This is a genomic window from Haladaptatus sp. HS23, from assembly GCF_056892285.1.
This window is the reverse complement of record NZ_JBXGLH010000001.1, coordinates 877,919-1,100,344: the sequence shown is the minus strand read 5'-3', so window position 1 is coordinate 1,100,344 and position 222,426 is coordinate 877,919. Positions and strand designations below refer to the sequence as shown.

229 protein-coding genes, 3 tRNA genes and 1 pseudogene (2 of these 233 only partly in view) are annotated in these 222,426 nt (G+C 61.5%); 113 read left to right on the top strand and 120 right to left on the bottom strand.

Annotated features, from left to right (window positions below):
* The 6 genes from AC1XDK_RS05980 to AC1XDK_RS05955 form a co-directional block, all read left to right on the top strand.
* Positions 1–159: the final stretch of an ABC transporter permease gene (locus AC1XDK_RS05980; protein ID WP_483348874.1), read on the top strand. It extends 798 nt beyond the left edge of the window; 159 of the gene's 957 nt are visible here — the last part of the coding sequence; its start codon lies beyond the left edge, outside the window; the stop codon is at positions 157–159.
* An 85-nt stretch (positions 160–244) separates the two neighbouring features.
* Complete coding sequence (locus tag AC1XDK_RS05975; protein ID WP_483348873.1) at positions 245–862, top strand: CAP domain-containing protein; 618 nt, start codon at positions 245–247, stop codon at positions 860–862.
* A gap of 72 nt (positions 863–934) precedes the next feature.
* Positions 935–1,495, top strand: coding sequence for a DUF7344 domain-containing protein (locus AC1XDK_RS05970; protein ID WP_483348872.1), 561 nt, complete (start codon positions 935–937; stop codon positions 1,493–1,495).
* A 274-nt stretch (positions 1,496–1,769) separates the two neighbouring features.
* A complete protein-coding gene (thsB, locus tag AC1XDK_RS05965; protein ID WP_483348871.1) occupies positions 1,770–3,419 on the top strand; it encodes a thermosome subunit beta in 1,650 nt (549 codons plus the stop codon).
* Positions 3,420–3,602: 183 nt separating this feature from the next.
* Positions 3,603–4,238, top strand: a complete 636-nt coding sequence (locus AC1XDK_RS05960) for a hypothetical protein (protein ID WP_483348870.1) — start codon at positions 3,603–3,605, stop codon at positions 4,236–4,238.
* Positions 4,239–4,547: 309 nt separating this feature from the next.
* Positions 4,548–5,534 carry an ornithine cyclodeaminase family protein gene (locus AC1XDK_RS05955; RefSeq protein WP_483348869.1) on the top strand — a complete coding sequence of 329 codons (987 nt, stop codon included), beginning with the start codon at positions 4,548–4,550 and terminating at the stop codon, positions 5,532–5,534.
* Positions 5,535–5,584: 50 nt separating this feature from the next.
* Here the strand turns inward: AC1XDK_RS05955 and AC1XDK_RS05950 are convergent, their stop codons facing one another.
* From AC1XDK_RS05950 to leuS (AC1XDK_RS05940), 3 genes are all read right to left on the bottom strand, one after another.
* Complete coding sequence (locus AC1XDK_RS05950) at positions 5,585–5,812, bottom strand: DUF7535 family protein (RefSeq protein ID WP_483348868.1); 228 nt, start codon at positions 5,810–5,812, stop codon at positions 5,585–5,587.
* A gap of 105 nt (positions 5,813–5,917) precedes the next feature.
* Complete coding sequence (locus tag AC1XDK_RS05945; protein ID WP_483348867.1) at positions 5,918–6,193, bottom strand: hypothetical protein; 276 nt, start codon at positions 6,191–6,193, stop codon at positions 5,918–5,920.
* A 77-nt stretch (positions 6,194–6,270) separates the two neighbouring features.
* Entirely contained in the window at positions 6,271–9,387 is a 3,117-nt protein-coding gene (gene leuS / locus AC1XDK_RS05940) for a leucine--tRNA ligase (protein ID WP_483348866.1), read from the bottom strand.
* A gap of 141 nt (positions 9,388–9,528) precedes the next feature.
* Here leuS (AC1XDK_RS05940) and leuS (AC1XDK_RS05935) point away from each other — a divergent pair, with 141 nt between their 5' ends.
* From leuS (AC1XDK_RS05935) to AC1XDK_RS05925, 3 genes are read left to right on the top strand one after another with little or no spacing between them, the layout of a single operon-like run.
* On the top strand, positions 9,529–12,159 hold the full coding sequence (gene leuS / locus AC1XDK_RS05935; protein WP_483348865.1) for a leucine--tRNA ligase: 2,631 nt from the start codon (positions 9,529–9,531) through the stop codon (positions 12,157–12,159).
* Positions 12,160–12,213: 54 nt separating this feature from the next.
* Entirely contained in the window at positions 12,214–12,432 is a 219-nt protein-coding gene (locus tag AC1XDK_RS05930) for a hypothetical protein (protein ID WP_483348863.1), read from the top strand.
* Positions 12,433–12,461: 29 nt separating this feature from the next.
* Complete coding sequence (locus AC1XDK_RS05925) at positions 12,462–12,707, top strand: hypothetical protein (RefSeq protein ID WP_483348862.1); 246 nt, start codon at positions 12,462–12,464, stop codon at positions 12,705–12,707.
* A 103-nt stretch (positions 12,708–12,810) separates the two neighbouring features.
* Here the strand turns inward: AC1XDK_RS05925 and AC1XDK_RS05920 are convergent, their stop codons facing one another.
* The 4 genes from AC1XDK_RS05920 to AC1XDK_RS05905 all read right to left on the bottom strand — a co-directional run bounded on the left by AC1XDK_RS05920 (position 12,811) and on the right by AC1XDK_RS05905 (position 14,980).
* Positions 12,811–13,260, bottom strand: a complete 450-nt coding sequence (locus tag AC1XDK_RS05920; protein ID WP_483348861.1) for a peroxiredoxin — start codon at positions 13,258–13,260, stop codon at positions 12,811–12,813.
* 46 nt (positions 13,261–13,306) lie between these two features.
* Positions 13,307–13,744 (bottom strand): Hsp20/alpha crystallin family protein, encoded by a 438-nt coding sequence (locus AC1XDK_RS05915; protein WP_483348860.1) that lies wholly within the window; start codon positions 13,742–13,744, stop codon positions 13,307–13,309.
* Positions 13,745–13,813: 69 nt separating this feature from the next.
* Complete coding sequence (pheA, locus tag AC1XDK_RS05910; RefSeq protein WP_483348859.1) at positions 13,814–14,620, bottom strand: prephenate dehydratase; 807 nt, start codon at positions 14,618–14,620, stop codon at positions 13,814–13,816.
* 48 nt (positions 14,621–14,668) lie between these two features.
* Complete coding sequence (locus AC1XDK_RS05905; protein ID WP_483348858.1) at positions 14,669–14,980, bottom strand: hypothetical protein; 312 nt, start codon at positions 14,978–14,980, stop codon at positions 14,669–14,671.
* A 156-nt stretch (positions 14,981–15,136) separates the two neighbouring features.
* On the opposite strand from AC1XDK_RS05905, the gene AC1XDK_RS05900 reads away from it, so the two are divergent.
* On the top strand, positions 15,137–15,460 hold the full coding sequence (locus tag AC1XDK_RS05900) for a DUF7130 family rubredoxin-like protein (RefSeq protein ID WP_483348857.1): 324 nt from the start codon (positions 15,137–15,139) through the stop codon (positions 15,458–15,460).
* A 50-nt stretch (positions 15,461–15,510) separates the two neighbouring features.
* Entirely contained in the window at positions 15,511–16,407 is an 897-nt protein-coding gene (locus AC1XDK_RS05895) for a ketopantoate reductase family protein (RefSeq protein WP_483348856.1), read from the top strand.
* A gap of 13 nt (positions 16,408–16,420) precedes the next feature.
* Here AC1XDK_RS05895 and AC1XDK_RS05890 read toward each other — a convergent pair whose 3' ends face one another.
* From AC1XDK_RS05890 to AC1XDK_RS05875, 4 genes are all read right to left on the bottom strand, one after another.
* On the bottom strand, positions 16,421–17,470 hold the full coding sequence (locus AC1XDK_RS05890) for a lysylphosphatidylglycerol synthase transmembrane domain-containing protein (RefSeq protein WP_483348854.1): 1,050 nt from the start codon (positions 17,468–17,470) through the stop codon (positions 16,421–16,423).
* A 1-nt stretch (position 17,471) separates the two neighbouring features.
* Positions 17,472–18,974, bottom strand: a complete 1,503-nt coding sequence (locus tag AC1XDK_RS05885; RefSeq protein ID WP_483348853.1) for a sulfatase — start codon at positions 18,972–18,974, stop codon at positions 17,472–17,474.
* Positions 18,975–19,055: 81 nt separating this feature from the next.
* Positions 19,056–19,415: a NifU family protein gene (locus AC1XDK_RS05880; protein WP_483348852.1), complete on the bottom strand. Its 360-nt coding sequence runs from the start codon at positions 19,413–19,415 to the stop codon at positions 19,056–19,058.
* 127 nt (positions 19,416–19,542) lie between these two features.
* Positions 19,543–19,926, bottom strand: coding sequence for a DUF5783 family protein (locus tag AC1XDK_RS05875; RefSeq protein ID WP_483348850.1), 384 nt, complete (start codon positions 19,924–19,926; stop codon positions 19,543–19,545).
* Positions 19,927–20,058: 132 nt separating this feature from the next.
* Between AC1XDK_RS05875 and AC1XDK_RS05870 the strand changes: the two genes are divergently transcribed.
* Positions 20,059–20,847 carry an N-acyl homoserine lactonase family protein gene (locus AC1XDK_RS05870; protein WP_483348849.1) on the top strand — a complete coding sequence of 263 codons (789 nt, stop codon included), beginning with the start codon at positions 20,059–20,061 and terminating at the stop codon, positions 20,845–20,847.
* Positions 20,848–20,870: 23 nt separating this feature from the next.
* On the opposite strand, the gene recJ is transcribed toward AC1XDK_RS05870, so the two are convergent.
* Genes recJ through hemC form a run of 3 tightly spaced genes read right to left on the bottom strand, consistent with a single transcriptional unit; the run spans position 20,871 to position 24,148 of the window.
* Entirely contained in the window at positions 20,871–22,283 is a 1,413-nt protein-coding gene (gene recJ / locus AC1XDK_RS05865; RefSeq protein ID WP_483348848.1) for a RecJ family nuclease, read from the bottom strand.
* Positions 22,284–22,310: 27 nt separating this feature from the next.
* Entirely contained in the window at positions 22,311–23,051 is a 741-nt protein-coding gene (locus AC1XDK_RS05860) for a uroporphyrinogen-III synthase (protein ID WP_483348847.1), read from the bottom strand.
* The gene (gene hemC / locus AC1XDK_RS05855) at positions 23,048–24,148 is read right to left on the bottom strand and encodes a hydroxymethylbilane synthase (protein WP_483348846.1); all 1,101 of its coding nucleotides are present in this window, start codon (positions 24,146–24,148) and stop codon (positions 23,048–23,050) included. The genes AC1XDK_RS05860 and hemC overlap by 4 nt, the downstream gene beginning before the upstream one ends.
* A gap of 151 nt (positions 24,149–24,299) precedes the next feature.
* Between hemC and AC1XDK_RS05850 the strand changes: the two genes are divergently transcribed.
* Positions 24,300–24,617, top strand: a complete 318-nt coding sequence (locus AC1XDK_RS05850) for a HalOD1 output domain-containing protein (protein ID WP_483348845.1) — start codon at positions 24,300–24,302, stop codon at positions 24,615–24,617.
* Between the two features lie 137 nt (positions 24,618–24,754).
* Here the strand turns inward: AC1XDK_RS05850 and AC1XDK_RS05845 are convergent, their stop codons facing one another.
* Entirely contained in the window at positions 24,755–25,585 is an 831-nt protein-coding gene (locus AC1XDK_RS05845) for a TrmB family transcriptional regulator (protein ID WP_483348844.1), read from the bottom strand.
* A gap of 487 nt (positions 25,586–26,072) precedes the next feature.
* Positions 26,073–26,360: a DUF7344 domain-containing protein gene (locus tag AC1XDK_RS05840; protein ID WP_483348920.1), complete on the bottom strand. Its 288-nt coding sequence runs from the start codon at positions 26,358–26,360 to the stop codon at positions 26,073–26,075.
* A 237-nt stretch (positions 26,361–26,597) separates the two neighbouring features.
* Between AC1XDK_RS05840 and AC1XDK_RS05835 the strand changes: the two genes are divergently transcribed.
* Entirely contained in the window at positions 26,598–27,068 is a 471-nt protein-coding gene (locus AC1XDK_RS05835; protein WP_483348842.1) for an Lrp/AsnC family transcriptional regulator, read from the top strand.
* Between the two features lie 25 nt (positions 27,069–27,093).
* On the opposite strand, the gene AC1XDK_RS05830 is transcribed toward AC1XDK_RS05835, so the two are convergent.
* From AC1XDK_RS05830 to AC1XDK_RS05810, 5 genes are all read right to left on the bottom strand, one after another.
* Complete coding sequence (locus AC1XDK_RS05830; RefSeq protein ID WP_483348841.1) at positions 27,094–27,552, bottom strand: hypothetical protein; 459 nt, start codon at positions 27,550–27,552, stop codon at positions 27,094–27,096.
* Positions 27,553–27,640: 88 nt separating this feature from the next.
* Positions 27,641–28,981: a glutamate-1-semialdehyde 2,1-aminomutase gene (hemL, locus tag AC1XDK_RS05825; RefSeq protein WP_483348840.1), complete on the bottom strand. Its 1,341-nt coding sequence runs from the start codon at positions 28,979–28,981 to the stop codon at positions 27,641–27,643.
* Positions 28,982–29,095: 114 nt separating this feature from the next.
* Entirely contained in the window at positions 29,096–30,556 is a 1,461-nt protein-coding gene (locus AC1XDK_RS05820) for a PAS domain S-box protein (RefSeq protein WP_483348839.1), read from the bottom strand.
* Between the two features lie 166 nt (positions 30,557–30,722).
* Positions 30,723–31,907 (bottom strand): aspartate kinase, encoded by a 1,185-nt coding sequence (locus tag AC1XDK_RS05815; protein WP_483348919.1) that lies wholly within the window; start codon positions 31,905–31,907, stop codon positions 30,723–30,725.
* Positions 31,908–32,038: 131 nt separating this feature from the next.
* On the bottom strand, positions 32,039–33,700 hold the full coding sequence (locus AC1XDK_RS05810; protein WP_483348838.1) for an outer membrane protein assembly factor BamB family protein: 1,662 nt from the start codon (positions 33,698–33,700) through the stop codon (positions 32,039–32,041).
* Positions 33,701–33,925: 225 nt separating this feature from the next.
* Here AC1XDK_RS05810 and AC1XDK_RS05805 point away from each other — a divergent pair, with 225 nt between their 5' ends.
* On the top strand, positions 33,926–36,253 hold the full coding sequence (locus AC1XDK_RS05805; RefSeq protein WP_483348837.1) for a hypothetical protein: 2,328 nt from the start codon (positions 33,926–33,928) through the stop codon (positions 36,251–36,253).
* 78 nt (positions 36,254–36,331) lie between these two features.
* Here AC1XDK_RS05805 and AC1XDK_RS05800 read toward each other — a convergent pair whose 3' ends face one another.
* Complete coding sequence (locus AC1XDK_RS05800) at positions 36,332–37,351, bottom strand: ATPase domain-containing protein (protein ID WP_483348836.1); 1,020 nt, start codon at positions 37,349–37,351, stop codon at positions 36,332–36,334.
* Positions 37,352–37,571: 220 nt separating this feature from the next.
* Here AC1XDK_RS05800 and AC1XDK_RS05795 point away from each other — a divergent pair, with 220 nt between their 5' ends.
* From AC1XDK_RS05795 to AC1XDK_RS05785, 3 genes are all read left to right on the top strand, one after another.
* The gene (locus AC1XDK_RS05795; RefSeq protein WP_483348835.1) at positions 37,572–38,369 is read left to right on the top strand and encodes a CHRD domain-containing protein; all 798 of its coding nucleotides are present in this window, start codon (positions 37,572–37,574) and stop codon (positions 38,367–38,369) included.
* A 198-nt stretch (positions 38,370–38,567) separates the two neighbouring features.
* The gene (locus AC1XDK_RS05790; protein WP_483348834.1) at positions 38,568–38,969 is read left to right on the top strand and encodes a hypothetical protein; all 402 of its coding nucleotides are present in this window, start codon (positions 38,568–38,570) and stop codon (positions 38,967–38,969) included.
* Between the two features lie 86 nt (positions 38,970–39,055).
* Positions 39,056–39,128 (top strand) — tRNA-His (locus AC1XDK_RS05785).
* 72 nt (positions 39,129–39,200) lie between these two features.
* Here the strand turns inward: AC1XDK_RS05785 and AC1XDK_RS05780 are convergent.
* From AC1XDK_RS05780 to AC1XDK_RS05770, 3 genes are all read right to left on the bottom strand, one after another.
* The gene (locus AC1XDK_RS05780) at positions 39,201–39,440 is read right to left on the bottom strand and encodes an amphi-Trp domain-containing protein (protein ID WP_483348833.1); all 240 of its coding nucleotides are present in this window, start codon (positions 39,438–39,440) and stop codon (positions 39,201–39,203) included.
* A 118-nt stretch (positions 39,441–39,558) separates the two neighbouring features.
* A complete protein-coding gene (locus AC1XDK_RS05775; protein ID WP_483348832.1) occupies positions 39,559–41,061 on the bottom strand; it encodes a glycosyltransferase in 1,503 nt (500 codons plus the stop codon).
* A 96-nt stretch (positions 41,062–41,157) separates the two neighbouring features.
* Positions 41,158–42,024, bottom strand: a complete 867-nt coding sequence (locus AC1XDK_RS05770; RefSeq protein WP_483348831.1) for a DUF7351 domain-containing protein — start codon at positions 42,022–42,024, stop codon at positions 41,158–41,160.
* Between the two features lie 108 nt (positions 42,025–42,132).
* Between AC1XDK_RS05770 and AC1XDK_RS05765 the strand changes: the two genes are divergently transcribed.
* Complete coding sequence (locus AC1XDK_RS05765; protein ID WP_483348829.1) at positions 42,133–43,356, top strand: MFS transporter; 1,224 nt, start codon at positions 42,133–42,135, stop codon at positions 43,354–43,356.
* A gap of 47 nt (positions 43,357–43,403) precedes the next feature.
* A complete protein-coding gene (gene glmM / locus AC1XDK_RS05760) occupies positions 43,404–44,768 on the top strand; it encodes a phosphoglucosamine mutase (RefSeq protein WP_483348828.1) in 1,365 nt (454 codons plus the stop codon).
* Between the two features lie 53 nt (positions 44,769–44,821).
* On the opposite strand, the gene AC1XDK_RS05755 is transcribed toward glmM, so the two are convergent.
* The 3 genes from AC1XDK_RS05755 to AC1XDK_RS05745 all read right to left on the bottom strand — a co-directional run bounded on the left by AC1XDK_RS05755 (position 44,822) and on the right by AC1XDK_RS05745 (position 46,709).
* Positions 44,822–45,937: a DUF7118 family protein gene (locus AC1XDK_RS05755; RefSeq protein WP_483348827.1), complete on the bottom strand. Its 1,116-nt coding sequence runs from the start codon at positions 45,935–45,937 to the stop codon at positions 44,822–44,824.
* Positions 45,930–46,352, bottom strand: a complete 423-nt coding sequence (gene hisI / locus AC1XDK_RS05750) for a phosphoribosyl-AMP cyclohydrolase (protein ID WP_483348826.1) — start codon at positions 46,350–46,352, stop codon at positions 45,930–45,932. Before hisI ends, AC1XDK_RS05755 begins: the two co-directional genes overlap by 8 nt.
* A gap of 75 nt (positions 46,353–46,427) precedes the next feature.
* On the bottom strand, positions 46,428–46,709 hold the full coding sequence (locus tag AC1XDK_RS05745) for a GYD domain-containing protein (RefSeq protein ID WP_483348825.1): 282 nt from the start codon (positions 46,707–46,709) through the stop codon (positions 46,428–46,430).
* A 354-nt stretch (positions 46,710–47,063) separates the two neighbouring features.
* Here AC1XDK_RS05745 and AC1XDK_RS05740 point away from each other — a divergent pair, with 354 nt between their 5' ends.
* A complete protein-coding gene (locus AC1XDK_RS05740; protein WP_483348823.1) occupies positions 47,064–48,665 on the top strand; it encodes a hypothetical protein in 1,602 nt (533 codons plus the stop codon).
* Here AC1XDK_RS05740 and AC1XDK_RS05735 read toward each other — a convergent pair whose 3' ends face one another.
* Positions 48,666–49,532, bottom strand: a complete 867-nt coding sequence (locus AC1XDK_RS05735; protein WP_483348822.1) for a polysaccharide deacetylase family protein — start codon at positions 49,530–49,532, stop codon at positions 48,666–48,668. It lies immediately after the preceding gene.
* A gap of 166 nt (positions 49,533–49,698) precedes the next feature.
* Between AC1XDK_RS05735 and AC1XDK_RS05730 the strand changes: the two genes are divergently transcribed.
* From AC1XDK_RS05730 to AC1XDK_RS05710, 5 genes are all read left to right on the top strand, one after another.
* Complete coding sequence (locus AC1XDK_RS05730; protein ID WP_483348821.1) at positions 49,699–49,908, top strand: hypothetical protein; 210 nt, start codon at positions 49,699–49,701, stop codon at positions 49,906–49,908.
* Positions 49,905–51,842: a threonine--tRNA ligase gene (thrS, locus tag AC1XDK_RS05725; RefSeq protein ID WP_483348820.1), complete on the top strand. Its 1,938-nt coding sequence runs from the start codon at positions 49,905–49,907 to the stop codon at positions 51,840–51,842. Before AC1XDK_RS05730 ends, thrS begins: the two co-directional genes overlap by 4 nt.
* A 92-nt stretch (positions 51,843–51,934) precedes the next feature.
* A complete protein-coding gene (locus AC1XDK_RS05720) occupies positions 51,935–52,648 on the top strand; it encodes a phosphoribosyltransferase family protein (RefSeq protein ID WP_483348819.1) in 714 nt (237 codons plus the stop codon).
* Positions 52,649–52,800: 152 nt separating this feature from the next.
* On the top strand, positions 52,801–54,222 hold the full coding sequence (locus AC1XDK_RS05715; protein ID WP_483348817.1) for an NCS2 family permease: 1,422 nt from the start codon (positions 52,801–52,803) through the stop codon (positions 54,220–54,222).
* An 85-nt stretch (positions 54,223–54,307) separates the two neighbouring features.
* Positions 54,308–54,556, top strand: coding sequence for a glutaredoxin family protein (locus AC1XDK_RS05710; protein WP_483348816.1), 249 nt, complete (start codon positions 54,308–54,310; stop codon positions 54,554–54,556).
* A gap of 152 nt (positions 54,557–54,708) precedes the next feature.
* Here AC1XDK_RS05710 and AC1XDK_RS05705 read toward each other — a convergent pair whose 3' ends face one another.
* Positions 54,709–55,653 (bottom strand): transcriptional regulator, encoded by a 945-nt coding sequence (locus AC1XDK_RS05705; RefSeq protein WP_483348815.1) that lies wholly within the window; start codon positions 55,651–55,653, stop codon positions 54,709–54,711.
* Between the two features lie 145 nt (positions 55,654–55,798).
* On the opposite strand from AC1XDK_RS05705, the gene AC1XDK_RS05700 reads away from it, so the two are divergent.
* Positions 55,799–57,067: a TiaS agmantine-binding domain-containing protein gene (locus AC1XDK_RS05700; RefSeq protein ID WP_483348813.1), complete on the top strand. Its 1,269-nt coding sequence runs from the start codon at positions 55,799–55,801 to the stop codon at positions 57,065–57,067.
* An 11-nt stretch (positions 57,068–57,078) separates the two neighbouring features.
* On the opposite strand, the gene AC1XDK_RS05695 is transcribed toward AC1XDK_RS05700, so the two are convergent.
* Genes AC1XDK_RS05695 through AC1XDK_RS05685 form a run of 3 tightly spaced genes read right to left on the bottom strand, consistent with a single transcriptional unit; the run spans position 57,079 to position 59,729 of the window.
* The gene (locus AC1XDK_RS05695) at positions 57,079–57,606 is read right to left on the bottom strand and encodes an NUDIX domain-containing protein (protein WP_483348812.1); all 528 of its coding nucleotides are present in this window, start codon (positions 57,604–57,606) and stop codon (positions 57,079–57,081) included.
* Between the two features lie 53 nt (positions 57,607–57,659).
* The gene (locus AC1XDK_RS05690; RefSeq protein ID WP_483348811.1) at positions 57,660–58,769 is read right to left on the bottom strand and encodes a pyridoxal-phosphate dependent enzyme; all 1,110 of its coding nucleotides are present in this window, start codon (positions 58,767–58,769) and stop codon (positions 57,660–57,662) included.
* Between the two features lie 3 nt (positions 58,770–58,772).
* Positions 58,773–59,729, bottom strand: a complete 957-nt coding sequence (locus tag AC1XDK_RS05685; protein WP_483348810.1) for a succinylglutamate desuccinylase/aspartoacylase family protein — start codon at positions 59,727–59,729, stop codon at positions 58,773–58,775.
* Between the two features lie 138 nt (positions 59,730–59,867).
* On the opposite strand from AC1XDK_RS05685, the gene AC1XDK_RS05680 reads away from it, so the two are divergent.
* Together AC1XDK_RS05680 and AC1XDK_RS05675 are read left to right on the top strand one after the other, a co-directional pair.
* Positions 59,868–60,257, top strand: coding sequence for a RidA family protein (locus AC1XDK_RS05680; RefSeq protein ID WP_483348809.1), 390 nt, complete (start codon positions 59,868–59,870; stop codon positions 60,255–60,257).
* Positions 60,254–60,571, top strand: a complete 318-nt coding sequence (locus AC1XDK_RS05675) for a DUF7536 family protein (protein ID WP_483348807.1) — start codon at positions 60,254–60,256, stop codon at positions 60,569–60,571. The genes AC1XDK_RS05680 and AC1XDK_RS05675 overlap by 4 nt, the downstream gene beginning before the upstream one ends.
* 22 nt (positions 60,572–60,593) lie before the next feature.
* Here the strand turns inward: AC1XDK_RS05675 and AC1XDK_RS05670 are convergent, their stop codons facing one another.
* On the bottom strand, positions 60,594–61,799 hold the full coding sequence (locus AC1XDK_RS05670) for a potassium channel family protein (RefSeq protein WP_483348805.1): 1,206 nt from the start codon (positions 61,797–61,799) through the stop codon (positions 60,594–60,596).
* A 100-nt stretch (positions 61,800–61,899) separates the two neighbouring features.
* Between AC1XDK_RS05670 and citZ the strand changes: the two genes are divergently transcribed.
* Positions 61,900–63,036: a citrate synthase gene (gene citZ, locus AC1XDK_RS05665; protein ID WP_483348804.1), complete on the top strand. Its 1,137-nt coding sequence runs from the start codon at positions 61,900–61,902 to the stop codon at positions 63,034–63,036.
* Between the two features lie 60 nt (positions 63,037–63,096).
* Here the strand turns inward: citZ and AC1XDK_RS05660 are convergent, their stop codons facing one another.
* Both AC1XDK_RS05660 and AC1XDK_RS05655 read right to left on the bottom strand, forming a co-directional pair.
* The gene (locus AC1XDK_RS05660) at positions 63,097–63,768 is read right to left on the bottom strand and encodes an alpha/beta hydrolase (RefSeq protein WP_483348803.1); all 672 of its coding nucleotides are present in this window, start codon (positions 63,766–63,768) and stop codon (positions 63,097–63,099) included.
* Positions 63,769–63,859: 91 nt separating this feature from the next.
* A complete protein-coding gene (locus tag AC1XDK_RS05655) occupies positions 63,860–65,188 on the bottom strand; it encodes an MATE family efflux transporter (RefSeq protein ID WP_483348918.1) in 1,329 nt (442 codons plus the stop codon).
* 174 nt (positions 65,189–65,362) lie between these two features.
* Here AC1XDK_RS05655 and AC1XDK_RS05650 point away from each other — a divergent pair, with 174 nt between their 5' ends.
* Positions 65,363–65,758: a gamma-glutamylcyclotransferase family protein gene (locus AC1XDK_RS05650; protein ID WP_483348802.1), complete on the top strand. Its 396-nt coding sequence runs from the start codon at positions 65,363–65,365 to the stop codon at positions 65,756–65,758.
* A 228-nt stretch (positions 65,759–65,986) separates the two neighbouring features.
* Here the strand turns inward: AC1XDK_RS05650 and AC1XDK_RS05645 are convergent, their stop codons facing one another.
* Both AC1XDK_RS05645 and AC1XDK_RS05640 read right to left on the bottom strand, forming a co-directional pair.
* Entirely contained in the window at positions 65,987–67,393 is a 1,407-nt protein-coding gene (locus tag AC1XDK_RS05645; RefSeq protein ID WP_483348801.1) for an MATE family efflux transporter, read from the bottom strand.
* A 91-nt stretch (positions 67,394–67,484) separates the two neighbouring features.
* Positions 67,485–67,811 carry a DUF378 domain-containing protein gene (locus tag AC1XDK_RS05640; protein WP_483348800.1) on the bottom strand — a complete coding sequence of 109 codons (327 nt, stop codon included), beginning with the start codon at positions 67,809–67,811 and terminating at the stop codon, positions 67,485–67,487.
* Positions 67,812–67,989: 178 nt separating this feature from the next.
* Here AC1XDK_RS05640 and lipA point away from each other — a divergent pair, with 178 nt between their 5' ends.
* The 4 genes from lipA to AC1XDK_RS05620 all read left to right on the top strand — a co-directional run bounded on the left by lipA (position 67,990) and on the right by AC1XDK_RS05620 (position 72,918).
* Positions 67,990–68,928, top strand: a complete 939-nt coding sequence (gene lipA / locus AC1XDK_RS05635) for a lipoyl synthase (RefSeq protein WP_483348799.1) — start codon at positions 67,990–67,992, stop codon at positions 68,926–68,928.
* Positions 68,929–69,290: 362 nt separating this feature from the next.
* On the top strand, positions 69,291–70,400 hold the full coding sequence (gene pdhA / locus AC1XDK_RS05630; protein ID WP_483348798.1) for a pyruvate dehydrogenase (acetyl-transferring) E1 component subunit alpha: 1,110 nt from the start codon (positions 69,291–69,293) through the stop codon (positions 70,398–70,400).
* A 3-nt stretch (positions 70,401–70,403) separates the two neighbouring features.
* Complete coding sequence (locus tag AC1XDK_RS05625; protein WP_007982179.1) at positions 70,404–71,399, top strand: alpha-ketoacid dehydrogenase subunit beta; 996 nt, start codon at positions 70,404–70,406, stop codon at positions 71,397–71,399.
* 1 nt (position 71,400) lies between these two features.
* Positions 71,401–72,918, top strand: a complete 1,518-nt coding sequence (locus AC1XDK_RS05620) for a 2-oxo acid dehydrogenase subunit E2 (protein ID WP_483348797.1) — start codon at positions 71,401–71,403, stop codon at positions 72,916–72,918.
* 55 nt (positions 72,919–72,973) lie between these two features.
* On the opposite strand, the gene AC1XDK_RS05615 is transcribed toward AC1XDK_RS05620, so the two are convergent.
* Together AC1XDK_RS05615 and AC1XDK_RS05610 are read right to left on the bottom strand one after the other, a co-directional pair.
* Positions 72,974–73,204 (bottom strand): hypothetical protein, encoded by a 231-nt coding sequence (locus AC1XDK_RS05615; RefSeq protein WP_483348796.1) that lies wholly within the window; start codon positions 73,202–73,204, stop codon positions 72,974–72,976.
* 93 nt (positions 73,205–73,297) lie between these two features.
* Positions 73,298–73,660, bottom strand: coding sequence for a hypothetical protein (locus AC1XDK_RS05610; RefSeq protein ID WP_483348795.1), 363 nt, complete (start codon positions 73,658–73,660; stop codon positions 73,298–73,300).
* A gap of 141 nt (positions 73,661–73,801) precedes the next feature.
* Here AC1XDK_RS05610 and lpdA point away from each other — a divergent pair, with 141 nt between their 5' ends.
* Positions 73,802–75,226 carry a dihydrolipoyl dehydrogenase gene (gene lpdA, locus AC1XDK_RS05605; protein ID WP_483348793.1) on the top strand — a complete coding sequence of 475 codons (1,425 nt, stop codon included), beginning with the start codon at positions 73,802–73,804 and terminating at the stop codon, positions 75,224–75,226.
* Between the two features lie 159 nt (positions 75,227–75,385).
* Here the strand turns inward: lpdA and AC1XDK_RS05600 are convergent, their stop codons facing one another.
* Positions 75,386–76,897 carry a DNA-directed DNA polymerase II small subunit gene (locus AC1XDK_RS05600; protein WP_483348792.1) on the bottom strand — a complete coding sequence of 504 codons (1,512 nt, stop codon included), beginning with the start codon at positions 76,895–76,897 and terminating at the stop codon, positions 75,386–75,388.
* Positions 76,898–76,980: 83 nt separating this feature from the next.
* Here AC1XDK_RS05600 and AC1XDK_RS05595 point away from each other — a divergent pair, with 83 nt between their 5' ends.
* Positions 76,981–77,772, top strand: a complete 792-nt coding sequence (locus tag AC1XDK_RS05595; RefSeq protein WP_483348791.1) for a S24/S26 family peptidase — start codon at positions 76,981–76,983, stop codon at positions 77,770–77,772.
* Positions 77,773–77,814: 42 nt separating this feature from the next.
* Complete coding sequence (locus AC1XDK_RS05590; RefSeq protein WP_483348790.1) at positions 77,815–78,030, top strand: DUF7569 family protein; 216 nt, start codon at positions 77,815–77,817, stop codon at positions 78,028–78,030.
* Between the two features lie 332 nt (positions 78,031–78,362).
* On the opposite strand, the gene AC1XDK_RS05585 is transcribed toward AC1XDK_RS05590, so the two are convergent.
* Both AC1XDK_RS05585 and AC1XDK_RS05580 read right to left on the bottom strand, forming a co-directional pair.
* A complete protein-coding gene (locus AC1XDK_RS05585) occupies positions 78,363–80,405 on the bottom strand; it encodes a S9 family peptidase (protein ID WP_483348789.1) in 2,043 nt (680 codons plus the stop codon).
* Between the two features lie 309 nt (positions 80,406–80,714).
* Positions 80,715–81,434, bottom strand: coding sequence for a DedA family protein (locus AC1XDK_RS05580; protein WP_483348787.1), 720 nt, complete (start codon positions 81,432–81,434; stop codon positions 80,715–80,717).
* Between the two features lie 89 nt (positions 81,435–81,523).
* On the opposite strand from AC1XDK_RS05580, the gene hemB reads away from it, so the two are divergent.
* On the top strand, positions 81,524–82,507 hold the full coding sequence (hemB, locus tag AC1XDK_RS05575) for a porphobilinogen synthase (protein ID WP_483348786.1): 984 nt from the start codon (positions 81,524–81,526) through the stop codon (positions 82,505–82,507).
* 406 nt (positions 82,508–82,913) lie between these two features.
* On the opposite strand, the gene AC1XDK_RS05570 is transcribed toward hemB, so the two are convergent.
* The 4 genes from AC1XDK_RS05570 to AC1XDK_RS05555 all read right to left on the bottom strand — a co-directional run bounded on the left by AC1XDK_RS05570 (position 82,914) and on the right by AC1XDK_RS05555 (position 86,118).
* The gene (locus tag AC1XDK_RS05570) at positions 82,914–83,780 is read right to left on the bottom strand and encodes a DUF7089 family protein (protein ID WP_483348785.1); all 867 of its coding nucleotides are present in this window, start codon (positions 83,778–83,780) and stop codon (positions 82,914–82,916) included.
* A gap of 555 nt (positions 83,781–84,335) precedes the next feature.
* Positions 84,336–85,085, bottom strand: a complete 750-nt coding sequence (locus AC1XDK_RS05565; RefSeq protein WP_483348783.1) for an OapC/ArvC family zinc-ribbon domain-containing protein — start codon at positions 85,083–85,085, stop codon at positions 84,336–84,338.
* A complete protein-coding gene (locus AC1XDK_RS05560) occupies positions 85,085–85,471 on the bottom strand; it encodes a DUF2073 domain-containing protein (RefSeq protein ID WP_483348782.1) in 387 nt (128 codons plus the stop codon). The genes AC1XDK_RS05565 and AC1XDK_RS05560 overlap by 1 nt, the downstream gene beginning before the upstream one ends.
* A 5-nt stretch (positions 85,472–85,476) precedes the next feature.
* Entirely contained in the window at positions 85,477–86,118 is a 642-nt protein-coding gene (locus AC1XDK_RS05555) for an Era-like GTP-binding protein (protein ID WP_231186207.1), read from the bottom strand.
* Between the two features lie 1,977 nt (positions 86,119–88,095).
* Between AC1XDK_RS05555 and AC1XDK_RS05550 the strand changes: the two genes are divergently transcribed.
* Positions 88,096–89,592 carry a Cdc6/Cdc18 family protein gene (locus AC1XDK_RS05550; RefSeq protein ID WP_483348781.1) on the top strand — a complete coding sequence of 499 codons (1,497 nt, stop codon included), beginning with the start codon at positions 88,096–88,098 and terminating at the stop codon, positions 89,590–89,592.
* Between the two features lie 130 nt (positions 89,593–89,722).
* On the opposite strand, the gene AC1XDK_RS05545 is transcribed toward AC1XDK_RS05550, so the two are convergent.
* Both AC1XDK_RS05545 and AC1XDK_RS05540 read right to left on the bottom strand, forming a co-directional pair.
* Entirely contained in the window at positions 89,723–89,965 is a 243-nt protein-coding gene (locus AC1XDK_RS05545; RefSeq protein ID WP_483348780.1) for a ferredoxin, read from the bottom strand.
* A gap of 70 nt (positions 89,966–90,035) precedes the next feature.
* On the bottom strand, positions 90,036–90,788 hold the full coding sequence (locus AC1XDK_RS05540) for a phosphorylase family protein (RefSeq protein ID WP_483348779.1): 753 nt from the start codon (positions 90,786–90,788) through the stop codon (positions 90,036–90,038).
* A 123-nt stretch (positions 90,789–90,911) separates the two neighbouring features.
* Here AC1XDK_RS05540 and AC1XDK_RS05535 point away from each other — a divergent pair, with 123 nt between their 5' ends.
* The 4 genes from AC1XDK_RS05535 (at position 90,912) to AC1XDK_RS05520 (ending at position 96,937) form a co-directional block, all read left to right on the top strand.
* Complete coding sequence (locus tag AC1XDK_RS05535) at positions 90,912–93,170, top strand: ATP-dependent DNA helicase (RefSeq protein ID WP_483348778.1); 2,259 nt, start codon at positions 90,912–90,914, stop codon at positions 93,168–93,170.
* On the top strand, positions 93,167–93,655 hold the full coding sequence (gene cgi121 / locus AC1XDK_RS05530; RefSeq protein ID WP_483348777.1) for a KEOPS complex subunit Cgi121: 489 nt from the start codon (positions 93,167–93,169) through the stop codon (positions 93,653–93,655). Before AC1XDK_RS05535 ends, cgi121 begins: the two co-directional genes overlap by 4 nt.
* Before the next feature lie 90 nt (positions 93,656–93,745).
* Positions 93,746–94,126 carry a DUF5789 family protein gene (locus tag AC1XDK_RS05525; protein WP_483348776.1) on the top strand — a complete coding sequence of 127 codons (381 nt, stop codon included), beginning with the start codon at positions 93,746–93,748 and terminating at the stop codon, positions 94,124–94,126.
* A gap of 1,143 nt (positions 94,127–95,269) precedes the next feature.
* Entirely contained in the window at positions 95,270–96,937 is a 1,668-nt protein-coding gene (locus tag AC1XDK_RS05520) for a homing endonuclease associated repeat-containing protein (protein ID WP_483348775.1), read from the top strand.
* A gap of 109 nt (positions 96,938–97,046) precedes the next feature.
* On the opposite strand, the gene AC1XDK_RS05515 is transcribed toward AC1XDK_RS05520, so the two are convergent.
* Both AC1XDK_RS05515 and AC1XDK_RS05510 read right to left on the bottom strand, forming a co-directional pair.
* The gene (locus AC1XDK_RS05515; protein WP_483348774.1) at positions 97,047–97,277 is read right to left on the bottom strand and encodes a hypothetical protein; all 231 of its coding nucleotides are present in this window, start codon (positions 97,275–97,277) and stop codon (positions 97,047–97,049) included.
* A 358-nt stretch (positions 97,278–97,635) separates the two neighbouring features.
* Positions 97,636–97,708 (bottom strand) — tRNA-Gln (locus tag AC1XDK_RS05510).
* 132 nt (positions 97,709–97,840) lie between these two features.
* Here AC1XDK_RS05510 and AC1XDK_RS05505 point away from each other — a divergent pair.
* Positions 97,841–98,419 carry an IMP cyclohydrolase gene (locus AC1XDK_RS05505; protein WP_483348773.1) on the top strand — a complete coding sequence of 193 codons (579 nt, stop codon included), beginning with the start codon at positions 97,841–97,843 and terminating at the stop codon, positions 98,417–98,419.
* Between the two features lie 25 nt (positions 98,420–98,444).
* Positions 98,445–99,104: a metallophosphoesterase family protein gene (locus AC1XDK_RS05500; RefSeq protein ID WP_483348772.1), complete on the top strand. Its 660-nt coding sequence runs from the start codon at positions 98,445–98,447 to the stop codon at positions 99,102–99,104.
* Between the two features lie 105 nt (positions 99,105–99,209).
* On the opposite strand, the gene mdh is transcribed toward AC1XDK_RS05500, so the two are convergent.
* A complete protein-coding gene (mdh, locus tag AC1XDK_RS05495) occupies positions 99,210–100,127 on the bottom strand; it encodes a malate dehydrogenase (protein ID WP_483348771.1) in 918 nt (305 codons plus the stop codon).
* Between the two features lie 129 nt (positions 100,128–100,256).
* On the bottom strand, positions 100,257–100,937 hold the full coding sequence (locus AC1XDK_RS05490; RefSeq protein ID WP_483348770.1) for a class I SAM-dependent methyltransferase: 681 nt from the start codon (positions 100,935–100,937) through the stop codon (positions 100,257–100,259).
* 78 nt (positions 100,938–101,015) lie between these two features.
* Between AC1XDK_RS05490 and AC1XDK_RS05485 the strand changes: the two genes are divergently transcribed.
* The 3 genes from AC1XDK_RS05485 (at position 101,016) to AC1XDK_RS05475 (ending at position 103,138) form a co-directional block, all read left to right on the top strand.
* Entirely contained in the window at positions 101,016–101,456 is a 441-nt protein-coding gene (locus AC1XDK_RS05485; RefSeq protein ID WP_483348769.1) for a DUF2391 family protein, read from the top strand.
* Positions 101,457–101,504: 48 nt separating this feature from the next.
* A complete protein-coding gene (locus tag AC1XDK_RS05480) occupies positions 101,505–102,095 on the top strand; it encodes a DUF7090 family protein (RefSeq protein ID WP_483348768.1) in 591 nt (196 codons plus the stop codon).
* Positions 102,096–102,283: 188 nt separating this feature from the next.
* A complete protein-coding gene (locus AC1XDK_RS05475) occupies positions 102,284–103,138 on the top strand; it encodes a universal stress protein (protein ID WP_483348767.1) in 855 nt (284 codons plus the stop codon).
* 13 nt (positions 103,139–103,151) lie between these two features.
* Here AC1XDK_RS05475 and AC1XDK_RS05470 read toward each other — a convergent pair whose 3' ends face one another.
* Complete coding sequence (locus AC1XDK_RS05470) at positions 103,152–104,135, bottom strand: A24 family peptidase C-terminal domain-containing protein (protein WP_483348766.1); 984 nt, start codon at positions 104,133–104,135, stop codon at positions 103,152–103,154.
* Positions 104,136–104,239: 104 nt separating this feature from the next.
* Between AC1XDK_RS05470 and AC1XDK_RS05465 the strand changes: the two genes are divergently transcribed.
* A complete protein-coding gene (locus AC1XDK_RS05465) occupies positions 104,240–104,830 on the top strand; it encodes a DUF3238 domain-containing protein (RefSeq protein ID WP_483348765.1) in 591 nt (196 codons plus the stop codon).
* An 82-nt stretch (positions 104,831–104,912) separates the two neighbouring features.
* Here the strand turns inward: AC1XDK_RS05465 and fer are convergent, their stop codons facing one another.
* Positions 104,913–105,302 (bottom strand): ferredoxin Fer, encoded by a 390-nt coding sequence (gene fer / locus AC1XDK_RS05460; RefSeq protein ID WP_483348764.1) that lies wholly within the window; start codon positions 105,300–105,302, stop codon positions 104,913–104,915.
* Between the two features lie 100 nt (positions 105,303–105,402).
* The gene (locus tag AC1XDK_RS05455; RefSeq protein WP_483348763.1) at positions 105,403–106,590 is read right to left on the bottom strand and encodes an inorganic phosphate transporter; all 1,188 of its coding nucleotides are present in this window, start codon (positions 106,588–106,590) and stop codon (positions 105,403–105,405) included.
* Positions 106,591–106,665: 75 nt separating this feature from the next.
* On the opposite strand from AC1XDK_RS05455, the gene hisA reads away from it, so the two are divergent.
* Positions 106,666–107,388 (top strand): 1-(5-phosphoribosyl)-5-[(5-phosphoribosylamino)methylideneamino]imidazole-4-carboxamide isomerase, encoded by a 723-nt coding sequence (gene hisA, locus AC1XDK_RS05450; protein WP_483348762.1) that lies wholly within the window; start codon positions 106,666–106,668, stop codon positions 107,386–107,388.
* Here hisA and AC1XDK_RS05445 read toward each other — a convergent pair.
* On the bottom strand, positions 107,385–107,561 hold the full coding sequence (locus AC1XDK_RS05445) for a hypothetical protein (RefSeq protein WP_483348761.1): 177 nt from the start codon (positions 107,559–107,561) through the stop codon (positions 107,385–107,387). The genes hisA and AC1XDK_RS05445 overlap by 4 nt on opposite strands.
* 117 nt (positions 107,562–107,678) lie before the next feature.
* Here AC1XDK_RS05445 and hisB point away from each other — a divergent pair, with 117 nt between their 5' ends.
* Positions 107,679–108,266, top strand: coding sequence for an imidazoleglycerol-phosphate dehydratase HisB (gene hisB / locus AC1XDK_RS05440; protein WP_483348759.1), 588 nt, complete (start codon positions 107,679–107,681; stop codon positions 108,264–108,266).
* 8 nt (positions 108,267–108,274) lie between these two features.
* Here the strand turns inward: hisB and AC1XDK_RS05435 are convergent, their stop codons facing one another.
* Positions 108,275–108,847 carry a putative glycolipid-binding domain-containing protein gene (locus AC1XDK_RS05435; RefSeq protein WP_483348758.1) on the bottom strand — a complete coding sequence of 191 codons (573 nt, stop codon included), beginning with the start codon at positions 108,845–108,847 and terminating at the stop codon, positions 108,275–108,277.
* 91 nt (positions 108,848–108,938) lie between these two features.
* Here AC1XDK_RS05435 and trpY point away from each other — a divergent pair, with 91 nt between their 5' ends.
* Together trpY and AC1XDK_RS05425 are read left to right on the top strand one after the other, a co-directional pair.
* On the top strand, positions 108,939–109,442 hold the full coding sequence (trpY, locus tag AC1XDK_RS05430; protein WP_483348756.1) for a TrpY family transcription regulator: 504 nt from the start codon (positions 108,939–108,941) through the stop codon (positions 109,440–109,442).
* A gap of 66 nt (positions 109,443–109,508) precedes the next feature.
* Positions 109,509–110,153 carry an IMPACT family protein gene (locus tag AC1XDK_RS05425; protein WP_483348755.1) on the top strand — a complete coding sequence of 215 codons (645 nt, stop codon included), beginning with the start codon at positions 109,509–109,511 and terminating at the stop codon, positions 110,151–110,153.
* An 18-nt stretch (positions 110,154–110,171) separates the two neighbouring features.
* Here the strand turns inward: AC1XDK_RS05425 and AC1XDK_RS05420 are convergent, their stop codons facing one another.
* The 4 genes from AC1XDK_RS05420 to AC1XDK_RS05405 form a co-directional block, all read right to left on the bottom strand.
* The gene (locus AC1XDK_RS05420; protein WP_483348754.1) at positions 110,172–111,359 is read right to left on the bottom strand and encodes an inorganic phosphate transporter; all 1,188 of its coding nucleotides are present in this window, start codon (positions 111,357–111,359) and stop codon (positions 110,172–110,174) included.
* Positions 111,360–111,418: 59 nt separating this feature from the next.
* A complete protein-coding gene (locus tag AC1XDK_RS05415; RefSeq protein ID WP_483348753.1) occupies positions 111,419–112,108 on the bottom strand; it encodes a DUF5828 family protein in 690 nt (229 codons plus the stop codon).
* 107 nt (positions 112,109–112,215) lie between these two features.
* Complete coding sequence (locus tag AC1XDK_RS05410) at positions 112,216–112,440, bottom strand: DUF8007 family protein (RefSeq protein WP_483348752.1); 225 nt, start codon at positions 112,438–112,440, stop codon at positions 112,216–112,218.
* 105 nt (positions 112,441–112,545) lie between these two features.
* Positions 112,546–113,268 carry a class I SAM-dependent methyltransferase gene (locus AC1XDK_RS05405; protein ID WP_483348751.1) on the bottom strand — a complete coding sequence of 241 codons (723 nt, stop codon included), beginning with the start codon at positions 113,266–113,268 and terminating at the stop codon, positions 112,546–112,548.
* Between the two features lie 102 nt (positions 113,269–113,370).
* Between AC1XDK_RS05405 and AC1XDK_RS05400 the strand changes: the two genes are divergently transcribed.
* Positions 113,371–113,976, top strand: coding sequence for a DUF8052 family protein (locus tag AC1XDK_RS05400; protein ID WP_483348750.1), 606 nt, complete (start codon positions 113,371–113,373; stop codon positions 113,974–113,976).
* On the opposite strand, the gene AC1XDK_RS05395 is transcribed toward AC1XDK_RS05400, so the two are convergent.
* The 3 genes from AC1XDK_RS05395 to AC1XDK_RS05385 form a co-directional block, all read right to left on the bottom strand.
* Positions 113,973–115,721, bottom strand: coding sequence for a carbon starvation CstA family protein (locus tag AC1XDK_RS05395; protein ID WP_483348749.1), 1,749 nt, complete (start codon positions 115,719–115,721; stop codon positions 113,973–113,975). The genes AC1XDK_RS05400 and AC1XDK_RS05395 overlap by 4 nt on opposite strands.
* A gap of 129 nt (positions 115,722–115,850) precedes the next feature.
* Complete coding sequence (locus tag AC1XDK_RS05390) at positions 115,851–116,819, bottom strand: ArsA family ATPase (protein WP_483348748.1); 969 nt, start codon at positions 116,817–116,819, stop codon at positions 115,851–115,853.
* Between the two features lies 1 nt (position 116,820).
* The gene (locus AC1XDK_RS05385) at positions 116,821–117,117 is read right to left on the bottom strand and encodes a DUF7990 family protein (RefSeq protein ID WP_231186163.1); all 297 of its coding nucleotides are present in this window, start codon (positions 117,115–117,117) and stop codon (positions 116,821–116,823) included.
* 98 nt (positions 117,118–117,215) lie between these two features.
* Between AC1XDK_RS05385 and AC1XDK_RS05380 the strand changes: the two genes are divergently transcribed.
* Together AC1XDK_RS05380 and upp are read left to right on the top strand one after the other, a co-directional pair.
* Positions 117,216–118,445: a GTP-binding protein gene (locus AC1XDK_RS05380; RefSeq protein WP_483348747.1), complete on the top strand. Its 1,230-nt coding sequence runs from the start codon at positions 117,216–117,218 to the stop codon at positions 118,443–118,445.
* Between the two features lie 92 nt (positions 118,446–118,537).
* Positions 118,538–119,215: a uracil phosphoribosyltransferase gene (upp, locus tag AC1XDK_RS05375; protein ID WP_483348746.1), complete on the top strand. Its 678-nt coding sequence runs from the start codon at positions 118,538–118,540 to the stop codon at positions 119,213–119,215.
* 9 nt (positions 119,216–119,224) lie between these two features.
* Here the strand turns inward: upp and AC1XDK_RS05370 are convergent, their stop codons facing one another.
* The 3 genes from AC1XDK_RS05370 to AC1XDK_RS05360 form a co-directional block, all read right to left on the bottom strand.
* Positions 119,225–119,374 (bottom strand): hypothetical protein, encoded by a 150-nt coding sequence (locus AC1XDK_RS05370; RefSeq protein ID WP_483348745.1) that lies wholly within the window; start codon positions 119,372–119,374, stop codon positions 119,225–119,227.
* Between the two features lie 83 nt (positions 119,375–119,457).
* Positions 119,458–119,991 carry an orotate phosphoribosyltransferase gene (pyrE, locus tag AC1XDK_RS05365; protein WP_483348743.1) on the bottom strand — a complete coding sequence of 178 codons (534 nt, stop codon included), beginning with the start codon at positions 119,989–119,991 and terminating at the stop codon, positions 119,458–119,460.
* A 63-nt stretch (positions 119,992–120,054) separates the two neighbouring features.
* A complete protein-coding gene (locus tag AC1XDK_RS05360; RefSeq protein WP_483348742.1) occupies positions 120,055–120,618 on the bottom strand; it encodes a CDP-2,3-bis-(O-geranylgeranyl)-sn-glycerol synthase in 564 nt (187 codons plus the stop codon).
* 116 nt (positions 120,619–120,734) lie between these two features.
* Here AC1XDK_RS05360 and AC1XDK_RS05355 point away from each other — a divergent pair, with 116 nt between their 5' ends.
* From AC1XDK_RS05355 to AC1XDK_RS05335, 5 genes are all read left to right on the top strand, one after another.
* Positions 120,735–121,565, top strand: coding sequence for a proline dehydrogenase family protein (locus AC1XDK_RS05355; protein ID WP_483348740.1), 831 nt, complete (start codon positions 120,735–120,737; stop codon positions 121,563–121,565).
* A 51-nt stretch (positions 121,566–121,616) separates the two neighbouring features.
* Positions 121,617–122,270: a DUF502 domain-containing protein gene (locus AC1XDK_RS05350; RefSeq protein ID WP_483348739.1), complete on the top strand. Its 654-nt coding sequence runs from the start codon at positions 121,617–121,619 to the stop codon at positions 122,268–122,270.
* A gap of 63 nt (positions 122,271–122,333) precedes the next feature.
* Positions 122,334–122,729, top strand: a complete 396-nt coding sequence (locus tag AC1XDK_RS05345) for a DUF6276 family protein (RefSeq protein WP_483348738.1) — start codon at positions 122,334–122,336, stop codon at positions 122,727–122,729.
* Between the two features lie 96 nt (positions 122,730–122,825).
* Positions 122,826–123,251: an HIT family protein gene (locus AC1XDK_RS05340; protein WP_483348737.1), complete on the top strand. Its 426-nt coding sequence runs from the start codon at positions 122,826–122,828 to the stop codon at positions 123,249–123,251.
* Positions 123,252–123,295: 44 nt separating this feature from the next.
* Positions 123,296–124,072, top strand: coding sequence for a ParA family protein (locus tag AC1XDK_RS05335; RefSeq protein WP_483348736.1), 777 nt, complete (start codon positions 123,296–123,298; stop codon positions 124,070–124,072).
* 26 nt (positions 124,073–124,098) lie between these two features.
* Here the strand turns inward: AC1XDK_RS05335 and AC1XDK_RS05330 are convergent, their stop codons facing one another.
* Positions 124,099–124,614, bottom strand: a complete 516-nt coding sequence (locus tag AC1XDK_RS05330) for a DUF7858 family protein (RefSeq protein WP_483348735.1) — start codon at positions 124,612–124,614, stop codon at positions 124,099–124,101.
* A 168-nt stretch (positions 124,615–124,782) separates the two neighbouring features.
* Between AC1XDK_RS05330 and AC1XDK_RS05325 the strand changes: the two genes are divergently transcribed.
* On the top strand, positions 124,783–125,661 hold the full coding sequence (locus AC1XDK_RS05325; protein WP_483348733.1) for a transcription initiation factor IIB: 879 nt from the start codon (positions 124,783–124,785) through the stop codon (positions 125,659–125,661).
* Here AC1XDK_RS05325 and AC1XDK_RS05320 read toward each other — a convergent pair.
* From AC1XDK_RS05320 to AC1XDK_RS05290, 7 genes and pseudogenes are all read right to left on the bottom strand, one after another.
* Positions 125,643–126,305 (bottom strand): annotated as a pseudogene (locus AC1XDK_RS05320) (P-loop NTPase). The gene AC1XDK_RS05325 and the pseudogene AC1XDK_RS05320 overlap by 19 nt on opposite strands.
* On the bottom strand, positions 126,302–126,979 hold the full coding sequence (locus AC1XDK_RS05315) for a DUF7857 domain-containing protein (protein ID WP_483348732.1): 678 nt from the start codon (positions 126,977–126,979) through the stop codon (positions 126,302–126,304). Before AC1XDK_RS05315 ends, AC1XDK_RS05320 begins: the two are co-directional and overlap by 4 nt.
* A gap of 26 nt (positions 126,980–127,005) precedes the next feature.
* The gene (locus AC1XDK_RS05310) at positions 127,006–127,848 is read right to left on the bottom strand and encodes a DUF7856 family protein (protein WP_483348731.1); all 843 of its coding nucleotides are present in this window, start codon (positions 127,846–127,848) and stop codon (positions 127,006–127,008) included.
* Positions 127,845–128,183, bottom strand: coding sequence for a DUF7855 family protein (locus AC1XDK_RS05305; protein ID WP_483348729.1), 339 nt, complete (start codon positions 128,181–128,183; stop codon positions 127,845–127,847). The genes AC1XDK_RS05310 and AC1XDK_RS05305 overlap by 4 nt, the downstream gene beginning before the upstream one ends.
* Positions 128,184–128,219: 36 nt before the next feature.
* A complete protein-coding gene (locus tag AC1XDK_RS05300) occupies positions 128,220–128,825 on the bottom strand; it encodes a DUF7504 family protein (RefSeq protein ID WP_483348728.1) in 606 nt (201 codons plus the stop codon).
* Positions 128,826–129,034: 209 nt separating this feature from the next.
* Positions 129,035–129,319: a DUF7854 family protein gene (locus AC1XDK_RS05295; RefSeq protein ID WP_483348726.1), complete on the bottom strand. Its 285-nt coding sequence runs from the start codon at positions 129,317–129,319 to the stop codon at positions 129,035–129,037.
* A gap of 9 nt (positions 129,320–129,328) precedes the next feature.
* A complete protein-coding gene (locus AC1XDK_RS05290; RefSeq protein ID WP_483348725.1) occupies positions 129,329–131,425 on the bottom strand; it encodes a minichromosome maintenance protein MCM in 2,097 nt (698 codons plus the stop codon).
* A 220-nt stretch (positions 131,426–131,645) separates the two neighbouring features.
* Between AC1XDK_RS05290 and AC1XDK_RS05285 the strand changes: the two genes are divergently transcribed.
* Positions 131,646–131,858 (top strand): hypothetical protein, encoded by a 213-nt coding sequence (locus AC1XDK_RS05285; RefSeq protein WP_483348724.1) that lies wholly within the window; start codon positions 131,646–131,648, stop codon positions 131,856–131,858.
* 136 nt (positions 131,859–131,994) lie between these two features.
* On the opposite strand, the gene AC1XDK_RS05280 is transcribed toward AC1XDK_RS05285, so the two are convergent.
* Together AC1XDK_RS05280 and AC1XDK_RS05275 are read right to left on the bottom strand one after the other, a co-directional pair.
* Positions 131,995–132,067, bottom strand: a tRNA-Pro gene (locus AC1XDK_RS05280).
* Positions 132,068–132,123: 56 nt separating this feature from the next.
* Positions 132,124–134,178: a DEAD/DEAH box helicase gene (locus tag AC1XDK_RS05275; protein WP_483348723.1), complete on the bottom strand. Its 2,055-nt coding sequence runs from the start codon at positions 134,176–134,178 to the stop codon at positions 132,124–132,126.
* 240 nt (positions 134,179–134,418) lie between these two features.
* On the opposite strand from AC1XDK_RS05275, the gene AC1XDK_RS05270 reads away from it, so the two are divergent.
* A complete protein-coding gene (locus AC1XDK_RS05270; RefSeq protein ID WP_483348722.1) occupies positions 134,419–134,595 on the top strand; it encodes a hypothetical protein in 177 nt (58 codons plus the stop codon).
* Here the strand turns inward: AC1XDK_RS05270 and AC1XDK_RS05265 are convergent.
* Positions 134,592–134,954, bottom strand: coding sequence for a cupin domain-containing protein (locus AC1XDK_RS05265; RefSeq protein WP_483348721.1), 363 nt, complete (start codon positions 134,952–134,954; stop codon positions 134,592–134,594). The two genes, AC1XDK_RS05270 and AC1XDK_RS05265, sit on opposite strands and share 4 nt — an antisense overlap.
* Positions 134,955–134,978: 24 nt before the next feature.
* Positions 134,979–136,190 carry an RNA-guided endonuclease InsQ/TnpB family protein gene (locus AC1XDK_RS05260; RefSeq protein WP_483348720.1) on the bottom strand — a complete coding sequence of 404 codons (1,212 nt, stop codon included), beginning with the start codon at positions 136,188–136,190 and terminating at the stop codon, positions 134,979–134,981.
* Between the two features lie 90 nt (positions 136,191–136,280).
* Between AC1XDK_RS05260 and AC1XDK_RS05255 the strand changes: the two genes are divergently transcribed.
* The 3 genes from AC1XDK_RS05255 (at position 136,281) to AC1XDK_RS05245 (ending at position 139,046) form a co-directional block, all read left to right on the top strand.
* Positions 136,281–137,447 (top strand): CBS domain-containing protein, encoded by a 1,167-nt coding sequence (locus AC1XDK_RS05255; protein WP_483348718.1) that lies wholly within the window; start codon positions 136,281–136,283, stop codon positions 137,445–137,447.
* Between the two features lie 89 nt (positions 137,448–137,536).
* Positions 137,537–138,217 carry an SOS response-associated peptidase gene (locus tag AC1XDK_RS05250; protein WP_483348717.1) on the top strand — a complete coding sequence of 227 codons (681 nt, stop codon included), beginning with the start codon at positions 137,537–137,539 and terminating at the stop codon, positions 138,215–138,217.
* Between the two features lie 49 nt (positions 138,218–138,266).
* Positions 138,267–139,046 (top strand): HVO_0234 family beta-propeller protein, encoded by a 780-nt coding sequence (locus AC1XDK_RS05245; protein WP_483348716.1) that lies wholly within the window; start codon positions 138,267–138,269, stop codon positions 139,044–139,046.
* 23 nt (positions 139,047–139,069) lie between these two features.
* Here AC1XDK_RS05245 and AC1XDK_RS05240 read toward each other — a convergent pair whose 3' ends face one another.
* Positions 139,070–139,570: a hypothetical protein gene (locus tag AC1XDK_RS05240; RefSeq protein ID WP_483348715.1), complete on the bottom strand. Its 501-nt coding sequence runs from the start codon at positions 139,568–139,570 to the stop codon at positions 139,070–139,072.
* A gap of 242 nt (positions 139,571–139,812) precedes the next feature.
* On the opposite strand from AC1XDK_RS05240, the gene AC1XDK_RS05235 reads away from it, so the two are divergent.
* On the top strand, positions 139,813–140,661 hold the full coding sequence (locus AC1XDK_RS05235; RefSeq protein WP_483348714.1) for a ribose-phosphate diphosphokinase: 849 nt from the start codon (positions 139,813–139,815) through the stop codon (positions 140,659–140,661).
* An 89-nt stretch (positions 140,662–140,750) separates the two neighbouring features.
* Positions 140,751–141,512: an HpcH/HpaI aldolase family protein gene (locus AC1XDK_RS05230; protein ID WP_483348712.1), complete on the top strand. Its 762-nt coding sequence runs from the start codon at positions 140,751–140,753 to the stop codon at positions 141,510–141,512.
* A gap of 314 nt (positions 141,513–141,826) precedes the next feature.
* On the opposite strand, the gene ileS is transcribed toward AC1XDK_RS05230, so the two are convergent.
* On the bottom strand, positions 141,827–145,045 hold the full coding sequence (ileS, locus tag AC1XDK_RS05225; RefSeq protein WP_483348711.1) for an isoleucine--tRNA ligase: 3,219 nt from the start codon (positions 145,043–145,045) through the stop codon (positions 141,827–141,829).
* A gap of 160 nt (positions 145,046–145,205) precedes the next feature.
* Here ileS and AC1XDK_RS05220 point away from each other — a divergent pair, with 160 nt between their 5' ends.
* The 3 genes from AC1XDK_RS05220 (at position 145,206) to AC1XDK_RS05210 (ending at position 146,918) form a co-directional block, all read left to right on the top strand.
* Positions 145,206–145,613 (top strand): DUF7534 family protein, encoded by a 408-nt coding sequence (locus tag AC1XDK_RS05220; RefSeq protein WP_483348710.1) that lies wholly within the window; start codon positions 145,206–145,208, stop codon positions 145,611–145,613.
* Entirely contained in the window at positions 145,610–145,987 is a 378-nt protein-coding gene (locus AC1XDK_RS05215; RefSeq protein WP_483348709.1) for a hypothetical protein, read from the top strand. Before AC1XDK_RS05220 ends, AC1XDK_RS05215 begins: the two co-directional genes overlap by 4 nt.
* A 142-nt stretch (positions 145,988–146,129) precedes the next feature.
* The gene (locus AC1XDK_RS05210) at positions 146,130–146,918 is read left to right on the top strand and encodes a hypothetical protein (RefSeq protein WP_483348708.1); all 789 of its coding nucleotides are present in this window, start codon (positions 146,130–146,132) and stop codon (positions 146,916–146,918) included.
* A gap of 32 nt (positions 146,919–146,950) precedes the next feature.
* Here AC1XDK_RS05210 and prf1 read toward each other — a convergent pair whose 3' ends face one another.
* The 3 genes from prf1 to AC1XDK_RS05195 form a co-directional block, all read right to left on the bottom strand.
* Entirely contained in the window at positions 146,951–148,192 is a 1,242-nt protein-coding gene (gene prf1 / locus AC1XDK_RS05205) for a peptide chain release factor aRF-1 (RefSeq protein WP_483348707.1), read from the bottom strand.
* Between the two features lie 83 nt (positions 148,193–148,275).
* Complete coding sequence (locus AC1XDK_RS05200; RefSeq protein ID WP_483348706.1) at positions 148,276–148,848, bottom strand: cysteine hydrolase family protein; 573 nt, start codon at positions 148,846–148,848, stop codon at positions 148,276–148,278.
* Entirely contained in the window at positions 148,845–149,639 is a 795-nt protein-coding gene (locus AC1XDK_RS05195) for a YqcI/YcgG family protein (RefSeq protein ID WP_483348704.1), read from the bottom strand. The genes AC1XDK_RS05200 and AC1XDK_RS05195 overlap by 4 nt, the downstream gene beginning before the upstream one ends.
* 242 nt (positions 149,640–149,881) lie before the next feature.
* Between AC1XDK_RS05195 and AC1XDK_RS05190 the strand changes: the two genes are divergently transcribed.
* Both AC1XDK_RS05190 and AC1XDK_RS05185 read left to right on the top strand, forming a co-directional pair.
* A complete protein-coding gene (locus AC1XDK_RS05190) occupies positions 149,882–151,510 on the top strand; it encodes a MinD/ParA family ATP-binding protein (RefSeq protein ID WP_483348703.1) in 1,629 nt (542 codons plus the stop codon).
* A gap of 95 nt (positions 151,511–151,605) precedes the next feature.
* On the top strand, positions 151,606–151,788 hold the full coding sequence (locus tag AC1XDK_RS05185) for a hypothetical protein (RefSeq protein WP_483348921.1): 183 nt from the start codon (positions 151,606–151,608) through the stop codon (positions 151,786–151,788).
* 86 nt (positions 151,789–151,874) lie between these two features.
* Here AC1XDK_RS05185 and argS read toward each other — a convergent pair whose 3' ends face one another.
* The 3 genes from argS to AC1XDK_RS05170 form a co-directional block, all read right to left on the bottom strand.
* A complete protein-coding gene (gene argS / locus AC1XDK_RS05180) occupies positions 151,875–153,626 on the bottom strand; it encodes an arginine--tRNA ligase (protein WP_483348702.1) in 1,752 nt (583 codons plus the stop codon).
* Between the two features lie 65 nt (positions 153,627–153,691).
* Entirely contained in the window at positions 153,692–155,530 is a 1,839-nt protein-coding gene (locus AC1XDK_RS05175; protein ID WP_483348701.1) for a twin-arginine translocase subunit TatC, read from the bottom strand.
* A gap of 39 nt (positions 155,531–155,569) precedes the next feature.
* Positions 155,570–155,773, bottom strand: a complete 204-nt coding sequence (locus AC1XDK_RS05170; RefSeq protein WP_483348700.1) for a hypothetical protein — start codon at positions 155,771–155,773, stop codon at positions 155,570–155,572.
* 110 nt (positions 155,774–155,883) lie between these two features.
* Between AC1XDK_RS05170 and AC1XDK_RS05165 the strand changes: the two genes are divergently transcribed.
* Positions 155,884–156,687 (top strand): hypothetical protein, encoded by an 804-nt coding sequence (locus AC1XDK_RS05165; RefSeq protein WP_483348699.1) that lies wholly within the window; start codon positions 155,884–155,886, stop codon positions 156,685–156,687.
* A gap of 61 nt (positions 156,688–156,748) precedes the next feature.
* The gene (gene twy1, locus AC1XDK_RS05160) at positions 156,749–157,789 is read left to right on the top strand and encodes a 4-demethylwyosine synthase TYW1 (protein WP_483348698.1); all 1,041 of its coding nucleotides are present in this window, start codon (positions 156,749–156,751) and stop codon (positions 157,787–157,789) included.
* Between the two features lie 27 nt (positions 157,790–157,816).
* Here the strand turns inward: twy1 and AC1XDK_RS05155 are convergent, their stop codons facing one another.
* Both AC1XDK_RS05155 and AC1XDK_RS05150 read right to left on the bottom strand, forming a co-directional pair.
* Entirely contained in the window at positions 157,817–158,179 is a 363-nt protein-coding gene (locus AC1XDK_RS05155; RefSeq protein WP_483348697.1) for a cupin domain-containing protein, read from the bottom strand.
* 247 nt (positions 158,180–158,426) lie between these two features.
* The gene (locus AC1XDK_RS05150) at positions 158,427–159,923 is read right to left on the bottom strand and encodes an MFS transporter (RefSeq protein ID WP_483348696.1); all 1,497 of its coding nucleotides are present in this window, start codon (positions 159,921–159,923) and stop codon (positions 158,427–158,429) included.
* 296 nt (positions 159,924–160,219) lie between these two features.
* On the opposite strand from AC1XDK_RS05150, the gene AC1XDK_RS05145 reads away from it, so the two are divergent.
* From AC1XDK_RS05145 to AC1XDK_RS05130, 4 genes are all read left to right on the top strand, one after another.
* The gene (locus AC1XDK_RS05145; protein WP_483348695.1) at positions 160,220–160,924 is read left to right on the top strand and encodes a DUF120 domain-containing protein; all 705 of its coding nucleotides are present in this window, start codon (positions 160,220–160,222) and stop codon (positions 160,922–160,924) included.
* Positions 160,921–161,580 (top strand): 3,4-dihydroxy-2-butanone-4-phosphate synthase, encoded by a 660-nt coding sequence (ribB, locus tag AC1XDK_RS05140; protein ID WP_483348694.1) that lies wholly within the window; start codon positions 160,921–160,923, stop codon positions 161,578–161,580. The genes AC1XDK_RS05145 and ribB overlap by 4 nt, the downstream gene beginning before the upstream one ends.
* Positions 161,581–161,719: 139 nt before the next feature.
* Positions 161,720–162,127, top strand: coding sequence for a DUF5518 domain-containing protein (locus AC1XDK_RS05135; protein ID WP_483348693.1), 408 nt, complete (start codon positions 161,720–161,722; stop codon positions 162,125–162,127).
* 186 nt (positions 162,128–162,313) lie between these two features.
* Positions 162,314–163,249 (top strand): branched-chain amino acid transaminase, encoded by a 936-nt coding sequence (locus AC1XDK_RS05130; RefSeq protein WP_483348692.1) that lies wholly within the window; start codon positions 162,314–162,316, stop codon positions 163,247–163,249.
* A 306-nt stretch (positions 163,250–163,555) separates the two neighbouring features.
* Here the strand turns inward: AC1XDK_RS05130 and AC1XDK_RS05125 are convergent, their stop codons facing one another.
* From AC1XDK_RS05125 to ahaH, 9 genes are all read right to left on the bottom strand, one after another.
* Entirely contained in the window at positions 163,556–164,248 is a 693-nt protein-coding gene (locus AC1XDK_RS05125; protein ID WP_483348691.1) for a V-type ATP synthase subunit D, read from the bottom strand.
* A 147-nt stretch (positions 164,249–164,395) separates the two neighbouring features.
* Positions 164,396–165,802 (bottom strand): ATP synthase subunit B, encoded by a 1,407-nt coding sequence (locus AC1XDK_RS05120; RefSeq protein ID WP_483348690.1) that lies wholly within the window; start codon positions 165,800–165,802, stop codon positions 164,396–164,398.
* Positions 165,802–167,562 (bottom strand): ATP synthase subunit A, encoded by a 1,761-nt coding sequence (locus AC1XDK_RS05115; RefSeq protein ID WP_483348689.1) that lies wholly within the window; start codon positions 167,560–167,562, stop codon positions 165,802–165,804. Before AC1XDK_RS05115 ends, AC1XDK_RS05120 begins: the two co-directional genes overlap by 1 nt.
* Positions 167,559–167,900 carry a V-type ATP synthase subunit F gene (locus AC1XDK_RS05110; RefSeq protein ID WP_483348688.1) on the bottom strand — a complete coding sequence of 114 codons (342 nt, stop codon included), beginning with the start codon at positions 167,898–167,900 and terminating at the stop codon, positions 167,559–167,561. The genes AC1XDK_RS05115 and AC1XDK_RS05110 overlap by 4 nt, the downstream gene beginning before the upstream one ends.
* Entirely contained in the window at positions 167,897–168,952 is a 1,056-nt protein-coding gene (locus tag AC1XDK_RS05105; protein ID WP_483348687.1) for a V-type ATP synthase subunit C, read from the bottom strand. The genes AC1XDK_RS05110 and AC1XDK_RS05105 overlap by 4 nt, the downstream gene beginning before the upstream one ends.
* Positions 168,949–169,530, bottom strand: coding sequence for a V-type ATP synthase subunit E (locus AC1XDK_RS05100; protein WP_483348686.1), 582 nt, complete (start codon positions 169,528–169,530; stop codon positions 168,949–168,951). The genes AC1XDK_RS05105 and AC1XDK_RS05100 overlap by 4 nt, the downstream gene beginning before the upstream one ends.
* 23 nt (positions 169,531–169,553) lie before the next feature.
* Positions 169,554–169,832: a F0F1 ATP synthase subunit C gene (locus AC1XDK_RS05095; RefSeq protein WP_483348685.1), complete on the bottom strand. Its 279-nt coding sequence runs from the start codon at positions 169,830–169,832 to the stop codon at positions 169,554–169,556.
* Between the two features lie 200 nt (positions 169,833–170,032).
* The gene (locus AC1XDK_RS05090) at positions 170,033–172,213 is read right to left on the bottom strand and encodes a V-type ATP synthase subunit I (RefSeq protein WP_483348684.1); all 2,181 of its coding nucleotides are present in this window, start codon (positions 172,211–172,213) and stop codon (positions 170,033–170,035) included.
* A complete protein-coding gene (gene ahaH / locus AC1XDK_RS05085) occupies positions 172,200–172,532 on the bottom strand; it encodes an ATP synthase archaeal subunit H (RefSeq protein ID WP_483348683.1) in 333 nt (110 codons plus the stop codon). The genes AC1XDK_RS05090 and ahaH overlap by 14 nt, the downstream gene beginning before the upstream one ends.
* A 118-nt stretch (positions 172,533–172,650) precedes the next feature.
* Between ahaH and AC1XDK_RS05080 the strand changes: the two genes are divergently transcribed.
* Positions 172,651–173,277 (top strand): methyltransferase domain-containing protein, encoded by a 627-nt coding sequence (locus AC1XDK_RS05080; protein WP_483348682.1) that lies wholly within the window; start codon positions 172,651–172,653, stop codon positions 173,275–173,277.
* Positions 173,278–173,312: 35 nt separating this feature from the next.
* Here the strand turns inward: AC1XDK_RS05080 and AC1XDK_RS05075 are convergent, their stop codons facing one another.
* Together AC1XDK_RS05075 and AC1XDK_RS05070 are read right to left on the bottom strand one after the other, a co-directional pair.
* On the bottom strand, positions 173,313–173,777 hold the full coding sequence (locus tag AC1XDK_RS05075; RefSeq protein ID WP_483348681.1) for a type IV pilin domain-containing protein: 465 nt from the start codon (positions 173,775–173,777) through the stop codon (positions 173,313–173,315).
* A gap of 27 nt (positions 173,778–173,804) precedes the next feature.
* A complete protein-coding gene (locus tag AC1XDK_RS05070; RefSeq protein ID WP_483348680.1) occupies positions 173,805–175,082 on the bottom strand; it encodes a DUF7094 domain-containing protein in 1,278 nt (425 codons plus the stop codon).
* Between the two features lie 152 nt (positions 175,083–175,234).
* Between AC1XDK_RS05070 and AC1XDK_RS05065 the strand changes: the two genes are divergently transcribed.
* The 6 genes from AC1XDK_RS05065 (at position 175,235) to AC1XDK_RS05040 (ending at position 180,348) form a co-directional block, all read left to right on the top strand.
* Entirely contained in the window at positions 175,235–176,341 is a 1,107-nt protein-coding gene (locus tag AC1XDK_RS05065; protein WP_483348679.1) for a helix-turn-helix transcriptional regulator, read from the top strand.
* A 100-nt stretch (positions 176,342–176,441) separates the two neighbouring features.
* Positions 176,442–177,233 carry an electron transfer flavoprotein subunit beta/FixA family protein gene (locus tag AC1XDK_RS05060; protein ID WP_483348678.1) on the top strand — a complete coding sequence of 264 codons (792 nt, stop codon included), beginning with the start codon at positions 176,442–176,444 and terminating at the stop codon, positions 177,231–177,233.
* Positions 177,230–178,183, top strand: coding sequence for an electron transfer flavoprotein subunit alpha/FixB family protein (locus AC1XDK_RS05055; RefSeq protein WP_483348677.1), 954 nt, complete (start codon positions 177,230–177,232; stop codon positions 178,181–178,183). The genes AC1XDK_RS05060 and AC1XDK_RS05055 overlap by 4 nt, the downstream gene beginning before the upstream one ends.
* Before the next feature lie 84 nt (positions 178,184–178,267).
* A complete protein-coding gene (locus AC1XDK_RS05050; protein ID WP_483348676.1) occupies positions 178,268–178,696 on the top strand; it encodes a class I SAM-dependent methyltransferase in 429 nt (142 codons plus the stop codon).
* A 42-nt stretch (positions 178,697–178,738) separates the two neighbouring features.
* Complete coding sequence (locus AC1XDK_RS05045; protein WP_483348675.1) at positions 178,739–179,581, top strand: polyprenyl synthetase family protein; 843 nt, start codon at positions 178,739–178,741, stop codon at positions 179,579–179,581.
* Between the two features lie 311 nt (positions 179,582–179,892).
* Positions 179,893–180,348 (top strand): DUF5814 domain-containing protein, encoded by a 456-nt coding sequence (locus AC1XDK_RS05040; protein ID WP_483348674.1) that lies wholly within the window; start codon positions 179,893–179,895, stop codon positions 180,346–180,348.
* Between the two features lie 6 nt (positions 180,349–180,354).
* Here the strand turns inward: AC1XDK_RS05040 and AC1XDK_RS05035 are convergent, their stop codons facing one another.
* Entirely contained in the window at positions 180,355–180,759 is a 405-nt protein-coding gene (locus AC1XDK_RS05035; RefSeq protein WP_483348673.1) for a DUF8146 domain-containing protein, read from the bottom strand.
* A gap of 95 nt (positions 180,760–180,854) precedes the next feature.
* Here AC1XDK_RS05035 and AC1XDK_RS05030 point away from each other — a divergent pair, with 95 nt between their 5' ends.
* A complete protein-coding gene (locus tag AC1XDK_RS05030) occupies positions 180,855–181,688 on the top strand; it encodes a mechanosensitive ion channel family protein (RefSeq protein ID WP_483348672.1) in 834 nt (277 codons plus the stop codon).
* 4 nt (positions 181,689–181,692) lie between these two features.
* Here AC1XDK_RS05030 and AC1XDK_RS05025 read toward each other — a convergent pair whose 3' ends face one another.
* Positions 181,693–182,337, bottom strand: coding sequence for a helix-turn-helix domain-containing protein (locus tag AC1XDK_RS05025; protein ID WP_483348671.1), 645 nt, complete (start codon positions 182,335–182,337; stop codon positions 181,693–181,695).
* A gap of 95 nt (positions 182,338–182,432) precedes the next feature.
* Between AC1XDK_RS05025 and hutU the strand changes: the two genes are divergently transcribed.
* The 4 genes from hutU to hutH are packed head-to-tail and all read left to right on the top strand — an operon-like array spanning position 182,433 to position 187,972.
* Positions 182,433–184,214, top strand: a complete 1,782-nt coding sequence (hutU, locus tag AC1XDK_RS05020) for a urocanate hydratase (protein WP_483348670.1) — start codon at positions 182,433–182,435, stop codon at positions 184,212–184,214.
* Positions 184,211–185,164, top strand: coding sequence for a formimidoylglutamase (hutG, locus tag AC1XDK_RS05015; RefSeq protein WP_483348669.1), 954 nt, complete (start codon positions 184,211–184,213; stop codon positions 185,162–185,164). Before hutU ends, hutG begins: the two co-directional genes overlap by 4 nt.
* Positions 185,161–186,408, top strand: coding sequence for an imidazolonepropionase (gene hutI / locus AC1XDK_RS05010; RefSeq protein WP_483348668.1), 1,248 nt, complete (start codon positions 185,161–185,163; stop codon positions 186,406–186,408). The genes hutG and hutI overlap by 4 nt, the downstream gene beginning before the upstream one ends.
* Positions 186,401–187,972 (top strand): histidine ammonia-lyase, encoded by a 1,572-nt coding sequence (gene hutH, locus AC1XDK_RS05005; RefSeq protein ID WP_483348667.1) that lies wholly within the window; start codon positions 186,401–186,403, stop codon positions 187,970–187,972. Before hutI ends, hutH begins: the two co-directional genes overlap by 8 nt.
* Here the strand turns inward: hutH and AC1XDK_RS05000 are convergent.
* The 3 genes from AC1XDK_RS05000 to AC1XDK_RS04990 all read right to left on the bottom strand — a co-directional run bounded on the left by AC1XDK_RS05000 (position 187,969) and on the right by AC1XDK_RS04990 (position 189,899).
* Positions 187,969–188,202 carry a hypothetical protein gene (locus tag AC1XDK_RS05000; RefSeq protein WP_483348666.1) on the bottom strand — a complete coding sequence of 78 codons (234 nt, stop codon included), beginning with the start codon at positions 188,200–188,202 and terminating at the stop codon, positions 187,969–187,971. The two genes, hutH and AC1XDK_RS05000, sit on opposite strands and share 4 nt — an antisense overlap.
* A gap of 121 nt (positions 188,203–188,323) precedes the next feature.
* On the bottom strand, positions 188,324–188,968 hold the full coding sequence (locus AC1XDK_RS04995) for an RPA family protein (protein WP_483348665.1): 645 nt from the start codon (positions 188,966–188,968) through the stop codon (positions 188,324–188,326).
* Between the two features lies 1 nt (position 188,969).
* A complete protein-coding gene (locus tag AC1XDK_RS04990) occupies positions 188,970–189,899 on the bottom strand; it encodes a replication factor A (RefSeq protein ID WP_483348664.1) in 930 nt (309 codons plus the stop codon).
* A gap of 225 nt (positions 189,900–190,124) precedes the next feature.
* Here AC1XDK_RS04990 and AC1XDK_RS04985 point away from each other — a divergent pair, with 225 nt between their 5' ends.
* The 4 genes from AC1XDK_RS04985 to AC1XDK_RS04970 all read left to right on the top strand — a co-directional run bounded on the left by AC1XDK_RS04985 (position 190,125) and on the right by AC1XDK_RS04970 (position 192,699).
* On the top strand, positions 190,125–190,436 hold the full coding sequence (locus tag AC1XDK_RS04985; RefSeq protein ID WP_483348662.1) for a DUF7091 family protein: 312 nt from the start codon (positions 190,125–190,127) through the stop codon (positions 190,434–190,436).
* Between the two features lie 327 nt (positions 190,437–190,763).
* Positions 190,764–191,297: an HdeD family acid-resistance protein gene (locus tag AC1XDK_RS04980; protein ID WP_483348661.1), complete on the top strand. Its 534-nt coding sequence runs from the start codon at positions 190,764–190,766 to the stop codon at positions 191,295–191,297.
* Between the two features lie 97 nt (positions 191,298–191,394).
* The gene (locus AC1XDK_RS04975) at positions 191,395–192,384 is read left to right on the top strand and encodes a mannose-1-phosphate guanylyltransferase (RefSeq protein WP_483348660.1); all 990 of its coding nucleotides are present in this window, start codon (positions 191,395–191,397) and stop codon (positions 192,382–192,384) included.
* Positions 192,385–192,429: 45 nt separating this feature from the next.
* A complete protein-coding gene (locus AC1XDK_RS04970) occupies positions 192,430–192,699 on the top strand; it encodes a hypothetical protein (protein ID WP_483348659.1) in 270 nt (89 codons plus the stop codon).
* Here the strand turns inward: AC1XDK_RS04970 and AC1XDK_RS04965 are convergent.
* The 4 genes from AC1XDK_RS04965 to AC1XDK_RS04950 are packed head-to-tail and all read right to left on the bottom strand — an operon-like array spanning position 192,696 to position 195,170.
* Positions 192,696–193,370 carry a Dph6-related ATP pyrophosphatase gene (locus AC1XDK_RS04965; RefSeq protein WP_483348658.1) on the bottom strand — a complete coding sequence of 225 codons (675 nt, stop codon included), beginning with the start codon at positions 193,368–193,370 and terminating at the stop codon, positions 192,696–192,698. The two genes, AC1XDK_RS04970 and AC1XDK_RS04965, sit on opposite strands and share 4 nt — an antisense overlap.
* Positions 193,370–194,155: an SDR family oxidoreductase gene (locus tag AC1XDK_RS04960; protein ID WP_483348657.1), complete on the bottom strand. Its 786-nt coding sequence runs from the start codon at positions 194,153–194,155 to the stop codon at positions 193,370–193,372. Before AC1XDK_RS04960 ends, AC1XDK_RS04965 begins: the two co-directional genes overlap by 1 nt.
* Before the next feature lie 22 nt (positions 194,156–194,177).
* A complete protein-coding gene (locus tag AC1XDK_RS04955; RefSeq protein WP_483348917.1) occupies positions 194,178–194,699 on the bottom strand; it encodes a Tfx family DNA-binding protein in 522 nt (173 codons plus the stop codon).
* 18 nt (positions 194,700–194,717) lie between these two features.
* A complete protein-coding gene (locus tag AC1XDK_RS04950) occupies positions 194,718–195,170 on the bottom strand; it encodes a TRAM domain-containing protein (RefSeq protein WP_483348656.1) in 453 nt (150 codons plus the stop codon).
* A gap of 329 nt (positions 195,171–195,499) precedes the next feature.
* Here AC1XDK_RS04950 and AC1XDK_RS04945 point away from each other — a divergent pair, with 329 nt between their 5' ends.
* Entirely contained in the window at positions 195,500–195,940 is a 441-nt protein-coding gene (locus AC1XDK_RS04945; protein WP_483348655.1) for a GNAT family N-acetyltransferase, read from the top strand.
* 229 nt (positions 195,941–196,169) lie between these two features.
* On the opposite strand, the gene AC1XDK_RS04940 is transcribed toward AC1XDK_RS04945, so the two are convergent.
* Entirely contained in the window at positions 196,170–197,165 is a 996-nt protein-coding gene (locus tag AC1XDK_RS04940) for a radical SAM protein (RefSeq protein WP_483348654.1), read from the bottom strand.
* Between the two features lie 52 nt (positions 197,166–197,217).
* Positions 197,218–198,072 carry an alpha/beta hydrolase family protein gene (locus AC1XDK_RS04935; RefSeq protein ID WP_483348653.1) on the bottom strand — a complete coding sequence of 285 codons (855 nt, stop codon included), beginning with the start codon at positions 198,070–198,072 and terminating at the stop codon, positions 197,218–197,220.
* 224 nt (positions 198,073–198,296) lie between these two features.
* Here AC1XDK_RS04935 and AC1XDK_RS04930 point away from each other — a divergent pair, with 224 nt between their 5' ends.
* The gene (locus tag AC1XDK_RS04930; RefSeq protein ID WP_483348652.1) at positions 198,297–199,397 is read left to right on the top strand and encodes a DUF373 family protein; all 1,101 of its coding nucleotides are present in this window, start codon (positions 198,297–198,299) and stop codon (positions 199,395–199,397) included.
* Between the two features lie 227 nt (positions 199,398–199,624).
* Here the strand turns inward: AC1XDK_RS04930 and AC1XDK_RS04925 are convergent, their stop codons facing one another.
* The 3 genes from AC1XDK_RS04925 to AC1XDK_RS04915 form a co-directional block, all read right to left on the bottom strand.
* On the bottom strand, positions 199,625–203,158 hold the full coding sequence (locus AC1XDK_RS04925; RefSeq protein ID WP_483348651.1) for a DNA polymerase II large subunit: 3,534 nt from the start codon (positions 203,156–203,158) through the stop codon (positions 199,625–199,627).
* Between the two features lies 1 nt (position 203,159).
* The gene (locus AC1XDK_RS04920; RefSeq protein ID WP_483348650.1) at positions 203,160–203,579 is read right to left on the bottom strand and encodes a PPC domain-containing DNA-binding protein; all 420 of its coding nucleotides are present in this window, start codon (positions 203,577–203,579) and stop codon (positions 203,160–203,162) included.
* 236 nt (positions 203,580–203,815) lie between these two features.
* Positions 203,816–203,989, bottom strand: coding sequence for a DUF7556 family protein (locus AC1XDK_RS04915; RefSeq protein ID WP_231185983.1), 174 nt, complete (start codon positions 203,987–203,989; stop codon positions 203,816–203,818).
* 319 nt (positions 203,990–204,308) lie between these two features.
* On the opposite strand from AC1XDK_RS04915, the gene AC1XDK_RS04910 reads away from it, so the two are divergent.
* The 12 genes from AC1XDK_RS04910 (at position 204,309) to AC1XDK_RS04855 (ending at position 218,512) form a co-directional block, all read left to right on the top strand.
* The gene (locus AC1XDK_RS04910; RefSeq protein ID WP_483348649.1) at positions 204,309–206,186 is read left to right on the top strand and encodes an ABC transporter substrate-binding protein; all 1,878 of its coding nucleotides are present in this window, start codon (positions 204,309–204,311) and stop codon (positions 206,184–206,186) included.
* A gap of 195 nt (positions 206,187–206,381) precedes the next feature.
* Positions 206,382–207,404, top strand: coding sequence for an ABC transporter permease (locus tag AC1XDK_RS04905; protein WP_483348648.1), 1,023 nt, complete (start codon positions 206,382–206,384; stop codon positions 207,402–207,404).
* Positions 207,391–208,866 carry an ABC transporter permease gene (locus AC1XDK_RS04900; RefSeq protein WP_483348646.1) on the top strand — a complete coding sequence of 492 codons (1,476 nt, stop codon included), beginning with the start codon at positions 207,391–207,393 and terminating at the stop codon, positions 208,864–208,866. Before AC1XDK_RS04905 ends, AC1XDK_RS04900 begins: the two co-directional genes overlap by 14 nt.
* Positions 208,866–209,942, top strand: coding sequence for an ABC transporter ATP-binding protein (locus AC1XDK_RS04895; protein ID WP_483348644.1), 1,077 nt, complete (start codon positions 208,866–208,868; stop codon positions 209,940–209,942). Before AC1XDK_RS04900 ends, AC1XDK_RS04895 begins: the two co-directional genes overlap by 1 nt.
* Complete coding sequence (locus AC1XDK_RS04890) at positions 209,939–211,270, top strand: ABC transporter ATP-binding protein (RefSeq protein WP_483348643.1); 1,332 nt, start codon at positions 209,939–209,941, stop codon at positions 211,268–211,270. The genes AC1XDK_RS04895 and AC1XDK_RS04890 overlap by 4 nt, the downstream gene beginning before the upstream one ends.
* Positions 211,270–211,719: a DUF7555 family protein gene (locus tag AC1XDK_RS04885; RefSeq protein ID WP_483348642.1), complete on the top strand. Its 450-nt coding sequence runs from the start codon at positions 211,270–211,272 to the stop codon at positions 211,717–211,719. The genes AC1XDK_RS04890 and AC1XDK_RS04885 overlap by 1 nt, the downstream gene beginning before the upstream one ends.
* A gap of 37 nt (positions 211,720–211,756) precedes the next feature.
* The gene (locus AC1XDK_RS04880; protein WP_483348641.1) at positions 211,757–212,320 is read left to right on the top strand and encodes a DUF7529 family protein; all 564 of its coding nucleotides are present in this window, start codon (positions 211,757–211,759) and stop codon (positions 212,318–212,320) included.
* A gap of 103 nt (positions 212,321–212,423) precedes the next feature.
* Complete coding sequence (locus AC1XDK_RS04875) at positions 212,424–213,272, top strand: CBS domain-containing protein (protein ID WP_483348640.1); 849 nt, start codon at positions 212,424–212,426, stop codon at positions 213,270–213,272.
* A complete protein-coding gene (gene glyS, locus AC1XDK_RS04870; protein WP_483348639.1) occupies positions 213,269–215,020 on the top strand; it encodes a glycine--tRNA ligase in 1,752 nt (583 codons plus the stop codon). The genes AC1XDK_RS04875 and glyS overlap by 4 nt, the downstream gene beginning before the upstream one ends.
* 2 nt (positions 215,021–215,022) lie before the next feature.
* The gene (locus AC1XDK_RS04865; protein ID WP_483348638.1) at positions 215,023–215,598 is read left to right on the top strand and encodes a dolichol kinase; all 576 of its coding nucleotides are present in this window, start codon (positions 215,023–215,025) and stop codon (positions 215,596–215,598) included.
* Positions 215,599–215,672: 74 nt separating this feature from the next.
* On the top strand, positions 215,673–218,087 hold the full coding sequence (locus tag AC1XDK_RS04860; RefSeq protein WP_483348637.1) for a DEAD/DEAH box helicase: 2,415 nt from the start codon (positions 215,673–215,675) through the stop codon (positions 218,085–218,087).
* A 176-nt stretch (positions 218,088–218,263) separates the two neighbouring features.
* Positions 218,264–218,512, top strand: coding sequence for a hypothetical protein (locus AC1XDK_RS04855; protein WP_483348636.1), 249 nt, complete (start codon positions 218,264–218,266; stop codon positions 218,510–218,512).
* Here the strand turns inward: AC1XDK_RS04855 and AC1XDK_RS04850 are convergent.
* Positions 218,499–218,891, bottom strand: a complete 393-nt coding sequence (locus AC1XDK_RS04850) for a universal stress protein (protein ID WP_483348635.1) — start codon at positions 218,889–218,891, stop codon at positions 218,499–218,501. The two genes, AC1XDK_RS04855 and AC1XDK_RS04850, sit on opposite strands and share 14 nt — an antisense overlap.
* A gap of 25 nt (positions 218,892–218,916) precedes the next feature.
* Positions 218,917–219,609, bottom strand: coding sequence for an Sjogren's syndrome/scleroderma autoantigen 1 family protein (locus AC1XDK_RS04845; protein ID WP_483348633.1), 693 nt, complete (start codon positions 219,607–219,609; stop codon positions 218,917–218,919).
* A gap of 78 nt (positions 219,610–219,687) precedes the next feature.
* Between AC1XDK_RS04845 and AC1XDK_RS04840 the strand changes: the two genes are divergently transcribed.
* Positions 219,688–220,347: a CRISPR-associated protein Cas4 gene (locus tag AC1XDK_RS04840; RefSeq protein WP_483348632.1), complete on the top strand. Its 660-nt coding sequence runs from the start codon at positions 219,688–219,690 to the stop codon at positions 220,345–220,347.
* Here AC1XDK_RS04840 and AC1XDK_RS04835 read toward each other — a convergent pair.
* From AC1XDK_RS04835 to AC1XDK_RS04825, 3 genes are read right to left on the bottom strand one after another with little or no spacing between them, the layout of a single operon-like run.
* Positions 220,330–220,947, bottom strand: coding sequence for an L-threonylcarbamoyladenylate synthase (locus AC1XDK_RS04835; RefSeq protein ID WP_483348631.1), 618 nt, complete (start codon positions 220,945–220,947; stop codon positions 220,330–220,332). The two genes, AC1XDK_RS04840 and AC1XDK_RS04835, sit on opposite strands and share 18 nt — an antisense overlap.
* Positions 220,948–220,997: 50 nt before the next feature.
* Positions 220,998–221,507, bottom strand: coding sequence for a peroxiredoxin family protein (locus AC1XDK_RS04830; protein ID WP_483348630.1), 510 nt, complete (start codon positions 221,505–221,507; stop codon positions 220,998–221,000).
* Complete coding sequence (locus AC1XDK_RS04825) at positions 221,507–221,776, bottom strand: glutaredoxin family protein (RefSeq protein ID WP_483348629.1); 270 nt, start codon at positions 221,774–221,776, stop codon at positions 221,507–221,509. The genes AC1XDK_RS04830 and AC1XDK_RS04825 overlap by 1 nt, the downstream gene beginning before the upstream one ends.
* Before the next feature lie 117 nt (positions 221,777–221,893).
* On the opposite strand from AC1XDK_RS04825, the gene AC1XDK_RS04820 reads away from it, so the two are divergent.
* Positions 221,894–222,426: the beginning of a hemolysin family protein gene (locus AC1XDK_RS04820; RefSeq protein WP_483348628.1), read on the top strand. Its footprint extends 859 nt past the window's final position; the window shows 533 of its 1,392 coding nt (coding positions 1–533); it begins with the start codon at positions 221,894–221,896; its stop codon lies beyond the right edge, outside the window.

Genomic DNA, 222,426 nt, shown 5'->3' with positions numbered 1-222,426 from the left:
ATCCCCGGATTCGGCTCGCTCGCGTTCGAAGCCATCAAAAGCCGCGATGCGGGGCTCATCCTCGCGACGACGATGATACCCATCCTCATTGGATTAGCGGGGAACTTCCTGCAGGACGTGGCGTACGTACTCGTGGACCCCCGCGTCAACTACGAGTAAATCGTGTCGAAACGGCGGTCGCCCGCACTCGAACCGACCCTACCTGCCCGGACATTCATCTTTGCGGGGGTCGAAGGGGGAACGAATGCGCTCGCTCCTCCCCGTCGCCCTCGTCCTCCTGACGGTGCTGTTTTTCGGGTCGTACTTGGCCGGCTATCACGTTCCCGGCGAGCGAACGCTCGATTCGGCACAGGGCGCACGAGTGGTCGACGTTCCACAGGACCGACCGGGACGACTCACCGACCCGCACGAGACGCGGTTCCGCCGGTGGGTCGAATTCTACATCCACGTCGCGGTGAACAGGGAACGGACACAGCGAGGATTGGCCCCGCTCGAATTCGATGCGGCACTGCGTGCCATCGCACGGGACCACAGCGTCGATATGGGGCGCAAGGATTACTTCGCACACGTTTCACCGTCCGGTATCGACCCCGGCGACCGCTATCGGCGGGCGAACTATCACTGCCTTCGAGGGGCCGGGGAGAACATCGCGTATACCTACTTCGACCGACGGGTACGGACCGACAGCGGGGACGTCGTTCGGTACCGAGCCGCGAAGGAGCTCGCTCGGGGGGTCGTCTCGCAGTGGATGCACTCGCCCGACCACCGGGAGAACATCCTCGCGAAACGATGGCAGCGCGAGGGACTTGGCATCTATTACACCGAGAACGGGCGAATATACGCGACGGAGGACTTCTGCTGAGGCCGGTCCAAAAAATTAAATAGTTCGAGAGTCGTCTCAAAGACGAACAGTCGCCGTGTGCGAAACGACATAATGACTGAACGAGCCGATAGAGTGAAGGAAGCCCAACTGTCGAGAGACGTCATATTCCAGATTCTAAGCAATCAGCGACGACGGTACGCGCTCCACTACTTGCGACGAAACGAGGGGCCGGCCGAGATAGGGGACCTCGCGACCCAAATCGCGGCGTGGGAAAACGACGTCATCGTCGACGACGTGACCTCACAACAGCGCAAACGGGTGTACAACACGCTCCAGCAAGCCCACCTCCCGAAACTCGACGAGACCGGATTCATCGACTACGAACCCGCACGTGGTGAGGTAACACTGACTGACAGGGCGGAACCGCTGAACACGTATCTCGAAATCATTCCGGACAACAACCTCCCGTGGTCGGAGTACTATTTCGTGTTAGGCTGTATCAGCCTCACGCTGCTGACGGGGGCGTGGTTCAACGCGGGACCGCTCGGTCTCGTTCCGGACATCGGGTGGGCGGTCGGACTCGCCGCGCTGGTGACCGTGTCCGGCGGCGCTCACATGTACTATTATCGGAACCTCCGGCTCGGACATACGGAAGTGCCCGAAGAGAAGTAAACGGGGAATTAGAGAGGGGAGAGTCGAAGCGAGACCGTAGCGGACGCGCCGAGCGAGATGGAGACGGGTCGGAACCACGGCGTATCGGAGTATATAAATAAAGGTTCGAAAAGCAGTTCGACCCGAGAGACCCGTGTTAACCAACGGCACGGATTTTGTCATTCCCGACCGCCCTACGGTGATTTCCCGATTTCTGAATCGGCCGAACCGGTTGCCGTGATTGGAGAGTAGATAAAGATTTATATAGAAGCACAATCATAGTCGCTCTTGTACTATGAGTCAGCGCATGCAAGGTCAGCCGATGATCGTAATGTCCGAGGATTCCCAGCGAGTCAAGGACAAGGACGCGCAGGAACACAACATCACCGCGGCGCGAGCGGTTGCGGACGCGGTACGCTCCACACTCGGCCCGAAAGGGATGGACAAGATGCTCGTCGATTCGATGGGCGACGTCACCATCACGAACGACGGCGTGACCATCCTCAAGGAGATGGACATCGACAACCCGACGGCCGAGATGATCATCGAAGTCGCCGAAACCCAAGAGGACGAAGCGGGTGACGGCACGACGACGGCCGTGGCGGTCACGGGCGAGCTTCTCAAGAACGCACAAGACCTTCTCGAACAGGACATCCACCCGACGGCGGTCATCAAAGGATTCCACCTCGCGAGCGAGAAAGCGCGCGAGGAAATCGACAACATCGCGGACGAAGTCGATACCGACGACGAGGACCTCCTTCGCAAAGTCGCCGAAACCAGCATGACCGGCAAAGGTGCCGAACTCAACAAGGAAGTCCTGAGCCAGATCATCGTCGACGCGGTTCAGGCCGTCACCGTCGAGGACACCGTCGACCTCGAATACGTCAACATTGAGACGCAGACCGGCCGCTCCGCCGGCGAGTCCGAACTGCTCGAAGGCGCGGTCATCGACAAGGACCCCGTCCACGACAACATGCCGACCTCCGTCGAGGACGCGAAGGTCCTCCTCCTCAACGAGGCCGTCGAAGTCGAGGAGACCGACGTCGACACCGAGATTTCCATCAACGACCCCGACCAACTCAAGAACTTCCTCGACCGCGAGGAAGCACAGCTGAAGGAGAAGGTCGAGCAGATCAAGGACACCGGCGCGAACGTCGTCTTCTGCCAGAAGGGCATCGACGACCTCGCACAGCACTACCTCGCCAAGGAAGGCATCCTCGCCGTCCGCCGCGCGAAGAAGAGCGACATCAAGTTCCTCCGCGAGGTCCTCAACACGACCATCGTCTCGGACCTCGACAGCGCGAGCGAGGACGACGTCGCCGAGGGTAGCGTCACCCGCGACGAGAGCGACGAACTGTTCTACGTCTCGGGCGGCGACGACGCACACGGCGTCACGCTCCTCCTCCGCGGTTCCACCGACCACGTGGTCGACGAACTCGAACGCGGTATCACGGACGCGCTCGACGTCGTGGCCCAGACCGTCAGTGACGGCCGAATCGTCTCCGGTGGCGGTGCCATCGAAGTCGAACTCGCCTCCCGACTCCGCGACTACTCCGACAGCGTCGAAGGCCGCGAACAGTTGGCCGTCGAGGCGTTCGCTGACTCCCTCGAACTCGTCCCGCGCGTTCTCGCCGAGAACGCCGGACTGGACTCCATCGACACGCTCGTCGACCTCCGCGCGGAACACGAGGACGGCGAGAAGCGCGCTGGCCTGAACGTCTTCAGCGGTGACGTCGAAGACACCTTCGAGGCCGGCATCGTCGAGCCCGCACACGCCAAGGAGCAGGCACTCTCCAGTGCCACCGAGGCCGCGAACCTCGTCCTCAAAATAGACGACATCATCTCCGCCGGCGACCTGTCCACCGACAAGGGTGGCGACGAAGGCGGCGCACCCGGCGGTATGGGTGGCATGGGCGGTATGGGCGGCATGGGCGGCGCAATGTAAATTCGGGAGCAACCTGACTCCCACGCCCACCTCGACGAATCGTTGTCTGGCTAATTCACGAAGTTTTTTCGAGGACTCGTACCTGATAGCTGTTCGTTTTCAGTACAATCAATGGTTCTATCAGGTCATTTCGAGAATCGTGCCAGAACCGCTATTTTCAGGCCGTGAGGATTCGAAAGTACCGTGTCTACCCCGAAAGACAACGCGGACGAGTGCGAGATACAATCACGCAAGTTCGGTCGCCGCCGTCTCCTCACGGCGGGTGCCGGGGCCGCCCTGACCGCAGTCACGGTCCCAGCCCTCAGTAGCACCGCAGTTGCCCACTTCCCGCGGAAACTCGACATCGACGTACGGCCGGGAAGCGACGCGAACGAAATCGACCTCGGTAGCCGAGGCGTCGTCCGCGTCGCCGTCCTCCAAACCGACGCGTTCGACCCGACCAGTGAGGCGGTCCGGTATCGGTTCGGCGCTCCGGATGCCGTCGCGGACGGCGGTGGAGCGTGCCCGATTCACGACGGGCACGTCGAAGACGTGGATGGGGACGGAAACGACGACGTGGTGCTCCACTTTTCCGTTGCGGACGCCGGATTCGACGGCGACGAGACGGACGCCGAACTCCGCTGGGAACGGGACGACGCCGGCGAACACGGGGTTTCCGGCCGGGATTCCGTACAAATCGTGGGTCGTGGCGACGAACACGGTGGAGAAGACGACTCGATGGACGGAAGCGGGAACGAAAGTGAGCACGATAGCGGAAGCGAACACGGCGAAGGGCAACACCAGCACGGAAGCATGGGGAAAGACAAAAATGGGTGCTGACGGGGGTCGTACCTAGAGGAACCCACATCTCGTCGTATCGGTTTTCGGCCGTCTTTCGTTGGCCTCGTCGGAAAAATCGCCGTTAATCGGATTTGAACCGATTTCTTGGACGCAAGTCGAGGAGTGTCTCCTTTACCGGATACGACTGCCAACGGTGGCACAAGAGTGGATACCAATCCAACTGTCGTAAAGAGCAACTTTCCGTATGCTTCGTGGTGATATATATCCAAAATCGCCGTACTCGACGGTGGAAGCGGACCGAAATCAGTAAGAGATGGAACTAAGTGGGAACCGCGTATCCCTCCGACTATGGAGACACTCCTGCTCAATCAGGATGCGGTCGACGAAAACACACAGATGCCCGAACTCATTCGGGCCATCGAGGACGCCTTCGCGGCGTACGCAACCGGGAGCGCACAGATGCCCGCGAAATCGTACATCGACCTGCCGCAGTACAACGGCGACTTCCGGTCGATGCCCGCCTACCTCGACGCCGAGGACTGGGACGCGGCCGGAATCAAGTGGGTCAACGTTCACCCCGACAACCCCGAGTCGTTCGATCTGCCGACGGTCATGGGGACGATGATTTACAGCGACCCCGAGACGGCGTTCCCGCTCGCCATCATGGACGGGACGGAACTCACGATGAAACGCACGGGCGCGGCCGCCGCCGTGGCGACGGACCACCTCGCCGTCGAGGACGCGACGAGCATGGGTCTGGTCGGCGCCGGCGTCCAGTCCTACACGCAACTCGAAGCCATCTCGAAGATTCGCCCCATCGAGGACGTCGTCATTAGCGACTTGGACGACGAAGCGGTCGCGGAGTTCGTCGACTACTTCAGCGACGAATTCGACGTCCGCTCGGGGTCCATCGCGGAAGCGGCCTCCTGTGACATCCTCTCGACCGTGACGCCCGTCGAGACGCCCATCGTCTCCGCCGATGCCGTCGGCGACCACACCCACATCAACGCGATGGGTGCCGACGCGGAGGGCAAACACGAACTCGCGGACGAACTCCTGTTGAACGCGAAACTCGTCATCGACGACCACGCCCAGACCACCCACTCGGGCGAAATCAACGTCCCGTACAACGAGGGTACGCTCACGGACGACGACATCCACGGCGACATCGGCGACATCGTCATCGGCGAACTGGACGGGCGCACCGAGGACGACGGCGTGACCGTCTTCGACAGCACCGGATTGGCGATTCAGGACGTCGCGGCCGCCCACGTCGTCTACGAGCACGCGAACGAGAACGACAACGGCTACCCGTTCAACCTCCTCGGCCAGTAAACCGCGACTCGAAACGGACGTTCGTTTTTACGTGACGACGCTCACCGAGATTACTCCTCTTCTCCAATCGGTGCGCGCTCGGCGAGTTCGTCGGTCAGTTTCGAGATGACCCAGATGATAATCAAGAACGGCAAGAGTGGAACCAACAGGACGAGCAGTCCCAGGAACATGGCAAAGCCGATGGTGTTCATCTCGCTATCCGAGTGGCCACGGGAAGGCGGCGTGACGGTTCGAAGAATCTTCGTGACGGGGTGGTCCCCCGAATTCCCCTGACTCATGTGGAAACGGGCAACGGGCTAAATCATAAGCGTTCGCACAGCACGACCGCTTTGCGAGTTCGGTTCGGATTGGTTACGACGGTTCCATTGGGTCCGGTACGCGACTCACCCGTCGGTGAGTTGGTTGGCCCGGACGATGATGTACAGCAGAACGATACCGGACCCGACGGCGAGGATGAGCTGTGTCAGGAACGTGAAGATGAGTTCGAAGAGGGAAGCCAACCCGAGGATTTCGAACAGGGTGGTTTGCAGGAGTATCGGGATGAACGCGACCACGCCGACGGCCGCGACGAGCTTCGCGAGCGGGAGCGCTTCGTACAGTATTTGTGTCGTATCGAGTTCCTCCTCGGGAGCGGTGAAAAACGGTCTATCGGATGGCATACCCTCACGGTGAAAATTACTACGCAATGAATCTTGTGTGGTCGTCCGAGTAGCGTGACGGAAACGAGCGAACGCCGTCAGCCTTCTAAATGAATGGCCGGGCGCATCGGGGTGGCGTGTCGCGCCTTGTCCTCCGGGTCGGGCACGTCCTCGCCCTCGCGGTACACCTCGACGTCGGCCTCGAACTCGCGTTCGAAGAAGTCGCGAGCGTCCTCGTACACCTCGACTTCGTTCAGTTCGGACAGCACCGAGACTTGGTCGTCGGGACGTTCGCGCACGTCTTCGACGAGTTTCTGGACGAGTCGGTTCACCTCGTCCCCCTTCTCGCGCAGTTCCTCGTCCTGCATGACCTCGCCCATCACCGCGCCGACGTTCGGGCCGGTATCGACGACTGCCGAGAGCACCTTCCGTTTCCAGTCGGCGGCGACGTACACCCGAATCGTCTCGGGGTCGGCCTCCGTTACGTTCACGATGTCACGGACGTCGTCGGTCAACCCTTCGACCAGCGATTCCTCGATTTCCGTGACGGTGCTCTCGAAGTCGGCGTTCACGTCCGGCCATTCGGCCTCGTCTATCGGCTTTCCGGTCAGGCGCTCGTTGAGTTCCGTCGCCATGAACGGGACGAACGGAGCCAGCAGGCGCAGGCGGGCGTTCAGCACGGTTCGGAGCGTCCAGCGCGCGCCCGGTCGGTCCGTGTCGGTGCGTTTGCGGTACCACTTCAGATGTTCCTCGAAGCCGTAGAAGGCGGCCTGACTGGCCGAGCGCGTCTCGAACCGGTCCATCGCGTCGGTGACCTCTCGAACCGTCGCCTGCAGTTTCGACAGCAACCAGCGGTCGATGCGTTGCAGGTCGCGCCCTCCCTCCGGCGCGTCTCGCGGTTCGTCACCGTCTTCTTGCGGGGGTTGCCCGCTCGAATGGTCCGCGGAACTGTGTTCCGCGCCACTCGACCGTTCCGAGGCGCGTGGCGCCTCGCCGTCGATGAGATCGTTCGCGCGGTTCCAGAACCGTCGCAGTTGGTTCCCCGTGCTCTCGACCTGTTCGCTCCGCCAGTCGTAATCCTGCCACGGTTCCGCGCTGTTCATCAGGAAGAAGCGCACGGTGTCCGCGCCGTACTTTTCGATGGCGTGCTCGGGCAGGACGACGTGGCCCTTCGAGGAGGACATCTTCTTGCCCTCCAGCAGTCCCATGCCCATCACGGTGATGCCCCGCGGCCAGTTCGCCGGGTCGAACAACTCGGCGTGGTGGAACAGGAAGAACGTCAGGTGGTTGCTGACCAAGTCGTTCCCGGAACAGCGATAATCGACCGGATACCAGTAGTCCCACTCCTCGCGCAGCGAGAGCGCGGTTTCGTTCGGTTCTTCGACTGTCTCGCTCGCTCGCGGTTCACCACCGCGAGCGTTTTCCGAGGCGCGTTGCGCCTCGCTTCCGTAAAACAACGTGTCGAAGAACGCCTTGTCCATCTCCTCCACTGGCACGTCCGAGATGCGGTGGGCGATGGTGTAGTAGGACATGTAGATGGTCGAGTCCGACAGCGGTTCGATGACGAAGTCGTCGTCCCACGGCAGGCGCGTGCCCAGACCGTAGTTGCGGATGCAGGGCCATTCGTTCAACCAGTCGATGGTGTGGTCGTACTGCTCGCGGGTGTTCTCCGGAATCGCGTCCAATTCGGCGACCGCTTCGTGGGCCTTCGCCTTCCACTCCTCGTCGTTGTAACACAGGAACCACGTGTCCTGTTCCGCGACTTCGACGGCCCCGCCGCAGCGACAGACGACTTCCTCGCTGAACTCGTGCATCGTGCCGAACGACCCCTGCCCCTGAAACTCGGCCTTCAGGTCGTCGCGCACGTCCTCCACGATTTCCCCGGCGTAGTCGCCGTACATCTCGCGCAGTTTCCCGCTGTGGAACTCGCGGTTGTACACCTCCTGCGTGGCATCCTCCAGCGCCGGGTCCGAGGAGTCCTCGATACCGTGTTCCGCCACGGCGTCCTTCGCCGGGAACTCGCCGTAGCCCTCCACGTCGATGATGGCCTTCGGTTCGATTGCGGAGACTTCGGCGGGGTCGATGCCGTACTCTTCCATCCGGGCATCGTCGGCGTCTCGCGGTTCATCACCGCTCGATTTATCCGCGGTCCGTCGCGCCGCGCTCTTTGCTTCTCGCAGAGCAACCCAGTCGTCGGGACTGTGGGCCGGGACGGACATGACGACGCCCGTGGCGTTGTCCGCGTCCACGAAGTTCGCGGGCAGGACCAGCACCTCGTCACCCGTGACGGGATTCGTGACGTGCTCGCCGACCAGTCGCTCGCCGGTGAAGCGGCCGTGGACCTCGACATCGTGTGCCTGCAGTTCCAGTTTCTCCGCCGCGGACTCCGAGACGAGCCACGTTTCGCCGTCGACGTCGGCCTCGACGTACTCCGCGTCGGGGTCGATGTAGGCGTTCGTGACGCCGTGGACCGTCTCGGGGCGCAACGTTGCCATCGGGACGGTGACTTCTGAATCGTCAGAGGCCCAATCGAACTTCACGAGCGTGTACTCCTGAAACTCGGCTTCCTCGCCTTCTAACAGGTCGTGGGTCGTGACCGGGTTCCCCTCGTTCGTACAGTATTTGACGGGGTGCAGGCCCTTCTCCAGCAGGCCGCGCTCCTTCAGCGTCTCGTACTGCCACGTGATGAACTTCGAATAGCGCTCGTCGTTCGTCGTGAACTCGCGCCGCCAGTCGATGGACAGGCCCAACGACTGCATGTTCTTCTTGTAACTGTCCTCGATGAAGTGCCGGGCGAACCCCATCGGCGTCTCCATCCCGGCCAAATCCTCGTCGGAGACGTTGTAGGTGTCCTGCAGCACCGACATCTGCTTCGGTTCGCGGTTTTTCAGGCGCTCCACCGCGCCGACGATGGGCGTCCCGGTGACGTGCCACGCGATGGGGAACAGCACGTTGTCCCCCTGCAGACGACGGTAGCGCGCCCACACGTCGGGGACGGTGTAGGTCCGAGCGTGTCCGATGTGCATGCCACCGCTCGGATACGGATACGGTACCGTGACGAAGGTGGCCTCTTCGCGCGGGCCGTGCCCGCTCGAACGGTTCGCGGGGCTTTGCTCCGCGCTATCTTCATCGGACGGGTCGACCTCGTACAGTCCCTCTTCGGCCCATCGAGACTGCCACTTCGACTCGATTCTCCGCGGGTCGTAGTCGCTCATGTCCTCCCGGAGGCGTGCGACGGTAAAAGAGGTGTTCACATGACAGGTTCGCAGAACCGCTGGGAAGGGACACGACGGCGCTGCCAGATGACAACGTATAGAAGTCGGACGGTACAAATGGTTAACAACCCGGATTCTCGCATGAACACACGACAGTTCGACCATACGGAAATCGAGCACCGCTGGCAGGAGGCGTGGAACGACGCCGACGTCTTCCACATCCCGGACGATGCGTCCGACCCGATGTACGTTCTCGGGATGTTTCCCTATCCCTCCGGTCAACTGCACATGGGTCACGTCCGAAATTACACGATAACGGACGCCTACGCCCGTTACAAGCGCATGGACGGCGAGAGCGTCCTTCACCCGATGGGCTGGGACTCGTTCGGCCTCCCCGCCGAGAACGCGGCCATCGAACGCGACACGAACCCGCGCGACTGGACGCTCTCGTGTATCGACACGATGCGCGAGCAGATGGAGGGGATGGGCTTCGGCTACGACTGGGAGCGCGAGGTGACGACGTGCAAACCCGATTACTATCGGTGGAACCAGTGGCTGTTCACCCAACTCCGCGAGGAAGGGCTCGTCGAGCGGGAGGCCGCCGAAGTCAACTGGTGTCCGTCGTGCGAGACGGTGCTCGCCGACGAGCAGGTCGAAGGGGACGCGGAACTCTGCTGGCGCTGTGACACCCCCGTCGAACAGCGCGAACTCGACCAGTGGTTCCTGAAGATAACCGAGTACGCGGACGAACTCCTCGACGACTTGGACGAACTCGACGGCTGGCCGTCCAACGTCCGGCAGATGCAGCGGAACTGGATCGGCCGCCAGCACGGTTCCACCGTCGAATTCGACATCGGAGAGTACGGCCCCGTCGAGGTGTTCACCACCCGTCTGGACACCATCTTCGGCGTCACGTTCTTCGCGCTCGCCCCCGGCCACCCCATCGCCGAGGAACTGGCCGCCGAGGACGACGACATCGCACACTTCGTGAACGAGGTCGCCGACCCCGAGGGCGACGAACCGCAAGGGGTTCCCACCGACCTGACCGCGACGAACCCCGCGACGGGCGAGGAAATCCCGGTGTTCGTCGCCGACTTCGTCCTCTCGGACGTGGGAACGGGCGCGCTGATGGGCGTTCCGGGCCACGACTCCCGCGACCACGCCTTCGCGAAATCGATGGACGTGGACATCGTTCCCGTCGTCGCGCCGAGCGAGGACGACGTGCCGGACGTGAGCGAAGCGGCCTACACCGAGGACGGCGTCCTCGTCAACAGCGACGGCTACGACGGCCTCGACAGCGACGACGCCCGCGAGCGGTTGGAGGACGACATCGAGAGCGCCGCCCACGACGTGCAGTTCCGTCTCCGCGACTGGGGAATCTCCCGACAGCGATACTGGGGGACGCCCATCCCCATCATCCACTGCGAGGACTGTGGCCCCGTCAGCATCCCCGACGAGGAACTGCCGGTCGAGTTACCCGAGTTCATCAACACCACCGGCAATCCGCTGGACGCCGCCGAGGAGTGGAAACGCGTCGAATGCCCCGACTGCGGTGCCGACGCGCGGCGCGAGACGGATACCATGGACACGTTCATGGACTCGTCGTGGTACTTCCTGCGGTACGTCTCGCCGCACCTCGACGACGCCCCGTTCGACACCGAACGGGCGAACGACTGGATGCCGGTGGACCGGTACGTCGGCGGTATCGAGCACGCCCTCTTGCACCTGCTGTACGCGCGGTTCGTGACGAAGGCCATCGCGGACATGGACCTGCTCGACCATCGCGAACCGTTCACCAACTTGGTCACACAGGGGATGGTGCTCCTCGACGGCGAGAAGATGTCGAAGAGTAAGGGCAACGTCGTCTCGCCACAGCGCATCACCGAGGAGTACGGAGCGGACACGGCGCGCCTGTTCACGATGCAGGCCGCACAACCTGAGAAGGACTTCGATTGGACCGAGGAGGGGGTCAAATCGAGCCACGAGTTCCTCCAGCGACTCGCCGGGGCGGCCGAATCGGTCGTCGAATCGTCGTTCGACGGTGACCACGACGAAATGGCGGAGTACGTCGAGCGCGAAATCGACGCCACCGCCGCCATCGCGAGCGAGGAGTTCGAGTCGCTGACGTTCAACGGTGCGCTCCGCGAGACGCGGGAGCTGACCTCGTTGCTCACACGCTACCTCGAGGAGACGGAACCGCACGGGCCGACGGTCGAGCGCGGCCTTCGAACCGTCGTCAAACTGTTGGCACCCGTCACCCCGCACATCTGCGAGGAACTGTGGAGCGACCTCGGCGGCGACGGCTTCGTCGTCGAGGCCGAATGGCCGGAACCGATGTCCGACCCCGCCGAACTCGAACTCGCCCGGCAGTTGGTCGAGAACACGCAGGAGGACGTCCGTCACATCGTTACCATCGCGGACATCGACGATCCGGAGCGCATCGACATCGTCGTCGCCGCGCCGTGGCAGTTCCGGGCGCTCGAATTGGCCCGCGAATCCGACGCCGACAACGTCATCGGTGAAATCATGCAGGAAGACGAGATACGGAAGCAGGGCGACGACGCCGCGAAGTACGGACAGGAGTTACAGCAGGACCGGCAGTCGCTTCCGGAAACGCTCTCGCCGGAACGGGAGCGAACGGCGCTTCGGCGGGCGAACTGGCTGTTCCAGCGCGAGTTCGACGCCGACGTTCGTCTGCTGGCGGCGGACGAAGCCGACGACGACGTGGCGTCGAAGGCCCGTCCGGGTCGGCCCGCGATACATATCGACTGAGAGAACAGTCTACCGACTGCAACGTTTTTAGGCACCCACTCCGTCGGCCAGCTCGTGGGCGAGTTCGCCGAAACCGTACGCGACTACATCCGCGACACGCTCGCCGAGCGACTGCCACGCTTCGACTGGGAAACCGAGCACCGAATCGAACGAACCCCCGTCGATGTCGTCGGACGCACGAACGACCACTTCGTCGCCGTCGAATTGGAGTGGCGCAGGGCCGACCCCGTGAACAACACGGCGAAACTGTTCTATTCGATTCGGGTGATTTAGAGGGATATGACGGAGTTTCGGTCGTACAGGTGTTCACGGGCTACTACGAGTTGGCTTCGGGCGGCGTTTCCTCGAAGCGAGAGATAGCGGAGTTCGTGGGGAACGTCACCGCCGACTCGTTCGAACACGTCTCGTTTTCCCCAGTGACGTTCGGACTCGAACCGCCGAAGCGGGGCGGTGAGTGGCCCGATGGATGGGAAACCGTCGCGGACGAAACGGTGCGGGAAATCGTCGGAGAAGTTCGCGGAGACACACTGCAAGCCACGGAGAAGTAACGCGGTCGGCAGTGGGTTTCCGTTCAGCGTCCGGCGATGATGGCGTCCGCTCGCAAGGGAATCGGCGAGCGACGAAAATAGACGAACGAAAATTCGGCGGTCGCTACAGCGCGGCGAGTTCGCCGTCCAGCATCTCCTGGAGGACTTCCCGAGCGTGACCGTCGGGGTTCACGCCGGGGTAGACGGCTTGCACCGTGCTGTCCGCGACAACGAACGTCGTTCGCGGTGTGAAACCGTCCTCGACTTCGATACCGAAGGCGTCCGCGATTTCCTCGTCGGGGTCGGCCAACAGGTCGAATTCGAGGTCGAACTTCTCGGCGAACGCCTGGTGGCTCTCGACATCGTCGGTGGAGACGCCGTACACCGTCACGCCCGCGTCGTGGTACGTCTCCAGTTCGGTGTTGAACTGCTTCGCCTCGACGGTGCATCCCGGCGTGTCGTCTCGCGGGTAAAAGTACACGACCGTCGATTCCTCGAAGGACGGGGACACCGTCTCGCCGTGTTGGTTCTGCGCGGTCACGTCGGGCGCGTCGTCGCCTGCATCGATCGTCATACACGCCGATTACCGGCGAAGAGACAAGCCGTTTGTGGTCCCGGAACTAGTTGACCTCGATGTCGTGTGCATCGTCGCCGTCGCTCGCTTTCGGGAGCGTCACGGTCAACACGCCGTTTCGGTATTCCGCCGAAACGCCCGACTCGTCGACTGCTTCCGGAAGGGTCAGCGTTCGGCTCATCGACTGCTGGCGACGTTCGCGGCGGAGATAATCTTCGTTACCCTCCTCGGTTTCGGCCCGGCTCTCGGCCGAGATTCGCAGGCGGTCCCCTCGAAGCGAGATGTCGATGTCGTCCTTCTCGAACCCCGGAAGGTCGGCAGTGACGACGATTTCGTCGTCGTGGTCTGCAACGTCGATCGACATACCGCCGGGCTGCCAACCCATTCCTCGTGAGCCGAACTGGTCGCCCATGTCCTCGAACTGGCGGCCCATTCGTTCGAACAGTTCCTCGATTTCGTCGAAAGGATTTCGTCGTCCGGCCATTGTATCGCCTCATCGGACGTTCGACGCGCTACCGCTTAAAAATTCACGCCGGGAGACGCCACCTCAGCCTCAGCCGTCGAGGACGTGCTGGGTGTCGTACGAGCCGAGCCGGTTCACCCAGCCGTTTTCGGCGAGCGCTTCGACTTCTTCGAGGGCTTCCTCGGCACGCTCCTCGTACAGTCCTGCCTCGAAATCGAGGTGGAACACGTAGTCGCCGAGCCGTTCGCCGCTCGGGCGCGACTCGACGCGGGTGAGGTTGATGGCGCGGTCCGCGAACGGTTCGAGGAGCGAGAGTAGGAGTCCGGGATAGTTCGCGCCGGGATAGACGACCAACGACGATTTGCCGCCCGCACTCGAACGTTCGGCGGCGGGCGCGAGGACGAAGAATCGGGTCGCGTTCGAGGTTCGCTCTTGGATGTCCTCGGCGAGGATTTCCAACCCCTCCGCGTTGTCGGGGTGTGCGATTGCCGCCACGGACGGATCGGTTCGGGCCTGTTCGACGCCGCGAGCGGTACTCGTCACCGCCTCGCGTTTCGCGTCGGGGTACTCGGCTTCGAGGTACGACCGGCACTGGGCGAGCGCCTGTGCGTGGCTGGCGACGGTATCGAACTCCGCGCGCTGTGCCATCAGGGCGTGTCGAATCGGCGTGACGAGTTCGCGGACCACCGCGACGTCGTTGTCGGCGAGCGCGTCCAACGTGGCCGTGACGCTCCCCTCGATGCTGTTTTCGATGGGGACGACGCCGCGATGGAAATCGCCGTCGGCGACGGCTTCGACGATGCCGGTGACGGACTCACGAAACTCGACTTCGTCCGCGACTGCGCTCGCGGCCCGGTGTGAGTACGTGCCGGCCGGTCCGAGGGTAACTGCTTGCATGCCGGGGGATTTCGGGTGGGAGGCAAAAAGCCCGTCGGGGACGGTAGATTATGCGTGTTCCGCGGCGGTCGTCCGGTCGACGAGTTTGTACACCCCGCACAGGTCGTCCTGTTCCGCTCGGTCGCGGTAGACGAACGCGAGTTCTTCGGCCTCGAACTCGTTCAACCACTCGCGCCAGCTAACGGTCGCCAACCCGTCTGTTTCGTCCATATCCGGGAACTTGATTCGAAGATAGCCGACGCTGTGGTCGCTCGCTTCGGCCGTTGCCGGAGTACCGTCGTGTTGCTCAACCCACTGCGTTATCGTCTGATGATTCGTCGTCACCTGCCCTCGTTTCGGATCGATTTCGTTCTGCGGCATGGATTATCTAGTGGTTGTCGTTTATTCAATCTAAATCTGCCTGAGTACCGTGGTTGCACATTCAGGGGCGATTTAATGCCGAGCGGAGAGGGGAGCACGCCAACAAAGCACGAGACGGCGGTCGGATTTAAGACAGTGAGTGGAGTACGTTCCGTCATGGTGAGTGATTCAGGAGAGAAGCCGGACGTGGACGTGGACATGGAAAAACTCGAACTCGGACTGGCCGTCTACGACGACGACGGGAACAAACTCGGGAACATCCGTGGCTTCGACGACGCCGGGTTCTACGTCACCATGCGCGAAGGATACGAGGCGTTGTCCGTCGAACACGCCCGAGCGGGCCACGAGCTCGGCGAAGCCGAACTGATGTGGCGCTGTTCGAACTGCGGCGAGATGGGCGAATTGGAGGACAACCTGCCGGACACCTGTCCCAACTGTGGTGTGCCGAAAGAGGACCTCTACTACTGGACGGAAGACTGAGACGGGAGACGGACGACTCACTTTTTCACCCCCGAACGCCTCGGTCGGGTATGAACATCGTCGTGTTCGGTGCGGGAAGCCTCGGAACGTTGGTCGGTGGCTTGCTCGCCCGTGAGCACACGGTCACGCTCGTCGCCCGCGACCCCCACGCCAGCGTTGTCCGCGACTCGGGGCTGTCGGTCGGCGGCGAGTTCGACTTTCACGTGCGGCCGGACGCGACTACCGACGGGACGGAACTCCGCGCGGACTGCGCCATCGTGACGGTGAAGGCGTTCCACACCGAGACCGCGGCACGGCAGTTGACGACCGGGGAGTTCGACAGCGTGCTGTCCCTCCAGAACGGGATGGGGAACGAGGAGCACCTCGCTTCCCATCTCGACTGCCCTATCCTCGCCGGAACCGCGACCTACGGCGCGATACTGACCGAACCCGGACGAGTGGAGTGTACGGGTGTCGGAGAGGTCGTTTTGGGCGCACGCGACGGAGGACGCTCCGGGCCGGCCGCTCGTATCGGCGAGGCGTTTTCCGCCGCCGGAATCGAGACGACGGTGGCCGACGACATGCCGCGGCGGTTGTGGGAAAAGCTCGCCGTCAATGCGGGTATCAATCCGACCACCGCGCTCGCGCGGGTGGCAAACGGCGCGCTTCGCTCCGGCGATGGCGAGAGCATCGGCGCGGCAGCGGCCCGAGAGACGGCCACCGTCGCTCGTTCGGAGGGTGTTTCCCTGAGCGATTCGGACGCAGTCGCGGCGATGCGGGACGTCGCCGACGCGACGGCGGCGAACACTTCCTCGATGCGCCAAGACGTCGAGGCGGGCCGTCGAACCGAAATCGACGCGATAAACGGCTACGTCGTCGCTCGTGGCGAGGAACACGGCATCGGGACACCTGTCAATCGGACGCTCGCGGGACTCGTCCGGACGTGGGAACGCGAAAACGAGGTGTGACGGGTGGCCGGTTTCACGACCGCATAATCACGAACAGCGACGCGATGCCGCCGATGAGGAGGACGAACCAGTAACTCGCCACGCGGTAGATAATGGCGACGGCCACGCCCGAACTCCACGGAATCGCCGGAACGAGCGCGACGATGAGGACGGTGAGCGCCGCTTCGACGCCCGCCAATCCGCCCGGTGTCGGCGTCAGTCCGGCTAACGTGCTCGCCGGAACGATGAAGAGGACGAGTACCAGCGGGAGCGGCAGTCCGAGCGCTCGCCCCGCGAAGTAGAGCGGCAGGGCGAAGAACACCCATCCGGTGTACGAAAAGACGAGCGCGAACAGCAGTTCACGGGGTTCACTGGCGATGCGCTCCAGCGAACGGTAAAACCGGTCGATGCGCTGTCGAATCCCCTCGACCGTGAGACGGGACGTTCGACTCGCGATGGGTTCCGCGAGCCGAATCACGAGCTCTTCGACGCGCTGTCGGTAGCGCCAACCGACGTAAGCGATCGCCGGAACCCCGAACGCCAACACGACGAGACCCTGTGCGAGCGTCTTCGCGTTGTCGGGGAGCGACGCGCGAATGAGCAAGTAGCTCAACCCGAGGGCCGCGAAGTTGAAAAACGGCAGGAGGTTGAGTAGGTCCGCCGTCACGACGCTCGCGAGGCTATCCTCGTAGTTCGCCTCCGTGTCCCGCGAGAGGATGTAGGCGATGAACGGTTCGCCGCCCGCCTGTCCCAACGGGGTGACGTAGTTGGCGAACGTCGCTGCGAGGTACGTGACGACGAGGCGTTTGAACTCCACCTCGATGTCGAGGACCGCGAGGACGATTTGCCACGCTTTGCCCCACGCGGCGAGACCGATGAACGTCGAAATGCAGGCGATCCACACCCACGTGTAGTCGGTCCCCGCTAACGTGTGGAGCACCCGCCGCCATCCGGAGGCGACGACGAGGAGGTAGATGAGTACCACCGCGACGACGAACCCGAGCAGTAGCTTCCCGGTCCCCAATCGTTCCGACAGTCCTGCAGACAGCGCCTCCCCGCCGTCCGATGCCGACTCGTCGGGCACGCTAGTCGATGTAACCGAGGTCTTGGAGTCGGTCCTTGGCGTCGTCGCTCATGTCGCCGAGGACGTCGTCGTCGGAGACCTCCTTCCACTCGCCGCCGACCGTCTCCTCGAACGCGGAGAGGGCGGCTTCGAGTTCGATCTCTTCCTCGCTTCCCTCGCCCTTGACATCGTTCAGTTCGTCAGGGTCGTCGTCCAGATGGTAGAACTCGTCCTCGATTCGCTCGTTCCGGATGTACTTGGCGTCCGGTCTGCGGGCCGCACGCATTCGCGAGTAGAAGCGCGAGTTCTCGTCCAGCGTGATGTTCGCACGCTTTGCCTTCTCTTCTAACTGTTTCAGTTCGACCACGGGTCGGTAGTACTCCACGAAGGCACACTCGCCGTCGCCGGGCACGTCGTCGGCGAACGAACGGTAGTCCGCGTTGAGGAGCGACCGCGCCTCTTCGAGCGGCCGGGTCGAATCGGACCCGGAGACGCCCGTGTGGTCGAGGACGGTGTGATAGAGGTCGATGAGTTCGACCTGTTCGTCGCTGACTCCCGACTCCATCTCGGGATGTTTGACCATCAGCGGGACGTTGATGAGCGGGTCGTAGATGCAGAACTCGTGGCCGTACAGGTCGTGTTCGCCGTGCAGTTCGCCGTGGTCGGCGCAGATGACGACCATCGTGTCGTCCCACTCGTCGTTCTCCTGCATCCACGTGAACAGTCGCTGGAGTTGGTCGTCGATGTGGCGGATTTCGGCGTCGTACAGGCCGCCAATCGCGCCCCACTCTTTGTCGCTGATGTCGCGTGCGCCGCAGTTGTACTCCTTCGAATTCTGACACACCTTTGTCGAATCGACGTTCGGGGCGAACTCCTTGCGGTACTCCTTCGGCGGGTGGTACGGCAGGTGGGCGTCCATCAGGTTGATGAACGAGAAGTACGGGCCGTCGGAGTCGTCGATGAATTCGATGGTCTGATCGATGACCTGCGGCGTCTTCGAGTCCGCACCCTCGCCGCTGGCGAGGTACTCGTGGGCGACGTTGCCGAGACTGACCAATTTGTCGGCGACCTTCCGAAGCGACTCGTTGTCGTTCATCGTCTTCCACGCCTTCGCCATCGGCCCCGAGAGGAAGTCCCCCGGCATCACTTCGAAGAAGTTGTCCTGGTCGTCGAATCCGTCCGTCAGGTGCGTGTACGGCGTAATCCACGCGTTAGAGGAGTAACACGAGGTGTCGTACCCGGCGGCCGAGAGGGTCTGTGCAAGCGTCGTCGCGCCTTCTAAATACGGGTTTTCCTGGCTCGCACCGTGTTCGCTGGGATACATTCCAGTGAACAGGGAGGCATGCACCGGTAGGGTCCAAGGAGCGGGAGAAACCGCTTGCTCGAAGACGGTCGCTTCCTCGGCGAACCGTTCGAGGCCCGGCGTCGTCGGGCGGTCGTATCCGTAGACGGAGAGGTGGTCCTTCCGAACCGTGTCCATCACAACGAATACGACGTTTTGCGCCGCGGCGTCGTCGTTCGTCATACTGTCGCCTGCTACACCGTCCGGTGGGATAAATATCGTGATTCAAGCCCTGGAATCGGCCGAAAGCTAAAAATACAACCGTTAGAAGGGAGCTTGGGGTCCTTCGTCGTCGTCGCCGTCGTCGCTCGACTCGCCGGGGAAGGACGGACTCATGCCGCCGCCCATTCCATCGTCGCCGCCCATGCCGGTTTCGGCGATGACCTTGTTGATTTCGGGAATCTCCTTGACCATTCGGCTCTTGATTGCCTGAATCGTCATCGGGGAGATGCCACAGCCACTGCATGCGCCGCCCAGCATGATGGTGACTTCGCCGGTTTCGCGGTCGATCTGCTGGATTGCAGCACTCCCGCCGTGCATCTGAATCTGCGGGAAGTTACGGCGCAGGAAGTTGCTGACCCGTTCTTCGAGGTCGTCTCCGTCTTCCTGAGTTTCTGTGCTCATGTGTCGGGATATGGTGCCAGCCTCCTTAGGCCTTTCCACTGTCTCACGGGCGGAATCCGGCACGAATCGCCGCTGACCGGCACTATTTCGGCAGTTTCCGAAGACGGCAACTGGACCGCCCGGCGCGTCAGTTCTCGCTCGAAGTGAAGCCGAACACGCGGGCCAGTTGGTACTCCAGTTGGTCAACGTAGACCGAAAGTACCTCCTCGAGTTTCTCGTCGTTCACGAGGACGCCTTGCACGCGGTCGGTGGGGTTCTCCGGGAGTTCGATACGGAACTCGCCATCTTGTTCTCGCGGGCTTTGCCCGCTCGAATCATCCGCGGAACTTCGTTCCGCGCTACCCCGATAGAACGGTTCGCTCTCGTTCAACACCTGCTGGTCGATGGCGTGAATCAGTTCGGAGTCGTACTCGTCGTTCATGCGGTTGAAGGCGTTCTTGTACGCCCGCTGGAGTTCGTTGAAGTAGTGGACGTACTTGTCCTCGAACTTTTCGGGGTCGAACTCGGTCATGTCGGAACCGTGGGGAGGGAGAAGTAAAAATGAGGCTATTCGACCCCATCGAATCCCCCGGAAAATCGGAAATCGTAGCGACGAGGGTATCAAAACGTGAGCGATTATGTACGAACGGACGAACGTTCACGTATGCCGGAAATCACCCTCATCGACCGCGGCCGCGTCCGTGCCGACACCGCCTACGTCATCGACGGATACTCGATGGCGAGCGCCGAGAACCCGAACCCCGACCACGAACGCATCGACTTCGTCGTCTGGAACGCCGTGGTCGAAACGGACGCCGGGACGTTCCTCTGGGATACCGGCTGTCCCACGAACGCCGCGGAGTACTGGCCCGACCCGCTCTACGGCGCGTTCGAAGCCTACGACGCCGAGGAACACGCCCTCGAAGATGACCTCTCGGATTCGGGATACAAACTCGACGACATCGACGCCGTCGTGATGAGTCACCTCCACCTCGACCACGCGGGTCAACTCGGGACGTTCGAGGGCCGCGACGTGCCCGTCTACGTCCACGAGGAGGAACTGAAGTTCGCCTACTACTCGGCCAAGACGGGCGACGGGTCCATCGCCTACCTCGCCCCCGATTTCGACCGGGATTTGAACTGGACCATCGTCCACCGCGATACGCACACGATAACCGACGGGTTCGAACTCCTCCACTTACCGGGCCACACACCCGGCGTCCTCGGCGCACGAATCGACACGGACGATGGCACGCTCCTCATCGCGGGCGACGAGGCCTATGTCGATGCGAACTACTCCGACGAGGTTCCGCTCGGTCCCGGCCTACTGTGGAGCGAACGCGCGTGGCGCGACAGCCTGTACACCCTGAAGGAACTCGAACGGGTCCACGACTGCGACGTACTCCACGGTCACGACCTCGAACGGTTCGAGGAGTTGGCGGCGAAATACTGAACACCGATACCGCGTTCGAAAACCTATCCGAGTTGCTCGCCGACCAGTTCGTCGGCGTGTTCGACGAACGCCTCCTCCTTCCCTTTCGGGACCGTCGCGCCCGCCGCGACGTTGTGCCCGCCGCCGTCGCCGCCGACGGCCTGTGAGGCGGTTTTCATCACGACCGAAAGGTCGAGTCCCTTGCGAGTGAGAGCGGGCGTTCCGCGTGCGGAGACCTTGACCTCGTCGTCGTTCTTCTCCGCGAAGGCTAAAATCGGGACGTTCCGGTCGATGCCGTTCGCGCCCACCGCCATGCCCGCCACGATGCCGACGATAGTTTCGCGCACCCGGTCTTCCGCGTGGAACCACTGGACGTTTTCCTCCTTCGTGACGCCTTCCGACTGGACCCAACTGATGGCCTCCGAGAGGTTTCGTCGGTGGTTCGTCAGGAGCGTGCGCGCCCGCTCCAAGGCGGCGTCCCGGTCGCCGAGACAGACCGCGAGGCCGACGTCCGCCCGGTCGTAGCGCGCCGTCGCGTTGAGCAGGGTCGAAAATTCGCTCACGTCACGGAGTTCGGTCCCTTCCGGTTCCGCGGCGAGCGTGTAGGTGGTGCCGACTAATCCCTCGATTTTGCTCGCCGAGACGCCCTTCCGCATCGCACGTTTGACGAGCGCGCTGGCGACGGTCTGGCGTTCGTCGGCCGTCAAGTCCACCCATCGACGCCAGTCGCCGTCCTCCTTTAGGTCGATACCGACGCCGTTGAGGAAGCGGAGGACGCCGTTCTGGTCGTTCGAGATTCCGGGAATGTACACGTCCGTCGCGTATTCGAGCAGTTTCGGGAGCGGACGCGTCTGCTTGCCGTACAGCGCGAGGTCGGTTCCGGTTTCGACCACGCCCGCGTCGATTCCCTCCGCCACGATGCCCGTATTCGCGCCGACGAGTTCGCCGTCCGAGACCTGCATGTCGCCCACCGCACCGACGACGGCGAGGGCAGCGAGGTCCCGATTGTCACCCTCTTCGGGTTCGAGCGCCCGGGCGAGGACGTAGCTTGCGCCTGCTCCGGAGAGTTCGGAGGAGCCGTCGAGGCCGAACAGGAGCGGATTGAGGTGGAAATCCGTGTCCGCGTCGGCCGGTTGGTGGTGGTCCGCGATGACCGGTTCGAAGTCGCCCGTCGCCTCGTGGTCGGCGATGATGTCGAGTTGGCCGCTCCCGAAGTCGGTGAAGAGAACGGTGTCGTACTCGGTCGCCGCAATCGCCGCGAGCGCCTCGGCGTCGAGCTGTTTGCAGAACACCGTCTCGAAGGGGAGACCGGCGCGTTCGAGGGCTGAAGACGCAATGGCCGCGCTCGTCAGGCCGTCGGCGTCGATGTGCGAGGCGAGGAGAACCTCGTTCGCGTCGCGTAATCGGTCCGCACAGGCCGTCGCACGCGCACTCAGTTCCGGAACCGGGGTACTCATGGATACATCCTTGTCACGGCTTCCGATTTAAACATCAGCCTCATCGTGGCCGTCGCGGAGGCGTTCGACCGCTTCGCGCGCCAGCAGGTCGAACGAAGCTGTGTCTGGGACGACATCCACCCGAATACCTCGCTCACGGGCGGTGTCGTGGGTCGGACCGCCGATAGTGCCGACGATTGCGTCTTCGAGACCTTCCAACGCCTCGGTTCGGATGCCGCGCTCCTCGGCGGCGGCGAGGAAATGTTCGACGGTCAGCGAGGAGGTGAACAGCGCGCCGTCGAGGTCGCCTTCGGCGGCGAGTTCCCCCGACCGACCCGAGTTCTCGGGGCGGACGAGTTCGTACAACACCGTCTCGTGAACGTCCGCGCCGGCGTCGGCGAGGCCGTCGGTCAACACGTCGCTTCCGTGGTCGCTCCGGGCGACTTCGACGGTTTTGCCGTCCACGCGGTCGGCGAGGGTCGCGACCAGTCCCCGCGAGGAAAACCGGTCGGGAACGACGTCCACCTCGTAGCCGTATTCGCGGAGCGTCGCGGCGGTGCGCTCGCCGATGGCGCAGACCGTCGCGTCGCCGGGATTCCACCCGGCCTCGTGTGCGAGTTCGACGCCGGTTTTGCTCGTCAGGACGACTAAGTCGGCGTGCCGCGGCGCGGTATCGCTCGGACGGACCGCGAGCATCGGGTCGGGGACGGGGGTCACGTCGAGCGATTCCAGCAGGTCGACGGCCTCGTCCAATCGTTCGTCGTCCGGGCGAAAGACCGCGACGTTCATTCGCTCCCCTCGCGCGCCACCGTGATGAGGTCACGGGCACCGCGGTCGGCGAGTTCCTCCGCCACCTTCTTCGCGCCGGTGACGTGCGTCTCGACCGGCACGTCGCGTTTTATCGAGATGACGTCCGACCCGTCCCCACTGAACACTTGCACCTCGACGTGGACGTTTTCGCCCTGAATGATGCTGTGGACGCCGATGGGGGCGATACAGCCGCCGTTCAGTTCGCGGAGAATCGTCCGTTCGACGGTGGTTTCGACCCGCGTTCGCGGGTGGTCGAGGACCGTGTGCAGGTCCTGTGCGAGGTCCGAATCCAGCGTCATGACAGCCAGTGCGCCCTGACCCGGCGCAGGGACGAACTGTTTCGGCGGCAGTCGGTCGTACTCGACGTGGTGGGCGAGGCCGCTTCGTTGGAGTCCCGCTTCCGCGAGAACGATGCCGTCGTACTCCGTCTCGATGTCGCGTTCGAGCGCCCGCCGTTCGACCTCCGAGAGGCCGTTGAACCACTCGTCGATGGTCTCGTCGTACGGGAACTCGTAGCTGTCCTTCTTGCCGAGGTGGCCTTTCCGCTCCTTTTCCTCCTCGGTTCGCTCCTCGTGTTCGGCCTGAAGGGTCGGCGCGAGGAGTTTCTCGATTCGCGTATCGACGTTTCCGCGGAGCGGTTCGACGGTCAGGTCGGGACGGAAGTTGAGTAGTTGGGCCTTCCGACGAAGGCTGGACGTACCGACGACGGCACCCTCGGGAAGCGCGTCGATTGGTTTCCCGTCCGGCGTCACGAGGACGTCGTTCGCGCTCGCACGCTCGGGGACGGCGGCCACGACCAGTTCGTCCGGCTGTTCGGTCGGCATGTCCTTCATCGAATGAATCGCGCCGTCGACCTCCTCGTCCAACATTTCTTGGTCCAGATTACGGACGAACGCGCCCGTCTTCCCCAGTTCCGTGATGAGTGCGTCGTCCAGTTGGTCGCCCGTCGTCTCCACTTCGACCAGTTCGACCGAGAACCGGCGGTCTTCCAATGCCGCCTTTACCTCCCCTGACTGTCGGATTGCGAGGTCGGAGCCTCGCGTAGCGAGACGAAGTTCCTTTCCGCGATTGCTCATAGCGGATACTGAGAACCCGACATTGAAACCACCTTCGCAACCTCCCTCCATGGGTGAAAACCCACTCGGAGTCCGATCGACTGCGGGATTTCACTCTAATTGCGACACAGAATCAGATTTATATCCAGTAACGCAGTAAAGATTGGCTGTAATGAGTGAAGATGACTCTTCGGTTCACGCTGATATTATCGAGGAAAACAACGATACAGTGCGTATGCAATTCGATTGGTCCTCAAAAAACCCGAGCACCGCTGTCGTCGAAACTGTCGCTGCGGCAGCGAACAGTGAACTGAACGAGATAGAACCACTCTACACATATATCGACCCGGAAGCGTTGGACGCGCTGGTCTCTCCGAGGTCGATGAATCGATGCCAGACGACGGACGCCGTTTCGTTCTCCTACGACGAGTACGACGTGACCGTTCTGCGCAGTGGTGAGGTCAGTGTACGGATGAACAGTTCGGAATGAACACGGACGAGGGCCGATAGGGTCGCTTCGAACCGGCATATCGTCGTTGAACTGAGGAGGCGTACGTGATTCGATGGGGAGAAAGATAATTCGACCATTCAACCGACATCACGGTGAACCCGTGACGACCGTCGCTATCACTCGGAGGCTTCAGGGTCGTCGACCGGTGCCAATCCGGTCGCCATCAGGCGGCGGGCGATAACGACGATACCGTTGTCGAACCCTCTCCCGAACACCGCTTTTTCCGTGTCTATCGCGCCGGTACTCGTTTCGTGTGCCGAACTGACGAGAATCGTGTTCTGGTCTATCAACAACAACCTGCTGATGACCGTATCGTCGGCCTCCTGAAGAGGTGAACTGTTCAGCCAGTCCAACCCGGAGACGAAGACGCGAACGTCCGGGATTTCGTCCTGAATTCGCTCACGGAGCGCTTCGTCCGAGGTTCCGACGAGAACGCGAATCCGGGTTTCATGTGCCGTTCGAAGGTCTTCGAGAAGTTCGTCCGTGACGACTTCTTCCCGGCCGATGATGAGGACGATTTCCTCTCCGGCGGCGGCGATGAGTTGTTGTGTCCGATTATGAATCGCCGTCTCTCCCGTGAGCGACCAGACTTCGTGCGTGATTTCCTCGTCGGTAGTCGACTGTGCCGGTTCGATATCCTCCAATGCCTCGACGAGCGTTTCCGTTCGTGATTCGTACTCTTGGCGGAGGGTTTCACCCGCTTCTGCAATCGAAACGGCGCGAAACTGTTGTGGATTCGAGTGCTGAATCTCGACGAGTCCCTTGGACTCCAACACGCGAATCGCGTCGTAGACGCGCGTTCGTGGTACCTCGGATGTCTCGCTTATCTCCTTGGCAGTCGCTTTCGGAAGCCTCGACAGCGCGACGAGACATTTCGCCTCGTACTCTTTCAGTCCGAGTTGCTGAAGCAATTCGACAGCCTGATCGTGATTAGATGCGTCCTTCATGGGTCCCAACCATGCTACCGGAGGTTCCGGTACCGTTTGCGGTGTTCTGTCGCCGCTCATAAGTCAGTTCCCGTCCGACCGATGAAATCCGTTCGCCGAGAGGGAGCGTCATATGTGTCCGAAGTATCTTACCGACTATCAGCCTTCTCATCAAATACCATTACTTTTGTTTATATCGGAAAATAAACGCGAATGAATCGGTATTCAGCAATTTAGGTATCGGAGTAAAGCAATAATACGGAGAGTAATTCTATTTCCCACAGCCGAGTGGAGATTTTTATTTATTCACGAACCATGGTAATAGAATTTGCAGGGGTTGACGACGAACGGATACTCCGGCAACGAACATGGGGAGATAGTTCACCCGGATAATCACAGTAAGGTTATACCGGGGTAGTCCAAAGGGATAGATGGTACGGGGTTCGACAGGGTCCCAACCTCGCGTCACTCCGTACCACTCTTGTAACGAAGGGAAAAGCGACAAAAATCAGTCCGACCGCTCACCATCGAGAAGGGTTTCTCCGTTTTCAACGAATAGCGCGATCAGCGGTCTGATTTCGTCGAATCGTGGCCCTTTTGTGACACGGTTCGATTCCTGATCCCAGTCGATATACCCGTGATCCACCAACTTGGGTAAATGCACGTGTCGCATCAGAATCGCCCGCTCTCTTTGGCTTTCCTCCACACTAGTCGCGTTTGTTCCGTCGTTTTGTGGATTTTTGTCCCTCAAAGCGATTAGGAGTCGTCGCCGATGAACGTTCGAGAGAACATCCATCTGTCTGTCTAGCATGGTATTCACTGACTAGGTTTAAGAGATTCCTTTTGTTAAATACCGGAGTATTTCACAGCACCTAGTAGGTTGAGGAAGTGAGTGACAACAGCCTCGGTAGTAACATCGCTCAAAATCGGCGAATTACCACACGGAAGCAAATTGACATCACACAGTGAAAACCATCAGGGAAAGGGCGTGATGGGGGGAACAATCAATCCGACGAATGCCCTATGGAGGGATATGAGCCGACCACTCGACAACGTCGACCGTGGCGTTCTCCATCACCTTCAACGGGACGCTCGGAACACGACCGCACAGGAAATCGCCGAAACCGTGGGCGTCTCGGCGAGTACCGTCCGAAATCGGATCGAACAATTAGAGGACGACGGCGTCATCGAGGGGTATTATCCCGAAATCGACTACGAGGCCGCAAACCTGCCGCTCCGCGTGTTGTTCGTCTGCACGGTTCCAGCGACGGAGCGAACGGCCTACGTCGAACGGATGTTGGACATTCAGGGGGTGGTCGACGTCCGTGAAATGCTCACCGGACGGCGAAACATCCACGTCGAAGTCGTCGGAACGAGTACACAAGATGTCACACGAATCACGGATACCCTCCACGAATCGGGGGTCACGGTCGAGAGTTCGGAGATAATGCGCCAGCGCCGTATGCAACCGTTCGATCACTTCCACTTCCAAAAGGAGGAGTGACCTGACTTTCGGAGACGCCCCACCGTTACGGAACGCCGAGGTTGTCGTGTCGTTCGCGGAGATAGTAGAGCGCGAAGGGAACGCTCAGGACGAGTCCCGTGATGACCGCAATCGAGAAGCTTTGCGTCAGAAGACCGCCGATGACGGCAGCCACGAGGCCGAGGAGGCCGACGAGCGCGTAGTTTCCGCTCGGTGGTTCCCACCCCGGTTCGGCGCGGTGAATGGCCTGCGTGTCCTGAAACACCGCGAACGGAAACACGACGGTGAGGACGGCGAACGGAATCCCCACCGCGACTAACGAGACGGACGCCGCGTGAACGACCGGCGAGTCCCCCGTCGCGGAGAGGACGCTCGGTTCCAGCAGGATGGCGAACGTGACCCACGCGACCGTCACGAGCCAGAAGACGAACACCACGGGTACCGCCGCTATCCAGTACCACCAGCGCGAGCGTACCCGGTCGCCGGAGAGTTGTGGACGTTGCATCTGTTCGTTCCTTGGAACCGGAGGATAAAACGAATATCGTCTCCCGGAGGTCGGTTTTCGGAAGATTCGATTCCGCGGGAACGCGCAGTTAGAGTACTTCCTTGTACGCTTCGAGCGTCTCCTCTACGTCCTCTTCGGTGTGGGCGTAGCTGATGAACTGCGATTCGAACTGGTTGGCCGTGAGGAAGACGCCCTCGTCGAGCATCGCGGGCCAGAACAGACGCTCCCAGCGCTCCGTCTCGGCGCGGTTCACGTCGCCCTTGTCCTTCGGACAGTACTCGAACCGGGGACAGTCGGGGTTCTGGCGGCACCCCGCTTCGCATTGGCCCTCCAAATCGCGCGGCCCGTCGCGGGTGAAGATGACCTTGAACATGCTGTCCATGCCAACGACGGTGTACTCCGGCGCGCGGTCTTCGAGGACGTCGGTCAGCCCCGACCGGAGTTGGTCGCCGAGCGCACTGACGTGGTCGTACACGGCGTTTTTCGCGGCGTAGCGAAGCAGTTCGAGGCCGGCGGTGAGAGAAAGCGGATGGCCGGAGTAGGTGCCCGCCTGAAACACGTTTCCGGTCGGCGTGAACTGCTCGATGATTTCGGCTCGGCCGCCGATGGCACCGACGGGGAACCCGCCGCCGATGACCTTGGCAAGCGTCGTGAGGTCCGGCGTGATGCCGAACTTGCCCTGTGCACATCCCAACCCGCCGATGCGGAACCCGGTCATCACCTCGTCGAAGACGAGAAGCGACCCGTGGTCCTCGGTCAGTTCGCGGAGCGTCTCGAGATAGCCATCGACGGGCGGAACGCTCGCGCAGTTGCCGAGAATCGGTTCGGTGAGGACGCAGGCGATTTCGTCGCCGTGCTTCTCGAACACCTCGCGGGCGGCCTCGGCATCGTTGAACGGGAGCGTGATGGTCTCCTCGGCGAACGACGCCGGAATCCCGTTGGAACTCGGTTCCGACGTCGCGCCCGTCTTCCCCTGTACGAGCGTCGATTCCTGCGCACCGTGATAACCGCCCTGCATGACGACGATTTTGTCGCGCCCGGTGTAGCCGCGGGCGAGACGCACTGCGGAGGTGGTCGCTTCCGTCCCGCTGTTGACGAACCGAATCATCTCGACGCTCGGGACGTGCCGGGTGACGAACTCCGCGAGTTCGACCTCGACTTCGGTCGGCGCGCCATACATCGGCCCGTCGGCGAGTTGCGACTGGAGCGCCGACTGGACGGGTTGTGGCAGGTCGTGTCCCAAGAGGAGCGGCCCGTAGCCCATCACGTAGTCGATGTATCTGTTCCCATCGGCGTCGATGACGTGTGCGCCGTCGCCGCGTTCGACGAAGAATGGGTACGGGCGGACGGCCCGAACGGGTGAGTTGACGCCGCCCGGTGTCACGGACAGGGCACGGTCGTACAGGTTTCGAGAGCGCTCGCGGTTCATGTTCGGCCGGTTCGGACTCCCGCGTAAAGTTTGTGTCGAGAGATGGGCGAGGGGAAACGTGGCCGGGGATGGAAAACGGTCGTGCGTGCGGAAACAGTCGCGGAAGACGAAGCCTCAGACGGGGTTTTTCGCCTCGGTGACGTCCGTAAACTCGAACTGTGCGCCGCCGTCGGTGCTATCGGTCAGCGAACAGTTCCAGCCGTACACGGTCGCCAGCTCGTGAACGAACGCGAGCCCCAACCCCATTCCGCCGTTCCCGGACGCGGTCGTGTAGCCCATCTCGAAGACGGTTTCGCGGTCGTCGGCCGGGACGCCCGGTCCGTTGTCGGCGATGTAGAATCCGGTCGGGAGTTCGCCGACGGTGATGGTGACGTCCGCCCCGCCGTGTTCGACGGCGTTCTCGAACAGGTTTCTGAACAGATGTTCGACGTACGTCTCGTCCGCGGAAATCGTCCCGTCCATCAGCACCTCCAATGTCGCGTCGGGGGAATCCACCTTGTTCCACGCGTTCCGTGCCACGTCTCCGAGACGCACCGGCGTACTCTCGGGCACCGTCTCGTACCCCTGTGTGACCACCAACAGCACGTCGATGATGTCGTCGATGCGGTCGAACGATTCGGTGATGTACTCGACCGCGACCGGGGCCGCGTCCGCCGGGAGTTCGTTGCAGTACATCTGGCCGATCATGAGCGGGTTCCGGAGTTCGTGGGCGACCATACTGGCGAAGCTATCGAGTCGCTGGTTCTGCCGTTCGAGCTGCCGTTCGCGCTCGTTTCGCTCGGTTATATCGCGGACGACGCCGACGATGTCTCGACCGTTAGCCGATTGTTTCGGAAGACTCGCCACCGTCGCTTCGACGTCTATCCTATCGCCGGACGACGTTTCCAAAATTGCGTCGTAGGTCTTCGGTTCGCCGTCGTCCGCGAGGAGTTCGTCTTGCAGTTCGTTCGAGAGGTCGTTCAGCCCCTTCACCACGACGAGCGACGTGTGCGACCCGAGGAGTTCCTCGCGGTCGTACCCGACGATTTCGGCGTATGCGTCGTTGGCGTGGATGAAGTAGTCGTCCTCGTCGATGACGAAGATACCGTCGTTGACGGTTTCGACGATGGTTTCGTACCGTTGGAGTTCCTTGCCGTATCGCTCCGTCTCCCGGCGTTGTTCGTCGGCGTTGAGCGCTCGCGTCCGCGCCTGTGCGCCGTTGTACCCCATCCCGAGACCGGAGAGACAAGAGAGCGACGTGAGGATGAGCATGCTGCCGACAGAAGCGGCGTTGGTGGTGACGAGATAGATGAAGAGGAAGATGCCGAGCATCATCGCGATACCGCCTAAACACCACTTGGCGATGAGGGAGAAGAGTTCCGTTCGAACCTCGCTCCGGGGCAGCCAATAGCCGACGTAGAGAGTGACGAGGCCGGGACCGGCGACGAGGGTGAAGACGGTCAGGTCGAGACCGAGCGTCCAGTCGGTGGCGACGTTCGTGAACGAGATTCCGAAACCGGCGACGACGTATATTCCGCCGAGAGCCATGATGATACGCCTTCCGACGGCTCCTGAAGGGTCCCGCAACTCGAACATGAGTTGATACGTGGTCAAGCCGGGTAATTATCGTTATGATGCCCGCTTTTACGCGGGGGTACGGAAATTTCCCGGACAGAACAGACCACCACCCGACAACGATAGGCGTGACCGAGAGATCGACAGCGGTCGCCGTGACCGAGGGGTCGACGACGGCCGTCGGTCGCTACTGCTGGAAGTGATTCTGGAGGATTTCGAGGGTCTGTTCCTTGTCGTCCCAGTCCACGAACAGGGCGACGCTGGTCGCGCTGGTGATGAGGTCGTGGATGTTGATATGCGATTCCGCGACGGGAGCGACGAGTTCGTGGATGATGCCGGGTTCGTTGGGGAGTTCGCCGCCCGTCACCCGAATCACGGCGATGGGGTCATCGACCGTGACGCTGGAGAGCGACTCCTCGTCGATGACTTCCTGATGGAGGATGTTTTCGGCGCGTTCCGCCTCCTCCCTATCCACGTAGAACGTGATACTGTCCATACCGCTCGCCACCGCGTCGATGTTGATGTTGCCGGCACCGAGTGCGGTGGAGAGGTCGGCGAGGATGCCGGGACGGTTTCGAATCGCGCGTCCCGCCAAGGTCATACAGGAGAGCGGCGACTCGCGCATGTCGATGAGGTTTTCGAACTGTCCGGTGACGTTCGTCCCGCCAGCGAGCAGGTCGCCGTGCTGGTAGTGAACCACGCGAACGTGCAGGTCGTCGTCCTTGTACGAGAGCGCCGACGGTGCGACGACTTCCGCGCCACGGAACGAGAGGTTTCGCAGTTCGTCCACCGTGATTTCGCCGACGTTTCGAGCGCCTTCCACGACGCTCGGGTCGCCGGTCATGACGCCCTCGACGTCGGTGACGATGACGACTTCGTCGGCGTCCATGTAGGTGCCGAGCATCACGGCCGTCGTGTCGCTGCCGCCGCGTCCGAGCGTCGTCACGTCTCCCTCCTCGTTCTCGGCGAGGAACCCGGTGATAACCGGCACGGTACCGTCCAGTTCCGATGCGAGTTCGGTGGCGCGTTCCTTCGTCGCCTCGACGTTGACTTCCCCGCGTTTGTCGGTGATGACGGGCCACTGTTCGCCCCCGGGTTCGAGGAACACCGCGTCCACGCCGCGCGCGGACAGGGCGGCCTTGAGCATACGGACGCTCGTGCGCTCGCCCATGCTGACGATTTCGGCGCGGTCAGGTTCGTCCGCGTCGAAGTGAATATCGTCGAGGAGTTCGTCGGTAGTGTTGCCCATTGCACTGGCAACGACGGCGATTTCGTGTCCTGCGTCGACTGCGGCGGCGACGGAATCTGCGGCACGGTTGATGCGGTCACCGCTTCCGAGGCTGGTGCCTCCGAACTTGGCGACTACGCGCACCGAACCACCGTCCGTGGTCGGTAATTCATGGGGGGCCATTGCAACGGCGGCCAGATAACTGCTTGCATGTCAAGGATATCTGCCAGTTACTCGTCTGACAGTATTCGAAAAAGAGCGTCCCCGAGGTCGGGTCAGTTCGGAGACAGACGGACGCTCGCCGTCTCGGTGTCACCGCTTTCGTCCGTGACTTCGAGTTCGACGGTCAGCGACCCGCGCGTCGGGACGGTGACCGAAACGAGCGACCCGGACTCCTCGTACTCGCCGTCGCCGTCGACGTCCCACGCAAACTCCAGTTCTCGCCCGGTCGAACAGGAAGCGGCGAGTCGGACGATGTCCCCGGCGTCGAGGGAATCCAAATCGAGGTCCGAGACGGCCTCGATACACACGTCGAGTGGCGGGACCCCCTCTCCGTCGTCCGGTTCGTCCGGCGGGAGGGCCTCGTCGCCGTCCGGTTGCTGGTCGCACGACCCGAGCACGAAGAAGTTCGAGTAGGAGGTGTACTCGTAATCCAGCGTCGCGCCGGCCGGGTAGGTCGCGGTGTACAGTTTTCCGTCGCTGACCACGGGGACGCCGGCCGCCGGGGCGTCTTCGGGCGACGTTTGAAGACCTTCGCTGTCGAGGAGATACGACCACTGGTGCTCGCCGGTCGTGTTATCGATGGCGTGAACCAATCCCCGACCGGCCGACGGGTCCGACTCCGGAACGTACTGTCCACCGACGTAAATCATCCGTTCGTCGACCACGGGGCTACCGAAGAACTGTCCAGGGAAGGTGGTTCCCCACGCCGTCTCCCCGGTTTCAGCGTCGAGCGCCTGCACCGTGGATGCCCCGTTCAAATCCACGAGCAGCAGGTGGTCGTCGGTGACGGCGGTTCGCCCGTCCCATCGGTTGCTCGCGTCGGACTCGTAGTCCCACTCTAAGTCGCCAGTATCCGGGGACCGAGCCTCTATCGTGACCCGCATGTCGTCGCCCTCGATGAAGTCCGTCTGGGTGAAAAACACCATCCCGCCGTTGGTCGCGGGATTGCCGAGGGTCGTGTCGTCGGGCGAGACTTCCCACCGTTTCGAACCGTCGTCCGCGTTCAGCGCGATTCCGCTGCTCGTAAAGATGGACCCATCGGCGTAGCTCAGCGTCGTTCCGACCTCGTCTTCGAGTCCCGTAGCGTCCACGGTTTGCCATAGGGTATCGCCGCTCTCGGCGTCGAGCGCGTAGACGTCGTCATCGTTCGCGGTGAACACCCGGTCGCCTATCAGAATCGGACGGGACCACCGACTGTGGTCGCGCCGCGCCCATATCGTCTCGCCGGAATCCGCATCGAGGGCGTAGAAACCGTCGTCGGGGTCTTCGGTTTCGGCGGTCTGCGTCGGGAAGTAGAGGGTATCGCCGTCCGTCGTCGGGGTTTTCGGACTCGAAAAGTCGGTACGTTTCCACCGTCTGTCGCCGGTTTCGATGTCGTACGCGCCGAGATAGCCGTCGCGTTCGCCGGGGGTGTTGTTCGTCGTGACGGTGAGGTACAACACGTTGTCGGCGACGAGGGGCTCGGCGTGATACATAGTTCCATCCAAGTCCATCCTCCAGTCGAGGGTTGGGAACGGCGTCGGACCGCTATCCTCGGCCGTCCCCGTTCGTCCCGGACCGGACCGTGGACCGCTCCACTCATCGGGGTCCCCGACCTCGGGGTCGGCGGCTACGGAACCGGAGCTTCCGTAGCTTGCGATGCCCATCGTGATGCCGACGGTTTTCAGAAACGTCCGACGGTCAGTGCCGTTTGGGTCGGTTGATTCTCCAAACATCTGTTACGGAACAAAAAACAAGGTTGTTTCCTATTGTTATGACGTGCCTGGATTCAATATTCTATCTTCAGGCAGTCCATAACAATATTCGATTAGACATTTGTACGAACCATGCGACATGGGGAAATCAGAATCGAGAGCGGACGAGCGGACGACACAGCGGAGACTAAGTGGACTACCACTCAGCCGGCGTCCACCGAACAGGAGTCATCGGGAGAAAACTGAATGCCGACCTACAACATCGTCAACGAGGGTGCCGACAAGAACGGAAACACGGCCATCGATTCCGTTCTCGACTCGCTTGTGGGGAGCGACACGACCATCGTCTTCCCGTCGGGAACGTACAAGCTCAACGACCTCACCGTTCCGTCGGGAACGAACAACCTCGAACTCATCGCTCCCAACGGGGCACGTCTCGTCCCCGGACAGTCCGGAGACAGCGTCCAGTGGATTGGCGTCGCCTCTCGGGGATTCGTGCTCGACGGGTTCGAACTCGACATGCGGAACGTCGCGGTACCGCCGTACGTAAAGATGGACGACAGGTCGGGAGATTGGGAGCTCAGGCGGCTCATCACCCGCGGAAAGGTTCGTGCGGCCACCGACACGAACGTCGGGTCGAACGATTCGGGCGATGCACGCACGTACTTCCGATTGTCGGCGGCGGCCGGGACGCGAGGACTCATACAGGACTGTTACTTCCACGAAGGGGCGTGTGACCCGGGCGAAGCCAGCAACCGGCGGGCGGTGCTGGTCGAATCGGGAAGCGGGGAGCTACTGTTCAACCGCTGTTGGTTCGAACACTGGGCGGAGAACACGATATACGGCAAAAAGCCGTTGGGACGGATGAAAATCTACAACTGCTTTTTGCGTAACACGCAAAACGGCATGCGTCTCGGCGGAAACTCCGAGGTGAACAACACCGTCTCGATAAAGAACGCCGAGCATCCGCGCCAAGCGTGGTCGAACGGGTCGTTGCAACGCGGCGTGAACAGCGAAGCGAACGTGCCGGCGAATCGGGACGCCGGAGTAGATAGCTACGACGGAACGCTCACCGTCGCCAACAGCGACTTCTATCACCGCTATCAGTCGTCGAGTTGCGGTGGGGCGATTACGGCACCGATACCGGCCGAGCGAATGATTCTTTCGAACGTCCGTATCAGCTACAACTCGACCAAGAATCACGACGCCATCTACACCTACGCGGGAGAGATGAACGATGGGACCCCGGTGAACCTCAAATCCCTCCGTCTCCGAAACGTCGACGTTCGCAACGACCACAGTTCGGAGTACGGTATTTTCATCGGCTTAGAGCCGGATTCGTGGGAGACGGTGTCCGGCACCATCGGCGGCACCGGACCGGCGACGAACTCCTCGTACGTACGCGACAGGATGACCATCGGCAGGAATCCGACCCCACCGGTTACGAACCCGGCGCTTCCGAGTCCACCACCGGTCGGGAAGGTACCGATGCAGTCGGCGCAGGTCGTTCGCATCGATAACACGGGCAACGGTTCGTCGTCGACCTTCGACATCAGAGGCGGCGAGTTCGTCCTCCCCGGAGGGGACGACGGCGCGACGGTGAACATGGGATGGGCGAGTCCGTTGTCGGCACGGCGCGTCCCGAACTCGACGCGAGCCAACGGAACGATACCGGCCGGGGAGGAGTACGTGTTCTACGTGACGGGCGGAATCGAATCCACGAGCGGAAGCGGTCCGGCGACGTGGACGGTAGACGGACAGCCGTACGTACCCGGAGTGTCACTCGTGACGAAGACGCTCTCCACCAATCAACCGGACAGGGATACGTGGACGGAAGCCCAGACGGGGGTTTCACAGTCCTTGGTCGTCGTCACGAAACCGCTCTCGTACAACGGCGGCGAACCGTGTCACACCCGACTTCAGAACGTGGGGAGTGGCAGTTTCGAGTACAAACTTGAAGAGTGGCTGTACTTGGGCGGTTCGCACGCGACGGAGACGGTCCATATGCTCGCGATGCGACCGACCCAACAGGAGATAGAACTGGACAACGGGAGTTCCTACCCGGTGAAGGCGGGAACCGTGTCCACCGACGATAGCTTCAGTACCGTTTCGTTCGGGGGGTTCTTCAACACGAGACCCGTCGTGTTCACGAAGTCACAGACGTTCAACGGGAGTGACCCTATCGTCACGCGGGTACGGAACGTCTCGTCCGGTTCGTTCGATGTCCGGGTACAGGAGGAAACCGGGCTCGATTCTCACACGACGGAGACGGTCGGCTATATCGCGCTCGCGGAACAGACTGGGCAGATAGGCGGCCACGCGTTCGAAGTGAACCGAGCGGCCGCGGAGGTGTCGGACAAGTGGTACCGTATCGAGTTCAATCAGGAGTACGACGACCCGCAGTTCATCGCGGACATGCAAACGTACGACGGGCCGGATTTGGCGAACCTCCGATACCGGAACCTGACGGGGACCGGCGTCGATGTCAAGGTCGAGGAGGAGCAGAGCGGAGACGAGGAAACGGCACACACCACCGAAGTGGTCGGATACACCGTGTTCGAAGGGTCCCAGTAAGACTTCATGTCCCCGATTCCCAAAAGCGGTCACGCACGCCGACGAGAGGGCCGCGAAACGACCGCGAAATAGTTGCGATTACTTATCCCCGTCCGACTCGGGGTCGGGGGAGTCACCGACGTACTCTCCCGCTTTTTCGAGTTCCTCTATCGGGTCGAACGTGACCAGTCCGTCCCCGCCGGTGTACTCGTAGGCGACCCACTCGGGTATCGTGAGGACGCCGTTCATCTTCCGGATTCGAACGCGTTTGATGAGTACGTCCTCGACCAGCGACCCGTCCAATTGGAGGTCGATGAGACCGTCGATGACGTAACCCATGTCGTGTGGAAAGGTGTTCTCCTCCCCGGAGAGAGTGGCTCCGGCGAAGACGGGGACGAAGCGACCTTTGCAAACGTCCGCTCGAACGTCCTTGACGAAATCGTACGCCTGAACGGGTTGGACGAGCGTTCCGAACTCGATCAGCGAGTCGATAACGACGATACCCGTATCGCTCATCGAAAGGGATTCGAGACAGTTGTCCAGTTTGTTCTGGAGTTCGCTCGTGTCGCCGGGGTCACGGACCGTCGTCGTCGCGGACGCGGTGACGCGGTGGAGGTACTGGTTCCACTCGTCCATTCGGGTGAACATCCGGTCCCGGTCGTTGACGCGGTAGGTGAAACAGTCGAGGACGTGTAACAGACCGGCTTCGAGGTACGGCAGGACGTTCCATTCGAGCGAGAGGAACTGCTCGATAACGGAGATAGGGGGTTCCGTGAGGCTGACGACGACGGCCGGTTCGCCGCGCCGGAGCGTCCGCCAGACGAGTTCCGTCTCGATGGCGTTGTCACGGGTTCCGCCCTCGCCGGACAGCAGGACGAACGAATTGCGTGGCAACCCTTCCGGTAGGTGGTCGTCGAGCGCCGAGACGCCCGTGCTTATCTGCCGAAACCCGTGATATGTCGTGAACACGCGGTCGCTCGTTTGCATCTCGTCACGGCACGTTTTCGAACAGAACTCGTAGGTCGTATCGCCGTAGGCGAGTTGCACGGCCTCCTCGGGACACGGCAGACGACAGAAATCGCACAGTCTCCGGTCGTCGGACCCGGATACGTCGCTCATGGTCGTTCGTTAGCATCCGAGCGAGATGAAGCTACTCCCGGCGGAACGAAGGTCGAAGTCGGAAACAGGGTCATCCGGAGAAGGACCCGATTTCTCTCGGACCCAGTAACCGAATAGTACGGAAATCAGGGCGCGTATTACTGTGTTCGAGTGCGATATTATAACGTTCAGGATGTATATAACAAATATACAACAGGGATAACGCATAGACGGATCACAAATGGTTGATCAACGAAAACGACGTACGATGCAGTTGCTCGGCACTGGTCTCACCGCACTGTCCGGAATCAGTTCCGGGAGTGCGATGATGAACGGTAACGATGTGCCGATGGGGGGTAAAGGTTCGAAAGGGGGCAAAGGAAAGAACTATCCGCAGATAGCGCTCGAAGGGAAACTCTACAGTACCAGCACGCTCAGCGGGCGAAAGGAAGTGCCGCCGAACAAGAGCCACGGCGAAGGTGTCGCGGCGTTCCGGTCGACGACGGACAAGAAGCGACTCGACTTCGCACTGCTGGCGATAAACGCGACGTCCCAGATTACGGCCGCACACCTGCACTTGGGCGAGAAAGGTGAAAACGGGCCTGTCGTGGCGTCGCTGATCGGCGAAGACGTCGATGCAGAGCAGCGCTCCGTCATGAACCACGTTTCATCGGTAGGGTCGATTCAAGCGTCCGACCTCGTCGGGCCGCTCGAAGGCGAGTCGATAGCGGACCTGCTCCACGAAATCCGTGCCGGGAACGTCTACGTGAACGTTCACAGCGAGGAGTATCCTGACGGCGAACTCCGAAGTCAGGTCTACAAGGCCTCGAAGCTGAACGTCTGTTTCAAAGGCGACGTGACCGCTGTGTCGCGGGACTCGGTCATCGGCGTCTGGTACGATATCGAATTAGACGTCGACCTGAAGAAGAAGCGCGGACATCACGGCGGTGACGGGCACCACGGTGGACACGACGATGACGACGACCGTTGCAAACCGAAGCACGGCAAAGACGGCAGGCACGGTAAAGACGACGAGTAGAGAGTCCGCCTGCACGAGCGAATCGCGATTTTTTCGAGGAGGTCGATTTCCGCACTGACGGGTAGCGTCGGAACCGAAGTAACCGGTCACGACGATGCGTCGGCAACGGTACCGTTCGACCAGCGACCGGTGTCGTTCGGACTGGCGATGTGGGTGTTCGGCTGAAGGGTTTAATGCTCGGGACGGAAACTATCCATCATGAACGTCCGAGATGCGGTGGAAGCGGACGGGGGACGTCTCGCGGCGCTCGCCGACGTACCGACCGAGGTGATGGCCGACGTGGTTCACGACCGGACGGTCCGCGTGGCGGATACGGAGGGAGACATCGACGGCTTCGTCGGCTTCGAAGCCGACGAGGAGACGGTACACGTGACCCACCTCTTCGGCACGGAAACGGCCCGTGAACAACTCCTCGAGGAACCGATTCGCTTCGCCGAAAAGGAGACGATGCCGGTCGAGATACTGCTTCCGGAATCGGAATCCGACACCGTTTCCGTCGCCGAACGCGCCGGATTCGAGGAGTCCGAACCCGGCCCGTGGTTCGACGGCCACCGAACCCGTCGGCTTCGACTGGAAAACCCGACGACCGAAACGGAGTGAGGAGGAGTCACACGGGAGAAACCACCATACGCGACGTTCCTTTCCGAAACGTATTTTAATCTCTCCCGATTACCAAGAGATGCGTGTCCGGGTTGGGGTAGTGGACTATCCTCCAGCCTTGTGGAGGCTGGGACGCGGGTTCGATTCTCGCACCTGGACCTTTTTACGAACGAAACACCGTGAGCGGTTGGTTCTGCACTCGAAACCGGTCGCAAAATCGGAAAATCGGGATTATTTCGGTTTCCAATCGAATTTGATGGAAACCGTCTCGCGGTCCCCACGGAGTACGGAAGACGACTCGCGGATACCGATTTCGTAGCCGATTTGTTTCCGCGGAGAGAGCGTGACCGTCTTGTTTCCGACGTCGACGTCGGCATCGCCCTCGCCGCGAAGTTGTTCCGCGATACCTTCGAGGAGGTCCGCCGCTTCGTCTCGCGACACCTTCGCTTCGTGAAGCGTCTTTTCGGACATGGATGAAGGGGTACTTCGAGGTACGGAATAGTCGTTGTGGGCAATGAGTTCGGTCGAATCGACCCCGTAACAGCAGTTCGATATGGGTGACCCAACAGTCACCTGTGGTATTCATCCCCTAAGCGACGACATCACCGAGCGTGTCCAGCCACCGCGTCACCTGCTCGAAGACCAGATAGTTGTCCGTGACGTGGCGCTGGGCGTTGTACGACCAGTCGTCCCATCGCCCCGGCGACCCGAGTACGTCGTCTAACGTGTGTGCGACTGACGCCGGGTCGCCGGAATCCGGAACCAACCGTCCGTTCTTGCCGTCGGTGATCTGTGCGCCGATGCCGCCAGTGTCGGAACCCATCAGAACGGCCCGCTTCCACATCGCTTCCGTCACCGTGAGGCCGAAGCCCTCCTGAAGCGAGTTCTGGGCGACGACCGAGGAACACCGCTGGAGGGCGTTGATGACGAGGGCGCTGTCGTGCTGGTCCGGCGGCATGACGACGACGGCGATGTCGGACCTGACCTCGGGGTCGAGTGCGAGCCATTCCTCCTCCAAGTTTTCGAGCGCCTCCCGACCTTCCGGGTCGTCCGCCACCGAGGAGGGGTCGGGACCGACGAGGAGGAGTCGGGCATCGTCGATTCGCTGGCGGTGGGCGTCGGAGCGACCCGCTTCGACCGGGTCGTCGCCGCCGTTCGTGACGGCGCTCGCATCGACCGCCGACCGGGCGTCGCGTTTCAGTTCCGCGAACCCGCGCAACAGCGGGACGAACCCCTTGAGACTGTCCCAGCGTGAAATCTGGCAAATGGTGGGTCGAAAGAGCAACCCGATATCCCCCGGGTCCGTCGCGCTGGCGAACGTGCCGTCGGCCTGTAACCGTCGCGCCGGTTGGTCGAACCGCTCGACGGGGTGGTCGGTGTCGATGAGGTCCGCCCGTGCCAGAATCGTCGCGGCCTCCTGTGGCTTGAGACGGCGGTTCTTCGCGCTGAACGGGTCGATTGCTGGCGGGATGATGTCGGCCTCGGTTTCCAGAAACGCGGGAACGTACGCGGGGAGCGTGAACACCGTCCGGTCGTAGTCGGTTATCCACGGACGGAGGAACTCCCACGCGGTTCGGGACTTTTCAGAGCGCTCCTCGGAACCGATGTGGCACCGCCAGACGGCGGGAACGTCGAGTCCGTCGGCGACCATCGCACCCGCCGCGAGCGGTTGCGGGTCGTGGACGACGAGGACGTCTTCGGGGTCGATTCGCTCTTCGAGTTCGTCAGCGACCGACCGACTCGTCGCCTCGTAAATCGATCGCTCGTGGTCCACGAGTTCAGGGTCGCCCGCACCGTGCAGGAGGTTGTGGATTTCCTTCGTGAACTCGAAGAACACCGGTTCGTCCACGTCGATGACCGCCCACTCCGTCTCGACACCGAGCGCGCGGAGGAGACCGACGAGTTTCGGCATCATCTCGGCAACACCACCACCGCTTGCGGTCGAATTCACCATCCAGACGGTGCGCCCGTCGAGCGCCGCCACGTCGTCCGTGACCGCGTTCTGCATCGCGCGGACCGAATCGCGGAGAACCGTGTCGGTGGCGTACTCCTCGATGGTGTGTTCGACCTCGATGTCGATGAGTTGAATCATTGGTATTTTGCGCCACTGTGTGGGATGACAGCATACCGTAAACAGGTTTTGTCCGCAAACTAGCAAACGCCGTCCGGCGGTAGTTTCACGAGTGTCTCAGTCTTCCACGACTATCGAAACGACGGTACCCTCGTCGTCGAACGTCAATCGAAGTTCGTCGCCGAGAGGGATTTCCAGGCGAAGGCGAGGCGGGTTCTCATCGAGAACGGTCAAGTAGTCGCGGTGAAGCGCCCAGTCGAGGTTCCAGAGGTAGCGGTCTTCGAGCGAGACGCCGCGTTCCGCGTGAAACCCGACGACTCGCGGATGGTCGCGGACGAGACATCCGACCGGGAGATTCGCCATCGCCCAGCACTCCGCACAGGAAACGCGGAGCCTGTACGGGACGTTTCCAGTGCCGAGTTCGGGTCGATAGTCGGTGAGACTGCCGGTCATCCGAGAACCGCATTCCGGGCAGGTGCCGGCGGCCGCGAGAGCGTTCCACCGACGGGTCCACGCCTCGAAGGCGTCGAGGAGGTCATCGCGGCGGGTCGTCGGCGCTGGCGGGAAGGGGTTGTGCAGGAGTTCCTCGCCACAGGACCCACAGGCGATGTGAACGCGTTCTTCCTCGTAACGGGCGAAAAGCGCCGTGTCGCCACATTCGTAGCACGCTCCGGGTGCATCGAGGGTCGTCCCGTCGGCCTGGTCGGTGAACACGCCCGCGGTCAGCGCGCTCGCCACCTTGCGTCCCGCGTAGGTGAGCGCGTAGCCCTCCGATGATTTTCTGACGAACTGCCCGACGAGACGCTGAAGGTGGTAGTTGAAGTTGCCGCTGTCACGGAGTCCGACCCGCTGTTTGAGGTCGGCGTAGGAAAGCGAGGAGTGGCCGTCGCGGAACGCCCCTTGGAGTTCGTAGAGAATCGAGACGCGGCGCTCGTTGCCGATCGCGGCGAGCGCGTCGGCCGGGTCGGGTCGCTCGTCCTCCATGCCGGGGCGTTCGGTAACGGTCGGTAAAACCCCCGCGAAAGATGTCAGATTTCCATGTGCAATCGAGTGCGCAGAAGGAACTCGGTGCTGTCGCACGGTCGATTAGGTATGTGGCAGTCGAACCGGAACATCGGTCTCTACTACGCCTACAAGTCCACGAAGGCGGTGGAGTTCTACCGGCCGATAATGTATCTCTACTTCCTCTCGCTCGGCTTGGATTACACCGGAATCGCCGTCCTCGAAGGGATTTACAACGTCACGACCCTCGTCTCGGAGATTCCGACGGGGTATATCGGCGACCGGGTCGGCCGCCGGAACAGCCTGCTCATCGGGACGGCCATCATCACGCTGACGCTCGTCGGCATCGGCTTCGCGGAGGATTTCGCGCAACTCGCGGTGCTGTACGCCTGCTGGTCGTTCGGCTACACGTTCCGTTCGGGGAGCAGCGACGCGTGGCTCTACGACACCCTCACCGACGATTTGTCGGAGGATAGGTTCGCCTCCGTCCGCGGACGCGGACAGGCCGTCGCCCTGCTCGTCGGCGTCGTCGGGTCCGTCATCGGCGGCTATCTCGGGGACATCGACCTCGCCTATCCGTTTTTAGTCGCTGCAGGGATAACGGGGGTCGGTGTTCCGGTTCTCCTCGGGATGGACGAACCGGCGAGTTACGAGGAGAGCGAGTCCGACGAACTCGGCGTACGAGAAGCGGTCGGCGTGATTCGGGGGACGCTTTCACACCCGCGACTCAGGGCGTTCGTCGTCTACTACTTCGTCCTGTTCTCGGCGGTGTCCTACCTCGTGTTCATGTACGTCCAACCGGTGTTGGAGACGGTCCTTCCGGGAGTCGGGGTTCCGAAAGGGAGCGTCGAACCGCTTCTCGGTTGGTTTTACGCTGCCATCAGCCTCCTCTCGGCGGGGCTGAGCTACTACACCGGCGCGATTCGGGAGCGAATCGGTCTCAAGACGTGGTTCCTCGTGATTCCGTTCGTCGTCGGACTCGGTCTCGTCACGCTTCGTTTCGTCCCGGCGCTGGCGATTCCGGCGTTCCTGTTCGCGCGTGGTATCGCGGAGACGTCCCGCTCGCTCGCATCACAGTACGTCAACGACCGCATCGACACGCTCGGCCGGGCCACGGTTCTGTCCGCGCTCGCGATGGTCGGTTCCCTGACGGTCATCCCTTTCCAACTCGGGAGCGGCCTGCTTTCGGACGCCACCTCGCCGCTCACCGCGTTAGCGGTTGCGGGCGGGGTTCTCGTCGTCGGTTCGCTCGCCGTTCACGGATGGGAAGCGCCGATAAAATCCGCCACCGGAGGGCGCGCTGAGGCGGAGTAGCACCCGTATTCGGAATCTCTTTGAAGACAGAAACCCCACGCCCCCACATGAAGGTGTTCGGGTCGAGCGGAACGAGAGGGGTCGCCAACGACGAACTGACCCCGGAGTTCGTGCTCAAAATCGCGAAAGCGGCGGGGACGGTCTGGCGAACCGACCGGGTCGCACTGGCACGGGATACACGAGCCACGGGGGATATGCTCGCGGATGCGGCCGCCAGCGGGTTGGCCAGCGTCGGCGCGAACGTGGACCGTCTCGGCGTCGTTCCGACCCCCGGTGCACAGGCGTACGCCGAAACCGAGGGCGTTCCGGCGCTGATGATAACCGCCTCGCACAACCCGCCGGAGTACAACGGCGTGAAACTCATCGGCGACGACGGCATCGAACTGGCCGTCGGCAGCCTCGAACGGGTCGAGGAGAAGTTCCTCACCGAGAAGTTCGAGGAGGTCCGCTGGAGCGAGACGGGCCACAGCCACGTCATCGAGGACTCCCGCGAGCGGTACGTCTCCCAACTGCTCGATTCCATCGACGCGGACCGAATCGCCGACGCGAACCTCACCGTCGCGCTCGACCCCGGACACGGTGCCGGGTCGCTCACCTCACCCGAATTCTTCCGCAAACTCGGCTGTACCGTCGTCACAGCGAACAGCCAACCCGACGGCCACTTCCCCGGTCGTGACCCCGAACCCGTCCCCGGAAACCTCCGTGACCTCGGCCGATTGGTCGAAGCCAGCGGCGCTGACGTGGGTATCGCCCACGACGGCGACGCCGACCGCGCCATCTTCTACGACGAAACCGGCGAGTACATCGAGGGGGACGCCACGCTCGCCGCGCTCGCGGCCGCACAGCTCGAACCCGGCGACGCCGTCGTCTCCGCCGTCAACGTCTCTCAGCGCCTCGTCGATGTCGCACACGAGACGGGCGCACAGCTCGAACTGACGCCCATCGGCAGCACCAACATCATCACCCGAATCAGGGAATTAGAGGACCAAGACGTGTCCGTCCCCGTCGCAGGGGAGGGCAACGGCGGCGTCTTCTTCCCGAACTACCGATTGAGCCGTGACGGCGCGTACACCGCCGCAAAGTTCCTCGAACTGCTGGTCGACGAGCGCGCCAGCGCCATCGTCGAACCGTACAACGGCTATCAGAACGTTCGGACGAACATCTCTTACACGACGGACGCGGAACAGGACGCGCTCCTCGCCGCCGCCGAGGGAGCGGCGGCGGCGTCGAACGCCGAACTCAACACCCGCGACGGCTACCGGTTGGACTACGGCGACGCGTGGGTTCTCGCCCGTCCGAGCGGGACGGAACCGATGGTTCGAATCTACTCCGAGGCGCGAGAACGACACCGCGCCGAGGAACTCGCGGAGGAGATGGAAGACGCGCTTCGCGCGGCCAAAGCGAACGTCTGAGCGGTTCTCGATTCGTCCGAGCGATTTCCGATTTTCGACCCGAGCTGTTTCGTTCACCTACGCCGCGGATACGTATCGAGCGCGTCCGTCAGCGTGTCCTTTCTGTCCCGCACCCGTTCGAGTTCGTCGGTTACGTCGCCGCGAGCGAGTCGCTCGCGTTCGTCGTCGGTGAGTTCGGAACGCGCCTCGGCGGCGGTTCGGAGGCGTTCGAACTCGTCGTCGCGGGTGCGTTGTTCCACCTCGCGGAGTTGTGCGATGGTCTCCGGGGGAGCGAACCGGTCGGCGACCCGTATCGCCTCCTCACACCACCAGCGGAGTTCGTTCGCGGCGGCGGGCGGCCAGTCGATGGTGAGCGGTTCGGGTCCGAGACGGTCGAGGTACGTCTCGTTCGTGGCGACGGCACGCTTCAGTGCCCCCGGGTCGGTGACGTAGTGGTCGAGCTTCGACCGGGAGTAGTGGGCGTATTCGAGCAGTTCGGGAAGGGTGAGCTCCCCGGCGTCGCTGTCGAGGAGGTACGCACGGAGTTCGTCGGGCGGTGGCTGAAACTCGATGAGGGGATAGTGTTCGGTCGCGGCGAGGAATCCCATCAGTTCGCGGGCGTTCGCGTCGTGGGTGAACGACTCGAAGGCGTCCGTTATGGCGTCGTTGGCGGCGTCGATGGGTTCCCGAAGCAGTTCCGTCGGGGCGTCCAAGTCCGCGTCGCCGAGTTCCCGCAGTCGTTCGAGATGGCCGATTCGCTCCTCCAGTTCCGTCACCCGTCGTGAGACGGTGTGCCGAGCGTCACGGTAGCGCTTTCGAGCCTCGTTGCGTTCCTCGGAGAGGGAAAGGATTTCCTCGGCGGGGGAAAGGGCGCTTCGACCCTTCTCGAAATCGCGCTCGCTCAATCGACGTTTGTCGATGGCGGCTTCCGCGCGTTCGAACGCCTCGCGTTCGGGCAGGTCGTCGGGCAGGTTCTCCACGAGGTCGGCGAACTGCCCTTGGAACTGGACGAACGCCTCGAAGTCGCCGGTCCCCGTCGCGCGATGTTCGTAGCGGTCGAACAGACGGGTCGCGCGGTCGTAGGCATCGGAGACGGCGCGGATGGACTCCTCGCCGTACTCGGCGACCGCGGCGTTCGCCTCTCGACACTCCTCGTCGGCGTCGCGGAGTTCGGAAAGCGGATCACTCATAGGTCTCGTCGGGGTCGAACACCGGTTCGCCGACGATTTCCGTCTCGGCGGTGACGGCGGTTTCGGTCGACTCTTCGTCACGCTGTACCGATTCGACGGTTCGGTAGAAACACGACTCGTAGCCCACGTGGCAGGCACCGCCTTCCTGTTCGACGCGGTAGAGGAGGGTGTCCGCGTCGCAATCGACGCGGACCTCCTCGATTCGCTGGACGTTCCCGCTGGTTCCGCCCTTCTTCCAGAGTTCGTCCCGGCTCCGGGAGTAGTAGTGTGCGAACCCGGTTTCGATGGTCTTTTCGACCGCTTCCGGCGAGACGTAGGCCAGCATGAGTACGTCCCCAGTGTCGGCGTCCTGTGCGATCGCGGGGAGCAGTTCGGCGTCGTCGAACGCGAAGGTGACTTCGGACGACTCGTTCATGGTTGAACGAACGAATCGGTGAAGAATAGGCTTTTCCGCTCGGGAATAAAATATGTCGAGTTTGTCATTTTCGCCTCAGTCTTCGACCAGTTCCGCGAAGTCGTCCATCGGGATTATCTCCATCGTCTGGATGTCCATCCCGTGGCTTTCGACCGCGAGGCCCGCTTTGAACGCGGTGTCGCGGTCCGGAGCCTCGAAGATGAGGAGGAAGTCGTACTCTCCGAGCACGGCAAAGCTTCCGTCGAGTTCGACGCCGAACTCCTCGAATTCCAGACGGATGTCGCCCCACGTCGAGACGAGTTCTTGGGCGTTTTGGACGCTCGTTCGGATGTCGACGAGTGCAACGTACTTCGCCATGGATGAATGGTCGGTTTCCGTCGGAAAAACGGTTATAGCCAACCTCTCAAAACACCCCTATTACATGCGGCGACGGAGGGAGGGGGTATTGAGGTTCGGACTTACCACGCTGTTCCCGTTCTCATCGGGAGTTCATCGCTGCCTAACCAAGAATAACGCAGTATACCGGGTCGGATGGCGAAGATAGCGAACGGTATTACCGAGTACCAACGGGTGATGTTTCCGCTCTGCGTGAGAAATCGAATAAACGGTAGACTGGATTGAAGACGGTATGTGCCGACGTTCGACGCCAGCGACGCTGGCGAAATAAGACAATCTCGTGGGTCGGTTCGTCAATCGTCGTAGAGGAAAACAATGACACAAGAGAAACAATCGAGGAAATCCCGAGGAACCCGTCGTGGCTTCCTAAAGCGTGGAACGATACTCTCCGGGTTGCTCATCACCGGGAGTTCACAGACGGCACTCGCACAACCGACGACGACACTCGAACCGATCACGTCGGGTGCGCAGGGAACGACTCAAAGCACGACCGGAACACAGCAAGGTGGCGGGACGCCCGATGGAGCACAGCAGGCGGCTCTGAAAGGAGCGAAGCAGGGTGTTGCCAGCGCGGAAAGCCAGGGTGCGAACGTGACCGGGGCACAGCGACAGGCCGCGATTCAAGGAGCTACTCAAGGGGCAACGCAGGTCAATCAGAACGTTAACGTCAACGTCATCCAGAACGCCGCGGCAGGCGCGGCGGAAGGTTCGATACTCGGCGCGGTTAACCAGAACGTCAACGTCAACGTCATCCAGAACGCTGCGGCAGGCGCGGCACAAGGTGCTATCAACCAGAATGCGAACGTCAACGTCGTTCAAAACGCCGCGGCCGGCGCGGCGAAAGGGTGTGTGAAAGGGGCGTCCGCCAACCAGAATGCGAACGTCAACGTGATACAGAACGCCGCTCTCGGCGCGGCAAAAGGGTGTGTGAAAGCCGGAACGGTCAATCAGAACGCCAACGTTAACGTCATTCAAAACGCTGCGGCAGGCGCGGCACAGGGTGGCGTACAGGGGGCAGTGAACCAAAACGTCAACGTTAACGTCATTCAAAGCGCGGTCGTCGGTGCAGCACAGGGGGCCGTACAGGGGGCAGTGAACCAGAACGTCAACATCAACGTCGTTCTCAACGCCGCGGCCGGAGCGGCACAGGGCGGCGTTCAGGCCGGAGCGGTCAACCAGAACGTCAACATCAACGTTATCCTCAATGCCGCACTCGGTGCAGCGCAAGGAGCCATCAACCAGAACGTCAACATCAACGTCGTTCTCAACGCCGCGGCCGGCGCGGTGCAAGGCGCCATACAGGGGGCAGTGAACCAGAACGTCAACATCAACGTCGTTCTCAACGCCGCGGCCGGCGCGGCGAAAGGCGCGCTCAATCAGAACGTCAACATCAACGTCATTCTCAACGCCGCGGCCGGCGCGGCGCAGGGATGTGTTCAATCGGGTGCAGTCAATCAGAACGTCAACATCAACGTCATCCTTAACGCCGCGTTCGGTGCCGCACAGGGGGCCACCACTGCGGCCCAGCAGAATCCGGGCGTCTCCGCAAAAGGTGTGAAAGCCGCAGCCTTGGGTGGCGCGACTGGCGCCGTCAAATTGGGAGCGACCAACCAGAACGTCAACGTCAACGTCATCCTGAACGCAGCGGCAAACGGCGCGCAACAAGGGGTCCAAGCGGCAGCAAACGGTGCATCTCCACAGGAGGTACAGCAGACGGCAGCAAACCAAGCAGAAGAAGGTCAGGGACAAGGAACCCAACAGCCCGGAACGTCCGGCGGCGAAACCGCAGGCGGCGGAACCTCGGGTGGTGAAACGTCCGGTGGCGGGACCTCGGGTGGCGGAACATCGGGTGGTGAAACGTCCGGTGGCGGGACCTCGGGTGGTGGAACGTCAGGCGGTGGAAACTCGAGCCAATAGCTACGGTTCCATCACTTCGAAAACATCGCGGTCACCGTCCTTGATTTCGTTCGCGACCGTACTCACGTCGGCGAACTCGACGCCCGATTTCGCCTGCATGTGGCCTATCAACTCCTCCAATCGAGTCGTCCGAGGCGGTTGCCCGACCACCTGCGGGTGCATCGCCAGCGTGAAAATCCCGTTATCCACGTTCTCGCACATCCAGTCGAACTGCGCCCGCCAGAGGTCGAACACCGAGCGCTCGTCGGCGAAGCCCCACAGAATCGACTGCTCCCAGACGAACATCAGCGCCGGGAAGTCCGCCCGTTTCCACGAAATCGGAATCTCCACGATGTCGCTTTTCTCCCCGATTTCGTACGGTTTGTCCTGCGGTGCACTCCAGTTTTTCCGAAGGTGGTACGGCCGGAAGTCGTTACCCATCTGGCTCGAATCCCACTCGAACCCTAATTCGTCCAGAATGTCGAGCGTGTTCGCCGAAAACTCCCACGCGGGTGACCGGAAACCGACCGGCGGACTGCCCGTGATGTCCTCGATGTTCGTCATCGCACGTCGGTACTCGTCCTTTTCTTGCTCTTTGCTGTCGAACGTACTCGGGTTGACGTGCCGCCAACCGTGACACTGAACGTCGTAACCGCGGTCGTGAACCTCTCCGACGCGGTCGGGAAAGCTCTCTATCGTGTGTCCGGGGACGAACCACGTCGCCGGGATTCCATGCTTGTCGTGCAGGTCGAGGAGGCGCGGGGCACCGACCCACGCGCCGTACACACCGCGGGACAGTTGGGTAGGCGCGTCTCCGGCCCCGAAGGTGTGAATCCATACCGATACCGCGTCGAAGTCGTAGGTCAGACAGACGGTCGCGTTGGTCATCGGAGAACGCGACGACGGGTATCGGCTTACCTGTAGCTCATTGGTACAGTCCTGTGTGTTGTTGGATTACGGGCACCGGACTGGAACCCATCACAGCCCGTGCCACACCCGCACAAGAGATATATACCGTTCCGCGAGTATCTTCGGATGAGCAACACGATGCTAGGTGACTGCTTTACACGCCGGGTTCTCGCCCGCTAACCTAGTCACCACCATCGTCGTTTTCCCGCCCGTTTCCGACCCGGAGAGCCACGCGTATCCGAGCGTGGACGGTCACGCCCACGTTCGCGTGGAGAGCCGTCCATATCCGCGGAACCGGCCGGTCGAAGCGGGACGGCGCTCCATCGAAATCGAAAATCACCAGTCACAACCATGAACCAACAATCACACGACGCAGTAGTCGTATCGCTTCCCGACGGCTCGAAACGGGAGTTCGACGGACCGATTTCGGTCTCGAACGTCGCTTACGACATCGGGCCGGGACTCGGGGAGGACTGTCTCGCCGGAATCGTGGACGGCGAACTCGTCGCCGCGGAGTATCGAATCGAGTCGAACGCGGACCTTCGAATCGTCACGCCGGATGACAACGATTACGTCCGCGTTCTCAGGCACTCCGCGGCACACGTCCTCGCGCAGGCCGTACTGCGACTGTTCCCGGACGCGGAACTCGCCATCGGGCCGCCGACGGACGAGGGGTTTTACTACGACTTCGGCGGCCTCGACGTCGAGGAGGCGGACCTCGCGGACGTCGAAGACGAAATGCGGGACATCGTCGCGGAGGACTACGACATCGTCCGAGAGGAGGTCTCTCCCGAAGAGGCACGCGAGCGACTCGCCGACCAGCCCTACAAACTCGAACTCCTCGACGACATCCCCGACGACGAACCGGTCACGTTCTACCGCCAAGGGGAGTTCGGAGACCTCTGTGCCGGACCGCACGTCGATTCCACGGGGAGAGTCGGTGCGCTCTCGCTCCTCGAAATCGCGGGTGCCTACTGGCGCGGCGAGGAGGACGAGGCGATGCTCACGCGGATTTACGGCACGGCGTTCGAGCGCGACTCCGAACTGGAGGAATACCTCGAACGGCGGAAGGAAGCCCAAAAGCGCGACCATCGGAAAATCGGGCGTGAGATGGACCTGTTCTCGGTGCCCGACCACTCGCCGGGGTGTGTCAACTTCCACCCGAACGGGATGGCGATTCGGCGCGAACTGGAGGAGTACGTCCGCGAGAAGAACGACGAATTAGGCTACGAAGAGGTGAAGACGCCCGAACTCAACCACACGGGGCTCTGGAAGAAGTCGGGCCACTACGACCACTTCAAGGAGCAAGGCGAGATGTTCGCGTGGGAGCAAAACGGTCACGAATACGGTCTGAAGCCGATGAACTGTGCGAATCACGCGAGCATCTACGGCGATCAGCGTCGGTCCTATCGTGACTTGCCACTCCGTTTCTCGGAGTTCGGGATGTGCTATCGAAACGAACAGTCCGGCGAACTCTCGGGGATGTTGCGGGTGCGCGGGTTCGCGCAGGACGACGGCCACGCCTTCGTCCGCCGCGACGGAATCCGTGAGGAGATCGCTCGCACGCTGTCGGTCATCGACGGCATGTACGAGGCCTTCGGTTTGGACGCCCACCTCGTACTGGAGACGAAACCCGACGACGCCGTCGGCGACGACGAACGCTGGGAGGAGGCACACGAGGCGCTTCGGAACGCGCTGGACGACGAAGGGTTGGACTACGACGTGGCCGAGGGCGAAGGCGCGTTCTACGGGCCGAAAATCGCCATCAACGTCGAGGACGCCATCGGTCGAGAGTGGACGATCGGAACGGTCCAATTGGACTTCGTCCAACCCGAACTCCTCGGAATCAGTTACGTCGGCGAGGACAACGAGGAACACCGCCCGGTGATGATTCATCGCGCCCTCCTCGGGTCGCTGGAGCGATTCATGGGCGTGTTCATCGAACACGTCGCCGGGAAGTTCCCGCTCTGGTTGGCACCTGAACAGGTGCGGGTCCTCCCCATCACGGACGATGAATCGGACTACGCGGCGGTAATCGCGGACGAACTCGGGGACTTTCGCGTCGAGGTGGACGACAGGGACTGGACGCTTGGGAAGAAAATTCGCGCGGGCCACGACGACCGCGTCCCGTACATGGTCATCGTCGGCAGCGACGAGACGGAGTCAGGGACGGTTTCGGTGCGCGACCGGGCGGAACGACAGCAGGGCGGCTTCGAACTCGCCGAGTTTCGACGTCATGTAGCGGACGAACGGGACGAAAAGCGACTTCGGCCGGACCTCCTCGACTGACCCGCCCACGAGTCGTACCCACATAGGTGTGCCTAAACACGGTGAATCCATCATCGAAGTGTTCAAGGTTGCACGATGATGAGTAGAGGGGTATGAACCGAGCAGAGAAGGCCAATCTCCAACTACAGGCCGTCTCCGTCCTTCGAATGCTCAAGGAGACTCGAACGTACGACGAACTCGCCGAGGTGACCGAACTCCCCGCGGGCGACCTGAACCGCTACGTGAACGGACACGTCCTCCCGAGTCCCGACCGTGCAGAAACGGTCGTGGAAGGGGTCGGTCGCGAACAACTCGCCGAAGAGTTGCAGGCCCGAACCCGCCTCGACCCGGAAGGGTACGTGGACAACTCCGGCGTCGTCTTCGACCAGTCGTTCCTCGACCTCGTGGCCCCCGTCGCCGTCGAAACGTTCGACTTCGACCTGCCCGACGTGGTGCTGACCGCGGCGACGGACGGCATCACCCTCGCCGCCGCGATGGCGAGTTACTTCGGCGCGCGCTGTGCCTACGCGAAGAAGTCGAAAGAGACCGCAGTCGAGGAGTTCATCGAGGCCCGCCAGCGACTCGCCTCGGGCATCGAACTCACCTACTACCTTCCCGCGTCGGCCATCGCGCCCGGCGAAACCGTCCTCGTCGTGGACGACCTCATCCGCTCGGGCGAGACGCAGGAACTCCTCCTCGACATCGCCGAGGACGCGGACGCGAACATCGGCGGCGTCTTCGCGCTCATCGCGGCCGGAAACGAGGGAATCGAACGAGCGCAGGGACGAACCGACGCACCCGTCGGCTCGTTGGCATCGTTCGAATAGCCGCCCGTTAACACACGGAAGTAGTCATCGTCGTGTGAATTTTGGACCGATACGGTCGAACTATTCGACGACATATACATGTTTACGTATAGATGGCTAGATTCGATGAGAACTGTTAAGTAGGTATTCGCGTTTATGCTCATTCGTGAATCATGGGGCTCAAAGACATCACCAGTAATCAAGGGACCTCCGGTTCGACGGGGTCGTTGGCCGACTACTTCGGTTTCGAGGAACACGACACCGACCTCGGAACGGAAGTCATCGCGGGGATAACGACGTTCCTGACGATGAGTTACATCGTCGTCGTGAACCCGTCGATTCTCGCGCAAGCGATCAAACTGTCGGGGTATTCAGCAAGTCAAACGCAGTCCATGCTCGCCGTCGTCACCATCATCGCTGCCGCGGTGGCGACGCTCGTGATGGGGTTGTACGCGAATCGACCGTTCGCGCAGGCCCCCGGCCTTGGCCTGAACGCCTTCTTTGCGTTTACCGTCGTCGGCGTCCTCGGGGTACCGTGGCAAACCGCACTCGCGGCGGTTGTGGTCGAAGGTCTCATTTTCATCGCACTCACCGCAATCGGCGCTCGTGAGTACATCATTCGATTGTTCCCGGAACCCGTGAAGTTCGCAGTTGGCACCGGTATCGGCCTGTTCCTCGCAATCATCGGCCTGGAAGCGATGGGTGTGATCACGGGCGATGGTGGTACCATCATTGCGCTCGCACAGGTCGGCCAAAATCCAGTCGCAATCGTCTCGATTGTAGGTCTGTTCCTCACTTTCGCGCTCTACGCCCGTGGTTTTCCAGGGTCCATCATCCTCGGAGTCATCGCAACGACCGCGATGGGGTACGGGGCGGAGTGGTTGGGCCTAGTGAGCAGCGGAACACTCACGCCCGATTCGGCCTCCGTCACGTACAACATCATGCCGGTCGCCGGCGCGTTCGTTTCCGGTCTGAAGGAAGTCGAGGCGTTCACGTTCGCGCTCATCGTGTTCACCTTCTTCTTCGTGGACTTCTTCGACACCGCCGGAACGCTCGTCGGCGTCGGGCAAATCGGCGGCTTCCTCGACGAAGACGGTGACCTCCCCGATATCGACAAACCGCTGATGGCCGACGCCATCGGCACCACCGTCGGCGGCATGCTCGGTACCTCGACGGTGACGACGTACATCGAATCCGCCTCCGGCGTCGAAGAGGGCGGTCGAACGGGCATGACGGCGGTCGTCGTCGGTGTCCTGTTCCTCCTGTCCCTCGCTTTCGTCCCCATCGCTGCCGCGATTCCACAGTACGCCTCCCACATCGCGTTAGTGGTCATCGGCGTCGTGATGCTCCAGAACGTGGTCGATATCGACTGGAGCGACGTGACGAACACGGTTCCCGCCGGGATGACCATCCTCGTCATGCCGTTCACTTACTCCATCGCCTACGGCATCGCCGCGGGCATCGTCTCCTACCCCATCGTCAAACTCGCCGCTGGTGAACTCGAAGACACCCGCCCCGGACACTGGGCGCTCGCCGTCGCGTTCGTGATTTACTTCTTCGTTCGGACGAGCGGTATCCTGCAAGGGAACGTCTGAGCCTCCCCGTCGCTTCGCGTTTCGAAACCCGGCGGATTTCCTCGCGAACAGCACACTCTTATTTCTCTCGTCCCTATGCGTGGGTATGTCGAACCTCGAACTGTACGAACTCAAGGGCTGCCCGTTCTGCGCGAAAGTCAAATCCAAGCTCGACGAACTCGGATTGGAGTACGAATCGCATTACGTCCCGCGAAGCCATGGGGAGCGAACGGAAGTGAAAGAGATCAGCGGCCAGACTGGGGTGCCGGTGCTTGTCGATGCAGAACACGGCATCGAGGGAATGCCGGAAAGCGACGACATCAACGAGTACTTGGAGAAGACGTACGGAGCGTAGACGACCGGACGACGCAGTCAGCGAACGTTCCGAGTTTTGTTTCGTGCCGGATAACGGTCGTACCTCGTTCGAGAGGGCAGTTTTTCGGGTGTATCGGAATGAGAGGGCCGTCGCTGTCGGGAGAGCGAACGTGAAAATCGCGGTTGACGACGTTACGCTTCCGCGCGTTCTCGAATCAGTTTGCGGAGTTCGTCCGCGTCGTCGATTCCCTCTATCTCCTCGCGTTCGACCAGCGCGGTTCCATCGACCGTCTCACGCCGCGCTTCGTCCACGAAGTAGACGGAGCGGGTGTGAGCGACGCGGCTGATGGAACTCATGATTCGAGCGCGCTTCTCGGCGGTTCGGGTGAACGCCGAGTGACTCGTCAGCATCCGGTCGTCGCTGTCGTCCTCGCTGACCGTTCTGAACGGTGCGCGTTGCGTGGGATGGACCGTGAGGCCGACCCGAGTGAGCGTGGAGAACATGTCCTTGTCGTCCGGTTCGGCGGTCGGTTCCTCCCTGTCCTCCTCCGTCACCTCGTCGGCACCGTCGAACACCTCGACCGGACTCGTCAGTTCGCGGTCGAAGAGCGCTTCCAGTTCGACGGCCACCTCGACGCTGGCGTTCATGCCGCCTTCGTACTTCGAGACGGTGCGTCGGGAGACGCCGAGTTCGGACGCCAACTGTCCGAGGCTCCACCCTCGGTCTTGGCGCTCGTCGCGGAGGATGTCGCCGTCGATGTTGACGTACAGGCCGCCGGGTGCCGCGTACACGAGCGGCGGGACGCCCTCGACGAACAGGTCCACCGCCGTATCGGGGCTGAACACCGGAACGCCGTGGCGGAAGTACACCACGCCGGGTTCGAGGTCCTGATTCCTCGTCCTGAGACCGAGCACCAACGGCGTCGCGTCGAGATACGTACCGAGCCGTCGCATTTCGATACCCGTCTGGGCGTCGAACGCGTCGATGTTGCCGAGGATCTTCAACAGCAACAGATCTGGTCCTCGTCGCGCTGCCACGTCGAAGCTCTTTGGTCGGATGGCACACCGGTCGCTGACCACGAACCCTGCGTCCTCTAGCATCGCAGTCACGTTTCCGACCAGTGCAGACCGGGACATGGTGACGGGTAAGTGATTCCAGTATAAAGGCGTTTTGGCGATGAACATCGCCGCCCTCTTGCGATTGGAAAAATCACCGGCGATAGATTCATATACGCTGGATTTCTTCGAAAGCGGTTAGTTCGCCACGCCGTAACCACCGGACGTGACCGTCATCGGTCTCGACGACACCGACTCCCGAACCCGGGGAATGTGTACGACGTACCTCGCGGCGCGACTCGCAGCGCGGATTCGAGACGCCGGGGGAAGCGTGGAGCGACTGCTCCTCGTCCGACTCAACCCCGCCGTGAAGCACAAGACCCGCGGCAACGCCGCGCTGGCGATTCACACGGATTTCGCCCCGGAGCGGGCGTTCGAGGTCGGACGCGAGGAGTTGTCCGCTGCCGCCGAGACCGACGACCCGAGGACGAACCCCGGCCTCGTCGTCGCGCCGCACGGCCCCGACGGGATTCCCGAGGAAGTGGCCGACTTCGCGGGACGCGCCGTTCGGGAACTCTTCTCCCGCGAGGAGGCCGAAACGCGAATCGAGGCCGCGGGCTATCGCCACGCCGGATGGAAGAACGGACGGGGGAAAATCGGCGCGCTGGCGGCAATCGGCGCACACGCCGCCTTTTCGGACTGGACCTACGAACACATCTCCTACCGCGAACCTGAGCGGTGGGGGACGCCCCGCGACGTGGATTTCGACTCGGCCTTCGCGGCCGCAAACGAGGGCTATCCCGACGTGTGGGACACGGTCGACCGCGGAACCGGCGAGGCGGTCTGCGTTCCACACACGCCGTGTCCCATCCTCTACGGGATTCGCGGCGACGACCCGGACGCCGTTCGACGCGTCGCCACGGAAATCGACGGCGAATCCGTCGCCCGGACCGCTCTCTTCGTGACGAATCAAGGAACGGACGCCCACCTTCGAGACGCCCACCTTCACGCGGTCGAAAACGATAGCGCGTACCGAGTGACCGGAACCGTCTCGTCTGACCCCGAAACCCGACGGGGCGGGCACGTCTTTTTCACCATGACGGACGACGGGACCGAACTCCCGTGTGCGGCCTTCGAACCGACGAAGCGCTTCCGCGACCACGTTCGGAACCTCCGTCCCGGCGACCGAATTACGGCCTGCGGTGAGGTGACGAAGGGAACCCTGAAACTGGAGAAGTTCGCGGTGCGGTCGCTCGACGCGACGGAACTCGCGACGCCGAACTGCCCCGACTGCGGTCGCTCGATGAAGAGCGCGGGGGCCGGACAGGGCTACCGCTGTCGGCGCTGCAAGACGCGAGCGGACGGGAAGGTCGAGCGAAGGATCGACCGCGAACTCGAACGGGGATGGTACGAGGTGCCGCCGGAGGCCCGCCGCCACATCGCGAAACCGCTCGTCAGGGGCGGGTTCGACGCGCCGACGCATCCCGAGCGGTAAGTCGCGGCGAATCAGGCAACGAAAAACTCGGACGCGGTCTCGAAGCGTTCCAGTTGTGCGTTCCGAAACCGTCGTTCCGAGCGGTCGAACTCCGTCGGCGAGAGGAATGCCGCGTCGTTGGCGTCCGAACCCGGAACGACGGACCCCGTGGTCCGCTCGCGGGAAACGACGTAGCCGATGGAGACGACGTACTTCTCGCGGAACGGGTCGAACGAGCGCGCATCGAGGAGTGAGAGGTCGTCCGGGTCGACGGACAATCCCGTCTCCTCTCGGAGTTCACGGGCCGCGCCGACCGCGGGCGACTCGCCAAGTTCGAGGTGACCGCCCGGAATCGTCCACTCGCCCCGACCCGGTTCGGCGGAGCGTTGGACGACGAGAACACGGGCATCGTCCACGACGGCGACGCCCGCGCACGGAACCGGGTTGTGCCAAACGACCTGCTCGCAGTCCGGGCAGAAGTCGCGTTCCGTGTACTCCACCTCCGTCGTCGTCAGTTCGGTTCCGCAGTACGGGCAGTTGCTCGGCGGACGGTTGACCATTCGAATCGAGGGTAGAGGAGGAACGGTAAAACGAGGTCGGTACGCGGCAAGTGCTACGATTTCAAACCGCTACCGGTGAGGGGAACGACCACGTCCGTGTCGCCGGCCAAAACCCCACGGTCGCGGTATTCCGTCAGGCCGGCCACGGCCACCGCGCTCGTCGGTTCGACGTAGAAACCGGTTCGGTGCAGTTTATCGAGTGCCGTTTGCGTCGCACCTGCATCCAGCGCGATGGCGTCGCCGTCCGTGGCCTCGATGGCTTCCAAAATCCCGTCACGGCGGGCGGGATGCGTTATCTGAATCCCGTCGGCGACGTCGTTGCGCTCGTCGCGGCCGTCAGCGTCGCTCCCGTCATCGGTTTGGCGTTCGTCCGCGATGGGGGAGACGCCTTCGGCCTGCACCCCGAGGAGACGCGGCATCGAATCGGTCCATCCCGCGTCGAGGAGGGCGCGGAAGCCGCGGTACGCGCCGAGGAAGAGCGTTCCGTGGCCCAGCGGGGTCACGACGGCGTCCGGAAGGTTCCAATCGCGTTGGGCGGCGAGTTCCAGTGCAAATGTCATCGTCCCCGCGAAGAAGGCCGGGTTCCACGCGTGGCTGGCGTACCAGCCGTCACCGTTTTCGACCGCTTCGATACAGGCGTCGGTGACGTCCTGTCTGCTCCCCCCGATGCGAACGGGCGTCGCACCGGCACACTCGATGGCCTTCAGTTTCGACGCCTTCGCGTCCGCCGGGACGTAAATTCTGGCGTCGATACCCGCACGGGCGGCGTACTGGGCAATCGCCGCACCCGCGTTGCCCGAGGAGTCTTCGAGAACCGTATCGACGCCGAGTTCGGCGGCGCGGGAGAGGGTCGTGGTCGCACCGCGGTCCTTGAAACTACCCGATGGGAAGACACAATCGAGTTTGAACTGCGCGTCCCAACCGTTCGCATCGGCGAGCGGCGTGAACCCCTCGCCGAGGCTGGCAACGCGGCGAACGGGGAGGAACTCCTCGAAGGCCCACAGGCCGTCCCGCGTGTCGATGTCGGTGAAATCGGGCGCGGGGCCGTCGGGAAGCGGTTGCTCGGTGAAATCCAGCGGATGGCCGCAGTCACATCGCCACGGCTCGTCCGCTCCGGGGGCGTACTCGTTCCCGCAAGCGGGACAGGAGAGGGTGGAGAACATGCGTCAGTAGCGGTTGATGTCGATGCCGACCGAGCAGACGTACTCGCCCGTGGCGACCTGCGGCAAGCGGCGGGAGCGCCAGAAGATACCGGCCCGGTCGGCGGTGACCTCGGCCTTCAGTTTGCCGAACACGTCGGAGATGGTGAACAGCGTCTCACCCGGCGACACCTCGTCTCCGAGGTCCTTTTCGAACGTAACGATACCGCCGCTCGGCGCGCCGTACCGGTCGAACCCGGTCGATCGAATCTGCGTGTTTACCGTTACGTCCTCGTCGAGGAAACCGTAGTACCGGAGGACGTTGAACACGCCGTCCACGCCGTACTGGATGCTCTCTTCGTCCCAGCCGATACAGCCGCCCAGTTCCGGGTCGATGGTCGGAATCCCCTCGTCGGGTGCGGCGCGGGCGAGCTGTCCCTCGGGACCTTTCTGGTCGAGGACGTAGCCACAGTCGAACACCTTGGCGAGTTCGAGGCATTCGTCGTGCAGCCGGTGACGCGGCCCACAGCGAACGCGAGCCTCGTTTATCATCCGACTGGTCGAACCCTGATGCAGGTCGAGGATGAGGTCGGCCCGCGAGGCGGCCTCGAAGGTCGCCGCGGCGATTCGCTCGCTGGACGTTCCCGACTCGTTGCCGGGGTACGTCCGGTTCATCTTCGTGTCGTCGATGGGATTCCTGTGTTCCGCCACCTGAAAGCCGTGGTAGTTGACGAGACCGGTGACGAGAATCGTTCCCGATATCTCCTCGGGGTCGAGTTTCGGGACGACTCGGTTGACGACACCGAGTCCGTTGAGTTCGTCGCCGTCGCTGACGGCCTGAATATAGAGCGTCTTTCCGTCGTCCGCACCGTTAATAACGGCAACGGGGAGGCCGAACTGGCCCCCGTCACGGGTTTCACCGACCGGGAGGCGACCCGTGTCCATCTCCCCAGGGGCCGCGCTCGCCGTTCCGAGCGTTGTCATTATCGATACACCGTCGCCGAAAACCCTTAGCAGTTCGGTATTCCGCTTGCCGAGCGAAAAGTGACACGTCGGTTCCGACGGAAAATCCGCCGCAGGGACGAGCGGTCCGCTTTTCGATGGGTAGCTCCTGTACTCTCCATGAAGCGAAAAATGGTGACGAGCGGAACGGAATGGGAAGAACGCGTCGGCTACTCGCGTGCAGTCCGTATCGGAAACGACGTTCGCGTTTCGGGAACCACGGCCACCGACGAGGAGGGGAACGTCGTCGGCGAGGGAGACGCCTATCGGCAGGCGAAACGGGCGCTCGAAAACGTCGAATCGGCGCTCACGGAGGCGGGTGCGAGCCTCGATGACGTCGTTCGGACGCGCATGTTCGTGACCGATATCGGGAACTGGGGGCCAGTTGGCGAGGCACACGCGGAATTCTTCGGCGACGTTCGACCCGCCACGACTATGGTCGAAGTAAGCGGCCTCATCGACCCCGAAATGGTCGTCGAAATCGAAGCCGATGCCATCATCACGGCGTGACCGACGCACCTTTTATTCGGCCGTTCCAACCAGCGAGCGTGCAAGAAGAGATTCCCGAACGCCCGCCGGGGTCGAATCTCATCGAGGCGCTGAACGTCCGCCGGAACGCGGCGCTCGGCTTCACGATGAGCATCGTGTTCACCGCGCTCGTCTACGTCTATCGAGTCGTCCTCGTCGGTCACGTCAGGGGGCAGGTGGGAACGCCGGTCGCGTATCTCGCGCTCGGGTTCGTGTTGGCGTTTTCGCTCGGCGCGCTGTTGACGGCGGTGTTCACGCTCGTTTCGGCGCGGCGGCTCGCAAACGACCTCGACTGACCCGCGTCGCCTCCCCGGCCCGTCAGTCCATCCGCTCCTCGCCCGACAGTTCCTGAAGCCGTTCGGCACCCGCCCGCGTTCCCTTCGCCAACAGCACGTCACCGGCGTGGACTTCGGTCTCCGGGCCGGGAGAGATGACCCAGTCGTCCGGCGGCCGTCGGACCGCGATGATACGCATTCCCGTCTCCGTCTCGACCCGTTCCTTGCCGAGCGTCGTGTCGTCGAACCTGCTTCCGTTCGTGACCGTAATTCGGACGATGACCTCGTCGCTCTCCTGAACCGCGTACTCGACGACCGGATGGGTTCCGAGTCCGCGGAGGACGCCCTCGCTGATTTCCACCGCGGCGTCGCTGATGACCTCCGTGCTGTTGGCGAGGTGCATGAGACCACGGAGGGAGACGGGGTCGTCCACGTGCGCCGCCGCTTGCAGCGTCCACGCTTCGAACCGCGACTGAAGCGCGTCCACTTCCGCTTCGAGTTCGACCACCTCCTCGGCCACGTCCGTGCTGTCGAACAGGACGCTCCCGTAGGCCAAATCGACCGCGAGTTCGCTCATGTTCTTCATCAAGACGATGGAATCGACCGCGCGTTCGAGGTCGGTATCCCCCGCTTCCGGCGGGTCGGGTGGTTGGTACTCCCGGCCGGTCGCCTGCTCGTACACTTCGTCGACGCCGTCCTCCGACCCGCGGAGGAGGAGTCGGTCGTCGACTCGAAGGTCGGTCGCCCGGTCGGGATTCAGAATCCAGTCGCCGCCGCGATGGATGGCGATGACGCGTACCCCGGTCTCCGTTTCGAGGTTCAGCGCGCCGAGGGTCTGTCCGGCGAGCGGCGACGAGTCGGAAATCCTGGCGTGAACGAGCGTCTCTATCGCCTCGGGGAGCGTCGCGCGCATCGCCTGCGGCAGGCCGATGTCCTCCAAAATCACCTTGGCGATGTCGCCCGCCGCGTCGGCGATTTTCTCCGCCGCACCGACGACGCCGAGGACGGGGGCGAGTTCCTCCGCGTCTTCCGGACTCCGCGCCGCCATGAGCAGGCTCATTCGAGCCTGTAACTGGAGGACGTCCATTTTCCCTTCGAGCGCGAGCACCTCCTCTGCGATGTCGTCGCTGCCGTGGAGGACGGCCGAGAACGAGAGGTCGATGAGGAGTTCCGCCGTGTCCTTCATCTCCGCCAAGACCTCCTTCACGCTCCGAGGTTCGTACTCGACATCGCCGCTCGCGGGTTCCATACGCCGACCTTGGTCACTCTCCCGTAAAAACGTTCGCGGGTCGTTGGGAAACGACCACGAAAGATAATCCTTTTGCGGCTACCCCGTGAATCATCGGGATATGGCAGACGAGGTTAAAAAAGGCTTAGAGGGTGTTGTAGTCGCGGAGTCAGCACTGAGCCACATCGATGGCGACGAGGGGAAGCTCATCTATCGCGGGTATACGATAGAGGACCTCGCTCGCGGCGCGAGTTACGAGGAAGTGTTGTACCTCCTCTGGCACGGCGAACTGCCGAACCGTGACGAACTCGACTCCTTCAGCGAATCCATGTCGGAGGAGCGCAAAGTGGACGACGGGGTCATGGACACCGTGCGCGAACTCGCCGAATCCGATTCGGAGCCGATGGGAGCGCTCCGAACCGCCGTCTCCATGCTCGCGACGTACGACCCCGACGACGACAGCGACCCCGCAGACCGCGAGGCGAACCTCCGAAAAGGCCGCCGCATCACCGCGAAGATTCCGACCATTCTCGCCGCGTTCACGCGTATCCGGAACGGCGACGAACCCGTCGAACCCCGAACCGACCTCGGACACGCCGCCAACTTCCTCTACATGCTCAACGACGAGGAGCCGGACGACGTGCTCGCGGACGTGTTCGACCAAGCGCTCGTCCTCCACGCCGACCACGGCCTGAACGCCTCGACGTTCTCGGCGATGGTCACGTCGAGTACGCTCGCGGACCTTCACAGCGCCGTGACGAGCGCGATCGGAACGCTCTCCGGGTCCCTGCACGGCGGCGCGAACGCCAACGTCATGCGGATGCTGAAGGAAGTCGACGACAGCGACCAAGACCCCGTCGATTGGGTGGACACCGCGCTCGACGAGGGACGGCGCGTCGCTGGCTTCGGCCACCGCGTCTACAACGTGAGAGACCCGCGGGCGAAAATCCTCAGCGAACAGAGCGAGGAACTCGGCGAGGCCGCAGGCGACACGAAATGGTACGAGATGTCCGTCGCCATCGAGGAGTACATGAAAGAGGAGAAGGGCCTCGCGCCCAACGTGGACTTCTACTCGGCTTCGACCTACTACCAGATGGGAATCCCCATCGACATCTACACGCCCATCTTCGCGCTCTCGCGGGCCGGTGGCTGGATCGCACACGTACTCGAACAGTACGAGGACAACCGCCTCATCCGCCCGCGCGCCAAGTACGTCGGCGACGAGGACGTCGAATTCGTCCCCATCGACGAGCGATAATTCCGGTTCGAGTTCTATTTTACCCGCGGATTTCGACCGTCCCTTTGCGTTTTCGAAGGCTCACTCCGCGAGGAGTTGTGCAACCATTCGTTCGACGTGCGCGACTTCCTCCTGAACGACGCCGTGGCCCATTCCCTCGAAGATGCGTTCGGTAACGGACCCGTCCAACGCCGTGAGAACCTCCTCGGTCTCGTGAACGCGTTCGACCGGAATGTGCGGGTCGTTGTCGCCACAGCCGAGATAGACCGACGTTTCGTCGAGCGACCCGTCGTACTCGCGCGGTGTCCCCTCGGGACCGATGAGGCCGCCGCTGAACACCGCGACGCCGCCGTACTTCCGTGCGTTTCGGGCGACGAACTCGGTCGTCAGGCACGCTCCCTGTGAGAAGCCGAGCAGGAAGGTCCGGTCCGGAGGGATATCGGCCGCTTCGAGGTCGGAAACGAGCGTTCCGAGGAGCGAGAGCGCGGACGAGAGGTGCGGTTGGTTCGCGTCCAGCGGTGCGAGAAACGACTGTGGGTACCACGTGTTTCCGGCCGCCTGTGGCGCGAGGAAGGCGATTCCTTCGTGTCGGAACTCCTGGCCGAGTTCGAGGATGCTCCGCGCCGTCGCACCGCGTCCGTGAATCAGAATCATCGCCGCCCTCGCGTCGTCGAGTGGCACGCCGGACGTGACGACTGGCTGTCCCGCGTGTGGACCGTCGATGTCGTCCGTGTCGAAGTTCGAGTCGGTCATATACTGACTCATCGGTCCGACGTTCCCTACCGTTTTCCCTTACAGAGGGGATTCGGGTTCCCAACCTGTACGATGACTCACCCTCAACGGCCTACGTCCCTTCCTCCCGACTCTGGCCGCCAGCGGTTCCGCGCTCCTCCATCATCGCCGCCGCGCGGGTCGCCCACGTCCCGCGATAGAAGCCGGTTCCGACGACTCCCACTGCCCAAACGTAGTAGAGGAGGATTCCGGCATAGACGCCGACGACGCCGTATTCGAAGTGAACGCCGACGAGCCACGAAAAGCCGACCATGAACAGGAACATGCCCGACGTTCGAGCGATGAACGGCGTTTTCGTGTCGCTGCCCCCCTGTAATGCGCCGCCGAGGACGACGAAGGAGACGAGGAACGGCGCGGCGAGACCGTACACGCGGGCGAAGTCGGCGGCGTAGCGGAGCGTCGCCGGGTCCGACGTGAAGAGTCGAGCGAGCGGTTCCGCGGCGAGGAAGAGACCCAAACCGATGCCGCCGACGGTCAGGAGTCCGAGCGCGGCCGTCGCCCACCCTTCGAACCGTGCGCGGTCCGGGTCGCCGTCCCCCAGCGCCTGTCCGACGACGACGCTGGAGGCGACGCTGTATCCGCGTGAGAGCGGACCCGTTACCTGTTGGTACACCCGGCGGCCGATCTGAAACGCGGCGTTTACCTCGGTTCCGAAGGCGAGCAGAATCGCGTTGAAGGGGAACTCCGCCACGGTGGCCGCGAACCCCTCGCCGATTCGCGGGGCGCTGACGGCCAACAACTGCTTCGTGATGGTCCGATCGTGCGGCCACGTGAACGACGTTCGCGTCATTCCGAGCCGAATCGAAAGCAGGAGCGCACCCGCGCTGAACAGGTTTCCGACCGCGGTAGCGACGGCGACGCCGACGATTCGCCACTCCGGGAACGGGCCGAGGCCGAGGCCCAATCCGACCGTTCCCACGATGTTGAGCAGGTTGGAAACCACGTTGATATACATCGGCGTCCGCGTATCTCCCGTGCCCTGCAAGGAACGGGCGGCCACCAACGAGACGTGCCGTGCGGGGGCGGTGAGAAAGATGACGGTGAGATAGGACCCGCCCATCCATGCGACGTTTTCGGGCGCGCCGAGGAGCGCGATAGCGGGTTCAGCGACGAAAAGACCGAAGAGTACGAACGGGAGTCCAGCGATAGCCCCGATGATAATCGCCTGCGTGACCGCCTCGTCACGGTTCGCCGTCGCACCGCCGCCCGTGTCCTGGCTGGAGAGGGCTATCGCGCCGCCGCCGAGTCCCAATCCGATTCGAAGCGGCAACCGCGCGTAGAGATCCGCGAGACCGATGGCCGCGACGGCGGCGGGTGAGAACAAACCGGTGACGATGATGTCCGTCGTGCGCATCATCGTTCGGAGTACCTGTTCGGCCATCACAGGCCACGAAAGACCGAGTACCCGTCGCCAGACTCCGACGAGTCGCGAACGTCCTGTCACGCGGCGGAATCGTTCCCCCCGGGCTTTGGCTGTACCGGAACGGGCAACCGACGCGAACGGCCCGAACGTTCCCGGCAGGGCTAATTAGTCGTCGTGCGTGTGGCAGGTCACATGCTTGTGTTCGTCTACGGAACCCTGACCGACCCCGAGCGCGTCGCCTCCGTCGTCGAAACGTTCGAGTTCGCCGGTGACGCGACCCTCCTCGGATTACACCGCGTCGATGGTCGCTATCCGACGCTCGCACCGGGTGGTCAGACGGACGGGAGGTTGCTCGAAACGCCCGCGATGGACGCCCTCGATTCCTACGAAGGCGTCGGGCGGGGACTCTACGCTCGAGTTACGGTTCCTAGTGACAGGAGGTCGACGGATAGAGTCGCCATTTACGTCGGCGACCCGGACAAACTCGGCGTGTCGGAGGCGATTTCGTGGCCCGGAGATGGGTCACTCGAATCGAAAATTCATAGATACATCGACAGTAATAAAGTGCGTGTTCGAACGTCCGATTGATTTATGTATGACGCTCGTCTGACTCCGGCGTCTGCCTTCCGTCAGACACGAGCATCTCCCCGCCGCTTGCTGCCGATTTCACTTTCACTCCGCACCCCGCGCGTTTAAGACCACTCATGTTCTCTTTCGAAACGCGGTCACACGCTCCGCGCTCCCATTCTTTCCCCTTTTGACAAACGAGAGACATCCGAGAGAGGACGGGCGAACGGATTCCAAATCCGAGGGGAGTCAGTCGTCCACGGAACTGCTGATGCTCCTCGATGCGCGCAGGGTCATCCCATCATTCACTTGATAGTAGTAGTAGACGCTGAATCCGACGGCAGCGACGCAGTTGGAGATGGTAACAGCCCAAAAGACGGCGTGAACGTCGTATCCCAACCAGAACACGCCAATAGCGGCGATGGGAAGTCGAATCGCCCAGTACTTCACCATATCCGCGACCATGGTGGTTTTGGTCCGGCTCGCACCGTTGAATCCGGCACCGACGAGGTACATCACGCCGATTCCCCAGTAGCCGTAGGCAAGAATTCGGAGGTAATCGACGGTGAGGTCGTAGGTAGCCTGTGAAACGTCGGGCACGAACGCGTTCGTCAGGACACCGGGGATGAACCACTGAATGGCACCGATAACGGTCAAGCCGACTGCGGCGATAGCGACTCCAACCCACGTCGTCCTGCTCGCACGCATCGGGTTCTTGGCCCCGATATTTTGCCCAACGACGCTCTGTGCGGCGCGCTTGAGTCCCCCTGCGGGTATGAATGCGATACTGGCGACGCTCGCGCCGATGGTGTACGCGGAGACGGCCGCGGGTCCACCTGCGGCCGTGACGACTCCGATAATGAGGACGCGAACGGACTGTCCGGCAGCGTGCTGGCCGAACATGGGAAGACCGATATCCAATAGCTCCCGGTAGTCGTTCAACCGAATCGTCATCGACTCCGTGGTGAGGGTAAACCCGTCCCGACCGCGAAGCATCATGCCGAGGGCGAAGAGCGACGAACAACCGTAGCCGAGTATCGTGGCGAGGGCGGCACCGGCGATTCGGTATCCGTCGAAGCCCGGAACACCCAATCCGAAGATGAGAATCGGGTCGAGAACGATGTTGATGCCGACAGCCATGACGTTGATGTAGAGTGCGGCACGCGAGTCCCCCCACCCGACGAAGCCCATCTCGATGGCGTCTCCCATTCCGAGAATCGAAAACCCGAGGCAGTACGTGAGCAGGTACGTGGCGGCCGCCGACGCGACGGCGGGTTCGGCACCGAACTGTGCGATGATTTCCCGGCCAAAGACGAGGATGAGCCCGGTGATGACGATGCCGAAGACGAACGCGAGCGACATTCCGTGGAATACCGCCCGACGTGCGCGCGACAACTCATCAGCACCGACGCGCTGGGAAACGAGAACCTGCGTCCCGACGGTGGTAATCGTAAAAACCGAAAAGATAAGCGACGTTAGGGGAATGTTGAGACCGACTGCGGCGACCGCGGTTTCACCGAGTCGCCCGAGCCAAAAGATATCGACGATTTGTTGAGCGACTTGGACGAGATTTTGGAGGATGATGGGGGCAGCGAGGAGGGCAAGGGCACGAACGATGGACCCCTCGGTGATTTCATCCCGTGATACATCGAGCATGGTTTTTTCCGCTATATCGAGTATAAAATCGTGATGGTATTTATAGGTATGGCAGAAGGAATGAGGAAAACAGAATGTGGGTCGGGAACGGCTACTCGGTCTGTCTGGGTTCCGTTTGCTGGGCGGTCTGCTGCCGTGTCCGACGACTTGCACGACGGATTTTGTAGCTGGTGTAGATGAAGTAGAGACCAGCCAACCCGACGAGGACGTAGATGAGGTCCGTGACGACCTGTGCGACGTTCGGCAGGAACAGCAGTCCCAACACCTGTCGCACGACGTTGATTCGCCCGCCCGTCAGGTCGGTGACGCCGAGAATCCCCCAGTTGAGCGCGCCGATGATGATGAGGAGCATACTGAACCAGTCCAATCCGTTGGTTCGCATGCCATCGTTCGATTTCGTGCTGCGATTCGTGGACATAGCAGAAGAACTAGGGAAAGAACGGTTATTGTTATTTGCTAGTTGCACACGGACAGCCGAGAGTATTCCACCGTTTCCACCGAGAAACGGACCATATGGACGACCGTGAAGCGAAATCGGGGAGAGTTCTCACGAGGATACCCTATCCTTTTGTCGTGGCGGACCGAAGGCGTCGGTAATGAGTGGGCGGCGTAAACCCGACTGGTTGAAGATGCGACCACCGTCGGGACAGGAGTTCACGGGAATCAAACAGACGCTCCGAGAGCACGATTTGCATACGGTCTGCGAGGAGGCCAACTGTCCGAATCTCGGTGAATGTTGGAGCGGGAGAGGTTCCGATGGCGGCGGAACGGCCACGTTCATGCTGATGGGTCACAAGTGTACGCGCAGTTGTGGTTTTTGTGACGTGGATACCGGTGGCGGCGAACCGCTCGACCCCGACGAACCGGAGAACGTGGCGAGCGCCATCGCCGAAATCGGGTTGGATTACGTCGTCCTCACCTCGGTGGACCGGGACGACCTCGAAGGACAAGGTGCCGAACACTTCGCGCAGACGATTCGGGAGATCAAAAAGCGCCACCCCGGAATCCTCGTGGAAGTGCTGATTCCCGATTTCCAAGGCGACGAAGAACTCGTTCGAAAGATAATCGACGCGGACCCCGACGTCATCGCGCACAACGTCGAGACGGTCGAACGTCTACAAGGATACGTCCGCGACGCACGCGCTGGCTACGAACAGAGTCTCGGCGTCCTCGAACAGGTCAAGCGCGAATCCGAAATCTACACGAAGACGAGCCTGATGTTGGGCCTCGGCGAATACGATCACGAAGTGTATCAAACGCTGTCGGACCTTCGGGAGACGGACGTCGATATCGTCACGCTCGGTCAGTATCTCCAACCGTCGCGGACGCATCTCGACGTCGAGGAGTACGTACATCCGGCGAAATACAGGACGTGGCAGGAAGTCGCCGAGGAGGAACTCCAGTTCCTCTACTGTGCGAGCGGACCGATGGTCCGCTCGTCGTACAAAGCGGGCGAACTGTTCGTGGATGCCATCCTCCGGGACGGGAAGACGGTAGAGCAAGCGAGACGCGAGGCGCGACGCGCCTCGGTATGAGCGAACGGTGCAACCGTGAACCGCGAGGCTCTTCGAGCCTCGGTATAACGAGCGGGGAGAAACGACCCGCGAGAAACGGGGGCGTGAAGAAGGGTCGCTTAAACGAAGAACGTGACGGTCGGAAACAGGGACAAAACGGATCGGATAAAAGTTAAATAAATAAGCGGTAAATTCTGTCAGTAACCGAAACGTCCATAATCCAAGTTCTATTCGGCACTAAACTGTAAATTGGGAAATTTTACTACCGATTGAAGAACGAATCGGGGAAAATAGTGTGAGAGTCAATTCCTATGGGAAGTTAATTACGAAAACCCTATAATGCGCGCGAGAGTTTTCTCACGTATGTCAGGATGGGTTCGATCGTGAGCATCGTACACCGAGACCCCCAGGACCGAGTACAGATACTGGACGAAGACGGGACGGTGCTGGACGGGATGGAAGTGCCGGACCTCTCCGACGAGGAGTTGGTGGACATGTACCGCTATATGCGTCTCGCCCGCCACTTCGACGAACGAGCGGTGAGTCTCAACCGACAAGGTCGGATGGGAACCTACCCACCGCTTTCGGGGCAGGAAGGGGCGCAAATCGGGAGCGTCTACGCGCTCTCGGGCGACGACTGGATGTTTCCGAGTTACCGCGAACACGGTGCGGCGCTCGTTCGCGGCCTCTCGCTCAAACAGACCATGCTCTACTGGATGGGCCACGAGACCGGGAACGACATCCCGGACGGGTCGAACATCTTCACGGTCGCGGTGCCAATCGCGACACAGATTCCGCACGCGACTGGGGCGGCGTGGGCGTCGAAGCTCAAAGGCGAGAGCAAAGCGTTCCTCTGTTACTTCGGTGACGGCGCGACGAGTGAAGGGGATTTCCACGAAGGCCTGAATTTCGCGGGCGTGTTCGACACGCCGTCGGTGTTCTTCTGTAACAACAACCAGTGGGCGATTTCGGTGCCCCGCGAACGCCAGACCGCAAGTGCCACCATCGCGCAAAAGGCACAGGCCTACGGCTTCGAAGGCGTGCAGGTCGATGGGATGGACCCCCTCGCCGTGTACAAGGTGACGAAGGAAGCCGTCAATAAGGCGAAGGACCCCGAAGACGACGAGCAGCGTCCGACCCTCATCGAAGCGGTCCAGTACCGCTTCGGCGCGCACACCACCGCCGACGACCCGACGGTCTACCGGGACGACGACAAGGTCGCGGAGTGGAAAAGAAAGGACCCCATCCCGCGCATGGAGAAGTTCCTCCTGAAGACGGGTCGGTTGGACGAAGAAGACGTCGAGGAAATCGGCGAAGAAGTCAAGCAGGCCGTCGCGGACGCCATCGACGAGGCCGAGGCAGTCGAGCGCCCGGACGCCGTGGAAATCTTCAACAACGTGTACGCGGAGATGCCGCCACGACTCCGCGAGCAGATGGAATCGTTCGAACACCTCCGCGAACAGTACGGCGACGAAACCACCCTGGAGGACTAAGATATGAGTCAGGCAACTACCGAATCCGAGAATCTCACGCTCGTACAGGCAGTCCGCGACGGACTGTACACTGAAATGAAACAGGACGAGGACGTCGTCGTGATGGGCGAGGACGTCGGCAAAAACGGTGGCGTGTTCCGCGCCACGGAAGGACTCTACGAGGAGTTCGGCGACGACCGCGTCATCGACACCCCGCTCGCGGAATCGGGCATCATCGGAACGGCCATCGGGATGGCCGCATACGGGCTGAAACCCGTCCCCGAGATGCAGTTCTCCGGCTTCATGTACCCGGCGTTCGACCAGATCGTGTCGCACGCCGCACGTCTCCGAACCCGCTCGCGCGGACGTTTCACCTGTCCGATGGTCGTCCGTGCGCCGTACGGTGGCGGCATCCGAGCACCGGAACACCACTCCGAGTCGATGGAAGCCTTCTACAGCCACCAACCCGGTCTGAAGGTCGTCATGCCGAGCACGCCCTACGATACGAAGGGTCTGCTCACCTCGGCTATCCGCGACCCGGATCCGGTCATCTTCCTCGAACCGAAACTCATCTACCGCGCGTTCCGCGACGAAGTTCCGACCGAGTCCTACGAAGTTCCGCTCGGTGAGGCCGCGGTACGCCGCGAAGGGACGGACATCTCGGTGTTCACGTGGGGTGCGATGACCCGCCCGACGATGGAGGCCGCCGAGGAGTTGGCGGACGAAATCGACGTGGAAGTCGTCGACCTCCGCACCGTCTCTCCGCTCGATACGGACACCATCATCGAGTCGTTCAAGAAGACCGGCCGCGCGGCGGTCGTCCACGAGGCACCCAAGACGGGCGGCCTCGCCGGGGAAATCGCGGCGACGATTCAGGAGGAAGCGCTCCTCTATCAGGAGGCGCCAGTCGAGCGCATCACCGGGTTCGACACGCCGTTCCCGCTGTACAGCCTCGAAGACTACTACCTGCCCGAACCCACCCGCATCAAAGAGGGCATCCGCGACGCGGTGAACTTCTGACATGGTACGCGAATTCAAACTGCCCGACGTCGGCGAAGGCGTCGCCGAGGGCGAACTCGTCAGTTGGCAGGTCGAAGAGGGAGATACCGTCACCGAGGACCAAGCGGTCGCCGAAGTCGAGACGGACAAGGCGATCGTCGAGATTCCCTCGCCGGTCAACGGAAGCGTCCGCGAACTGTGCGCCGAGGAGGGCGAGGTCGTTCCGGTCGGCAACGTCCTCCTCACGTTCAACGTGGAGGGAGAAGAAGAGGAACCGGCGGAGTCGACGACCGAGAGCGCCGAGTCCGAGGAAGGGACCGACTCGCAAGAGCAGGTCGCCGAAGCGGACGCGCCCGAAGACACAGAAGAGACCGAAACGCCCGAGGGCCGCGTCTTCGCGGCACCGAGCGCTCGCCGACTCGCGCGTGAGCTCGGCGTAGATATCGCGTCGGTCGATGGAACCGGTCCGAGCGGTCGTGTGAGCGAACACGACGTTCGCACGGCGGCCGAGAGCACGACGGATTCCGAACCCGAGGAAGGGGCCGAAACCGAACCCGTCGAAACGAAACCGGCGGCCGAAACCGAAACGGCCGGCGGCAGCGCCACTGCCACCGCGGCGGCCCCGACACAGGTGGAAGCGGCCAACCGCGAACGAACGCTGGCTGCGCCAGCGACACGCCGCCTCGCCGAAGAACAGGGCATCGACATCAACGCCGTGCCGTCCACCGAAGAGCGCGACGGACAGGCGTTCGTCACCCCCGAAGCGGTTCGGGAGTACGCCGAGGCACAGCAGCACGCACAGGCCGCCGACGCCGCCGCGATTGCGAGCGGCGAAACCGGCCCGCGTGAGGAGCGGATTCCGTACCGCGGTATTCGACGGAGCATCGGCAAGCAGATGCAGAAGTCGAAGTTCACCGCGCCCCACGTCACCCACCACGACTCCATCGACGTGACGGAATTGGTCGAGACGCGCGCCGAACTCAAGGAAATCGCGGAAGAGCGCGGCATCAAACTGACCTACATGCCGTTCGTCCTGAAGGCCATCGTGGCCGCGCTGAAGGACTACCCGTACCTCAACAGCGCGCTGGACGAGGAGAACGAGGAAATCGTCGTCAAGAACTACTACAACATCGGTATCGCGGTGGCAACCGACGACGGCCTGATGGTTCCCGTCCTGAAGAACGTGGACCAGAAGGACATGCTTCAGCTCTCCTCGGAGATGAACGAGTTGGTCGAGAAGGCCCGCGACCGCACCATCACCCGCGACGAGATGCAGGGCGGCACGTTCACAATCACGAACTTCGGTGCCATCGGCGGCGAGTACGCGACGCCCATCATCAACCACCCCGAGGTCGGTATCCTCGGTCTTGGTGAACTGAAAAAGCGTCCCGTCGTAGTCGGTGATGACGTCGAAGCGCGCTACACGCTTCCGATTTCGATGTCCATCGACCACCGCATCATCGACGGCGCGGTCGTCGCGTCGTTCGCCAACCAACTGCTCGAATACCTGCACAACCCGCGACTGCTCCTGCTGGAGTAATCTGACGCGTCGCTGGTCGAATTTTTTCGTCAAAAAATCGTGTACGGTTAGGAGTCTATCCCCACAACCAGTCGGTGAACCACGTCGCGGCACCGATGAGAACCAGCACGAACCCGATGATGTTCACACCGGGAACGAACAACAACACCGCGCCGAACGCTATCAGGAGGATAGACAGTTCTTCCTCCGAGTACTTCTGAACGAAGTTCTTGAACGTCGAACTGCTGTTGCTGTCGTCGTCGATTCTATCGCTGCGAGTCGTTCTGTGGTCAGTTTCCCCCACCATACGCTCCATGATAGACGCGTGAAGCGAGAAAATCTGCCGCCTGCCAACGCATGTGCGTTTAGTGGGCGGTCGTGGCCGAATCATCGGAGAACGCTACGCCGACGGTTTGCTCTCGACGCCGAACGCGACTCCGGCGACGAATCCGAGCCACGCGAGTCCGAAACCGAGGACCATCGTGGCGAAGTTCGGCGTCGGTTCGGAGCCGTTCAACAGCATCAAACAACCGAACGTCGAAGCACCGGTAAACGCGCCGTTGACCCAGTTCGGACTATCGGTGTTGGTCCCTCGAAGAACCGACCAGTACGGGAGAGCGATCGCCGTTTCGACGGTGTACACTACAGCGATTCCGGCGAGCAAAATCGCTGATTCGGCCGATTGTGGTTGGAAAAACGCGACGCCGCCGGTCACGACCGCAGCGACGAGGAGAGCGATGGCGTAACGGAAAAGCCGATTCATAACGGGGTGTTTTTGTAACCAAGATATAAGGTTTCCCCGGAGTGCTGGACTCCGTTCGAAATAGTGGTGATTGCTGACAGCCGTCTCTCCTCGGAACGTAATCCACCTGATTTTTTACCCGGTAGCTACTCTAGTCATTCAATGGTCGTCGGAGATATCTCGACTGGAACTGAGGTGCTGGTTATCGGCGCGGGACCGGGCGGTTACGTCGCCGCCATCCGCGCGGGGCAACTCGGGCTCGACGTAACGCTCGTGGAGAAAGACGCCTACGGCGGCACCTGCCTGAACTATGGCTGCATCCCGTCGAAGGCGATGATCACGGCGTCCGATTTGGCCTACGACGCCAATCACGCCGAGGACATGGGAATCTACACGAAACTCGACGTGAACTACGGCGAGATGGTCGAGTGGAAGGACGGCGTGGTGTCCCAACTCACCGGCGGCGTCGAAAAGCTCTGTAAGGCGAACGGCGTCTCCCTGATGGAAGGCCGCGCGGAGTTCGCGGACGACAAATCGGTTCGCGTCGTCCACGAGGGAGAGGGGCAGGGCTCCGAGACGGTGGAGTTCGAACACGCCATCGTTTCGACCGGAAGCCGACCCATCGAGATTCCCGGCTTCGAGTTCGACGGCGAACACGTCCTCGACTCCCGGCAGGCGCTCGCGATGGACGACGTACCCGAAAGCATCGTCATCGTCGGCGCGGGCTACATCGGGATGGAGTTGGCGGGCGTCTTCGCCAAACTCGGCTCCGACGTGACCGTCGTCGAGATGCTCGATTCGGCGCTCCCGACGTACGAGGACGACCTCACGCGACCGGTCAAGAAGAAGGCAGACGAACTCGGAATCGACTTCCACTTCGGAGAAGCCGCAAAGGAGTGGGAGGAGTCCGGCGACGGCATCACCGTCGTGACCGAAAACGAGGACGGCGACGTCTCGGAGTTCGGTGCCGAGAAAGTCCTCGTGGCGGTCGGTCGGCAACCCGTCACGGACACGCTCAACCTCGAAAGCGCAGGCATCGAGACGGACGAGATGGGCTTCATCGAGACGGACGACCGCGCACGGACCGAGAAGGACCACATCTACGCCATCGGCGACGTGGCCGGCGAACCGATGCTGGCTCACGCGGCGAGCAAGGAAGGACAGGTCGCCGCGGAAGTCATCGCCGGAGAACCCGCCGCGCTCGACTATCAGGCCATGCCGGCCGCCGTCTTCACCGACCCCGAAATCGGAACGGTCGGCCTGACGGAGGCGGAAGCCGAAGAACAGGGCTTCGAACCCGTCGTCGGCAAGTTCCCGTTCCAAGCGAGCGGCCGTGCGCTCACGACGGGCCACGCCGAGGGCTTCGTCCACATCGTCGCCGACGAACCGAGTGGATTCGTTCTCGGCGCACAAATCGTCGGACCCGAAGCCTCGGAACTCATCGCCGAACTCGGACTTGCCATCGAGATGGGCGCGACGCTCGAAGACGTTGCCGCGACGGTTCACACCCACCCGACGCTCTCGGAAGCCGTGATGGAGTGTGCCGAGAACGCGCTCGGGCACGCGATTCACACGCTGAACCGGTAAAGCGATGTCCTATTTTTCGGTCGATATCGGGGCGGATTTTCTCCGGATAGACGACATTATTTCAAAGTCGTTTACCTCGATCCGGAGGAACGCAACCCCTCGATTTCGGGTGGAAAGCAGGCGGAAAATCAGGCAGAAACCGAACGGAAAACGGGCGAATCAGGCGAACTTCCGGACCGTCACGTCGAGCGTGTCCAAATCGACGATGGGGGCGAATCCCGAGTCGGGGTCGATGTTCACGCTCTTCTGGAAATCGGTCTGGGCCTGCCAACATCCCGAATTCATCGCGAGGACGTTGTGGTACTTGCCGAAGCCGAGTTTGTGAACGTGACCGGTGTGGAAGATATCGGGCACCTCGTCGATGACGAGGTAATCCTTATCCTCCGGTGCAACGCGGGTGTGACCCCCGTACTGCGGCGCGACGTGGCGCTTTTTCAGGAGTTGATACATCGCCTTGTGCGGTTCCTCGTAACTCGCCTTCTCGGCGGGGAGTTCGGCGATGACCTCGTCCAAGGAGACGCCGTGATACATCAGCACCGAGACGCCCTCTATCGTCACCGTGGAGGGGTTGCTCGTGATTTTCGCGTCGTGGACGTCCATGATGGAGCGGAGTTCGTCGTCGAAGCCCGGTTGCGGTTCCGCGAGCCGAACCGCGTCGTGATTGCCGGGGATCATGACGATTTCCAAGTCGCCCGGCACCTCCTTCAGGTACTCCGAGAACTCCTCGTACTGCTCGAAGATGTCGATGATGTCGAGTTCCTCGTCCTGATTCGGATAGATGCCGACGCCTTCGACCATGTCGCCGCAGATGAGGAGATATTCGACGTGTTGGGCCTCTTCGGTGTGGAGCCAGTTGGCGAACCGATGCCACGCGTCGGCCATGAACTCCTGACTGCCGACGTGGACGTCGCTGATGAGCGCGGCTTGGACGTGGCGGTCAGCGGTCGATGGGCGGTAGGTTCGCGGCACGTCGGGGAAGTGGAGCGAGTCCACGAACAGGATCCCCGCGTCGTCCGATAAGGTTCCCTCGACGGCGATGGTTTCGTCCAACAGGAGTTCGTCCACGACGCTCGCGAACTCCCGGTCTTTCATGATGAGACAGGGGAACGTCCCGTTCGTGTCTTCGAGTTCGACGAGCCAATGACCGCTCGCCGTGGAACGGATGTCGCTTATCATGCCCACGATGGCGGCGTCGCTTCCACCGGGCATGCTGGCGACGGTGTTCGTCGGGCGAGCGTTCACCCGCCCACGGAGCTTTCCGGAGAGGCGCTGGAACCGGTCGCGAAACACAGTAACGAAGTCGTCGTATTCGCCGGTCCCGGTGCTCGCCCCGGTCATGTCGTTGAGGATATCCACCGTCTGTTCGGTGAGGTCCCGTGACACGGACCCCTTCGTTTCAACTGGAGACGGATCGGCGCTTGCTGTCGATTCCACAGCAGAAACTCCACTTGAAGCGGAGGGGTGACGTGACCCCGCGTCCGACCCATTGAGAACCGTTCGCACGTGGTCCACGGAGAGTTTCAGGGCGTCCTCGGGGGCGGATTCGACTGCACGTTCGAGCGCGGCTCCGGGGTCGGGGGCGGACGCGAGGAGCGTCACGGCCTCCCGGTCGGCGTTGTACCCGCGGCTCGTGAGTTCTCTGACGATTCGAGCCGGGGTTTCCAATGGCACATTTCGGCAGAGGTGGGGATGGGCAAAAAGGCTAGCGAACCAACCCAGAAGGTTGACAACGTGGGGAACAGTAGGAAACCGTAATGAGTCCCCCAGACGGGTCGTCGTCGGACGGTATACGGGACACGGGACCGGATGGCTCCGGTCCGGTTGCGTGGATTCGTTGGTTCCGACATACCGACAACGGGACGGTCGTATTCGTCCGCGAAATGTTGGAGAGTGCCGCCGTCGTCGTCGCAATCGGTCTCATCCTCTTCGCCATCAGCGGCGTGTGGCCGCCGATGGTGGCCGTCGAAAGCGGAAGCATGGAACCGCACATGTATCGAGGCGACCTCGTCTTCATCATGGACCAACACCGCTTCCCGTCGGATGCCGCCCACGGGAACACCGGTGTCGTCACGTATCAGGAAGGAAAGGACACGGGATACAAGAAGTTCAACGACTACGGGGACGTGGTAATCTATATGCGCTACGGACGGAGCGATGAGACGCCCGTCATCCACCGTGCACGGTTCTGGGTAGACGAAGGCGAGAACTGGTACGACAAGGCCAACCCGAACTACATCCTCGGTGCGGACAACTGCCGGGAATTGCCCAACTGCCCCGCACCACACGCGGGGTTCATCACGAAGGGTGACGACAACGGTGCCTACGACCAAGTGGTCCGTATCAGCGACCCGGTGAAACCCGGGTGGATTCGCGGCACCGCCGAGTTGAGGATACCGTGGTTGGGTCACGTCCGCCTGTTCTTCTCCAAGGCGGCAGCGGCGAACCCGCCAGTCACACAACAGGACGGGACCAGTCATTCGGCGGTACCACCGGCAGGAGAAATCCAACCGACTGCTAATTCCTCGCGCTCCGCGGCAGCCGCCTGATTTCCGCGACGTTTTATGTGTTTTGCGTCACATTGAGCCTTCATGAGTGAGGAGAGCGACCCCGACCCTTGCGACGACTGTCGAGAGCCGCTGCAAGACGCGCTGGCACGGACGGTTCGGCTGACCGTGGACCGGTCACAGATCGACAGGCAGCGACTCTGCCCCGAATGTTTCGCCGACTGGATAGACCGCTACGAAACCGAGATGAAACCGGCGGACGATTCGACGGACGAGGAGTCGGAAATCATCGTCGACTGAACCCCCTTCTTTCGAGTAGAAAACGGGATACGGAATCGGGTACGTATTCGTCGAGCCGACTACCGAAACGGACCACCGAAACGATATAGAGCCGTCAGTATCCCCATCGAGACAGCAGTTCGAAAACGTCCGAGCGACGGGGGAAGAAAATGAGTTCGATGTGTCACAATCCGGCTCGTCAACCCCTTCGTTTCCAGTGAAAAATCGACAGGCAGCACCGGAATTGTCGAACTATTGCCCCCGGACGAAACGTACCTCCCCACGACAATAGTTGTCGTTGTTCGTCCGGGGTGGCTACGTCGTCTCCGTCGTATCCATCAAAACGGTTCGGGCTACTCGTCGTTCCCTTCGCCCTCGTCTTTCTCGTCCTCGCTCTCGGCAGCGGACAGTCCATCGTCGCCGCGTTCCAACGCCTTCGGCGCGTCGTCGTAATCCGAATAGCCGTCGAACCAGCGGACGATTCGCTCCAGTCGGTCCACGACGTGCCCCGGTTCGCCGCTCCGGGAGAGCTCGTGGCCTTCGCGGGGATAGCGCACCAAGCGCGTCTCCACGTCGTTTTTCTTGAGAAGGAGATACAGCATCTCGGCGTTGTTCACCGGGACGCGGAAATCGTTGTCGCTGTGGATGAGCAGCGTCGGCGTCGTCACGTTCTCGACGTACGCGGTGGGCGAGCGTTCCCAGAGGAACTCCGGTTCCTCCCACGGCGTCGTATCGAAGTCCCACTCGATGAGTTTGAAGGCGTCCGTCGAGCCGTAAAAGCTGCCCAGTTCGTACACGCCGCGCTGGCTGACCGCGCCCTTGAACCGGTTCGTGTGGCCGACTATCCACGCGGTCATGTACCCGCCGAAGCTTCCGCCGGTGACGAACATGTTCCCTTCGTCGACGTAGTCACGCTCCGCGACGAGGTCCACACCGGCCATCACGTCGGTCATGGTCGTATCGCCCCAATCGCGTTCGATGGCGGCCATGTGTTCCTCGCCGTAGCCGGTCGAACCGCGCGGGTTCGACCAGAAGACGACGTAGCCTTCCGCGGCGAGCGTCTGGAACTCGTGCCACATCGTGCCGCTCGTGGACCACATCGCGTGTGGGCCGCCGTGGATTTCGACGACGAGCGGGTACTGTTCGTCCTCGTCGAAGTCCGGCGGCGTGAGGAGCCATCCCTGAATTTCGACGCCCTCGTCGGACTCGAAGCGGAGTTCCTCGGGTTGACCGACCGCGCGGTCGTTCAGGTACTCCGCGTTGGCGCGGGTGAGTTGGTGCGTTTCGGCTCCGCCGGGCGTCGAAACGAACAGGTCGCCCGGGTGGTCCCACTCGGACTTCGAGTAGGCGACGGCGTCGGAGCCAACCGAAACGTCGGTGATGTGTCCGTCGCCGACGACTCGCTGTGGTTCCTCGCTCCCGTCGGCCGACACGCGCCAGATGACTTGGTCGCCCTCGTCGGGAGTCCCGAAGTACACCCGCTCCTCGTCCGGGTCCCACTGCGGTTCGATTGCGAGCGTTCTGTCGAGCGTTTCGGTGAGCGTCACCGTCTCGCCCGTGTTCCGGTCGAACACCTCGAGGTCGGTCTGTCGAAGCGTGGCGTTCTCCTCGGGCGAGTAGATGTAGGCGATCCGTCCGTCCGCCGTCGCCGCTATCGACGCGCCCCACGCGCTCGTCTGGAAGAGGGTTTCCTCCTCGTCGGCGTCGGTGTCGTATGCGACGACGTCCACGATGATGTTGTCGTCCGGGTCGCCCTCGCGTCTGGCACCGAAGTAAAGCGTCGTTTCGTCGCCCCAGTCGGGACCCGCGAAGTCGAAGTCGCCATCCGTCAGTCGTTCGACGGAATCGTCGTCCAAATCGGCGAGGTAGACGTGGCTCCGTTTCCCGTCGAAATAGCTCGTACCCGCCCGGTAGATCTTCCGGTCGATGACGCGGGGGTCCGGCGTTTCCGGTTCGTACTCCTCGCCGTCGAGCGAGATGTCGCGCGCTTCCTCCCTGTCTTCCTCGGTGCTCGACTGGACGAACGCGATTTTCGTCCCGTCGGGAGACCACGCCAACTGCGAGACGCCGCCCGCCACGTCCGTTACCTGTCGGGCCTCGCCGCCCGCAGTCGGCATGACCCACAGTTGCGGTCGGTCGTCATCCGCTCCGCGCGTGCTCACGAACGCGAGTCGGTCGCCGCTCGGACTCCATCGTGGACTACTGTCCACACCTTCGCTGATGGTGAACTGGCGCAGTTCGTCGCCACCCAGAGGAACGATGTACACCGTCGCTTCGTACTCCTCGACCCCGTCCGGAGCGGAGCGGACGAACGCCACTCGTTCGCCATCCGGCGAAACCTGTGGGTCGTTCACACTGACGAGGTCGTGATACTCGTTGGCACGTATCGTCTTCATATCCATTCACTCGGAGCGCGAGCCAAATATATTTTCGATTCGAAATACCAGTTCCGTTACGATAGCTCCGGATTCGTCGTTCAATGCCTTTCAACGAACTCCTTCGAGGAATGAAAGTGCGCCCACGCAGTGTTCGTAGCATGGCACGCGACAAACGGTACGCGGGCGCGAGTACAGATACGCTTTCGATACTGTTAGGTCTATCGCTATGGTAGAATGACGGTGGTTTCAATCGGGCCACCATTCACTCGGGTAGTTTCGGAGTGACCGACAATTGTCGGTTGTTCGAGTGAAAGGACGGCTGAACACTCACACGAACTTGGAAATCGCGTCCACGATGATGGCGAACGCCCTCGGACCGAAAATCGCGAGCAGCGTTTCGAACGAGAGCGACCCTAACGCGGAGAGGAGGATGAAGTTCCGGTCTTTCATCTCGCCGAACCCGGCGGGGACGGTCAGCATGCCGCGAGTGAACGGCAGCGTGTTGCTAAGCGGGATAGCGAGGGGACCCCAGCGTTCGAGCCAGTGGTCGAACCGGTCGAGCGAGGAGTCGTCGATTCGGAACCACGGCTTTTCGAGGAGGTACTCGCGGCCGCCGCGCTTCGCCAACAGGAACAAGGCGTACTGCCCGGCGGTCGAAGCGATGACGGCGACGGCGACGATGAGTGCTATCGTCCGATAATCGGTGGGCGATTTCGCCAGGACGGTGACACCGACCGGGACGACGGTTTCGCTCGGCGCGAAGTACAACATCATCGCCCCTTCCATAATGAAGATGAAAAACAGGGCGAACAGTCCGTACTGGTCGAGCCACCGTTTTGCGAGCGTTTCGTCACCGAACAGGAAGAGGAGGATACCGGCGACCGCCACGAGCGCGACGCCGCCCGCGAGGACGAAAACGCCGTAGTCAGCAACGAACGTTCTAATCGAGCGCGAATCCGGAGCAAATGACAGGATTGCGCCGAAAGCAAAGAGGGCGAGGAGGGCGAGAGGGGTCGTCTCGACCGCAACGAGCGAGGCGATATGCATCAGATACGAATATTGATGGGACGGGCTAAATGCGTTGTGACCCGTTCCGAGAGCGACGCGGTTTTGGGGATTCCGTCGGTAGCAATGGTATGAACTTCACCGACCGGCCGCGTCGGCTTCGTCGCGACGGAATCCGAGAGTTGGTCAGCGAGACGACCCTTCGGGCGAACGACCTCATCGCCCCGGTGTTCGTCGATGCGACGACGGACGAACGGATCGAAATCGAATCCATGCCCGGCCACGAGCGAGTACCGATAACGGAGAGCGTCGCTCGCGCGGAGGAGGTGCTGGAAACGGGCGTCGAAGCCGTGATGCTGTTCGGTATCCCGGAATCGAAAGACGAACGCGGCAGTCGTGCGTGGGCCGAAGACGGCGTCGTGCAGGAAGCCACGCGTCGAATCACGGCCGAGACGGACGCCACGGTCATCACCGACGTCTGTCTCTGTGAGTACACCGACCACGGCCACTGCGGAATCGTCGAGGACCACGCCGCGGACGACCCGCGACTCACGGTGAAAAACGACGAGACGCTCGACCTCTTGCAGAAGATTTCCGTCTCGCACGCGAAAGCGGGCGCGGAGATGGTCGCACCCAGCAGCATGACGGACGGGATGGTGGAAGCGATTCGCACCGGACTGGACGAGGCGGGCTTTTCCGACGTGCCGATCATGAGCTACGCCGCCAAGTACGAATCCGCGTTCTATGGCCCGTTCCGCGATGCGGCGGACGGCGCACCCGCGTTCGGCAACCGACGACACTACCAGATGGACCCGGCCAACGCGCGCGAGGCCATGCGCGAAGTCGAACTCGACGTCGAACAGGGAGCGGACGTACTGATGGTCAAACCCGCACTGCCGTACCTCGACATCGTCCGGGACATCCGAGAGGAGTACGACCATCCGGTCGCTGCCTACAACGTGTCCGGCGAGTACGCGATGTTGCACGCTGCGAGCGAGAAAGGATGGCTCGACCTACAGGAGACGGCACTCGAATCCCTGCTCTCGATCAAACGGGCGGGCGCGGACCTGATTCTGACCTACTTCGCCGAGGATATCGCCGACGAACTCGCGTAAACGAGACGACGGAGTCGGTGAAACTGCAAAGGAAGGTGTTTGCCCCGGATTTCGGCTGTTCTCACGCGCGCCGACTCTGCCGTGCGGCCGGAGTTACCTGCAATCGGGTAAAACGTTCGTCCAGAAACAGGCCGGGAAGGGATTCGTTTCTGCCCGTCTTACAACCTTAAACGGATAGTATCCGATAATAAACCGAGTGTTCGTACAGTTGTTAGTGCGATAAATGGAAGATATTGTCAGGCAACATTATATACGACGATACTGTTCTGGATTACCATGGCACAAGACACCGGCACGGAGGAGTACTCGGTATTCTTAGACAGTTACCCCGACGACTTCGTGATCGTCCCATCGAAGTCGGGCGAGAAGTAGGGAAGAAGGGACAACGAGCGGGAACGAAAAACCGTTATTCGGAATCCGACTCCGACTCCGAATTCGAATTCGAATTCGAATCCGAATCCGAGGCGTCCGACGCCGAATCGGAGTCCGAACCCACATCGAGCGCCCCGAGCGTCTTTTCGGCCCATTTGATGGCATATCCGACGCCGTGGTCGCGGTAGGCCTGCGTATCGAGCGCGGCGAACGGTGCTGGCGGTTCGATACCGTGTTTGACGGCGCTACAGGCGAACTCGGCGGCATCGGGGAAGTCCGTTCGTCCGGTGACGACTTCCCGCGTGATGCCGTCCAACCGCGGTTCGATTCGCTGTCCTGCGTCCTGCCACGCGTCGAACAGTCGCGGGTGTGACTCTTGCCATTCGATGAACTCATCGCGCGTGTGTAGCCCGTTGTACGCATCGCAGAGGGCGACTGCGAGTTGATACGTACCCGCGGGACCGAGCGGAACGGCGTCGGAAAACTCCCGATACCGTCCCTCGAAGAATTCGAGGAAGTGTTCGGGAAGGTCGAGTCCGATTTCGACGAGCGCTTCCGCTATCAGGAAGTCGATGAACTCCTCGGGCGACCCCTGAACGCGCGCTTTCACGAAGAGAACGGGCGGGACGGTTTGATGGGTCCACGCCACGCTTCCGTCGCCGGGCATTCCGACGACGAGGTCGGACCCGGCGAATCGTCGGAGGAGTTCCGGGGCGTCGTCGGGTAGCCACTCATCGGGTGCCGAAAACGGACGGAGTTCGTCCGTCAGGAGTGCGAGGTCGTCGCGCGCCGGAATCGGAAGCGTCTCGAAGTCGCGTTCGCAATCCAAGACGAGCGCGTTCGGAACGTGGTCGTCTCGAACCGCCGCTACGTCTTCCGGAACGGTTCGTTCGCGGAACATCAGGCGACGAGCCAGACGTTGAGGACGACTGCAAGTGCGGCCAACATCGTCAGTACGACGGTACCGATGACGATTTTCGTCGGAGTACTCATACCCGTTCGTTCCCACTCGATTGCTTAAAATCTGCCTACTCGGGTCGAAACCCCTTCGTTTCCACTCCAGATGGTCGTTTGATAGTTGACTCGACGGCACCATGTCCACCGCGAGTCCACTTCGTTCGATTACCTCTCGACTTCGACGGTATCGAACGTCGAAGTGACGAGACGGGCGAACCCCGATTCGAGTAAGAGCAACAGGTTGTAACAGAGTGTCCCCCAGAACCCGATAAGCAAGGATCCCCAATTCGACGGGAATCCTGGTTGAGCGCCGCCAAGATTCCGTAGCCAAGAAGGAGGTTTCCGAAGATGGCGACGACGTGGACCATGGACGCGACGATGAGTTGCTCGGTCGGATTCATACAGTCGTTTCCGCCATACCCGAGCAAAGCCTCAACTCCTGCTGGTGCGCGGGATTGATACGACGCAGTGACTCGTCGACGACTCGAATAAAAACGAATCAGCTATCCACTGCGCCGGTCCACGAGTCGGGGACCTGAATGACGTATCGGCCGTTCTCCCGCATGGCGATGATGTACTCGTCGCGCTCGTAGAGTTCCATCAGATTGAGTTCGTACTGACCCGGTTCGACTACCTTGATGCTCTCGAACTGGCTGTTTAGCTCCTCGCGCAGTTCGTCGAGGCTCGGTTGGTCGTCTTCGGGTGGTTTGATGACCGTTCCAGTACCCTCGTTGTCCGGCCGTTCCGGGAGTTCGTCTTCCGGGACGATTTCGGAGCGGGCACTCGCTTGCGCGCTGTCTTCGTTCGAATTGGCGGCGGGTTCGTCCTTCGAAGTGGCCGCTGGTTCCTCCGCCGATGGTTGGGGTACCTCGTCCTGTGTTGCCGCTTTCGGTTCTTGTGTCGTTTGTTCTCCGTCCGCGGTCTGCTGTACTCGGGGTTGTGCGGATTCCGTACGCTCCCGTGCGGGTTCACCGCGGTCCGGTTCCGTTGTATCCGAACTGCCGCGCGACCCCACCCATCCTTTGACGGTGTTCGCGGCACGACCAACCGTTCCCGACCCGGTCGGACTGTCGGCAGACGGTGACGCGTTCGCACTCGCTCCTGCCGATTCGGAGGCCTTCGTTTCGTCTGGAGATGACCCGGAGGGGCGGAACTGGAACTTGTTACCGCCACAGTCGGGACACCCCGAAAGCATCTCCTTCGACCCGTCGGCGAACGTTCGTCCACAGTTCGTACACTTGTGGGGCATTATTTGTGGGAGATGAGTGCGCTGATGAGGTTTTCGTCCTTGTGAAGCGTCTCGATTTGGTTCGCCGGACCGATGACCGTGAGCTTCGAACCGGACGACTCACGGCCAATCAATCGACCGAGGAAGCCGCTGTCGGACGTCTTCGAGCGCGGGTAGGTCTCGATTTCGATACCACTGAACTCGTCGGGGCTGATTTCGGTCATCGTCACCTCGATGAGTTTGCTCTCCTCGTCGGGGGACAATCCCTCTTCGAGGATGACGATGTTGCCGTCACGGACGCCATCGAGTATCATCCGAATCTTCTCCATGCTGGTCTTCCCAGCCATCCGTTCACCACCGATGAGGTCGACTTGAACGCCGTCGTCTGAATTTTTCACTTCCGGCATCGTGATCACCCGAAGTACTCCGCTATCTTCGTGTACACTTCGTCCATGTTATCACCCTCCAATGCGGAGAGTGGAATCGTCTCGTGTTGCGGATACGCGTTGCGAATCCGCTGGACGCTCGAATCGTCGAGATCGGTTTTGTTAGCGAGAATAAGTACCGGCAGATCCTGACTCTCGATGATGCCTATAAGCATCGTGTTCACTTGCGTGAACGGGTCGGTCGAGCTGTCGAGAACATAGATGACACCATCGACGTCTTCCCGAAGCCAATGCATCGCTTCCGCGACACCTTCGGTGGCCTCGCGGGAACGACGTACCGCGTCCTCTTTGTCCATATCGTGGTCGAGGAACTCCTCGTAATCGACTTTCGTCGTGACACCGGGCGTATCCACGATATCGATAGTGACTTTTCGTCCGTCACGTTCGATTTCGACGTTTTCCTTCCGACGCGCGCGGCGTGTTTCGTGTGGAACGTGGCTCTCGGGACCGACCGCGTCGCCCGTCCAATCACGAGCGATGCGATTGGCAAGCGTCGTCTTCCCAGCATTTGGGGGCCCATAGATACCGATCCGTTTCGGCTCTTCTGACGTGAAGAGCTTGTCGGTCACACGTGCAATACTTTGCCTGAGACCAGTAAACAATCCCATCCTTTTTCCTCCCAGACCCCAGTGTCGGATAATCACTCTAGACAACGGGTTGTCGAGATTGAGCCGGACGTGCGGGGCTGTTGCGCGTACAAATTTACGCCACTCACTTAAACCTATGTCAGACAACTCGTGACACAATTCCCGGACGGAAGTAGAAAAGAAATAGCACGCGGGGGAGACGAAGAAAAAGAAGAACACGGAAAACGAAGAAGAGAACACGGAGACCAAATCGTACGCGAGCGAGACGGCTCGACCGAAGCATTTCGATATTCGAAACGTCCGCATCTTTTCGCTTTTACATCTGTAATCGAATTGGTTAAATTTCTAGTACTGGATTCGAGTTGGTTCGTTTCCGATACCGTACTGAAATCTCGTATCGGAATTTCATATTGGAACCCCGTACCGGACTCACACACTGGAACTTAGCGAGTCAAATCGGGAGTAGGGCAGTTACTGGATGGGACGGTGATTGATTGGAGGTGTGGTTGATTGGAAGGGTGATTAACCGGAGGAGTGATTGACCGGAGAGGTGACTGACCGGGATGGTTGATGACTAAACGGAACGGTTGCTGCGCTAACTGCGAGGTTCTCGAAGTCGTCATTGACTTCGAACCAACGGTAACGGTCGGAGGAGGTGGAAGACGTTTCCACTGGAAACGGAGGGGTTGACCGAATCAACCGGACGAAAACGGTCGAAACGATTCGTCTTGTCTGGAGGGAGAGTGGATGGTCGTATCGTCGTGTACCCGGAGTATGATTGATGATAGCACGAGTCGTGATGTACCGTCGTCGAATGCGTGTTTCGTGTCGTCTGTGCAACTCGTTCGGGACACCCCCACCCCTTCGTTTCAGGTGGAACGACGAACGAGTGGGGGGCGGGGTGTCAGGTTCGGGTAACTTACAGAACATACTCCCCTCTAGAAAAGTTATATCTCTAGTTTGCGGATATTGTTAGTTAGACTGTGTAATAAAGATTCCCGTTCTAGATTCGACCCTCCCCCCACCCCCTCCTTCTCCGCGTTCCACCCGAAACGAAGGGGTGGGGGGGGGTCTAAAGTTACGTGTTATCATTGGTCACGGTATCCATGTTTGTCCACTTTCCGACCGACGTCCAATCGTCGACGCTACTTCGTGAACACCACCTCCAATTTCCAATTTTTGATATCTCTGTCTGTGCTCCACGCGTTCCACCCGAAATGAAGGGGTAGAGGGCGGACAGACCCTGCCGCCGCTGATTCGCCGTGCGTCACTACAACCCCTTTTCCACCGTTCTATACGCTCATTATCTCGCCATGCTACTCTACTTCGTCACTTATTCCTGCTTTTCCACTCTGGCCCACTTCTCCACCTTTTTACACACTAGCCTACTTCTCCCCCCTTTCACATTCTTCCACTCTGCCGCCTTTTCACATTCTTCCACTCTGCTTCCCCCTCACACTACTTCGGCTCCACCCGAAACGACCCGCTTGTGGGAGTTGAGCAGGTCAAACGAACTAAACTCGAGGACGAACTGAACCGGATATTTGGAGGTAGGTACGTATGGACGCGATACATGTTCATCTTCGTGCCGACGAACCCATTGAGGGTCCTCCGCTTTTCTCCCACCGTACGGACCATCGAGTTCGAAGTCGAAAGAAAATGCTCCGACATTCGACCTCACATCGATCGCCTCCAAATCCTTTCGAAAAATACCATCCGTTTCTCACACAGCCGGCTCGCTTTTCGCTTTTCCCCGCCTTTCGTTCGACCCGAAACGATGCTGATTCAGCGTGAAACCTCCAAAAACACCTTTTTCGTTCATCACTCCACCGATGAGAAAGATTTTAGTACTGTGCTGTACCTCTTTTTCATCTGCATCAACTGGACGCGCTGTCGCTTCTCTGGGACGGAAATCGTGACGCTATTCCCGGTTTCCTCCCTTCTCTCTCCGCACAGTGCGTCAACTCCAGTCGAAACGAAGGGGTACAAAGACGACGTATGTCAGACGAGAACACAGACCCGGCGGACGAACGAGGCGGCCACGCGAACCGTGGTTTCGAGGGCATCGACTTGGACGATGTCGTGTTGGACGACTCGGACGACGAGGGCAATCACGGTTTGTTCGACGACCTGCTCAGCGGCGAGCCGATCTTCGAGAACAAGGAGGTGCTCCGGCCCTCGTACACGCCACACGAACTCCCACACCGCAAAGAGCAGATCAACCGCATGGCGACCATTCTCGTCGCCGCACTGCGTGGCGAAACGCCGTCGAACATCCTCATCTACGGAAAGACGGGAACCGGTAAGACGGCGAGTGCTAAGTTCGTGAGTCAGGAACTCGAACGAACCTCGCTGAAGTACGAAGTCCCGTGTGAGGTCGAATACATAAACTGCGAGATAACGGATACACAGTATCGCGTACTCGCACAACTCGCCAACAAGTTCATCGAGAACAATTTGGCCGACATCGAAAGCCAAATCGAAGAACTGAACGACATTCGCGACGGCGTCGCCGCCGAATCCGAGCAATTAGCGAACACCGACTTTTCGTCCGTCCAGGAAATCGACGACCGTATCGAGGAACTCGAAGCGGATTCGGAGGAGATAGAACCGGTACCGATGACCGGGTGGCCGACGGACCGCGTGTACAACACCTTCTTCGAGGCCGTCGATTATCAGGAACGCGTCGTCGTCATCATGCTGGACGAAATCGATAAACTGGTCGAGAAATCCGGTGACGACACGCTCTATAACCTCTCGCGGATGAACTCCGAACTCGACAACTCGCGGGTATCCATCATGGGTATCAGCAACGACCTGAAGTTCACCGACTTCCTCGACCCCCGCGTCAAATCCAGTCTGGGGGAAGAGGAAATCGTCTTCCCGCCCTACGACGCGAACCAACTCCGGGACATCCTCCAGCACCGCGCGGAGGTGGCGTTCAAGGAGGACGCCCTCTCTGACGACGTAATTCCGCTCTGTGCCGCCTTCGCCGCACAGGAACACGGTGACGCGCGACGGGCGCTCGACCTACTCCGGACGGCAGGCGAACTCGCCGAACGCGACCAAGCCGAACGTGTGGAGGAGGGGCACGTCCGAAAGGCACAGGACAAGATCGAACTCGACCGCGTGGTCGAAGTGGTTCGAACGCTCCCGACCCAATCGAAACTCGTCCTCTTTTCGACCATCTCGTTGGAGAAGAACGGCGTCCACAACATCAACACCGGAGAGGTGTACAACGTCTACAAACACCTGTGTGAGGAGATAGACGCCGACATCCTCACCCAGCGCCGCGTCACCGACCTCATAAGCGAACTCGACATGCTCGGCATCGTCAACGCCGTCGTCGTCTCGAAGGGGCGCTACGGGCGCACCAAGGAGATCAGCCTCTCCGTTCCCATCGAGGAAACCGAGGCTGTCCTCCAGTCCGATTCACGACTCGGCGACATCGACGACATTCAGCCGTTCATGCAGCAGGCTCGGTTCGACAGCTGAAATGCCACTCCCTCCGACGGCTAAATTTCCACTGCAGAAATATTTCTCCCCTCTCTTTCGGTTTCCACCCGAAACAATGGCCTTCGTCAGTGTTGTTCTCTTGTAACCAGTGAGTCTCACCACTCCTGTTTCAGACGATTTGTTCGCCGTCGTCGTCGTACACCTTGATGGCGTCCACGGGACAGACGCGGGCGGCCATCTCGGCGTCGAATTCGGCTCCGTCGGGCACTTCTCGGACGAAGATTCCCTCTTCGACTTCCTCGCTCTCCAGTAGGTCGGCCTTGCCTTCCTCGCGGTTCTCGACGAACTCCTCCCACTCCGCGGTACACTGATACATCCCGGTACAGGTGTTCCGGTCGTATTCTATCTTCATAGCTACCACTCTGGCGTGGGTCCTCAAATGGATGACGGAGCAAAACAACAGATGAACCCGACGGCGAACGTCACGAAACGTACGCTCGAAGCGCCTCGGTCGTTGGGTCCAGCAACGACGAAAGCAGACAGGGTTCGTCCGTATTCGGCTCCCACTCGTCCGCCGTGAGATAGTCCCCGATCTGATGGACGATACCGGCATCGACGCCGCGGTACTCGGCGACCGCGAGCAGGGCCGCCTCCGCCATCCCGAGCGAGAGAACACCCTCGTTCGCGTAGTGTTCGATTTCGGGTACCGTCTCGCGGTACATCGCTCCCATCGTCCACGTCGGTCCGCGGTGAGTGTTGATTCCGGCGTCCGTGAGTGTCGAATCCAGACGGTCCATCACCGCTGGTGTCGTTGTCACCGTCTCCTCCGCTGGCAGATAATGCTGTGAAATCCCGTCGTCGCGGACCGCTCGCGTCGGAAGAATGGCATCCGAGGACGGGACGTCTTTCTGCAATCCCGCACACCCACAGAGAAGACACACTACCTCCGCACCCGCCGCAATCGCGTTTTCCGTGACTATGGCGGTGACAGTCGGACCGATGCCGAAATCACCGATAAAGCCGACCTCCTCGGAAAGCAGTTGTACCTCTTGACTCCGAACGTAGTTCACGCGCTTCGTCGTCCGCTCGTCTACCGCGTCGAACAACTCGTCTTCGAAGCCGAGGATGACCGCCTCTGGCATGTCGGGGAGACTTCCGCCGTGAGCGTCCACGGCCTCCTCCGGCGAGAACAACGCCGGGGCGTCGTACTTGTCACCGTAGTTTGGAATTGGCATACTCACATGTCGAAACACCTTGAAAAATATCTTTCTTCGGAGTCCACCCGACAGTTTAAACGGGAAGACGCGCCAAACGATGGTAATGACCGGACTCGCACCGCGCACGCAAGGTGAGCGTGCGTGAACGTCACCGACTTGACGGGGTTGCCGGACGGCGTTCCCGAACACTTCCACGCGCAGGGTATCGAGGAACTCTACCCGCCGCAGGCGGAAGCGGTCGAAGCAGGTATCACCGACGGCGAGAGCATCGTCGCCAGCATCCCGACCGCCAGCGGGAAGACGTTCATCGCGGAACTGGCCATGCTGTCGAGCGTCGCCCGTGGTGGCAAAGCCCTCTACATCGTCCCCCTTCGAGCGCTCGCCAGCGAGAAAAAGGAGGAGTTCGAGGAGTTCGAACAGTACGGCGTCTCCATCGGCGTCTCCACGGGGAACTACGAGAGCGACGGCGATTGGCTCGCCTCGAAGGACATCATCGTCGCCACGAGCGAGAAGGTCGACTCGCTCGTCAGAAACGGCGCGAAGTGGGTCGACGACCTCTCCTGTGTCGTCGCCGACGAAGTGCACCTCGTCAACGACTCCCATCGCGGTCCCACCCTGGAAGTCACGCTCGCCAAACTCCGCCGGGTCAACCCGAACCTCCAGACCGTCGCGCTGTCGGCGACCGTCGGTAACGCGGAGGAGATGGCCGACTGGCTCGATGCTACTCTCGTGGATTCGACGTGGCGGCCCATCGACCTCAGGAAGGGTGTCCTCTACGGGCAGGCACTGCACTTCGACGACGGCACACAACAGGAACTCGCACGCGGAAACGAGAAGGAAACTGCTGCGCTCGTCCGCGATACACTCGAAGACGGCGGGTCGTCGCTCGTGTTCGTCAACTCCCGCCGAAACGCAGAGGCGGCGGCGAAGCGACTCGCGGACGTGACGAAAGCACATCTGACCGACGAGGAGCGCCGGGATTTGCTCGACATCGCCGACCGAATCCGCGAGGTGAGCGACACCGAAACGAGCGACGACCTCGCGAACGCCGTCGAAAAGGGGGCCGCGTTTCACCACGCGGGCCTCGCCAGCGACCACCGCTCGCTGGTGGAGAATGCCTTCCGCGACAAGCGCATCAAAGTCATCAGCGCGACGCCGACGCTCGCCGCGGGCGTGAACACGCCGAGCAGACGAGTCATCGTCCGGGACTGGCGGCGCTACGATGGGGACATCGGCGGCATGCAACCGCTTGACGTACTCGAAGTCCATCAGATGTTCGGCCGTGCGGGTCGGCCGGGACTCGACCCGCACGGGGAGGCGGTCCTCATCGCCAAGAGCCACGACGAACTACAGGAACTGTTCGACCAGTACGTCTGGGCCGACCCGGAGCCCGTCCACTCGAAACTCGCGGTGGAACCCGCGCTTCGGACGCACATCCTCGCCACCGTCGCGTCCGGCTTTGCCGGGACGGAGGAGGAACTCCTCGATTTCCTCGAACGCACGCTGTACGCGACCCAGACCGACGAAACGGGACGACTCGAATCCGTCACCCAGCGCGTCCTCGACTACCTCGAACGGAACGGCTTCCTCGAACGGGACGACAGGTTGCGCGCTACCGGCCTCGGCCACCGCGTCTCGCAACTCTACCTCGACCCGATGAGCGCCGCCGAAATCATCGACGGACTGCGCGATGCGGACGGGAAACCGACCGCACTCGGACTGTATCACCTCGTCTCACGCACGCCGGACATGTATCAACTCTATCTTCGCTCGGGTGACCGCGAACGATACACCGAAATCGCCTACGAGCGCGAGGAGGAGTTCCTGGGCCACATGCCCTCGGAGTTCGAAGACAACGCGTTCGAGGACTGGCTCTCCGCGTTGAAAACCGCCCGCTTGCTCGAAGACTGGGCGAGCGAACTCGACGAGGACCAAATCACGGAGCGCTATGCCATCGGCCCCGGCGACATCCGCGGGAAGGTCGAGACGGCAGAATGGTTGCTCAACGCGGCCGAACGCCTCGCCGCGGAACTCCAGCGCGACGAGGGTGAGCGGTTGCCGTCCACGACGACCACGGCCATCAGGGAGGCGCGCAAACGGGTCGAATACGGCGTCGAGGAGGAACTTCTCGACCTCGCCGGCGTTCGCAACGTCGGGCGAAAACGCGCCCGGCGGTTGTACGAGGCCGGCATCGAATCGCGAGCCGACCTCCGCGAGGCAGACAAATCGGTCGTTCTCGGTGCGCTCCGCGGTCGGAAGAAGACGGCCGAGAACATCCTCGAAAACGTCGGCCGACAGGACCCCTCCCTCGACGGTGTCGAGGCGGATGCCGAGACCGTGGCGACGAGTGCGCGGGCGGCGAACGACGGCGGACAACAGAGTCTCGGTGATTTCGAATGAAGCTGGTCGAAGGGAACGCCTCCGTCGCCGACGTGAACGAGTTCGTGGCACGTCTCGGCGACATCGGCGACGAGTTCGACTGTGCGATACAGGCGTTCGACGCCGACTACGTGGCCGGACGGGCGCATCTCGAATCGGCGGTGGAACACGCGAATCGTGCGTTCGAACGCGGCGAGAACGTCGCTCGCGACCCTGCCGTCGAAATCCTCCTCTACGCGGCAGGCCGTCGCCAGATCAATCAAGCGCTCGAAATGGGCGTCTCGGAGGGTGAACAGGATGTCATTGTCGTCGTGGCCGGCGAACGGGAGACGCCCGCCGCGGCGGGCGTCTCCGAGTTGCTGACGCCAAAGGACACGCTCGGAACAACCGACCGCGAATCGGTTTTCGAGTTCTTTTCGATCTCGGAACGGGAAGTAGCGGCGACGACGGCTAATCTCACCGATATCGTCCGTGAACGCGTCGCTCTGCTGGAAGTCGAAAAGTAACAAACCGGCCACGGGGCAGGATAACCGACGGTCGTCCCTTTCTTGGCCAGTATGAATTTCAAACGGTGTGATGTAGTTCGGCACGGAGCAATGTCCGACGAGAACCACGACGCCGAACGCGTACAGGATAGTGCCCGCGAGCGGCAGCACGAACGAGCGGAGCGAGTCGAAGACGTCCTCGGCGACGCGGGTCGGATGCTCGGCGAGCACAAGTATCCGACGACGAGCGAGGAGTTAGCGACCGAATACGGCGACCAACCGCTCGACTTGCCGAACGAGACGGAGACGCTCGGAAGCGTCTTCGACCGCATCGTGGACGAACGTTTCGAATCCCCGGAAGAAGCCCGTGAAGCCGTGTACAACGAAATTTCCGGTGAAGCTGGCGGCATGGCGGAGTACAACGACGAACGGGAGTTGCGCGAGTTGGACGAGGAGGAAACCGACTCCGAGTCGGAGACGAACTGGCAGTAATCGGTCCCTTCTCCAGTGGAAACCGAGGGGGTTATTTCCCAGTGTCGTGGCGGAATCACTACTTTATGCCCGCTTTTGAGCCGATGACTACTGTCCGATGAAAATGATATGAAACCAACCGCTTTCCGTGTTGGCGGCGTATCGAACGTGATGGGTGGGAAAAATGAAGAATCAGATACGGCAAGAAGGTGCCATAAATCGTCGAACGTTCTGCCGGTTGGCCGTTGTATCGACTATCACTACGCTACCAACTGGGGCGGATTGTCGCTTCACGGGGGCGTCGGAATCACGACTCGCTGGATACGGCTACGGGGAGTACGGGAGAGTTGAACTATGACCGACAACCACCGGTACGAGACACCGGACCCCGGTACGACCGACTGGCACGTCCCGCTCAACCGGAACTTCGAGCGGCTCGATTCCGACGTCGAGATACCCGCTGTCGAGCGGTTATCCCGTCGATTTGGACCGTTATTCCAACGGACACGAAGCGTCATCGTCCTGCCCGCCTGTTCGAAATCGAAGGGTTCGACTACCGAACCTTCCTTCCTCTCACCTTCCTCTCAACCCAGATTATCTTCTGCCAAGGCGGTCGGAAATGGGAACTTGTCGAGGCCGATTAGAACGTACCGTGCAGTGGTGAGAGTGAGAGGAAGGGAGTAGCGTCCGCCTATCTGATTTTGACGGCCACCGCTGTGGACGATATCGGAGATAAAAAATCCTGTACGGGCCGAACCCAGGTCGTTGTATCGGGATGGCAACTGGATTGGTCATTTCCTCATGAACGTCCGGGGGTCTACCGATTCGGTTCGCTAAATCTCCATTCAACAATGACAAAATTGTAATATCATGAACCGAACAGTATATCTTCATGTATGATTATTGACTATGAGTCCCTCAGAACGTTGAAACGGCAACGTTCCGGTTGAAAGTAGTGATATCGGGGTACTAGCCCGGGATGACAGATGCCAACTCCGCGCCGACATCTGCAGATGATATGTCAGTACGATCGCTCATAAGTATTTATCATTCTAATGGAAATGATGAAATAATATTAAAACATAAATCCTCGTACCGTATCGCTCTGTGGAAATATTGATTATACACGAACATTCATATATTATTACAAATGTATTGACATGTATGGTGGAATGGAATTCTGAAAGGAACGTCCGCCAATCTGTTTCTTCGTCCGTAAATAGGATTGAGGAGGATGAACTCATCGCGGAGCTTCGACGAGTCGCCGATCAGCTCGACGAAACCCCGAGTATACGAGCCATGGAAATACACGGAGTGTACTCACCCAGCACGTATCAGTCCCGATTTGGTACCTGGAACAATGCGATAGTTCACGCCGGTCTCACCCCTAACTCCGCCGATCAAACCGAGTATTCGAGCGCAGAGCTTCTCTCGGATCTTCAGACGCTTGCGAATTCGGTACGTCGGACGCCGACGAAAGCGGACATGCGGGAGCGCGGTACTCATTCTCCATCGACCTATCTCGAACGGTTCGGTTCGTGGGAGGCGGCGGTGAAAGAGGCCGAATTGACCCCGAGAACACGGGGTGTGAAAATTTCCGAAGACGAGTTGCTTCGTGCCCTCTCGGAACTATCGGAGTCACTCGGCCGAATCCCGACCTCTACCGAAATGGCCGAGCGAGGGCGTTTCTCCCCATCGACGTACCGACGCCGATTCGGTTCGTGGAACGAAGCGGTAGAGAGAGCAGAGCTTTCGGAGACGTTTGACAACTCTTCCTGCCGACGGTTTTCGAACCAGGAGATGTGCGATGAACTAGAACGGATGGCGGGTGTTCTCGGCCGTCCACCGACATCGACGGAAATGGATGAGTTCGGTGAGTATAGCGCTGCCACCTATCGGCGCCGATTCGGTTCTTGGGTAAACGCTCTTACGGATGCCGGATTGAACCCGGATCGTCTCAAACAGGGTAACAACGCCAAAATCGACGAACAAACGCTTCTGGACGAATTGTGTCGTCTCTCCGCGGAACTGGAGCGCTCACCTACGGCGGAGGAGATGTGGAAACGAGGGCCGCACAGTCCGAAAACGTATCTCGATAGATACGGCACTTGGAATGCTGCACTCGATGCGGCGGGATTGAAAACGCGGCATTCCCGACGGAACGGAATCGAAGATCGGGAGCTAATCATCGAATTACGACGGCTAGCGAAAGTTCTCGGTCACGTTCCCCAGCGAAAGGAAATGGAAGAGCAGGGCTCCTTCTCCGGGATGACGTATTACAACCATTTCGGCTCGTGGCAAAACGCCATCGAAGTCGCTGGATTTGATATCGATACCGAACGGGATGCGTCGACGATTCGTGCCCACTGTGCCGTCTGTTGTCGCGCTCTTTCCCGGCCGCTCACTCGAATCGAAGCGAAGGGAAAAATCACCTGCAGTAGCGATTGTCGTGATATCTCCGGTAAATCGACTATCAGATTCGACTCCGATATTCTCGGTCGAACGGAATCACGTGACGACACGTTCAGTCGATTGGCTGCAATGATCGATTCCGATACGATTTCCGTTCCGGACGTGTTACTGTATCTTCGGTATTCGATAGACCTCGTGTGCTCCGACTTCAACTCGGCGGTACAGGGGAACGACTACGTGACTGTAAGCGGGGAGCGGGTAGAGGTCAGGTCTCGGGACTCACCGACACGATTCTTGGTAACTATCGACTCCGTCGACGAACTCGTAGACCGAATCGAAGCGATGAAACGACGGCCGACTGCGAACTTCGACGCAGTGAATACGGGGGAAAGCGAACGGACGAACCCGACGAACGAATGATATGCGCGTTTGTTTGGCATTCGTGCGACTTCGTTCGGCCGTCCGTTACATTTTGCCCCGACCGTCCGTTGTAGAGTTCCTCCGGATAGAATCGTTGCGACCGGGTATCTCAGTCGCTGGTCGATTCGGCTGTCGGATTCACCCATTTTGCGGTTAGCATCGCCGCACGAATCCACGGTCTGTCGTTTTCTTCGACGAACTGTACTACTTCGAGCATCATCCGATGAGTGAGTAGTGGAGCGCCCATCGCGAGACCGATTCCTCCCAGCCATCCAAGGACGAGCGACGGTATATCGCTCTCTCTCGTCGTCATGAAGACGACGAGTAGTAGGGATGCCATCGTGGCTAATGCGCCACCGATGGTAAATGCAATCAAGACGAGGATGATATTTATTGCAGTTGCGTGAATATCTTCTTTTGATACTCTGAATGACAGTCTTCTAAGGCGACTACTATCCATACTTTACATATATATGGATTGACGTGTATATGTATGAAGGTGTACTGACAATTATTGCAACTTATTTCTATATCTGAGTAGCAAATGAAGATAATTGGGTCGAATACGGAAAATAATACAAACTATTCACCATCTTCATATCTATCCTCTCTACATAAATAAGCAAATCGCTGCCAGAAACATATGGGATACCAGTCCCGCTACTCGAACTATCAAGACGACGCGAGAAAATTTCCGATAGTCCCACACGGATTCGAACCGCGGTCGTTGCCCCCAGAAGGCAACAGGATTGGCCACTACCCCATGGGACTCGAACTGCAAGATATCGTATTAGCCCCTTACTTGTAAGCGTTGCGCGTTTGCTCCGCGTGTGATACCGACTATCATCACGTGTGCATGCACAAACCAGCACCTATTTCTGTTCTAATTACGCATGTTCGTGTATGTACATCGGACGTTTCATCGTCGTCGGTCCCGAAGTCGGTGCCTATCGCGTCTCCTCGCGGTCGTTCCCGAACCGAAAAGCAGTGGCTCACGGTGATACCGTGACCGTCGGTCCCACCGAGGACGCACCGGAGACCGACAACCCATATATCGCATACAACTGCGCCCGCGTCGTCGGCGAGACGGCGGTCATCGGCAACGGGTCACAGGTGGACCCCATCGCCGAGAAGATAGAACTCGACTACCCGGCACGCGACGCCCTCGCCGAAAGCCTTCTCGCGCTCGACTACGAGAAGGACGACTACGACACCCCGCGAATCGCCGGAACCGTCGGCGAGGAGTCTTACATCGGCATCGTCCGCCGGGACGCCCTGTTGGTGAAAGAAATCACGAAACCGACGCTCGTGGCGACCTACGAGAAGGATACGCCGGAAGCTTTCGACTTCGACGCCACGGACGCCGAAACTGCGGCGAGTGCGGCATACGAACTCGACTTCGAACACCCCGTCTGCGGGGTCGGCGTCGCACGAAACGACGAACACGGTGGCTTCTCCCTCGCGGTCGAGAACGGGAACTAAGGGTCCGCCGAACGTATCGACCGGCATGAAGGTCGGTATCATCTCGGACGTTCACTCGAACCGCGTCGCGTTGGATGCCGTTCTCGACGACATGCCGCCCGTCGAGGCGCTCCTCTGTGCCGGTGACGTGGTCGGCTACAACCCGTGGCCGGGCGAGTGTATCGACGCCCTCCGCGACCGCGTCTCTGCGAGCGTGATGGGTAACCACGACCGAGCGGTCGTCACCGGAACCGCGTTTCGTTTCAACGGCATGGCCAAAGCGGGCGTCGAATACGCCCGCGACGAACTGAACGACCTCCAGATGGACTGGCTTTCCCACCGCCCCGACTCGCGTCGCGCCTGTGACCGCCGAGTCAGAATCGTCCACGGCCATCCCGACGACCCCGACCACTACACGTACCCCGAGGAGTTCGACGCCGACCTACTCGACGACGAGGAGGTCCTCGTCATGGGCCACACGCACGTTCAACACCACGAAACGTACGACGACGGCATTGTGATGAACCCCGGTAGCGTCGGCCAACCGCGTGACGGCGACCCGCGTGCCGCCTACGCGATTCTGGACCTCGACGAGTTGCGCGTCGAGGAGCGCCGCGTTGAGTACGATATCGAGGCGGTACAGGAGGCGGTTCGGGAAGCCGGATTACCCGACAAGACCGGCATGCGGTTGGCGAAAGGGCGGTAAGGTGGACGGTCGTTCGGGGGCGGAAATCGCACGTCGACGATACCTGTGGCTCCGCGGACATCGACTCGAAAATAGGGGATAACTCGAAATCGCTCGGGAATCCGCTTACTCGATCTTCTCGTACTGCTCCGCGAGTTTGTCCGCCGCCCCGCCGAGCTGTTCGCGTTCGAACTCGGTGAGGTCCCATTCGACGACTTCCTCGACGCCGTTCGCGCCGAGTTTGACGGGAACGCCGAGTGCGACGCCTTCGTGGCCGTACTCGCCTTCGAGCTTGATGGAACCGGGGAGCACTTCGCCCGTGTCGCGGATGACAGCCTCGACCATGTGGCCGACGCCCGTCGCCGGACCCCACTGGGTCGCGCCCTTCTTCTCGATGACGTTCATCGCGCTCTCTTTGAGTTCGCCGAGGATTTCTTCTTTCTCGTCGTCCGAGAACTCGGGGTCCGCACCGTCGATGCGAACCTTGGAGAAGATGGGAACCTGTGCGTCGCCGTGTTCGCCCATGATGGTCGCTTCGACGTTCTGGACCGGCGCGTCGAAACGCTGGCTCAGGACGTAGCGGAATCGCGCACTATCGAGGCGGCCACCGAAGCCGATGACTTTCTCCCGCGCCCGGTCACCCGTCTCGTACAGGTGGCGGTTGAGGAGGTCCACGGGGTTCGACGTCGTGATGGTGACGAAGTCACCGTCGTTGTGTTCGGCGATGGAAGAGCCGATGTCCTCCATGATGGGCGCGTTATCGCCCGCGAGGTCGATACGCGTCTGTCCCGGTTGGCGCGGGATTCCGGCCGTGATGACGACGACGTCGGACCCGGCGGTGTCCTCGTAGGTCCCCTGTCGAACGACCGTGTTGGAGTCGTAGGCGGCCCCGTGGTTCACGTCCGCGGCCTGCCCGACGGTCTTGTCTTCCATGTCCGGTATGTCAACGAGAACGAGTTCGTCCGCGACATCACGCAGTGCGATGTTGTAGCCTGCGGCGGCCCCGACAGTGCCTGCCGCGCCGACTACGCTTACTTTCACCATGTCACCTAAACGACGCCCTGCTGTTTGGTTAAATCCTCCGGTAGCGTGTGCTATTGCCCCGGACGGTCTCTTCGACTGTACTCCCCAGAATCGACAGTTTGTCGGCTCGTTCCACCCGAAACGAAGGGGTTACGGCGCGACGCCGACGGTCAACAGCGTGCCGAACTCTCGGTATCGTTCGACCATCGCCTCGCGCGTCTCCCAGCTTTCGGTCGGAAACTCCCCTTCGTCGGGAATCTCGATTTCGCGGTCGGGAACGGTATCCTGTTCCGCGACGTACAACCCCGCCTCGCGGAACGCCGCACGATACTCTTCGCCGCTCCAGCGCGTCATCTCGACCGAAATCGAGTCCTGCCACGCGTGGGAGTGGACGTTCTCCTCGTAGTAGTTCACCGCACAGAAGAACGTGCCACCGGGGCGAAGTATCCGCCGAACCTCACGAAGCGTCTCGTGCGGCTCGTTCGCGTAGTAAAACGCCTCCATCGTGAAAATGTGGTCTACGCTGTCGTCGGCGAACGGCAGGTGGTCGAAGTCGCCGACGAGATACGAGACGTTCGAATCGTCGGTGTATCCCTGCGCGTTGCGTGCCATCTCGGGCGACCCGTCGAGTCCGTACACGCGCCCCGCGTTCTTCGTATCGCGCAGTGCCCGTCCGGCGTACCCGCTGCCACAGCCCAAATCGAGCACCGTGTCGCCCGCTTCGACCGGTATCCTGGCGAGGACGTGCTTCGCCGTGTGCCAGTGTCGTTCTTCCATTCCCTTGTCGCGGCCGTCCGCCGCCCAGTCGTCGAACTCCTCGCGAACGCTCATGCACGAGGAAACGACCGTCCCCGACAAAACGCGTTCGGAACGCACAGGGCTTTATTTTTCGACTCCTTTTCGGTGGACATGGTCGGTTCGAGAAAACGATTCGCCGTCGCCGATACTGCCCAACAGATCCTCGGCGGGTTCCTCCTCGCTGGCCCGTTCGTCGTCACGGAGGAGGTCTGGACGGTCGCGAGAACGATGTCCGTAGTTCACGTGCTCGCGACCGTCTGTCTCGTCTTCGGAATCGGATACGGCGCGCTCTACAAGGCGGACCACGACCGCAACCCCGAGCGCGAGGCGGACGTGGCCGGTGTCCCGACGCGCTTCATCTCGCTCATGCTTGTCTCGTTCGGGTCGGTCGCAATCCTTGCCGTGGTGTTCGCCGCGCCGGAGACGTTCCTCCACGACGGTCTGTTCGACGGTCACACATCGACGCAGGTGCTGTTCACGACGGCGAAGGCCGTCAGCGTCGGGTCCGTTTTCAGCGTCGTCGGTGCGGCCACCGCCGACTCGGTGTTCTGACCCGCGTTCCCGCATATTTTAAGTCGCTTCCGCTAGTTACCGGATGATATGGATTACCAACTCGATATAGAGAACACGCCGAACTCGATACCGGGCGGCACCGGCGTCCTCCTTTTACACCCGAGCACCGGGGAAACCGACCGAATCGACACCGACTTTTTGAAAACTGACGCCGACCGCTTCCTCGTCATTTCGACGCGAACCACGGCCCGCGAGGTAAAACAGAAACTCGACCACTACGACGTGGACGAGGACAAAGCGGACATTCTCGATACGCTGAGCATCGAACGTGGCTACTCCCGACGAAGCACGAACGACGTTCACTACGTCTCCGCTCCCGACGACCTCGAAGGGATTCTCTCGGTCACCGAAGATTTCCTGAGCACGACCGAGGGCAAACGCCGCATCAGTTTCGACTCCATCACCGAGATGGCCTACTACGCCGACGAACAACGGGTCTATCGGACGGTCGAGGAAGTACTCGGCCTTCTCGATGAACACGATGCGGTCGGATTGTTCCACCTTTCGAAGGGCGTCCACGACGAAGTGCAGATAGAACGCTTCCTCGGTCTGTTCGACGCCGTCGTCGATTTGGACCGCGACGGCAACGTCGATACCGATTTCTCGAAACTGGACTGACGAACGTGGTCGATTTCACCGACGTTCGCCGAAAGTGTGCCATCTCCACTCGAAACGGTACCCTTCTCGATAGCCACTGCGATACCGATGGTCGTTCCACTTGCCGATATCGATGGACGATTCGAGCGCGAGACGAAAACCTCACGGAGAGCTAACGCTTTTGCTGACGGCCCCCGTATCTCTCGAAAATGGGGGGAACGAGTGAGTATCGTATCGCCGTCGCGGTGGCCGACCCCGCGAACGCCGCGCAGTTGACCCGAACCGCGGTCGATGTCGCACGCGAACGGAACGGTGACGTCCTCGTCTTGCGGGTTCTCGTGACCGAGCGACAGTCGCCGTTCGCACTGTACACCGACGAAGTCATCATCCGTGAGTTCGGCGGGGAACATCAGGAAATCCTCGACCGGGTGGTCGAAACCGCACAGGGGGCGGTTCCCGTGAGCGGCCAGTTGCTCGTCTCTCACGACGTCGCCCGCGCCCTCACCGACGCCGTCGTGGAGTTCGACTGTGACGCGCTCGTCGTGGGTTGGCAAGCGCGCGAACGACCGAGCGAAATCGTCCTCGGGAGCAACATCGACCGCATCGTGGCCCGCGCGCCGTGCGACGTCCTCGTGGAGAAAATCGGCCCGGCCGACGCCGTGGACTCTATTCTGGTCCCGGTCGCCGAGGGACCGCACGCCGAACTCGCGGCGAACGTCGCCCGTTCCATTGCGTTGCAAAACGATGCGGACGTCCACCTCCTCCGTGTCGGTGAGGATAACCCTCCCTCCGACCGACTGCTCGCCAGCATCGCGGCCCGAGTCGCTCCCGTTCCCGTCGAACGGGAGATTCGAAGCGGCTCCGTCACCGATACCGTGGTCGAACAAGCGTCGGAACACGACATCACCGTCCTCGGTTCGACTCGACAGGGTATGTTGCGGCGGCAACTCGTCGGGTCGGTCCCTCAGGCGGTCGGACGGCGTGCTGACACGACGGTCATCATCACTCGCCGGGAGGTCGGTATCCGACCGCGACTCACGCGGTTGGTTCGGGAAACGCTGTGAACGCGGGCGAAAATCAGATGGTCGCTAATCCGAGTGCGGCGAGCGCTCCCGAGAGCAGGTCGCCGTAGCCGACCGCGATAATCATCCCGAGGAACATCGGGACGATGAACGGGATTCCGGGCGACACCCACACCTCGCTTTTCGTCGCCAGCACCTCCAATCCCTCGCGGAGTTGTGTCGGCGTCGTCCCGTAGGCACCGTGGTCGATACTGTCGAGGAACGTCGCGGCCCCCCACGGGTCCTCGTAACCCGCCGCCTCGGTGTCCGATTTCCGCTCGACGACTGTTCCACCGTCAGTGACCATTCCGTCCGTCGGCGGATTCGGCGTCGCGGGCAGGCTTGCCGGGTCACGCAAGTCGTTGGCCCGCTCCCGAATCTCGGCTAGCGTCGTGCCGCGCCATCTGAGATACATTCGAAGGGCGTCCAAATCCACGCCGTTACGTGTCACTCGGTCGGGCGTTTCGAGCAGTCGACCGTGTGCCGTCGGCACCTCGTCCCAGTCCACGACTCGCCCGACGAACATCACCGACGAAATCCGACCGGCGAGGAGATTTCGCACCAGCAGTGCTGCGGGGTAGAGCGCCCCGAGCAGCACGGTGTTGGTCAAGATGGTCAGCGAAAACACGCCTAAAACCGTTCCCTGTGCGGGAATCATCACGTCTCCGAGATGGTACGTCGGATATGCCGGAAACAGGAGGGCGATGACGAGGAACGCCTTCGCATCCGCGCCGCCGAACGCCCGGAACCACCAGAATGCGACCACCAGCGGCGCGACGAACCCGAGACTCACCGCGACGTGAAAGAGGAACAACTTGCGTTGGAGCGGCGGTGCCCCCATCGCGGTTATTCCGTCCCACACCAGCAACACGATGGCCAGTGCAGTCAGCGGATACCACGTCTCGTTGGGCACTCGCCGAGTCTTCACGTCACGCCACGCGGCCCATCCGAACACGGGCAGGGCGAGCAGTCGGAGGAGGTCGGGAATCGAAGTATGCACCAAACGGTAGCGCTCGGTGAGATGTTTTAGCTGTTGCGATATATGTGATGGAAATTGGACGTTTCCCATCAATTTTATTTTTTCCCGATGTGTTCGAATCGGCGATGAGCGAACACGAAGTCGCCCTCGTGAAGATACGTGCAGCCACGTTCATTCCGTCGGCATGGATTTCACGCCCGATCGACGGCGAGAAAACGCTCGAATTCGAGGGTGACGACCGAGGCTTTACGCCCCACGCCGTCAACACCGGTCGCTGTCGCGTCGAACAGGAAGCGGTCGTCGATTTTACCGACGAGGGCCTCCGCTCGTACGCCGACACCGGTACGTCGGTCGAACGAATCACGTACCCGGACGGAACGCAAGAACTCCGCAGCGGGAAAGCATCGACCGACGGAATCACCTGTTCCGAGCCGCTCTGGCACGACGAGTACGTCGAATTCGACATGCACGCGAGCGCGAGCAACCCGCTGTCGCCACACGCGGACCCGGTGGACTTCCACCTCGAAGTCGCCGTTTGGCGCGATGGAGCAGTGCGTGTCCACGGACGACACGACGGCTTTCCCTGCTTCGAGTTCTACACGCAGACGGACTTCGGGGAGTTCCGCCCGCTGTATCGCCACGATTTCCGCGAAACCGGGGACAAGGCGCTCGCCCTGGCGGGTCCGATGGAGTACGAGTTCGAGCGAAGCCTCTGAGTTTTCGGCCCATCCGCGACATTCCGGGAACGCGTCGCTCCTCGGCGTGTCAAAAAAACCCCAAAAAAGACCCCCGATTCGTTTATATGACGCGGTTCTGCAGGTAGTCGAGGTGCTTGGCGTTGTAGACGATTTTGACCTCGTCCGTCGCCGCGCTACCGATGCAGGTGAGTCGGACGTTCTTGTCGTCCACTTCCTCGTCGCTGAGGATCTGCTGCATGTCCATGTCGATTTCTCCTTCCTTGACGATGGCTGCGCAGTTCGCACAGGCACCGGCACGGCACGAGAAGGGCCAGTCGTAGCCCTGTGCCTCGGCGGCTTCGAGGATGTACTCGCCTTCGTTGACGTCGAGCGAGCCGTAGTCTTCGCTGTCGAAATCGGCGTCTCCGGCCTTCTCGAACAGGTCGTCGTCGTCGATATCCCAGCCCTGGTCATCCAGCGTTTCGTAGTTGAGGTATTCTACGGTAGGCATCAGTCGGGGGTTCGTCCGCAGGATGGTTAGTAGTTGTTGTTTCGTCCGTCCGTAGTGATAAATCAGGAATGATTCGACCGATTTCTCGAACTCCACACAATCAGGCTGGAGAAAGTGGGACGAACGCGAAGAGGAGATACGACGCGAGGGCGGAAATCGAGGGTGTCAGAATCCAGAGAACGATGACTCGACCGGTGGTCGACGGGTCGAACAGGTCCCGCGCTTTCAACGTCTTGGGTTCCTCCTCGCCGATTTTCGCCACTTCCTCTTGCTCCTCGGGAAGGACGTTGACCGCCATCTCCGAGCGTTTTTCTCCATCGTCACCGCGGACCGCGGCTGCTGCCGCATCGGAGATTCGAACCGTCCTCGTCGCCCGGCCCCACCCGAGTCCGACGATGCACATCGTCGCGCTCACCGCGAGACTGGCGGGGATACCGAGCAAAGAGAGGAACGTGATGAGGCTCGCACTGACGACTTCGACGATGAGTGCTGCCAGTAGCGGCAAGTCCGTCAGGTCGTTCCCGACGGTATCGAGCGTCCGACGAGCGATGGTGAACGCACCGACCGCGATTGCCCCTCCCGCCAGCAGAACGCCCTGGCTTCCGGTGATGTCACCGCTTCCGACGAGGGGTGCCACCGCGTTGGCGACGTTGCTCGCACCCGCGGAGAAGGCCATGTAACAGCCGATTCCGACGACGAGGAAGGTCACCGTGACTTCCTTCGTCGTCGCGTTCGCGGAGACGGTCGGATACGGTATCGAGCCGACGCGATTAAATTCGAACAGCGGTCCCTTCGACTGTTCGAGGTGGAACCACACGTCGAGATACGGGTAGAGGTAGCGTCCGACGACGGCGCAAATCCAGAACGCGGTGATCGGTGCGAGAAGCCACGCGGAGACGATTCGAAACATGACGCCCTCGTCGAGCGTTCCGGTCGCTGCGCCCAATCCTGCGATTGCGCCGACGGCGGTCATCGAGGTCGATGCGGGCACGCCGAAGAGGTTCGAGATGAGGAGTGCCAACCCGACGAAGAAGAGGACGCCGACGCTGGCTGCGAGCGTGAACTGCGAACTCGGGACGATTTCCCCGCCCATCGTTTTGATGACGTTTCGACCGACCGTCCAACCACCGAGGAGCGCAAAGGCCGTCATCAACCCGGCTGCACCGCCTTTCGAGACGGTTCTACTCCCCACCGCGGGGCCGAACGCGACACCGGTCGAAGAACCGCCGATATTGAAACCAACAAATGCTGCGACCGCCAGCCCGACGAGGAGCAAAATTTCGACCATACACGTACATTCGTCTGAACGTCTTAAACGGTACCGACTCGTTGGGTTTAGACACTCCCCCGCCTAAAGCAGAGTATGTTCCCGACGTTCGAAGTCGTCCCGGCGGTGGATATGCAAGACGGCGAGGTCGTCCAACTCGTTCAGGGCGAGAAAGGCACGGAAACGACCTACGGCGACCCGGTAGACGCCGCGGAAAAGTGGGTCGAAGGCGGCGCGAAAACGCTCCATCTCGTCGACTTGGACGGCGCGTTCGAGGGCGAGCGCAAGAACGCCACGGCCGCCGAAGCGATTTTGGACGCGGTCGACGTCGACGTCCAGCTCGGCGGCGGGATTCGCACTGCTGATGATGCAACCGACCTCCTCGCGCGCGGCGTGGACCGTGTCATCCTCGGTACTGCGGCGATAGAGAATCCGGAAATCGTCGCGGAAATCAGCGAGGAGTACCCCGGCTCGGTCATGGTGAGTCTCGACGCAAAAGACGGCGAAGTCCTCGTTTCGGGGTGGACGGAATCGACGGGACTCGACCCGGCTGAGGCGGCGACGCGATACGAGAAGCTCGGCGCTGGCGCTATCCTGTTCACCGATGTCGACGTAGAAGGGCGGATGGAAGGCGTTCAGACGGGTCCCGTTCGGCGTGTCGCCGAGGCCGTCGGAATTCCGGTCGTGGCGAGCGGCGGAGTCGCAAGCGTAGAGGACGTTCGAACGCTCCGTGACGCGGGTGCGAGCGCCGTAGTCGTCGGCAGCGCGCTGTATCAGGGAGCGTTCACTCTGGCCGAAGCGACGGACGCGCTCGACTAGCGGGTCTGTCCGGCTATGTGATCGAAGATGTCCGGCGAATCGCCGAGGCGTGGTTCCACCATGACGTAGGCTCCGAAGGCAGCCATCGGTGCACCGATGAACAAGCCTGGAACCGTCCCACAGAGGAGGGCCCCGATGGCGACCAGCAGGACGCTGAGCATATCTCGTTTCAACACATGTTCTCTTTAGGGCGGGGGATAAATATAATTGCGTCAGACATATGTCGAGAATCTCGAACAAAATCCCCGTCGAACGGAACCACCTTGTATCTCCGCCCGAACTACTGCGGTATGAGCGACCGAACCGCCGCCGTGACGCGCGAGACGGCGGAGACGACCATCGAGGTGACGCTCGACGTGGACGGCGACGGCGAGTCCACCGTCGAGACGGGTATCGGCTTCTTCGACCACATGCTAGATAGCTTCGCCCGTCACGGCCTGTTCGACCTGACGGTCCGCGCCGACGGCGACCTGCACATCGACGACCATCACACCGTCGAGGACGTCGCCATCACCCTCGGCGAGGCGTTCGACGAGGCCCTCGGCGACCGCCGGGCCATCCACCGATTCGCCGACCGAAAGGTCCCGTTGGACGAAGCCGTCGGCGACATCGTCGTTGACGTGAGCGGCCGTCCGCTCTTCCGGTTCGACGGCGAGTTCTCACAGGAGCGCGTCGGCGACATGACCAGCCACATGACGAAACACTTCCTCCGTTCGCTGGCGATGAACGCCGGATTGACGCTTCACGCGGGCGTCGTCGGCGAGAACGCTCACCACGAAATCGAGGCGCTGTTCAAAGCCACCGCGCGAGCGATGGACGACGCGACGCAAATCGATGAACGGCGGAGCGACGTGGCGAGTACGAAAGAGAGTTTATAGGCCTGTCGCTACGGATACGCCCGCCGAAACACGCCCGGATAGTCCACCACTACCCCGTCGGAATCGACAGGCAGGTTCGCGGTGAAGCCACTCGCCAAACTCTCGTACCGGAACGAACCGTCGTCGGAGTCCAACGGTTCGAGACACGTGTACCGTTGTTCGACCGTTTCTGCCGTCATCGCGGGGACGTCGAGGTACGCGACGGAAATCGTCGCCGATTCGCCGGACTGCAACCCGAGTCGGCGAATCGGAATCGTGTTCGTGAACGGCGTCGCCGAGATATCTACGTCACGGCATCCCGTGAGTTCCGGCGCTCGTTCTCCGTCTTTCGTCCAGTTACCGTCTCCGTCGTGTTCGAGTTCGAGTCCGTGGCCGACGCCCAACGGGTCGATTTCGACCCGTCGAACCGTCCCTACTCCGTCACACTCCACGCGATAGCGAATCCGGAACGGCGCTGCCGTCCCTTCGTTTTCCGCGATTCCGACCACCGTTCCGTCGGCGTCGAGTTCCTCCCCGGACTCGACCGTGAGGTGCTCGATCCCGACGGCATCCACCGGTTCCCAAACGACGTGTCGTTCCATGGCTTTGCGTCGCCGTGTGACGTGATGAACCCTCTCGTTCCGAGACGAACCCCAACAGGACTAAACCGTCGGGTGCGTCTATCCGACAAGGATGTTCGACAGAATCATGCAGAAGTTCGAGGGCAGTCCGAGCCAACAACAGGTCATCAGACTCCTCCTCGAACGCGGGTTCTCGGTCAGCAACGAGGGACGTGTTGTTTCGGGCGGTATCGAGATTCCCAACACGCAGATCGCCCGCGAAATCGGCGTGGACCGCCGCGTCGTCGACTCCACCACCGACGCGATTCTGAAGGACGAGGAGTTGCGCCGCATCTTCCAGAACATCTCCTCGATTCCGAGCCTGATGGACTTGGCTCCCGTCCTCGACCTGTCCGTCCTGACCGTCGAAGTGCGCGACGCCGACGTTCCGGGTATCGTGGCGACCGTCACGTCGCTGCTCGCCGACAACGACATCTCCATCCGCCAGACCATCAGCGAGGACCCCGAGTTCACCGACGACCCGCGCCTCTACCTCGTCACGGACGAGGACGTCCCGGGCGACGTGCTCAACGAACTGAAGAACTTGGACTTCGTCCACCGCATCCAACTCAGCTGAATCTTCCTCGTTCTCCCATCGCGGCGAATCCACGCCTTTTCAGTGCTGCCCATCGAATCCCGACCAATGGGTGGTACGACGTATCGAACCGTGGCCGGTCGTGGTGAGTCGGCGTTCGAAGTTCGCGGTTCGGAGTTCATCGGCTACGTCGCGCCCGCGGACGGCGTCGAAGCGGCCGAATCGTTCATCGAAGACATCGAAGCGCTCCACGCTGATGCGACCCACAACGTGCCCGCCTACCGCGTGCAAGGTGGTCGAACTGCCACCGAGGAGAGCGCCGGCGTCGCTGGCTTCGTCCGCGAGTGGTCGAGCGACGATGGCGAACCGACGAGCAGCGCAGGGAAACCCGCTCTGAACGTCCTCCAACAGCGCGACGTCGAGAACGTCGTCGCCGTCGTCACGCGCTACTACGGCGGAACGAACCTCGGCGTCGGCGGCCTCGTTCGGGCGTACTCCCGCGCCGTCACGGAAGCCGTGGACGAGGCGGGTGTCGTCGAGGAACGGCCACATCAGCGCATCGCTATCGCCGTCGAGTACGACGATTCGGGGACCGTTCGCGGAATTTTGGAGAGCGAAGGCGTTGAGTTCGACGCCCAGTACGAAGAGCGCGTCGACTTTTCGGTTCGTGTTCCGGTCAAGGAGAGCGACGCACTGTGTGACCGACTTCGAAGTGCGACGAGCGGTCGGGCCGACATCGAAACCGTGGCGTGATTTCGATTCCGGCGTGTCTCAGAAGACGGCTTCGACGGCGCTGAACGCGCCGTAGCCCACGCCGAGCGCGAGCGCTAACGAGAGTACCCACGCGAGGATGGTGTAGAACATCTTCTTCCCGCTGACGCCGCCGCCGCTCGCGGCGTAACCGCTGCCGATGATCGTACTCACGATGATTTCGTTGAACGAGACGGGAATGCCGAAGAAGACGGCGCTTTGCGCGATGGCGAACGCCGGGATGAGCGCGGCGATGGACCGGCGCGGTCCGAGCGCGGAGTAGTCCTGTGCGAGCGCTTTTATCATCCGAGGGGCGCCCGTCCACGACCCGGCGAGGAGGCCGAGTCCACCGCCGACGAGGACCGGCACCACGGGAATAGAGTACGGGTCCAACAGCGGGAGGAGCGGCCCGATTGCTAATCCGACTTGACTGCCGCCGGCGGAGAACGCCACGAGTCCGCCGAGCGCGAGCAGAAATCGACGCTGACCGCGATTCAGGTTCGCGTCGAGTTCGCGCCTGAGAGCGAAGCCGACCAGTCCGGCGAGGACGAGCGACGCGAGAACGACGCCGAGGCCGATGCCAGCGACGGCGGGAAGCGATAGGTGTCCGGCGATGCTCTGTGCAATGGATGCGCTTTCGCCGGGCGGTCCGAGAAACACGAAGCCGACGTTGGCGATGATGATGCCGACGAGCGCACCGAGGAGTGGAATCGACGTCCGTTCTGCGACGTCCTCTCGGCGGAGTACCCGTGCCGTCACGTATGCGATACCGCCGCCGACGAACGGCGTGAGTATCCAGAGGGAGACTATCTGCTGGTATTTCGGCCACGCGGGAGTCCCCCCGAGTGCCAACCCGACGCCAACGATTGCGCCCGTCACGGTGAACGCAGTGGCGATGGGATAGCCGGTGAACACGCCGATTGCGACCAGTATCGCGGCCGTGAGCAGTCCCGTCGTCGCGGCGAGTGGCGACAACTGGACGCCGTGAATCAACTCCCGACCCACCGCTTGGGAGACGTTCGCCCCTTGGAGTGCCGCCCCCAGAAATCCGAGAATACCCACGAGAAACCCCGCACGCATCACCGAAAGCGCGTTCGCACCGACTGCCGGGGCGAACGGCGTCGAGCCGCTCGACCCCGCGCCGATGGCCCACGCCATGAACAGACTTGCGACCCCGGCGATAACCACCGTCAGTAACCCTCCAGCCATATCTATCCGCTATACCGTCTCGCGCTAATAGTGTACCGACTCGAAATCCAAACAATCAATCACGTTCTGTCGGCCCGCGGCCCGCCGCTTTTCTTCGGCGGTTCGACGCCTTCCGCCGCTTCGACGGTCTCGGTTTCCTTCTCGGTTTCGACGTGCCATCGGTCGATTTCGTCCTCGTAGGACGTCAGCGACTCCGACACCGAGTCCTTCAGGACGTCGTCGTTGACGTTCACCTCGAAGATGAATCCTTCTTCGCCGTCCTCCATCCGACTCGTCTGCTGGATGTTCGCGCTGACGAGTTCGTTGTCGAAGTAGTACGGCGCGAGTTGCGTCATCACCTTCTGGTACACCGTGTCCTCGACCTTTCGGATTGCCTTTCGCCCCGCCGAATCGGCGGCTCGAGCGACGTAGTTCACCGAGTCCTGCCACCTATCCACGGCACCTTCGGTGTCGTCCTCTTCCAATTTCTCGTACGATTCGGTCAGTTTTTCTCCCGCTGTTCGGAGGTCGTCGTCCGGGGATTCGCCCGCCTGCTCGCCTTTCCCTTCGCTAACGTGGGCCTGTTCGGCCGTCTTCTCGGCCACGTCCTCGCCGAGTCGCTCGTGGGCCTTCGGCCGCCACTCGTCCCACTCGGTGAACGCGTCGCCCGACGCGTCCGCCTCGCGGAGGGCTTGCGTGATTCGCTCCCCGTGTTCGACGATATCCCCCCAGCTACCTCGGAGTTTGAAGCCAGAGATGCTCTCTTCCATTCGATTGCTCGCTTGTAAGTTCTACAGGGTTTTATCTTTTGTCGCTAACGGCGTGTTAGCGGCTCTCATGCACCATTTCTCGGGGTTCACTGTTTTCCAGTAGAGAATTATTCGCTTCGAACGTTTCCGTACGTTACCCGCTCCGCGAACGCGTTCAGGCGGTCTTTCGCGCGACCGAGGAGTGTGACGTGTCCGCTCACCGCTTTCATCTCCCTTTCATCTACTTCGATTCGGTCATCGCCGTAGATGTCGCGCCCCTCCCCGTCGTCGGTTGCGTCGACGACGGTCGAGAGACCGCATCGACCACACGCTTCCGTTCGTTTGCCACCCATGTTTCGGCCTACGGAACCCTTCGTGTTATGTGTTACCCTGATATTCCAGGCGTTCGTTCGTGGGCCTTCACCTCGCCACGGAAGTCGGGTCCCTTCTCCCGATTCCTACAGCTCTTTTTCGAGAACGGCTTTGTAGAATCCCTCTCTCGGTTGAACCTCCGCCACATGCCACGGCGTTCCGACGGTCACGTCGCGCAGTCGCTCGGGCGAAAAGAGGATGAAGTGGAGGGTTCGTCCGACTTCTCGGTCGCCGTCTCGCTCGTACTCGAAGTGGAACGTTCGATGAGCGACTCCCCGGCGCGGGTCGGACCTGTAGCCGAGCAGGTCGTCCGGGGAGAGGTCCGTCGGGTCGTAGTTGTCCACGACGGCGACGCCTTTCTCGTCCGTTATTCGAGCGAGCTCCGAGAGGAGTTGTCGCGCCCCAGAGAGGGAATGTGAGAGCCCGAGTTGAGTTCCGCTCACGAGAGCGGAGCGAAACCTGTCCGTTCCGAAGCTCATCTCGAACATATCCATGACTCGAACGTCCTCGACGCCGCGATCATGGGTGGCTTCGACTGCCGCCGGACTCACGTCGATTGCGACCACCTCGCCTCGCTCCTGAAGAAATTCGGCGTGTTGTCCCGACCCACAGCCGATGTCGACGACGGGATGTTCGAGCGATTCGAGGAGGGTGCGCCAATCGTCACGCCAGTCCTCCCGCGGAGTGAAGTAATGCCCTTCGATGTCCCCATCCCACGTTTCCGCCCCGTCGCGGTACAGACAGTCGCCGCGCAGTCCGCCTCGTCGGTAGTCGAGTATCGCTCGACCGAGCGGGTCCGCATCCATCATAGTCTGTCACACACCATCACTTGTAATAAAATCATAACGAGTGTCGGTACCAACTCACGTATCAACAACGGATATTTATCGTTCCCTCACAACCGAACCAGTATGGATAGCGGTATCGAGTCACACGACTCGGACGACCCGTCGGACGCCGTCCCGGACTGGGACGACGAGTATGTAGACAGAGTGAGCGACCGCCTGTTCGTCAACTACGACCTCGAAAAGGAGTACGCCACCAACGGAGAAGCGTTCACGCTCTACGGACGACTGCTGATAGAGACACAAAAGCAGTTCCTCCATCGGTCCATCAACTACGCCAACCACAGCGCCGAGGAACACCTGTTCGTCCGGCGGGTCGGCTCCGCTCGCGTGACCGACCTCGAATCGCTCGCCCAACTCGGCCACGACCTCGCCGGCGACTGGATAGAGGCCGACGAGGAACACTTCGGGACCACGTTCACCTTCGTCGTCATCGCTTCCGACGTTTCCCCTGACGCTGAGGCGTTCGTCTCCGAGTTCACCGACCGGACGCTTCTGAAATACGGTCTCAACGGGCAGTACGAGATCAACCTCGCCGTCGTCGCCCCCGAACGGGAGACGCTCGTCGCCAGCCCGAACGCCGACGTCGGAAAGGCGTTCGCTCTCTGGGAACCGTTGACGCCGGAAAAATCTGGACTTCTTCGGCGATTCGTGCGGCGACTCAAACCTTAGTCGTCCGACTCACCACCGTCCGTAACCGGTTGTCCGCTCGGTTCGTTCTGTGCCGACGTGATGTTTTCATAGCCGATGCGGACCAGCGAGAGCGCGAGTCCGACGAGCACCAAGGCGATTATCGTCTGTACCCCCGCGGACAGCGCGCTGCCGAGCGCCATATCTCCACCCTCGACGAACTTCTGCCAGACGTTCTGGTAGAGCGCGAGGTACAGTAGGCCGAGGATGGTGACGAACGTCATCAGCGCCATCGGGACGCCCGTGCTGATGAGCTGTTTGCTCTTGTTCCAGTTCGCCAGCCAGACCGTCGCGGTCAGCAGCGCCAACGCCGCGAGCAACTGGTTCGCGCCGCCGAACAGCGGCCAGAGGTCCGACCACGTGCCGGACGCGACGAGCGCGTACGCGATGACGCACTGCAGTCCGGCGTTGAAGTACCGGTTCGCGGCCACGCTTTCGACTTCCGTTTCCGGCGTTCCGACGATTTCTTCGAACATGTAGCGACCGAGGCGAAGCGCCGTGTCGGTCGAGGTGAGCAGGAAACTCACCATGACGAGCGCCATGAACGGCGCGCCGAAGTCGGCCGGAATTCCGAAGCTCGTGAGCATGATGCCGCCACCGGTCGCGAAGTTAGGGAGCGCCTGTCCGACACCGCCACCTTCGACGACCTTTCCGACGAGCGCGACCGTTGCGAGCGCGAGCGTCGCCAGCAACCCTTCACCGAGCATGCCACCGTAACCGATGACCCGCGCGTCAGATTCCTGATTGAGCTGTTTCGACGTCGTCCCCGAGGAGACGAGCGAGTGGAAACCGCTGATGGTCCCGCACGCGATGGTGATGAACAGCAGCGGGAACAGGGGTTGGTCGGTGATGCCCCAGAATCCGTTGTAGCCGGAGATGTTCACGGTGAGCGGTTGGTTCGGCGTGATAGCCGCGATATCGAGCCAACCACCGACGGTTCCGACGATGACCGCCAACAGCGCGCCGCCGACACCCGCGTACAGCAGGAACGACGACAGGTAGTCACGCGGTTGCAGGAGCGTCCACACCGGGAGGACGCTCGCGATGAACGCGTACCCCAAGATGATGGGAACCCACGTTTCCGCCGAGAGTTCGAGCGGATACGCCTGCCCGACGAAGACGCTGGCGAACACGGCGATGACGAAGACGACGGTTCCCGGCCCGAATGGCAGATTGAGTTGGTACAGGTACACCCCGAACACGACGGCCAGCGCGATGTACAGGATGCTCGCCGTCGCGGCGCTCGGATACGCCTCGAACACGACGCCGACGACGAACGCGAACACGGCGACGACGAGGATGATGGTCAGGAACGCGAACCACAGCAACATGTTCTTGCCCCGCTCGCCGACGTACTCCCCGATGATGTATCCGATGGACTTCCCCTCGTGACGTAGACTGCTCGACAACGCGATGAAGTCGTGCGTCGCGCCGAGGAGCGGGTTTCCGATTGCGATCCACAACAACGCGGGAATCCATCCCCAAATCACCCCTGCCGTTATCGGTCCAACGATTGGTGCACCTCCTGCAATACTGGAATAGTGGTGTCCAAGCAAAACGGGCTTCTTCGCAGGAACGTACTCCTGCCCGTCTTCGTACTTATGAGCGGGTGTCTCGTTGCTGTCGTCCAATTCTACGAACTGTGCGAGGTATCGTGAATAGGTCAAATAACCTATGCTGAAAAGTACCAGTACGCCAAGTACTAGCCATATGATTGCAGTCGCCATGGTATTATGCCTCATAGCAAATACATCGATGATGTACAATAAGTGTTCCTTTACTCTCGGCGGTATTGGACACTTGAAAACGCCGGTTTTGAGATAATAGCGGATTGCTTTTTATATCTTTTTTGTGAACTATTCTGCCACCGCAGATTCCACCTCGACGTCCAACTCGTCTGCGACCTCTCCCAACAGCTTTCCTTTCACCTCGGAAACTCGTGATTCGATGGCGGCGACCACGGGTTCGTCGAACGATTCGCGGATGTGGTCGATGCGGTCGCGCTCGGTTCGACAGCGGTCGCGGAGATAGGTCGCCCCGCGTCCGGTCTCCTCTTCGTCGGGTTCCGGCGTCACTTTGTTGATGACGAGTCCCGACACCGGCAACCCGGATTCCGTGAGTTCCTCCACCGCTCTGCCGGTTTCTCGAATCGACAACTCGTCGGGATTGAGAACGAGGAAGAACGCCGCGTCGTTTCGCAGCACTTCCCCCGCGAACTCGAACATCTCCTTTCGTTCCTGCAGTCGGGCGATGATTGGGTCTCCCTCGCTCACCCGACGCGGTTCCCGGTCGCCGATTGCGGCCTTCTCGAACAGGTCGATGCTCTTGCGGCGCTTGTGAAGCAAGCGGTCTATCCACCCTTCGAGGAACTCGGGAAGCGAGAGCAGACGGAGCGTTCCGCCGGTCGGCGAGGTGTCGAAGACCACGCGGTCGTACTCGTCCGAGTTCCGCATCACGTCGATGAATCGGTCGAACAGCGCCGACTCGTGGGCACCCGGCGTCTGGTGTGCCATCTCCACCTGCCGGTCGATGGCGTTCACCAATCCCGCGCTGACGTGGTCGCCTAACGAGCGCTTTATCTCCATCAGGTGGTTCTCGACCTCCGTTTCGGGGTCGATTTCCATCGCCCAGAGGTTCTCGATGCCGTCCACGGAACGCGGGTCGTCGTCGAACTGCTGGTCGAACACGTCCGACGTGCTGTGTGCCGGGTCGGTCGAAACGACGAGCGTTTTCAATCCGGCGCGTGCACATTTCAGGCTGTACGCGCTCGAAACCGTCGTCTTTCCCACGCCGCCCTTTCCGCCGAAGAACACGAACTTTCGCATGTTAGAAGTGATACTGTTGGCCTTTTCGTTCGACGAGCGATTCGCGGTCCCACATCCGACGCTCCCACGCTTCGAACTCGTCGGTCAGGTACGGGAGCAGTTCGGCGGTGTAGTACGAAACGGGACTCGGTACCCCGAACACGTCGGGGAAGCACGCGAGCATGAATTCGTCCTCCAAATCCTCGGCTTCCTTCTCTATCAGTTCGTACGCCGGATGCGAAATCATCCCGTGATAGAGGCCGCGAAGCCACTCCTCGACGGAGCGACGGAACGTCTCGATTCGGTCCGCGAGAGACATACTCACACAGTACGCCCCTCGCTATTTAAGCAGGCCGGTAAGTTCGAGAGTCGATTGCGGCCACTTAACATCCTGCGATGCGTGCGCCACGATAACGAATGAATCAGGGGTCCATTCCGGTCACGATTCTGAGCGGCAACCTCGGCGCGGGCAAGACGACGACGCTCAACCATCTCCTGCGTACGAGCGAGGACAGGGACATCGCGGTGCTCGTCAACGACATGGGCGAGATAAACATCGACGCCGAACTGCTACAAGGCGGGACGGAACTCGTCGCCGAAGAGGGCGTCGCGGAACTCTCGAACGGATGTATCTGCTGTGAACTACAGGACGACCTGCGAACGGAAGTCACCCGCCTCGCGCGCGAGTGGGAGTTCGATACGCTCGTCGTGGAGTCCTCGGGCATCAGCGAACCCGCGCCCATCGCTCGCCTGTTCACGACCGAATCCCGTGTCGCCGCACGGTACGACGTCGATACGACGGTCACCGTCGTCAGCGCGCGGCAGTTCGACGAATTCTTCGCGGACGGCGCGCCGATCGAGCGCACGGAAACCGAGGACGGCGACACGCGCCCCCTCTCGGACCTCGTCATCGAGCAAATCGAGTTCTGTGACGTGCTGTTGCTCAACAAATGTGACCTCGTGGACGCGGACCGACTGGACGAAATCGAGGCCACCCTGCGCGCACTGCAACCGCGCGCCGAACTGATTCGAACCGAACACGGGCGGGTCTCCCCCGACCGCATCCTCGACCGCGGACTGTTCGATCTCGGCGACGTCAGTGACTCCGCCGGATGGAAACGGGCGATGAACCACGAGGAAGAACACAACCACGACGAATCGCATCACCACGGCCACGACGAATCCGACCACCGTCACCCGCAGGAGGCCTACGGAATTTCTTCCGTCTCGTATCGCGCCACGCGACCCCTTCATCCCGAGCGACTCCACGACTTCTTCGAGTCGCTTCCGAACGGCATCGTCCGCGCCAAGGGGACGTTCTGGGTCGCCGGGCGGGACGACGTGAAACTGGAGTACGGACAGGCCGGAGCGGCCGCTCGCGTGGAAGTCGCGGGGCCGTGGATCGCCAGCCTCCCCGAAATCGACCAGGACCTCTATCGGAGCAACCGTTCCGAGTCCTACTGGGACGAGGAGTGGGGAGACCGCCGAACAAAACTCGTCTTTATCGGAACCCACGTGGACGCGGAGGCCATCACCGCCGCCCTCGACGACTGCGTGCTGACGGATGCGGAGATGGAAGAAGACTGGAGCACGTTCGAGAACCCGTTTCCCGAGGACGAATCGGGGCTGTTGACCGTCGGCGAGTAAATCGTCTTGCCTCTCATGCCGCGATTGTCACACGGTCCCGCGGGTTCGCTCGTATCGTTAGCTTATAGCCCTTTCCCGCGCACGAATCGCATATGACTATCGAAAAACGAGGTGACGCCCACCTCATCACGCACGCGATGGCGAAGGATACGCTCTCGAAGATTCGGGACGAGAACACGGAACAAGTCGGTTTCCGAAAGGGACTCGTGAAACTCGGTCGCATCTGTGGCTACGAAATCATCGACGGCGCGATGGACACCGAGTACGTCTCCATCGACACGCCGCTGACCGAGACGACGGGCGAGCGCGTCAAAGGATTGGACGATGTCGTTATCATCAACGTCCTCCGCGCCGCGACGCCGTTCGTGGAAGGCCTGCTGAAGGCGTTCCCCCGCGCCAAACAGGGCGTTATCAGCGCCGGCCGCGACGAGGAGGCCGGAATGAACGAGAACGGCGAGTTCCCCATCACCATCGACTACGTCAAACTCCCCGAAATCACGGAGGACGATACCGTCATCGTCGCTGACCCGATGCTCGCCACGGGCAGCACGATGTGCGCCGTGCTAGACGAAGTGCTCAGCGAGCAGTCGAACCCGGAGAACTTCTTCGTCCTCTCGGCCGTCAGCGCCCCCGACGGTCTGCTTCACGTTCACGAGCAGTTCCCCGAAGCCGACCTGCTGACGGTCAGCATCGACGACCACCTGAACGCCGACGGCTTTATCGTTCCCGGACTGGGCGACGCCGGCGACCGGGCGTTCCGAACGGCCTGACGACTTCCGTTAGATAAGGATTCGAAGCAGTCCGATGACGACACCGGCGCCGACGAGACCAGCGCCCCAGAGCATCGAACTTCCGGGTGCCGCACCGATGAGAAACGAGACGATTCCCGAGATGATGAGCGAGACGCTCGCGTGGCTTCGCACTGACATGGTATCTCATCGGCCATCGAACTAAAAAATCGGCTGGCACATCACGAAAGCAATTCAAGTGGGTCCCGAGCGAACCTTCCACGTCACTCGTCGCCGCCGTTCTCCGCGAGGAGGTCGGAGGCCGAAAGTAGTGCCTCCATTTCGACGTCGGCGTCGGCCAGATTCTCGCGCCCGCCTTCCTCTCGGTCTACGACGACGAGGATTTTGTTCACTTCCGCGCCCGCATCGCGAAGTGCTTCCACCGCGTCGACCGCGCTCTGACCCGTCGTCACGATGTCTTCGAGGACGAGTACTTCCTCACCGTCGTCGAGTCGCCCCTCGATGAGGTTCGCCGTGCCGTACTCCTTCTGTTTCTTCCGCGCGATGACGTAGGGAGTCTCCGTCTCGACGCTCGTCACCGCGACGAGCGGAACCGCACCGAGAGCCACGCCCGCCAACTTCGTCCCGTCGAGTCGCTCCGCGAACGCTTCGGCGATGAGCGACAGGCAGCGTGGGTCCGTTTCGAACAGGTACTTGTCGACGTAGTAGTCGCTCGTCCCGCCGTGGGAGAGTTCGAACTCGCCGTACTGGACGGCGTCCGCCGCGCGCAGGGCCTCGATGAGTTCCTGATTCGCCATGTGCGAGTCCGTGCGGCGAGGCGGGTTAAAGGTAGTTCTTTGGCGGCGTCACCGCAGTCGGCGTTACCACGGTTCGTTCTTGAGTCCGAGGGCGTACGCGATGACGTTCGTCACGATGTGCAAGAGCGGTGTCGCCACGAGAACCACGACGACGACCGGTGGTTCGAACGTATCTAACGTCCACGTCGGCGCGGCGAGCAGGGTGAGCAGGAGCGACGCCACGACGAAATCGAGTTGGTCGATGCCGGGGAACGCCGCGCCGCGCTCCCTGCCCGTCCGGCGCTTCAGGAAGGAGGCGGCCATATCGCCGAGCATCGCGCCCGCGGGGAGCGTGAGTATCACGACTGCCGGGAACGGGTCGGGAAGCGCGACGCCCAGAAACGCGGCCGCTGACGGACGAATCGCGTTCAGTATCAGCGCCAGTACTGCTCCCGCAAGAATGCCGGTGGCCGTCCCGCGCCACGTCTTTCCGTCGCCGAGGAGTCGCTTGCCGTTCCACGTCCGCCCGCCGTCTATCGGCGCACCGCCCCCCGCGAGCACCGCGAAATTGTTCGGGACGTACGCGGGCAACATCGTCCACACCGCGACGGCCACGGTTTCGAACACGTCCGCGCCGAGAAGATTCATATCGACACAGATACCCTCCTGGTCTTAAGACCCAGCGGTATGGCCCCGAATATATGCCGATGGCCCTCACGGATGTAATATACAATCATAAGACGAAGGGGGGTGAAAGTAAATGCATGATACCACCGATTGCCAGTCGGTTCGTCGCGGGCGAAACCCCGGCGGAGGCGCTCGAATACACGCGGGACCTGAACCAACGAAACGTCAACGTCATTCTCAACCTCCTCGGTGAACACTATCACGAACGGGGACCGGCGGACGAGGACGCCGACGTGTACCTGCGTTTGCTCGAAGACATCGAGCGCTCCGACCTCTCGGCGTGCGTCTCGGTCAAACCTTCGCAGGTCGGTTTGGACGTGGGAACGAACGTCTTCCGCGAGAACATGGAGCGAATCGCGGACGCGACCGACGACACCTTCGTCTGGATCGACATGGAGGACCACACGACGACCGACGCGACCCTCGACGTGTTCGAACGACTGGCCGTCGAACACGACGGCAACGTCGGCGTCTGTATCCAAGCGAACCTCAAGCGCACCGAGGACGACCTCGAACGACTCGCCGACCTCCCCGGTAAAGTTCGACTGGTAAAGGGTGCCTACGACGAACCCGCCGAACTCGCCTACAAGGAAAAAGAGCGCGTCAACGCGGCCTACCGCGACTATCTCGAATTCATGTTTCAGGAGTTCGACGGCGGTATCGCGGTGGGAAGCCACGACCCGGCGATGATAGAGTACGCACAGGAACTCCACGACGAGTACGGTACGGACTTCGAAATTCAGATGCTGATGGGCGTGCGCGAGGACGCGCAGGTCGAACTGGCGAAAGAGTACGAAGTCTGGCAGTACGTTCCCTACGGTGGCAAGTGGATGTCGTATTTCTACCGTCGCGTAATGGAGCGCAAGGAGAACCTTCTGTTCGCGGCCCGCGCGGTCCTCGGCAGATAATCGAAAACATTGCAACTAGTTTATATTCCTGCAACCAGACGCTACACCTAAATGTCTTCGTGGAAACGCGATGCCGGAAGCGGTCTCATCGTTTTAGCCCCCCTGTTGGTTACTGCGTACATCATCGCGTGGTTGTTCCTCAAGATAGCCGGTCTGCCCTTCTTGGAAAACCTCCCTGATTACATCCTCTTCGGCGGATTGATCAAAATTCCCGGCGACCTCATCCGCGTCGGCATCGTCCTCGCCGTCTTCACGGCGCTCGTCTTCAGCATCGGCTATCTCATGCGAACGACGCTCGGGAGCGTCGTCGAAAACGCAATCGACGGGACGATGAATCGACTGCCGGGCCTTCGAATCATTTACAATGCGTCCAAAATGGCCGCGGAAACCGCACTTTCCGACACCAATCAACTCCAGAAACCCGTCAAAATCGAGACGTGGAACGGCCTCAGAATGACCGCGTTCAAAACCGGGAAACAGGCGGACGACGGGCGCGAACTCCTCTTTTTGCCGACCGCACCCAACATTACTACCGGGTTCGTCATCGAAGTCGAATCAGACGACATAACCGAAACGGACGAGAGCGTCGAAGACGCCTTGACTCGTATCCTCAGCGCCGGATTCGGGGAGAGCAACCAGGAAGGGATTCCCATCAACGTCACCGACGAGGCGGACGACCCCACGGAGACGCCGCCACCGACCTGACGCCCGTCGTCACCGTGACGAGAATCTAACATCCTTTTGGGGTTCGCACCGTTCCCTTAGCGTATGGAATGTCCCGAATGTGGTGGCGACCGGCGATACTTTGCCGTTCCCCCAAAAATTCGCTCGGACCTGCCGAACGAACCTGCCTCCGTTCTCCTCTGTACGCGCTGTCTCGCCTTCGAATCGGTGACAGACCCGGACACCGAACTGTCGAACTTCGCCACGATAAGCGACGCACTCCCAGACCAAGGTGAATCCGCCGCCGCGATGGTACTCGCCACCGCGCTCCTCTCTTCGCTCGCGCTCTACCGCCAACACGTCGACGCGCTGTTCGACCACGTCGAAGCGGCCGGTGTCGACCCCCTCCTCGTCCTCGACCGATTGGCCGACGACCCCGATATTCACCCGGATTTCGACATCGAGTCGCGCCGACAACAACTCCTCCAACTTCGTGACTGACCGATCGACAGCCACGGGAATCCCGAACTACCGCGCGATTCGGGACCTGCCGCGGGACCCTCAACTTTCATCTGGGTGACCCACGATTACACGACCATGCCGAACGACTGCATCTTCTGTCAAATCGTCGCCGGAGACATTCCCAACAAAACCGTCTACGAGGACGAGAGCGTCCTCGCCTTCCTCGACGTGAACCCGCTCGCGCCGGGTCACACGTTAGTCATCTCGAAGGACCACTACGAGACGCTCGGCGACGTACCCGAGGATACGGCCAACGACTTGTTCTCTGTCCTGCACGACCTCACGCCCGTCGTCGAGGCCGCGGTGGACGCGGACGCCAGCAACGTCGCGTTCAACAACGGCGAGGCGGCGGGACAGGAAGTCCCGCACGTTCACGGACACATCATTCCTCGCTTCGACGGAGACGGCGGGAACCCGATTCACGCCATCGCCGGGGACCGCCCGGACCTCTCGGACGACGACCTCGACGCAATCGCGGACGGCATTCGAGAGGGACAGTAACTGCATATTTTTATACCAGAACGAATCTATTTTTATTCAGATACGTGAACCGAACTGCCGCATTCGTCGGTGCGACCGGCGGGGCCGGAACGACGCGCCTCTGTGTCGAAACCGCCGCCATGCTCTCTCACGTCGGACGCGACGTGGTGATTCTGGACGCTGCCTTCGCCACGCAGGGCCTGGCACGTCACGTTTCGGGCCGCATCGACACCGACATCACTGCACTGCTCACCGAGAAAGGCGACTTCGAAGACGCGCTCGTCGACCATCCGGTCGAAACCGCCGGACGACTCGCTCTCTGTCCTGCATATGCGCCCTTCGAACGGCTCGCACGTGCGAAGACCCCGGATGCCGCCGAAGCGCTCGAATCGTTCGTCGAACGCGCAGCGACCGAATTCGACCACGTCATCATCGACACGCCACCGGTCGCAGCGAATCAAGCCGTCGCAGCCGTCAACGCCGTCGAGTCGGTGGCGGTGGTGACACCCGCCTCCCAACACGGGGCCGATGCCCTGCAGGGAATGCGCGGCCGCCTCGCCGACCTCGGTACGGATGTGGACGTCGTCCTCGCCAACTGCGACGACGAAGGATACCCGTTAGGAGAGGCGATAGGGATTTCGACGAGCGACGCAACCGCCGTCGAGAGCGTGCCAGCAAGCGTCCCTGAACTCGACACGTCGTTTTCACCCACACTCGCCGCCGCCGTCGAAGCCACCTTCGACGTTTCGCTCGATATCGAGTTCCCCGAGGGGCGGTTCATAGACATCGACGCGAACGAGTATCTTCCCGAAAACTATCTGCCGGAGTCGCTTCGCAACTAGCTATTCCTGGTGTCTGTTGCAGTTCGCTACAGTAGGTCGCTGACACCGCTCATCGTCTCCGCCAGCGCATCCCGCTTTTCGACGGCGGCGTCCCCATCCAGAGCCAACGCACCTTCCAGCACTTCGGTCGCGCCGTCCAGCGGGTCGTGAGTTTCGATAAACGTCGCTAGCGCGAATTCGGTTTCGCTCGCGCCGGACAGTGCGAACGCTTCGGACCGCGAAACGTTCGCGGAAAGCCAGTCCTCGATGAGTTCGTGGCCGATGGCAGAAAGCGGGGAGATACCGGTTGCTCCGAGCAGATGGAGCGTCTTTGCGGCCGTCATCGGTGCAACGCCTGCACATCTGGCGATTTCACCGACCGCCACGCCGGACGCGTGCGATTCGACTATCGTCACCGCGGCGTCCGTCTCGCACGGCAATGCCTCGCTGAACGGTGCGAGCCGTTCACGGAGGTCCCGTCCGGTGTCGTCCACCGTCGCGACACCGTAGTCCCTCTGTTCGACCGTCACCTCCAACCCGGCGGCGATATCCGACAGCACCATGTGTGCGCCTTCTCTCTCCTTTGTCTTTAAATATGGTGACAAGTATCAAAATTGGTAATCGGCTCCTTGAACGTACCGGTAATCGGTACGTTCTCTCCAAGGAAATTCGGTTGATTTCCCGATTTCTGCGCTCGTTTAAATACCATCTCGGACGAAGTTTCAACTGTGATGAGTACGACACAACTCTCAACCGAAACGTGCCCCGAATGTCAGAGTCGCGTCCGTACGGACGGCGCGGAAGCGGTGTGTACCGAATGTGGCCTCGTCGTCGCCGAGGACAGTTTGGACCGTGGTCCGGAGTGGCGGTCGTTCCGCGACGACGAAACGGAACGCAAACGGACCGGCGCGCCGCTGACGCGCTCGCGCCACGATCGCGGACTGACGACCGAAATCGGGTACAAGAACAGCACCGTTCGACTCACCGGTCGGAAACGCCGCCGCGTGATGCGGATGCGCCGCCAGCACAACCGCGCCCGCATCTCGTCCAAGGCGGAACGGAATCGCGTGTACGGCTTCACCGAAATCCGCCGTCTCGTCGGTGCGCTCCAGTTGCCGGAGAGCGTCCGTGACCGCGCCTGTGTACTCTTCGAATCAGCACAGTCGGAGGATTTGCTTCGAGGGCGTTCGATAGAAGGGTTCGCCTCGGCGGCGGTGTACGCCACCTGTCGAACGTCCGCCGTCTCACGGACGCTCGATGAAATCGTCGAACGCGCCCGCGCCGAACGGGCCGAACTGACGGCCGCCTACGATGCGATGAACCGCGAACTCGGCCTTCCGGTCGGTCCCATCGACCCACGAGAGTACCTTCCACGATTCGCCAGCAGACTCGACCTCTCGATGGAGGCCGAACGGCGTGCCCAGTCGTTCGTCGCACGTGCGGAGGAACGAAACCTCATCAGCGGACGCAATCCGAGCGGAATCGCCGCCACCTGCCTGTATGCCGCCGCCCGCGATTGTAACGAGCGTATCACCCAACGCGCCGCCGCCGACGTTGCCGACGTGACTCCCGTGACGCTCCGCTCGACGTATCACGACCTACAGGAGTAAACCGCCCGCCCGAGTTCCGAAAACCGTTCTCCCGCCTCGCTCTCCGGTGCCGCAGTCGCTACTGGGCATCCGCTTCGCTGTGCCTCTGCAACCGTTCTCGATTCAGGGACCGTCGTCACCGGCGCACCGAGCGTTCTCTCGACGGTTTCGACCGGTGGGTCTTCCTGTACCCGGTTCAGTACGACTCAACACAATCCGGCGTCGAGTCGCCGTGCGAGCGCCTTCGTCCGAACCGCGTCGGCGAGTGCGAACGGTCGCGGAATCGTCACGAGAACGTAGCCGTCGGCCGCGACCAACGGGAGTCCTGCGTCCGCCGACATTCCCGCCGGGCAGTCGATGATGACGTGGTCGTACTCCGCCGCCACCCGCGCTATCACATCCACGAACTCGGTGACGTCACACGAACGCGCACCCGCCAACGTTCGACCACACGGCAGCATCAGAACGTCCTCGACGCTCGACACGGCTTCGAGCGGATCCGCACGCCCTGCCAACACGTCGTGCAAATCCGGCCCGTGCGCCGTCGGCAAGTCCGCCATGGCGAGGTCGGCGTCCACCACGACCCCGCCGAGTTCCGCCCCGAGATTGAACGCCACGGTCGATTTTCCGACGCCCCCTTTTCCCCCGGTAACCGCGATGTTCATTTCGCTCCTCCGACCGACTCCCGTTCCCGTACCGACTCCATCCGCTCTCCTAACACGCCTGCCCGCCTCACAACCGAATCAAGCGCGCGTTCGTCCGCTGCGATTTGCCGCCGCCGCTCCTGCTTTTCGGTCTGCTCGGCTATCGTTCGTTTCCCTCTCTCGCCGTCTCTCGCTTCGTATCGGTCGAGTCGTGTTTCGACGGCGGCTAACCACGACTCGACTGCATCGGGAAGGTTCGTCCGGGACGACATCGGTATCGCATCTGCGGGCGGCCGAGCATCCCCCAGCGTTCGAACGACATCCACCGCCGTCGGTTCGATGTCGAATTCGTTGGTCGAACGGTGGGACCTCCCGTTGGTCGTCGATGTTTCCATCTCCGGGGCCCGTTCCGTCCAGACGATTTCGGCGGGCGGCGAACGCGGGTTCTCGTCGGTCGCTACCGCGTAGCCGAGCGACCGCCGTTCGCCTGCGCCGACCACGCCTTCGAATCCCCCTTCGTCCCATCCGGCTTCCGGAACGCCGCCCCCACACGGTGGCCAGAGTTCGCCGTCGAGACGGTTTCCGACGCGGACCCTCACAGGAGTTGACATCGTGTTTTCGACCACTAACGCGACCAGCGCGACGGTTTCGACGCTACCCGATTGCTCCTCCGTCATCCAATGCAGTGTCACCATGCCCCGAGTTGGAACCGCTTTCCGTCTTAAACCTGTAGTACGGGCGCGTTAAGGCACTCGGCCGCTGCTCGCGTCGATTCGAATCGCTCACACGCGAGTACGACCGGCGCTCGAATCCGCGCGATGCGAGCGATTGCCAGCGCCGCAGTCGTCGGATTTCCCTCGAACATCCCCCGCTTCGTCGTTCGGTACCGCTCTCGTTCCCCTCCCGGTATCGCTTCCACTGCCGATACGAACTCCTCGTGAACTTGCCGAGCTAAATACTCCCGGGCAGTGCGTTCGAGGTTCGATTTCCGGTCCCGAAGACGCAACCGCCGCTCTCGAGTGTCCCTCTCCAACCGCTGGTGCTCTCGTGCGCCTTCGAGTGCCTGTTCCGCCGCGATTCGTTCCGTCTCCATTTCTGCTAACTTCCGCGTCGCTCTCCGCAACTTCGCCTCGGCCTCATCGGAGTTCTCCCCCGAACCCCGAATGGCCTGCACTCGGCCACGCAACGCGGCGACACGTTCCCGGTGTTCCGTTTCCGACCCACTTACCTCTGCGACCCGCCGACGCTCAGCGCGAAGCGAACTCCCTCCGATGTCGAGTGACCGCAACGACGCCTCGATTTCGGTTATCTCCTCGTCTTGCGGTGCGTGCATCCCGAGCGACCGAGCGGCGGCGGCCATTGCCGGACGGAATCGAATCGATATTTCCGATTCGATGTACCCCACGTACGCGTGTGCCGGACCCGGTTCGGGGCAGTCGATATCGAGTGCGCTCGATTCGGTATCCGAACGAACCGCCGCAACGACATTCGATGGGGTGATCGACTCCTCACGCAGGTCGATTGCGCGTCCTCGAACCGTTCGCTCTCCCGTTTCGACCCTCATAATTCCGCGTTGCGCATCGCGTCCGGTGCCGGGTGGTCCGTCCCGACGACGAACTTATCGTACGGAGTGCTCGGCTGTTCGCGGTTCTCGTATGCTTTCGCGGCCGCGCGAATTCCGTCCGGGACGTCACGGAACTCGTTCAACGGTTCCGTCCGTTCTAGTTGTACGTCTGCTCCGTGTTTCTCGTAGAGACGAAGCGCGAGAAACGCACCTAACTCGGTCGGCTTCAGTAAGGCGGCCCGACCGAACCGCCGTACGACGCACTCTTCGTGTGCCGAACAGATGTTCCGAAGCGTCTGTCGGGCACCGCTGGAGTAGGTGATTATCAGCAGCACGACAGTTGGTTCGTCGCTTATATGTCTTAAAATTAACTACCGCGTCCGGACGTTCCACTCGCCGTCATCCAACTCGGCGACGGCATCGAACAGCGTCTTGAGGGTATTGATGGTCTGTGAGTCGTGTGCATCGGGATCGAGATGGAAGTGAGCGGTCACGTCGGCGGTCGTAAAGCGACCGATGAGGACGTGAAGGAACTTGTAAACGGTCTGCACGTCCGAATACTGGAGGAGCGCCGTCAACGAGTGAAAACACGCGACGGTCTGGTTGCCGTTTCCGTGCCACTGCTGGAGTACTTCGCTGATTTTGATTCCGAGACCGGTCAAATCTCCGGGGTTCGAGAGCGTGTCGATGACGGCATCCGTCGGCGTCTCCTGCATCGGCGCGGACGTTGCTACCGACCGAAACGTCTCCCCGACACTGATAAATCGTAGGTTCGAGGGTCTCCTGCCTGCATGCGCGAGCCAATCTTGGATACATGCGTCCGGCGAACGGGTGAACGTCACCCACAGGACGTTTTCCTCGGATGGTGGCGACGTTGTCAACATATCTACGCACGCATCGTCGGTTTCCGAACTCATCGAAGGGGCGAGAACGAGAACACTAGACTCATCGCCAAGCGTCGCAGAAAGACCGCTCATATCTGATGCTCCTTGGCGTCGTACATGTTCTCTGTGTCGTCCATCCCGTTCCATCTCTCGTGTATCATCCTACCATCCGCATTATTATGGGTTCGATAAGTCCCGAATATACTGTCGATAGTCTCGCATTTGATACACCTGCACACGCAGCTGTTACAGTATACTGTATTCAGAGCACGTTTATCTAGTTTTCCATATCCCGGACACTGTCATTTACTGGCGTTCTCCACTTGAAATTCCACCGTATCATCGTCCAGTAATTTTACAACCCGTTGACGTGCCGCCGCCGCCGACTCCGCGACGACGACGATTCCTGCCGCTCGTTCGTCCCCCGTCGCTCTGTATGCTGTTACCTCCCCGTCTGCTTCGAAATCGGTCGCGTATGTCTGTAACACAGTCAACACTCGACGCTGTGTCTCACGTAACTCCTCTTCTCCCGACTCGAAATCGGAGAGTGCATCCTCGATGTTCCTGAGTGCTGAGATGCGGTCCATGTCGGGTCGTTAGGTCGTTCGGAGGTGGTTGGTCGAGGGTTCGTACACTTCGCCTTTCTGTTTTAGCTTGTCGATTTCGTGTTCGGCTTTCGAGGGGTCCGTCCCCGTCTCTTCCGCTCGTTCCAGGACGACATCGACCGGGGCACCCTCGTCGTACTCCCCTTCGATTTCCCCGATGAGTTGTTTGATTCCCTTGATACGCTCCCGCTGCGTTCTGGAGGTTCCCGTCTCCACTACGTCCGCGTCGAACTGCCCCGTTTCGGGGTCCACACCGATGTCCTGTAGGCACGACCGAACGATTTCGATGACACGGTCCGCGTCCCGTTGTTCGACGGTATCCGACAGACGAACGCGAGCGCTCGCTTCGGCGAGACGAACCAGCGCCTCCAGTTTCCGGGCCGTGACCGGAACCGGCGCATCCTCGTCTGCACCCTTGGCCCGCAAATCGACGTAGAAATCACGAATCGCCTCGCGGGCTTCCGGCGTCATCGTCGGATAGACGTTCGATTTCGCGTAGGCGATGTACTTCCGCAGGAGTTCGGCGTCGATGGCCGGCGCCACCTCTTCGGTCTGACTGTTTACCTGCTCTTCCGTGATGTTCGGCGCGTTGATTTCGGTCCGCTGAGTGTTCAACTCGCCCGCAAAGTTGGTTTGGAGGATGTGTTCTGCCAGTTGCGAGTCGTGGTCGGGGTCCGGCTTGTCCGTCACGGTGAAGATGAGGTCGAACCGGGAGATGAGCGCAGGTTCGAGATTGATCTGTTCGCCGATTGATTCGTACTGGTCAAACCGGCCGTACTTCGGGTTCGCCGCGCCGAGGAGCGAACAGCGGGATTTTAGCGTCGCGTTAATCCCCGCCTTGCTCACGCTGATCTTCTGCTGTTCAAGCCCCTCGTGCATGGCCGAACGGTCCTCCGGACTCATCTTGTCGAGTTCGTCCACCGCCGCTATGCCCTTGTCCGCGAGTACCAACGCACCCGCCTCCAGCGTCCACTGTTGTCCGTCACCGAAGTCGTCACGCACTGCCGCGGCCGTCAGACCCGCTGAGGACGACCCCTTCCCGGAGGTGTAGACGGAACGCGGCGCAATATGTTGGATATAAGACAACATTTGTGACTTACCAGTCCCCGGATCACCGATGAGAAGCATGTGCAGGTCTCCGCGAATCCGCGACCCGTCGGGGAGGTGTTTGGTCACGCCGGAGAACAACTGCAAGATCATCGCCAACTTCTCCTGCTCGTAGCCGTAGATGGCCGGTGCGATGGAATCGACCATCTGCTCGTAGATGTTCCCCTCGTTCGAGAGTTCGATGATTTCCTGTTTGTCCTCGTCCGTGATGTCCATGTCCTCGAACTCCTCGTCCTCGATTTCGACGGCCACTCCGTCCATGTACACGTCGAAGACGGCGGACTTCTCCTGCCCGCTTCCCTGCTGCTCGAGGTGGAGGATACCCGTCACGGTCACGTGGTCGCCGGGCGAGACGTGGCCGGTGATGTCGTCCTCGATGTGTATGTCGATGCTCTGTGGCGTCTCGCCGCCGCGAAGTCCCTCCGGACTCTCCTGTATGCGGAGTTTCTGCGAGTCGATGAACTCGGACTGGTCGAAGTTGATGCGGAAGGGTCCCTGTCGCTCACAGCCCTGACACTCGTGGGGTTCCTGAAAGTCCCCGCCCGCTTGTGGGATGTATGTCAGCGTTCCACAGCGCTGGCATTCGAACGCGGCCTCCTGAATCTTCGGCCGCACGCCTGTCGCCTTGCGGACGATTCCCTGTACGCTCACCATCGTGTTGACGTGCCGGGCACGAATCGCGCGGATATCCGTGTGTTCCGGCAGGTTCTGTAAGCGAACGTGTGCTTGCCCGAGGCTCACGTCCACGGGGAGGTCGTACAGGCGGAGCGCCTCTTCAGCGTACTCCTGTAGTTGCTGCGGTTGCGCGAGGTAGTCGTCCGCGATGTCCGCGTCGTACTGATACAGGTCGTTCCAGTTGATGTACAGCGACCGCTTTTCGTTCGGGTAGTTCTGGGCGAGTTCCCCGATTTCGTCTCGATAGTAGTTCCGGTAGAACTGTTCGAACCTGTCTATCAGTTCCGTGTTTTCCGCGCGAGCCATTCATAGGTCATTGGTTCCCGATTAGGTAAGAAGTTTCGCAAACTCCCGTGAGAAACCTGTCATTTGTGTAGGAGTCTTCCCCCGTAAACCGATTCGAGCGCGAGACGGACAACTGTCACCGATTTCACCTCTTGTCACTCCACTCCTTCGTCCCCTAAAATATACACCTTGCACCTGCAACCACATCCCGCACATCCCCGTAAACGCAACACCCACAAGCATGTTCGGACCACTCGGACCACTCACCGTCGGAAAAAAGGCCGCGAAGGTCGGCTACCGACGCTTCGGCAAACTCGGCGCAGTCGTGTTCGGTATCGGCGCAGTCGGCGGGTATCTCGTCGTCAAAAAGAAAGTGAAGTCGATGATGAAGGGCGATACCGACGATACCGGTTCGTCGGATGACGATGCCGCGGAAGGCGGCGAAGCGGCGTAGGTTCTCCCTTCCATCTTTTGCTCGCGTATGCTGTGCGGACCGTGTCTTCTCTGATTCAAATCCTCGGAGAACCATCTCGGACGACGGATGTCGTTCGCGTCGCTGACGCGCCGCTCACGGTCTGGTCGTCCAAGAATGGGATCGCCCGGATTTGAACCGGGGTTATCGGCACCCAAGGCCGAAAGGATACCAAGCTACCCCACGATCCCGTACCTTTCAGTAGCGTGTTCCCCCTGTAAAACGTTTCGTTTGGCCGCCGTCCGTGTCACTCGTCCTCGCCGAACAGTTCGAGGTCGGCGACGATTTCGAACGGTTCCTTGTCCTTTCGGATACCGTCCAGAATTTGGAACGCCTCGTCCGGCGCGAGGAAGTGACTCGTGACGACGCGCCCGAGGTGTGTCGGGGAGAACCCGTGGATGAAGTCGTATTCGAGCAGTTTACCGAGCGCGTGTTTCGTCGGCACGTCGCCTATCATCCGGTCGTTCAAGCGCTTCGCGGCTTTCCCGCCGACCGTGATGTTCGCCAGCGTCTCCTCGATGGCCGCGCTCTCGTCGTAGAGGGTGCGCACGTCTTCCATCTCGCCTTTGAGGAGTTTGAACGCCACCTCGTCCTCCGACATCTCCATGCTGTTGTGATAGCTTCCGTCGGGTTCCACGAGGACGTACACCTTCCCCCGGTCGTGGTAGTCCGGGCGACCCGCGCGGCCGAGCATCTGGTGGAACTCCTGTACCGTCAGCCACTCGATGCCCATCGCCAGCGAGTCGAAGATGACCTGTGAGGCCGGGAAGTCGACACCGGCGGCGAGCGCGGCCGTCGTGACGACCGCCGCGAGGTCCTGTTCGGCGAACATGCGCTCGACTTTCTTCCGCCGTCCGTAGTCCAGTCCGGCGTGGTACGGCGCGGAGTTATACTCTAATTTTCTGGAAATCTCGTGACAGCGTCGCCGCGAGTTGGTGAAGATGATGGTCTGACCGTGATAGCCCTTCGAGGACTCGCGGTCGAACTCGCGCTTCACCAGTTTGTTCTCCGTCACGGGCTTTTCGTGCCCCTCGGCGAAGGTGACGTGGCGCTCCAGCGCGACCGGTCGCTCCTCAAACTCCACGAGGTTCGCTTCCAGCGACTGCGCCAAATCCTTCGGGTTCCCGACCGTCGCGGAGAGATACACCCACTGTGCGCCGCCGTAGTCGTTCCGCTGCTTGGCACGCTCCTCGCAGTAGTATTTCAGCCGCGAGATGAGGCCGTCGAGGCGGTGGCCGCGCTCCTGTTCTTGCAAGGTGTGCACCTCGTCGATGACCACCGTTCCGATGTCACCCAAATCGCGCCCCGTCCGGAGCGCGTGGTCGATTCCCTCGTAGGTCCCGACGATGATGTCCGCGTTCGGGTCGAACCGGTTGCCGTCGTCGCGCACTCGACTCGCACCGACGCGAATGGTGACGTTTGCCAGGTCGCCGTACTCCTCCTCGAAATCCTCGTGCTTCTGGTTCGCCAGCGCCACGAGGGGGACGAGAAAGAGCATCTTTCCTTTCCCGTTCAGCATCCGGTCCAGTCCGGTCATCTCGCCGACGAGGGTCTTCCCGGTCGCCGTCGCGCTGACGACGAGTTGGTCGTCGCCGTCGAGGAGGCCGTTTTGCACCGCGAGGCTCTGGACGGGAAGCAGGGTATCGAACCGCGATTCTAGCAGATTCTGAATTCCGGGGTGCAGGCTCAGGGAATCCACTTGTTCCATCTCGACGTCCTCGACGTTCGCGCTGATTTCGTCGAACTTCGTCAGGTCCGGGTCGAGTCGTCCTTTGAGCAGGTTCGTGATTCGTTCCAAGTCCTGTACTTCCATCAGGAGGTCTTCGAGTCGGTCCTGCGCGGCGCTCGTCAGGTTGCCCCTGAACGAGAGTTCCCGCTCTAACTCCCGCGTTGCACAGTCGGGACAGATGTACTCGTCCCCCGTATCGATGGCCGTATCGCCGTTGATGGGCGAGTACCGGCTTTTGTTGGCGCACAACCGACACGTCCGAACGGTTTTCGCGTCGAGTTGGTAGCCGTCGAGCATCTCCTTCAGTTCTTCGCGCGCATCAGGCGAGGTCTGTTGCGAGATTCGAATCCGGCTTGCGTTCCGTGCGAGTTCGACGAACTCGTCGGGACTCCGCGGTTTCTCGCTCGACCCGTCCTTCAACAGAAACCGCCCGGGTCGCGGTCCGGCGTCCGTCTCCTTCAGTTCGAGGATGGAGCGGAACAGCCGCTCACCGCCACGCTGGGCCGCCACCTGATAGCCCCTGTCCGTTTCGTGGCAGAAGAGCGTCTCCACCTGCTGGGCCTGCTTCGACACGGGACGTGCTACACACCCGAGCTATTTCAGCGATTCGAACGAGACGACCACGAGTCGCCATCTCACGCCGTGTCAGTCCGCACCATCGTCCGAAGAAAGCAGCCGTTGAATAGTAGAAATCCCGGCCTAATAGCTCCGAGCGACCGTTATCCCGCCAATACCGCTTTTCAACCAGTTCATAACAAAGCCGGTTCGTCCGTTAGCGCTGGACAGCGCACGGTCGCGCATCATGGTGGCATAATGAAAGGCACGCAAGAAGAAGACCTTCCACGGCGCTTCGACGACGACGTCATCCTCGAAATCGAGGACGGTACCGACCGGGAACGACCGCTCGTTCGAATCTCTGATACCCGGGAGGAAGCGGCGTGGGTGTCCTCGTCCATCGACTCCGTCGTCTCGCTCTCCGAGTGCCGTTAGACGAGTTGAATCTCGTCGTCCCCGTTCGGCACCGCACAGATGAACGCACCCGATTCTTCGCCCTCGTTTCGATACCAGTGGACCGTCCCCGCCGGAATCAGTAGCGAATCGCCCGCGCTGACTTCGTACTCCTCGTCGCCGATGCCGACGACGTACTCGCCTTCGAGCACGAACTGCTCGTGTTCGACCTCGTTCGTGTGTTCCGGTACCGTCGCGCCCGGTTCGAGCGTGAATCGACGAATAGCGAAGTTCGGAGCGTCCTGTTCGTCACCGATGAGAACGCCCTTCGCCATGCCGTCCGCGGCCCCGACGGCCTCGTATTCGATGTCATCCGCGTCCCGTATGATTGGTTCGGACATGTCCGCCAATTCGAACGCGGCGGGCTAAGGTTTTTGCACTGCTTCGAGGTCCTCGTTCGGGACGAACTCCCCGTCGGGCGTCACCCGTCCGGACACGAGCGCGCAGTACTTCGCGCCGACGCCCCGTGAGGAGAGCGGTCCGCGCCGGATACACCGGAATCCGACGTTCTTCGCCGCGTTGTAGTCGTCGTTGGCTTCGTTGCCGCACTTCAGGCACTCGAACTGGTTGTTCTCCACGTTCCGGTTCTGCGGATGCGTGAAACCACAGGACGTACAGCGCTGACTCGTGTACTCCGGATTCACCTGTACCACCGTGATGTCCCGCTCCGCCGCGCGATAGGCGACGAATTCGAACAACCGTTCGAACGTCCGTCCGTGGAACGCGGTCGCCTGTTCGAGCATCTCCTGTACGCCTTCGAGTTCTCCGAACGCGATCACCGAACAGCCGTGTGTTTCGGCCTCCGAAATGATTTCGCCTGCGATTTCGTGCAAGGTGTTACGGGTGAAGTTCTCGATGCGTTCGTTGGCCCGCCTGAGCGTTCGCCGCGCGCTTCGCGTGTTCGTCTCACGGAGGTCCTCGCGCAAGTCGGTGAACTCGGCGTGTCGGTGCGTGAGTTCCGCGCCGGAGAAAAAGCGGGCCGTACTCGTGACGGCGAGGTTTTCGATGCCGAGCGAGACGCCGAGGACGGTGGCGTCTTCGGTCGGCAGGTCCACGTCCGGTCGCGGGCGTCGGAATCCGAGGTGAAGATGGAACTCCCCGTCCCGGTAGTGGAGCGTACTCTTTGCGGGTTCCCATCTGTCGTCGTCAAAATACTGCGACTGGTAGCCGTGGTCCGGGAACACGAGACGACAGCGGACGCGGTCACTGGTCGTCGTCAGACTGATGCTCCGGTCGTCGAACAGCGTCAACGTACGACTGTCGTAGACGACGGTCGGACTGGTAAATTCGGGCTTTGCTCCGTCGTCTTCCCGTTCGAGCGCGCCTTTTATCGCTTCCGCGGCGCGGTGGGTGGCGAGGACGGCGTGCTGGCTTCCGAGGCGAGTGCGCTCGCGCAACTTCTCGTACGCCAGTTGCTGTACTTCGTTCCGGGTGTGGCAAACACCCCACGCGGCGTTGACCGCGATTTGGCACCCGCGCTTCCACTCGCGAACCATGGACAGCAACCGCTCTCGGTCGCCCGCCTCCACCGAGAGGCGCGTCACTGCCGTCCGCCTGAAATAATCGGGACCGCTCACGTTCTTTTCTCCCCGGAGCGCCCCCTTGAATACTTCGGGACGCCTCTCGGCGTGAAGACGCTTAAGTTGTCTCCGGTGCAACATACGTCCATGCGAAGCTTCAAAATCGGGAGCGTGTTCGGCATCCCGATAAAACTCGACCTCACCTTCCTGCTCATTTTACCGGTGTTCGCGTGGCTCATCGGGACGCAGGTCGCGGACTGGGTCCGAATCATGAATCAAATCTGGGGGCTCGGGCTATCCGCCGGACCCCTCTCGTCCGGAGCCATGCCGTGGTACCTCGGTGCGGCCGCCGCCGTCGGTTTGTTCGTCGGCGTCATCCTCCACGAACTCGGCCACTCCGTCGTCTCCATCCACTTCGGCTTTCCCATCGACTCCATCACGCTGTGGATTTTCGGCGGCATCGCCCGCCTCACCGACCAACCCGAGGAGTGGTCCGAAGAGCTTCTCATCGCTATCGCCGGACCCGTCGTCAGCATCATCCTCGGCGTCCTGTCGTTCGTCGCGCTCTTCGCGGTGCCCACGGACTTTCAGGCCGTCCGGTTCGTTCTCGGTTATCTCGCGCTGATGAACCTCGTCCTCGCCGCGTTCAACCTGCTGCCCGGCTTCCCGATGGACGGTGGCCGCGTTCTCCGGGCGCTCCTCGCTCGAACCCGTCCGTTCGCACAGGCCACCCAAACCGCCGCCGAGGTCGGGAAGGTGTTCGCCATCATGTTAGGGCTGTTCGGTCTCCTCTCCGGCAACATCCTCCTCATCGGCATCGCCTTCTTCATCTACATCGGTGCGTCCAGCGAGGCCCAGCAGTCGGTCCTCGCAGCGACGTTTCGCAACGTCCACGTAAAGGACGTGATGACGGACGCCGAAAACTTACACACCGTTTCGTCGGACACGTCCATCGCCGACCTCCTCGAGATGATGTTCCAACAACGTCACACCGGCTATCCCGTGGTCGATGACGGCGAACTCGTCGGCATGATAACGCTCGACGACGCCCGAAGCGTCAGGCAGGTCGAACGCGACGCCTACACCGTCCGCGAGGTGATGTCCACCGACGTCAAGACGATACCCGCCGACGGCGACGCTATGGACGCGCTGGAGACGATTCAACAGCACAGCATCGGTCGGCTTCCGGTCATCGACGCCGACGGAAACGTCGCGGGAATCATCTCCCGCACCGACCTGATGACCGCGTTCAACATCATCAACAGCAGCGGGCGCACCGAGGAGGAACTCGCCCCGCACGAACAGCCGTCGTAAACTCGCTGAAACCCGTCGAAAGTCCCGGCTTCGAACCGCCGAACATCGTTGCCATCGTGCTTATTCTTCTCCGTGGCGGAGTATCGAGTATGTGTGGTCGCCTCTCGCTCTTCGCATCCCAAGACGAACTCACCGACCGGTTCGACGCCACTCCCACCCGTCCGCTCCGTCCGCGATACAACGTCGCGCCGGGGCAGGACCATCCGGTCGTCCGCAACGACGCGTCCGAGGAAATCCGCTTCCCGACGTGGGGTCTCGTTCCCCACTGGGCCGACGAGTTCGGCGGCGGGCACATCAACGCCCGCGCCGAGACGGTCGCGGACAAGCCGAGCTTTCGGGACGCCTACCGCGACCGTCGGTGTCTCGTCCTCGCCGACGGCTTTTACGACTGGAAGAAGACCCCGTCGGGAAAACAACCCTATCGGATGACCAGAGCGGACGGCGAACCGTTCGCGATGGCGGGACTGTGGGAGCCGTGGCAGAACGGAGAGCGGAAAACGTCGTTCACCGTCGTCACCACCGAACCGAACGACGTCGTCGGCGAAATCCACCACCGGATGCCCGTCATCCTCGACCCCGACGAGGAGGCGACGTGGCTCGAGGGCGACGAGGACGAACGCCGGTCCGTCCTCGACCCGTTCCCGGCGAGCGAGATGCGAGCCTATCCGGTTTCGACGAAGGTGAACAACCCCGATAACGATTCCGCCGACATCGTGGAGGAAGTCGTCGCCGAGGAGGACGCCCAGACGGGATTCGGCGACTTCACCTGAGTCCGACGGAATCCGAACGTTTTCCCCGGTTTGCGTTCATCACTCGCACATGACCACCATCGACGAGAAACGAGTCTACAGCGACCGGGAGGGAACGACGACGGTCCTCGTCGCCACGGAATTCGGCGTCGCTCGCGTCGAAGTCTCCGGGGATATCATCGGTGAGTTCTCGCTGGCACACCGCTGTGCCGCCCGCGATATCGCCGCGGCCGACGACGCCCTCGCAATTGCGACGGACGAGGACGTCCTGGACGCCGGGTTTTCGCCGCTCGGGTTCGGTCCCGCCGTCGCGGTCGGGTTCGACGGCGCGAAACTCCTCGCGGCGGGTGAGGACGGACGACTCGCACGCCGCGAGGGAGACGAGTGGCACGAATTGGCGACGTTCGACGCCGTGCGAGCCATCGACGGGGACTTGGTCGCAACCGACGACGGCGTGTGCCGGGTTTCGTCGGACGGCGTCCAACACGCCGGATTGGCCGACGTCCGAGACGTGTCCACAGCGGGTGTGCCGCTCGCGGCAACCGCCGACGGCCTCTACCGACTCGGAAACGGGTGGATGAAAACCGTCGACGGCGATTTTCGCGTCGTGAGTGCTACGGACGAACAAGCGTACGCCGCAACCGCTGATGGAGTGATGTCCTGCGAGGGTGACGAAGTGGACGAATGGGTGGACGTTTCCGTTCCGGTGAACGACCCCGTCGTCGATATCGCGTTCGGGGACGGCGTCTACGCTGCGACCGAATCCGGGACGTTTTTACTGACTACCGGCGACGGATGGCGGAGTCGCCACCTCGGTTTGACCGACGTCACGGGAATTGCCGTCCGCTAGTTCACATCCGTTTCGTCCATCGGTCAGTTACTTCCCGCGTCGAGTTCGTACAGCCCTCGATACCGTCGTCGAACGAGGCCGAGACGGGTGAGTTCACGGAGTCGACTTTTCGCGCACTCTTGGGTCACGTCGAGTTCCCGGGCGAGATACGCGGGTATCGCCCTCCCCTCGACGAGGAGGTTCAAAATCCCGCGCTCGGTGGGTCTGAACTGGTCGTCCTCGAACGGCACGTCGGCGAGAATCGTCTCCGTGTCTCTGTATCGCCCTTTCCGTTCACCACTCGCTTGCTCCTCCACCCGTAGTTCGTAGAGTCCCCGATACGGTTTCACGACGAGGCCGTCCGTCCGAAACCTGTCGAGAATGGTGCGGGACGTATCCGCCTCGATGGCAAGTTCGTCCCCGACGTACGCCGGCGTACATCGACCTTCGCCGAGGAGGTTCAAGACTCCCTTCTCGGCGGGTGTCAACTCGTTTTCGTCGACCGGAAGCGACCTCTCGACATTCAACCGGGTCACCGAAACCATTGTATGATAATACTCGTGTCCGAATATAAAATATTATTCTCCAGTATGGTATTTTCAATCACTATGTCTGCCTATTTATAGCAGGTCTCTACCACGTGCTCGACAGTCGACTCCATATTCGCCGCCGAAAGCTCGGGTTCGTTACCGAAACCGACCGGCCAACCTGGGGCAGGTACGTGCTGACGGGGCACACGTCGAGACGAGTGAAAACCGGTTTAACCCGGCATATCCAGTGTCCTCGTATGATACTCAGTGGGTCCGCCTCCCAGTCTCTGGCGGCCACTCTCGCCGACGAATCGGACCACCGCCTCGGGTTCGTGGAGTACGAATCGTTCCCGGACGGCGAACTGCTTGCGACCGCACCGGAGTTCGACGGGGGCCGTGCCGTCATCGTGGCTTCGACCGTTTCCGGCGACGCACATATCGAACTCCTTCAGCTACAGGACGCGGCCCGCGAGTGGGGCGCGGAGGAAGTCGTCACCGTCCTCCCCTACATGGGCTACGGCCGACAGGACAAGGCGTTCGACCACGGACACCCCATCTCCGCCCGAGCGGTCGCCCGCGCCATCAGCACCGGAACCGACCGCGTACTCACCGTCAATCCGCACGAGGAGGCTATCTGTGACTTCTTCGACGTTCCCGCCGAATCCATCGACGCCGCGGGCCACCTCGCGGAACCCCTCCCGGATGACCTGACCGACCCCGTCTTCCTCTCCCCGGACGACGGCGCGCTCGACATCGCGGAAACCGTGCGGGATACCTACGGCGACGGCGTCATCGACTACTTCGAGAAGAAACGCGTCTCCGGCACCGAGGTCGAAATCACGCCCAGCGACACGGACGTCACGGGCCGCGACGTGGTCGTCACCGACGACATCATCGCCACCGGTTCGACCATGAGCGAGGCCGTTTCCCTCCTCCAACGGCGTGACGTGGGCCGCGTTTACGTCACCTGCATCCACCCGATGCTCGCACAGAACGCTCGAACCAAACTCGCACAGGCGGGCGTCGAGGCGGTGTTCGGCACCGACACCATCGAACGAGCGGTGAGTCAGGTATCCGTCGCACCCTCGATTGCGGACGCGTTGTAAGGACGACCGTTTCTAATCGCGTTCTCGAACCACAACTCCATTCTCGAATCACGGCCTCGTTTTATTACGCGCCCGGCGAAGATACGCGTATGTCAATCGTGAACCGTTCGATGCGAAAACTCGACCGGGGAGACGCAGTCGTCGGTGCGTGGATTCTATCGGGAAGCACGCGAGCGGCGGAGGTACTCGCGCGAACGTCGGTCGATTGGGTCGCCATCGACACCGAACACGCACCCCACTCGCCCGAGCGCGTCGAAGCGCTCGTCCGGGCGGTCGAACCACACGCCACGCCGCTCGTACGGCTTCCGTCCGTCGAAACCGCCGTTTCGGGCGGCGCGAAACACGCCCTCGACTCCGGTGCCAAAGGCGTCATCGTCCCCGGCGTCGAGACCACCGAGGACGCGGATTCCGTCGTCCGAGCGACCCACTTTCCACCAGTCGGAGAGCGCGGCGTCGCTGGCACCACGCGGGCGAACACCTACGGCGAGAGCTTCGACGACTACGTGACGGCGGCGAACCACGAAACGCTCGTCACCGTTCAAATCGAGTCGCCGTCCGCCGTCGAACGGGTCGAAGAGATACTCGGGGTCGACGGCATCGACGTCGCGTTCATCGGCGAGAACGACTTGTCCGCGGCCTACGGCCATCCGGGCGAGAAGGACCATCCCGACGTGACGGCGGCAGTCGAGCGAGTGTTCGAGGCGGCGCGAGCCAACGACGTGTATCCGGGGATTGCGGGACGGACACCGGAAATCAAATCCGAGCGGACCGAACGCGGATTCCGGTTTTTCCTCCTCGGAGCCGATTTGAGCTTCATGCGCAACGGCGTCGAGGACTTCCTGACCGACTAAAAGAGGACCCCCGCGTTCTACACCAGCTTTTACTGCACTCGCTCACTGTCGTTCGCTCGCTGGTAAAAGCTGGACCAAAAGCACGTCGTCACCCCCGTCCGTCGTGCCTTCGGCACTCCGTTGGGGGGCCCCGCTCACTCGGTTCACGTCTTTCGCCGTCGTCTCGCGGCGTCGCCGTCTTCTCGCGGGGTTCGCCCGCTCGAACGGTCCGCGAAACGTCGTTTCGCGCTACTCGACTGTCCGCGGAACTCCGTTCCGCGCTATTCGCACGTTTCGAGGCGCTCCGCGCCTCGAAACGTTCACGGTTCGGTGGTCTACGCTTCCGCTTCCGCCAACGGTGAGATGGCGATTTCCATCTCCACGCCTTCGACGTCCCACGTCTTGCGGTAGCCGTCCTCGACCGTTCCGACGCTCTCCGCGCGGACCTCCTCCTTCACGAGGTCCATGTGGCGGTCGACCAATTCGGCGACGCGTTCGTCGCGCACGTCGAGTTCGAGGTGGATGTTCTCCTCGATGTCGAGGTCCTCCTCCTTTCGCATCTCCTGCACGCGGCGGATGACCTCGCGGGCGTAGCCCTCGCTCTCGATGTCCTCGGTGAGTGCGGTATCGACGTAGACGACGCCGAGTTCAGCCCCCTCCACGTCGAACGTCGCGCCGGACACGTCGTCGGGCGTCTTCGTGACGAACTCGACCATCTCGTCGTCCAGTTCCACGTCCTCGCCGAGCGCGTCCGAAACCGCCGCTTCGAGCGCGGACAGGTCCGGTTCCGTGACGCGCGCCTCGTTGAGCGCGTTCATCACTTCGCCCGCGTCCCCGCCGAATGCGGGACCGAGGACGCTCATGTCCGCTTCCGCGCTGTAGGCGAGTTCGCCCCAGCCTTCGTCGGGCGAGACCAGTTCGACCTCGTAGGCGTTCAGGCGGTCCGCCAGCAGGTCGCTGTGGTTCTCGACGGCGTGGACGACCGACTCGTCCCGCGCGTCCACGACGATTCGTGAAACGGGCCAGCGGAGTTTCCGCTCGGCCTGTTGGCGGGCGTTCGCGCCAGCCTCCTCGACGGCGCGGAGGACGGCCACGTCCTCCTCCAACTGCTCGTCCTGCCAGAACTCGTCGACCTCGGGCCAGTCGAGCATGTGGACGCTCTCCTCGCCGCTCTCTCCCGTGAGATTCTGGTAGATGTCCTCGCTCACGAACGGCGCGAACGGCGCGAGGAGTGCGACCAGTTCCTTCAGGACGTGGTGGAACGTCGCGTAGGCGGCCCGCTTGCTCTCGCTGTCGCCCTCGTCCCACATGCGCTCGCGGACGACCTGAATGTAGAACCGGGAGACGTCCTCGACGACGAAGTCGAGGAGCGTGCCGAGCGCCTTGTCCTGTCGGAAGTCGTCCCAGTCTTCGGTCATCTCCGTTGTCACTGTCTGTAGCCGCGATAGGAGCCACTCGTCCACGAGTTCGGTTTCGGCGTCCTTCACGTCGACCGTGTCCGGGTCGAAGTCGTCCAGTCGCATGTACGGCAGCGGGAACCGGAACACGTTCCAAAGGATGTTCAGGCTCCGTTGCATGTTTTGCATCTCGTCCCACGAGAAGCGCATGTCCTCGCCCTGCGGGTTCTGCGAGAGCAGGAACAGGCGCATCGGGTCCGCCCCGTGGCGCTCGATAGCTTCCTCGGGTGCGACGATGTTTCCGATGGACTTGGACATCTTGCGCCCATCTTCGGCGAGCGCCCATCCGTGCATCAGCACTTCGTCGTACGGCACCTCGTCCAGTGCGGCGGTGCCCATGCCGAGTTGCGACCAGAACCAACCGCGGGTCTGGTCGTGAGCCTCCATGATGAGGTCGGCGGGCCACAGTTCCTCGAAGTCCTCCTGGTTGCTCGGGTAGTCGAGAGTTCCCCACGAGGCGACGGAGGAATCGAGCCACACGTCGAACACGTCCGGGACGCGGGTGTAGGTCGTGCCGTCCTTCGTGACGGTCAGGTCGTCCACGGTCGGACGGTGCAGGTCCACGTCTCCGGGGTCCACGTCTTGGTCCACCGCCTCAGCGAGTTCCTCGCGCGAACCGACGACGACCACGTCGTCCATCTCACCCGACCAATCTTCGGGAGTCCAGATGGGTATCGGCACGCCCCAGTAGCGCTGGCGCGAGACGTTCCAGTCCGGCGAGTTCTCCACGAAGTTGTAGAACCGCTCGTCGCGGGCCTCCTGTGGGTGCCACTCGCTGTCCTCGATGTTGTCGAGGAGTTCCTCCTTGATGTCCGTCACCGTGATGAACCACTGGTCGGTGACTATCTGCAGGACGCCGGTGTCACACCGCCAACAGTGTCCGTAACTGTGGTGGACGGTGCCGGACGCGAGCAGGTGGCCGCCCGCCTCCAAGTCGGCCATGATATCTTCGTCGGCGTCCTTGACGAACTGCCCCTCGTACGTGCCCGCCTCCGGGCCATACGTGCCGTCGCCGCCGACGGGACAGAAGATGTCGAGGCCGAGTTCCTGCCCTCGATTGAAGTCCTCTTCACCGTGTCCGGGCGCGGAATGGACGAGTCCGGTACCGTCACCCTCGACGTCGACGTAGTCGGCCTCGTACACCTGCAGCGTTCCTTCTCCGCTCGGGTGGTTCGGTACCTCGTCGTCGAGCGGGTGTTCGTACTCCCACCCGAGCATCTCCTCGCCGGTCAGTTCCGCGACGACTTCGTAGTCGTCGTAACGACCTTCCTTCAGAACTTCCTCGACCTTCGGCTTGCCGACGTAGAGCGTCTCGCTCTCGCCGCTCTTGGTCGCCCGCACTTCGGCGTAGGTCCCGTCCGCATCGACTGCGACGAACGTGTTCGCCGGAACCGTCCACGGCGTCGTCGTCCACGCGACGAGATATCGGTCGCGCGAGGACTCGCTTCGCTCGTCCTCGTGCAGCGGAAATTTCACGTAGATAGACGGGTCGTCGACGTCCTCGTACTCGACTTCGTTGTTGGCGATGGCCGTCTCACACCGAGGGCACTGGCTGATGGAGCGCATGCCCTGTTCCACGAGTCCGCGTTCGTGGGCACGCTGGAATCCCCACCACGCCGCCTCCATGTACTCGGGGCTGAGGGTCTTGTACGGGTTGTCCCAGTCCATCCAGACGCCGAAGGACTTGAAGTCCTCGTCCATCGCGTCGAGTTGGTCGTTGGCGAACTCCTTGCACTCCTCGATGAAGTTCTCCATCCCGAACTCCTCGATGTCCTTCTTGTTCTCGAAGCCCAGTCGCTCCTCGACTTTCGTCTCGATGGGCAGGCCGTGCATGTCGTAGCCCGGCCGGTCGGTCACGTCGTAACCCTGCATTCGCTTGTAGCGGATGTAGGCGTCCTTCAGCGACTTGTTCCACGTCGTGCCCATGTGCGCCGCGCCGGAGGTGTACGGCGGACCATCCACGAAGAAGAACCGCTCTGCGCCCTCTCGCGCCTGCTTCGTCTTCTCGTAGGCGTTCACGTCGTCCCAGTAGTCGAACACCCGGTCTTCCACCGAGTGCGGTTCGTACTGGTCGTCTACTTCGGCGAACCTGCTCATGTGCGATGTGAGTCTCTCCGTCAATAAAGTGAGTTCGGTTGTGCAGTCGAATCAGTACGACCCGTCCGGTGGAGGTTCCAGAACAAGTACAATACAGTGGCGCGCTCGCCATCGTGAATTGCGACAGAAAATACTTGTACTCCACCCCGAATCTACCGGCATGTTACTCTTTCCGTTTGTTTCCCTCACTCTCATCCCTAACCTGCTCGTAGCCGTCGTGGGAATCGTGTCGTTCTCGTATTGGATACGACTGGACTCTACCGCCCGTGGTAGTTCCTCTCCCCTCCTTTGGGCAATTTTGGGACCGATATTTTGGCCTGCCGCCCTCTACTACCTCCTCGTCGTTCGCCCGTCGAACGAGCGACGATATCCGCCGACGCGGTGGCAGGGTCTCGCGGGAATGTTCGCCGTCACCAGTTTCGGTGCGAACGTTCTCGTGTCGATACTCGCACCGCCCGACCCGTTCACGCAAATCCTCTACACGCCCGTCTGCTTCGTGGTTCTGCTTCTGCTCACGTATCTCCTCGTCTACCGACGCCGATACGGACGGCTTCCGGAGGTGACATGAAGCGACAAATTCGCTGGCTGATTTCGACCCTCCTGCTCTCAATCGTGTTCACCGTCGCGTTCTACGGAATCGCTATTCCACCCGTCACGAAAAACGGCGTCCTCGCGCTCTGTGTCCTCGCCGCCGGAACCTCTGCGTACTTCGTCACGTACCGCTGGCGTCTCTCCCTCCGGCGGGTCGCCACGTTCGTCGTGATGGTTGCACTTCTCTCGTTCCCCGTGGGTCTCCTCCTGATTTTGGGTGGCGTCGAATTCGCGTTCGGCCCGTCGCTCGGGAGTATCGGATTCCACCTGCTCTGGGGTGTTCTCATCCTGCTCATCGCCTCTGCCGTCTCGTATCTCGAACTTCGGGCACGCCGTGCGACCGCGGAATGAGAATCAGCATCCGGTAATCGGACCTTACCCGTCCCAACCGTTCGCTACTAGCGACTGCGTTTATCCCTGTGCGTGTCGGAATCCGTACTCCCGAAACACCCCGTCCTTCCGAGACGGCTTGCCGTCCAACAGGTGATACACCATGTCAACCGACTTCGACGACCTTTCGAATCAGTTGGGACAGTCCATCGAGGAGTTCGACGACGAGAACTCCCGAACGAAACTCATGACGCGGATACAGCGGGCGCTGGCGCGATTCGAAGACGCCTTCGAATCGGCAGACACGTTCGAGGAAGTGTCGGAGGAAGCCGACTCCCTCTGGACCCTCCTCGACGAAGCGGCGGACGTGTTCGACGGCTTCGACGCCGACGCGTTCCTGAAGACCGTCGACGTCGGGCAGTTACCCAACGCGGTCGAACTCGAAAACGTCCCGGACGCAGTCGAGAGCGGGAACCCGCGGGACGCGCTCGACACGAAGGAACTCGTGAGGGCCATCAACTTCCGCGAGTTCTGGAGTTCCGAGGAGATGCAGGACCTATGGAAGGAGGGAACGGAATTGTCGGACGCGATTGGCTCCCTTTCAGGCGACGACTCGGACGACTCCGACGAGGGCGATTCGGGCCTGGGCGATATGACCGGCGACACGGCCGAAATGGCCTCGAAAGCGACGGAGGGAAAACTCCAGTCCGAACTGGGGGAGAACGCCGAGCAGTTCCGAGAGCAAATCGACGACGCCCGCGACCGATTGAAGGACCAAATCGCCCAAAGCGAGTTGGGGTCCGGTGGCGAGCGGGGAGACGACAGTACCGGCGGCGGGCCGGGAGGTCGCCCGGACATGAAGGTCACGTTCTCGTACTCCACGATGCCGGACGACCGGCCCGACATCGCGTTCAATCCCCACTATTCGACGATGCCGAAACGGGACAAATAGGTCGAAAAGACAGCAGAAACGGAATCGACGGTTTACACGCCGGTCGAGTAGCGGAGAATGCCAGCGACGCCGCCGAACGCGTTCATCAGTTGTTCACCTTTCTCGAAGTCGGTGCTGATGAACTTCGTCTCGGTCCCGCGCTGTTCGGCGATGTTCATGAGGAACTCGATGGCGTCCTCGCGCTCGGTCATCTCGGCCTCGGTTCCGTCCTCGCAGGTGTGGCTCGGGTCCCCCTTCCGTTGGTCGATGAACTCGTACTCCTCCTGGTCGCCGCACTCGAAGACGGCGACGTCCTTACGGAGGTCCTCGGAGAGGAGCAGGCGGTCCACTGACCCCATGATGAGGTTTCGGCGCGTGGGTTCGAACCCGTAGGTCGCGAGGTCGCCCTCGTGGAGTTCGCGGAAAAACTCGTCCATCTCCCGCTTGTCCTTCATCACTTCCGCGTCGGCGAGCGTCTCCTCGGCGGCGTTGACGAGGTCGTACAGGCCGGACTCGTCGGTGTAGGCGATGTCGAACTTGCCGAGTACCTTTCCGTCGAGTTCGTGGTGGAGGTAGCCGCCGTCGAGGAACTCGTCTTTCGTCGGCGACGGACCGCCGACGAGGACGCCGTCTATCTCGTGGCGTTTCGGGACGAACAGGTCGTCGGCCATTCCCGCGACCTCCTGATAGAAGTTGTCGATGGCTTCGAGGCGCAGTCGGTGGAAACGCTGGGCGGACTGGCCACCTTTGCGCTGTTTGCCGGGAACGAGCGACGAGGCGGATTTGACCGGCTCGATTCGCTTGCCCTTCAGCCACCCGACGGTCGCCTCGCGTCGGTCGAGGACGACGAGACCGTACAGTCCCTTGTCGCCGAGCATCTCCTCCAACGGTTCCGTCAAAAACTGGGAGTCACAGTGATAGCGGAACGACTCGACCGGGTCCGGCGGGCTTTCGAGCACCTTCGTGACCATGTCGGTCTGGCCGCCGCCGGCGTCGATGGCTCCGCTGAAGATGACGATTCCCCGGTCCGGCGGGAAGGTGTCGTAGTAGCGCAGTCTGTCCTTGATGGACGTGAGCGCGTCCTGCACGTTGGTTCGCGTCTGTTTTGACTTGATGTTGCTCGCTTCGCTATGCTCTTGAGTGACGTGTGCAACCACGTCGCTGATCTGCTTGTCCTCCGGGATGTAGATGGTGACGAGTTGGGTCCCCGAGCCTTCGTACTCCTTCAAGTCCTCGATGACCTTCTGGAACTCGTACTTTTTCCTGTCGGACTGTTCTCCGTCCTGCTGGCTCATTACTCCCTTCTAGCCGCTCCAACTGGTAAGTAACCTTTGACCTCGATTGCGGGGTGTTAGCGCGGTGTTCGGGTTGTAAAAACTCACTCCACCGCCGACAGCAGTTCGTCAGTTCCGACGACCGTCGCGAACTCGCCGTCGAGGTGTGCGAGCGCGACGCGGTGGTTGGTCTCGGCCGAGATTTCCGTCCCGTCGGGTGCCACCCGGTCGAACGTCGCCGTCGCGTCCGAGACGAGGAACGGCCGGAAGCCGAGGTTCTCCGCCATCCGCGTCGTGGTCGAAACGCAGTGGTCCGTGGTCAACCCGACGACGACGACGGTGTCGTACCCGCCGTCGCGGAGCCACGCTTCCAGTTCCGTCCCGATGAAGCCGCTGTTGACGCGCTTTTCGAAGACCGTCTCGTCGTCGGTCGGTTCCATCTCGGGAACGAACGCGAAGCCGTCCGAATCGCCGCGGAGCGGCGAGTTCTCCTCCGTCGAATCGTGCCGGACGTGAACGACGGGTCGCTCCGCCTCCCGCCACGCGTGAAGGAGTTCTCCCGCTCGTTCCTCGGCGTCGGGGTTGTTGCGCTCTCCCCACACCGGGTTGGAAAAGCCTCGCTGGAAGTCGATGGCGAGCAGTACGGCGTCGGTCGAAAGGTCGAGTTCGGGCGTCATGCGTCGATGAGAATCCCGCTCTTCGGGTGTTCGCGGGTGGTCCGAATCGGGCACTCGTCGGGCGCTTGCTCCCCGTCCTGTGAAAACAGGTACTGGGGCCACTCGTGGTCGCCTTCGACGCCCCAGTCGCCGAGTTGCGCGTGCGGGCACACGCCGTCGTAGCTCTCCATCCGCTCCTGAATGATTTTCCTCGCCCGCTTTCCGCGCTCCGTGTCCGCGGTCACGCCCTCGAAGATGGACCGAGGTTGGAACGTGATTTCGAGGCCGACGGGACAGTAGCGGCTTTTCCTGTCCTCGTAGAACGGCGCACGGCAGGTGGGAAACATCGGTTCGCCGTTGAAACAGAACTCCCACTCGTTGTCGTCCGGGTCGGTCGGAATTCCCTCGGGCCACGGTTCCGGGTCGTGGACGTGGAGGAACTGCAGGACGTGCCACATCGACTCGTGATACTCCGCTTCCGTGAACGTCTCTTCCGACGGTCGGAAGAACACGGTCAGCGGCGCGCGTTCGCTGTGGTCCTCGTACACCTCGTGATATTCGACGACGGTTTCGCCGAGCGAGAGGAGCGCGTCCTTGTCGGTCATCGACGGACAGAACGTGTATAGCGCGTCGCCCTCCCGTTCGGTTTCGATGCCGAAGTAACACGGGAACGGTGTCCCGTTTCGTTCCCCGAGCAGGCCGTCCCGAAAGCTCTCGTAGTGGTCGACGCCCCATTCCGGAACCCTCCCCGAGTCCACGCGACGTCGGATGGTGGCTTGGTCCATCAGCACGTCGATACCCGGTTCGTTCATACCGGCCCTTCGGAGCGAGTCGTAGTATGACTTTTGAACCGGCGACTGTCCGTCCGATTCGAGTGATGATTTGGTGATATGAATATCCGTCAGAACTGGTTCGAGTACGCTCCGTGAAAACTCCCGTTGGCGGTCCACTCCGCTTCGACGGGACGAACGTGCCCTGTCGGCTGTCTTATAATTTGTACCATCTAACGGACTAGGTTTATATACGTGCTGTTGTTCGGTTTGACACAACGACCATGACAGGGACAGTGTTCGCGGTTGCAAGCGGCAAGGGAGGTGTGGGGAAGACGACGACCGCAATCAACCTCGGGGCGATGCTCGCGGCGGCGGACCACGGGGTTATCGTCGTGGATACGGACCTCGGGATGGCGAACGTCGGCGGCTACCTCGACTTCGAGATGGACGGTGCGACGCTCCACGAAGTGCTCTCGGACGATGCGAGCGTCGACGAAGCGATTTACCACGCGCCGGGCGACATCGACGTGCTGCCGAGCAGCACCGATATCTACACGTTCGCACAATCACAGACGGCCCAACTGCAGCGCGTCGTCGCCGAACTCAGGGAGGAGTACGAGTACGTCCTGCTCGACACGGGTGCCGGCATCAGCTACGACACCATCCTCCCGCTCTCGCTCGCGGACGACGTTCTCCTCGTCACCACGCCAGACGTGGCTTCCGTACGGGACACCGCCAAAACCGCGGAACTCTCGTCCCGCGTCGAGGGAACCGTTCGTGGTGCCGTTCTCACCCAGCGCGGAAACGACATCCTCAACGCGGACAACGTGGAGGGAACGCTCGACACGGACGTCCTCACCGTCGTCCCGGACGACGAAACCGTCCCGCTGGGAATCGACGCCGGTCGGCCGTTAGCCGCCTTTTCGCCGAACAGTCCCGCGGCGACGGCCTACCGCGAACTCTCGAACATCCTCACCGGCGAGACCGACACCCCCGAACTCTCGGGCGAACCCAGCACGTCGGCGTCGAACGTCCCGTCGCTTGCCGACGCCGAATTCGAACTCGGAACCCCCGAGGAGGCCCTCGGTTCCGGTTCGTCCTCGGAGCCGGAACCCGCGGAGCACACGAACGTCGAACCCGACCCGACGACGTCCCATTCGGCGACGTCCGCCTCGGACGCGGAAACCGAACCCCTCCCGTTCGATTCCACACCCGACTCCGAGTCCGCGCCGGAAGTCGAACCGGAATCGGAACCAGAACCGAAGTCGGAAACGAAACCGGAGTCCGAAACCGAATCGCCCGAAACCCCGCCGTCCAGAACCGAGCCCGCCGAATCAGGTCCCGAATCGACATCTTCCCCCGAAGACGAAACTTCCGACTCGGCCTCCGACCCGGTTCACGAACTCATCGACCGGAGAGTCATCAAAACCGGCGACGATGCGGACGATTCCGAGCCGTCCGTGGAACCGGCACCGCTGGAAACGGAGGTGTCTTCCGAAGATGACACTGACTCCCCCGACGGCCCGCCGCTCGGACCAGATATCCCGACAGATGACGCAGACGTCCCCGAACCGACCGCGGACACGGCCACTCCTCCCGACGAATCCGTAACTGAACGAGACGATGCAGACGAGTTCGACACCGTCCTCTCCGACCACGCCGACCCGTCTGCGGAATCGACGTCCGGGGAAACCGCGGACTCCTTCGCTGACCTGCCGGACGAAATCGTCGAAGCCGAACCGGACGACGCGACCGACACCGATGGGGTGGAGGCCGTTCCGTTTCAGGACGGGCCTGTCCGCCCAGATATCGATTCCGACGGAAACGGCGGCGAAGATGACGACGGAGAACATGACGACGGCGAAGAAAAGAACGGACTCTTCGGTCGAATCGGCTCCCTGTTCCGGTAGTCGTTTTCCTCCCTCCAATCGTCGGTCCCTGCAATCCCGAGTCACTGCGTAACGTGGCGAATAATCAAGTAGCTCGCGGTGGTTTTTTGGAGGAAATGGCGAACGATGATTCGGTTCCGTTCTGGTGGATAGTGCTGTTCCTCCTCGTCGCGCTCGGACTGGCCTACGCCGGGATTCTGTACGTCGGCGGAAGCCTTTCGGGGACGACGGGATTCATTCACGTCGATTCGTGGTTGGCCACCCTTCCGGCGGTCCAACCCCGTCACCTGACTCCGTAACCGAGTACGATATCGTTCGCCGATGGTTCTGGCGTTTTAGGACTCCCTTCGCTCTCACTCGATACTCGTCTACGGCGTGATTTAGCCTACATCGACTCCGGCGCTTCGATGCCGATGACGCCTAAGGCGTTCGCGATGGTGTGCTTCGAGGCGGCGACCAACGCGAGACGGGCGTCGCGGACCTCCTCGTTCTCGGCGGTCAGGACGGGACACTCGCGGTAGAACGTGTTGAACGTCTCCGCGAACTCGCGGGTGTAGGTGGCGACTGCGTGCGGTTCGAGGTCCTCCGCGGCCTCCTCGATGACGTGCGGGAAGCGGGCGATGACTTCGATGAGGTCTCGTTCCGATTCGGAATCGAGGACGGACGGGTCGATTTCGGCCGGAATCTCGCCGCCCCCTTCCGCGATGATGCCACAGCACCGGGCGTGGACGTACTGGACGTACGGGGCGCTCTGGGCTTCGAAGTCCAAAGCACGCTCCCACTCGAACGTGATGGTCTTCGTGGGTTGTTTCGAGATGATGTCGTAGCGAACCGCTCCGATGCCGACCTGTCGGGCGATGCGGTCCACGTCCGCCTCGGTGAGGTCGTCGTCGCGGATGCGGTCGTCCATCCGACTCTCGACCTCCTCACGGGCGCGCTTTTCGGCCTCGTCTAACAGGTCGTCCATGTCGATACCCGTCCCTTCACGGGTACTCATACCGCCTTCCGGGAGGTTGACCCACGAGTAGTGGAACGCGGTCAGGTCCTCGGTGTCGTTGCCGAGGAGTTCGAGGGCCTGTGCGAGTTGGTCGGCCTGTAGCTTGTGGTCCTCGCCGATGACCGTCACGGCGCGGTCGTAGTTGTCGAGTTTCCACTCGTGGTGGGCCAAGTCGCGGGTCGTGTAGAGGCTCGTCCCGTCCGAGCGCAGGAAGACGAGGTTCTTCTCGAAGCCGAACTCCGAGAGGTCGAGTTGCCACGCGTCCTCCTCGTAGACGGCGTGTTCGTTCTCCTTCAGACGGGACACCACGTCGTCGGTGCTCCCGTCGAACATGAACCGCGTCTCCTTGACGAACTCGTCGAACTCGGCGGGGAGGCGGTCCAACGTGACGCGCATACCGGAGAGGACGGTGTCGACCACTTCGCTGACGCGCTCGTAGGTCGCCTCGTCGTTCTCCTCCAACCCCTGTAGAATCCCGGCGATTTTCGTCTCGGCTTCGTCGGCGTCCTCCGGGTCGGCCTCTTCGAGGTAGGCGTTCCCCTTGCGGTAGTAGCGCACGAGGTCGTAGTCGGCGCGTTCGCGCTCGGGTTCCGGGAGGTCCTCCTCGTCGAACGTCTCGTACGCCCACGTGAACACGGCGATTTGGCGACCCGCGTCGTTGACGTAGTAGTGGCGCTCGACGTCGTTGCCCGCGAAATCCAGAATACGCGCGATGGCGTCGCCGGTAATCGGGTTGCGCGCGCGTCCTACGTGAACCGGGCCGGTCGGGTTGGCGCTCGTGTGTTCGACCACGACGTCCTCGCCGGTCGGTTCGAGGCGGCCGTACTCGTCGTTCTGTGCCGTCTCGACCGTCTCGTCGTAGTAGGCATCGCTCGGCAGGAAGTTGACGTACGGACCTTGCCCCGCCGCCGCTGCGATGTGGTCGTAGCCGTCGGCGTCGATTTCGTCCGCGATGTCGGCCGCGATTTTCGGTGGCGGTGCGCCGACTTCCCCGGCGAGTCGGAACGCCGCACTGGAAGCGAGTACGGCGTCCACGCCCTCCGGGGGCGTCTCGATTCCGAGGTCGTCGGTCGGAAGGTCGAGGCTGGAGAGTGCCCCGAGAAGGGCCTCCTCGACTTCTTCCCTGAACGTCAGGAACATACCAGTCCGTTCCCGGGCGGTCGGTAAAGGGGTTTCTGAACGATCCCGGTCGCGGTTCGAACGGCCTACGTCGCCACCCGGAACAACCGCTCCCCTAACGAGTCCACCCACAGCACGGCCAACCCGACGCCGTATGCTACCATGACCGCGAGCGCGACGAACAGCATCAACAGCAGACCGCCCGGTAACATCGCCGCGACGAACAGCACGCCGACGGAAACCTCCCGCCAGCGTCGTCGCATCGTCCGGTAGGGTACGACGTTCCCGTGATGGAACAGCAGCATCGTCACCGGAACTTCGGCTAACAGACCGACCCCGACGGTCAGCGCGAACACCAGCCAGAAGAACGCCGCCGTTCGGTAGGCGATTATCATGTCCGCGGCGCGAGCGTCGGCGACGAGGTAGGAGATGACTTCCGGCGCGACGTAGCGGTAGCCGACGAAACTCCCCGCTAATAAGCCCACCGCCATCGCGCCGCCCCAGACGAGGAACACGTTCCGGTCGGCGCGCGCACCCAGTCGGGATTCGATTGCGGGCCACGCGTAGTATAGCACCAACGGCAACACCGCCACCGCACCCGCGATGACGCTCACCTTCATCTCGAACGCGAGGGCTTCGACCGGATGCAGGAGGACGATGTTCAACGCGTCCGGATTGACCCCCGCCGGAAGCTCCGTCAGGAAATCCCGCTTTATCGCGCCGATGCCGCCGCCGTAGAGGAACGTGAACGACACCGCGACGACGGCCATGAACACTCCCGCGAGGCGGACCGACTTCCCTCTGAGGCTTCCGACCACGAACCGAAGGTCGTAGTAGTAGCCGCCGATGTCGTCCTCGGTTTTCTCCTCTTCCGTGAACACCGACGCCATCCGGGCCGCGGTTCCCTCGACCGCAGTCGTCAAGCCGTTTTCGTCGTTGTGCTGCTCCGCGGATTGCTTCGGTCGTTCCTCCTCCTCGTCCGCATTCGTGTTCGCCGCATCGAAGCGGTCGAGGATGGCCGTCGCCCGTTCGTGGTCTCCGTCGTCCAGCGCCGTATCCGCCAGTTCGAGCGCCTCGTGTTCCGTGAGCGAGTCGAACGCTTCCGGCGGCGCGGAGCGAATTCCCGACGCGTCGAGTGACGCGAGGTCGATGTGTGCCGGACGTCGTGTCCCTTCGACGCCGGTTCGACTCCCGCGGTCCACGAGTCTCGCACAGCCGAGTCCGACGAAATATAGCGTCGTCATCGGAATCGCCACGAGCGACATGGAGAACGGGTCGGGCGAGCCGTTCACCATCGAACTGAGGACGACGATACCGAAGACGGCGTAGCGCCAGCGGTCCCGGAACAGGTCGTAGGGGACGATGTCCGCGTACACCAGTCCGCCCATGAGCAACGGCAGTTCGGCGGTGAACCCCAGCACGACCGTCAACAGGAGGACGAACTGCGTCCACTCCACGATGGAGTAGGTGGGTTGGAACCCCGATTGAATCGCGTTGGTCACGAGGAAGTCGAACAGCAGCGGGAGGAAGACGAGGTAGGCGTAGGCCACGCCGCCGCCGAACAGGGCGACCACTATCACGGCGACGAGCAGGCGCGTCCGCCGCGTTCCCGGCAGCGAGAAATCTTCACCTCGCTCCGTCCTCCGTGTCCGATAGACGAGAAAGACCGCGGCCATCAGTATCCCGGTGATGAGCCCCAATTTCGCCTGTAACAGGACCACGTCGAACGGCGTCACCGCGACGACGATGGCTTCCGACTCCAACAGTCGCTGCTCCAGCGCGGGCCATATCCAGTACCGAAGCCCGTAGAACGTCGCCAAAAACCCTCCCACGAAGACGACGAACGCTAGCCGTAATTCGGAGCGAACCCTCCGAAGCGCGATACCCGCCACTCCTCCGAGTCTGTCGTATCCAAGTGCCCCCACGCGAATTCCTCCCCAATCGCACTCCTAGTAACGTCTCGCTCAGCTATCAACTTTGCTCGCCGGAGTTCGTGGCATGGCGCTACTCGTTCCGCACCGACCAGCGGCGGTTTCTCCAGTTTTCACCGTCCACAACCGCTTCGCCGTCGGCGCATACGACCGCGTCAGATTCGAACTGTTCCAGAGGGGAACGGCGACACCCGCGCTTCGTACGAACTCCCGTCTGCTGACCGCCCCACGACTCATTTCCGAAGTGATGTTATCGGATGGAAATACGTCTTGTGATGGTTCTCGTCCTCCTCTATCCGTTCTGAAGTAACGAATCACTGATAAGGTTAGAAACACAACCATTTCGCATGAAGCTCCGCCCTCCCCGATTTCGTCCGTTTAGCATCTCCCTCGGTTTCTTTCTCGGGAGTGCCGTCGCCGTCGCCCTCCCGTGGCTGTGGCCCGATGCGCCTGCGAACGAAATCGAAATCGGCCTCCTCGTCACCCTCCTCGGGTGGGTTGCGGCCGAGCAGTTCCGCGCCGAACTCGACCGCGCGGTGTCCTCCCGCCTTCGCTGGTCGCTCGCCGTCGTCGGCGTCCTTCCCTTCGTTGGTGCTCTCGTCGCGTATGCCCGCACCGACTACGACCCCACGACCGGACTCCTCATCCGGCTATCGGTCTTTGCGGTGGTCGCGCTCGTCGCGACGGCCTTCGCGTCGGCCCGGTACGCGGAGATACTGTACCAGACTCGGCCGGTCCGTGGGAACGTCATCGGCACCAAATCGCGACTCTACGAACTGCCGCTCGCACTGGTTTCCAGCGCAATCGGAGTTGCCGTGGTCAAACTGATACTCGGCGAGTTCGTCACGGTCCAATTTATCTCCGTGTCACTCGTCGGAGCGCTCATCGGGACGACCATCGGCACGCTGTTGGTCGGCAAACAGGAAATCGAACTCGTCGCGCTCGACGACGGGTTGCTCATCAGGCCGGACGGCCAAGTCGGCGGTTCACTCGTCCCGTGGCGGCGGATTCGAGACGTTCGAACCGACGGCGACACGCTGCGCGTGACCCGCGGCCTGCCGTGGCCGATGGTGTACACGGCCGACCTCTCGTCGGCCATTCATCCTGACACCGCTCCGCAGGCGTTCCGTTCCAAGGTGCGCTCCCCGTGAACGAAGGAGGTTCCGGGCGAGAGGAAAGAACGTTTTACCGTTGGACGACATTCTTCCGTCAATGAGCGAATCGGACACGGCCGAGGAGAGGTCGACGAGCAATCGGAACGATTCGGGTTCCGACGACGGACCCAAACAGGTCTCCTCCCCGAACTACCATAGCGAGAACCACACCGCCGCCCAGACCTGCGGGTGGACGGCGAACGCGCTCCGCGGGGAAGGAAAGTGCTACAAAAATATCTTCTACGGCATCGAATCCCACCGCTGCATCCAGATGACGCCCGTCGTCAAATGCAACGAACGCTGTGTCTTCTGTTGGCGCGACCACCGCGGCCACTCCTACGAACTGGGCGACGTGGAGTGGGACGACCCCGAGGCCGTCGTGGACGCGAGCATTCGCCTCCAGCGCAAACTGCTGTCGGGATTCGGCGGCAACGACGAAGTGCCGCGAGAAATCTTCGAGGAGTCGATGGAACCCCGCCACGTCGCCATCTCTCTCGACGGTGAACCGACGCTGTACCCCTACCTGCCGGAACTCATCGACGCCTTCCACGACCGGGACATCACCACGTTCCTCGTGAGCAACGGGACGAACCCCGAGATGCTGGAACGCTGCGACCCGACGCAACTCTACGTCAGCGTGGACGCCGCGGACCGCGCCACCTTCGACCAGGTGGTCCGTGCCGTGGACGACGACGCGTGGGAGAAACTCATCGACACGATGGACGTGCTGGCCGAAAAGGACGAGACGCGAACCGTCATCCGAACCACGCTCGTCGGCGGGGAGAACGTCGCAAACCCCGACTGGTACGCCGCCTTCTACGAGCGCGCCGACCCGGACTTCGTCGAACTCAAGGCGTACATGCACGTCGGCCACTCGCGCGGCCGCCTCGACCGGTCGTCCATGCTCGACCACGAGGAAGTCGTCGAGTTCACCGAGCGGGTCGGCGAACACATGCCCGACCACGACGTGCTAAAGCAGGTTCCCGCCTCGCGGGTCGCGCTACTCTCGAAGACCGAGGACACGTGGGTTCCGAAACTGAAGAAGAATAGCGAATTCTGGGAGCGCGATTCGACGACGTGGACGCCGCTGGGTGGGTAAAATCGACTTCGAATCGGAATTCGATTCTCACACCTCTTCGAGGTCCGTCTCCGTCAGTTCGTTCTCCACGTTCCCGGTGTTGGTCGTGTCCATCGGTTCGAACAGGAGTATCTCGGTTTCCTTCTCCGCGACAGGCCTGTGTTCTACTCCCCGTGGTACGACGAGAAATTCCCCTTCCTCCAGTACGATGTCGTCTTCCTCTCGGAACTCGATGCGGAGTTCCCCACTCGTCACGAGGAACATCTCGTCCGCGTCGTCGTGGTGGTGCCAGACGAACTCCTCCTCTAACTTGGCGAGTTTGACGGCCTGCCCGTTCAGTTCGGCGGCGAGCCGGGGTGACCAGTGTTCGTCGAACGTGTCGAACGCGGCGTCGAGGTTGACTTTCTCCATCGGCGTTCGAGTGCTCGAAACGGGAGGTGTTTTATCTGTGGAAACGGGCAAGACCCGTCGTGTTCAGTTCGGCGCGTAGAACACCCGTCCTTCCGAGGAACCGTGATATCGACCCACCCCCTTCCGCCAACTAAATTTCAGTCCGTCCGGGTGTACCTGATGCGCGCGAGTCGAACGCGAGCACGGGCAGCATTGGGAGATGGTCGCTTACTATCGAGGCACGACTTCGGGGAAACGGGGAGAAACGTCAGTCCGTGTCCTCGGGATTTTGGCCTTTTTCGCTACCCGACCCCGACATGAACGCCGAAATCGGCGTACTGACTTCCTCCAGGGACTTCTGGGCCGCCTCGACTCCCCATACCCACTCCACGATGGCTCCGAGAAGCATGAGCCCGGCGGCGATGCTGTACCCGTAGAAGACGTTTATCGGTTCGCCGGATTCGATGAGATTGCCGAAGAGCGCCGGGGCGACCACGCCACCAGCGGCTTGCCCGATGGCGAAGAACACGGCGATCGCCTGTGCGCGTACCTCCATCGGGAATATCTCGCTGACGGTTAGATAGGCCGCGCTCGCCGCCGCCGTGGCGAAGAAGAACACGGCACACCAGAGCGCGGTTTGCGTGAGTGCCGTGAGCATGTCGTTCAGGAACAGGAATCCGGTAATCGCCAGCAGAATCCCCGAAATACTGTACGTTCCGGAGATCATCGGCCGACGGCCGACCGTGTCGAAGAAGCGTCCCAACACGAGGGCACCGATGAAGTTGGCGATGGCGAACGCGATTCCGTACACCGGCGTATTGGCCTCTGGAACCCCGTAGAACTGGTGGAGAATCAGTCCGTAGGTGAAGTAGATGGCATTGTAGAGGAATGCCCGCGTGATGAACAGGATACAACACAGCATCGCGCGCTGGAAGTTGTCCACGAACACGGTTTCCAGAAGATTCCGGAGGGATATCCTCCCGATAGCTTGGATGGTTATCGATTCCTCGTCGTCGGGTTCCTCTAACTCTTCGTCCGTGGTTTCTTCGACTCGTTCCTCCACGTTCTCGACCACTTCCTCGGCCTCCTCCCGGTCCTTGTGAATCATGAGCCAGCGAGGGCTTTCCGGAACGTACTGCCGGAGAACGAGGATGAGCAACGCGAGTGCCGCGCCAAATCCGAAGACGTACCGCCAGGTGGAACCGCTACTGAGGATCTGCGAGTCGAGGAAGAACAACGTGATGACCGAGGCGGCGGCCGCACCTATCCAGTAACTGCCGCTGATCACTAAGTCGGCGTGACCGCGGTAATCGGCCGGAATCAACTCGTCGATAGCCGAGTAGACGGCCGAGTACTCCCCGCCGATACCGAGGCCAGCGAGGAAACGGAAGAACGCGAAGGTGTAAAACCCGATGGAGAGCGCCGTCAGTGCGACGCCACCGAGGTAGACGCCCATCGTGATGAAGAACAATTTCTGGCGCCCGTATCGGTCGGTCAACCAACCGAACCCAAGCGCACCGATGACCTCTCCCATCAAATACGTGGAACCGGCGTACCCGACCTGCGCACTCGTCAGTCCTAACGTACTCTTCTGTGTCAGTATGGGGCCTATAGCACCGACGAGACCGATTTCCAGACCGTCGAGCAACCACGTCGCACCCAACGCCAGAATTATCAGCCAGTGAAAGCGCGACCACGGCAATCGATCCAACCGAGCGGGTATCTTCGTCTCGTAACTCTCGTTTTCTGCATCGTTTCCGGACATAGTAGCGTGTGGAAAGTCGTTCGAGCGGAGTTCTCTCCGGCATCTCCCCTCCGCGCGAACTATCCATCTTTTCTCCGCCCCGTTCGTGCCTAAACCGGATGGCTCCTCACGCTACCCGTTTAAACGAGCGCTCGGCTCGACCGGTAATTCGCCGCAAAACGGTGAAACCAGCACATTTAGATGAGATGCCCCGTTATATCGAACACCGACGGCGGAATCGCGTCCTGCGCCATAACATTTCTGTTACGCGTCTCGTTTCCGGTACGCTTAAACGAACCAAGCACGGAGTATCGTGTATGTCAGCGACATCGCTCGTGGTCGGGTACGACGAACTCGCCGCGTTGAAACTTCTCGCCCTCGACGGGGGGCTCGAAAGCGAGGTCAAAGTATCCTGTGCTGACCTCGCAGACCGCCTCGATGCGTCCAATCAGACCGCATCGCGTCGCCTCCAGCGTTTGGACGACGCGGGCCTCATCACGCGCGAAATCGTCAGCAACGGGCAGTGGGTCGCCATCACCGACGACGGCGAATGGGAACTGAAACGCGAGTACGAGGACTACCGCCGAATCTTCGAGGACCTCTCCGGCGTCGAACTCTCGGGAACCGTCACCGGCGGCATGGGTGAGGGAAAACACTACATCTCACTGTCGGGCTACATGGAGCAGTTCATCGACCGGTTGGGTTACGAACCGTATCCGGGCACCTTGAACGTCGAACTCTCCACAGAGAGCGTTCGCGCTCGCTCCGCGATGGACGCGCTCGCTCCCGTTTCCATCGACGCATGGGAGGACGGCGACCGAACGTACGGCCCCGCCGTCTGCTATCCCGCGGCCGTCCAAACGACCGACGGCGAGTCTTACGAACCGGTCCACGTCATCGCGCCCGAACGAACCCACCACGACGAAGACCAGTTGGAACTCATCGCGGAGGAGAAACTCCGCGACGAACTCGGGCTGGGAGACGGCGACCACGTGACGGTGTATATCGAGGAGGTCCAATGAGCCAAACCGCCGCGGCGTCCGTCGAGGAGGCAGTCGCCGCGTTTCGGGATGGGTCGCCCCTCCTCGTCCACGACGCGGCCGACAGGGAAGGTGAAACCGACCTCATCTATCCTGCCGAAGCAGTTACTCCGACCGCCGTCTCACGCCTCAGAAACGACGCCGGCGGATTGGTCTGTACCGCACTCTCCCACGACGTCGCCGAGCGGTTCGGACTCGACTACATGGACGAAATCATCGACCACCCCGCGAGCGAGGGCCACGACCTCGGGTACGACTCCCGCTCTTCCTTCTCGCTGACCGTGAACCACCGCGACACCTACACCGGCATCACGGACGACGACCGCTCGCTGACGATTCGAAAACTCGCACACGCGGCCGCATCACCCGACGAAACCGACTTCGCGGGCGAGTTCCGCGCGCCGGGTCACGTTCACCTGCTCAAAGCGGCACCCGGATTGCTGGCCGAGCGACAGGGCCACACGGAACTCGGTATCGTCCTCGCGGCGGCGGCGGACCGGTCCCCCGCCGTCGTCGTCTGTGAGATGCTGGACGACGAAACCGGCGGTGCGCTTTCGCCAGCGGACGCACGTGCCTACGCCGAGCGTCACGAATTCCCGTATCTCGAGGGGTCGAAGATAATCGAATCCCTCGGCTGATTCTTTTGCCGCGGTCGACTCCCTCGGACCGTAAAACTCGTGTTTACTAACGAAATCCCCCCTCCGAGTTGGGGTAATGTCGGAATACGTATCTAAATTATAAAAAATGTTCATGCTTCTAGAAGTCCATCTAGTACGTATGGACTTCAAAGCAAAAGCAATCGTATACGGAATCATCGCAACCATCGTCGTCGGCTTGCTTAGTGGGGCAACGGTCCCATTCACGGACATGGCGCTTCCTATCGTCGGCGCTGGCTTGACCGGCATCATCGGCGGTCTCGTGGCTGGCTACGTGTCCGGAATCAAACTCGATGACGGTGCGCTCAACGGTGGCGTCGCAACCGCCGCCGGGGCAATCGTCGCACTCGTCATTCTGACTCTTACAGGCTTGCTGGCCGCTGGTCTCATCCCGACCATGGGCCTGTTCGCCTTCGGCGTAGTGTACGTCGTCGTCGCCGCAATCCCCGGTGCTGTCGGTGGCGCACTCGGGTCGTGGCTGAAGGGACGCTCGGCACGGCGCAGCGCGGCGCGGCCCGCCGGACGCTAACCGTCGAACACCGAACGACTCCATTTTCCGCTGTGTGAGCGGTTCGAAACTGTATTATCGACATCTCGTCTGCCGAGCGATACCCATTCACACTGCCCGTGAATTACTCTCAGATGAGTTATCCTACACAATCGTCCAAAGACAATCGCCAAAACTCATTACTGTGGCCTTCCTTGAAGCGGACGTATGAGCTTTGACGATATGGACGTGGACACCATCTGGATGGACGGCGAATTCGTCGATTGGGACGACGCGCAAATCCACGTTCTCACACACGGATTGCACTACGGGACGGGCGTCTTCGAAGGGGTTCGGTGCTACGACACCGAAAACGGTCCCGCGATTTTCCGCTGGGAGGACCACCTCCAGCGCTTCTACGACTCGTGTAAACCCTACGACATGGAAATCGAGTACAGCCCCGAGGAACTCACGAAGGCGACCCTCGAACTCATCGACAGTCAGGACCTCCGCTCCTGTTACATCCGACCCATCGCCTACTACGGCTACGACAGCCTCGGCGTCAGCCCCGGCGACTGCCCGACCGACGTCACCATCGCCGCGTGGCCGTGGGGCGCGTACCTGGGCGAAGAGGCCCTCGAAAACGGCGTCGAAGTGATGATCTCCTCGTGGCGCAAGCACGCCTCCAGCCAGATTCCGACCAACGCAAAGACGACCGGCCTGTACGTCAACAGCCTCCTCGCCGGCGAGGAAGCCCGCCGTAACGGCTACGTCGAAGCCATCGTCCTGAACAAGGAAGGCAACGTCGCGGAAGGACCCGGCGAGAACATCTTCATGGTCCGCGACGGCGAGATTTTCACCCCCGGCCTCTCCCAGAGCATCCTCGACGGCATCACCCGCAACAGCGTCATCACGCTGGCTGAAGAGATGGGCTACACGGTTCACGACGACGCGACCATCAGTCGCGGCGAACTCAACACCGCCGACGAACTGTTCTTTACCGGCAGCGCGGCGGAAGTCACGCCCATTCGACAGGTGGACAACGTCGAAATCGGCACCGGCAGTCGCGGCCCCGTGACCGAAGAACTCCAATCCGAGTTCTTCGACCTCGTGAACCGTCGCACCGACGACCACGAGGAGTGGTTCACGTACGTCGAAGAGTAACCGGTCCGTCGAACGTTCTCGATTCAACACTGACAACCGGCAGAAAATCGGACATCGGTAGCCTTTTCGTTTCAGCTATTTCTCTCGACGCTGTCGCTACCAACTTCGCGTGCAGTTCGTATCAGTACGTCACTATTTGACGTCAAAAGTCGAATCGTGCCCTGTCGCTGTGCGATTCAGTCCCGTCTCTCCAAGGGCATCGTTTCGGATGGAAAGTCGGGGATGCCGTGGTGCTCGGAACCCACTTCGTCGACTCGAAACGCACCGTCCTCCTCATACCTGAATCGCAGAAAGAAAATATCGAATTTAGCTCGTGACGACGACTTCGCCTTCCGCCACTTCCGGTTCGCGGGCTTCCTTCTCCGCTTTCTCCTCCTCTTCCTTCTTGGCCTTGATCTTCTTCATTCGGAAGATCTCCTCACGCTCCTGTTCTTCGAGTTTCTGCTCGATGTAGTCCTGTGCCTCGTACAGGTCGGGGAGGAGTTTGAATTCGAGCGCGTTGACGCGACGCTTCGTCGTTTCGATTTCCGTCAGCATCTTCTTCATCGCCGTCTCGACTTCCGCGGCGAGGATGACGCTTTCGAGCAGTTCCTCGTAGGCGTCCGCGGTCTCGTCGATGCGGGCGCTCGTTCCGAGGACGCCGTAGCCACGCTCGTCGAGCGACTTCTTTACCTTCGAGGACTCGATTTGTGGGACGACGACGCCCATGATGTTCTTCGATTCCGTCGTGATTTCGGGGTGTTCCTGTAGCGCGGCGGCGGCACCGCGAACCGCAACGTCGCCCTCCATCGCGCGGGCCATGTTGATGGTCTGCTGGGCGCGCTGGTAATCCTCTTCGAGACCGGAGCGTACGTCCTGTGCCTGGTCGAGGATGTCCATGAACTCCATGATGAGACCGTCACGCTTCTTCTCCAGCGTGTCGTGTCCCCGTTCGGAGAGGTCGATGCGATCCTCTATCGCCATGAGGTTCTTCCGAGTGGGTTTGACGTCCTTGGCCATGTTGGTTGATGCTAGAAACTCGAAGGGGATAATTCTTTACAGTCGAACGCCGCGCTGCGGAGCGTATGTGGGACTGAGAACCGAGATATTCGCACCGCTCCGTCCGTCACACACGCGAAAAAATCGAAAATCGAAACGGAAACCGCGTTAGTCAGCAGCGACTTCTTCGGCCTGCTCTTCGGGGTAGTACTCCTCGATGAACTCCTCGTCGATACGGTTGAGTTCCTCTTTCGGCAGCATCGAGAGGAGGTCCCACCCGATGGTGAGCGTCTCTTCGATGCTGCGGTTCGTGTCGAAGCCCTGGTCGAGGAATTCCGTCTCGAACTGGTCCGCGAAGTCGAGGTACTGGTTGTCCCGCTCGCTGAGCGCTTCACGACCGACGATGTTCACGAGGTCGCGAAGGTCCTCACCTTGCGCGTACGCTGCGTACATCTGGTCGGATACGCCGGAGTGGTCGGCACGGGTAAGTCCCTCGCCGATACCGTCGTCCATCAGCCGCGAGAGGCTCGGAAGCGGATTGATCGGCGGTTGGATACCCTGCGAGTTCAGGTCGCGGTCGATGTATATCTGTCCCTCGGTGATGTACCCGGTCAGGTCGGGAATCGGGTGCGTGTCGTCGTCACCCGGCATCGTGAGGATGGGAATCTGCGTGACGGACCCGTCACGACCTTCGATACGACCCGCGCGCTCGTACAGCTCCGCAAGGTCGGTGTACATGTATCCGGGGTAGCCACGGCGACCCGGAACCTCTTCACGCGCGGCACCGATTTCACGCAGCGCCTCGCAGTAGTTCGTCATGTCCGTCAGGATGACCAGCACGTGGTAATCCTTCTCGAACGCGAGGTACTCCGCCGTCGTCAGTGCGAGACGTGGGGTGACCGTCCGCTCGACTGCGGGGTCGTCCGCGAGGTTCATGAAGACCACGGAGCGCTCCAGTGCGCCGGTGCGCTCGAAGTCTTCCATGAACTCGTTTGCCTCTTCCGCCGTGATGCCCATCGCGCCGAACACCACCGCGAACTCGCTCTCTTCGCCATCCTCTTCGTCTTCGAGCACGCTCGCCTGTCGCGCAATCTGGAGCGCGAGCTCGTTGTGCGGAAGCCCGGACGCGGAGAAGATGGGCAGTTTCTGTCCGCGAACCAGCGTGTTCATGCCGTCGATGGCGGACACACCGGTCTGGATGAACTCTTCGGGGTACTCGCGTGCGTAGGGATTGATAGCCGCGCCGATGATGTCGTCACGTCGGTCCGGGACGATTTCCGGGCCGCCGTCGATGGGCTGTCCCGACCCGTCGAGCACGCGACCGAGGAGGTCCTCGGTTACGGGCATCTTCATCGTCTCGCCGAGGAATCGAACCGACGACTCCCGGTTGATACCCTCCGTTCCCTCGAACACCTGAATCGAGACGAGGCCGTCGCTCGATTCGAGCACCTGTCCGCGCAGTGTGTCGCCGGCCGGCGTCTCGATTTCGACGATTTCGTCGTATCCGATCGGCTCGTCGACTTCGGCGAACACCAGCGGGCCGCTGATTTCCGTAATGGTCTGGTATTCTTTCATTAGTACTTCTCCCTGAGCTCGTCTTTGATGTCCTCTTCGATTTCGCCGATGAAGTCGTCCCAGTCCTCGGCAGTTCCCATGCGGTTCAGGCGTGGAGCGGCGTCGATGGACGTGATTTCGTCCACCGGAACGCCGGCTTCGAGCGCGCTGAACGCCTCGTCGTTGAGCGTCTGAATGGCTTCGAGCATCCGGTAGGTCTTCTTCGGCTCACAGAACATGTCCACGTCGTGGAACGCGTTCTGCTGGAGCCATCCCTCACGGAGGTAGCGCGCGACTTCGAGCGTCAACTGCTGGTCTTCCGGCAGCGCGTCCTTACCGACGAGCTGAACGATCTCCTGCAGTTCACCCTCCTCGTCGAGGACGTCGGTCGCCCACTGGCGCTTCTCCGGGAAGTCGGGCTCGACGTTCTGTTCGTACCACGGGTCGAGTTGGTCCTTGTACAGCGAGTAGGACTCGTCCCAGTTGATGGCCGGGAAGTGACGCCGTTCCGCGAGGTCGGCGTCTAGCGCCCAGAACGTCTTCACGATACGCAGGGTGTTCTGCGTGACCGGCTCGGAGAAGTCGCCGCCCGGGGGCGACACTGCACCGATGACCGACACCGAACCCTCCGTGCCGTTGATGTTCTCGAACTTGCCTGCGCGCTCGTAGAACTCGGCGAGACGGGCGGCGAGGTACGCCGGATATCCCTCTTCGCCGGGCATCTCTTCGAGACGCGAGGAAATCTCACGCATCGCCTCCGCCCACCGCGAGGTGGAGTCGGCCATGAGCGCGACGTCGTATCCCATGTCGCGGTAGTACTCCGCGATGGTGATACCCGTGTAAATGCACGACTCGCGTGCTGCCACGGGCATGTTCGACGTGTTCGCGATGAGGCACGTCCGCGACATGAGCGGCTTGCCCGTTCGCGGGTCCTCGAGTTCCGGGAAGTCCTCGATAACTTCCGTCATCTCGTTGCCACGCTCGCCACAGCCGACGTAGACGACGATGTCCGCGTCGGCCCACTTGGCGAGCGAGTGCTGGGTCACGGTCTTTCCGGAGCCGAACGGTCCCGGAATCGCGGCCGTCCCACCCTTCGCGATGGGGAACAGGCCGTCGAGGATACGCTGCCCGGACACGAGCGGCGTCCGGGGCGTCTGTTTGTCCACGGAGGGCCGTGCTTCACGGACCGGCCACTCCTGCTGCATCGTGATTTCTTCGCCGTTGTCGAGTTCGACGACGGTTTCGGTCACGTCGTAGTTGCCCTCGTTCGTGGCAACGACTTCGCCGCCCTCGTAGTTCGGCGGCACCATGACCTTGTGTTCGATGCTCTCGGTTTCGGGAACGGTCCCGACGACGTCGCCGGGTTCCACCGCGTCGCCTTCGCTGACGGTCGGGGTGAACTCCCACGTCCTCTCCTGGTCGATACCGGGAGCGTCGACACCACGGTCGAGGAACGCGCCCATCTTGTCTTCGAGCACGTCCAGCGGGCGCTGAACCCCGTCGTAGATGGAGTACAGCATACCCGGCCCGAGGTCGACCGACAGCGGTTCGCCCGTGTTCTCGACGGGTTCACCGGGGGCGACGTTCGAGGTTTCTTCGTACACCTGAATGGTGGTTTGGTTTCCTTCGATTTCGATGACCTCTCCCATCAGCCCTTCCTCACCGACGTACACAACGTCGTTCATCCGGGCGCCGAGGTCCGTGGCGGTAACGACAGGTCCGCTCACGCTCTGAATGACGCCGTCCTCACGGACGACGTCGCTGTCTGTTGCCTGGCTCATTCGTTATCACCTTGTTCGTCTTCGTCCATAAGGTCGATACCGATCGCGCGCTTGATTTTGTCGCGGAGTCCGCCGCTTCCCGCGCCACCACCCAGCGTCACGAGGGTGGGTTCCACACTCGTCTCGACGTCGTTTCGGACGTTCCGAGAGAGATGCGTGAGGTCGTCGTCGTGCATCACGATGATGCCCACGTCGTCGTCTTCCAGTACCCGAGAAACAGCGTCGTCCAAGTCCGTGTCCTTTTCGTCGTCCGGAACGTTCGCAAACTTTCGGACGCCTGCTAGTCGGAATCCGGTCGTAAAGTCCGGACTCCCGATGACGGCGATTTCTTGGCTCATAGTACCACCAGTTCCTCTTCGATTCGGTCTTCGGACAGTCCCGCCTCGCGACCGCGTGCGATGGCACGAATGTTGTCGACTTCGCGCTGTTTGGCGAGGACGTAAGCGAGCACCGGACACACGGACAACGGAAACACGTGTGAAAGGTGGTCCGAGTATTCGAGCAGCGCAATATCCAGTGCGTGCTCGAATCCGATGAGACTGTCGGCTCGCTCAAGCTCGTCCAGCGCTTCGTCCAGTTCCTCCCCGTAGGGACTGTCTCGAACCCTCGCTATCAGCTCGTCCGTGCTGCCCGCGAGTTGGGTCAACTCCTTCGCGCCGAACATCCGACCGCCGGAGATGTAGTACTCCGAAGGGTCGATGTTCGCGCCGCTCCGACTGATTCGGAGCACGTTGCGGATGTTTCGGAAGTCGATTTCCGCCTGTAGGAACTCGATGTACAGCCGCGTCGCGCGGTCTTCCGTCTCCGACACGCCATCCATTAGCCCTTCGTAGTAGGCCCGGTCGACCGCGTTTTCCAGCGGAATCAGGAGCCCACTCGACTCGTAATCGTCGTAGGCTGCTTCGAGGCTGTCGCCGAAAATCGTCGTCCCGAGCATCTCGACGACGTCCTCGATGGCACCCGCCTCGGCCAATCGCGTGAGGAACTCCTCGTCGAACTCACCGGCGTGAATCAAGTCGTCGCGCACGGACTGGCTGTCGGTATCCGCGTAGATACCGCGAAGTATCGTCTTGACGTTCCACGCGTCGAACGTCCGCAGGTATCGGGCGATCAGGTGGTACAGCTTCCCGTCGGCCCAATCCAACAAGTCGTTGAAGTTCTTGGCAAGGTTGCGGTTCAGTGCGTACTCCACGAGGTCCACACCGTCGTAGCGCGCGCCGAGTGCGTTCACCTCGGATTCGTACTCCGTCTCCTCCATGTAGCGGGCGATTTCGCCCGGTCCCATGCGCAGGAGCTTTCGGTAGTCCTCCTCGTCGAACAGGGCCGCTCTGCGCGCCCTGACTCGCGCGGTGACGTACTCGTAGTTCGATGTTCCTTCGGTCGTGCTCATTGCTCGAACAACCGCGAACTGATCTGTTGGAGGTTGTCCTCCCACACGTCCTCCAGAATCGAGTCGAACGTGTTGTTCACGCGAACGCGGGACGCCTCGCTCTCGGCGACGATGCCGCCGAGGCAGTCGTACTCACCCGCGTACTCGAAACCGTCGTAGTCCGAGACGATATCGGTGAGGAGCGCTTCGTCGTCGGGGCGTCCGTAGATTCGGACGGTGTTCCCCGAGTCGAACTCCTCCGCGGCCGCGTCGAGCAGTGAGCGCGTCAGTTCTTCGCGCTCGTCGCCACCGAGGGTGGCGACGCTTTCTTCAGCGTCGGTGCGCACGTCTTGCAACACGTCGCGACGGGCTTCGAGCCGCTTCTGCTTGGCTTCGAGTTTCGCGCTGGAGAGTTTCTGCTCCCGTTCTCGCTCGATTCGGTTTTCAACCTCCTGCTCTTTCGCCGCGAGTATCTCCTCGGCTTCCGTTTCGGCCTCGGAGATAATCCGGTCCGCGCGGGTTTCGCCTTCCGTACGAATCTCTTCCGCGCGCTCGCGGGCCTCGTTTCTAATATCCTCAACTACCGTTTCCAAGCTCATTGATGAAGAGGGTTAGGGACGGTTTAGACAACGAACACGACGACGAGTGCCAGAATCACGAGCGTTTCCGGCAGCACCGTCATGATCAGTCCGGTACCGAACAGGTCTTGGTCTTCCGCGATAGCGCCGACTGCGGCGGCACCGATACCGCGCTCTGCGTACCCTGCACCGAAAGCCGCGAGGCCGACCGCGAGGGCCGCGCCAGCTTTCGGGGGAATGGCGGGTGCGGTGGACGCTTGGTTGGCACCTTCCTGCAGGAGCGGTACAGCTGCGTTGACGAATGCGAATATAGCTTCGAACATTGGTTTGATCCTCTTGTAGGCTCTCTGTAGCCGAACAAGTCGTAGTTCGAGTCACTGGATTCTTAAAACTTCCCAAAGCGTTCCGCCGGATTCGCTTGTATCGGGCGCTGTACCCGCTAAATCATGGTAGCAATTGCCAGTGTCAAGGGACGTAAAAGAGGCCAATTCGATGTGAGAGAACGAAAACGACGGATGGACGGTTAGTCCTGCGTCGTGTAGCTTCGGTCGTAGCCAAACGGGTTGTACGCTTCGCCGCCGCCCTCGTAGAACTTGCCGAAGAACTCCACGTACTCGAGACGCACCGCCTGCAGTCCCGCGCTAGTGATACCCAGCGTGAGGACGAGGGCGTGTCCGAGGACGAGGATGAGCAGTCCGCCGAGGATGCCCGCGACGCCGGAGTGAACGAGTCCGGGGAACATGATGCTCGCTCCCTCGTGGTGATGGAGCACGTAATCGGGGCCGTGCGAGAGCATGAAGTGCCACTCCTCACCACCGTGACTTTCGACGGTATACACGCCGAAGAATAGGAGATTGACCACGAAGGCCATCCCTGCCTTCGCCAGCAACACTGCGGCGAGACGGGTGTACGAGAGGACGTTCACCAGCACGTTGAGGAACTCGACTGCCTCGATGGGTTCGCCCACAACGAGCAGGACGAGTCCGAGGAAGAACACGACGAGCCACAACGAGAACGGGAAGTTAATTCCCGGTATCGTGAACAGGTTGAACGCCGGGAACCCAGTGAAGCCGAACGGGAACGGGTTCCCGTTGAAGACGCTCTCTGGTCCGAAGAGGAGACCGGGCGCGCTTCCGCCCGCACCCGAGAAGATCCACACCCAGAGGCCGAACATCATTATGATCCACGACCCGCTTTCGGTCATGGCGTCCTTGAAGCTGTGTTCCAAGTTCTCGACGAAGTCGAAGCCCCACCCGATGGTGAGGTGGGCGATACCGGCCAGCAGGCTCAGCACGAGCCAACCGGTAGCGAACTCGCCTTCGATTGGCTGGAGTCCTTTGTGAATCGGTGGGCTTCCGCCCCAGACGAAGTCCCCGAGGATGTGCAACCCGAAGATTTCGCCGTACAGGATACCGAACAGCATCGTGAACGCACCGGCCCAGATGGCGATTCCACCCAGACTCTTGATGGCCTCGTTGTCGAACTTGGTGTAGATGAAGTACCCGATGAGCGTGTACAGCGTCCCGTATCCGAGGTCACCGATCATGAACCCGAAGAACAGCGGGAACGTGAGGAACAGGACGACCGTCGGGTCGAACTCGAAGTACTTCGGCCGGTTGATGGTCTGCACCAGTACCTCGAACGGTTTGACCGCGTCGGGATTCTTCTGGATGACCGGCGGGTTCTCCTCCTTGGTGACGTGGCCGCCGTCCGTGGCGACGCCCGTCTCCTCCGCCTTTTCGAGCGGCGCGTGGTGGCCGCCCTTCTCCTCGTAGGACGCACGTTCGAGTTCGTCCACTTCGGCGTGGTCGCCGACCGTGCTGTCGAGGCTGCTCTTCAGTTCCGCGTACTTCTCGGTCGGAATCCAGCCTTCGGCGACGAAGGCGTTCTCCGTCGTCGCGAACTGCAGCGGCGCTTCGGCCTTCTGCACCTCGATGGCCAGTTTCTCCTCGGCCGCGAGCAGGAACCCTGCCGCGTCGAGCTTCACGTCGTTGAGCTCGTTCTCGACGCCGTTCAGCTTCGATTCGAGTTTCTGTTGGTCGTGTTTGAGTTCAGCGACGTACTCCTCGGGACTGCCGGACGCGTCGGGGATGTCGAGCGACGCGAAATCGACGCCGACGAGCGCATCATCGAGCGCGTCGTCCTCTGCGTCGTTCGCTGGGTACGCGAAAACCGCGACCGTTCGCCCTTCCGTGAAGAGTTCGAACTCCTGCACGTCCTCGGAATCGGCGAGCGCGCGCTCGATTTCGTCCGCGTTTCCTTCGCCGACCGCGACCTGTAGGTGGTCGTATCCCGACAGCAAGTCGAGGTCGATTCCGAGCGTGGCGAACGGCTCCATCGAGCCGATTCGGTCCTCGACGCTTCGAAGCTCCTCGCCGAGTTCGTCTCGGCGGTCGTCGAGTTCGTTGACCTGCGCTCGGATGTCCTCTAATTCGTCCTCCAGCGCTTCGCCGGTGACGATTCGCTGCGGTCCGGCGTCCTCCGCGTCCACACCGAGAATGCTCTCGATGGAACGAACGGTGACGAGTTTGTCGGACGCTTCGTCCGCACCGCTGACTGGGTTTCCGTGGTCGAACCCGTCCCACGACCCGTCGTAGTTCGACAGGTGGACGAGGTTCAACTCGTGGATGGTCTCGATAACGTCGGACATGACGGTTCGTGACCCCGTCACCGAGACTTTGCTCATCTGTTCAGGTCTGAGCATGCACCGCCTCCTTGAACCTGTCGAGGACGAACTCTATCGCCTCGTCGACGTTTTCTTGGGCACGCGTTTCGAGTGCCTCGCGTTCCTCCTCGCCCTCCGCGAGGAGCTTTTTGCGCTCGGCTTCGATGTCTTCGCGCGCGCTCTCGAGTCGTTTTTGTTCCAATTCTTCGGCCTTTTCGTGGGCTTCCGAGCGGATGTCCTCCGCTTTCGTGCGCGCCTCGGAAATTCGCTCCTCGCGAGTCTCTTTGGCGTCCGCAACGATGTCGTCAGCCTCCGTTTCGGCCTCCTTTATTCGTTCGAGAACCTCTGGCCTCGGCATATACTGTAATCACGCGGAAGGTTGCGCGAGTGGCTATAAACTACTTGCGGAACCGTCTCGGCCTCTCGACGGCCGAAATGGTGGGGATTCATCATCGCTCGGTCCGAACCGGCGGACAATGGGTATCCTCGAAGACAAACGCCGAGCACGAATCTTCTACAAGTACCTCTCGAAGGTGTACGACCAAGTGAACCCGTTCATCTGGAACGAGGAGATGCGTGAGGAAGCCCTGTCGATGCTCGATATCGACGAGGATGATATGGTGCTCGACGTCGGTTGTGGCACCGGGTTCGGGACCGAAGGTCTGCTCGAATACACGGACAACGTTCACGGTCTCGACCAGAGCGTTCACCAACTCGGAAAGGCGTGGGCGAAGATCGGAAAATACGACCCCGTGAGTTTCTACCGCGGTGACGCGGAACGGCTCCCGTTCAAGGACGACTCCTTCGACATCGTCTGGTCGTCCGGGTCCATCGAATATTGGCCCGAACCGGTCGAAACCCTTCGTGACATCCGCCGCGTCACGAAACCCGGCGGGGAAGTCTTGGTCGTCGGTCCCAACTACCCAGGAACGAGCGTCATGCAGAAAGTCGCCGACACCATCATGCTCTTTTACGACCGAGAAGAGGCGGACCGGATGTTCCGGGAAGCGGGCTACGAGGACGTTCGCCACCGTGAAATGGGACCGACGTACGACCCGGATATCGCCATCACGACCATTGCACGCGTGCCCGATAACAAATGAACGCGACGGCAGTAAAACGCGGCCCCTCGTCGAAATCACTGTACGGCCGTTTCTATTTCAGCGACTAACGCCCCGTTTTCCACGATTCGAACGACGACTTCATCTCCCGGTTCGAGCAACGGCGCGTTCGTCCCGGCTAGTTCGAGCGTTGCAACTTCTCCGCTCCTCCACGTCGAATCCGACGCGCTGTTGAACGGCCCCGTCGGGCCGGCGTGGAACCCGTCCGCCGAGAAGAACGGTACCGGGGGTTGCGACGCTAATGGCTCCCCGTTCACCCTGATTTCGAGGTCGATACTCTCGACGTCGAGCGACTCCCCCGCTCGATGTGCGAACGTCAACCGATTCGTCGCCGCGTCTGCCGTGAGGTCGATAGCGACTTGCTTCGGTTCGTGTAGTGACACCGAGCGTATCGAAACCGCTCCGATAGTTCCTGCCAAAAAGAGCGTAACGACGAGAAGGAAGACGACTGCGACGACTGGTGAGAGGGCGCGATTCGACACGCCTGGGTCTGGTACGGTGTTCGTATTTCAAACTTGGCCCGTTCCGACGATATCTTCCGGTGTGCCGGTCGTCGAGTTCGTGTTCGGGATTCCGTAGGGGCTGAGCGTTACGTTCACGGTTTCGCTACTGTGGGTCGCTGTAACGGTATATGTCCCCCGCGGCGACACCGTCCACATCGTCCCACTCGTACCGGTGTTTCCGACCGGTGTCTCCCCGATTCTTACCTTCCCTTGAACCGGTTCGCCGCTTGAATCCGTTAGTTCCACCCGAAGCGGACCGCCGGGATACGTTCGATTGACGGTTAGTTCGAGGTTCGTGCTGTTGTTTCGGATGGCCGTCCCGTAGGGGATGTGGGTGTCCCCAGTGAGCAGCTTATACTGAATCTCACGGTAGATTTTCTCCGTTCCCGTATCGAGATACGCCTCGGTGAGACCTTGTGAGTAATAGATTAGCGTTCTCGAAGCCCCCTTCTTGTATCGAACGTCCGTGTCCGAGTGCGGTGTTCCGGACTCGGACCGCTTAACTATCCATGGATAACTGTTGACCGTAAGGTTGGAAACTTCGCTGATGGATAGCTGACTACTCTTACTGACGTTCCGGTAATCGGGCCTGTACGCTTCCCTGATATACTGGTTTCCGTGCACCATGGAGAGAACGACGCCGTCCTCCGTCGTCGCCACGTAGAGTGACCTCGAATCGCCGTTGCCACGAAAGCTCCTCGCCGCATAATCCCGGACTCGACTCTGTAGCGGAATCAGATCCGTCCGAAGCTTCCATTCTTCGGGGGGAAATTGAATTACGTCCTTTTTCTTCGACAGCATGTACTCGATGGAACGCTCCACGTCCTTTCCCTTCGAATCGAGCAGTGCGAGCCGTTGTACGTACGTTCGGGTCCCTATCTCCTGATTGGTGAACTGCTCGCTTGCGGACCGCTCATCGCTCTTGAGTTCGGACAACTGCACTTCGATGTTCGAGCGGAATTTGATGAGGAGTTGTTCTTTCTTGCTGCTATCGTCTACTTTCGACAGTTGCTCGTCGAGCGTGTACCGCTTCTTCTGCTCCAGCAGTTCGTTTCTGTCCATCTCCAGCGTGGTACCGAGACTCATCGACGGCGAATACGTATCACTCCGAGTGGGCGTTCCGAGGGTCAGATGAGAGGAGGTGTTGTTGAACCCGGGCGGTTGGACCGGGTTTTTCGCCGACGGTGGGCTTGCTGTAGATGCCGGCACACCGACCCCGAACGCGACGGACGGTGAACAGAGGACGAGGAGGGCCGCTAGCAAGATACGGGACACCCGGCTCATATCGGTGAGTAGGTCACTACTCATTAAAATATATACGGGATTCGACGCGATTCGATAACCGGTAGAGATTGGAGTAGACCTTTTAAATCGGTCCCTGACGTTTTATCGCACGGATGGAAAGTATTTTCTTGTCTGCTTAACCACAGTGGGACATGCGGTCACATTTCGCCCTCCTCGTGGTCCTCCTTTCGCTTTTAGTCTTGGGAACCACCGTAGTGGCAGGTGATGTGCAGACTCATCCGGCCCATATCGATTCCGTAGCGGGAGACCGTACTGCAGCAGACGAGACGCCGACGAACGGGACGTCGATTCAAATCACACCACGACCTAACGGTGACGCTCACTGGAACGTCTCGATGGAGTTCGCGCTCACCGACGAAAACGAAACTGAGGCGTTCGAGCGCCTCGGAAGTGATTTCGAGCAAGGCAGAAACGACGACCTCGGTTTTTCGGCCGAAACGTTCCAACGAATCGCAAACACGGAACAGGCGGAAACCGGTCGCGAGATGAAAATACGAAATATCGATCGTGAGTATTCCGTGGGCAACGAAACCGGTCTATTGACGCTCACGTTCGTTTGGACGAACTTCACCCGAGTAAGCGACGGCAAAATCTATCTCGGGGACGCATTCCTGCTCGACGGCGGAGAATCGACGTGGCTTCGCTCGCTGTCCGCGAACCAGAACCTCTTCATTCACACGCCCGACGGATACCAGATTCAAAACTCCAATTTCGGACACGCCAACGGAACGATATCCCTCCGCGGTCCGATGACGATTCGTTCCCCGACCGGCGGCAGGGACTTCGTTCGTGTCACGTACAACAAGAAAAATGCCGGGCCCGTGGACGAATCGACCCCGTGGACGATGTACCTCGCCGGACTCTTGGTCCTCGTGGGTATCCTCGGTGTCGGTATCTACGCGTTCCTTCAAGAGGACGAAGACGAACCCTCCGATTCTGAACCATCGGACTCACGACCCGTTCCGTCGCCGGACCTCGACTCCGACTCCGAATCGGTGGAAGACGAACCGGACCTCGAACTCCTCTCGGATGAAGAGCGCGTCGAACATCTGCTCGAGCGGAACGGTGGTCGGATGAAGCAGGCGACCATCGTCAAGGAGACCAACTGGTCGAACGCCAAGGTGTCCCAACTTCTTTCGGCGATGAACGACTCCGACCGAATCGACAAGCTCCGTATCGGGCGGGAGAACCTCATCACGCTTCCCGGCGAGGACGTGACCGACTTCGACGACGAGTGAGCACGCTCCGTTCCCGAACGGTAAAAAATCCGATTAGTACGGCACGTGCATTGTCGACTGTTTCGAAAACGTTTACCCGCTACCCGGAAAGGAATTGATTATGAAGGTCCTTGTAACGGTGAAAGAAGTCGCCGAACTTGCGGACGACTTCGAAGTGGACGGGACCGAGGTAGACGACCGCTACCTCGAATATGACCTGAATGAGTGGGACGACTACGCCGTCGAAGAAGGCGTCCAATTGAACGAAGCGGGTGTCGCGGACGAAGTGGTGACCGTCACCATCGGCCCGGAACGCGCCGAGGAGACGATTCGGATGGCACTCGCCAAGGGTGCAGACCGCTCCATCCGCGTGTGGGACGAGGCGCTCGAAGCCCCCGACCTGCTCGACGTGGAGGCGAAGACGCAAATCCTCGCCGCCGTCGTCGCGGAGGAGGATCCCGACCTCGTGTTGACCGGCGTGCAGGCCGGTGACGACGCGTTCGGTGCGACCGGCGTCTCGCTCGCCGACGAAATCGGTTTCGAGTGGGGTGCGGTCGTCAACGCGCTCGACATGGACGCCGACGAAGGCGTCGCACACGTCCACCGCGAACTGGAAGGCGGTGTCGAGGAACTTACGGACATCGAACTTCCTGCCGTCCTGACCATCCAGACGGGTATCAACGAACCGCGGTACGCCAGTCTACGCGGTATTCGGCAGGCACAGTCCAAGGAAATCGCACCGAAAACGCTCGACGACCTCGGACTCGACGCCGACGCCGTGGAGAGCGACCTGACGCTGGCTGACATGTACGAACCTGAGAGCGAGAGCGACGCGGAGATTTTCGAAGGTGACGCCGGGGAGACGGCCGGGAAACTTGCCGAGGTTCTTCGCGAGAAGGGGGTCGTCCAATGAGCGACGTTCTCGCCATCACGGAACACCGCCGCGGTGAACTCCGCGACGAGAGCTTCGAAGTCATCTCCGCCGGACGCGAACTCGCCGACGACGCGGGTGGCAACCTGCACCTCGCGGTCATCAGCGGCGACGTCGATTCCTACGCCGACACGCTGAACCGCGACGGCGTGGACGCGATTCACACCGTCGAGTACGGCGAGGAGTTCAATCACGACGTGTACGTGCAGGCCATCGAGGCGCTGTTCGCCGACCTCGAACCGACGTTCCTCCTCATGCCGAACAGCGTGAACGGACTCGACTACGCGCCCGCGGTCGCCAACCGACTCGACCTCCCCATCGTGACTGACGTCGTCGGCTTCGAGTACGGCGACGCGCTCACGGCGACGCGCGAGATGTACGGGTCGAAAGTCGAGACCACGGTGGACGTCGACGGCGACCAGTTCGCGCTCACGACCCGCGGCGCGGAGTGGCCCGCGGCGGAGGGCGTCGGCGAGGCCGACGTGTCCGCGTTCGACTTCGAACCCGACGAAGATGCCGTTCGCTCGACCGTCACCGGCTTCGAGGAAGTCGGCGCCGGCGACGTGGACATCAGCGAAGCCGAGTTCCTCGTCAGTATCGGCCGCGGTATCGAGGAGGAGGACAACCTCCCGCTCATCGAGGACCTCGTGGAAGCGACCGGCGCGACGCTTTCGTCGTCGCGTCCCATCGTGGACAACGGCTGGTTGCCGAAGAACCGGCAGGTCGGCCAGTCCGGTTCGCAGGTGACGCCGACGGTGTACCTCGCCATCGGTATCTCCGGCGCGGTGCAGCACGTCGCCGGGATGAAGGGGTCGGACACCATCATCGCCATCAACAACGACCCGAACGCGCCCATCTTCGACATCGCCGACTACGGTATCGTCGGCGACCTGTTTGACGTGGTGCCGGAACTCATCGAGCAGTTCAGCTAAAGCCGTTCGATTCGAACTTTTCGCTCGAACGACGAGTGCGGTTCGACTAGCGACCTTTTTCGTGCCCCTCGCTGAGCGGAGATTATGACCGACGAGCGAGACTCGCCGCTGGCACTCTCCGCCTCCGAGAAGTTGGCCGACGACTATTCCGAGCGAGCGCCGACGAAGCCATTCAACGCCGACCTCGAACGCCCGACGACGCAGGGATTGCTGCCGGACGTTTCGGGGATGGACGTATTGGACGCTGGCTGTGGACCGGGCATCACGACGGCGTATCTGCTGGAAGCGGATGCCGAGGTGACCGGCATCGATGCGAGTCCGGCGATGGGTGCCGACGTACCGCCGACCGCTTGCAGCGATTCTGAATCCCCTCCTGAACGCCGTTTTCCGACTCGACCGTATCGAGGAAGCCCGACCGACCGAGGTGTTTTGGGAAAAAGACCGGAAACGTTCGGGCGAGTATCCCGCGAACCTACGTTTCTGTCGCTCCGGGCGGTGATGACAGCGGACTGAACCCGTCACGTATTTGCGTGCCCCGTCCTGAAGCACAGACGAATGGAGTACCTGATGGCCCGCAGGACGCTCGTCGAGGACCGGTTGGAGGAGGTTGTTGGGCGGGTCGAACCACGCGAACTGTCGGAGCAGTTGGCCCACACGGCACTCTCGGGTGGCAAACGGGTTCGACCCACCGTTGCCATGCTGGCCTGTGAGGCCGCGGGCGGCGACGCCGAGAACGCCGTCGATTTCGGCGTCGGTATCGAACTCGTCCACGACGCGTCGCTCGTCGTCGACGACATCATCGACCGGTCGGACGTGCGGCGCGGGACGGAGAGCGCGTGGGCCGAGTACGGCTACGGTCCGGCCATCATCGCCAGCGACGGGATGCTCGGTGAGGCCTTCGAACTGTTCTCGTCCGACCCGCGCGCGATGGAAGTCGTCGCGGAGTCGATGATAGAACTCGGCATGGGCGAGGCGTCGGAACTCGTTTCCATGCCGTCGAACCAGTCCGAGTACATGGGACTCGCCCGACGGAAGACCGGCGCGCTGTTCCGCGCCGCCGCCGAACTGGGAGCAATCGCGGCCGACGCCGACCCGGAGACGGTCGATGCCTTCGGCGAATACGCCGAACGCGTCGGCATCGCCTTCCAGATTCGGGACGACGTCCTCGACGCCACGGCGGACCCCGACGAACTCGGGAAACCGACGGGACAGGACGAGGAAATCGGTCGTCCCTCCATCGTCCAAGTGACCGACCTCAGCGCGGACGAGGCGAACGAACTCGCCCACGAACAGTCGGACGCGGCGTTAGCCGCCCTCGACAGGGTGGACGCCTCGGACTCGGCCGCGTTGGACTATCTGCGCGACTTCGCGGAGTTCGTCGTCACGCGCGAACACTGAGACTCTCATCCGTTTTTCTCGCGCATTTTCGTATCCGATTTCAGGACGCGCGATTCAGGCAGTTCGCTCGAACGACGCGAACTGCCTGAATGCCCGGGGAGGAATGGGGTCGCCGAGGGCGGTCGGCCGTGCGGTTCCGGCCGACCGCCCGCATGCGGTGCGGTCGTGTTCCCTAGCAACTGTCTCCCTAGCACTCGTCGCTACTGTCGTCACTTTCACCGTTACCACTGTTACCCCAACATGGTACTCACGATGTTCCCCTTCGTTGACGACACCCTTATCCGAATCCACCGAATAGAAATCGAACAAGCGTGGCTATCACGGACAAAATCTACGTCAAAAACCATCGGCAAATCTCCTCGCAGTTGGAGACGAACATCCCGAAGGGGGCGTTCAAGGGCGCGACCCTCGACATCCTGTTTCAGGGCGACGGCCTCCAGAAACTCGACGAGGCGACGCGTGACCGCGTCCTCGACTTCGCCGAGGACTTTCTTGACTGTGACTGCCAGAGCAACCCCTACTGTGGCTGTCCGGAACGGAAGTTCATGCAGTATCTCCTCGAACTCCGCGAAGGCGGCCTCGGCCCCGATGCAATCGTGGACGTGATGACCGACGACTATCTGGTGTACGCTTATCCGGGCGACGTCCTCTCTTTCTTGGACGACTCGGTTCGAACGCTCGAAGCCGTCGAGGAACTCGCCGCCGTGGAGGGCGACGACTCGATGGAGTCGCGCTCGCGCCAGAAGAAACACTCGCTGTCGGGCTAACTCCGGCTATCCCAACCGGAACGGTTCGTCGTTCTCCATCTCGTCGTCCAACTCCTCCAACTGGATGACCTCCTCTTCGCCGTCGTCCACCATCGTCTGAAGGTGTCGGACGTACTCCTTGTGTTCCTGTAACTGTTCGCGGAGGTGTTCCGCTTCCAGTTCGAGGCGCTCGTGTTCCCGAACGAAGCTCTTGGGGACCTCGATTTTCGGCGGGAACGACTCCTCGTTGGTCTCCTCCCCGATCTGATTTTCGGGGACGACTTTGACCTTTCCGTCATGGGCGACCAGCAGGTCCACGTAGTCGCGGAACACAGCCGACAGCGAGATGTCGCGCTTTTCGGCGATTTCCCGCAGGGTTTCGAACGCGTCTTCGTTCACCCGGAAGGAAATCGTCTTGTTTTTGTTGCCCATCTCGATGTAGATTAGCGTCGTGCCGATATTTAACCTTTTGTCAGACGTCCGCACGGCCACAACGATGAGATGGGCATCGTCCCTCATGACTCGACATGCCGGTACGTCACGTCGGTCAACTCGATGAGCCAGTAGGGAACGCCCTCGAAAACGCGACCTTGCTGGACAAACTCCCGCAATATTTCTGGGGCGCGGTGATTTTCTCGATTTCGCTCGCCGCCTTCTACGTCGTCGGCCGTTTCGTGTTGGAACCGTTCGTCGAACGAGCACTTCGGATTCGAAGTGTCAATCGCACCGTCCGGGGTGCGATACTACGCGTCGTTCGTGCGGCGATTTGGTTCGCCGGAGTACTCATTGCACTCGACCTCGCCGGTGTCGATGTTTTCGGCGCGTCCGCGACGCTCGCGGCCGCATTGACCATCGCGGTCGGGTTCGCGACCCGCGATATCGCTGCGAACTTCGTCGGTGGCGTCTTCATCGTCACTGACCCACGGTTCAACATCGGCGACTGGATAACGTGGTCCGAAAACGAGGGCGTTATCGAGGACATCACGTTCCGGGTGACTCGCGTCCGGACCTTCGATAACGAACTCATCACGGTGCCGAACTCCGTACTCACGACCAATGCCGTGAAAAATCCCGTCGCGGGCGACATGCTTTGCGTTCGCCACGAGTTTCCCCTCGCGTACGACGTTGACGTCGATGCAGTAGAGGCCGTTCTCGTGGGAGAAGCGAAGCGCCACGACGATATCCTGAACGAACCGGAACCGTCCGTTCACATCACGGACATGGACGACTCACGTCTCACGGTCGAAATCTCGTTCTGGATAGACGACCCGACACGCTCCGAGTTCGTGGCGGCCCGCTCGGAGTTTTTCCACCGAGTGAATCGACGGTTCGACGAGGTGGAAATCACGCCGGCAGGCTGACGATTTAGTAAAACGACGCCATTCCGCCGACGATCTTGTTCTCCGCTCGCCGCAGGTGTTCCTCCAACGTCCGGCGCTCGATATCCATCTCCGCCGCGATTTCCGTCGTCGTCGTTTCGCGCGGAATCCGATAGTATCCCATATCGACCGCCAACACCAACGCCTCCTGTTGACGGGGTGAGAGGTCGGGCAACGCGGTTTCGGGTGTGAGGAGCGGTCTGTCTCCCGATACCGCCCTGATCTCCCGCTTCGATTCGACCGTCACTGGAAACGCCGTCACGAGGTCACGATACAGCGCGGTCAGGTTCGACGAATCGAGCGACAGTATCCGACACCACTTTTCACCGTCGACGTAGCGCAACGGCGGGACGAGCAGACAGTTGTGGCGGGCGAGAAACGACTCGACGGTGTCCGTTTCGCGCTCTTTCAGACACGTTTCTGTCATCGCCACCCGTTCGTCACCCTCGACCAGCAGTTCTTGCACGCCGACGAGTCGCTCGATGCGCCGGAGGACGTCTTCCCCGTTCGGACCGCTGACGTGCAGCAGGTCGCAGTGGTCGTTACACCACAACTCGACGGTCGCCCCGCTTCCGGCCGTCGCTTCCGCGGGAACGCTCGGTTGTTCGATTCGCAGCACCACCTCGTGCATAATCGGGGATTTTCGCCGAAACTATTTAAAGAACCCTCCAAATGCAGGGCCGTGGGTCTTTGCTCTCCGCGTACATACTACGACCTAGAAACCGAATGAACGACCGACCGGAACCCGACCACGACATCGGCGACCCGAGCGCCCAGTGGCGCGACTATCAGGGTGCGCCCACCGGAACGGACATCGAATGTAACGGCTGGCGACAGGAAGCGGCCCTCCGCATGCTGAACAACAACCTCGACCCGGACGTCGGCGAGAAACCCGAAGAACTCGTCGTCTACGGTGGGACGGGGCGAGCGGCCCGCTCGTGGGACGCCTACGACGCCATCATGGCCGAACTGCGGGAACTGGACGACGACGAGACGCTCCTCGTCCAGTCCGGCAAACCCGTGGGGCGGTTCACGACGCACGAACGCGCTCCCCGCGTTCTCATCGCGAACTCCAACCTCGTCGGCAAGTGGGACGACTGGGAACACTTCCACGAACTCGAAGCGAAGGGGCTCATCATGTACGGCCAGATGACCGCCGGGTCGTGGGCCTACATCGGAACGCAGGGAATCATTCAGGGCACCTACGAGACGCTCGCCGCCCTCGCCGACGAACATTACGACGGCGACCTCACGGGAAAGATCGTCGTGACGGGCGGCCTCGGCGGCATGGGCGGTGCTCAACCCCTCGCCGTCACGATGAATCACGGCGTCTGTATCGCAGCAGAGGTGGACGAGGACCGAATCGACCGCCGCATCGAAACCGGCTACTGCATGGAGAAAACGGACGATTTGGACGACGCCATCGAGAAGGCGGAGGAAGCCGCCGAGAACGGCGAAGCGTACTCCATCGGCGTCCACATCAACGCCGCCGACATGCTCGAAGGGATGCTCGACGGGGGGTTCATCCCGGATATCATCACCGACCAGACGAGCGCCCACGACGAATTGGAAGGCTACTACCCGTCCGGGTATACCGTCGAGGAAGCCGACGGACTCCGCGAGGAAGACCCAGAACAGTACGTTACGGAGAGCTTGGACACGATGGTCCGCCACGTGCAGGCCATTCTCGACATTCAGGACGCGGGCGCTGTCGCCTTCGAATACGGCAACAACATCCGCGGACAAGTGAAAGAACACCGCGACATGCGACACGCGTTCGACTTCCCCGGATTCGTTCCGGCGTACGTTCGCCCGCTGTTCTGTCAAGGCAAGGGTCCCTTCCGCTGGGCCGCACTGTCCGGCAATCCCGAGGACATCCACCGCACCGACGAGGCCGTCGTGGAACTGTTCCCCGAAAAGGAGCAACTTCACCGCTGGATAGACCTCGCACAGGAACAGGTCGAATTTCAAGGGCTCCCCTCGCGTGTGTGTTGGCTTGGCTATGAGACGGGCGATGCTCTGTCGGAGCATCGAAACGAAGGCGGCCCTGCCGCCGAAGATGACGAAGACGGCCTCACGGAACGTGCCCGCTTCGCCCTCCGAATCAACGAACTCGTCGCGGACGGTGAAATCGAGGCCCCAATCGTCGTCACGCGCGACCACCTCGACGCTGGGTCCGTCGCCAGCCCAAACCGCGAAACGGAAGCCATGCGCGACGACTCGGACGCCATCGCCGACTGGCCGATTCTGAACGCCCTGCTCAACTGCGCGGCGGGTGCGGATATCGTGTCCGTCCACGACGGCGGTGGCGTCGGCATCGGCAACGCGCTTCACACCAACAACCACGTCGTCCTCGACGGGTCCGAGTTGGCCGCCGAGAAGGCCCGTCGCGTCTTCACCACCGACCCCGGTATGGGCGTGATTCGTCACGCCGACGCGGGCTACGATGAGGCGATAGAACAGGCCGAGAAATCGAACGTCGCGGTTCCGATGCGTGACCGACGATGACCGGACTGAACCCACCGTCGGAATGGCGCGGCACGTCCGACGACCCGAACGACGAACAGTTCGGCGACATCGTCGAAACCGTCCCGGAATTGGACGACGCTCATCTCTCCGAGTTCGACGCGGTTCTACTCGGCGAACCGTTCGACCACGCCGTTATCGGTCGGAAAGGGGCCGCAGACGGCCCGGCGGCACTCCGCGAGAGTCTCGCTGGAGTGAAAACGCACCACTTCGACGCCGGTCCGGTCGGCCGTATCGGGGACGTCGGCGACGTGATGCTCGTGCTCGATTCGGACGAACCGAACGACGTGACCACTGAGTTGCTTCAGGAGAAGGCACGTGTCCTCACGACCCGCCTCCACGCCGCCGACACGCTTCCCGTCTTCCTCGGCGGCGACAACTCCTTCACCTATCCGAACGCCGCGCCGCTCCTCGAAGACGGGTCGCTCGGCGTCGTCAACTTCGACGCACACCTCGACGTGCGCGAAGTGCGCGACGACCCGACCAGCGGTACTCCCTACCGACAGTTGTTCGATGCTGGCCTCGACGCTTACGCCTGCGTCGGTGCGCGTCACTTCGAGACGAGTTCGCCGTACGCCGAGTTCGTCCGCGAATCGGACGGTGAAATCGTCACCGCGGAGGAGGTCGGCGAGGATTCCGTCTCCGCCATCGACACCGCGCTCGATTCGCTCGGCGACGTGGACGCCGTGTTCGTGAGCGTCGATGTGGACGTCCTCGACGCCGCGTTCGCTCCCGGCGTCAGCGCACCGACGCCCGGCGGTATCTCCTCGCGCGAACTGTTCCGGATGCTCCGGCTCGCCGCCAGCGACGACCGGGTCGCTGGCTTCGAAGTCGTGGAATGTGCCCCGTCGCTCGACCGGGACGGCCTGACGGTAACGGCGGGTGCACGGGCAATCGCACACTTCCTCTCCGCCGCTGGAGGTGGCCGATGAACGGTTCGGAATCGGACGAAAACGACGACCTCACCGCCGTCGTTCACGACGCGGCACAGGTCGTCACCGTCGAGGAGGACGGCTCCCTCGGCATCTACGAGGACGCCGCAATCGCGGTGGTCGACGGAGAAGTCGCACGAATCGGCGCGACGGGTCCCGTCACTCGGGAGTTTCCGCCGGAGAACGCGACGCACGCTGTCGATGCGAGCGGTAAAGCGGTGATTCCCGGTTTCGTCGACCCGCACACCCACGCGCTGTTCGCCGGAGACCGTTCGGACGAGTTCGAGGCGAAGCTACAGGGCAAGGCGTATGGGGAAATCCTCGCCGACGGCGGCGGTATCCTCCGAACCGTGCAGGCGGTACGGGACGCCAGCGACGAGGAGTTGCTCGCAAACCTGCTTTCGGACCTCGATACGATGCTCGCCCACGGGACGACCACGGTCGAGGTCAAATCCGGCTACGGGTTGGATACGACAACCGAACTTCGAATGCTCGACGCGATTTCGCGGGCCGACGACCGCCACGCCGTCGACGTCGTGCCGACGTTCATGGGCGCCCACGCGATTCCGGAAGGTCGGAACCCGGACGAGTACGTGGACGAAGTCGTCGAGGAACAGATTCCCGCCGTCGCGGAACAGGGAATCGCCGAGTTCTGTGACGTGTTCTGCGAGGAGGGCGTCTTCACCGTTCCACAATCGCGTCGCGTCCTGAAAACCGGCGAGGAATACGGGCTGACCCCGAAGGTTCACGCCGAGGAATTAGCCCATATCGGCGGGTCGCAACTCGCCGCCGACCTCGGCGCGACGAGCGCAGACCATCTCCTCTACGCGACAGCGGAAGACATCGCCGCCCTGACCGATGCGGGTGTCGTCCCCGTCCTATTGCCGGGAACCGCCTTCGGCCTCGGCGCGGAGTTCGCCGACGCTCGTGCGTTCCTCGACGCTGGCGCGCCCGTGGCCATCGCCACGGATTTCAACCCGAACTGCCACTCTCAGAGCATGGGCTTCGCCTCGTCGCTCGCCTGCGTCGAAATGGGTATGACGCCCGCCGAGGCGCTGGTCGCCGGGACGAAACACGCCGCGATGGCGCTCGATATCGATGACGGAACCGGAACGCTTCAACCGGGTTCCTCGGCCGACATCGCGGTCATCGACGCGCCGAATTACGTCCACGTCCCCTACACCTTCGGCGTGAACACGGTCGAGACGGTGCTGAAAGAAGGCGAGGTGGTTCATCATGAGTGAAATCGAAATCGACGGCGAATCGCTGACGCCGGAAGACGTGGAACGAGTCGCGCGCGACGACGCGACCGTCTTCGTCTCCGACGACGCCCGCGAACGGGTCAGAACCGCACGAAAACGCGTCGAACAGGTGGTCGAAAGCGGCGAAGCCGTCTATGGCGTCAACACCGGATTCGGCGAACTCGTGGACCAGCGGATTCCGCGCGAGGACATCGAGACGCTCCAGACCAACCTCGTTCGGAGTCACGCCGCGGGTGCAGGTAGGGAACTGCGCCGCGAGGAAGTCCGTGCCATGATGCTCGGGCGAGTCAACGCGCTCGTCAAGGGTTACTCCGGCATCCGCGAAGTTGTCGTGGACCAACTGGTCACGATGCTGAACGAGGGCGTCCACCCGGTCGTCAAATCCCGCGGAAGCCTCGGCGCGAGCGGCGACCTCGCGCCCCTCGCACACCTCGCGCTTGTCATCATGGGCGAGGGAATCGCCACCGTGGACGGCGAACGACTCGACGGCTCCGAAGCGCTCGAAACCGCCGGAACCGAACCGGTAACGCTCGCGGCCAAGGAGGGGCTGGCGCTCATCAACGGCACACAGCTTTCGGTCGGTCTCGCCGCGCTCGTCGTCCGCGACGCCGAACGAGCGATTCGGGCCGCGGACGTCGCCGGTGCGCTCACGACCGAAGTGACGATGGGAACGACGGCCTCCGCGGACTCCGTCATCGCCGACGTCCGCCCCCACGACGGTCACGCGAAGAGCGCGCGAAACATCAAGCGCCTCACTGCCAACTCCGAAATCGTCGAGTCTCACCGCAACTGTGACCGGGTGCAGGACGCCTACTCGATTCGATGTATGCCGCAGGTCCACGGCGCGGTTCGGGACGCCGTCGCCCACCTTCGGAACGCCGTCGAAATCGAACTCAACAGCGCGACGGACAACCCGCTCATCTTCCCGGCCGACGACGTTCACAGTCGCGCGAGCGGCGCGGGTGACGCCGCCGTCCTCTCCGGCGGGAACTTCCACGGGGACCCGCTCGCGCTCCCGCTCGACTATCTGACGAACGCCGTCACCGAACTCGCGGCAATCTCGGAGCGTCGGGTGGACCGCATGCTCAATCCGAACATCCAAGAATCACACCTGCCGCCGTTCCTCACCGAACACAGCGGGTTGCGCTCGGGCTACATGATAGCCCAGTACACCGCCGCGGCGCTGTTGAACGAAAACCGCTCTATCGGCCGCGCCTCGATGGACAACACGCCGGTCAGCGGCAATCAGGAGGACCACGTGAGTATGAGCGCACAGAGCGCGTACAACGCTCGCCGTGCCGTGGCGAACGCGATTTCCATCGTCGGCGTCGAACTCGTCTGTGGCGCACAGGCCGCGGAGTTCGTCTCCGATGACCTCGCACACGGCGTGGGCACCGACGCGGCTTACGAGGCCGTCCGCGAAGTCGTCCCGCCGCTCGTTGAGGACCGACCTATCCACGAGGACATCTCCGCCGCCGAGACCTTGGTCTGGTCCGGCCTGCTCGAAGAACGCGTGGAACGTGCGCTCCCCGACCCTCTCGACTAATCCGCCATCGTTCGGGTCGAATCCGTCGACGTCCCGATGCGCGGTTTTCCCGCCCTATCGAGCGCCCACACGCCGTGTTCCTCGCATTCGAACACACGGCTAAAGACGCGCTCCGATTCTGCACTGCACTTCGGACACGGACGGCTCGGCCCCTCGGCGGACGTGTCCGCACCCATCTCGGCGTACACGTCCCGCCAATCGCCGCTCGGTGATGTTCGTTCGTCGGGCATGTCTGGTTCTCGTTTTGCGTTCGATGTTCGCTTCGCTGGTCGGTCGATAGACGGTACTCAGCTCGTCGCACAAACGACCGCTCCTGAAATGAAATTCGGGATGTGGAGTTCGCGGAGTACGCTATTGGGCCGTGGTTTCGCCCTCGGCATCCGCTCCGCCGGCAGCTTCGTCGCCGCCGTCGTCACCCGCTCCGTCGCCGGTGTCGAGACTTTCGAGCGCCCGAATCGCGTTGTCGCGGTAGGTGTCGATGGGGTGCTCGTACTCCTCTTTCGCCATTACGGCATAGCGATTGGTCTCGTCGTCGAACGCCTCGATGCGTTCGAGGGTTCGCTCGGCGGTTTCGACCACCCAGCGGTCCCGCGTCGATTCGTCCACCACGGTGATGGATTCGGGACGCAGGGAGACGTTCACCGTTCCGTCGTCCATCTCGAACGTCCGGGGTTTCCCGGCGATGGCGACGTAGGCCGGTGCTTCGAGTTCCCGAAGCATGGCCGCGGCGTCCGGCTGGTACTGCCCGGCGTAGACGAAGAACGTGTCCCCGTTCGGGTCCACGACCCGTCCGCGCCAGTACTCGCTGTCCTCACCGACGTCTTCCTTCTCGGTCAGCGTCCCGACAACGAAGACTCGGTTCGCTCGCTCGCCCGTGGGGAGGAGCAAGTAGACCGGTGCGCGCTCGTCGTCCGACTCCTTGAACGTGTAACTCGCGTCGTTGAACTCCGCCGCGAAGGTGCGGCGTGCGACCTCTCGTGTTGGTGCGTTACTCATGTTACATCGACCTCGCTTTGATAAGCGCCGCTTCGGCATCGACCGGCCCGGAGAGCAGTTCGACGTCGTTCGCGAGCAGGTACCGACCCATCGTCGGTCCCGTCACGCGGTAGTAGTGGCCGAGCGTCTTCTCGCGCATTTCGTCGGCCACGACGGTCGTGTCGAGCGCGTCCATCGCCATCTGCTTTGCCTCCTCTAATTCGATGCCGGTCAGGTTCTCGGTCGATTCCTGATTGAAGATGACCTCGTGAACGTCGAGGCCGTCGTCCAAGACGCCCTTGATTCGAAGGTCGAATTCGCCCTCCTGCTCGCCGTGTTCCGAACAACGGCCGTTCTGCAGGACACGCGTGCAGTCTTCTTTCGGGCAGCGCTTGATGAGGCCGCTGCCGGACTGGATGTCCACCAGTGCGCCCTCCATCTCGCTGCTGTTATCGCCGACTTCGATGTCGGCGTCGAGTTCCTCGACGGTGGTCGTGCGGTTGAGTTTCACCGAGTAGCGGCCCTGATACTCGTCCGTGACGACGTTGCCGAGCGTGTAGACCTTCCCTTCCTCCAACTCGGGCAGGTCGGATTTGGCCCACTTCGTGAACTTGATGGTACCCGTCTCGTCGCCGAGGAGGCCGACTTGTCCCACGGAGTCGCTCCGGGGTTCCCAAAGGTCGACGACCTTCGCGGTGAGGTTGACCCACTCCTCGTCGGTTTCGATATCTTCGACGTTCACGTCGCTGGTTCCGCCGGTTCGAATCTCGTCGCGTTCGAGTCCGGCCTCGTCCAGATAATGGCTGGTGACGCTTCGACGTGCCTCTTCCATCGGCACTTTGTAGTCATTGACGAGGCTGTCGAGACGCGACGCTACGTCGTCTACGGTCACGTCGAGATGGTCGGAGAACTGTTCGTGTATTTCTTCCGCATGCTGTCGCACATCGGTCATGGTTGTTCCGTCTCCACTTCGTTTTCTATGGGAGACATGCCGTGGTTGGTTCGCGATGGTATAAAAGGTTACGTGGGCAGAGCGAAAGTGAAAGTGGAGTATTCGGGCTCATGTGCTTGCTATTGCCGGGATACGTCGTCCACGAGCGTACCGCCCTCCCCTCGTCGTCCGCTTCGTTCGGTCGAATCGGGTTAACCTTTCATTCCCTCACCACCAAAGGGAGATATGGACGACCGCCTCGACCGTTTCCTCCGCGTCAAACTCCGGACGGTGGGAAAGAAGTACGCCGAAACCCGCGACTCGGCGACCCGCCAGATGGAGGAGGCGAGGGAGGCGTATCGAAACGCACAGGACACGGTTCTCGCCGATTTGCCGCGTGACGAGCACGGCCGGGCGAAGATAGTCTGCCGTCGATACGTCGACCGGAGAGCGGCGCCGATAGACAAGGAAGGTCGCCCGAAATGCTTCGATGCGGACCACCCCGCGTGTGAAGGATGCGTCGAGGACATCCGCGAGGGAACCATCGAAACGTGGTGACGGTCGGACCTGAAACGAACACGATCTATGTTGACAATCTGATTTGCTCCTCCCGAAACCTCCAATCCGGGGTTCGTTTCAATCGGTCCTCGAGTAGATAGTTGCGATAAATGCTACGTTTGGGAAATTCACATTCTCCGCTTAGAACGCCTTTCCCCTTTCAATCTCAATAAATAGGTCTGATGGTTGGTATTTCTTTCAAATAATCAACACAACTTATTACCTTGGCAATCCAATAGGTATATCGGTGAAATTCAAATGAGCACTAATGTACAAAGCGGTGCGGATGTCGTATCCGAAACTACTGAGAGGTCGTGGCGTACTTCGATGGGGGCTGGGGTAATTATCGCCATAATCGGCGTTTTAGCCATCCTAGCACCGTTTGCGGCTGGCGTTTCGCTCTCGATTCTGCTCGGAGCACTGCTGGTCGTTGGAGCGCTCGTCCACGTCGCTCACTCCTTCTCGGGAGGATGGAAGCGGTTCTTCGTTCAGGGGATACTCGCGCTCATCTACGCCGTGGCCGGGATTTCGCTTCTGGCGAACCCGGTCATCGGACTCACGACGCTGACCATCCTGCTGGCGGCGTTCCTCGTCGTCGATGGGGTCCTCGAAATCGTCATGGGATTCCAGGCTCGCGGTAGTCGCGGCTGGGGCGCACTCATCGTGAGCGGCGTCTGCGCGCTCGTGATTGCTGCAATCGTCTGGGTCGGATGGCCGGCAACCGCGGCGTGGGCGCTTGGCCTCCTCTTCGGCGTGAACCTCCTCATCAGCGGACTGTCGATGATGTTCATGGCGCAGGGAACCCGGCACGAGAGCCGTGAGGACGCGACCCCGGAATCGGAACCGCGCGGTGCGGCGTAAACACACTTTTTTCGGCACGGATGGAGACACGAATCGGAGCCGACGGATTCGAATTTTAATGAGACGAATTTAAACGACACAGGGTTGTGGGAGGGATATGGACCGCCCGCTCGTCGCACTGATTATGGCCGGTGGCACCGGAACTCGGCTCTACCCCGCGAGTCGAAGCGACCGACCGAAGCAGTTCCTTCCGCTTCTCGGGGACGACTCGTTGCTCTCCCAAACCGTGAGTCGTGCTGGCTTCGCCGACGAACGCTTCGTCTGTACCTCCGAGGAACACGCTGACCTCGTCCGTGAACACGCACCCGAGGCGGGTATCCTCGTCGAACCGGAATCGAAGGACACCGGACCGGCGTTAGTGTACGCCACCCATCGAATCCGCGAGCAGGTCGGCGACTGCGTACTCCTCTGTCTGCCGAGCGACCACCACATCGCGGGCGATTTCGAGACGACTGCGCGCCGCGCCGCGTCTGTTGCAGTCGAAACGGAGGGGGTCGCCACGGTCGGTATCGAACCCGACCGTTCAGCGACAGAATACGGCTACATCGAACCAGACGAGGACCTCGGCGGCTACTTCAGCGTCTCGCAGTTCAGGGAAAAACCTGACAAATCGACCGCGACTCGGTTCGTCGAAGACGGCTTCTACTGGAACGCCGGGTTGTTCGCGTGGACGCCGGACGCCTTTCTTCAGGCCGCGCGTGATTCCCCGCTCGAACCGCTCGTCACCGCACTCGAAGGCGGCGACCCGAACGGGGGCTTCGACGCGGTATCCCCGGCGAGCGTCGATTACGCCGTCATGGAACGCGCCGACGACGTCTTCGTCGTTCCCGCCGAATTCAACTGGGACGACCTCGGTTCGTGGGACGCGTTCGAGCGCTTCGATTCCGGCGAGAACGTCCTCCTCAGTGACGCGCTGACCATCGACGCCACTGGAAACATCGTGGCGGGAGACAAACACGTGAGTCTCGTCGGTGTCGAGGACCTCGTGGTCGCCGCCTACGACGACCGCGTGTTGGTCGTCCCGAAATCCGAGGCACAACGCGTGCGCGAAGTCGTCGCGGAACTGCGCGAAGGGGACCGTTTCTGACCCGGCCGTCAGATTTCTGCATTTCCATCCCGAACCTGGGACGCTATGGCTGACACACCATCCGTCAAGTCGGTCGAAACCGCGGACGAATACATCCACGTCCGATTCCGCGACCCGGACGTGTTCGACACGATTCGAACGCCCGATTGGGCCGCAAACGCCGCACAGGACATCTCGGAGGGTTCGGAGGTTCGGACCGGCAAGCGAAGCGGCAGCGACGACTGGGAAATCCAGAGCGTCCTCATCAAAAAGCAGGCAGGAGAGGAGAAAGCCCGCGACGAAGCGAAGGAGATCGCACAGGAAATAGAGTCCTAGTACAGATCGCAGTAGTGGTACTCGCCGTCGCCCACCTCCTTCGTCACCGTTTCTCCGATTTCGACCGAAATCGGTGAGTCGAAGGTCGGCCCGTCCCAGACGAACGTGTGAAACTCGCCGTTTTCGCCGCAGGGGTCGACCCCGTCGGGAACGTCGGCGAGGAACGATTCGTCCAGTTCTCGACCCGCAAACGAGGCGTCCAGTTTCGCCCCATCGACGGTCACGACCGTCGCGCGGAACCCGGCGTCGAGATACGAACGAATCTGCCCGTCAGTGTCGGGGTTCCAGACCGGCCAACAGCCCTCGATATCCGTCCCCGCGAGTTGCTCTTTCCGGTACGCTCGGATGTCTTCGAGAAAGAGGTCCGCGAAGGCGACTCGCTCGATCCCACGTGTTTCGTACTCGGCCATCACGGCGGCCATTCGGGACTCGTACTCCTCGTTCGAGCACTCCATTGGGAGTTCGACGTACCGAATCGGTATCCCCAGCGCCTCGGCTTGTGCGTCGTACAACTCCCGGCGCACGCCGTGCATGCTACTTCGGCCGTTCTCCCCGACCGAGGTGAGGAGTTCCGTCACCTCGCCCAGTTCGAACAACGCGTAGGCGGCGTCCTTGCCGCCGCTCCACGAGAGGACGGTCGCCGGTTCCGCCGTTTGCGTTTCGCCCATCATCAGCTTCGCAGTCTTCCCCCGTCGATGGGAAGCGCGGCACCGTTTACGAAACTGGCGCGCTCGCTCGACAGGAACGCCACGGTGTCCCCGAGTTCCATCGGGTCGCCCACCCGTCCCATCGGGATGTCGCTCGCCCAGTCCGCCAAGCCCTCCTCGTAGGTGTCGTACTCGCCGCGTTCGAGGGCGGCCTCCACGAGTTCCTGAATCCGTGGCGTCTCGTGCGCGCCGGGAAGCACCGCGTTGACTCGAACGTCCGGCGCGAACTCGCGGGCCTGCGTCTGCATCAATCCGATGACGGCCCGCCGAACCGCGTTCGAAAGGACGAGTCCGTCGATGGCCTCCCGAACGCTCGTCGAGGTGATGTTCACCACCGTTCCGGTATCGCTGTCCGCGAGATACGGGTACGCCTGTTTCGTCAACCACACCGCGCTCATCACCAGCAGGTCGTAGGCGGCGTACCAATCGCGCTCTGTGGTGTCGAGAAACGGCCCGCTGGGCGGTCCACCCGCCGACGTGACGAGGTGGTCGAGTCCGCCGAACTCCTCGACGGTCAGATCGATCAGCGCCTCTATTTCGTCCGGGTCGGTGATGTCCGTCGGAACCGCGAGTACGTCCCCGCCGTCGAGTTCGGCGATTTCCGCCTCGGCGCTCGCCAATCTTTCCTCGTTCCGTGCGCAGATGACGACGTTGGCTCCCTCCCGTGCCAATGCCTTCGCGCTCGCCAAGCCGAGGCCGCTCGAACTCGCCGTTATCAGTGCCGTGTCACCCTCTATTTCGAGGTTCATACGTTCGAATCCGTGCGAACCGCTAAAACTCCTCGGGAGTCAGTCGTCTGACCGTCACCTCACCGTCCCGTGTCACGCCGATGAGCAGGGCGGTTCGAACCGTCCGCCCCTTCACCGCCCCGCCGGCCTCGTCGCTGATTCGTTTCATCAGCTCCGGTGCCGCATGGTTCACCTTTACCCCCTCCTCGTCACACGCTTCGTACACCCGCGACGGGACGTCGTAGAGGTCGCTCTCCGGTTCGACTTCCACCCGAACCGGCGCGCGAAGCGCTTCCGCGAACGCCACCGTCTCGTGTGCCTTCCTGATGTTCTCCCGAGCGCTGGCTTCGATACTCGAAACGTTCGCCCGCGACGTTCCCAACCGCTCCGCGATGGCCGCCTGCGCGGTATCACGTTCGCGGAGCGCGAGTACCTCCGCTTGTCGTCGGGTCAAAACACTCGTCTCCGCGTCGAACCCCGCCCGTCGGAGAATCTCGTCCGCGTCCGGTTGCTCACTCATTCGTTCCCTCCGACACGACTCGGCGTACGCCCCCCACCCGCAAATGACTGTCCACTCGTCGGTTTATCCGCCCCAGAAGTTGTCCCGACTTCCGAGGCGTTCCCGTTCACGGCGCTTCGACCGTCGGTCGGCGTTCCCTTTGCCGCCTTCGCTCGGCGTCTCGTCTTCCGCCTCGTCCGGTTCCATTGGCAACCGCTCCACGGGGTCGGCGAGCGCGTGGTTGCCCTTCACGTTCGTTATCTTCACCTTGGCACGAGCGTCGGGAAGGATGCCGTCCACGAGAACGATGAATCCCTCCTCCGTCCGACCGACGCCGGAACCGCTTTCGTGGATATCGTCGATTTCCACGATGACTTCCTGGCCTGGCTGGACCGGGGCGGTCTTCAACTCGCGGATGGGTTGGTTGTAGTGATTGCACCATTCCGCGCCGCCGCGGTCGCCGTAGTGATGACACCCCATCCCGCTGATTCGTTCTTCGAAACTGGGGCAGTCGTCGGCGAGTGGACAGTCCGGCATGCTTCAGGCTATAGCGGCGCGCGCCTAAACACTTCCGCAACCTTTTGCTGCGGTCGTGAACCGAGGGCGAGCGCGATTCGCGCTCGCCCTCGGTCTTACTCCCTGGCAAAAGGTTGATCAAAAGCCTACGTCGCCCCGCTCCCGTCACATCCGAAGACTCGCCTTTGCTCGTCTTCGTCGCTTCGTCGGGGGTTCCTCGCCCCGGAAATCAAAGATTTTCCGGAGGTTTGTCGGTGGTGTTGCTGGTCTCCGCGGTTGGGTCGCCGACCGATTTAATGAGTGTACGCCCCAGTAGAGTGGTTGTGAACCCGGTCATTCGGAACGCGAGGGTGGAAGACGCATCGTCGTTAGTCGAACTGTATCGCCGCTCGTACGAGGAGAACGAGGAAATCGGATTCCCATCTAGTGTCGCCGATTGCGACGAGGGGACTGTGACACGGTGGATTCACGACCGAACGGTGTTCGTCGCCACTCACGACGGGAAATTCGCCGGCGCTGTCCAGACGATTCCCCGTTCTGATTGGGATCTCCCCGAAATCGGCCGCCTCGCGGTCAGCCCTGCCTGGCAGGAACGAGGAATCGGAAGAGCGCTGCTCGAAGCGGTAGAAGAACACGTGAAGTCGGAAGGATGGGGAACGGTTCGCCTTCGAACGCTCTCGGACCACCCGTTCCTCGAAGACTGGTATCGCCGGTGTGGATACGAACGAATCGGCGTACAGCGACTTGATAACCGCCCCTACGACGCACCGATACTGGAAAAAGAACTGTAACCGAGAGGCGCTCTCCGCCTCGCTCGCGGTCAATTCACGCCAACGGCGTCCGTTCGACGACTTGCCGCGTGCACCTTTTTACTTCGTCGGGTTCGTTCGCATCGCTCGCGAACCGCTCCTCGCAAAAATCTGCACCGTCAGGGCATCGCTCTGACGAGCCATCCGTTCGCTTCGCTCACGGAAACACCAAAAACTACCCGCTCACTCACGCTGTTCGTTCGCGGCAAACTCACGCCAACGGCGTCCGCTCAACGACTTGCCCGTCGTAGGTCGGATACTGTTCGACGATTTCGCCCTTCTCCACGTCTCCTTCCTCTATCATCTCTTCGAGCAACCACCACGCGACTTCGATGTGGTCGGATTTGACGGTGTAGAACTCCTCAGGGACGCCAAGGTCGGCGAACTGCCCTTCTTCGGCCCACGTCTTCCCGTAAATCAAGGTGCCGTCGTCGGTCACGTCGTCGAACTCGCGGCGAATCTGGCGGGCCATCCGCTTCAGTCGGTTGCGGTGTTGAGCGGCGTCCTTGAACACCGAGGTACAGAAGTACGTCCGCGGATGGTCGCCCATCACGTCGAGGATATCCTCCTTCGACCCGTCGACGGCCGACATGTGTCCCTCCTGAAGTTCGAACCCTTCGGCCTGCATCCGGCGGTAGTTCCCCTGTGACATCTCGAACTCGTTGATGTTGCAGAAGTCCGCCGCGCCCTCGTCCAAGAAGTCGAGGAACTCCTCTTCGGCGCGGATGCCCGGTATCTCGAACGCGGGGGTGAGTCCCTCCTCACGGGCGATGTAGAGGATGTCCTCCCACTCGGTTCCGTGCAGGTCGCCCCACTGTTCGTACGGTGGGTGGAAGCGTATTTCGTCCAATCCGGCCTCCGACAGTCGGCGCATGTTCTCCCGCCCGCCCGTGATTCCGGTGTAGAGGTGTGTGTGATGGTCCTCGCCGAACTCCTCCTTGAGGAGCGAGAGGTACCGACAGGTCTTGTTCATCGCCTCTTGGGGTTCGCCACCCGTGATGGACGTGCCGAGCGCGTTCATGCGATTTGCCTCCGTAATCACGTCCTCGTCGTCCTCGACGAGTCGTTCGTTGGCGTACACGTCGGTGACGTTCTTCCGGTTCTCGCCGAGGGGGCAGTAAAAACAGTCGCGCTGGTCGCAATAGCCGTAGACGAAGAGCACCATCTTCCCGCCTTCGGCACACTGTTCACAGCCCTTGGAAATCATTCGTTGTACCGTTTTACCCGTGGAGCCTCAAAAAGCGTGCGAATCGCTCCGCTCACCCGCAGACCGTCCGTAGGAGGCTGTTCATTATCGACCACGTCTCTTCCGGGTTCGATTCGACCACGGCCTGTCCGTGTTCGCTTCCGCTCACCTGTTCGAGGCGTGCGGGATTCTCGGCGGCCTGTTCCATCCGGTTCGCCGTCCGAATGTACTCCTCGTCATCGCCTTGGCTCACGACGAACAGTTTCCATCCCTGCATCTCGGCGGCGATGTCCTCGTCCCCCTCCGGCGAGAGTGCAAACGTCCCGTCCACCGTTCCCGAATCCGCCTGTGCGTTCGCCTCGATGACCGCGTTCGCTCCCGCACCGGCACCGACGACGAGGACGTGTTCCACGCCGACCCGCTCACGCAGGTAGCGAATCGCGGCGAGTACGTACTCCGACGCGGTGTTACCCTTCAGTTTCACGTCGATGGTGAGGCAGGTGTTCCCGTTCTCTGCGAACCGCTTCGCCATCGGGAGCCAGCTTTTCCTGTCGAAGCCAGCGTCGTGAGCGAAGACGAGTCCACACTCGCCATCGCCCAGAAGCGTGCCCCGAACCACGGCCCCGCTCTCGGTCGAAAACTCGACGTCGCCACCGCCTTCCGGTGGTGGGGTTTCGGTCGTCGTCCCCTCCGTCGTAGTTGTCTCCTCAGTGGACGTTTCCGTCCCCGTGTCCATCGTTTCGGTCGCCACGTCGGTCCCGGTACCTGTACTCGTCGACCCGTCGGCGGTTCCGGTCGTCCGCGTACCGCCGGTCGTTTCGGCGCTCGACGTCTCGTCGTCGCCGCTAGACGAACATCCTGCCAGTGCCGCCGTCGCTGCTACCCCGACCGCACGGAGAAGACGGCGGCGTGTCGGCGTTCCAGTCATTGGTCGAAGACTCCCGTATGAGGGTATTATTATTCGCGGGCTAATGTCGACCGTACAACGTCAAACCCACCGTTTAGACCGTTCATTCGACTGTCCCGGCCGTTTCTGTCATCCACACTGTTCGTCCCTTCTGAATGTCGGTGGTTCCCCCTCCTTCCCGTCGGACGACACCAGTACCGGCCGCTCCCGAAAGCAATTAACCATCCGTCGCGTACCACTCGGCAATGCTGTTGGTGTTGTGTGTGGACCTCGACGACGACCTCGGTCGAAAAACCCGATTCGACACGCCGGTCGTCGGACGGGATGAGGTCGAAACTGCCGCCGTCGCGCTCGCCACCGCAGACCCCGAGGACAGCGACGTCAACGTCATGTTCGAAGGGGTCCACCTCTACGACCGAATCCGCGCCGACGAGAGCGTCGAAGTCGCCATCGTCACCGGAAACGAGGGGGGCGACATCAGTGCCAACCGTGAAGTCGGCGAGGAGGTGGACACCGTCCTCGCCAGTCTCAGTACCAGCGAGGAGATTACCACCGTCATCGTCACGGACGGGGCACAGGACGAGAGCGTCATTCCGGTCATCCGCTCCCGCATCCCCGTCGATGGCGTCCGCCGGGTCGTCGTCCGACAGGCACAGGACTTGGAATCGATGTACTACACCATCAAACAGGTATTGGACGACCCCGAAACCCGCGGCACGATTCTCGTCCCGTTGGGTATCCTGTTGCTCATCTATCCGCTCGCGCTCGGCGCAGACCGGATCGGGATGCCCGGCAGCGCCGTCTTCGGCGGCATCTCGGGGCTCCTCGGACTGTACATCCTCTTTCGCGGCCTCGGCCTCGAACGCCTGGTCGACCGTCTCGCGGAGAAGACCCGACGGAGCCTCTACTCCGGTCGCGTGACGCTCATCACCTACGTCGTCGCCGCCGCGCTCCTCGTCATCGGCGGCGTCAGCGGCATCGAAACCCTCGAGGCCGTTCGCGTACAGAACGACGGCCGGAGTCTGGGCGCACTCCGCGTCCTCGCGGCGCTCATCTACGGTGCTGTCGTGTGGTTCTCGGCGGCCGGAATCACGTCCAGCCTCGGGCAAATCACCGACGAATACCTCGCCGACGAGTTCGAATGGCGCTACCTGAACGCGCCGTTCTACGTCCTCGCCATCGGCGGCGTGCTCTACGCCGTCAGCGCCTACTTCCTCAGTCGCGCCTCGCTCCAGTTCCTCGCCGGAATGCTCACCGCGGGAACTCTCCTCGGCCTGACCAGCACGCTCATCTTCGCCATCGCCGAATCCCGATATTCGAGGTCAGGACAGGCGCGAGCGAGTTAGGAATGTCGTTTCCGCGTCCCCAACTTTTCGGGTGGCGCGCGCTGGCGAGGCGACGTGGCCTCTCTCAGCCACGTCGCCTCGGTGAAGTCGTGTGAGGGACGACTGAGCGGATGCGAAGGAGTCGGTTGGGGAGGGTGTGGTTGATGCGGCGCGGTGGCGGTGCGGTCATGTGACGTCTGTACTCGTGGACCCATGCAAACCAACTACGATTCGCCGGTTCCAGTGAGTCACATGAAGTCCGCGATTCCGGACTGCTTGTTTTTATCATTTTCAAACACGCTCTCCAACGAGCGTTCCAGAATCCGAAGCCGTTGTTTCGTGTACTCGCGGCAGTCGTACTCGTCGGCGACCTGAATCGCGGTGTCCATGTACTTGTTCACCGAGCCTTGGTGAACGGTCAGGTTCACCCGGCCGCCACACTCCCGGCAGTCACCCGAGAGCGGCATCCGGCGGTACTTCACGCCGCAGTCCAGACAGCGGGTTTCCTGCCGCGAAAAGGCACGCAGGTTCCCGATGAGGTCCGGCAGGAAATGCCCCTCGATGACGCGCTCCGCCACGTCGGTCTGGTCCACGGCGCGGGTCTTCCGGGCCAGTTCCAACTGGGCGTTCATCTTGTCCATCATCGACCCGAGCGTCTTGTACGCCGAGAGGTCCGGCCCGAGCGCGATGTTCGAGGTGTCGTGGGTGTGTCGAAAGCCGGTGTATTCGCGGTCGGTTCCCAGATACTCCTCCGCGATGGTGATGTCCACGTCCTCCGGGTCGGCCATCTCCAGCGTCGCCTCGTAGAACTCGCGTGGATACCGGTCCACGATGTCCATGTTGTGTGCTTCGTCGTCGATTTCCGAGGGGTCGATGCGCGAGGACATCACCAGCGGCGCGTCCATCTGCCCCCCGCGCTTGTCCGGCAGGAACTCCTTCGAGAAGTTGAGCAGACCGTCCATGAGGAGCATCACGCAGTCCTCGTCGCCGTCGCAATTCCTCCGCTTCGCCGCATGAAAGTACGGGTGTGCGTACCCCACTGCCGCGCTGGTAAAGCCGATGACCCGACCGACGACGGCGGCGGAGGTGTGGGGTGCCATCCCGAAGACGAGTTCGCCGACCAAGTCGTCGCGCTCGTCCATGTCGTAGAACGGTTCGAGACCGTAGTAATCGTCGAGCAACTCGTCCACGAAGTCGGCGGTTTTGAGGAGGTGAGTGGCCGCGCCGTCCGAGAGAACGATGTCCTGCACGCGGAGTTCGACGAGTTGGTCGTCGTGTTGGAGCGGTTCGCCGTGGATGTCCTCGTCGTAGCCGAGCGCGCGGAGTTGCCCCGGTTCCACGTCTAATTCGGACGGTCTGACGGACGTGACGGGGAGGTCGGTCATGTCGTAGCGAATCGTGCCGTCCTTGAACGCGCTGACGTCGTGTTTCGCGCGGAGAACACCCTTCTCGATGGGTTCGGGCGTCTTGTGCGCCGAAGTGAGTCCCTTGACGCCTTTGAGCGTATCGAAGACGTTCGGACGCTCGCCGACCGATTCGAGCGCCCCGCGGAACTCGTCGTTCATCTCTATCGTCTGCCACTCGACGCTCGTCGCCGGGACTTCACAGCGGGGGCACTCGGCCCGTCCCGCTTGGTCCGGTTCGACGCGCGTTTCACAGTCGGGGCAGCGGAACACCGGATAACTGTTACCGCCGCACTCCGGGCACCGGCATTTGAACGTCTCGGTGCCACAGTCTTCACACTCCCGGCGACCGATCCGCACTTCGATTTGGCCGCGCTTTCCGGACATTCCCTCGGTGTGGGAGGCGGCTTTCGCCACGTCGCGCTGGTCGCCACCTGCTTCGCCGAGTGGAAAGAGGGTGTGGACCGCGGGACTCATCTCACGCTTCTCGGACTTCTCGGGCCGCCCCATTCGGTTCCCGATTCGCGTCGGTGCGCGCTCTCGAACCGAGAACGGCGCGACTTCGTTGACCGCTTTCACGGCGTTGTCTCCGGGTTCGTTCTCGCCCCACTCGCGTGCTTCCTGTGATAGCGTGTCCCACGTGCGCGTGAGGTCGGCGTCGAATCCGAGCGACCGAACGAGCGCTTTCCATTCGGGTATCTCCAACACTTCGCCCTGTCTGTGTTCGATGAGCAGGTGTTCGAGCGCCGTCCGAACCGTGTCGGTGTTCGAAAGCACGAGTCGCCCGTCTCGAACGTCACCCGCTTCGACAGCATCCACTACTGCCTCGAACTCCGACACGGAGATGTCGTGCCAGAGGTGGGTGAACTTCGGATGAAGCGGTGCGTCGTACTCCGTCGCCCACTCTATCGCCTCCTCGGCGCGAGGGTCTTTGAGGGCGATGTGCGGGTCGTCGCGCATCGCCTGTACGTCGGCACCGGCGTGTTCGAAGTCCTGTACCCACCACTCGAACACGTAGGACGCGGGCGGGAGCGGATGGTTGTTCTCCACGAACTCGCCGTAGTTGACGAGGTATTCGCCGAGGTCGAGTATCTCCTCGACGCCGTTTCGGATTTCGAGCGCCTCGTCGGTGTCGTCGATGCGACGCACGTCGCCGTTCGCCAGCCGGACGGTCGGTCCCTCGATGGTATCGACGGGGATAACGCCGCCCGCCTTTCCGGGGCGTTCGGTTTTGATTTGGGTTCCCGTCGCGAGGAAGTCGTCCACAAGGTGCATCGTCGCGGGCTGCACACCCGCCGTCGCGAAGCCGTGGTTTCGCGCCCGCCCGTAGCGAAGTCGGAACCCGCCGGGACGGGACGGGTGGGTGAACACGGGACGTCCAGCGATAAGGTCGCGGAGGAACTTCGTCGCCTCGCCGACGCGAGGCGGTCCGTGTAGTTCGTCGGTTTCTCCTTCCTCTCCGTTTTCCCCATCTTCCTCCTCGCCGTCGCTGGCGTCGTCCGCTTCCTTCTCGTCTTCCTCCGATTCTCCGTCGTTCTTTCCGATGGTGCCGTCGATGAGGTCCTGCAACCACGGCCAGTCGACTTCGTCTAAATCCCGGGTGTATCGCTGAATCTTCGGCGCTTTGAGCGCGATACCTTCCGCCAGAACGAGACACATACCGCCACGGGCGCTGTTGGTGTCCACGCGGTCCAAATCACGGAACCCGGACACCTCCTCGTCGCCCGTCGCCTCCCCGTCCAGCATGACGGGCATGTTCTTGGCGATGAACTTCGACTCCTTGTCCTTCGGGGAGTACTGGAGGCCGGTTTCGGAGTCGTAGAGGTTTATCTCCTCAGCGTAGCGCTCGATTTCGTCGTCACGCGCCTTGTACTCGCCCAGTCCGATGAGCGCTCGCGTGTAGTCCGCGACGAGGACCGAAAGCGCCTGTGCCGTCCCGCCCGCCGAACGAATCGGTCCGGCGTAGTAGACGTTGACGAACTCCGTGCCGTCGTCGTTTTCGAGGAGTTCCACGCGGTCGATTCCCTCGATAGGCGCGGCGACGACACCCTCCGTCAACAGCGCAACCGCGGTGCGAACTGCCCCCTCGATTTTCCCGGCACGGGTCTCGTAATCCCCGACGTTGCCGTCCGCGAAGTCCTTCGCAAGTTCGAGGGCGGCCTCCTCGCGGGACATTTCGCCTTCGAGTTCGCGGACGCGTTCCGCGACGTTCTCGATACCGAGGATGTTCTCCACCCGGTCTGCCATGTCCTGTGCGACCGGAATCTCGACTTCGGGTTGCGGGTCGCTGCTGCGCTCTTTTGCCGCCTCCGCCACGTCGAAGGCTTCGTCCAACCGCGACTCCAGTCGCTCGAAATACTGCCGATCTTCGTCGCGCATGTCAGAGCCAGAGGTCCAAGTCGGTCGAGTCGTCGTGTTCCCGGACGAGTGGTTCTTCGAACGTCCGCATGTACAACTCTCCGGCAAACACCGTCGCGGAGTCGAGATGCCCGGCGAGCGACTGCCCCGACCGTCGGGAGAGAACGGCGTGAGTGTGCGCGAACCGCTCGCCGTCGAGGAGCGCGATGTTGCCGACACACGAGGCGACTTCGAGCGGTTCGTCGAACCGAACCTCGCGGTACTCCGTTTCGTCTTGGTCGTAGAACCAAACTTCGGCGTCCTGTACCGCGCCCATCGCGATGAACCACGCGGCATCGACACCCTCGTCGTCGGCTAATGTTTCGATCTCTCCACGCCAGTCCGCTCCGTGTCCGAGTCGGGCAACGAACTCCCGTTCCCCGGCGACCTCCCGATAGTCCATGTCTGCAAGAGACAGCGTCCGGGGAAAAAAAGGTTCAGTATCGCCCGTCGGGTTTCTGCTTGGCGCGCCAGTATGGGTCCCTTTCCCGAATACGCCGTTCGTTCCAGCAACCGTTCCCTGAGTACGGTGTCCGTTCCAGTCAAATCATCTACCGTTTCTCGCGACCGCTCGTCGTGAGGTGAAAAGTGAAACCGTGGTGAGAGGGCTGTTCGGGGTCGAAGTGGTTTCGAGGGGGACTATCGCCAGTTCGAGAGTGCGGCAGTGTCCGTTACTCGCATGCAAATCCACGCGTCGTCTCGGGACACGTCTGCGATGACGAGCCGTTCCGTCTGCCCGTCATCGTCCACCGAGGCCATGACCTCGGAGTCGTTTGCAAGCGACACCGACATTGCTGCCGTATCCGGCGTCATACTTTGAGAGTGTGTACCAAGGGATATAAGGCCACCGAAACGCCGACAGCCGGTCTAGCCGGAGATACGACCTTCTTGAAAGATCAGGTAAAATAGCCGACAACGATGTATTTCATGAAAATAACACCACGTTTCCCGTTCAGTTTTGCCAACGTGTCACCTTTTCACATTTTATATTCTTTCCAACCATTGAGAAAAATATTTCTTCAACATAATACCCGAATCGGCTACGAACTGCAATAAACCACGTGCTTAAGACCGTAACGATGCCAATACTAAACGGTAAGTTTATCCGGTATGATACACAATCCGAGGGTGGATGACAGATACTGACAACCTGACCCGTCGGCGGTTCCTACAAGCAACTGGAGGTGCGGCATCGGCTGTCGCGCTCGCCGGATGTACCGGTGGCGACGACAACGGTAACGGTAATGGCGACGGCAACGGCAACGGCAACGGCGACGGCAACGGCGACGGTAACGGTAGCAGCGGTGGAAACACGCTGCAACTCATGAACTCGACGGTGACCACGTTGGACCCGGTGAAAGCGGCAGACACCGCGTCCGGCACCATCATTCAGCAGATTTTCGACTCCCTCATGAACTATCCGAACGGGGAGATTGCCGTCGAGAAACAGCTCGCTAAAGGGCACGAAGTTTCCGACGACCAGAAGACATACACTTTCCACCTCAAAGAGGGCGTCAAGTTCCACAACGACAAGGAAGTCACGGCGAAAGACGTCGTTTACTCCTGGCGGCGTCTCGCCGAATCGAAGAACTCCCGTCGGCAGTACTTCATTCTGAGCTCTATCGGCGTCAAACACGAAACGACGACGAAGACGTACACGGACGACGACGGCGAACACGAACTGACCGTCGCAAAGGCGAACTCGCTCGCACTCAAGGCGAAGGACGACTACACCCTCGAGATGACGCTCGAGAAGCCGTTCCACGCCACGCTCGAGATGCTCGCCTACACGTCCTTCGCGGCAGTCCCCGAAGGCATCGTCGGCGACATCGAAGGCTACGACGGCGAGATGAAACAGACCAAGTTCGCAACGAAGAACCCCATCGGTGCCGGACCGTTCAAGTTCAAGAACTGGCAGACGAACGTTTCCGCCGAAGTCGAGAAGTACGACAACTACCACGGTGACGTCGCGAAGGTCGACGCGGTCCACTGGAAGATCTCCTCGAACTCCGAGGCGATGTACAACTACGGTGCCGTGAGCCAGAACGCGGACATGGGTTACGGGAGCCACTTCATCCCGACGTCCAAATACAACGCCGACAATATCAGCGATACGAGTACGGACGACCTCGGTCGGACGGTCGGTAAGTACGGTCCCGTCAAGGGCAACACGCTCGACTACCTCGGCGTATCGACCATCAACACCTACTACATGGGCTTCAACACAGCGGCGGTTCCGAAGGCCGTCCGTCAGGCCGTCGCCTACGCGGCCAACCAGGAAACCATCGTCGAGGAAGTGTTCAAGGGCCGTGGTGCACCGGCATACCACCTCACGCCCCCGATGATCTACCCCGGCGGTGCGCCGAAGTACAAGAGCCACGCCGAGAGCAAGTACCCGTACAGCTACAACGAGTCCAACCTCGAAAAGGCGAAGAAGGTGATGGAGGACGCTGGCTACGACCAGAACAACAAGTTCAGCTTCACCTTCACCGTCTACAAGTCCTCTTCGACGTGGCCCAAACTGGCCGGACTCCTCCGCGACCAGCTGCAGTCGGCACACATCGAGATGGAGATTCAAAAGACGGCGTTCTCCACGCTGCTGCAGCAGGGTCGTCAGGGTAAGCTCGAAGCCTACTCGCTCGGATGGATCATGGACTGGCCCAAGCCGGACAACTTCCTCGGCCTGCTCTACCCGCCGCTGACCGACACGTCGAAGGATTCGCCGCAGTCGTACACGAACTGGTCGGGTACGCCCGCCGCGAAGAAGGCGACGAAGGCGTGGGAGACGATTCAGAACAACAGCGGTCCGACGGACAAGGAGATGAAGGCCCGGCAAGAGGCCTACGTCAAGATGGAAGAGGCCAACTGGGAGGACGTCACCTTCCTCAACATGTACCACGGTCTCTCCGAGCGCTTCGCCTTCGAATGGGTCGACGCGCCGAAGTTCGGTGGCGCTGGCTACAGTCGCCAGATGTACAATAAGGTCAAGCTGAGCGAACGGAACAAATAACGGCAGACAGTCGTTCATATTTCTTTTTCCGTCCCGTTAGCGGTGTCTATGTCCAGAAAATGGCGGTAATGCTATCGCAAGACATAATGAGAGGAACGCAAAATACGTATCCGTATCAGCCATGAACGCGGTTACCATTGGGTGCAACCTACCGCACGACACGATTACGCTTGAGCAGGAGGTGAACCGGACGGCATGAGTCGATGGCGCTACTTTGGTCGTCGACTGCTCCTGTCCGTTCCCATCCTGATATTCGGAATGACGATAACGTTCATCGTCCTCCGTATGGGTCCTATCGACCCCGTTGGAGCAATCCTCGGGCCGACCGGAGACCCGCAGGCATACCAGCAGATCAAGAATCAACTCGGCCTTAACCAGCCGTTGTGGGCACAGTACATCGACTACATGACCAACATGCTCACCTTCAACTTGGGCAAGTCGTGGGTGCTGTTCCCCGACCGCACGGCGACTTCGCTCATCATCGAATACGCCCCGCGAACCATTTGGTTGGGCTTTTGGTCGGTCCTCATCGCCGTCTTCGTCGGTATCCCGCTCGGATTCTACGCCGGACTCAACCCGAACTCGTGGAGCGACTACTTCGCTTCGTTCGGCGGTATCGTCTGGCGTGCGATGCCGAACTTCTGGTTGGCCGTCATATTCCTCTCCGTCCTTGCGGACTCCGAAAACGTTCTGTTCGGATTCGATTGGCAGAACTGGCTCGTCCACACCACCGTCATCGGTGTTCCGTTCAACGACCCACAGGAATTGACGAACCCACACGGACTTCTGGCGGCTATCAAGAAAATCGCACCGGCGGCCATCGTCCTCGGTTCCGCATCGATGGGGAACGAGATGCGTATCGGCCGGACCGCCGTGTTGGAGACGGTGAACTCGAACTTCATCGAGACCGCACGCGCAAAGGGTGTCCCGCCGCGTTCGCTCGTCTGGAAACACATCTTCCGGAACGCGCTCATCCCGCTCGTTCCCATCATCACGGGCGAAGCGTTCCTGCTCATCGGCGGTTCGGTGCTCGTCGAGTCGGTGTTCGACATCAGCGGCCTCGGGAAACTGTTCTTCGAGGCAATCACTCACGGCGACCTGCCGCTCGTCGGGTCGCTGATGTTCATCTTCATCCTGCTCGTCGTGATAATCAACATCGTACAGGACATCCTGTACACCCTCATCGACCCCCGGGTCGGTTACGATGGAGGCGCCTGATATGAGTTCCAATTCGAACATTCGAGAAGAGCGTCCGCTTCGTGAACGAATCGCGGACAACCCACAACCGGCCATGCTATGGCTCGCCGGATTCCTGTTGCTCGTCGCGATAGAGTTCGGTGCCCTGTCCGGCATGATAATGGCGGTTCCGTGGGCATCGCTGATGGACAAACTGCCGTTCCTCAAACCCATCGCCGCACCGTTCGCCACGCTCGGCGACGCGCTGGCGAACTTGCCGACGCTCCTATCGAGGGAGATATTCGACAACACCGGGTGGCAGTCGCCACAAGGTGGCTGGAAAGGGACGTTCCTCGGGCTCTCCCCGGCTATCGTGTGGGGGATTCGTACCGTCCTCATCTATGCCTACTCCCTCGCCTTCCTGTACTGGATATGGCGCGGCTACCTCACCTTCCGGCAGCACTATCGGTACGCCGACTGGACCCCGCGTGACGACATGGTGAACCGGTTCCGTCGCCACTCGTGGGGACTGTTCGGGTTCGTCGTCATCTTCATGTTCGTCGTGATGGCCATCTTCGCCCCGTCACTGGGGACGACGACCATCGAGCGGAACATCGAAAACCCGTACTCCTACAGCGTGCACTACCTCGACAAGGACACCAACCAAGTCGAGGAGATAACCATCGGTGATGCGAACCTCGGTTCGGCGTCGGAAGGGTCGAGTAACGTCGGCCCGATGACCTACGACGACTACGGTCGATGGCACCCGTTCGGTACGTTACCGAACGGGAAGGACCTGTACACATTCATGGTGCATGGCGCTCGCGTCTCGCTGTTCATCGGCGTCACCGCCATCGCGGTGAGCGGCCTCGTCGCGACGGCGTTCGCGCTGCTGACGGCCTACTACAAAGGGCTCGTCGACCTTAGCGTCGTCATCGTCGGTGACTCGCTCATGTCGCTCCCGCGCCTCCTGCTCCTCATCATGCTCTCGGCCGTTTTCCAGGACACGTGGATTGCGGGGGTCTACAACGGTGGGCTCTTACTTGCGTTGCTGTTCGCCGGAACGGGATGGCCGTTCCTCTGGCGTGCGGTGCGCGGTCCGGCGTTCCAAGTGGCGGAACAGGAGTGGATCGACGCGGCGAAGAGTTTCGGACAGAGTCCGATAACGACCATGAAAAAGCACATGGCACCGTACATCCTCGGCTATCTGCTCGTCTACTCCTCGATGACCCTCGGCGGCATCATCATCGCGATAGCGGGACTGTCGTTCCTCGGCCTCGGCATCAACCAACCTACGCCCGAATGGGGACGTGCAGTGAGCCTCGGACAGGGGTACGTGGCGGGTCCCTCGTGGCACATCTCGCTCATTCCGGGTATCCTCATCGTGTTCGTCGTCACCGCCTTCAACGCGCTCGGTGACGGCATCCGCGACGCCGTCGACCCACAGAGCGAAACCGGCGACGACACCGGTGCCGAAGTCGCCGCGACCGGAGGTGGCGCATAATGGCGTCGCGCCAGCGCGTCTCCTCGATGGCCGACATGGAGCCGATTCTCAGCGTCGAGAACCTTCAGACGGCCTTCTTCACCGACAAGGAAGTCATCCGGGCCTGTGATGGCGTCTCGTTCGACATCAAGCCCGGAGAGACGGTCGGTATCGTCGGCGAATCCGGGTCCGGAAAGAGCGTCACCGCACGCTCCATCATGGGCCTCGTCGACTCGCCGGGTCGCATCCTCGACGGAAGCATCCGGTTCAAGGGCGAGGAGTTGACGACGAAGAGCGAAAAGGAGTACCGACAGATTCGCGGCGGCGACATCGCGATGGTGTTCCAGGACCCCCTCACGAGTCTGAATCCCGTGTACTCCGTCGGAAACCAGATCAAGGAGTCGCTCCGTCTCCATCAGGGACTGACGGGAACGGAAGCGACCAAGGAAGCCATCAACCTGCTCGAAGCGGTTGGTATCCCGGACGCGGGACGGCGGATTCGTGAATACCCCCACGAGTTCTCGGGCGGGATGCGTCAGCGCGCGGTCATCGCCATGGCGCTCGCCTGTGACCCCGAACTCCTCATCTGTGACGAACCGACGACGGCGCTCGACGTGACGATTCAGGCTCAAATCCTCGAACTCCTCGACGAACTTCAGGAGGAACGCGACCTCGGCATCATGTTCATCACGCACGACATGGGCGTCATCGCGGAAATCGCGGACCGCGTGAACGTGATGTACGCGGGCGAAATCGTCGAGAGTGCGCCCGTCGTGGAGTTGTTCGAAAACCCACGACATCCCTACACGCAGGGACTTCTTCGGAGCATTCCCGGGAACAACCCGGACTCGGACCGACTCGTCACCATCGAGGGCGACGTTCCGACGCCGAACGAACCGGCGACCTACTGCCGGTTCGCCCCTCGGTGTTCCGAGGCGTTCGACTCGTGTGACAAGGTCCATCCGGTCCCCGTCGAAGTCAACGGTGAGGCGGATGACCACACGGCGGCGTGTCTGCTGTACCCCGAAGACGTATCGCAATCCGAAGCCATCGACGTGCATCGAAATGCCGAAAGCGAAACTGAGGAGGAACTATGAGCGAAGTACAACAGAGTAAATCCACTTCCGTCTCCGAAGGCGAGACGCTCGTCGAGATAAACGACCTGAAGACCTACTACGGCGACGGCGGTCTCATCGATTCGACCCCCGTCAAGGCCGTCGACGGTGTTTCGCTCGAAATCAGTCGCGGCGAGACGCTCGGACTCGTCGGCGAATCCGGCTGTGGGAAATCGACGCTCGGCCGAACGCTCATCCAGTTGGAGCAGGCGACTTCCGGCGAGGTGCTGTTCGACGGCACCGACATTACGGAACTGTCGGGCAAGGACCTCAAGAACTGGCGACGCAACAGCCAGATGGTCTTTCAGGACCCCGAATCCAGCCTCAACGACCGGATGACGGTCGGTGAAATCATCCGCGAACCGCTGGACGTTCACGACTGGAAGACCCCACGGGAGCGCCGTCAGCACGTCCGAGAACTCCTCGACGTGGTCGGGTTGCAGCCCGAACACTACTACCGATACCCCCACCAGTTCTCCGGCGGGCAGCGCCAGCGTATCGGCATCGCCCGCGCGCTCGCGCTCGAACCCGAGTTCATCGTGCTGGACGAACCCGTTTCGGCGTTGGACGTGTCCGTGCAGGCCCAAATCCTCAACCTGCTCGAAGACTTGCAGGACGAGTTCGGCCTGACCTACCTGTTCATCGCCCACGACCTCTCCGTGGTTCGGCACATCTGTGACCGCGTGGCGGTGATGTATCTCGGTCACATCATGGAACTCGGACCGGCGGAGGAACTGTTCGAGAACCCGAAGAACCCGTACACGATTTCGCTCCTCTCGGCGATTCCGGACCCCGACCCGACGAGTCGCGGCGAACGCGTCACGCTTCGGGGAACGCCCCCGAGTCCCCGCGACCCGCCGAAGGGATGCCCGTTCAGCACGCGATGCCCGATGAAGATTCGACCCGAGGAGTTCCAAAACGTGGACGACGAACTCTGGCTCAACATCGAAATCTTCCGCGAAGTCGTCCGCGCACGGTCACGCGCGGACCGGTCGGTGACGGACCAAGTGAAAGAGCTCCTCGGCATGGAGACGCGATTCTCCGACATCGGGGAAATTCAACAGGAACTGTTCGCCGACGTCACCATCCCGCGGAACGTCCAACAGCACATCGACGAGGCATCGGGCTACATCGAGAACAACGACGAACAGCAGGCTCGCGAGTACCTGCGCGACGTGTTCGGAAGCGTCTGTGATTCGGACTCGCCCGGCGACAACGTGGTGAGCGACTCCGGTCGCTTCAGCCACTGTCACCGCCACCTCGACGACTACGAGGAGCCTGACGAGTTCACGCCGTACACGATGCGGTAATGGATTCGCTGGACCGGTCTCCACGACGGGGACGACAGGTGCTCGACGCACTCGTCTACGCCATCGTAGTGACCGGTGTGGCGTTCGCCATCGGGGGCGTCGTGAGTTTCCCGCTCGGCGGTGGCCTGCTCGGCATCAAATACTTCCTGTTCTTGGTCGGCTTCGTGCTGTTCGGATACGGCGCGTTTCAGTTGCGTCCGTCCCGAGCGTGGAACGTGGACAAATCCGGCGACGAAATCGAAATCGAGCGCAACGAGAAGACCGGCGAAGTCGTCGGTTCGCGCGAGGAGACGCGATTTCAGTCCGCCGTGCAGCGACTGCCGCCGCTTTCGCGCTATTCGATTCCCCCCGAGGAGCGGTTCCCGCCCGGCGCGAAACTGTTCCTCGCCAGCGTCGCCATCCTCCTCACGTCGTTCCTCATGGAAGCCGTGTTCGGCGTTGGCGTGTAACAACAGTTTTTACCGCTTCGGCACCTGACATCGCGGTATGCCAGAAACCGGCGACGATGAAGGCAACTATGCCGAGCGAATCGCGGCGAACGCGGACGCGGAGAAGGACGCGTGGGGAATGACGCTCGAAGACATGAACATGATGGCCGACGACCTCGAATCCGAGGGGTGGGACGTCGTCAAAGTTCCCGCCAGTCACACCGCACCGGAAGGTCCTGAGGCGGGCGATACCGACCGATTCGGTCTCGTCTACGTCATCCCGGACAACTACGCCGATGACTTCCGCGAAGCGGTCGAGGAGGGTACGTTCCCGCAGTATCAGGTCTTCCGCAAGGAGATGGAATCGCGCGTGTTCATGCTCACGCAGTTCCTCGACCCCGACACCCAAACCGCGATTCTCATCGCGGGGACATACGAGATGATGCACGCCCCGCCGCTCGTGAAAACCGCGGTGAGAGAAGAGGAGATGTTCAGCCACGTCCAGACCTTGGACGGCATGGTTCACGGAACGTTCCGCCACGACGACCACACCAAGTTCTTCCCCGACCCCGAAAAGTACCAGAACTACGTCGTCGAAGCGAACGTCGGCGATGACGAGTAGTCGCGTCCCGCCGCGTCGATGCCCGATTTTCTCGCCGCTCGCTCGTTTTTCCTCCCCCGGTGGTTCGTAGGGTACAAGAAGGGTGAAACCGTATCCCGCGGATATGAACGTTGCCGAAGCGATGACACCCCGGTCAGACGTAGTTACTGTCGAGCTTCCGGGCACGCGCGACGACGTGCTCGAATACTTGCAGGAACGCTCGTTCTCCTCCGTGCCGGTCGTCAAACAGACCGACGACGGCGAGCAGTATCGCGGTCTCATCTCGCGCGATGACCTCATCGAACACCCCGACGAGGACCAACTCGCCATGCTCATGCGGGACGTGGCGACGACGACGCAGGATACCTCCATCGAGGACGTCGCCGCCCTGATGCTGGACGAACGAATCCGCCGCGTCCCAGTCGTGGACGGTGAACTCGAAGGGATCGTCACGGTGACGGACGTGGTTCGCGCCATCGCCGAGGACGAAGCCGACGGCGATACGAAGGTCGGCGAACTCGCGAGTCCCGACGTGAACACGTGTTACGCCGAGACGCCGCTGACCGTCGCCGAACGCGAAATCTACTACGCGAACGTCCCCTACGCCATCACGCTCGGCGACGATGGTGAGATGACGGGTATCCTCACGGAGGTCGATATCATCGAAGTCGCGCAGGTCGTCGAAGGCGAGGACGACACCGGGGGCAGTATCGCGAACGAGGACGACGCGTGGATGTGGGAGGGAATCAAATCGGTCGGAAACAGCTACATCCCCACGCGGAACGTCCAGATTCCGTCCGCCCCCGTCAGCGAGTTCATGACGGAAAACGTGGTGACGGTCTCGAAGAACAAGACCGCGCGCGAGGTCGCACAGACGATGTTGACGAACGATATCGAACAGATTCCTCTCGTCAGCGGCGACCTGCTGGTCGGCATCGTGCGCGACGTGAACCTGCTGGAGGCGCTCAAATGACCGATTTGGTCGAACTGGCCAAACGACGAGGGTTCTTCTTCCAGTCCTCGGAAGCCTACGGCGGCGTCTCGGGCTTCTACGTCTACGGTCCGCAGGGTGCCGCGCTGAAGCGGAACATCGAGGACTCGTGGCGCGACCGGTTTCAGATACAGGAGGGCCACCGGGAGATAGAAGCGCCGACGGTGATGCCCGAACCCGTCTTCGAGGCGTCCGGCCACCTCGACGGCTTCGACGACATGCTGGTCGAGTGTCCCGAGTGTGGCGAAAGCCACCGCGCAGACCACCTCATCGAGGACAACACTGACATCGAGGACGCCGAAGCGCTTCCATTGGACGAAGTCGGCGACCTCATCGCCGACAACGACCTTCGTTGTCCGAACTGTGACACGCCGCTCGCGGGCGAACCGGTCGAGGACTTCAACCTCATGTTCTCGACGGACATCGGTCCGGGTTCGGGCCAACCCGGCTACCTGCGCCCGGAGACGGCACAGGGTATCTTCGTGGAGTTCCCGCGACTCAAGGAGTACGCCCGCAACCAGCTTCCGTTCGGTATCACACAAATCGGTACGGCCTACCGGAACGAAATCAGTCCGCGGCGGTCCATCATCCGCGTCCGCGAGTTCACGCAGGCCGAACTCGAACAGTTCATCGACCCCGAGACGGACGAACCGCCGCTCCATCTGGTCGAGGACGTGGAGGTGACGCTGTACTCCGCCCCCGCACAGAACGACGCGGACGGCGAGTATCTCCACACCACCATCGGCGAGGCGGTGGACGAGGGAATCATCGGCAGCGACTGGGTCGCCTACTACCTCGGCGTCGGTCAGGAGTGGTACGAACGAATCGGCGTGGACATGGAGCGCTTCCGCTTCCGCCAACACCTCTCCGGCGAACGCGCCCACTACGCGAGCGACTGTTGGGACGCCGAAGCCGAAATCGACGGCGACTGGATAGAGATTTCGGGCTACTCCTACCGGAGCGATTACGACCTGTCGAACCACGGCGAACACTCCGACGAGGACTTCACCGTCTTCCGGCAGTACGACGAACCGAAAGTGGTCGAACGAGCGGTGGTCGAACCCGACATGAGCTATCTCGGTCCCGAGTTCGGCGGCGCGGCCGCCGACATCGCCGAGGCGCTCCAGACCCTCGCGGAACGCGACCGAACCGCGTTCGACGGCGACGAAGTGACGGTCGAAGCCGACGGCGAATCGTACACCGTCCCCGTGGAAAAGACGGGTTTCAGCGTCGAGGAGGTAAAGGAGTCGGGCGAGCACATCACGCCGCACGTCGTCGAACCGTCCATCGGTGTCGGCCGGGTACTCTACACCGTGTTGGACCACGCCTACGAGACGGACGAAATCGAGGGCGAGACGCGGACGCGACTGGCGCTCGATTCCGAAATCGCGCCGACGACCGTCGGCGTCTTCCCGCTCATGGACAAGGACGGCATGGGCGAGAAAGCCCACGAAATCGCGGCCGAACTCCGGACGAACGGGTTCGACGTGACCTACGACGACTCGGGTAACATCGGCCGTCGATACCGACGACAGGACGAAGTGGGCACGCCGTTCTGCGTCACCGTCGATTACGAAGGCGTGGAAGACGACACGGTGACGCTCCGCGAACGCGATTCGACCGAACAGGTCCGCGTCGATGCCGCCGACCTGCCGGACCTGCTGTCGTCGCTCAAGGACGGCGACACTGCGTTCGAAGACCTCGCGGGTACGCCGCTCCAGAACCAGTAACCGTGTCGGGTGAAGTCAAGCGCAGACTGGTACACGTCAGCGGGACCGGACTCCCGGCACTGTACCTGTTGGGTTTGTTACAGTGGGAGCAGTTGCGCTGGATTCTCCTCCTCGGTTCCGGGGTTGCGCTCGTCCTCGAAATCATTCGCCTGCTCGTCGGCTTGGACTGGCAGATTTACGACGAACTCACGCGGAGTTACGAACAGGACAACCTCGCGGGGTACGCCCTCTACTTCTTCGGCATGACCGCGACGGCGTGGGTGTTCGAACCGCGAATCGCCATCCCGGCGATGCTCATGTTGACCATCGCCGACCCCATCAGCGGCCTCATCGGGTCGGGGGAACTCGGCATCAAGGCAGTTCATACCCTGTTGGTGACGTTCGCGGTCTGTGTCCTCATCGCGTCGGTGCTCGGCCTGCCGCTGCCCGCCGCGGTTCTCGGCGCAGTCACCGCGACGCTCGCGGACGGCGTCAAACCCGTCATCGCGGGCTACGTCATCGACGACAACCTCACGATTCCCATCGGGGCCGCCGTGGCCATCTTCGTCGCGTTGCGGTACCTGCCACCGATGGTCTGATTTTTGTCCCCGACGCTCCACTTTCACCCCACGACGCGAACGCTTTAACCGAATGACGACCAAACTCACGACGAATGGCGACCACGGACGCAGCAACGAACTACGTGGAACACCCCTATCTCTCGCCCTCGTTCATCGAGCGGCGACTCTACCAGATTCAACTCGCCGGAACAGCACGGAACGACCATACGCTCGTCTGTCTCCCGACCGGACTGGGAAAGACGACGGTCAGCCTGCTCGTCACGGCCGAACGGTTCGACGACGTGGGCGGGAAATCGCTCCTTCTCGCGCCGACGAAACCGCTGGTGAACCAGCACGCCGACTTCTATCGTGAAGCCCTCTCGATTCCGGACGAGGAGATAGTCGTGTTCACCGGCGAGGTTCGACCCGCCGAACGCTCGAAACTCTGGGAGTCCTCCAAGGTCATCATCGCCACGCCGCAGGTCGTGGAAAACGATATCGTGGGCGGGCGAATCGACCTCGGACCGGTGACGCACGTCACCTTCGACGAATGTCACCGTGCGACCGGTGATTATGCATACAACTACATCGCGGAGCGCTACCACGCGGACGCGAACGACCCGCTCGTCACCGGAATGAGCGCGTCGCCGGGCGGCGACAAGGAATCGATTCTGGAGGTCTGTGAGAACCTCGGACTGCACGAAGTCGAAGTGATGACGGAGGAAGACAGCGACGTCTCGACGTACACCCACGACACCGAAGTCGAGTGGGTTCGCGTGCAACTCCCCGACGAAATCATCGAGATTCGGGACGCGCTGAACGAGGTCATCTCGGACCGGTTGGAGCGCCTGAAGAGCCTCGGCGTCATCAACACGACGCGCCCGGACGTCTCGCAGAAGGACCTGAACAAGGTCCGCGGGCAGTTACAGAAACTCATCGACAACGACCAGTCGGAAGGGTACAAGGGAATGTCCGCACACGCGGAGGTGATGAAACTCCGTCGGGCGGTCGAACTCGCGGAAACCCAGAGCGTCGAATCCCTCCGGCGGTACTTCGAGCGCCAGCGTAACTCGGCCCGCTCGTCCGGCGCGTCGAAGGCGAGCCAACGCATGGTTTCGGAACCGAAGGTACAGGAGGCGATGCGGAAGGCGGTGCAGTACGAGGGTAGGCACCCGAAGTTCCGGAAGGTCAGGACCTACGTCGCCGAAACCTTGGGACTGAACGGCGGCGAGCGTATCATCGTCTTCACCGAATCCCGTGACACGGCCGAGACCCTGACGGACTTCTTCAACGACGAACTCGGGAATCAGTTGACCGCCCGGAGGTTCGTCGGACAGGGGGACAAGGACGGCAGCGACGGAATGACCCAGAAGGAACAGCAGGAAGCCCTCGACAAGTTCCGGGCGGGCGAGTTCGAGGTGCTCGTCTCCACGTCCGTCGCCGAGGAGGGGTTGGACGTGCCCGAAGTCGATTTGGTGTTGTTCTACGAACCCGTCCCGACGGCGGTGCGGTCGATTCAGCGGAAGGGTCGAACCGGGCGGCAGGCACGGGGACAAGTCGTCGTCCTCCTCGCCGAGGACACCCGCGACGAGGCGTACTTTTGGATTTCCAAACGCCGCGAGGACGAGATGGAAGAAGAGCTACGCAAACTCAAGGGCGTCGCGAAGGAAGTCGAGGAGGAACTCGACGATTCACAGCAGACGCTCGGGTCGTTCGGCGATGCGGACGGCGGGACGAAACGCGAGGTGAGCCACGGGCTACAGGAGTTCGACACGGAAGCGGCGGACGACGCGGACGACGAAGACGAGGATACGAACGACGACGCGGCGGAACCGGACGGCGTCGTGGCGACGGCGCGCAAACGCGACAACTCCGACGCCGTCGAAATCGTCGCCGACCAGCGCGAACTCGACGCCAACATCGCCCGCGACCTCTCCGCTCGGGAGGGCGTCGACGTCCGACTCGAAACGCTCGCGGTCGGTGACTACGTGTTGAGCGACCGGGTCGCGGTCGAGCGGAAGTCGGTGAGCGACTTCCTCGATACGCTCGTCGGAAGCGACCGTTCGATGTTCGAGCAGGTGGGCGATATCAACCGACACTACGCCCGTCCGGTCGTCATCATCGAGGGCGACGGCCTCTACGAGGAGCGAAACATCCACCCGAACGCGATTCGGGGGGCGATTTCGTCCCTCGCGGTCGATTTCGGCGCGAGCGTTCTCAGAACCGAGGACGAAAAGGACACGACCGACCTGCTCGAAGTCATCGCCACACGCGAACAGGAGGTCTCCGAACGCGAAATCTCGGTCCACGGGGACAAACACGCGAAGACGCTCCCCGAACAGCAGGAGTACGTCGTCGCCTCCATCGCGGACATCGGTCCGGTCACCGCTCGGGCGTTGCTCTCCGAGTTCGGAACGGTTCAGGCCGTCATGACCGCGTCGAAAGGCGACCTTATGGAGACGGAGGGGGTCGGCGAGATAACCGCCGACAGAATTCGTGAGATCATCGGAAGCGAGTACGACTCGTAAGGAGTGCTTACCGGGACACGGGGGTGCTGTATGGTATCTATTTGCACACCCTCAGTCATCGCGGCCTATATTGCACCGTTTGCCGCTCGTATGGCGTCGATGACGACGCATAAACGGGGTGAACGGTCGAACCAGGTTAAATCCCCTCCTGCTGTTTACCCGGATGAGAGTAAACTATGTTACCCCGCCTCACGAGGCAGGATGACGAGGAACAGTGGAAAGTCGAGTACCGGTACGGAAAGCCACAGCACGAGACTGGTCCATCGACCAGCGAACAGGAACTGTACGGCGAACCACAACACGACGTGACGGAGGGAGCGTTCCCGACGGACTTCAACCCGGACTTCGCTTTCGCACTGCACTGGTTCGACCTGCCGAATAAGCGAGACGCCGAGGTGAAGTGTCAATCGGTCACGGAACGATAGTCACCGGGACCGTTTCGGCGCGGACGATCGCCTGGGCGGCGCTCCCGAGAATCGCCCGTTCGATGGTCCCCGATCCGCGATGACTCATGATGACGTGGTCGTAATCGTTTTCCTCCACTAATTCGAGGATGTTTTCCCCGACTCGCTCCGCCGGTCGAAACTCCAACTGCATGTCGGTCGATAGCTCCGGGTTCGACTCGACACCCGCCGATTCGAGCACCTCACGGGCACGTTCGAGTATCTCGTCGGTCGCCGGTGTCGCTTCGTCGGAAAAATGCACGACGTGCAGCGCCGCGTCGAACTTCCGGGCGAACTCCGCCGCGAACGTGAGCGCCCGAAAACTGCCCTCGGTGCCGTCGATAGGGACCAGTACGTCCATGGGATGACTGTCGGCCGGTTTCGGCTTAACGGTTCGCTCGGTCGAGTGCGGCAAGCGCCTCGGCCGCCTCCCGGGTCGCGGCCAGCAGTTCGCGCGAGTGAGTGACGTCGTTCGTCTCCTCGGCCTCCCGTGCGAGCGTCGTCAGTTTCCGAACCAACGACTCCCGCGCGACGGAGAGGTCGCCCGCCGTTCCACCCTGTCGTACTTCACCCGACGCCCGCGTTTCCGGCTGCTGTGCCCGCTCACGCCGGCTCGGGTCCTCCGCTTGACTCGGCGGTGCACGCCGGGATTGACGCGGCACGCTCTGCGGTGGGTTCGTGTTCGACGACCGTACACGCGTGGGCTCCCCCGTCCGTTCCGACCGCGCCCGTTCCGTCGTCGCTTCCGTTCGTACGTCCGTTTCGGCCTCTTCGCCCGATTCGACCGGTATTTCGGCCGCCTCGCCGGTGGTTTCGGGTTCGCTGTCCACTTCCTTCCCCGTCTGCTCCGCCGTCGCTTCCGCCTCCGCGTTCGCTCCCGCTCCTTGGCAGGTCGGACAGAACTCGTTTCCGTTCATTCGGAAGATCGGGTCGCCGCAGTTGTCACAGTGCTTCCCCGTCATCGTCGCGCCCTGCAACAGCAGCTCGCTCATCCGCTGTGTCGATTTTCGCTCCTCCTTCTCGTTTTCGTACTGCTGGCGGAGTTTCTCCCGCTCCGCTTCCTTATCGAAATCGCTCATGAACGGACAGAGACTGTCCAGACTCTTGCCCCTTTCCCTCACCCGAGGTTTATATACCAAACCGCGACCAGAACCATCGTGACGAAGCTCCCGTTCAGCGAACTCGAAACCGCCGCGTACTGCCCCCGGAAACTCTACTATCTTCGAGGGAACGAAATAGAAATCCCGCCCCTCGTGGCCGAACGGCGGCAACTCGCGTTCGAATACGACCGCCTCCTCGCCGCGTCCGATTCCGTACTCGCGGACCTTCCGTTGGAAGTCCCCCCCGCCCGGTTCCGGGCGAATCTGAAACGCGCCACCGAGTTGGACGCGTGGGACCGTCTCCGCTCGCCCGAGACACGCGATACGCTGGTCGAGGGAAAGGACTGCCGGGGAATCGTCCACAAAGTCCTCGACGGCGACCCCCCGCTACCGTCGATGGTCTTCACCGGAACACCACCCGAGACGGGCGTTTGGGAACCACAAAGCGTGCGAGCGGTTGCCGCAGCGAAGGCGCTCTCGTGGGAACACGAGCGGTCGGTCGAACACGCCTTCGTGGAGTATCCTGCCCACGGTGTCGTTCGAAAACTTCGCCTTTCGACCCGCCGGAAGGCGACCTATCGCCGCGTCCTTCGAACCGCCCGGGCGCTCGACGGTCCGCCGCCGCGGTTGAACAACCGCTCGAAATGTGACGCCTGCGAGTTTCGCGCAGAGTGCGGGGTCAAAACCCGAACGCTGCGGTCACTCTTCGGCGGCTAGCCACGCCTCGATTTCGTCCGCGTTCTCACCCCGACGGATGATTTCGCCCTGCTCTACGTTCACGACGGTGCTTCCGGTGCCCCCGGTTTCGCCGCCGTCGAGGACGAACGCCGCGGCGTCCCGAATCTCCGCGTCGAGTTCCTCGGTGCGGGTCGCACTCGCCCGTCCGCTCACGTTGGCGCTCGTGCTGGTGATGGGTGAGACCCGTTCGAGGAGGTCCAACGCGAGCGAGTGGTCCGGAATCCGAACGCCCACGTGCGAGCGCCCGCCGGTGAGCACGTCGGGGACGACGTCGCGCTTCTCACAGAGGACCGTCACCGGTCCGGGGAGGAACGCCTCCATGAACGCCAGTTCACGCTTCGTCGGTCGAACGTAGCTTTTCGCGGTTTCCACGTCGGGAACCGCGAGCGACACCGGTTTGTCGCGCGCCCTGTGTTTCGCGTCGAACGCCCGCTCTATCGCCGCCGACTTCAACGCGTCGGCACCGAGACCGTACACCGTCTCGGTCGGATAGACGACGAGTTCGCCCCTACGAATCGCCGTCGCCGCTCGGTCGAGTTCCGTTTCGGTCGCGTCGGTTCCGTCGCTCGTATCGTCCATACCGTGAGTTGTGGCCCACACGAAAAAAGCGTCGCGTCCTCCTCTGCCGTCTAGCCCCGTATAGCCTGTTCCACTTCGTCGTAGTCCGGGAAGTCGGGCCACTCGGCCGCGACCCACGCGTATTCGACCGTTCGGTCTTCGCCCAGCAGGAACATCGCCGGTCGCGGTTCGCTGATGCCCTCCATTCCGTCCAAATCGTTCTCGATGCCGTACGCCTCGGCGACGTCGTTCGCGGGGTCGCTGAACAGGGGATACTCCATGCCCCGCTCCTGAATGAGGGTCTTGTGTTCGTACGGCGTCGAAATCGACAGACCGACTATCTGCACGTCGTACTCGTCGTCCCACGCGCGGTCACGCAGTTCGTTCCACACGTACGTCGCGGGGAACGCGCCGTCCATGCTGTAGAAGACGAGGAGCGTCTTGCCGCCGTCCGTGATGTCGGACAGGGAGACGTTCTCCCAGAGTTCGGCATCGACGAGTGGGCGCGTGAAGTCCGGTGCCGTCTCGCCGACGTCCGGGTAGTCCGCCGCGCCGAGTTCCACCACGTCGAAGTCCACCATTATTCCGCCCCTCCGTAGGTGTTCTCGATGTACTCGACGATGTTCGCGCTCTCGCTCATCGTCACGCCCGTGTTCTCGTCCACGATGGCCGGGACGGTTCGCTTGCCGCTGATACGCTTGACGACGTTTCGGTCCGAGTGCATCGGTTCGATGAACCGCGACTGGTAGGGAATGTCGTACTTCTGTAGTTCTCGAACCACGCGTTCGCAGTACGGACACGCCTGCAGTCGATACAGCGTGATGGCCGGGTCTGTCGTCTCGGTACTCATGCTCGGTATTTAGGGTGAAACTCCTGTAAGGGCTTCGCTCTCGGTAGTTTCACCCCAAATCCGGAACAGCAAAAGAATAAAGAGTTAATCCTGTTGATGGTCAAGATAGGTTATCGAATGACACTCTCTACGATGTTGGCTATTCTCGCACAGACTGCTCCCCCCGGTAGAGTGTTCGGCTTCCAACTCTCCGATTCGGTCATTCTGTGGGGTGGCATCATTATCATCGTCCTCCTGATAATGCTGTCGGCGTTCTTCTCTTCCTCGGAACTCGCGATGTTCTCGCTCGCCCAACACCGAGTCGAAGCGCTGGTGGAAGACGATGTGTCGGGTGCGGACACTGTCGCGTCACTCAAAAACGACCCGCACCGGTTGCTCATCACGATTCTCGTCGGGAACAACATCGTCAACATCGCCATGTCGTCCATCGCCACGGCACTCGTCGGCATCTACTTCGACAATCCCGGTGCCGCGGTCCTCATCTCGACGTTCGGTATCACGTCGCTCGTACTCCTCTTCGGTGAGAGCGCGCCGAAATCGTACGCAGTCGAGAACACGGAGTCGTGGGCACTCAAAATCGCAAAACCGCTCAAGTACTCCGAATACCTCCTCCTGCCGCTGGTCGTTACGTTCGACTACTTGACGCGAGT

Bases quoted from the DNA above. Each gene is read 5' to 3' on its own strand.
- AC1XDK_RS05975 (WP_483348873.1), top strand. From the start codon at position 245: ATGCGCTCGCTCCTCCCCGTCGCCCTCGTCCTCCTGACGGTGCTGTTT.
- AC1XDK_RS05970 (WP_483348872.1), top strand. From the start codon at position 935: ATGACTGAACGAGCCGATAGAGTGAAGGAAGCCCAACTGTCGAGAGAC.
- thsB (WP_483348871.1), top strand. From the start codon at position 1,770: ATGAGTCAGCGCATGCAAGGTCAGCCGATGATCGTAATGTCCGAGGAT.
- AC1XDK_RS05955 (WP_483348869.1), top strand. From the start codon at position 4,548: ATGGAGACACTCCTGCTCAATCAGGATGCGGTCGACGAAAACACACAG.
- AC1XDK_RS05950 (WP_483348868.1), bottom strand. From the start codon at position 5,812: ATGAGTCAGGGGAATTCGGGGGACCACCCCGTCACGAAGATTCTTCGA.
- AC1XDK_RS05945 (WP_483348867.1), bottom strand. From the start codon at position 6,193: ATGCCATCCGATAGACCGTTTTTCACCGCTCCCGAGGAGGAACTCGAT.
- leuS (WP_483348866.1), bottom strand. From the start codon at position 9,387: ATGAGCGACTACGACCCGCGGAGAATCGAGTCGAAGTGGCAGTCTCGA.
- leuS (WP_483348865.1), top strand. From the start codon at position 9,529: ATGAACACACGACAGTTCGACCATACGGAAATCGAGCACCGCTGGCAG.
- AC1XDK_RS05920 (WP_483348861.1), bottom strand. From the start codon at position 13,260: ATGACGATCGATGCAGGCGACGACGCGCCCGACGTGACCGCGCAGAAC.
- AC1XDK_RS05915 (WP_483348860.1), bottom strand. From the start codon at position 13,744: ATGGCCGGACGACGAAATCCTTTCGACGAAATCGAGGAACTGTTCGAA.
- pheA (WP_483348859.1), bottom strand. From the start codon at position 14,620: ATGCAAGCAGTTACCCTCGGACCGGCCGGCACGTACTCACACCGGGCC.
- AC1XDK_RS05905 (WP_483348858.1), bottom strand. From the start codon at position 14,980: ATGCCGCAGAACGAAATCGATCCGAAACGAGGGCAGGTGACGACGAAT.
- AC1XDK_RS05900 (WP_483348857.1), top strand. From the start codon at position 15,137: ATGGTGAGTGATTCAGGAGAGAAGCCGGACGTGGACGTGGACATGGAA.
- AC1XDK_RS05895 (WP_483348856.1), top strand. From the start codon at position 15,511: ATGAACATCGTCGTGTTCGGTGCGGGAAGCCTCGGAACGTTGGTCGGT.
- AC1XDK_RS05885 (WP_483348853.1), bottom strand. From the start codon at position 18,974: ATGACGAACGACGACGCCGCGGCGCAAAACGTCGTATTCGTTGTGATG.
- AC1XDK_RS05880 (WP_483348852.1), bottom strand. From the start codon at position 19,415: ATGAGCACAGAAACTCAGGAAGACGGAGACGACCTCGAAGAACGGGTC.
- AC1XDK_RS05875 (WP_483348850.1), bottom strand. From the start codon at position 19,926: ATGACCGAGTTCGACCCCGAAAAGTTCGAGGACAAGTACGTCCACTAC.
- AC1XDK_RS05870 (WP_483348849.1), top strand. From the start codon at position 20,059: ATGCCGGAAATCACCCTCATCGACCGCGGCCGCGTCCGTGCCGACACC.
- recJ (WP_483348848.1), bottom strand. From the start codon at position 22,283: ATGAGTACCCCGGTTCCGGAACTGAGTGCGCGTGCGACGGCCTGTGCG.
- AC1XDK_RS05860 (WP_483348847.1), bottom strand. From the start codon at position 23,051: ATGAACGTCGCGGTCTTTCGCCCGGACGACGAACGATTGGACGAGGCC.
- hemC (WP_483348846.1), bottom strand. From the start codon at position 24,148: ATGAGCAATCGCGGAAAGGAACTTCGTCTCGCTACGCGAGGCTCCGAC.
- AC1XDK_RS05850 (WP_483348845.1), top strand. From the start codon at position 24,300: ATGAGTGAAGATGACTCTTCGGTTCACGCTGATATTATCGAGGAAAAC.
- AC1XDK_RS05845 (WP_483348844.1), bottom strand. From the start codon at position 25,585: ATGAAGGACGCATCTAATCACGATCAGGCTGTCGAATTGCTTCAGCAA.
- AC1XDK_RS05840 (WP_483348920.1), bottom strand. From the start codon at position 26,360: ATGGATGTTCTCTCGAACGTTCATCGGCGACGACTCCTAATCGCTTTG.
- AC1XDK_RS05835 (WP_483348842.1), top strand. From the start codon at position 26,598: ATGAGCCGACCACTCGACAACGTCGACCGTGGCGTTCTCCATCACCTT.
- AC1XDK_RS05830 (WP_483348841.1), bottom strand. From the start codon at position 27,552: ATGCAACGTCCACAACTCTCCGGCGACCGGGTACGCTCGCGCTGGTGG.
- hemL (WP_483348840.1), bottom strand. From the start codon at position 28,981: ATGAACCGCGAGCGCTCTCGAAACCTGTACGACCGTGCCCTGTCCGTG.
- AC1XDK_RS05820 (WP_483348839.1), bottom strand. From the start codon at position 30,556: ATGTTCGAGTTGCGGGACCCTTCAGGAGCCGTCGGAAGGCGTATCATC.
- AC1XDK_RS05810 (WP_483348838.1), bottom strand. From the start codon at position 33,700: ATGTTTGGAGAATCAACCGACCCAAACGGCACTGACCGTCGGACGTTT.
- AC1XDK_RS05805 (WP_483348837.1), top strand. From the start codon at position 33,926: ATGCCGACCTACAACATCGTCAACGAGGGTGCCGACAAGAACGGAAAC.
- AC1XDK_RS05800 (WP_483348836.1), bottom strand. From the start codon at position 37,351: ATGAGCGACGTATCCGGGTCCGACGACCGGAGACTGTGCGATTTCTGT.
- AC1XDK_RS05795 (WP_483348835.1), top strand. From the start codon at position 37,572: ATGGTTGATCAACGAAAACGACGTACGATGCAGTTGCTCGGCACTGGT.
- AC1XDK_RS05790 (WP_483348834.1), top strand. From the start codon at position 38,568: ATGAACGTCCGAGATGCGGTGGAAGCGGACGGGGGACGTCTCGCGGCG.
- AC1XDK_RS05780 (WP_483348833.1), bottom strand. From the start codon at position 39,440: ATGTCCGAAAAGACGCTTCACGAAGCGAAGGTGTCGCGAGACGAAGCG.
- AC1XDK_RS05775 (WP_483348832.1), bottom strand. From the start codon at position 41,061: ATGATTCAACTCATCGACATCGAGGTCGAACACACCATCGAGGAGTAC.
- AC1XDK_RS05770 (WP_483348831.1), bottom strand. From the start codon at position 42,024: ATGGAGGACGAGCGACCCGACCCGGCCGACGCGCTCGCCGCGATCGGC.
- AC1XDK_RS05765 (WP_483348829.1), top strand. From the start codon at position 42,133: ATGTGGCAGTCGAACCGGAACATCGGTCTCTACTACGCCTACAAGTCC.
- glmM (WP_483348828.1), top strand. From the start codon at position 43,404: ATGAAGGTGTTCGGGTCGAGCGGAACGAGAGGGGTCGCCAACGACGAA.
- AC1XDK_RS05755 (WP_483348827.1), bottom strand. From the start codon at position 45,937: ATGAGTGATCCGCTTTCCGAACTCCGCGACGCCGACGAGGAGTGTCGA.
- hisI (WP_483348826.1), bottom strand. From the start codon at position 46,352: ATGAACGAGTCGTCCGAAGTCACCTTCGCGTTCGACGACGCCGAACTG.
- AC1XDK_RS05745 (WP_483348825.1), bottom strand. From the start codon at position 46,709: ATGGCGAAGTACGTTGCACTCGTCGACATCCGAACGAGCGTCCAAAAC.
- AC1XDK_RS05740 (WP_483348823.1), top strand. From the start codon at position 47,064: ATGACACAAGAGAAACAATCGAGGAAATCCCGAGGAACCCGTCGTGGC.
- AC1XDK_RS05735 (WP_483348822.1), bottom strand. From the start codon at position 49,532: ATGACCAACGCGACCGTCTGTCTGACCTACGACTTCGACGCGGTATCG.
- thrS (WP_483348820.1), top strand. From the start codon at position 49,905: ATGAACCAACAATCACACGACGCAGTAGTCGTATCGCTTCCCGACGGC.
- AC1XDK_RS05720 (WP_483348819.1), top strand. From the start codon at position 51,935: ATGAACCGAGCAGAGAAGGCCAATCTCCAACTACAGGCCGTCTCCGTC.
- AC1XDK_RS05715 (WP_483348817.1), top strand. From the start codon at position 52,801: ATGGGGCTCAAAGACATCACCAGTAATCAAGGGACCTCCGGTTCGACG.
- AC1XDK_RS05710 (WP_483348816.1), top strand. From the start codon at position 54,308: ATGTCGAACCTCGAACTGTACGAACTCAAGGGCTGCCCGTTCTGCGCG.
- AC1XDK_RS05705 (WP_483348815.1), bottom strand. From the start codon at position 55,653: ATGTCCCGGTCTGCACTGGTCGGAAACGTGACTGCGATGCTAGAGGAC.
- AC1XDK_RS05695 (WP_483348812.1), bottom strand. From the start codon at position 57,606: ATGGTCAACCGTCCGCCGAGCAACTGCCCGTACTGCGGAACCGAACTG.
- AC1XDK_RS05690 (WP_483348811.1), bottom strand. From the start codon at position 58,769: ATGTTCTCCACCCTCTCCTGTCCCGCTTGCGGGAACGAGTACGCCCCC.
- AC1XDK_RS05685 (WP_483348810.1), bottom strand. From the start codon at position 59,729: ATGACAACGCTCGGAACGGCGAGCGCGGCCCCTGGGGAGATGGACACG.
- AC1XDK_RS05680 (WP_483348809.1), top strand. From the start codon at position 59,868: ATGAAGCGAAAAATGGTGACGAGCGGAACGGAATGGGAAGAACGCGTC.
- AC1XDK_RS05670 (WP_483348805.1), bottom strand. From the start codon at position 61,799: ATGGAACCCGCGAGCGGCGATGTCGAGTACGAACCTCGGAGCGTGAAG.
- citZ (WP_483348804.1), top strand. From the start codon at position 61,900: ATGGCAGACGAGGTTAAAAAAGGCTTAGAGGGTGTTGTAGTCGCGGAG.
- AC1XDK_RS05660 (WP_483348803.1), bottom strand. From the start codon at position 63,768: ATGACCGACTCGAACTTCGACACGGACGACATCGACGGTCCACACGCG.
- AC1XDK_RS05655 (WP_483348918.1), bottom strand. From the start codon at position 65,188: ATGGCCGAACAGGTACTCCGAACGATGATGCGCACGACGGACATCATC.
- AC1XDK_RS05650 (WP_483348802.1), top strand. From the start codon at position 65,363: ATGCTTGTGTTCGTCTACGGAACCCTGACCGACCCCGAGCGCGTCGCC.
- AC1XDK_RS05645 (WP_483348801.1), bottom strand. From the start codon at position 67,393: ATGCTCGATGTATCACGGGATGAAATCACCGAGGGGTCCATCGTTCGT.
- AC1XDK_RS05640 (WP_483348800.1), bottom strand. From the start codon at position 67,811: ATGTCCACGAATCGCAGCACGAAATCGAACGATGGCATGCGAACCAAC.
- lipA (WP_483348799.1), top strand. From the start codon at position 67,990: ATGAGTGGGCGGCGTAAACCCGACTGGTTGAAGATGCGACCACCGTCG.
- AC1XDK_RS05625 (WP_007982179.1), top strand. From the start codon at position 70,404: ATGAGTCAGGCAACTACCGAATCCGAGAATCTCACGCTCGTACAGGCA.
- AC1XDK_RS05620 (WP_483348797.1), top strand. From the start codon at position 71,401: ATGGTACGCGAATTCAAACTGCCCGACGTCGGCGAAGGCGTCGCCGAG.
- AC1XDK_RS05615 (WP_483348796.1), bottom strand. From the start codon at position 73,204: ATGGTGGGGGAAACTGACCACAGAACGACTCGCAGCGATAGAATCGAC.
- AC1XDK_RS05610 (WP_483348795.1), bottom strand. From the start codon at position 73,660: ATGAATCGGCTTTTCCGTTACGCCATCGCTCTCCTCGTCGCTGCGGTC.
- lpdA (WP_483348793.1), top strand. From the start codon at position 73,802: ATGGTCGTCGGAGATATCTCGACTGGAACTGAGGTGCTGGTTATCGGC.
- AC1XDK_RS05595 (WP_483348791.1), top strand. From the start codon at position 76,981: ATGAGTCCCCCAGACGGGTCGTCGTCGGACGGTATACGGGACACGGGA.
- AC1XDK_RS05590 (WP_483348790.1), top strand. From the start codon at position 77,815: ATGAGTGAGGAGAGCGACCCCGACCCTTGCGACGACTGTCGAGAGCCG.
- AC1XDK_RS05585 (WP_483348789.1), bottom strand. From the start codon at position 80,405: ATGAAGACGATACGTGCCAACGAGTATCACGACCTCGTCAGTGTGAAC.
- AC1XDK_RS05580 (WP_483348787.1), bottom strand. From the start codon at position 81,434: ATGCATATCGCCTCGCTCGTTGCGGTCGAGACGACCCCTCTCGCCCTC.
- hemB (WP_483348786.1), top strand. From the start codon at position 81,524: ATGAACTTCACCGACCGGCCGCGTCGGCTTCGTCGCGACGGAATCCGA.
- AC1XDK_RS05570 (WP_483348785.1), bottom strand. From the start codon at position 83,780: ATGTTCCGCGAACGAACCGTTCCGGAAGACGTAGCGGCGGTTCGAGAC.
- AC1XDK_RS05565 (WP_483348783.1), bottom strand. From the start codon at position 85,085: ATGCCCCACAAGTGTACGAACTGTGGACGAACGTTCGCCGACGGGTCG.
- AC1XDK_RS05560 (WP_483348782.1), bottom strand. From the start codon at position 85,471: ATGCCGGAAGTGAAAAATTCAGACGACGGCGTTCAAGTCGACCTCATC.
- AC1XDK_RS05555 (WP_231186207.1), bottom strand. From the start codon at position 86,118: ATGGGATTGTTTACTGGTCTCAGGCAAAGTATTGCACGTGTGACCGAC.
- AC1XDK_RS05550 (WP_483348781.1), top strand. From the start codon at position 88,096: ATGTCAGACGAGAACACAGACCCGGCGGACGAACGAGGCGGCCACGCG.
- AC1XDK_RS05545 (WP_483348780.1), bottom strand. From the start codon at position 89,965: ATGAAGATAGAATACGACCGGAACACCTGTACCGGGATGTATCAGTGT.
- AC1XDK_RS05540 (WP_483348779.1), bottom strand. From the start codon at position 90,788: ATGCCAATTCCAAACTACGGTGACAAGTACGACGCCCCGGCGTTGTTC.
- cgi121 (WP_483348777.1), top strand. From the start codon at position 93,167: ATGAAGCTGGTCGAAGGGAACGCCTCCGTCGCCGACGTGAACGAGTTC.
- AC1XDK_RS05525 (WP_483348776.1), top strand. From the start codon at position 93,746: ATGTCCGACGAGAACCACGACGCCGAACGCGTACAGGATAGTGCCCGC.
- AC1XDK_RS05520 (WP_483348775.1), top strand. From the start codon at position 95,270: ATGGTGGAATGGAATTCTGAAAGGAACGTCCGCCAATCTGTTTCTTCG.
- AC1XDK_RS05515 (WP_483348774.1), bottom strand. From the start codon at position 97,277: ATGGCATCCCTACTACTCGTCGTCTTCATGACGACGAGAGAGAGCGAT.
- AC1XDK_RS05505 (WP_483348773.1), top strand. From the start codon at position 97,841: ATGTACATCGGACGTTTCATCGTCGTCGGTCCCGAAGTCGGTGCCTAT.
- AC1XDK_RS05500 (WP_483348772.1), top strand. From the start codon at position 98,445: ATGAAGGTCGGTATCATCTCGGACGTTCACTCGAACCGCGTCGCGTTG.
- mdh (WP_483348771.1), bottom strand. From the start codon at position 100,127: ATGGTGAAAGTAAGCGTAGTCGGCGCGGCAGGCACTGTCGGGGCCGCC.
- AC1XDK_RS05490 (WP_483348770.1), bottom strand. From the start codon at position 100,937: ATGAGCGTTCGCGAGGAGTTCGACGACTGGGCGGCGGACGGCCGCGAC.
- AC1XDK_RS05485 (WP_483348769.1), top strand. From the start codon at position 101,016: ATGGTCGGTTCGAGAAAACGATTCGCCGTCGCCGATACTGCCCAACAG.
- AC1XDK_RS05480 (WP_483348768.1), top strand. From the start codon at position 101,505: ATGGATTACCAACTCGATATAGAGAACACGCCGAACTCGATACCGGGC.
- AC1XDK_RS05475 (WP_483348767.1), top strand. From the start codon at position 102,284: ATGGGGGGAACGAGTGAGTATCGTATCGCCGTCGCGGTGGCCGACCCC.
- AC1XDK_RS05465 (WP_483348765.1), top strand. From the start codon at position 104,240: ATGAGCGAACACGAAGTCGCCCTCGTGAAGATACGTGCAGCCACGTTC.
- fer (WP_483348764.1), bottom strand. From the start codon at position 105,302: ATGCCTACCGTAGAATACCTCAACTACGAAACGCTGGATGACCAGGGC.
- AC1XDK_RS05455 (WP_483348763.1), bottom strand. From the start codon at position 106,590: ATGGTCGAAATTTTGCTCCTCGTCGGGCTGGCGGTCGCAGCATTTGTT.
- hisA (WP_483348762.1), top strand. From the start codon at position 106,666: ATGTTCCCGACGTTCGAAGTCGTCCCGGCGGTGGATATGCAAGACGGC.
- hisB (WP_483348759.1), top strand. From the start codon at position 107,679: ATGAGCGACCGAACCGCCGCCGTGACGCGCGAGACGGCGGAGACGACC.
- AC1XDK_RS05435 (WP_483348758.1), bottom strand. From the start codon at position 108,847: ATGGAACGACACGTCGTTTGGGAACCGGTGGATGCCGTCGGGATCGAG.
- trpY (WP_483348756.1), top strand. From the start codon at position 108,939: ATGTTCGACAGAATCATGCAGAAGTTCGAGGGCAGTCCGAGCCAACAA.
- AC1XDK_RS05425 (WP_483348755.1), top strand. From the start codon at position 109,509: ATGGGTGGTACGACGTATCGAACCGTGGCCGGTCGTGGTGAGTCGGCG.
- AC1XDK_RS05420 (WP_483348754.1), bottom strand. From the start codon at position 111,359: ATGGCTGGAGGGTTACTGACGGTGGTTATCGCCGGGGTCGCAAGTCTG.
- AC1XDK_RS05415 (WP_483348753.1), bottom strand. From the start codon at position 112,108: ATGGAAGAGAGCATCTCTGGCTTCAAACTCCGAGGTAGCTGGGGGGAT.
- AC1XDK_RS05410 (WP_483348752.1), bottom strand. From the start codon at position 112,440: ATGGGTGGCAAACGAACGGAAGCGTGTGGTCGATGCGGTCTCTCGACC.
- AC1XDK_RS05405 (WP_483348751.1), bottom strand. From the start codon at position 113,268: ATGATGGATGCGGACCCGCTCGGTCGAGCGATACTCGACTACCGACGA.
- AC1XDK_RS05400 (WP_483348750.1), top strand. From the start codon at position 113,371: ATGGATAGCGGTATCGAGTCACACGACTCGGACGACCCGTCGGACGCC.
- AC1XDK_RS05395 (WP_483348749.1), bottom strand. From the start codon at position 115,721: ATGGCGACTGCAATCATATGGCTAGTACTTGGCGTACTGGTACTTTTC.
- AC1XDK_RS05390 (WP_483348748.1), bottom strand. From the start codon at position 116,819: ATGCGAAAGTTCGTGTTCTTCGGCGGAAAGGGCGGCGTGGGAAAGACG.
- AC1XDK_RS05385 (WP_231186163.1), bottom strand. From the start codon at position 117,117: ATGTCTCTCGCGGACCGAATCGAGACGTTCCGTCGCTCCGTCGAGGAG.
- AC1XDK_RS05380 (WP_483348747.1), top strand. From the start codon at position 117,216: ATGAATCAGGGGTCCATTCCGGTCACGATTCTGAGCGGCAACCTCGGC.
- upp (WP_483348746.1), top strand. From the start codon at position 118,538: ATGACTATCGAAAAACGAGGTGACGCCCACCTCATCACGCACGCGATG.
- AC1XDK_RS05370 (WP_483348745.1), bottom strand. From the start codon at position 119,374: ATGTCAGTGCGAAGCCACGCGAGCGTCTCGCTCATCATCTCGGGAATC.
- pyrE (WP_483348743.1), bottom strand. From the start codon at position 119,991: ATGGCGAATCAGGAACTCATCGAGGCCCTGCGCGCGGCGGACGCCGTC.
- AC1XDK_RS05360 (WP_483348742.1), bottom strand. From the start codon at position 120,618: ATGAATCTTCTCGGCGCGGACGTGTTCGAAACCGTGGCCGTCGCGGTG.
- AC1XDK_RS05355 (WP_483348740.1), top strand. From the start codon at position 120,735: ATGATACCACCGATTGCCAGTCGGTTCGTCGCGGGCGAAACCCCGGCG.
- AC1XDK_RS05350 (WP_483348739.1), top strand. From the start codon at position 121,617: ATGTCTTCGTGGAAACGCGATGCCGGAAGCGGTCTCATCGTTTTAGCC.
- AC1XDK_RS05345 (WP_483348738.1), top strand. From the start codon at position 122,334: ATGGAATGTCCCGAATGTGGTGGCGACCGGCGATACTTTGCCGTTCCC.
- AC1XDK_RS05340 (WP_483348737.1), top strand. From the start codon at position 122,826: ATGCCGAACGACTGCATCTTCTGTCAAATCGTCGCCGGAGACATTCCC.
- AC1XDK_RS05330 (WP_483348735.1), bottom strand. From the start codon at position 124,614: ATGGTGCTGTCGGATATCGCCGCCGGGTTGGAGGTGACGGTCGAACAG.
- AC1XDK_RS05325 (WP_483348733.1), top strand. From the start codon at position 124,783: ATGAGTACGACACAACTCTCAACCGAAACGTGCCCCGAATGTCAGAGT.
- AC1XDK_RS05315 (WP_483348732.1), bottom strand. From the start codon at position 126,979: ATGGTGACACTGCATTGGATGACGGAGGAGCAATCGGGTAGCGTCGAA.
- AC1XDK_RS05310 (WP_483348731.1), bottom strand. From the start codon at position 127,848: ATGAGGGTCGAAACGGGAGAGCGAACGGTTCGAGGACGCGCAATCGAC.
- AC1XDK_RS05300 (WP_483348728.1), bottom strand. From the start codon at position 128,825: ATGAGCGGTCTTTCTGCGACGCTTGGCGATGAGTCTAGTGTTCTCGTT.
- AC1XDK_RS05295 (WP_483348726.1), bottom strand. From the start codon at position 129,319: ATGGACCGCATCTCAGCACTCAGGAACATCGAGGATGCACTCTCCGAT.
- AC1XDK_RS05290 (WP_483348725.1), bottom strand. From the start codon at position 131,425: ATGGCTCGCGCGGAAAACACGGAACTGATAGACAGGTTCGAACAGTTC.
- AC1XDK_RS05285 (WP_483348724.1), top strand. From the start codon at position 131,646: ATGTTCGGACCACTCGGACCACTCACCGTCGGAAAAAAGGCCGCGAAG.
- AC1XDK_RS05270 (WP_483348722.1), top strand. From the start codon at position 134,419: ATGAAAGGCACGCAAGAAGAAGACCTTCCACGGCGCTTCGACGACGAC.
- AC1XDK_RS05265 (WP_483348721.1), bottom strand. From the start codon at position 134,954: ATGTCCGAACCAATCATACGGGACGCGGATGACATCGAATACGAGGCC.
- AC1XDK_RS05255 (WP_483348718.1), top strand. From the start codon at position 136,281: ATGCGAAGCTTCAAAATCGGGAGCGTGTTCGGCATCCCGATAAAACTC.
- AC1XDK_RS05250 (WP_483348717.1), top strand. From the start codon at position 137,537: ATGTGTGGTCGCCTCTCGCTCTTCGCATCCCAAGACGAACTCACCGAC.
- AC1XDK_RS05245 (WP_483348716.1), top strand. From the start codon at position 138,267: ATGACCACCATCGACGAGAAACGAGTCTACAGCGACCGGGAGGGAACG.
- AC1XDK_RS05240 (WP_483348715.1), bottom strand. From the start codon at position 139,570: ATGGTTTCGGTGACCCGGTTGAATGTCGAGAGGTCGCTTCCGGTCGAC.
- AC1XDK_RS05235 (WP_483348714.1), top strand. From the start codon at position 139,813: ATGATACTCAGTGGGTCCGCCTCCCAGTCTCTGGCGGCCACTCTCGCC.
- AC1XDK_RS05230 (WP_483348712.1), top strand. From the start codon at position 140,751: ATGTCAATCGTGAACCGTTCGATGCGAAAACTCGACCGGGGAGACGCA.
- ileS (WP_483348711.1), bottom strand. From the start codon at position 145,045: ATGAGCAGGTTCGCCGAAGTAGACGACCAGTACGAACCGCACTCGGTG.
- AC1XDK_RS05220 (WP_483348710.1), top strand. From the start codon at position 145,206: ATGTTACTCTTTCCGTTTGTTTCCCTCACTCTCATCCCTAACCTGCTC.
- AC1XDK_RS05215 (WP_483348709.1), top strand. From the start codon at position 145,610: ATGAAGCGACAAATTCGCTGGCTGATTTCGACCCTCCTGCTCTCAATC.
- AC1XDK_RS05210 (WP_483348708.1), top strand. From the start codon at position 146,130: ATGTCAACCGACTTCGACGACCTTTCGAATCAGTTGGGACAGTCCATC.
- prf1 (WP_483348707.1), bottom strand. From the start codon at position 148,192: ATGAGCCAGCAGGACGGAGAACAGTCCGACAGGAAAAAGTACGAGTTC.
- AC1XDK_RS05200 (WP_483348706.1), bottom strand. From the start codon at position 148,848: ATGACGCCCGAACTCGACCTTTCGACCGACGCCGTACTGCTCGCCATC.
- AC1XDK_RS05195 (WP_483348704.1), bottom strand. From the start codon at position 149,639: ATGAACGAACCGGGTATCGACGTGCTGATGGACCAAGCCACCATCCGA.
- AC1XDK_RS05190 (WP_483348703.1), top strand. From the start codon at position 149,882: ATGACAGGGACAGTGTTCGCGGTTGCAAGCGGCAAGGGAGGTGTGGGG.
- AC1XDK_RS05185 (WP_483348921.1), top strand. From the start codon at position 151,606: ATGGCGAACGATGATTCGGTTCCGTTCTGGTGGATAGTGCTGTTCCTC.
- argS (WP_483348702.1), bottom strand. From the start codon at position 153,626: ATGTTCCTGACGTTCAGGGAAGAAGTCGAGGAGGCCCTTCTCGGGGCA.
- AC1XDK_RS05170 (WP_483348700.1), bottom strand. From the start codon at position 155,773: ATGAGTCGTGGGGCGGTCAGCAGACGGGAGTTCGTACGAAGCGCGGGT.
- AC1XDK_RS05165 (WP_483348699.1), top strand. From the start codon at position 155,884: ATGAAGCTCCGCCCTCCCCGATTTCGTCCGTTTAGCATCTCCCTCGGT.
- twy1 (WP_483348698.1), top strand. From the start codon at position 156,749: ATGAGCGAATCGGACACGGCCGAGGAGAGGTCGACGAGCAATCGGAAC.
- AC1XDK_RS05155 (WP_483348697.1), bottom strand. From the start codon at position 158,179: ATGGAGAAAGTCAACCTCGACGCCGCGTTCGACACGTTCGACGAACAC.
- AC1XDK_RS05150 (WP_483348696.1), bottom strand. From the start codon at position 159,923: ATGTCCGGAAACGATGCAGAAAACGAGAGTTACGAGACGAAGATACCC.
- AC1XDK_RS05145 (WP_483348695.1), top strand. From the start codon at position 160,220: ATGTCAGCGACATCGCTCGTGGTCGGGTACGACGAACTCGCCGCGTTG.
- ribB (WP_483348694.1), top strand. From the start codon at position 160,921: ATGAGCCAAACCGCCGCGGCGTCCGTCGAGGAGGCAGTCGCCGCGTTT.
- AC1XDK_RS05135 (WP_483348693.1), top strand. From the start codon at position 161,720: ATGGACTTCAAAGCAAAAGCAATCGTATACGGAATCATCGCAACCATC.
- AC1XDK_RS05130 (WP_483348692.1), top strand. From the start codon at position 162,314: ATGAGCTTTGACGATATGGACGTGGACACCATCTGGATGGACGGCGAA.
- AC1XDK_RS05125 (WP_483348691.1), bottom strand. From the start codon at position 164,248: ATGGCCAAGGACGTCAAACCCACTCGGAAGAACCTCATGGCGATAGAG.
- AC1XDK_RS05120 (WP_483348690.1), bottom strand. From the start codon at position 165,802: ATGAAAGAATACCAGACCATTACGGAAATCAGCGGCCCGCTGGTGTTC.
- AC1XDK_RS05115 (WP_483348689.1), bottom strand. From the start codon at position 167,562: ATGAGCCAGGCAACAGACAGCGACGTCGTCCGTGAGGACGGCGTCATT.
- AC1XDK_RS05110 (WP_483348688.1), bottom strand. From the start codon at position 167,900: ATGAGCCAAGAAATCGCCGTCATCGGGAGTCCGGACTTTACGACCGGA.
- AC1XDK_RS05105 (WP_483348687.1), bottom strand. From the start codon at position 168,952: ATGAGCACGACCGAAGGAACATCGAACTACGAGTACGTCACCGCGCGA.
- AC1XDK_RS05100 (WP_483348686.1), bottom strand. From the start codon at position 169,530: ATGAGCTTGGAAACGGTAGTTGAGGATATTAGAAACGAGGCCCGCGAG.
- AC1XDK_RS05095 (WP_483348685.1), bottom strand. From the start codon at position 169,832: ATGTTCGAAGCTATATTCGCATTCGTCAACGCAGCTGTACCGCTCCTG.
- AC1XDK_RS05090 (WP_483348684.1), bottom strand. From the start codon at position 172,213: ATGCTCAGACCTGAACAGATGAGCAAAGTCTCGGTGACGGGGTCACGA.
- ahaH (WP_483348683.1), bottom strand. From the start codon at position 172,532: ATGCCGAGGCCAGAGGTTCTCGAACGAATAAAGGAGGCCGAAACGGAG.
- AC1XDK_RS05080 (WP_483348682.1), top strand. From the start codon at position 172,651: ATGGGTATCCTCGAAGACAAACGCCGAGCACGAATCTTCTACAAGTAC.
- AC1XDK_RS05070 (WP_483348680.1), bottom strand. From the start codon at position 175,082: ATGAGCCGGGTGTCCCGTATCTTGCTAGCGGCCCTCCTCGTCCTCTGT.
- AC1XDK_RS05065 (WP_483348679.1), top strand. From the start codon at position 175,235: ATGCGGTCACATTTCGCCCTCCTCGTGGTCCTCCTTTCGCTTTTAGTC.
- AC1XDK_RS05060 (WP_483348678.1), top strand. From the start codon at position 176,442: ATGAAGGTCCTTGTAACGGTGAAAGAAGTCGCCGAACTTGCGGACGAC.
- AC1XDK_RS05055 (WP_483348677.1), top strand. From the start codon at position 177,230: ATGAGCGACGTTCTCGCCATCACGGAACACCGCCGCGGTGAACTCCGC.
- AC1XDK_RS05050 (WP_483348676.1), top strand. From the start codon at position 178,268: ATGACCGACGAGCGAGACTCGCCGCTGGCACTCTCCGCCTCCGAGAAG.
- AC1XDK_RS05045 (WP_483348675.1), top strand. From the start codon at position 178,739: ATGGAGTACCTGATGGCCCGCAGGACGCTCGTCGAGGACCGGTTGGAG.
- AC1XDK_RS05035 (WP_483348673.1), bottom strand. From the start codon at position 180,759: ATGGGCAACAAAAACAAGACGATTTCCTTCCGGGTGAACGAAGACGCG.
- AC1XDK_RS05030 (WP_483348672.1), top strand. From the start codon at position 180,855: ATGCCGGTACGTCACGTCGGTCAACTCGATGAGCCAGTAGGGAACGCC.
- AC1XDK_RS05025 (WP_483348671.1), bottom strand. From the start codon at position 182,337: ATGCACGAGGTGGTGCTGCGAATCGAACAACCGAGCGTTCCCGCGGAA.
- hutU (WP_483348670.1), top strand. From the start codon at position 182,433: ATGAACGACCGACCGGAACCCGACCACGACATCGGCGACCCGAGCGCC.
- hutG (WP_483348669.1), top strand. From the start codon at position 184,211: ATGACCGGACTGAACCCACCGTCGGAATGGCGCGGCACGTCCGACGAC.
- hutI (WP_483348668.1), top strand. From the start codon at position 185,161: ATGAACGGTTCGGAATCGGACGAAAACGACGACCTCACCGCCGTCGTT.
- hutH (WP_483348667.1), top strand. From the start codon at position 186,401: ATGAGTGAAATCGAAATCGACGGCGAATCGCTGACGCCGGAAGACGTG.
- AC1XDK_RS05000 (WP_483348666.1), bottom strand. From the start codon at position 188,202: ATGCCCGACGAACGAACATCACCGAGCGGCGATTGGCGGGACGTGTAC.
- AC1XDK_RS04995 (WP_483348665.1), bottom strand. From the start codon at position 188,968: ATGAGTAACGCACCAACACGAGAGGTCGCACGCCGCACCTTCGCGGCG.
- AC1XDK_RS04990 (WP_483348664.1), bottom strand. From the start codon at position 189,899: ATGACCGATGTGCGACAGCATGCGGAAGAAATACACGAACAGTTCTCC.
- AC1XDK_RS04985 (WP_483348662.1), top strand. From the start codon at position 190,125: ATGGACGACCGCCTCGACCGTTTCCTCCGCGTCAAACTCCGGACGGTG.
- AC1XDK_RS04980 (WP_483348661.1), top strand. From the start codon at position 190,764: ATGGGGGCTGGGGTAATTATCGCCATAATCGGCGTTTTAGCCATCCTA.
- AC1XDK_RS04975 (WP_483348660.1), top strand. From the start codon at position 191,395: ATGGACCGCCCGCTCGTCGCACTGATTATGGCCGGTGGCACCGGAACT.
- AC1XDK_RS04970 (WP_483348659.1), top strand. From the start codon at position 192,430: ATGGCTGACACACCATCCGTCAAGTCGGTCGAAACCGCGGACGAATAC.
- AC1XDK_RS04965 (WP_483348658.1), bottom strand. From the start codon at position 193,370: ATGATGGGCGAAACGCAAACGGCGGAACCGGCGACCGTCCTCTCGTGG.
- AC1XDK_RS04960 (WP_483348657.1), bottom strand. From the start codon at position 194,155: ATGAACCTCGAAATAGAGGGTGACACGGCACTGATAACGGCGAGTTCG.
- AC1XDK_RS04950 (WP_483348656.1), bottom strand. From the start codon at position 195,170: ATGCCGGACTGTCCACTCGCCGACGACTGCCCCAGTTTCGAAGAACGA.
- AC1XDK_RS04940 (WP_483348654.1), bottom strand. From the start codon at position 197,165: ATGATTTCCAAGGGCTGTGAACAGTGTGCCGAAGGCGGGAAGATGGTG.
- AC1XDK_RS04935 (WP_483348653.1), bottom strand. From the start codon at position 198,072: ATGACTGGAACGCCGACACGCCGCCGTCTTCTCCGTGCGGTCGGGGTA.
- AC1XDK_RS04930 (WP_483348652.1), top strand. From the start codon at position 198,297: ATGCTGTTGGTGTTGTGTGTGGACCTCGACGACGACCTCGGTCGAAAA.
- AC1XDK_RS04925 (WP_483348651.1), bottom strand. From the start codon at position 203,158: ATGCGCGACGAAGATCGGCAGTATTTCGAGCGACTGGAGTCGCGGTTG.
- AC1XDK_RS04920 (WP_483348650.1), bottom strand. From the start codon at position 203,579: ATGGACTATCGGGAGGTCGCCGGGGAACGGGAGTTCGTTGCCCGACTC.
- AC1XDK_RS04915 (WP_231185983.1), bottom strand. From the start codon at position 203,989: ATGACGCCGGATACGGCAGCAATGTCGGTGTCGCTTGCAAACGACTCC.
- AC1XDK_RS04910 (WP_483348649.1), top strand. From the start codon at position 204,309: ATGACAGATACTGACAACCTGACCCGTCGGCGGTTCCTACAAGCAACT.
- AC1XDK_RS04905 (WP_483348648.1), top strand. From the start codon at position 206,382: ATGAGTCGATGGCGCTACTTTGGTCGTCGACTGCTCCTGTCCGTTCCC.
- AC1XDK_RS04900 (WP_483348646.1), top strand. From the start codon at position 207,391: ATGGAGGCGCCTGATATGAGTTCCAATTCGAACATTCGAGAAGAGCGT.
- AC1XDK_RS04895 (WP_483348644.1), top strand. From the start codon at position 208,866: ATGGCGTCGCGCCAGCGCGTCTCCTCGATGGCCGACATGGAGCCGATT.
- AC1XDK_RS04890 (WP_483348643.1), top strand. From the start codon at position 209,939: ATGAGCGAAGTACAACAGAGTAAATCCACTTCCGTCTCCGAAGGCGAG.
- AC1XDK_RS04885 (WP_483348642.1), top strand. From the start codon at position 211,270: ATGGATTCGCTGGACCGGTCTCCACGACGGGGACGACAGGTGCTCGAC.
- AC1XDK_RS04880 (WP_483348641.1), top strand. From the start codon at position 211,757: ATGCCAGAAACCGGCGACGATGAAGGCAACTATGCCGAGCGAATCGCG.
- AC1XDK_RS04875 (WP_483348640.1), top strand. From the start codon at position 212,424: ATGAACGTTGCCGAAGCGATGACACCCCGGTCAGACGTAGTTACTGTC.
- glyS (WP_483348639.1), top strand. From the start codon at position 213,269: ATGACCGATTTGGTCGAACTGGCCAAACGACGAGGGTTCTTCTTCCAG.
- AC1XDK_RS04860 (WP_483348637.1), top strand. From the start codon at position 215,673: ATGGCGACCACGGACGCAGCAACGAACTACGTGGAACACCCCTATCTC.
- AC1XDK_RS04855 (WP_483348636.1), top strand. From the start codon at position 218,264: ATGTTACCCCGCCTCACGAGGCAGGATGACGAGGAACAGTGGAAAGTC.
- AC1XDK_RS04850 (WP_483348635.1), bottom strand. From the start codon at position 218,891: ATGGACGTACTGGTCCCTATCGACGGCACCGAGGGCAGTTTTCGGGCG.
- AC1XDK_RS04845 (WP_483348633.1), bottom strand. From the start codon at position 219,609: ATGAGCGATTTCGATAAGGAAGCGGAGCGGGAGAAACTCCGCCAGCAG.
- AC1XDK_RS04835 (WP_483348631.1), bottom strand. From the start codon at position 220,947: ATGGACGATACGAGCGACGGAACCGACGCGACCGAAACGGAACTCGAC.
- AC1XDK_RS04830 (WP_483348630.1), bottom strand. From the start codon at position 221,507: ATGGTGGACTTCGACGTGGTGGAACTCGGCGCGGCGGACTACCCGGAC.
- AC1XDK_RS04825 (WP_483348629.1), bottom strand. From the start codon at position 221,776: ATGAGTACCGAGACGACAGACCCGGCCATCACGCTGTATCGACTGCAG.